This window comes from Solwaraspora sp. WMMD937, assembly GCF_029581175.1.
Lineage (GTDB): Bacteria > Actinomycetota > Actinomycetes > Mycobacteriales > Micromonosporaceae > Micromonospora_E.
Genome location: NZ_CP120738.1, coordinates 5,927,994 through 6,158,679, shown reverse-complemented (window position 1 = coordinate 6,158,679; position 230,686 = coordinate 5,927,994). Strand labels below are relative to the sequence as shown.

The 230,686-nt window shown below is 70.2% G+C and carries 207 protein-coding genes, 4 tRNA genes, 3 rRNA genes, 5 pseudogenes, 1 CRISPR repeat array and 2 riboswitches (1 of these 222 running past the window's edge); of the genes and pseudogenes, 142 read left to right on the top strand and 77 right to left on the bottom strand.

The window, feature by feature from the left end:
- Positions 1-111 precede the first annotated feature (111 nt).
- The 4 genes from O7621_RS27220 to O7621_RS27205 all read right to left on the bottom strand — a co-directional run bounded on the left by O7621_RS27220 (position 112) and on the right by O7621_RS27205 (position 2,304).
- Positions 112-636 (bottom strand): DUF6036 family nucleotidyltransferase, encoded by a 525-nt coding sequence (locus tag O7621_RS27220; RefSeq protein ID WP_282231841.1) that lies wholly within the window; start codon positions 634-636, stop codon positions 112-114.
- Positions 633-1,034: a hypothetical protein gene (locus O7621_RS27215; RefSeq protein ID WP_282231840.1), complete on the bottom strand. Its 402-nt coding sequence runs from the start codon at positions 1,032-1,034 to the stop codon at positions 633-635. The genes O7621_RS27220 and O7621_RS27215 overlap by 4 nt, the downstream gene beginning before the upstream one ends.
- A 141-nt stretch (positions 1,035-1,175) precedes the next feature.
- On the bottom strand, positions 1,176-1,649 hold the full coding sequence (locus O7621_RS27210; protein ID WP_282231839.1) for a hypothetical protein: 474 nt from the start codon (positions 1,647-1,649) through the stop codon (positions 1,176-1,178).
- Positions 1,650-1,872: 223 nt separating this feature from the next.
- On the bottom strand, positions 1,873-2,304 hold the full coding sequence (locus O7621_RS27205) for a hypothetical protein (RefSeq protein ID WP_282231838.1): 432 nt from the start codon (positions 2,302-2,304) through the stop codon (positions 1,873-1,875).
- Between O7621_RS27205 and O7621_RS27200 the strand changes: the two genes are divergently transcribed.
- The 6 genes from O7621_RS27200 to O7621_RS27175 all read left to right on the top strand — a co-directional run bounded on the left by O7621_RS27200 (position 2,293) and on the right by O7621_RS27175 (position 10,895).
- Positions 2,293-3,207, top strand: coding sequence for a hypothetical protein (locus O7621_RS27200; RefSeq protein WP_282231837.1), 915 nt, complete (start codon positions 2,293-2,295; stop codon positions 3,205-3,207). The genes O7621_RS27205 and O7621_RS27200 overlap by 12 nt on opposite strands.
- An 85-nt stretch (positions 3,208-3,292) precedes the next feature.
- A complete protein-coding gene (locus tag O7621_RS27195) occupies positions 3,293-3,934 on the top strand; it encodes a hypothetical protein (RefSeq protein WP_282231836.1) in 642 nt (213 codons plus the stop codon).
- Positions 3,931-4,623 carry a hypothetical protein gene (locus tag O7621_RS27190; RefSeq protein ID WP_282231835.1) on the top strand — a complete coding sequence of 231 codons (693 nt, stop codon included), beginning with the start codon at positions 3,931-3,933 and terminating at the stop codon, positions 4,621-4,623. Before O7621_RS27195 ends, O7621_RS27190 begins: the two co-directional genes overlap by 4 nt.
- A gap of 181 nt (positions 4,624-4,804) precedes the next feature.
- On the top strand, positions 4,805-6,340 hold the full coding sequence (locus tag O7621_RS27185; RefSeq protein ID WP_282231834.1) for a class I SAM-dependent DNA methyltransferase: 1,536 nt from the start codon (positions 4,805-4,807) through the stop codon (positions 6,338-6,340).
- Entirely contained in the window at positions 6,337-7,467 is a 1,131-nt protein-coding gene (locus O7621_RS27180) for a restriction endonuclease subunit S (protein ID WP_282231833.1), read from the top strand. Before O7621_RS27185 ends, O7621_RS27180 begins: the two co-directional genes overlap by 4 nt.
- Positions 7,464-10,895 (top strand): DEAD/DEAH box helicase family protein, encoded by a 3,432-nt coding sequence (locus O7621_RS27175; RefSeq protein WP_282231832.1) that lies wholly within the window; start codon positions 7,464-7,466, stop codon positions 10,893-10,895. The genes O7621_RS27180 and O7621_RS27175 overlap by 4 nt, the downstream gene beginning before the upstream one ends.
- Before the next feature lie 147 nt (positions 10,896-11,042).
- On the opposite strand, the gene O7621_RS27170 is transcribed toward O7621_RS27175, so the two are convergent.
- Complete coding sequence (locus O7621_RS27170; RefSeq protein WP_282231831.1) at positions 11,043-11,279, bottom strand: winged helix-turn-helix domain-containing protein; 237 nt, start codon at positions 11,277-11,279, stop codon at positions 11,043-11,045.
- A gap of 222 nt (positions 11,280-11,501) precedes the next feature.
- Between O7621_RS27170 and O7621_RS27165 the strand changes: the two genes are divergently transcribed.
- From O7621_RS27165 to O7621_RS27095, 15 genes are all read left to right on the top strand, one after another.
- Positions 11,502-11,840, top strand: a complete 339-nt coding sequence (locus O7621_RS27165; RefSeq protein WP_282231830.1) for a hypothetical protein — start codon at positions 11,502-11,504, stop codon at positions 11,838-11,840.
- Positions 11,837-12,556 (top strand): hypothetical protein, encoded by a 720-nt coding sequence (locus O7621_RS27160; protein ID WP_282231829.1) that lies wholly within the window; start codon positions 11,837-11,839, stop codon positions 12,554-12,556. Before O7621_RS27165 ends, O7621_RS27160 begins: the two co-directional genes overlap by 4 nt.
- Positions 12,553-13,002, top strand: a complete 450-nt coding sequence (locus O7621_RS27155) for a hypothetical protein (protein ID WP_282231828.1) — start codon at positions 12,553-12,555, stop codon at positions 13,000-13,002. Before O7621_RS27160 ends, O7621_RS27155 begins: the two co-directional genes overlap by 4 nt.
- A 55-nt stretch (positions 13,003-13,057) precedes the next feature.
- Positions 13,058-13,921 carry a maleylpyruvate isomerase family mycothiol-dependent enzyme gene (locus tag O7621_RS27150; RefSeq protein WP_282231827.1) on the top strand — a complete coding sequence of 288 codons (864 nt, stop codon included), beginning with the start codon at positions 13,058-13,060 and terminating at the stop codon, positions 13,919-13,921.
- A 196-nt stretch (positions 13,922-14,117) separates the two neighbouring features.
- Positions 14,118-16,322, top strand: a complete 2,205-nt coding sequence (locus O7621_RS27145) for an acyltransferase family protein (RefSeq protein WP_282231826.1) — start codon at positions 14,118-14,120, stop codon at positions 16,320-16,322.
- Between the two features lie 8 nt (positions 16,323-16,330).
- The gene (locus O7621_RS27140) at positions 16,331-17,851 is read left to right on the top strand and encodes a hypothetical protein (RefSeq protein WP_282231825.1); all 1,521 of its coding nucleotides are present in this window, start codon (positions 16,331-16,333) and stop codon (positions 17,849-17,851) included.
- Positions 17,852-17,876: 25 nt separating this feature from the next.
- Positions 17,877-18,605, top strand: coding sequence for a sugar phosphate nucleotidyltransferase (locus tag O7621_RS27135; protein ID WP_282234759.1), 729 nt, complete (start codon positions 17,877-17,879; stop codon positions 18,603-18,605).
- A 47-nt stretch (positions 18,606-18,652) separates the two neighbouring features.
- Positions 18,653-19,954, top strand: coding sequence for a nucleotide sugar dehydrogenase (locus O7621_RS27130; RefSeq protein ID WP_282231824.1), 1,302 nt, complete (start codon positions 18,653-18,655; stop codon positions 19,952-19,954).
- The gene (locus O7621_RS27125) at positions 19,954-20,988 is read left to right on the top strand and encodes an NAD-dependent epimerase/dehydratase family protein (RefSeq protein WP_282231823.1); all 1,035 of its coding nucleotides are present in this window, start codon (positions 19,954-19,956) and stop codon (positions 20,986-20,988) included. Before O7621_RS27130 ends, O7621_RS27125 begins: the two co-directional genes overlap by 1 nt.
- Entirely contained in the window at positions 20,985-21,812 is an 828-nt protein-coding gene (locus O7621_RS27120; protein WP_282231822.1) for an FkbM family methyltransferase, read from the top strand. Before O7621_RS27125 ends, O7621_RS27120 begins: the two co-directional genes overlap by 4 nt.
- Positions 21,812-22,861, top strand: coding sequence for a sulfotransferase (locus O7621_RS27115; RefSeq protein ID WP_282231821.1), 1,050 nt, complete (start codon positions 21,812-21,814; stop codon positions 22,859-22,861). The genes O7621_RS27120 and O7621_RS27115 overlap by 1 nt, the downstream gene beginning before the upstream one ends.
- A gap of 48 nt (positions 22,862-22,909) precedes the next feature.
- Positions 22,910-24,148 (top strand): glycosyltransferase, encoded by a 1,239-nt coding sequence (locus O7621_RS27110; RefSeq protein WP_282231820.1) that lies wholly within the window; start codon positions 22,910-22,912, stop codon positions 24,146-24,148.
- Complete coding sequence (locus O7621_RS27105) at positions 24,145-25,359, top strand: glycosyltransferase (RefSeq protein WP_282231819.1); 1,215 nt, start codon at positions 24,145-24,147, stop codon at positions 25,357-25,359. Before O7621_RS27110 ends, O7621_RS27105 begins: the two co-directional genes overlap by 4 nt.
- Positions 25,356-26,705 carry an oligosaccharide flippase family protein gene (locus O7621_RS27100; protein WP_282231818.1) on the top strand — a complete coding sequence of 450 codons (1,350 nt, stop codon included), beginning with the start codon at positions 25,356-25,358 and terminating at the stop codon, positions 26,703-26,705. Before O7621_RS27105 ends, O7621_RS27100 begins: the two co-directional genes overlap by 4 nt.
- 27 nt (positions 26,706-26,732) lie before the next feature.
- Positions 26,733-27,857 carry an aminotransferase class V-fold PLP-dependent enzyme gene (locus O7621_RS27095; RefSeq protein ID WP_282231817.1) on the top strand — a complete coding sequence of 375 codons (1,125 nt, stop codon included), beginning with the start codon at positions 26,733-26,735 and terminating at the stop codon, positions 27,855-27,857.
- A 57-nt stretch (positions 27,858-27,914) separates the two neighbouring features.
- Here O7621_RS27095 and O7621_RS27090 read toward each other — a convergent pair whose 3' ends face one another.
- Positions 27,915-28,763, bottom strand: a complete 849-nt coding sequence (locus O7621_RS27090; protein ID WP_282231816.1) for a helix-turn-helix transcriptional regulator — start codon at positions 28,761-28,763, stop codon at positions 27,915-27,917.
- A gap of 103 nt (positions 28,764-28,866) precedes the next feature.
- Between O7621_RS27090 and O7621_RS27085 the strand changes: the two genes are divergently transcribed.
- The 3 genes from O7621_RS27085 to O7621_RS27075 all read left to right on the top strand — a co-directional run bounded on the left by O7621_RS27085 (position 28,867) and on the right by O7621_RS27075 (position 31,452).
- The gene (locus O7621_RS27085) at positions 28,867-29,625 is read left to right on the top strand and encodes an SDR family NAD(P)-dependent oxidoreductase (RefSeq protein ID WP_282231815.1); all 759 of its coding nucleotides are present in this window, start codon (positions 28,867-28,869) and stop codon (positions 29,623-29,625) included.
- A gap of 29 nt (positions 29,626-29,654) precedes the next feature.
- On the top strand, positions 29,655-29,777 hold the full coding sequence (locus tag O7621_RS27080; protein WP_282231814.1) for a hypothetical protein: 123 nt from the start codon (positions 29,655-29,657) through the stop codon (positions 29,775-29,777).
- A 133-nt stretch (positions 29,778-29,910) separates the two neighbouring features.
- Positions 29,911-31,452, top strand: coding sequence for a hypothetical protein (locus tag O7621_RS27075; RefSeq protein ID WP_282231813.1), 1,542 nt, complete (start codon positions 29,911-29,913; stop codon positions 31,450-31,452).
- A gap of 93 nt (positions 31,453-31,545) precedes the next feature.
- Here the strand turns inward: O7621_RS27075 and O7621_RS27070 are convergent, their stop codons facing one another.
- Entirely contained in the window at positions 31,546-32,133 is a 588-nt protein-coding gene (locus O7621_RS27070; protein ID WP_282234758.1) for a hypothetical protein, read from the bottom strand.
- 659 nt (positions 32,134-32,792) lie between these two features.
- Between O7621_RS27070 and O7621_RS27065 the strand changes: the two genes are divergently transcribed.
- The gene (locus O7621_RS27065; RefSeq protein WP_282231812.1) at positions 32,793-33,410 is read left to right on the top strand and encodes a hypothetical protein; all 618 of its coding nucleotides are present in this window, start codon (positions 32,793-32,795) and stop codon (positions 33,408-33,410) included.
- A gap of 25 nt (positions 33,411-33,435) precedes the next feature.
- Here the strand turns inward: O7621_RS27065 and O7621_RS27060 are convergent.
- A tRNA-Gly gene (locus O7621_RS27060) sits at positions 33,436-33,509 on the bottom strand.
- A gap of 156 nt (positions 33,510-33,665) precedes the next feature.
- Here O7621_RS27060 and O7621_RS27055 point away from each other — a divergent pair.
- The 6 genes from O7621_RS27055 to O7621_RS27030 all read left to right on the top strand — a co-directional run bounded on the left by O7621_RS27055 (position 33,666) and on the right by O7621_RS27030 (position 39,109).
- Positions 33,666-33,739: transfer RNA gene (locus tag O7621_RS27055), tRNA-Pro, on the top strand.
- Between the two features lie 164 nt (positions 33,740-33,903).
- Positions 33,904-35,250 (top strand): trigger factor, encoded by a 1,347-nt coding sequence (tig, locus tag O7621_RS27050; RefSeq protein WP_282231811.1) that lies wholly within the window; start codon positions 33,904-33,906, stop codon positions 35,248-35,250.
- Between the two features lie 214 nt (positions 35,251-35,464).
- On the top strand, positions 35,465-36,109 hold the full coding sequence (locus O7621_RS27045; protein WP_123603015.1) for an ATP-dependent Clp protease proteolytic subunit: 645 nt from the start codon (positions 35,465-35,467) through the stop codon (positions 36,107-36,109).
- 11 nt (positions 36,110-36,120) lie between these two features.
- Positions 36,121-36,783 (top strand): ATP-dependent Clp protease proteolytic subunit, encoded by a 663-nt coding sequence (locus O7621_RS27040; RefSeq protein WP_123603014.1) that lies wholly within the window; start codon positions 36,121-36,123, stop codon positions 36,781-36,783.
- Positions 36,784-36,994: 211 nt separating this feature from the next.
- Positions 36,995-38,284 carry an ATP-dependent Clp protease ATP-binding subunit ClpX gene (clpX, locus tag O7621_RS27035; protein ID WP_123603013.1) on the top strand — a complete coding sequence of 430 codons (1,290 nt, stop codon included), beginning with the start codon at positions 36,995-36,997 and terminating at the stop codon, positions 38,282-38,284.
- A gap of 27 nt (positions 38,285-38,311) precedes the next feature.
- Entirely contained in the window at positions 38,312-39,109 is a 798-nt protein-coding gene (locus tag O7621_RS27030; protein ID WP_282231810.1) for a carbon-nitrogen hydrolase family protein, read from the top strand.
- A 53-nt stretch (positions 39,110-39,162) separates the two neighbouring features.
- On the opposite strand, the gene O7621_RS27025 is transcribed toward O7621_RS27030, so the two are convergent.
- Positions 39,163-39,378 (bottom strand): hypothetical protein, encoded by a 216-nt coding sequence (locus O7621_RS27025; RefSeq protein ID WP_278170711.1) that lies wholly within the window; start codon positions 39,376-39,378, stop codon positions 39,163-39,165.
- A gap of 795 nt (positions 39,379-40,173) precedes the next feature.
- Between O7621_RS27025 and O7621_RS27020 the strand changes: the two genes are divergently transcribed.
- From O7621_RS27020 to rrf, 3 genes are all read left to right on the top strand, one after another.
- Positions 40,174-41,690: ribosomal RNA gene (locus O7621_RS27020) — 16S ribosomal RNA — on the top strand.
- Between the two features lie 356 nt (positions 41,691-42,046).
- Positions 42,047-45,151, top strand: a 23S ribosomal RNA gene (locus O7621_RS27015).
- A 70-nt stretch (positions 45,152-45,221) separates the two neighbouring features.
- Positions 45,222-45,338, top strand: a 5S ribosomal RNA gene (rrf, locus tag O7621_RS27010).
- Together the 16S, 23S and 5S rRNA genes form the textbook arrangement of a ribosomal RNA operon.
- A gap of 120 nt (positions 45,339-45,458) precedes the next feature.
- Here rrf and O7621_RS27005 read toward each other — a convergent pair.
- On the bottom strand, positions 45,459-46,154 hold the full coding sequence (locus tag O7621_RS27005; protein ID WP_282231809.1) for a hypothetical protein: 696 nt from the start codon (positions 46,152-46,154) through the stop codon (positions 45,459-45,461).
- Positions 46,155-46,328: 174 nt separating this feature from the next.
- Between O7621_RS27005 and O7621_RS27000 the strand changes: the two genes are divergently transcribed.
- The 3 genes from O7621_RS27000 to O7621_RS26990 all read left to right on the top strand — a co-directional run bounded on the left by O7621_RS27000 (position 46,329) and on the right by O7621_RS26990 (position 50,715).
- Entirely contained in the window at positions 46,329-48,950 is a 2,622-nt protein-coding gene (locus O7621_RS27000) for a valine--tRNA ligase (RefSeq protein ID WP_282234757.1), read from the top strand.
- Between the two features lie 98 nt (positions 48,951-49,048).
- On the top strand, positions 49,049-50,320 hold the full coding sequence (locus O7621_RS26995; RefSeq protein WP_282234755.1) for a folylpolyglutamate synthase/dihydrofolate synthase family protein: 1,272 nt from the start codon (positions 49,049-49,051) through the stop codon (positions 50,318-50,320).
- A gap of 11 nt (positions 50,321-50,331) precedes the next feature.
- On the top strand, positions 50,332-50,715 hold the full coding sequence (locus O7621_RS26990; protein ID WP_282231808.1) for a DUF4233 domain-containing protein: 384 nt from the start codon (positions 50,332-50,334) through the stop codon (positions 50,713-50,715).
- A gap of 3 nt (positions 50,716-50,718) precedes the next feature.
- On the opposite strand, the gene O7621_RS26985 is transcribed toward O7621_RS26990, so the two are convergent.
- Positions 50,719-52,251 (bottom strand): VOC family protein, encoded by a 1,533-nt coding sequence (locus O7621_RS26985; RefSeq protein WP_282231807.1) that lies wholly within the window; start codon positions 52,249-52,251, stop codon positions 50,719-50,721.
- A 212-nt stretch (positions 52,252-52,463) separates the two neighbouring features.
- Between O7621_RS26985 and ndk the strand changes: the two genes are divergently transcribed.
- The 4 genes from ndk to O7621_RS26965 all read left to right on the top strand — a co-directional run bounded on the left by ndk (position 52,464) and on the right by O7621_RS26965 (position 58,934).
- Positions 52,464-52,889 carry a nucleoside-diphosphate kinase gene (ndk, locus tag O7621_RS26980; protein WP_278170707.1) on the top strand — a complete coding sequence of 142 codons (426 nt, stop codon included), beginning with the start codon at positions 52,464-52,466 and terminating at the stop codon, positions 52,887-52,889.
- A gap of 120 nt (positions 52,890-53,009) precedes the next feature.
- Entirely contained in the window at positions 53,010-54,647 is a 1,638-nt protein-coding gene (locus O7621_RS26975) for an alkaline phosphatase D family protein (RefSeq protein WP_282231806.1), read from the top strand.
- Positions 54,648-54,975: 328 nt separating this feature from the next.
- A complete protein-coding gene (gene ileS, locus O7621_RS26970) occupies positions 54,976-58,134 on the top strand; it encodes an isoleucine--tRNA ligase (protein WP_282231805.1) in 3,159 nt (1,052 codons plus the stop codon).
- 74 nt (positions 58,135-58,208) lie between these two features.
- Positions 58,209-58,934 carry a lysophospholipid acyltransferase family protein gene (locus O7621_RS26965; protein ID WP_282231804.1) on the top strand — a complete coding sequence of 242 codons (726 nt, stop codon included), beginning with the start codon at positions 58,209-58,211 and terminating at the stop codon, positions 58,932-58,934.
- A gap of 11 nt (positions 58,935-58,945) precedes the next feature.
- Here O7621_RS26965 and O7621_RS26960 read toward each other — a convergent pair whose 3' ends face one another.
- Positions 58,946-60,034: a hypothetical protein gene (locus O7621_RS26960; RefSeq protein WP_282231803.1), complete on the bottom strand. Its 1,089-nt coding sequence runs from the start codon at positions 60,032-60,034 to the stop codon at positions 58,946-58,948.
- 118 nt (positions 60,035-60,152) lie between these two features.
- Between O7621_RS26960 and O7621_RS26955 the strand changes: the two genes are divergently transcribed.
- The 10 genes from O7621_RS26955 (at position 60,153) to O7621_RS26910 (ending at position 70,374) form a co-directional block, all read left to right on the top strand.
- Complete coding sequence (locus O7621_RS26955) at positions 60,153-62,150, top strand: TIGR03960 family B12-binding radical SAM protein (RefSeq protein ID WP_282231802.1); 1,998 nt, start codon at positions 60,153-60,155, stop codon at positions 62,148-62,150.
- Between the two features lie 107 nt (positions 62,151-62,257).
- On the top strand, positions 62,258-63,052 hold the full coding sequence (locus tag O7621_RS26950) for a TIGR03936 family radical SAM-associated protein (RefSeq protein WP_282231801.1): 795 nt from the start codon (positions 62,258-62,260) through the stop codon (positions 63,050-63,052).
- A gap of 143 nt (positions 63,053-63,195) precedes the next feature.
- Positions 63,196-66,399, top strand: a complete 3,204-nt coding sequence (locus O7621_RS26945; RefSeq protein ID WP_282231800.1) for an Rne/Rng family ribonuclease — start codon at positions 63,196-63,198, stop codon at positions 66,397-66,399.
- 192 nt (positions 66,400-66,591) lie between these two features.
- Complete coding sequence (rplU, locus tag O7621_RS26940) at positions 66,592-66,906, top strand: 50S ribosomal protein L21 (RefSeq protein WP_123602998.1); 315 nt, start codon at positions 66,592-66,594, stop codon at positions 66,904-66,906.
- Positions 66,907-66,915: 9 nt separating this feature from the next.
- Positions 66,916-67,173 (top strand): 50S ribosomal protein L27, encoded by a 258-nt coding sequence (gene rpmA, locus O7621_RS26935; protein WP_278114042.1) that lies wholly within the window; start codon positions 66,916-66,918, stop codon positions 67,171-67,173.
- Between the two features lie 151 nt (positions 67,174-67,324).
- Positions 67,325-68,758 (top strand): GTPase ObgE, encoded by a 1,434-nt coding sequence (gene obgE / locus O7621_RS26930; RefSeq protein ID WP_282231799.1) that lies wholly within the window; start codon positions 67,325-67,327, stop codon positions 68,756-68,758.
- A gap of 114 nt (positions 68,759-68,872) precedes the next feature.
- Positions 68,873-69,334 (top strand): GNAT family N-acetyltransferase, encoded by a 462-nt coding sequence (locus O7621_RS26925; RefSeq protein WP_282231798.1) that lies wholly within the window; start codon positions 68,873-68,875, stop codon positions 69,332-69,334.
- Between the two features lie 73 nt (positions 69,335-69,407).
- The gene (locus O7621_RS26920; protein ID WP_282231797.1) at positions 69,408-69,812 is read left to right on the top strand and encodes a hypothetical protein; all 405 of its coding nucleotides are present in this window, start codon (positions 69,408-69,410) and stop codon (positions 69,810-69,812) included.
- A gap of 46 nt (positions 69,813-69,858) precedes the next feature.
- On the top strand, positions 69,859-70,143 hold the full coding sequence (locus O7621_RS26915) for a hypothetical protein (RefSeq protein ID WP_282231796.1): 285 nt from the start codon (positions 69,859-69,861) through the stop codon (positions 70,141-70,143).
- Positions 70,144-70,164: 21 nt separating this feature from the next.
- Entirely contained in the window at positions 70,165-70,374 is a 210-nt protein-coding gene (locus O7621_RS26910) for a helix-turn-helix transcriptional regulator (protein ID WP_282231795.1), read from the top strand.
- A 52-nt stretch (positions 70,375-70,426) separates the two neighbouring features.
- Here O7621_RS26910 and O7621_RS26905 read toward each other — a convergent pair whose 3' ends face one another.
- The 3 genes from O7621_RS26905 to O7621_RS26895 all read right to left on the bottom strand — a co-directional run bounded on the left by O7621_RS26905 (position 70,427) and on the right by O7621_RS26895 (position 71,059).
- A complete protein-coding gene (locus O7621_RS26905; RefSeq protein WP_282231794.1) occupies positions 70,427-70,609 on the bottom strand; it encodes a HipA N-terminal domain-containing protein in 183 nt (60 codons plus the stop codon).
- The gene (locus O7621_RS26900; RefSeq protein WP_282231793.1) at positions 70,587-70,766 is read right to left on the bottom strand and encodes a hypothetical protein; all 180 of its coding nucleotides are present in this window, start codon (positions 70,764-70,766) and stop codon (positions 70,587-70,589) included. Before O7621_RS26900 ends, O7621_RS26905 begins: the two co-directional genes overlap by 23 nt.
- 74 nt (positions 70,767-70,840) lie before the next feature.
- Positions 70,841-71,059, bottom strand: coding sequence for a DUF397 domain-containing protein (locus O7621_RS26895; RefSeq protein WP_282231792.1), 219 nt, complete (start codon positions 71,057-71,059; stop codon positions 70,841-70,843).
- A gap of 111 nt (positions 71,060-71,170) precedes the next feature.
- On the opposite strand from O7621_RS26895, the gene pepN reads away from it, so the two are divergent.
- The 9 genes and pseudogenes from pepN to O7621_RS26850 all read left to right on the top strand — a co-directional run.
- On the top strand, positions 71,171-73,717 hold the full coding sequence (gene pepN, locus O7621_RS26890; protein ID WP_282231791.1) for an aminopeptidase N: 2,547 nt from the start codon (positions 71,171-71,173) through the stop codon (positions 73,715-73,717).
- A gap of 117 nt (positions 73,718-73,834) precedes the next feature.
- Complete coding sequence (gene nadD, locus O7621_RS26885; RefSeq protein ID WP_282231790.1) at positions 73,835-74,446, top strand: nicotinate-nucleotide adenylyltransferase; 612 nt, start codon at positions 73,835-73,837, stop codon at positions 74,444-74,446.
- Between the two features lie 110 nt (positions 74,447-74,556).
- The gene (gene rsfS / locus O7621_RS26880) at positions 74,557-74,955 is read left to right on the top strand and encodes a ribosome silencing factor (RefSeq protein WP_123602988.1); all 399 of its coding nucleotides are present in this window, start codon (positions 74,557-74,559) and stop codon (positions 74,953-74,955) included.
- A complete protein-coding gene (locus O7621_RS26875; protein WP_282231789.1) occupies positions 74,952-75,581 on the top strand; it encodes a histidine phosphatase family protein in 630 nt (209 codons plus the stop codon). The genes rsfS and O7621_RS26875 overlap by 4 nt, the downstream gene beginning before the upstream one ends.
- 71 nt (positions 75,582-75,652) lie before the next feature.
- Positions 75,653-76,513 (top strand): DegV family protein, encoded by an 861-nt coding sequence (locus O7621_RS26870; RefSeq protein ID WP_282231788.1) that lies wholly within the window; start codon positions 75,653-75,655, stop codon positions 76,511-76,513.
- Between the two features lie 291 nt (positions 76,514-76,804).
- Positions 76,805-77,470: a helix-hairpin-helix domain-containing protein gene (locus O7621_RS26865; protein ID WP_282234752.1), complete on the top strand. Its 666-nt coding sequence runs from the start codon at positions 76,805-76,807 to the stop codon at positions 77,468-77,470.
- A complete protein-coding gene (locus O7621_RS26860) occupies positions 77,467-79,926 on the top strand; it encodes a ComEC/Rec2 family competence protein (protein WP_282231787.1) in 2,460 nt (819 codons plus the stop codon). Before O7621_RS26865 ends, O7621_RS26860 begins: the two co-directional genes overlap by 4 nt.
- A gap of 150 nt (positions 79,927-80,076) precedes the next feature.
- Positions 80,077-81,063, top strand: coding sequence for a DNA polymerase III subunit delta (gene holA / locus O7621_RS26855; RefSeq protein ID WP_282231786.1), 987 nt, complete (start codon positions 80,077-80,079; stop codon positions 81,061-81,063).
- A gap of 53 nt (positions 81,064-81,116) precedes the next feature.
- Positions 81,117-81,389, top strand: a pseudogene (locus O7621_RS26850) (hypothetical protein); the annotation flags it as partial.
- 460 nt (positions 81,390-81,849) lie between these two features.
- Here the strand turns inward: O7621_RS26850 and rpsT are convergent.
- On the bottom strand, positions 81,850-82,116 hold the full coding sequence (gene rpsT / locus O7621_RS26845) for a 30S ribosomal protein S20 (protein ID WP_278170679.1): 267 nt from the start codon (positions 82,114-82,116) through the stop codon (positions 81,850-81,852).
- A gap of 211 nt (positions 82,117-82,327) precedes the next feature.
- Positions 82,328-83,353 carry a phosphotransferase gene (locus O7621_RS26840; protein WP_282231785.1) on the bottom strand — a complete coding sequence of 342 codons (1,026 nt, stop codon included), beginning with the start codon at positions 83,351-83,353 and terminating at the stop codon, positions 82,328-82,330.
- A gap of 191 nt (positions 83,354-83,544) precedes the next feature.
- On the opposite strand from O7621_RS26840, the gene lepA reads away from it, so the two are divergent.
- From lepA to O7621_RS26825, 3 genes are all read left to right on the top strand, one after another.
- A complete protein-coding gene (gene lepA, locus O7621_RS26835; RefSeq protein WP_278170677.1) occupies positions 83,545-85,431 on the top strand; it encodes a translation elongation factor 4 in 1,887 nt (628 codons plus the stop codon).
- The gene (locus tag O7621_RS26830; protein ID WP_282231784.1) at positions 85,428-85,949 is read left to right on the top strand and encodes an NUDIX hydrolase; all 522 of its coding nucleotides are present in this window, start codon (positions 85,428-85,430) and stop codon (positions 85,947-85,949) included. Before lepA ends, O7621_RS26830 begins: the two co-directional genes overlap by 4 nt.
- A gap of 104 nt (positions 85,950-86,053) precedes the next feature.
- Positions 86,054-86,332, top strand: coding sequence for a GlsB/YeaQ/YmgE family stress response membrane protein (locus tag O7621_RS26825; protein WP_278170675.1), 279 nt, complete (start codon positions 86,054-86,056; stop codon positions 86,330-86,332).
- Between the two features lie 140 nt (positions 86,333-86,472).
- Here O7621_RS26825 and O7621_RS26820 read toward each other — a convergent pair whose 3' ends face one another.
- From O7621_RS26820 to O7621_RS26810, 3 genes are all read right to left on the bottom strand, one after another.
- Positions 86,473-87,375 (bottom strand): phytanoyl-CoA dioxygenase family protein, encoded by a 903-nt coding sequence (locus O7621_RS26820; RefSeq protein WP_282231783.1) that lies wholly within the window; start codon positions 87,373-87,375, stop codon positions 86,473-86,475.
- Between the two features lie 259 nt (positions 87,376-87,634).
- The gene (locus O7621_RS26815) at positions 87,635-88,423 is read right to left on the bottom strand and encodes a hypothetical protein (protein WP_282234750.1); all 789 of its coding nucleotides are present in this window, start codon (positions 88,421-88,423) and stop codon (positions 87,635-87,637) included.
- Positions 88,424-88,666: 243 nt separating this feature from the next.
- Positions 88,667-89,476, bottom strand: coding sequence for an enoyl-CoA hydratase-related protein (locus O7621_RS26810; RefSeq protein ID WP_282231782.1), 810 nt, complete (start codon positions 89,474-89,476; stop codon positions 88,667-88,669).
- Between the two features lie 17 nt (positions 89,477-89,493).
- On the opposite strand from O7621_RS26810, the gene hemW reads away from it, so the two are divergent.
- The gene (gene hemW / locus O7621_RS26805; protein ID WP_282231781.1) at positions 89,494-90,717 is read left to right on the top strand and encodes a radical SAM family heme chaperone HemW; all 1,224 of its coding nucleotides are present in this window, start codon (positions 89,494-89,496) and stop codon (positions 90,715-90,717) included.
- Positions 90,718-90,810: 93 nt separating this feature from the next.
- Here hemW and O7621_RS26800 read toward each other — a convergent pair whose 3' ends face one another.
- Positions 90,811-91,368, bottom strand: a complete 558-nt coding sequence (locus tag O7621_RS26800) for a DUF4870 domain-containing protein (protein ID WP_282231780.1) — start codon at positions 91,366-91,368, stop codon at positions 90,811-90,813.
- Between the two features lie 380 nt (positions 91,369-91,748).
- On the opposite strand from O7621_RS26800, the gene hrcA reads away from it, so the two are divergent.
- The 9 genes from hrcA to era all read left to right on the top strand — a co-directional run bounded on the left by hrcA (position 91,749) and on the right by era (position 99,515).
- On the top strand, positions 91,749-92,771 hold the full coding sequence (hrcA, locus tag O7621_RS26795; RefSeq protein ID WP_282231779.1) for a heat-inducible transcriptional repressor HrcA: 1,023 nt from the start codon (positions 91,749-91,751) through the stop codon (positions 92,769-92,771).
- Positions 92,772-92,841: 70 nt separating this feature from the next.
- The gene (gene dnaJ, locus O7621_RS26790) at positions 92,842-93,975 is read left to right on the top strand and encodes a molecular chaperone DnaJ (protein ID WP_282234749.1); all 1,134 of its coding nucleotides are present in this window, start codon (positions 92,842-92,844) and stop codon (positions 93,973-93,975) included.
- Positions 93,976-94,024: 49 nt separating this feature from the next.
- Complete coding sequence (locus tag O7621_RS26785; RefSeq protein WP_282231778.1) at positions 94,025-94,768, top strand: 16S rRNA (uracil(1498)-N(3))-methyltransferase; 744 nt, start codon at positions 94,025-94,027, stop codon at positions 94,766-94,768.
- 40 nt (positions 94,769-94,808) lie between these two features.
- Positions 94,809-95,165 (top strand): histidine triad nucleotide-binding protein, encoded by a 357-nt coding sequence (locus O7621_RS26780; RefSeq protein WP_282234747.1) that lies wholly within the window; start codon positions 94,809-94,811, stop codon positions 95,163-95,165.
- 128 nt (positions 95,166-95,293) lie between these two features.
- Entirely contained in the window at positions 95,294-96,352 is a 1,059-nt protein-coding gene (locus tag O7621_RS26775; protein WP_278170666.1) for a PhoH family protein, read from the top strand.
- A 17-nt stretch (positions 96,353-96,369) separates the two neighbouring features.
- Positions 96,370-96,837, top strand: a complete 468-nt coding sequence (gene ybeY / locus O7621_RS26770; protein WP_282231777.1) for an rRNA maturation RNase YbeY — start codon at positions 96,370-96,372, stop codon at positions 96,835-96,837.
- Complete coding sequence (locus tag O7621_RS26765; RefSeq protein WP_282231776.1) at positions 96,834-98,240, top strand: hemolysin family protein; 1,407 nt, start codon at positions 96,834-96,836, stop codon at positions 98,238-98,240. The genes ybeY and O7621_RS26765 overlap by 4 nt, the downstream gene beginning before the upstream one ends.
- Positions 98,233-98,613, top strand: a complete 381-nt coding sequence (locus O7621_RS26760) for a cytidine deaminase (RefSeq protein ID WP_281551000.1) — start codon at positions 98,233-98,235, stop codon at positions 98,611-98,613. The genes O7621_RS26765 and O7621_RS26760 overlap by 8 nt, the downstream gene beginning before the upstream one ends.
- Entirely contained in the window at positions 98,610-99,515 is a 906-nt protein-coding gene (gene era / locus O7621_RS26755; protein WP_282231775.1) for a GTPase Era, read from the top strand. The genes O7621_RS26760 and era overlap by 4 nt, the downstream gene beginning before the upstream one ends.
- An 18-nt stretch (positions 99,516-99,533) precedes the next feature.
- Here the strand turns inward: era and O7621_RS26750 are convergent, their stop codons facing one another.
- A complete protein-coding gene (locus O7621_RS26750) occupies positions 99,534-100,343 on the bottom strand; it encodes a DUF4097 family beta strand repeat-containing protein (protein ID WP_282231774.1) in 810 nt (269 codons plus the stop codon).
- 129 nt (positions 100,344-100,472) lie between these two features.
- Between O7621_RS26750 and recO the strand changes: the two genes are divergently transcribed.
- The 7 genes from recO (at position 100,473) to O7621_RS26715 (ending at position 106,041) form a co-directional block, all read left to right on the top strand.
- Positions 100,473-101,249, top strand: a complete 777-nt coding sequence (gene recO / locus O7621_RS26745) for a DNA repair protein RecO (RefSeq protein ID WP_282231773.1) — start codon at positions 100,473-100,475, stop codon at positions 101,247-101,249.
- Positions 101,246-102,052 carry an isoprenyl transferase gene (locus O7621_RS26740; RefSeq protein ID WP_282231772.1) on the top strand — a complete coding sequence of 269 codons (807 nt, stop codon included), beginning with the start codon at positions 101,246-101,248 and terminating at the stop codon, positions 102,050-102,052. The genes recO and O7621_RS26740 overlap by 4 nt, the downstream gene beginning before the upstream one ends.
- 45 nt (positions 102,053-102,097) lie before the next feature.
- A complete protein-coding gene (locus O7621_RS26735; protein ID WP_282231771.1) occupies positions 102,098-102,271 on the top strand; it encodes a hypothetical protein in 174 nt (57 codons plus the stop codon).
- A gap of 109 nt (positions 102,272-102,380) precedes the next feature.
- On the top strand, positions 102,381-103,469 hold the full coding sequence (locus tag O7621_RS26730; RefSeq protein ID WP_282231770.1) for an iron ABC transporter permease: 1,089 nt from the start codon (positions 102,381-102,383) through the stop codon (positions 103,467-103,469).
- Positions 103,470-103,535: 66 nt separating this feature from the next.
- The gene (locus tag O7621_RS26725) at positions 103,536-104,525 is read left to right on the top strand and encodes an ABC transporter substrate-binding protein (protein WP_282231769.1); all 990 of its coding nucleotides are present in this window, start codon (positions 103,536-103,538) and stop codon (positions 104,523-104,525) included.
- Positions 104,522-105,346, top strand: a complete 825-nt coding sequence (locus O7621_RS26720; RefSeq protein ID WP_282231768.1) for an ABC transporter ATP-binding protein — start codon at positions 104,522-104,524, stop codon at positions 105,344-105,346. The genes O7621_RS26725 and O7621_RS26720 overlap by 4 nt, the downstream gene beginning before the upstream one ends.
- Positions 105,343-106,041 carry a class I SAM-dependent methyltransferase gene (locus O7621_RS26715; RefSeq protein ID WP_282231767.1) on the top strand — a complete coding sequence of 233 codons (699 nt, stop codon included), beginning with the start codon at positions 105,343-105,345 and terminating at the stop codon, positions 106,039-106,041. Before O7621_RS26720 ends, O7621_RS26715 begins: the two co-directional genes overlap by 4 nt.
- Before the next feature lie 324 nt (positions 106,042-106,365).
- Positions 106,366-106,906: a CRISPR direct-repeat array (repeat unit 36 nt; unit sequence GTTTCAATCCGGCGCGGTTTTCGTGTGCTCGGGGAC).
- Positions 106,907-107,362: 456 nt separating this feature from the next.
- Here O7621_RS26715 and O7621_RS26710 read toward each other — a convergent pair.
- The 3 genes from O7621_RS26710 to O7621_RS26700 are packed head-to-tail and all read right to left on the bottom strand — an operon-like array spanning position 107,363 to position 109,409.
- Positions 107,363-108,151 (bottom strand): GntR family transcriptional regulator, encoded by a 789-nt coding sequence (locus O7621_RS26710; protein WP_282231766.1) that lies wholly within the window; start codon positions 108,149-108,151, stop codon positions 107,363-107,365.
- Positions 108,148-108,690: a UTRA domain-containing protein gene (locus O7621_RS26705; protein ID WP_282231765.1), complete on the bottom strand. Its 543-nt coding sequence runs from the start codon at positions 108,688-108,690 to the stop codon at positions 108,148-108,150. Before O7621_RS26705 ends, O7621_RS26710 begins: the two co-directional genes overlap by 4 nt.
- Entirely contained in the window at positions 108,687-109,409 is a 723-nt protein-coding gene (locus O7621_RS26700; protein ID WP_282231764.1) for an XRE family transcriptional regulator, read from the bottom strand. Before O7621_RS26700 ends, O7621_RS26705 begins: the two co-directional genes overlap by 4 nt.
- Positions 109,410-109,538: 129 nt before the next feature.
- Between O7621_RS26700 and O7621_RS26695 the strand changes: the two genes are divergently transcribed.
- The gene (locus tag O7621_RS26695) at positions 109,539-110,012 is read left to right on the top strand and encodes a hypothetical protein (RefSeq protein WP_282231763.1); all 474 of its coding nucleotides are present in this window, start codon (positions 109,539-109,541) and stop codon (positions 110,010-110,012) included.
- A complete protein-coding gene (locus tag O7621_RS26690) occupies positions 110,012-110,287 on the top strand; it encodes a hypothetical protein (RefSeq protein ID WP_282231762.1) in 276 nt (91 codons plus the stop codon). The genes O7621_RS26695 and O7621_RS26690 overlap by 1 nt, the downstream gene beginning before the upstream one ends.
- A 303-nt stretch (positions 110,288-110,590) precedes the next feature.
- On the opposite strand, the gene O7621_RS26685 is transcribed toward O7621_RS26690, so the two are convergent.
- The 5 genes from O7621_RS26685 to O7621_RS26665 all read right to left on the bottom strand — a co-directional run bounded on the left by O7621_RS26685 (position 110,591) and on the right by O7621_RS26665 (position 115,895).
- Positions 110,591-111,100, bottom strand: a complete 510-nt coding sequence (locus O7621_RS26685) for a hypothetical protein (RefSeq protein ID WP_282231761.1) — start codon at positions 111,098-111,100, stop codon at positions 110,591-110,593.
- A gap of 17 nt (positions 111,101-111,117) precedes the next feature.
- Entirely contained in the window at positions 111,118-112,833 is a 1,716-nt protein-coding gene (locus tag O7621_RS26680) for a PHP domain-containing protein (protein WP_282231760.1), read from the bottom strand.
- A gap of 164 nt (positions 112,834-112,997) precedes the next feature.
- The gene (locus O7621_RS26675) at positions 112,998-113,798 is read right to left on the bottom strand and encodes an energy-coupling factor transporter transmembrane component T (RefSeq protein ID WP_282231759.1); all 801 of its coding nucleotides are present in this window, start codon (positions 113,796-113,798) and stop codon (positions 112,998-113,000) included.
- The gene (locus O7621_RS26670; protein ID WP_282231758.1) at positions 113,795-115,216 is read right to left on the bottom strand and encodes an ABC transporter ATP-binding protein; all 1,422 of its coding nucleotides are present in this window, start codon (positions 115,214-115,216) and stop codon (positions 113,795-113,797) included. Before O7621_RS26670 ends, O7621_RS26675 begins: the two co-directional genes overlap by 4 nt.
- Positions 115,217-115,295: 79 nt before the next feature.
- Positions 115,296-115,895 carry an ECF transporter S component gene (locus O7621_RS26665; RefSeq protein WP_278170634.1) on the bottom strand — a complete coding sequence of 200 codons (600 nt, stop codon included), beginning with the start codon at positions 115,893-115,895 and terminating at the stop codon, positions 115,296-115,298.
- Positions 115,892-115,997: riboswitch (TPP riboswitch) on the bottom strand. (Overlaps the previous gene by 4 nt.)
- 272 nt (positions 115,998-116,269) lie before the next feature.
- Here O7621_RS26665 and O7621_RS26660 point away from each other — a divergent pair.
- From O7621_RS26660 to O7621_RS26650, 3 genes are all read left to right on the top strand, one after another.
- Positions 116,270-117,226: a permease gene (locus O7621_RS26660; RefSeq protein ID WP_282234746.1), complete on the top strand. Its 957-nt coding sequence runs from the start codon at positions 116,270-116,272 to the stop codon at positions 117,224-117,226.
- Positions 117,223-118,002 (top strand): TIGR03943 family protein, encoded by a 780-nt coding sequence (locus tag O7621_RS26655; protein WP_282231757.1) that lies wholly within the window; start codon positions 117,223-117,225, stop codon positions 118,000-118,002. Before O7621_RS26660 ends, O7621_RS26655 begins: the two co-directional genes overlap by 4 nt.
- A gap of 79 nt (positions 118,003-118,081) precedes the next feature.
- The gene (locus O7621_RS26650; RefSeq protein ID WP_282231756.1) at positions 118,082-118,609 is read left to right on the top strand and encodes a DUF6328 family protein; all 528 of its coding nucleotides are present in this window, start codon (positions 118,082-118,084) and stop codon (positions 118,607-118,609) included.
- Here O7621_RS26650 and O7621_RS26645 read toward each other — a convergent pair.
- The 7 genes from O7621_RS26645 to O7621_RS26615 all read right to left on the bottom strand — a co-directional run bounded on the left by O7621_RS26645 (position 118,592) and on the right by O7621_RS26615 (position 123,211).
- Positions 118,592-119,197 carry a hypothetical protein gene (locus tag O7621_RS26645; RefSeq protein WP_282231755.1) on the bottom strand — a complete coding sequence of 202 codons (606 nt, stop codon included), beginning with the start codon at positions 119,195-119,197 and terminating at the stop codon, positions 118,592-118,594. The genes O7621_RS26650 and O7621_RS26645 overlap by 18 nt on opposite strands.
- Before the next feature lie 91 nt (positions 119,198-119,288).
- Complete coding sequence (locus O7621_RS26640; RefSeq protein WP_282231754.1) at positions 119,289-119,729, bottom strand: Fur family transcriptional regulator; 441 nt, start codon at positions 119,727-119,729, stop codon at positions 119,289-119,291.
- A 46-nt stretch (positions 119,730-119,775) separates the two neighbouring features.
- Positions 119,776-120,075, bottom strand: a complete 300-nt coding sequence (locus O7621_RS26635; RefSeq protein ID WP_123602948.1) for a metalloregulator ArsR/SmtB family transcription factor — start codon at positions 120,073-120,075, stop codon at positions 119,776-119,778.
- A gap of 101 nt (positions 120,076-120,176) precedes the next feature.
- Entirely contained in the window at positions 120,177-121,094 is a 918-nt protein-coding gene (locus tag O7621_RS26630) for a metal ABC transporter permease (protein WP_282231753.1), read from the bottom strand.
- Positions 121,091-121,852 carry a metal ABC transporter ATP-binding protein gene (locus O7621_RS26625; RefSeq protein WP_282231752.1) on the bottom strand — a complete coding sequence of 254 codons (762 nt, stop codon included), beginning with the start codon at positions 121,850-121,852 and terminating at the stop codon, positions 121,091-121,093. Before O7621_RS26625 ends, O7621_RS26630 begins: the two co-directional genes overlap by 4 nt.
- The gene (locus tag O7621_RS26620) at positions 121,849-122,865 is read right to left on the bottom strand and encodes a metal ABC transporter substrate-binding protein (protein ID WP_282231751.1); all 1,017 of its coding nucleotides are present in this window, start codon (positions 122,863-122,865) and stop codon (positions 121,849-121,851) included. Before O7621_RS26620 ends, O7621_RS26625 begins: the two co-directional genes overlap by 4 nt.
- Positions 122,866-122,953: 88 nt before the next feature.
- On the bottom strand, positions 122,954-123,211 hold the full coding sequence (locus tag O7621_RS26615) for a DUF6703 family protein (RefSeq protein ID WP_282231750.1): 258 nt from the start codon (positions 123,209-123,211) through the stop codon (positions 122,954-122,956).
- Between the two features lie 31 nt (positions 123,212-123,242).
- On the opposite strand from O7621_RS26615, the gene O7621_RS26610 reads away from it, so the two are divergent.
- The 5 genes from O7621_RS26610 (at position 123,243) to ppdK (ending at position 129,973) form a co-directional block, all read left to right on the top strand.
- On the top strand, positions 123,243-123,584 hold the full coding sequence (locus tag O7621_RS26610; protein WP_282231749.1) for an antibiotic biosynthesis monooxygenase: 342 nt from the start codon (positions 123,243-123,245) through the stop codon (positions 123,582-123,584).
- A 238-nt stretch (positions 123,585-123,822) separates the two neighbouring features.
- Positions 123,823-124,302, top strand: a complete 480-nt coding sequence (locus O7621_RS26605) for a hypothetical protein (protein ID WP_281555661.1) — start codon at positions 123,823-123,825, stop codon at positions 124,300-124,302.
- Positions 124,303-124,372: 70 nt separating this feature from the next.
- A complete protein-coding gene (locus tag O7621_RS26600) occupies positions 124,373-125,752 on the top strand; it encodes a glycine--tRNA ligase (RefSeq protein ID WP_282231748.1) in 1,380 nt (459 codons plus the stop codon).
- Positions 125,753-125,847: 95 nt separating this feature from the next.
- Positions 125,848-126,996 (top strand): tRNA dihydrouridine synthase DusB, encoded by a 1,149-nt coding sequence (gene dusB / locus O7621_RS26595; RefSeq protein WP_282234743.1) that lies wholly within the window; start codon positions 125,848-125,850, stop codon positions 126,994-126,996.
- Between the two features lie 241 nt (positions 126,997-127,237).
- Entirely contained in the window at positions 127,238-129,973 is a 2,736-nt protein-coding gene (ppdK, locus tag O7621_RS26590; RefSeq protein ID WP_282231747.1) for a pyruvate, phosphate dikinase, read from the top strand.
- Positions 129,974-130,058: 85 nt separating this feature from the next.
- Here the strand turns inward: ppdK and O7621_RS26585 are convergent, their stop codons facing one another.
- Entirely contained in the window at positions 130,059-130,547 is a 489-nt protein-coding gene (locus O7621_RS26585; protein ID WP_282231746.1) for a roadblock/LC7 domain-containing protein, read from the bottom strand.
- Positions 130,548-131,008: 461 nt separating this feature from the next.
- Between O7621_RS26585 and O7621_RS26580 the strand changes: the two genes are divergently transcribed.
- The gene (locus O7621_RS26580; protein WP_282231745.1) at positions 131,009-131,359 is read left to right on the top strand and encodes a VOC family protein; all 351 of its coding nucleotides are present in this window, start codon (positions 131,009-131,011) and stop codon (positions 131,357-131,359) included.
- A 619-nt stretch (positions 131,360-131,978) separates the two neighbouring features.
- Positions 131,979-133,274, top strand: a complete 1,296-nt coding sequence (locus O7621_RS26575; protein ID WP_282231744.1) for a deoxyguanosinetriphosphate triphosphohydrolase — start codon at positions 131,979-131,981, stop codon at positions 133,272-133,274.
- A gap of 6 nt (positions 133,275-133,280) precedes the next feature.
- Here the strand turns inward: O7621_RS26575 and O7621_RS26570 are convergent, their stop codons facing one another.
- The gene (locus tag O7621_RS26570) at positions 133,281-133,595 is read right to left on the bottom strand and encodes a hypothetical protein (RefSeq protein WP_282231743.1); all 315 of its coding nucleotides are present in this window, start codon (positions 133,593-133,595) and stop codon (positions 133,281-133,283) included.
- 286 nt (positions 133,596-133,881) lie between these two features.
- Between O7621_RS26570 and dnaG the strand changes: the two genes are divergently transcribed.
- Complete coding sequence (dnaG, locus tag O7621_RS26565) at positions 133,882-135,783, top strand: DNA primase (protein WP_282231742.1); 1,902 nt, start codon at positions 133,882-133,884, stop codon at positions 135,781-135,783.
- A 2-nt stretch (positions 135,784-135,785) separates the two neighbouring features.
- The gene (locus tag O7621_RS26560) at positions 135,786-136,310 is read left to right on the top strand and encodes a hypothetical protein (RefSeq protein ID WP_282231741.1); all 525 of its coding nucleotides are present in this window, start codon (positions 135,786-135,788) and stop codon (positions 136,308-136,310) included.
- Between the two features lie 57 nt (positions 136,311-136,367).
- Here O7621_RS26560 and O7621_RS26555 read toward each other — a convergent pair whose 3' ends face one another.
- Positions 136,368-137,558, bottom strand: a complete 1,191-nt coding sequence (locus tag O7621_RS26555) for an ROK family transcriptional regulator (protein ID WP_282231740.1) — start codon at positions 137,556-137,558, stop codon at positions 136,368-136,370.
- Between the two features lie 269 nt (positions 137,559-137,827).
- Between O7621_RS26555 and O7621_RS26550 the strand changes: the two genes are divergently transcribed.
- The 24 genes from O7621_RS26550 to O7621_RS26435 all read left to right on the top strand — a co-directional run bounded on the left by O7621_RS26550 (position 137,828) and on the right by O7621_RS26435 (position 168,499).
- The gene (locus O7621_RS26550; protein WP_282231739.1) at positions 137,828-138,766 is read left to right on the top strand and encodes an ABC transporter ATP-binding protein; all 939 of its coding nucleotides are present in this window, start codon (positions 137,828-137,830) and stop codon (positions 138,764-138,766) included.
- Positions 138,767-138,778: 12 nt separating this feature from the next.
- Entirely contained in the window at positions 138,779-139,420 is a 642-nt protein-coding gene (locus O7621_RS26545; RefSeq protein WP_282231738.1) for a GNAT family N-acetyltransferase, read from the top strand.
- Between the two features lie 401 nt (positions 139,421-139,821).
- A complete protein-coding gene (locus tag O7621_RS26540) occupies positions 139,822-140,658 on the top strand; it encodes an ABC transporter permease (RefSeq protein ID WP_282231737.1) in 837 nt (278 codons plus the stop codon).
- Between the two features lie 11 nt (positions 140,659-140,669).
- Positions 140,670-141,482: an ABC transporter permease gene (locus O7621_RS26535; protein ID WP_282231736.1), complete on the top strand. Its 813-nt coding sequence runs from the start codon at positions 140,670-140,672 to the stop codon at positions 141,480-141,482.
- Positions 141,483-141,895: 413 nt separating this feature from the next.
- Positions 141,896-143,011 (top strand): sugar phosphate isomerase/epimerase, encoded by a 1,116-nt coding sequence (locus tag O7621_RS26530; protein WP_281550955.1) that lies wholly within the window; start codon positions 141,896-141,898, stop codon positions 143,009-143,011.
- A gap of 345 nt (positions 143,012-143,356) precedes the next feature.
- A complete protein-coding gene (locus tag O7621_RS26525; RefSeq protein ID WP_281550954.1) occupies positions 143,357-144,535 on the top strand; it encodes an ROK family protein in 1,179 nt (392 codons plus the stop codon).
- A 56-nt stretch (positions 144,536-144,591) separates the two neighbouring features.
- Positions 144,592-146,118, top strand: coding sequence for a sugar ABC transporter ATP-binding protein (locus O7621_RS26520; protein WP_282234740.1), 1,527 nt, complete (start codon positions 144,592-144,594; stop codon positions 146,116-146,118).
- Positions 146,119-146,173: 55 nt separating this feature from the next.
- On the top strand, positions 146,174-147,253 hold the full coding sequence (locus tag O7621_RS26515; RefSeq protein ID WP_278170603.1) for an ABC transporter permease: 1,080 nt from the start codon (positions 146,174-146,176) through the stop codon (positions 147,251-147,253).
- Positions 147,254-147,359: 106 nt separating this feature from the next.
- On the top strand, positions 147,360-148,451 hold the full coding sequence (locus tag O7621_RS26510) for a substrate-binding domain-containing protein (protein WP_282231735.1): 1,092 nt from the start codon (positions 147,360-147,362) through the stop codon (positions 148,449-148,451).
- A gap of 20 nt (positions 148,452-148,471) precedes the next feature.
- Complete coding sequence (locus tag O7621_RS26505) at positions 148,472-149,692, top strand: Gfo/Idh/MocA family oxidoreductase (protein ID WP_282231734.1); 1,221 nt, start codon at positions 148,472-148,474, stop codon at positions 149,690-149,692.
- A gap of 293 nt (positions 149,693-149,985) precedes the next feature.
- The gene (locus O7621_RS26500; RefSeq protein ID WP_282231733.1) at positions 149,986-153,240 is read left to right on the top strand and encodes a ThuA domain-containing protein; all 3,255 of its coding nucleotides are present in this window, start codon (positions 149,986-149,988) and stop codon (positions 153,238-153,240) included.
- 361 nt (positions 153,241-153,601) lie between these two features.
- Complete coding sequence (locus tag O7621_RS26495) at positions 153,602-154,774, top strand: inositol-3-phosphate synthase (RefSeq protein ID WP_282231732.1); 1,173 nt, start codon at positions 153,602-153,604, stop codon at positions 154,772-154,774.
- A complete protein-coding gene (locus O7621_RS26490) occupies positions 154,771-155,691 on the top strand; it encodes an SCO3242 family prenyltransferase (RefSeq protein ID WP_282231731.1) in 921 nt (306 codons plus the stop codon). The genes O7621_RS26495 and O7621_RS26490 overlap by 4 nt, the downstream gene beginning before the upstream one ends.
- Positions 155,688-156,659, top strand: a complete 972-nt coding sequence (locus O7621_RS26485; protein ID WP_282231730.1) for a sugar phosphate isomerase/epimerase family protein — start codon at positions 155,688-155,690, stop codon at positions 156,657-156,659. Before O7621_RS26490 ends, O7621_RS26485 begins: the two co-directional genes overlap by 4 nt.
- Positions 156,656-157,327 carry an EboA domain-containing protein gene (locus tag O7621_RS26480; protein ID WP_282231729.1) on the top strand — a complete coding sequence of 224 codons (672 nt, stop codon included), beginning with the start codon at positions 156,656-156,658 and terminating at the stop codon, positions 157,325-157,327. Before O7621_RS26485 ends, O7621_RS26480 begins: the two co-directional genes overlap by 4 nt.
- A complete protein-coding gene (locus tag O7621_RS26475; protein WP_282231728.1) occupies positions 157,328-158,179 on the top strand; it encodes a TatD family hydrolase in 852 nt (283 codons plus the stop codon). It abuts the gene before it with no gap.
- Positions 158,179-159,363, top strand: a complete 1,185-nt coding sequence (gene eboE / locus O7621_RS26470) for a metabolite traffic protein EboE (protein ID WP_282231727.1) — start codon at positions 158,179-158,181, stop codon at positions 159,361-159,363. Before O7621_RS26475 ends, eboE begins: the two co-directional genes overlap by 1 nt.
- Positions 159,360-160,775, top strand: coding sequence for a nucleotide pyrophosphatase/phosphodiesterase family protein (locus tag O7621_RS26465; RefSeq protein WP_282231726.1), 1,416 nt, complete (start codon positions 159,360-159,362; stop codon positions 160,773-160,775). The genes eboE and O7621_RS26465 overlap by 4 nt, the downstream gene beginning before the upstream one ends.
- A complete protein-coding gene (locus tag O7621_RS26460) occupies positions 160,772-161,893 on the top strand; it encodes a polyprenyl synthetase family protein (protein WP_282231725.1) in 1,122 nt (373 codons plus the stop codon). The genes O7621_RS26465 and O7621_RS26460 overlap by 4 nt, the downstream gene beginning before the upstream one ends.
- Positions 161,894-161,918: 25 nt before the next feature.
- Positions 161,919-163,172, top strand: coding sequence for a glycosyltransferase family 4 protein (locus O7621_RS26455; RefSeq protein WP_282231724.1), 1,254 nt, complete (start codon positions 161,919-161,921; stop codon positions 163,170-163,172).
- Positions 163,173-163,397: 225 nt separating this feature from the next.
- On the top strand, positions 163,398-164,888 hold the full coding sequence (locus O7621_RS26450; RefSeq protein WP_282231723.1) for an O-antigen ligase family protein: 1,491 nt from the start codon (positions 163,398-163,400) through the stop codon (positions 164,886-164,888).
- A gap of 11 nt (positions 164,889-164,899) precedes the next feature.
- On the top strand, positions 164,900-166,021 hold the full coding sequence (locus O7621_RS26445) for a Wzz/FepE/Etk N-terminal domain-containing protein (RefSeq protein ID WP_282231722.1): 1,122 nt from the start codon (positions 164,900-164,902) through the stop codon (positions 166,019-166,021).
- Position 166,022: 1 nt separating this feature from the next.
- On the top strand, positions 166,023-167,651 hold the full coding sequence (locus tag O7621_RS26440; protein ID WP_282231721.1) for an oligosaccharide flippase family protein: 1,629 nt from the start codon (positions 166,023-166,025) through the stop codon (positions 167,649-167,651).
- Positions 167,648-168,499, top strand: coding sequence for a sulfotransferase (locus O7621_RS26435; protein WP_282231720.1), 852 nt, complete (start codon positions 167,648-167,650; stop codon positions 168,497-168,499). The genes O7621_RS26440 and O7621_RS26435 overlap by 4 nt, the downstream gene beginning before the upstream one ends.
- Before the next feature lie 25 nt (positions 168,500-168,524).
- Here O7621_RS26435 and O7621_RS26430 read toward each other — a convergent pair whose 3' ends face one another.
- Both O7621_RS26430 and O7621_RS26425 read right to left on the bottom strand, forming a co-directional pair.
- A complete protein-coding gene (locus tag O7621_RS26430; protein ID WP_282231719.1) occupies positions 168,525-168,716 on the bottom strand; it encodes a hypothetical protein in 192 nt (63 codons plus the stop codon).
- Positions 168,717-168,766: 50 nt separating this feature from the next.
- Positions 168,767-169,372, bottom strand: a complete 606-nt coding sequence (locus tag O7621_RS26425) for a GntR family transcriptional regulator (RefSeq protein ID WP_282231718.1) — start codon at positions 169,370-169,372, stop codon at positions 168,767-168,769.
- A 155-nt stretch (positions 169,373-169,527) separates the two neighbouring features.
- On the opposite strand from O7621_RS26425, the pseudogene O7621_RS26420 reads away from it, so the two are divergent.
- Positions 169,528-169,875 (top strand): annotated as a pseudogene (locus O7621_RS26420) (XRE family transcriptional regulator); the annotation flags it as partial.
- A gap of 96 nt (positions 169,876-169,971) precedes the next feature.
- Here the strand turns inward: O7621_RS26420 and O7621_RS26415 are convergent.
- Positions 169,972-170,580 carry a TetR/AcrR family transcriptional regulator gene (locus O7621_RS26415; protein WP_282231717.1) on the bottom strand — a complete coding sequence of 203 codons (609 nt, stop codon included), beginning with the start codon at positions 170,578-170,580 and terminating at the stop codon, positions 169,972-169,974.
- 55 nt (positions 170,581-170,635) lie between these two features.
- Here O7621_RS26415 and O7621_RS26410 point away from each other — a divergent pair, with 55 nt between their 5' ends.
- Both O7621_RS26410 and O7621_RS26405 read left to right on the top strand, forming a co-directional pair.
- The gene (locus O7621_RS26410) at positions 170,636-171,460 is read left to right on the top strand and encodes an SDR family NAD(P)-dependent oxidoreductase (protein ID WP_282231716.1); all 825 of its coding nucleotides are present in this window, start codon (positions 170,636-170,638) and stop codon (positions 171,458-171,460) included.
- The gene (locus O7621_RS26405) at positions 171,457-171,900 is read left to right on the top strand and encodes a nitroreductase family deazaflavin-dependent oxidoreductase (protein ID WP_282231715.1); all 444 of its coding nucleotides are present in this window, start codon (positions 171,457-171,459) and stop codon (positions 171,898-171,900) included. The genes O7621_RS26410 and O7621_RS26405 overlap by 4 nt, the downstream gene beginning before the upstream one ends.
- Positions 171,901-171,938: 38 nt before the next feature.
- Here O7621_RS26405 and O7621_RS26400 read toward each other — a convergent pair whose 3' ends face one another.
- Complete coding sequence (locus O7621_RS26400) at positions 171,939-172,130, bottom strand: hypothetical protein (protein ID WP_282231714.1); 192 nt, start codon at positions 172,128-172,130, stop codon at positions 171,939-171,941.
- A 154-nt stretch (positions 172,131-172,284) separates the two neighbouring features.
- Here O7621_RS26400 and O7621_RS26395 point away from each other — a divergent pair, with 154 nt between their 5' ends.
- A complete protein-coding gene (locus O7621_RS26395) occupies positions 172,285-173,094 on the top strand; it encodes an XRE family transcriptional regulator (RefSeq protein WP_282231713.1) in 810 nt (269 codons plus the stop codon).
- A 214-nt stretch (positions 173,095-173,308) separates the two neighbouring features.
- Complete coding sequence (locus O7621_RS26390) at positions 173,309-174,256, top strand: DUF559 domain-containing protein (RefSeq protein WP_282231712.1); 948 nt, start codon at positions 173,309-173,311, stop codon at positions 174,254-174,256.
- Here the strand turns inward: O7621_RS26390 and O7621_RS26385 are convergent, their stop codons facing one another.
- Genes O7621_RS26385 through O7621_RS26375 form a run of 3 tightly spaced genes read right to left on the bottom strand, consistent with a single transcriptional unit; the run spans position 174,257 to position 177,520 of the window.
- Positions 174,257-175,735 (bottom strand): hypothetical protein, encoded by a 1,479-nt coding sequence (locus tag O7621_RS26385; RefSeq protein WP_282231711.1) that lies wholly within the window; start codon positions 175,733-175,735, stop codon positions 174,257-174,259.
- Complete coding sequence (locus O7621_RS26380) at positions 175,732-176,538, bottom strand: sulfotransferase (RefSeq protein ID WP_282231710.1); 807 nt, start codon at positions 176,536-176,538, stop codon at positions 175,732-175,734. The genes O7621_RS26385 and O7621_RS26380 overlap by 4 nt, the downstream gene beginning before the upstream one ends.
- A complete protein-coding gene (locus tag O7621_RS26375; RefSeq protein ID WP_282231709.1) occupies positions 176,531-177,520 on the bottom strand; it encodes a hypothetical protein in 990 nt (329 codons plus the stop codon). The genes O7621_RS26380 and O7621_RS26375 overlap by 8 nt, the downstream gene beginning before the upstream one ends.
- A gap of 275 nt (positions 177,521-177,795) precedes the next feature.
- Here O7621_RS26375 and O7621_RS26370 point away from each other — a divergent pair, with 275 nt between their 5' ends.
- The 4 genes from O7621_RS26370 to O7621_RS26355 all read left to right on the top strand — a co-directional run bounded on the left by O7621_RS26370 (position 177,796) and on the right by O7621_RS26355 (position 182,426).
- A complete protein-coding gene (locus tag O7621_RS26370) occupies positions 177,796-179,031 on the top strand; it encodes a glycosyltransferase (protein WP_282231708.1) in 1,236 nt (411 codons plus the stop codon).
- The gene (locus tag O7621_RS26365) at positions 179,028-180,152 is read left to right on the top strand and encodes a sulfotransferase (protein ID WP_282231707.1); all 1,125 of its coding nucleotides are present in this window, start codon (positions 179,028-179,030) and stop codon (positions 180,150-180,152) included. The genes O7621_RS26370 and O7621_RS26365 overlap by 4 nt, the downstream gene beginning before the upstream one ends.
- Positions 180,153-180,156: 4 nt before the next feature.
- Positions 180,157-181,062: a sulfotransferase gene (locus O7621_RS26360; RefSeq protein ID WP_282231706.1), complete on the top strand. Its 906-nt coding sequence runs from the start codon at positions 180,157-180,159 to the stop codon at positions 181,060-181,062.
- 353 nt (positions 181,063-181,415) lie between these two features.
- Positions 181,416-182,426 carry a sugar phosphate isomerase/epimerase family protein gene (locus O7621_RS26355; protein WP_282231705.1) on the top strand — a complete coding sequence of 337 codons (1,011 nt, stop codon included), beginning with the start codon at positions 181,416-181,418 and terminating at the stop codon, positions 182,424-182,426.
- Positions 182,427-182,545: 119 nt separating this feature from the next.
- Here the strand turns inward: O7621_RS26355 and O7621_RS26350 are convergent, their stop codons facing one another.
- Entirely contained in the window at positions 182,546-182,908 is a 363-nt protein-coding gene (locus O7621_RS26350) for a hypothetical protein (protein ID WP_282231704.1), read from the bottom strand.
- 322 nt (positions 182,909-183,230) lie between these two features.
- On the opposite strand from O7621_RS26350, the gene O7621_RS26345 reads away from it, so the two are divergent.
- Together O7621_RS26345 and O7621_RS26340 are read left to right on the top strand one after the other, a co-directional pair.
- Positions 183,231-183,303, top strand: a tRNA-Asn gene (locus O7621_RS26345).
- Between the two features lie 113 nt (positions 183,304-183,416).
- Positions 183,417-183,564 (top strand): annotated as a pseudogene (locus tag O7621_RS26340) (amine oxidase); the annotation flags it as partial.
- Positions 183,565-183,667: 103 nt separating this feature from the next.
- Here the strand turns inward: O7621_RS26340 and O7621_RS26335 are convergent.
- Positions 183,668-184,573 (bottom strand): bile acid:sodium symporter family protein, encoded by a 906-nt coding sequence (locus O7621_RS26335; RefSeq protein WP_282231703.1) that lies wholly within the window; start codon positions 184,571-184,573, stop codon positions 183,668-183,670.
- A gap of 338 nt (positions 184,574-184,911) precedes the next feature.
- Between O7621_RS26335 and O7621_RS26330 the strand changes: the two genes are divergently transcribed.
- Positions 184,912-185,145, top strand: coding sequence for a hypothetical protein (locus tag O7621_RS26330; protein WP_282231702.1), 234 nt, complete (start codon positions 184,912-184,914; stop codon positions 185,143-185,145).
- A gap of 2 nt (positions 185,146-185,147) precedes the next feature.
- Positions 185,148-185,459, top strand: a complete 312-nt coding sequence (locus tag O7621_RS26325; protein ID WP_282234739.1) for a QsdR family transcriptional regulator — start codon at positions 185,148-185,150, stop codon at positions 185,457-185,459.
- Positions 185,460-185,510: 51 nt separating this feature from the next.
- Here the strand turns inward: O7621_RS26325 and O7621_RS26320 are convergent, their stop codons facing one another.
- The 4 genes and pseudogenes from O7621_RS26320 to O7621_RS26305 form a co-directional block, all read right to left on the bottom strand.
- Positions 185,511-185,753 (bottom strand): hypothetical protein, encoded by a 243-nt coding sequence (locus tag O7621_RS26320; protein ID WP_282234827.1) that lies wholly within the window; start codon positions 185,751-185,753, stop codon positions 185,511-185,513.
- A gap of 68 nt (positions 185,754-185,821) precedes the next feature.
- A pseudogene (locus O7621_RS26315) lies at positions 185,822-186,091 on the bottom strand (alpha/beta hydrolase); the annotation flags it as partial.
- Between the two features lie 54 nt (positions 186,092-186,145).
- The gene (locus tag O7621_RS26310) at positions 186,146-186,370 is read right to left on the bottom strand and encodes a hypothetical protein (RefSeq protein WP_282231701.1); all 225 of its coding nucleotides are present in this window, start codon (positions 186,368-186,370) and stop codon (positions 186,146-186,148) included.
- 278 nt (positions 186,371-186,648) lie between these two features.
- The gene (locus O7621_RS26305; protein WP_282231700.1) at positions 186,649-187,383 is read right to left on the bottom strand and encodes an NAD(P)-binding oxidoreductase; all 735 of its coding nucleotides are present in this window, start codon (positions 187,381-187,383) and stop codon (positions 186,649-186,651) included.
- Between the two features lie 114 nt (positions 187,384-187,497).
- On the opposite strand from O7621_RS26305, the gene O7621_RS26300 reads away from it, so the two are divergent.
- On the top strand, positions 187,498-188,178 hold the full coding sequence (locus tag O7621_RS26300; protein WP_282231699.1) for a TetR/AcrR family transcriptional regulator: 681 nt from the start codon (positions 187,498-187,500) through the stop codon (positions 188,176-188,178).
- Positions 188,179-188,505: 327 nt separating this feature from the next.
- Here the strand turns inward: O7621_RS26300 and O7621_RS26295 are convergent.
- The 10 genes and pseudogenes from O7621_RS26295 to O7621_RS26250 form a co-directional block, all read right to left on the bottom strand.
- Positions 188,506-188,582, bottom strand: a tRNA-Ile gene (locus O7621_RS26295).
- A gap of 497 nt (positions 188,583-189,079) precedes the next feature.
- Complete coding sequence (locus O7621_RS26290) at positions 189,080-189,901, bottom strand: alpha/beta hydrolase (RefSeq protein WP_282231698.1); 822 nt, start codon at positions 189,899-189,901, stop codon at positions 189,080-189,082.
- Positions 189,902-190,109: 208 nt separating this feature from the next.
- Positions 190,110-190,877, bottom strand: a complete 768-nt coding sequence (locus O7621_RS26285; RefSeq protein ID WP_282231697.1) for a GntR family transcriptional regulator — start codon at positions 190,875-190,877, stop codon at positions 190,110-190,112.
- A 71-nt stretch (positions 190,878-190,948) separates the two neighbouring features.
- Positions 190,949-191,656: a deoxyribose-phosphate aldolase gene (gene deoC / locus O7621_RS26280; RefSeq protein ID WP_282231696.1), complete on the bottom strand. Its 708-nt coding sequence runs from the start codon at positions 191,654-191,656 to the stop codon at positions 190,949-190,951.
- Positions 191,657-191,755: 99 nt separating this feature from the next.
- Positions 191,756-192,211: a D-ribose pyranase gene (rbsD, locus tag O7621_RS26275; protein ID WP_282231695.1), complete on the bottom strand. Its 456-nt coding sequence runs from the start codon at positions 192,209-192,211 to the stop codon at positions 191,756-191,758.
- Positions 192,208-193,773, bottom strand: coding sequence for a sugar ABC transporter ATP-binding protein (locus O7621_RS26270; RefSeq protein ID WP_282231694.1), 1,566 nt, complete (start codon positions 193,771-193,773; stop codon positions 192,208-192,210). Before O7621_RS26270 ends, rbsD begins: the two co-directional genes overlap by 4 nt.
- Positions 193,774-193,777: 4 nt before the next feature.
- Entirely contained in the window at positions 193,778-194,797 is a 1,020-nt protein-coding gene (locus tag O7621_RS26265) for a substrate-binding domain-containing protein (RefSeq protein ID WP_282231693.1), read from the bottom strand.
- 76 nt (positions 194,798-194,873) lie between these two features.
- Positions 194,874-195,902 (bottom strand): ABC transporter permease, encoded by a 1,029-nt coding sequence (locus tag O7621_RS26260; RefSeq protein WP_282231692.1) that lies wholly within the window; start codon positions 195,900-195,902, stop codon positions 194,874-194,876.
- On the bottom strand, positions 195,899-196,819 hold the full coding sequence (locus O7621_RS26255) for a ribokinase (RefSeq protein WP_282231691.1): 921 nt from the start codon (positions 196,817-196,819) through the stop codon (positions 195,899-195,901). Before O7621_RS26255 ends, O7621_RS26260 begins: the two co-directional genes overlap by 4 nt.
- 307 nt (positions 196,820-197,126) lie before the next feature.
- Positions 197,127-197,853 (bottom strand): annotated as a pseudogene (locus O7621_RS26250) (2-hydroxyacid dehydrogenase); the annotation flags it as partial.
- 93 nt (positions 197,854-197,946) lie between these two features.
- Between O7621_RS26250 and O7621_RS26245 the strand changes: the two are divergent.
- Positions 197,947-199,203 (top strand): D-arabinono-1,4-lactone oxidase, encoded by a 1,257-nt coding sequence (locus tag O7621_RS26245; RefSeq protein WP_282231690.1) that lies wholly within the window; start codon positions 197,947-197,949, stop codon positions 199,201-199,203.
- Between the two features lie 73 nt (positions 199,204-199,276).
- Here O7621_RS26245 and O7621_RS26240 read toward each other — a convergent pair whose 3' ends face one another.
- On the bottom strand, positions 199,277-200,869 hold the full coding sequence (locus tag O7621_RS26240; protein ID WP_282231689.1) for a restriction endonuclease: 1,593 nt from the start codon (positions 200,867-200,869) through the stop codon (positions 199,277-199,279).
- 266 nt (positions 200,870-201,135) lie between these two features.
- On the opposite strand from O7621_RS26240, the gene O7621_RS26235 reads away from it, so the two are divergent.
- Entirely contained in the window at positions 201,136-203,250 is a 2,115-nt protein-coding gene (locus tag O7621_RS26235) for a prolyl oligopeptidase family serine peptidase (protein WP_282231688.1), read from the top strand.
- On the opposite strand, the gene O7621_RS26230 is transcribed toward O7621_RS26235, so the two are convergent.
- A complete protein-coding gene (locus O7621_RS26230) occupies positions 203,215-207,147 on the bottom strand; it encodes a patatin-like protein (protein WP_282231687.1) in 3,933 nt (1,310 codons plus the stop codon). The genes O7621_RS26235 and O7621_RS26230 overlap by 36 nt on opposite strands.
- Before the next feature lie 291 nt (positions 207,148-207,438).
- Between O7621_RS26230 and O7621_RS26225 the strand changes: the two genes are divergently transcribed.
- Together O7621_RS26225 and O7621_RS26220 are read left to right on the top strand one after the other, a co-directional pair.
- Positions 207,439-208,197, top strand: a complete 759-nt coding sequence (locus tag O7621_RS26225; RefSeq protein ID WP_282231686.1) for a serine protease — start codon at positions 207,439-207,441, stop codon at positions 208,195-208,197.
- 525 nt (positions 208,198-208,722) lie between these two features.
- Positions 208,723-210,000, top strand: coding sequence for a hypothetical protein (locus O7621_RS26220; protein ID WP_282231685.1), 1,278 nt, complete (start codon positions 208,723-208,725; stop codon positions 209,998-210,000).
- A 106-nt stretch (positions 210,001-210,106) separates the two neighbouring features.
- On the opposite strand, the gene O7621_RS26215 is transcribed toward O7621_RS26220, so the two are convergent.
- Positions 210,107-210,523 (bottom strand): hypothetical protein, encoded by a 417-nt coding sequence (locus O7621_RS26215; protein WP_282231684.1) that lies wholly within the window; start codon positions 210,521-210,523, stop codon positions 210,107-210,109.
- 178 nt (positions 210,524-210,701) lie between these two features.
- Positions 210,702-211,139 carry a hypothetical protein gene (locus O7621_RS26210; RefSeq protein WP_282231683.1) on the bottom strand — a complete coding sequence of 146 codons (438 nt, stop codon included), beginning with the start codon at positions 211,137-211,139 and terminating at the stop codon, positions 210,702-210,704.
- Positions 211,140-211,383: 244 nt separating this feature from the next.
- Between O7621_RS26210 and O7621_RS26205 the strand changes: the two genes are divergently transcribed.
- Positions 211,384-214,110, top strand: a complete 2,727-nt coding sequence (locus tag O7621_RS26205; protein ID WP_282231682.1) for a cellulose binding domain-containing protein — start codon at positions 211,384-211,386, stop codon at positions 214,108-214,110.
- 82 nt (positions 214,111-214,192) lie between these two features.
- On the opposite strand, the gene O7621_RS26200 is transcribed toward O7621_RS26205, so the two are convergent.
- Complete coding sequence (locus tag O7621_RS26200; protein ID WP_282231681.1) at positions 214,193-214,585, bottom strand: hypothetical protein; 393 nt, start codon at positions 214,583-214,585, stop codon at positions 214,193-214,195.
- Between the two features lie 432 nt (positions 214,586-215,017).
- Here O7621_RS26200 and O7621_RS26195 point away from each other — a divergent pair, with 432 nt between their 5' ends.
- Positions 215,018-215,377: an STAS domain-containing protein gene (locus O7621_RS26195; RefSeq protein WP_282231680.1), complete on the top strand. Its 360-nt coding sequence runs from the start codon at positions 215,018-215,020 to the stop codon at positions 215,375-215,377.
- A 127-nt stretch (positions 215,378-215,504) separates the two neighbouring features.
- Positions 215,505-216,383 carry a serine/threonine-protein kinase gene (locus O7621_RS26190; RefSeq protein WP_282234738.1) on the top strand — a complete coding sequence of 293 codons (879 nt, stop codon included), beginning with the start codon at positions 215,505-215,507 and terminating at the stop codon, positions 216,381-216,383.
- 170 nt (positions 216,384-216,553) lie between these two features.
- Here the strand turns inward: O7621_RS26190 and O7621_RS26185 are convergent, their stop codons facing one another.
- The 5 genes from O7621_RS26185 to O7621_RS26165 all read right to left on the bottom strand — a co-directional run bounded on the left by O7621_RS26185 (position 216,554) and on the right by O7621_RS26165 (position 224,847).
- Entirely contained in the window at positions 216,554-219,511 is a 2,958-nt protein-coding gene (locus O7621_RS26185; protein WP_282231679.1) for a glycosyl hydrolase, read from the bottom strand.
- Positions 219,512-219,920: 409 nt separating this feature from the next.
- A complete protein-coding gene (locus tag O7621_RS26180; RefSeq protein ID WP_282234737.1) occupies positions 219,921-220,994 on the bottom strand; it encodes a hypothetical protein in 1,074 nt (357 codons plus the stop codon).
- A gap of 67 nt (positions 220,995-221,061) precedes the next feature.
- Positions 221,062-221,192, bottom strand: a riboswitch (cyclic di-AMP (ydaO/yuaA leader).
- A gap of 168 nt (positions 221,193-221,360) precedes the next feature.
- Positions 221,361-222,269: a cation diffusion facilitator family transporter gene (locus O7621_RS26175; protein WP_282231678.1), complete on the bottom strand. Its 909-nt coding sequence runs from the start codon at positions 222,267-222,269 to the stop codon at positions 221,361-221,363.
- A 45-nt stretch (positions 222,270-222,314) separates the two neighbouring features.
- Positions 222,315-224,459, bottom strand: a complete 2,145-nt coding sequence (locus O7621_RS26170) for an AAA family ATPase (protein WP_282231677.1) — start codon at positions 224,457-224,459, stop codon at positions 222,315-222,317.
- Between the two features lie 103 nt (positions 224,460-224,562).
- Positions 224,563-224,847: a hypothetical protein gene (locus O7621_RS26165; RefSeq protein ID WP_282231676.1), complete on the bottom strand. Its 285-nt coding sequence runs from the start codon at positions 224,845-224,847 to the stop codon at positions 224,563-224,565.
- 156 nt (positions 224,848-225,003) lie between these two features.
- Here O7621_RS26165 and O7621_RS26160 point away from each other — a divergent pair, with 156 nt between their 5' ends.
- Positions 225,004-225,642 (top strand): carbonic anhydrase, encoded by a 639-nt coding sequence (locus O7621_RS26160; RefSeq protein ID WP_282231675.1) that lies wholly within the window; start codon positions 225,004-225,006, stop codon positions 225,640-225,642.
- Between the two features lie 97 nt (positions 225,643-225,739).
- On the opposite strand, the gene O7621_RS26155 is transcribed toward O7621_RS26160, so the two are convergent.
- Entirely contained in the window at positions 225,740-226,069 is a 330-nt protein-coding gene (locus O7621_RS26155) for a hypothetical protein (protein ID WP_278170518.1), read from the bottom strand.
- Positions 226,070-226,444: 375 nt separating this feature from the next.
- Between O7621_RS26155 and O7621_RS26150 the strand changes: the two genes are divergently transcribed.
- Complete coding sequence (locus tag O7621_RS26150; RefSeq protein ID WP_282231674.1) at positions 226,445-226,936, top strand: DUF3145 domain-containing protein; 492 nt, start codon at positions 226,445-226,447, stop codon at positions 226,934-226,936.
- 95 nt (positions 226,937-227,031) lie between these two features.
- Positions 227,032-228,771 (top strand): glycoside hydrolase family 3 N-terminal domain-containing protein, encoded by a 1,740-nt coding sequence (locus tag O7621_RS26145; RefSeq protein WP_282231673.1) that lies wholly within the window; start codon positions 227,032-227,034, stop codon positions 228,769-228,771.
- A gap of 84 nt (positions 228,772-228,855) precedes the next feature.
- Here O7621_RS26145 and fabF read toward each other — a convergent pair whose 3' ends face one another.
- The 3 genes from fabF to O7621_RS26130 form a co-directional block, all read right to left on the bottom strand.
- Positions 228,856-230,082 (bottom strand): beta-ketoacyl-ACP synthase II, encoded by a 1,227-nt coding sequence (gene fabF / locus O7621_RS26140; protein WP_282231672.1) that lies wholly within the window; start codon positions 230,080-230,082, stop codon positions 228,856-228,858.
- The gene (locus O7621_RS26135) at positions 230,079-230,318 is read right to left on the bottom strand and encodes an acyl carrier protein (protein WP_123602866.1); all 240 of its coding nucleotides are present in this window, start codon (positions 230,316-230,318) and stop codon (positions 230,079-230,081) included. The genes fabF and O7621_RS26135 overlap by 4 nt, the downstream gene beginning before the upstream one ends.
- Before the next feature lie 86 nt (positions 230,319-230,404).
- Positions 230,405-230,686, bottom strand: partial view of a beta-ketoacyl-ACP synthase III gene (locus O7621_RS26130; RefSeq protein WP_282231671.1) — the final stretch only. Its footprint extends 663 nt past the window's final position; the window shows 282 of its 945 coding nt (coding positions 664-945); its start codon lies beyond the right edge, outside the window; it ends in the stop codon at positions 230,405-230,407.

Below are 230,686 nucleotides of genomic sequence, written 5' to 3'. Positions count from 1 at the left end.
CACCTGGTCCGGCCAGCCGGAACGCGGCGAATCCCGGGTGTCGTGTGCCGGCGAGCGTCGGCGTGTGAGCCAGTCCGGCTTGGCGTAGCTGCGCGCCGAAAGCGCTCGTCGCTACTGCTCGGCTGGATCCGGGAACAGCTCCTCAAGCATGAATTGAACCTTGGGGGCGATCGGTCGTCCTGGATACACGGACTCGACCAGGTCAAGTCCTTGCGCCGCTGTGGTGAATCCGCAAAGCCGATACAAGATGGCTATGTCGTCAATGTCCTGTTCTCTTGCTGCCAGGAGTTTCATGGCGAGGAGATACTCGGGTGAGGCGACGTCGACGCGAAGAGAGTCGTTTTCGAACACCTGGCGTGCTTGGGGATCCGATCCAGGGAGGAACCCTTTGACGGCATCGTTGAGCCAGTCGTCCGGAAGATCGTTTCTGGCTGCCACGGCAGCGGCCGCCAGGTGCACTCCGGTTTTCGGGGCGAAGATGGCATCGATGTCCCGGGTTGCCCGGCGAGCGTCGTAGGCTAGGGCCATCGCCGCACCACCGACCAGGAAGATCTCAGCGCGGATGCCCTGGTTGCGCAGCTCTGTGGATAGCTCGTTGAAGAGATGAAGAATCTGGCTGCGATCGAGAAGACTCATACTCGCGTTAGCGCCGATTCTGTGATGAACACACCGCGCTTCCGGAATGCCAGTGGTGACTCGACGATTGCGGTGGCATGCCAGGACTTGAGTCCCGATACGAACCACCATGGCTTTGCATACCGATTCTGGTCGAAGGCCCAGATCGGTGGCCGCCAGCCATCCCGGCGGGCGAGATGTTCGGCCAATCCAGCGAGTGCGGCGTCCACCCGAACGTCGCCGGTTTCGGATGGTGCCGTTGCGAACAGCTCCGCTCCAGCGGGAACACCATCCGTGGTCAGTGCTCGCTGGTAGTCGTCGAGGAGCTGAAGGAGACAGCGGAAGGCGTGCTGAAGACCGCCGCCTGCCAGCTCGGCGGCGACGTTGCGGGCGGCGTCTGCTGCGGTCCAGAGCGTCACACTCAGAGCTTACGACGCCGCGCTGCGCGTGGCCCCCGGCGCGGGAACTTAGCCGAGCGTTTGACGTATCGAAGGTAGCGGACCGGCAAGCCGACCGGCCGGAACGCGGCGGATCCCGGGTGCAGCCTCGCTGACTGAGCGTCAGCCGCGTGCGAGCCAGTGGGTCACGTCGTCGGTGAGGACCACCTCGTACGGCAGAGCCCGCAGGTCGTCGGCGACCACGTCCAGACCACGGGAGCGTGCGAGGTCAGCCAGCCACGACCAGGGATGCTCCTCGGCGGTCTCGTCGTCGTCGGGGAGCACGACTGTCAACACGGACCGGGTGACGCTCTCCCGGGCCTCGTCGACCGGGTCGGCACCGGGGCGTGCGTCGCCCGCCGACCGCCGACCGAGTGTGAAGCCACGGTCCTGGTGCAGCAGCACCCGCCGACCGTCGTCCAGCATGACGAACTCGCCGACGGAGAAGCTCTGCGTGTCCGCCGCATCGGCCTGCTGGGGCCGGAGATCGCAGATGGCCCCGACGCCGACGACACGGCCGGGCCCGACCGGCGGCAGGTCCACGTGGTCGTCGACGGCCCCCGGGTACGCCTGCCAACCGCGTCCCGCTCCGCTCACTTGTCGTGCCTCCTGACCCTGTCGGATCGCCTCCGTCGTTCGAGGGCGAGACCGCGCCCGCTTCGGTCACCGTGGCTGCTACTGGTACCCCTGCAGCTTTTCACGCGACCGGACTAACGAGAAAGCAAGACCGTTGAGGTCAAGTAGGAAGGGTGGAACTTCCACGAAAGGATGACAAGTGTGAGTTGTCCACAGCCCGTTGAATTGATCTCTCCGATCTGCGTTACTTGTGTGCACCGTGGATGGACACGGGCCGCGACGGGAGGGCGTCCAGTTGACCGGACGGCGGGACAGTTTCATCAGGAGGCGCAGGGCGGCCGGCTTCAGCCAGGAAGGGCTGGCCGCGCGTCTGCAGGTCGATCGGACCACCGTGGCCCGGTGGGATCAGGGTAAGGCTGAGCCGCACCCGCTCACTCGGGCGCGACTCGCGGAAGCGCTCGGCACCTCGGTCGATCAACTCGATGCCCTGCTCGCCGGGGAGCCAGAAAATCGATCTCTGGACATCGACGATTGGGGCGGTACCGTTACATCGGGGGACGACAATGGAGGTGATCTTACGGATCGGCGTGCGTTCACGATCAATGCCGCTCTGGCGGGCCTGGGCATCGCCAGCCCGCTGCGAGACTGGATCACCGCCTCGGACGTGCCGCAGCACCTGAGCATGGAGCACCTGAAGCAGGTGTCGGCCACCATCGCGGGCCTTGAGCGGGCCGACGCGGCGGCCGGTGGCGGCAGGCTTTGCGACATCGCCATCGCCATGCACCGGCGGCTGACCCGCTGGGAGCGGGAGGCAACCTATCCCCGGCAGGTCGGCGACGCGCTGCAGAACAACCTTGGCGACCTGGAAGCCTGGATCGGCTGGCTCGCGCTGGACGCGGAGCGGCGTGCCGAGTCGCGCCGCTACCTGCAGGAGGCGATCGTCCGCGCTCGACTGCGCGACGACCCGCATCTTGAGGTCCACGCCATGGTGGTCATGGCGATGCTGGTCAGAGATGTGCGACCGGTCGAGTCTCTGCAGATCGCCGAAGCGGCCCGACGCATCTCCGGCCCCTGGGCGACCCCTCGACTGACCAGCCTGCTGCACCTGCGGACCACCCACGCGTCCGCAGAAATGGGCGACGCTGCCGAGTTCAACCGTGCACTCGCCAGGGCAAAGACCGCGTACGATCGTGGCCCCAGCGACGACGACCCGCTCTACATCAGGTTCGTCAACGACAACGAGGTCAACGCGGTGGAAGCGCTGTCGCAGCTGGCGCTCGGTCGCCCCGAGCGGGCGGTTCCCTGTCTGCAGGCTCGCCTGGCCCACCACGACCCCATATATCGGCGGAATCAGATCCTCGGCAAGGTCAGCCTGGCGATCGCGCTGCACCAGCAGGGCGACTCCGCCGTAGCGGGAGCCGTCGCGCTGGACGCGCTGCCCGACATCGCCGAGCTGAAGTCCGGGCGTGGCCGTAAGCGGCTCGCCGGACTGCGGGCCGACCTCGGGCAGGTGGCCGACCGGGTGCCAGCGGCACGCGACTTCGTCGAGGCGTACGACGTGGCGAAGATGGCGGCCTGACGAGCCGACCTACCCGCCTGTGCCGGCGCTGGGCCAGATGCCGGCCGCCGGCATCGGCTTGGCCGAGGCTGGGAGACTGGGCGGTATGTCGACTGTGATCGTGCCTGCCGGGTTGAGCATGGGTCCGCGCTACCGGTACGTCCGACCGCCGGACCCGACGCCGGAGTGCTACGAGGTGCATCTCGGGGACGACCTGGTCGAGTTGGCCGAGACCGAGGCGGCGGTGTGGGCGGCGGCGTTCCTCTACCCGGACCGGCACGCCAAGCTTTCGGTCAACCGGGATTCGCTGGTGCGGATGCTGGAGACCGCCCCGAAGCCGGAGCCGCAGGCCGCCCGGTACGTCGACGATCTGATTGCTCGGGGTCTGCTGGTCGAGTTTGACCCGGACGGCGACCTGCGGCCGGTGTTCAGCCGGCACAAGCTGCTGCCCCTGGCCCAGGGCCTCGGCTCCACCCCGGACGCCCCCCACCAGCACCGCATCGGCATCGCCGACCAACCCCTCGTCGCCCTACCAAACTCGGTGTACGGGCTCTGGTCGTTCTCGTTCCACAGCAAGAACCTGTGGGAGGCGTGCGCCTACTATGCGGCGGCTGACGAGGAAGAGCTGGAGCCTGGGGAGGAGCCTTTGGGGCTGACTCCGGAGTCGATAGCTCAGGAAGTCGCCGAGAACCTCCCGGTGCTGATTTCGGCGACCTGCGCCTTCCTCGATCCGGTGGTGGACGAGTGAGCTGGCGGCGGCGTCAGTATCGGGCTGGTGAACGACCAGCCCAGTCGTTCGCGCAGCAGTGGCGGCACGAGACCACGAAGGAAGGCTCCGGCAACCTCGTCCAGCAGTTGGGGGCCGGCCTCGGTGCCCTTGCTGCGTTGGCGACCACGAAGTGGGGACTTCCGTCGTCCGTCGCGATCGTCGGTGCGATCCTCGGACACGCGGTGAGTGTCGCTGGTAAGGGGTTCGTCAACACGGTGTTGGACCGCCGACGTGACGCTCGGGCGGGCGACGGCACGACCCCGGGCGGCTCCGGCGCAGGTGGTGGCGGCGGTGCAAGACCGTTGAGCAGCATCCGTCGTCGCTACCCTGGCCACCGGAGCCGGGGCGGTGGCGACCGTACGATCACCATCGGCGGCCCGGCCAGCCGTGGCAGCGGCGGTGGGGGCGGCGGGAGCACCGGCTCCTACCTTCAGCAGCTGCGTCGACTGCTCGACGAGATCGAGACGCAGCAGGCCAAGCTGGCGAACGTCGCCAACGCGATGCGGGCAAGTCAGCTCGGCGTCGCGCAACTGCTCGCCGGTGGGCGGCAGGACCGTACGCAGGAGATCTACACCTGGTCGGAGCTGTCCCGCGCCAACGTCGAGGAAGCTGCGGTCCTGACTCACCAAGCAGTCAAGAGCCTGAAGGCCTACCTTTCGAATCTGTAGGTTGATCATGCGTTGACCAGCGTCGATTCCTCCATGCGGTCAACAAGGTCGACATGATCGACTGTGTCGTGCTGCGACAGTCGCAAGTGATCTAGCCGACAATCCCTTGTGGTAGGTGTGAACATGGCTGACTCTAAACGGTTCCGTGTCCACCACCACTCAGCCCTTGGGACATGACTCCGTGATCACTGGTGAACTGAAGAGCAAGATCGACCGCATCTGGGATGCCTTCTGGTCGGGCGGCATCTCCAACCCCCTCGAAGTAATCGAGCAGATCACGTATCTGCTGTTCATCCGCCGCCTCGACGAGTTGCAGACCCTCGCCGACAACCGGGCGCAGCGCCTCGGCCCCGACGGGGTCCGCCACATCTACCCCGATGGCGACGACCCGCTCGGCGTGCCATACAGCGAGCTGCGCTGGCAGCGCTTCAAGAGCATCGACCCGCGGAAGATGTACGAGATCGTCAGCGAGCACGTCTTCCCGTTCCTGCGCGACCTCGGCGGCGACGGGTCGGCGTACTCGCGGCACATGAAGGACGCCCGCTTCACCATCCCGAACCCGGCGCTGCTCGGGCGGGTCGTCGACATGATCGACGACATCCCGATGGATGACCGGGACACCAAGGGTGACCTGTACGAATACATGCTCAGCAAGATCGCGACGGCTGGGCACAACGGCCAGTTCCGGACGCCCCGGCACATCATCAACCTGATGGTCGAGATGGTCGAGCCCGGCCCGAAGGATCGCATCTGCGACCCAGCCTGCGGCACCGCCGGCTTCCTGGTCGGCGCGGTCGAGTACATCCGCCGGCGGCACCCGGCCGCGCTGCACGACCCGGTGCTACGGGACCACTTCCACCAGGACATGTTCCACGGCTTCGACTTCGACAACACGATGCTGCGGGTCGGCAGCATGAACATGCTGCTGCACGGGGTGGAGAACCCGGCCATCGACTACCGGGACTCCCTCGGTGACGACGTCAGCGACGAGACCGACGCGTACTCGGTGATCTTGGCCAATCCGCCGTTCGCCGGCAGCCTCGACTACGAGCGCACCTCGCGGATCCTGCAGCAGACGGTCAAGACGAAGAAGACCGAGCTGCTGTTCCTCGCGCTGTTCCTGCGACTGTTGCGCAATGGCGGCCAAGCGGCGGTGGTCGTGCCCGACGGGGTGCTCTTCGGCTCCAGCAAGGCACACAAGGAGCTGCGGCGAATGCTGGTCGAGGACCAGAAGCTCGACGCGGTGGTCAAGCTGCCCGGTGGGGTCTTCAAGCCGTACGCCGGGGTGTCGACCGCGATCCTGTTCTTCACCAAGACCAACAGCGGCGGTACGGGCAACGTCTGGTTCTACGAGGTGAAGGCCGACGGCTGGAGCCTCGACGACAAGCGCAGCCCGCTGCTGCCGGAGGCGAAGCTCGGCCCGGTGCCGGCCGAAGCGCTGACCGCCGAGGAACACGCGAAGAACAACCTGCCGGACGCGCTGGCCCGCTGGAAGCAGCGCGACGGTGCCGAGCGGGAGCGGGCGCGCACCGAGCAGTCCTTCTGCGTGCCGAAGGACGACATCGTCGCCCAGGACTACGACCTGAGCCTCAACCGCCACAAGGAGATCGTGCACGAGGAGGTCGAGCACCGGCCACCAGCCGAGATCATCGCCGAACTCGAACGCCTCGAATCCGAGATCCAGCAGGGCCTCGCCGACCTCAAGGGGCTGCTGTGACGTGGGCTACCAAAAGGCTGGACGAAGTCTGTTCGATCGTGATGGGACAGGCGCCACCGGGTGAGGGTTACAACCTCGATGGGTTGGGTTGGCCGCTGGTGGCAGGTCCCGGCGACTTCGAAGGCGACCGCCCAGTAGTCAAGAAGTTCACGAAGCATGCTGCCAAGCTTTCTCAGCGAGGGCAGATCATCCTCGGTGTGCGGGCGTCAATTGGCGCGAAGGTTTGGAGTGATCGAATCTATGCGTTGGGTCGTGGAGTCGCTGCTCTGACTCCTGCGCAAGAAGTCGAATCCCGCTATCTCTGGCACTGGCTAACGTGGTGTGCCCCTGACCTTTCGGCTAAGGGTAAGGGTGCGACATTCAAGCAGGTGAACCGGCAGGACATAGGCGAGATGGAGGTGCCGGTTCCTGGTTTGGCTGAGCAGCGGCGGATCGCGGATGTGCTGGACCGCGTCGACGCCCTGCGCGCCAAGCGCCGAGAAGCAGAGGCTGCGGTCGCTGGGCTGGCGAGGGGGATGTTTTGGGAGTGGCTTCCGTTGAGCACCCCGGAAGTTGCCCTCGGTGAACACTTGGATTTCGTGACAAGTGGTGGCAGGGGCTGGGCTCGCTACTATTCGAGCGCGGGGCATCGATTTATTCGGTCGCTTGATGTGCGCATGCAGGAGATTGATTCAGGTGAGGCGGCTTATGTCGATCCACCTGATAATGCTGAGGCTAGGCGCACTCGAACCAAGATGGGTGATGTGCTGCTTACAATAACCGGATCCAGGATTGGTCGAGTCGCACCATTGCCGCGATCACTGGATGGATCCTTCGTCAGTCAGCACGTCGCCATCCTTCGGCCGTCGCCTCGGCTGCGTCCGGAATTTTTGTCGTTCTTCTTGGGTATGGAGGACGGCGGTCAGCGCCAGATTTTACAGGCCCAGTATGGACAAACCAAACCTGGGCTGAACTTTGAGCAGATACGAGCGTTCATGATACCGGTGCCGAGTCTTGACGTTCAGGATGATTTTTGCAATCGGCTTAATGGGTTGCGGGATCTGAAGGTGGTGCAGCGGAGGGCGTTGGGGGAGTTGGATGCGTTGTTCGCGTCGTTGCAGCACCGGGCGTTTCGGGGGGAGCTGTGACGGCGGCCAGCAACTTCGCCTTCCTGCGGGCTGAGTGGCCTGACCTGTTCGACGAGGCGCAGCGCGTCGAGCAGCACACGTTCGCAGACCCCCGCTACGCCTGCTTCTATGCTCGGCGCTGCCTCGAACACCTGGTCAAGTGGCTGTACCGGGCCGATGAGGCGCTGCGGCGGCCGTACCGGGGTCAGCTCGCGGCGCGGATCGCGGAGCCGGCGCTGAAGAACCTGGTCGGCGAGGACCTGCACGCTAAGATGGACGTCATTCGGCTGCAGGGCAACCGGGCGGTCCACGAGAGCCGTCGGGTCAGTGACCGGGACGCGCTCGTGGTCTGCCAGGAGCTGTTCCACCTGATGTACTGGCTGGCCCGCACCTACACCCGCGACCAGGCCGCCGTACCGTCGAGCAGCCTCGTCTTCGACGAAGCGCTGCTACCGAGGCCGCAGATGCGTCAGGCCAAGACCCGCGCCGAGCTGCGCGCCCTCGCCAAGCAGTACGCCGAGCAGGAGGAGCGCGAGGAGCGCGAGGCCGCCGCAGAGCTCGACGGTGACCTCGACGGGCAGATCAAGCGACTCCGTGAGCAGGTCGCCGCCGCCAAGGCACGCAACAGCAGGGTGCCGGACACCCACGACTACAACGAGCAGCAGACCCGGGACCTGTTCATCGACCTGCTGCTGCATGAGGCGGGGTGGGCGCTGGATCAGGCACGGGACATCGAGTTCCAGGTCAGCGGCATGCCGAACCAGACCGGCATCGGCTACGTCGACTATGTCCTGTGGGGCGACGACGATCGGCCGCTGGCGATCGTCGAGGCCAAGAGCGCCCGGCGGCACGCCATCGACGGCCAGAACCAGGCCCAGCTGTACGCCGACGCGCTGGAGCGGATGTACGGCCGGCGGCCGGTGATCTTCTACACCAACGGCTACGAGATCTGGCTCTGGGACGACCTGCGGTACCCGTACCGCAAGGTGCAGGGTTTCTACACCAAGGATCAGCTTGAGCTGCTGATCCAGCGCCGGTCGACCCGGCAGCGGCTGGCCGACACGTCGATCGACCGGGGGATCGTCAACCGGCACTACCAGCAGCGGGCGATCCGCCGGATCGCCGACACGTTCGAGGTCGACGGCCAGCGTAAGGCGCTGGTGGTGATGGCGACCGGGGCCGGTAAGACCCGCACCACGATCGCCCTGGTCGACCTGCTGCAGCGGGCCAACTGGGTCAAGCGGGTGCTGTTCCTCGCCGACCGGTTGGCGCTGGTGCAGCAGGCGACGAACGCCTTCAAGACGCACCTGCCGGACACGGTGACGGTCAACCTGTCGCAGGACCGCAACCGCACCGACGGCCGCGTCTACGTCGCCACTTACCCCACGATGATGGGCCTGATCAACGAGCTGGACGAGGGCGGCAGCCGGCGGTTCGGGCCGGGCTACTTCGACCTGGTGATCATCGACGAGGCGCACCGGTCGGTCTACCAGAAGTACGGTGCCATCTTCGACTACTTCGACTCGCTGCTGGTCGGGCTGACCGCCACCCCGAAGGACGAGGTCGACCGCAACACGTACCGCCTGTTCAACCTGGAGAACGGCGTACCGACCGACGCGTACGGCCTGCAGGAAGCGGTCCGCGAGGGTTACCTGGTGCCGCCGCGCGCCGTATCCGTCGCGATTAGGTATCCACGGCACGGCATTCGCTACGACGACCTTCCCGAGCACGAGAAGGAGAAGTGGGACGAGCTGGAGTGGGGTGAGGAGGAGGCCCCGGACCGGGTCGACGCGCAGGCCATCAACCAGTGGCTGTTCAACGCCGACACCGTCGACAAGGTCCTCGAACTGCTGATGACCCGGGGGCACCGGGTGGCCGGCGGTGACCGGATCGGCAAGACCATCATCTTCGCCAAGAACACCCGGCACGCCGAGTTCATCGCCGACCGGTTCAACGCCAGCTACCCGCAGCTACGCGGCGAGTTCGCCCGGGTCGTGCTGCACAAGGACCGGTACGCGCAGAGCCTCATCGACTCGTTCGGCACCCCGGACAAGGCACCGCACATCGCCATCTCAGTGGACATGATGGACACCGGCATCGACGTGCCGGAGGTCGTCAACCTGGTCTTCTTCAAGCAGGTGCGGTCCAAGACGAAGTTCTGGCAGATGATCGGCCGGGGCACCCGGCTGTGCAACGACCTGTTCGGCCCCGGCCAGCACAAGAAGGACTTCCTGGTCTTCGACTTCTGCGAGAACTTCGAGTACTTCGGCCATTCGCCCACCCGCACCGAGGGGTCAACGGCCGCGTCGCTCAGCGAGCGGATCTTCAAGGCGAAGGTCGAGCTGATCAGTCAGCTCGACCAGCGGCTACCGACTGGCACGGTCATCGACGGCGACGGCACCCGCAGCGAGTCCGGCCTGCGCTGGGACGTCGCCAACGAGCTGCGCGGCCTGGTCGCCGGCATGCGGCTGGAGAACTTCCTGGTCCGCCCGCACCGGCAGGCCGTCGAGCGGTACGCGGACCCGGCGAGCTGGCAGCGGCTCACCCCGGAGGCGTCTGAGGAGATCAGCCACGAGCTGGCTGGTCTGCCGAGCACGGTGCGCCCGACCGGTGACGAGGAAGCCAAACGCTTCGACCTGATGATTCTGCGGCTGCAACTCGCCCGGCTCGGTGCCGGTGGTCGCTTCGACCGGACCAAAGCCGATGTGCAGGCGATCGCCGCCGCGTTGCTGGAGCAGAGCAACATCCCGGCGATCCGCGCCGAGGTGGAGCTGCTCGACCAGGTCGCCGCCGAGGAGTGGTGGCGTGACGTCACGCTGCCGATGCTGGAAGGGCTGCGTCGACGGGTGCGGTCGCTGGTCCGGCTGGTCGAGAAGTCCAAGCGGGCGATCGTCTACACCGACTTCGAGGACCAGATCAACGACGTGACCGAGGTACGCCTCACCGGCCTTGACGTCGGCACCGACTTCGAGCGGTTCCGGGAGAAGGTCCGGGTGCACCTGCGGACCCACGAGGACCATGTGGCGTTGCAGAAGCTGCGGCGTAACCGGCAGCTGTCGCCGACCGACCTGGCCGAGCTGGAACGGATGCTGGTCGACTGCGGCGGCAGTGAGCAGGAGATCGCCCAGGCCCGGCGGCGGGCCAACGGCCTCGGGCTGTTCCTGCGCTCCCTCGTCGGGCTGGACCGGCAGGCCGCGACCGAGGTGTTCGACGATTTCACCGCCGGCCGCAACCTCGACGCGGGGCAGCTCGACTTCATCAACACGATGATCGACCACCTGACGCAGAACGGGGTGATGGAGCCGAGCCGGCTCTACGAGTCGCCGTTCACCGAGAAAGCTCCGGCCGGACCGGATTCCGTCTTCCCGTCGGCGGACGTCGACAAGCTCGTCAGCATCCTGCGCACGGTCAAGGCGAGAGCGGCCGAGCCGGAGGCCGACGTCGCCTGACCCTGGGCCACCAGAGCGACGGTCGTGGGCCGCATCCGTTCGCGAGTGGAGGGCTGAGGCACGTCAAGACGCCCGAATTTCGTGCCTCAGCCCTCCACTCGCGGAGGTCGCGGGGGATCCTGCCGGCGGCGGTCCAGCAGGGTCGGGCTACGAGCCGGCGGCGTCGTCGCGGTCGGCGACAAACACCCCAAGCCCGTGTACGCCATGGACCAAGCGCTCCATCTGCAGCACGAGGATGGCGTGCCGGACGACGCCGGCCGAGACGCCGTACTCGGCGCGCATCTCGGCGGTCGAGGGCAGCTTGTCGCCCGGACTGAGCTGGCCGGACGCGATCTGCTCACGGACGTGATCGGCGATCTGCGCCCACTTCGGTTTGGCGGGCATCTGTACTCCCTGGTCTGCGCCGCCATTTGATCACGCTCAGCCCTGATCAGACAAGTAGAGAGTAGTAGGGAGTTGACTTGTACAAACTAGTATGACAAAGTTCAGCCCGGCTCCTTGGTCTGCAAACCCGGAGCTGGTTCCCCGCAAGGAGCCTGGTCAGCCGGCCGCCCCGCCGGCTGACCAGGCGCGCCCTCTCCACGCCCGAACGGGAGGCACCGACCGGTGACATCCGACCCCCGACCCGCCCCGACACCGACACCGACCGCCACGGTCAACCAGAGGCCAGCTACCTACTACACGGCGTACGCCCGCGACCGGGTCGTCGACGCGCAACAGGCCGTCGACACGCACACCACCTCGGCGTACAACGGGTGTTGTCTGGGCTGCGGACGGCCCGGCCCCTGCGCCGACCTGGCCGCCGCCGAAGCGACCCTGGCCCGCTACCACCGGCTGCCGTTCCGTCGGCCCGGTGCGACCCTGCTCGACCAGACCCTGCTCGACCCGGCCCGGACCACCGACACCGACCGGGCGCGGTTCACCTGGTTGCGGAGGTCGGCATGACCGACATGCAAGCTGAAGTCAGCGCGGCCGACGGGCAGGCGTTGCAGGTGGCCGCCGACATGATCGACGTGCTGCGGACCGTCGCCCTGGCGATGGAGACCGCCGTCACCCACGCCGACGAGCAACTGGCCGGCGTGCGGCACCCGGACGCTGGGCTGACCACCGACCGTTATCAGAGTGCGCTGCACGAGGCGTGGGACGCGTACGGTGATGTTCTCGACGCCGTCAGCGCCGGACGCCCGCAGCTGCCGGGTGGCCGACCGGTCGCGGTCGCATCCATTCTGTACGGACTGCAGACCGCCCGCCAGCACGCCGCGCACGCCGCCGACCAGCTGCCCGACCTGCGGCACCGGCTGGCGTACGCCACGGACCGGCTGCACCGCAGCGAACACCCGCACGCCCAGGCCACCGCCGATCGGCTGGCCGTCGCGCTGAGCCGGCTGCGTGACGTCGAGATCAGTCTGAGCGTCGGCACCGGTGCGGTGGACCGCTACATTGACGCCCTCGACGCCGGCGTCGATCCGCCGGCCGCGCGGACCGCCCGGCTGGCCGCGGCGCAGCCGATCGCCAACCCCAACGGTGACGCCGTCGCCATCGGCACCCGGATGGCGTCGACGGTGGTCGCCGCCAACCGCCGGCACCTGCGGTTCCGGACCCGCTGGCAGGTGTTCCGTCGGACATTGTGGAACAACATGAAGCGGGAGTTGCGATCATGACGACCAGTCAGTCTGCCCCGACCAACCAGCCGGTGGCGGCGCTGAGCTATCTGATGGCGGGGCAGGTGCATGCCCACGATCGCCGGACGGAGCGGTTCACCGAAGCCGACCGCCAACACTATCTTGACCTGCTCAGCGCGTTGTTCGTGCTCTGCGCCGACCGGCGGTTCCGCCGCGACGACCACGGCGCGGTGATCCGGTTCGTGGCCAGCGTCCGGGAACGCTTCGACCCCGACCGCACCCTGGTCGACCCGGTCATCGCGGAGAACCTGCTGCTGGCCGCGCTCGGCAGTCACGAGACACTGCCGGCCACCGCCGAGAACATCACCGTGCAGACGCTGCTCACCGTCGCCCTGGTCAGCGACGAGCAGCCCAGCCCGGCCGGCTACGACGCGCTGCTGCGCGAGGTTGACGCCATGGTTACCCCCGCCCCTCCCGTCGGCTAGGCATCCACCTCGAACGCCGATCCCTGTTGGACAACTCCGGAATATGCTGGTGTCTTTGGCGACCGGAGGGGACTCGATGATGACCGGGAACAGCCCGCCACACACGCTGCTGCTGAGGACCGCCGATCAGTCCGTTCTGGATCCCGCGCGGCTGCTCGACGTCTTCGCCGCCCAACGGCGGCAGCTCTGCGACGACCTGCGGAGTCTGAGCCCTGAGCAGTGGTCCGCGCCGACCCGCTGTCCCGGCTGGTCGGTGCAGGACACCGTCCGGCACCTGGGCGACGTCACCGTTGCGGTGGCTCCCGATCCGGGCGACCGGATGTTCGACGTGACAGCCGGGTTCGACCCCCGGACCACTCCCCGCCACTGGCTGGCGGCATCGACCGGCGAGTCGCCGGCTGACACCCTCGACCGGCTCGTCGCGACGACGGAGAAGTCGCTCGCCGTCGCCCGGGACCGGCTGGCCCGCGACGACCGGTTCGACGTCGTCCTGCCGTACGGACCGATGGACTGGACGGTGCAGGCGCTGCACGTGCTGTGGGACTCGTGGCTGCACGAACGCGACATCTTCCTGCCGCTCGGCGTCAACCGCCCGACCAACCCCGAAACGACCAGCTGTGCGACCGCGTACGGGCTGTTCATCGCGGCGGCGGTGGCGCAGAAATTCGGTGCCCAGGCACATCAGCGCCTTGAACTCGGTGGCGACGGCGGCGGCGTCTTCGAAGTGGTCGCCGACGAATCGGTGACGCTGACCGCGACGCCTGCCGCGACTCGGGTGGAGTCGGCCGCCCCGCCGGCCGCCGAGGTAACCGACGCGCTGGCCGGCCGCGGTTCGGCCACGGTGCTCGACGGCGTGCCCGACGAGTCGCGTACCGCCCTGACCGTCCTCGCCACCTTTTTCACGACCCCGGCCGAGTAGGCCATGGTTTGACGTAGCACGGCATCGGTCGGGTGACGATCCGGCCACAGGGCTATCGACCGATCAGTGTACCTCTTTCACTTATGAGGCGGTTTAGCGCTCTTGGTGAGGTAATTCGGCAAACGCCGCTCTCGCGGTGAAAAGCACTGATAGAACTGTCCGTACCCGTCGGGGTTCGGAGAGTGGGTGCGTAGCGATGACCAGTTCCGAGCTGGCCACGACGGACGTGCCGGCGGGTGTGTCCGGCGCGTCCGGCGCGGTAACCACCGCTCGGGACCGGGAAAAGCCGCCCGGGCCGGCTCAGGGTCCGGCCCGCCCGGTCGCGCTCGGTGGCCGTGGGCACGGCACGTTCCGGCGCGACATCGAAGGGCTGCGCGGGGTCGCCGTACTGCTCGTCGTGCTCTACCACGCGGGCGTCCCACTGTTCGGTGGCGGCTACGTCGGCGTTGACGTCTTCTACGTCATCTCCGGCTTCGTGGTCACCTCGGTGCTGCTGCGCGAGTACACCACCGACGGCACCATCTCCATCCTCGGCTTCTACGCCCGGCGCGCCCGGCGGCTGCTGCCCGCCGCCGTCCTGGTGCTGATCACCACCCTGGTCGCCGCCTGGTGGTGGCTGCCGCTGCAACTGCAGTGGATCGCCACCCAGGCGATCGCGAGCGCCGCGTACTGCGTGAACTTCCTGCTGGCCCGCAACAGCGTGGACTATCTGGACACGATGCGTCGGGAATCGCCGCTGGAGCACTACTGGTCGTTGGCGGTCGAGGAGCAGTTCTACCTGTGCTGGCCGCTGCTGCTGCTCGTGCTGCTCGGCTGGCCCCGTCTGCTGCGCTGGCGTCCGGGTGATCTGCGGCCGGTGCTGGTCGTCGTGGCCAGCGTCGCCGCGCTCTCCTTCGCGCTCTGCGTCTGGCAGACCGCCACGTCACCCGGGTACGCGTACTTCGGCTCCCCGGCGCGGGCCTGGCAGTTGCTCGCCGGCGTGCTGATCGCCCTCGGGGCCGGTGCCGTGTCGCGGCTGCCGGCCCGGATCGCCGCCGCCCTGGCCTGGACCGGGCTGGCCGCTGTCCTGGCCGCCGCCCTGCTGTTCGACAGCACCACCCCGTTCCCGGGTTACCCGGCGCTGCTGCCGGTCGCCGGTGCGGCGCTGGTGATCGCCGCCGGCTGCGCGCCGCACAGCGGTGGGGTCGGCGGGCTGCTCGCCCTGCGTCCACTGCAGTGGATCGGCCGGCTGTCGTACTCGTGGTACCTGTGGCACTGGCCGTTCCTGGTCATCGGCGCCGCCCTGCTCGGCGGGCACGGCACGATCTGGCAGAACCTGAGCCTGGTCGGCGGGGCGCTGGCCGCCGCCGCCGGCACGTACCTGCTCGTCGAGGCCCCGTTGCGGCGGCGCCGACGGGCGGACCGGCCGTGGCGCACGGTCGGCCTGGCAGCCGTGGCGTCCGCCGTCGTCGTCGCGGCGGCGGTGCCGGCTTTGGCGACGAAGCCGACGCTGGTAGGGCCGGGCCGCCCGGTCGACACCGACGCCACCCTGGCCGCCTCGGCCGACGTCGAGCATGACCTGGCCCGGCTGGTCGCCGCCAGCGCCGAGACCGGTCCGGTGCCGGCCAATCTGACCCCGCCGCTACCCGAGGTGACCACCGACATCCCGGCCGTCTTCCACGACGGCTGCGTGGTGCTGCGGATCACCGACACCGGCACCGACCACCCGTGCGGGTACGGCGACCCGGCCGCGCGGCAGACCGTGGTGCTGTTCGGCGACTCGCACGCGGGCAGCTGGTTCCCGGCGGTGCGTCGGCTGGCCGACGAGCGCGGCTGGCGACTGGTCGTCATGGTCAAGGGGTTCTGCAGCGCCGCGTCGGTGCGGTTCCACCTGGACTCGGTCAACCGGCCGTACGACGAGTGCGTCCAGTGGCGGGAGCAGGCCCTGCGACGGATCGGCGAGCTGCGACCCGCGATGGTGATCACTTCGTCGACCAACTACACCTTCGGTGAGCCGGTCGGCGTGTTCACCGACCGCGACCGGGTCTGGACCGACGGCTGGTCCCGGACCGTCGACACGATCAGGTCCACCGGCAGCGAGGTGGTGCTGATCGGTGACGTACCGTGGCTGCCGGCGACCGTGGTCGACTGCCTGGCGCTGCACCTGGCCGACGCGCGGACCTGTCACGGTGCGGTGTCCGACGTGGTGCTGGAGCCCCGTCGACGGCAGATGATCGCCGACGCCGCACGAGACCAGGGCGCACTGGTCGTCGACCCGATCCCGTGGTTCTGCACGTCGGCGGTCTGCCCGGCGCTGGTCGGCAACGTGGTCACGCTGCGCGACGGCAACCACATCTCGGCCACCTACTCGCGGTTGCTGTGGCGGGCGCTGGACGAGCGGATCGGGCTGCTGGGCACCTAGTGGACACCGTGACTGGTCCTGGCCCGGGCGACGATGCGGGTACGCCGGCGACGAGCTGGCTGCTGGCCGCTACCCTGATCCCGGCCGCCAGCGCGCTGCTGGCCTGCGTGGACCCGCGGCTGCGGCACTGGTTCCTGATCCCGGTCACGGTCTGCGGCGTACTGATCGGCGTCGACGCCTTCGAATGGTTGCGGCGGCGGCGCGACGTGTTCGACCCGCAGGCGATCCTCGGCCTGTTCGGCGTCCACTTCTACTACCTCGCGCCGGTGCTGCACATCATGCTGGACTACTGGCCGGCGCTGCTGTACCCGTCGGCGGCAGGGTGGCGATCGGCGCTGGGCGCGCTCGCGCTACTGAACATGGTCGGGTTGGCTGTCTACCGGGTGGTCCTGTCGTTGCCCGGTCGTAGTTCGCGGCAGGCCGCGCCGGTCCGACTCGACCCGGCGCGTTTCCAATCGGTCGCCCTGATGGCCGTCGTCGTCGGCGTCCTGGCGTTCGGGGTCGAGGTGGTACTGCTCGGCGGGCCGGGTGGCTTCCTGGCGGCGATGACTCAGAACCGTGCGGCATTCGCCGGCATGGGCTGGCTGCTGCTGATCAGTGAATCCTTTCCGCTGCTGCTGTTCTGCCTGGTCCTGGTGCGCTGGCGGCAGCTGCTGCGCCGCCGCGTCGACCTGGTGGTGCTGCTGCTGGTCGGTCTGGTCGTGGTCCAGTTCCTGGTGGGTGGCCTGCGGGGCAGCCGGTCGGCGGTGCTGTGGCCGCTGGTGCTCGGCCTGGTCCTGGTGCATCTGCTGGTGCGGCCGATCACCCGCAAGGCGTTCGTCGTCTCGGCTGCGGCCGTGGTCATGTTCGTGTACGCGTACGGGCTCTACAAGGGCGCCGGGGTGGAGGTCGTCGACATCGCCAAGGGCACCCGTACCGTCGAGGAGGTCTCCGCGGAGACGGGCCGTGACGTGCCGACGGTGCTACTGGCCGATCTGGGTCGGGCGGACGTCCAGGCGTTGCTGTTGGACCGGCAACACGCCGGTGCCGCCGACTGGAGTTACGGGAGCACCTACGTCGCTGCGCCGCTGCTGTTGGTGCCCGGCTCCATCGGTGCCGAGTGGGTGCGGAGCAAGTCGGCGGTCGGCACCGACGTGCTGTACGGGCCGGGCGTGTACGACTCCGGCCTGCGGTCGCAACGGGTCTTCGGCGTCACCGGCGAGGCGATCCTCAACTTCGGACCGGCCGGCGGCCTGCTGTCGTTCGTGTTCCTCGGGCTGTTCCTGCGGTTCGCCACCCGGTACTACGCGCAGGCGCGGCGTCGTGACGCCCTCGCCGCGAAGCTGCTCTGCCTGCCGCTGTGTGCGATCACGATCATCCTGGTCACCGCCGATCTGGACAACATCCTGGCGTTCTACCTCGGTGAGGCGCTGCCGCTGGCGTTCGTGGTGCTCTGCGCGGTCGCGCGCCGGCCACGGACAGCCGTTGGTCATCGTCAATACCGACAATCGTCGCCTAACGTGCTGCTAGCCTCAAAGCATCTCAAATAGCCGAAGGGGTGCACCGGTGGACGACATGCATGTCGTGATCATGGCGGGCGGCCGAGGGGTGCGGTTGCGGCCGTACACCACGGCGCTGCCCAAGCCACTGGTGCCGATCGGCGAGCACTTCGCGATCCTCGACGTGGTCCTGCACCAGCTGGCCGCCTGCGGATTCCGCACCGTGACCATCGCGATCAACCACCACGGCTCGCTGATCCGGGCGTTCGTCGGCGACGGCTCACGGCACGGCCTGTCCGTCGACTACGCGCAGGAGCGGACTCCGCTGTCCACCGTCGGACCACTGTTCACGATGCGCGACCGGCTGCCGGAGCGGTTCCTGGTGATGAACGGCGACATCCTCACCAACCTCAACTACGCCGACCTGCTGCGGGCCCACACCGACTCGGGCGCCCCGGTGACCGTGGCGACCTTCCGGCGCAAGGTGAAGGTCGACTTCGGTGTCCTCGCCGTCGAGGGGGACAAGGTCGTCGAGTTCAACGAGAAACCCACCCTGGACTACCGGGTCAGCATGGGCGTGTACGGGCTCAGCAGGCAGACGATCGCGGCGTACCCGAGCGGCATCGCGTTCGGTTTCGACCAGCTGATGATCGACCTGATCAACCAGGGCAACCCGCCCGCCGCCTACGACTTCGACGGCTACTGGCTGGACATCGGTCGGCCCGAGGACTACGACGAGGCGAATCGCAGCTTCGAGACGTTGAAACCGATCCTGCTGCCGGCCGCGCTGCGGGAGCCCGCATGAACGCGCGCCCGGACCGGACAGACCTCGATCTCGGACAAGGAGCGACAATGGTGGATCGAATCGGCATCGTGGGCATGGGCTACGTCGGGCTGACCCTGGCGGCCGGCCTGGCCCGCAACGGATTCGAGGTGCACGGCGTCGACAGCGAGCCGCGCGTCCGGGAGGCGCTGTCGGCCGGCCGGGTCCACCTGTACGAGCCGGGCCTGGCCGAGGCGCTGCGGGACACCCTCGGCCGCAACCTGTTCGTCCATCCGACCCTTCCGCCGGATCTCGACGCAGCGGTCATCTGCGTGTCGACCCCGGTCCGCGACGGCACCCGACAGCCGGACCTGACCAACGTCGCGGCCGCCGCGACCGAGATCGCCCGGCGCTGCGGACCGCAGACCCTGGTCGTGGTGCGCAGCACCGTGCCGGTCGGCACCAGCCGGCGGGTCGTCCTGCCGGCGTTGACCGCAGCCTGGGGCGGGGCCCGGCTGGTGATGGCACCGGAACGGACCATCCAGGGGCAGGCGCTGCGCGAGCTCACCGAACTGCCCCAGGTGGTCGGCGGTCTCGACGACGACAGCCGACGCGCCGGGGTGGCCCTGTTCGGCCGGCTCGCCCGGCAGGTGGTCCCGGTCTCCAGCCTGGAGACCGCCGAGCTGGTGAAGCTGGCCAACAACTGCCACACCGACCTGATCTACGCGTACGGCAACGAGATCGCCCTGCTCGCCGGGGCGCACGGGGTGGACCCGTTGGAGGTCGTCCGGGCCGCCAACCACGACTACCCGCGACCCGACCTGGCCCGCCCCGGCTTCGTCGGCGGGAGCTGCCTGTCCAAGGACCCGTACCTGTTCGGTGCCAGCGCACCGGCGCACACCCCGCTGCTCGTCGCCGCGGCCCGGCAGCGCAACGAGCAGCTGCCGGTGCAGGTGGCGGAGGCCGTCGTCGGGCGGCTGCGGCAACTGCGCGGCGTGACCGCCGGAGCGACCCTCGCCGTCCTCGGCTGGGCGTACAAGGGCTGGCCGCCCACCGACGACATGCGCGGCGCGGCGGTCGTGGCGATGCTGCCGGCGTTCGACCGGGCCGGGCTACGGGTGCTCGGCCACGACCCGCTGGTGGCCGACGAGGTCATCCGGGCCCACGGCGGCGAGCCGGTCAGCCTCGACAAGGCGTTCAGCGAGGCCGACGCGGTCCTGGTGCTCAACGACCACCCCGACTACCGAGGGCTGCCGGTGGGCACGCTGCTGCCCGGCACCGCGGTCCGGTTCATCTATGACTCGTGGCGGATCCTCGACGAGGAGTCGGTGCGGGCGGCCGGGGTGCACTACGAGAGCCTGGGCTACCGGTCCACCAGGGAGCCGGTGTGATGCGCGCGCTGGTCCTCGGCGGTGCCGGGTTCATCGGCCTGCACCTGGTGCGCCGGCTGGTCGCCGACGGTCACGCGGTCACCGTGGTCGACGACTTCTCCCGGGGCCGCGACGACGCCGAACTCGCTCAGGTCTGCGCCGACCCGGCGGTCGAGGTGGTCGCCGGTGACCTCACCCGGGCCGCGACCTGGGCGGCGCTGCCCCGCCACTGGGACCAGGTCTACCTGCTGGCCGCCGTGGTCGGAGTGCGCAACGTCGAGGCCGACCCGGCCCGGGTGGTCCGGATCAACGCGCTCGTCGCGCTGCACCTGATGGACTGGATCGACGCCGCCGACCGGGTCTTCTTCAGCTCCACCAGTGAGGTGTACGCCGGTGCCGTCGACGCCGGGGTGGCCGCCGTACCGACCGGTGAGGACGTCCCGGCGATGGTGGCCGACGTGACGGCACCCCGTTTCGCGTACGCCACCAGCAAGCTGCTGGGCGAGGCGGCCGTGCTGCACGGGTCCCGCGCGGTCGGCGCGCACGCCGTGGTGGGCCGGTTCCACAACGTGTACGGGCCCCGGATGGGCACCGACCACGTGGTCCCGGAGATGTCGCTGCGGGCGCTCCGTGGCGAGGACCCGTTCCGGGTGCCGGGTGCCGACCAGTACCGCGCCTTCTGCTACGTCGACGACGCGGTCGAGGCGGTGGTCCGGCTGATGGCCACCCACGACGCGGCCGGCCGGATCGTGCACATCGGCGACGACACGGAGCAGACCAACATCGCCGACCTGGCGAAGCTGGTGCTGCGTACCGCCGGCAGCCACGCCGGCCTGCGGCCCGAGCCGGCGCCCGCCGGCTCGGTGCACCGACGCTGCCCGGACCTGGGTCTGCTGCGCCGGCTCACCGGCTACCAGCCGGCGGTCGCGCTGGAGGAGGGTGTCGGGCGGACCTTCGCCTGGTACCGCGACCACGGCCGACCGACCGGTGCCGAAGATCCGACGCCGTCAGATGCTCCGGACCGAACCGAAGGGCGGGTGCCGTCATGGCGGTGAGTCTGCGTCGCCGGATCCTCGATGTGGTCGACGACCGGGTCGACCCCCGGATCATCGCCGGGCTCGGCGGTATCGCGCTGTCGCTGCGGTCCCGCTCGCGTTGCGTCGTGCGGTACGAGGAGGACACCTGGATTCACCGGTACCGGGGCGGGACGGTGGTCAACACCGAGCTGGGCGGGCTGTCCGCCGAGCGGGAGGACCTGGTGGTCCGCGACACCTTCCTGTACGGCTACCACCCGCGTCCCGGTGACACCGTCGTCGACATCGGGGCCGGTGTCGGCACCGAGGTCCGGTTGTTCTCGCGAGTGGTCGGTCAGCAGGGCCGGGTACTCAGCATCGAGGCGCATCCTCGTACGTTCCGCTGCCTACGTCGCACCGTCGAGCTCAACCGGCTGTCCAACGTGACGCTGCTGGAGTGCGCGGTGGTCGGCGAGGCCGGTCCGGTCCGCATCGACGAGGACGCGCTCAGCCACATCCGCAACGGGATCAGCCAGGAGGGCACCGGCGGGATCGAGGTCACCGGCCGCCGGCTGGACGAGATCCTGCGGACCTGCGGGGTCGACCGGGTCGACCTGCTCAAGATGAACATCGAAGGTGCCGAGCTGAGCGTGCTGGAGGGGGCCCGCGACGTGCTCGACGTGGTCGGCAACCTCGTCGTGTCCTGCCACGACTTCAAGGCCGAGGGCCCGGCCGACGCGTGGATGCGCACCTTCGCGCCGGTCAAGGCGCTGCTGCGCGACGCCGGGTACACGATCACCACCCGACCGGCCGACCCCCGGCCGTGGATCCCGTACTACGTGTACGCCTCCCGGGGCAGGCACTGATGCGGCTGTGCTACATCGGTGGGATCGGCCGCAGCGGCAGCACTCTCATCGAGCGGGTGCTCAACGAGCTGCCCGGGGTGTGCGGGCTGGGCGAGGTCGCGCAGGTCTGGGACAACGGGGTACGGGACAACCGGCTGTGCGGGTGCGGTGCGGCGTTCCGGGACTGTCCGCTGTGGAGCAGGATCGGCGAGTACGCCTTCGGTGGCTGGGACAACGTTGACCCCGCCCGGATCGCCCGGTTGCGCGCTGTCGTCGGCCGGACCCGGCACGTCGGGCTGCTCGCCGCCCCGTGGCTCGGCGAGCGGCGTCGGGACCGGGTGATCGAGTACGTCGACTACCACGCGCGCATCTACGCCGCCGCGGCGGCGGTGACCGGGGCCCGGGTCGTCGTCGACTCGTCCAAGGACACCGCGTTGGCGTACGGGCTGCGCTGGGCCGGTCCGGCCGATCTGCGGATCCTGCACCTGGTGCGGGATCCGAGGGGAGTGGCGTACTCCTGGATGCGCCGGGTGCACGACCCGGAGTCCGGCACCGACGTCGCGGTGCCCCGGTTCCCGGCGGCCCGGTGCGCGCTGACCTGGAGCGGGCACAACGCCGCGTACGACCTGCTGGGCCGGCTGGGCCGGCGGCGGCACGGCGCGGTCGGCGGGCGGCTGGTGCACCGGATGCGGTACGAGGAGTTCCTCGCCGATCCGCTGGGCACGGCCGGGACGCTGAGCCGGCTCGCCGGTCTGCCCCAGACCGGGTTGGATCTGTCCTACCTGTCCGCCGGAGAGGTGGAACTGGGCGAGTTGCACAGCGTCTCCGGCAACCGGATGCGGTTCACCACCGGCCGCCTGCGGTTGCGGGTCGATGACGCCTGGCGCACCGGCCTGCCGGTTGCCGCCCGCCGGACCCTCACCGGACTGTGCGCGCCGCTGCTACGCCGGTACGGCTACCACCGCCCGCTGCCGCCTGACCCGTCAGCGCCAGCGACCGAGGCGGCCGGGGCCGAGGCGGCCGGGGCCGAGGCGGCCGGGGCCGAGGCTCATCACCGACTGAAAGTGTAGATACCGCCCTGAACATGGGCGTTTCCGACGGGTGCCTGTGGAGGAACGATGCGAGTGGTGGTGACCATCGAGGCGCGGTTCGCCCGTACCCCGGACGGCGCGATCTGGGCCCGGACCGGGCAGGACCACCAGTTCTGGAGCGGGTACCTGGCGGCGTTCGACGAGGTCCGGGTTGTCGCCCGGGTACGCGACGAGGCCGAGCCGGCCGCTGAGGCGAAACGGGTCGACGGACCCGGCGTCGAGGTCTGGCCGGTGCCGTACTACCTCGGGCCGTACCGCTACCTCACCCACCGGGCGGCGATCGGTCGAGCTGTGCGCGACTGTGCAGGCCCGCAGGACGCGGTGATCCTGCGGGCGCCGTCGCCGATCGGCACGCTGCTGGCCACCGCCCGGGACCGCCGTCGCCTGCCGTACGCGATGGAAGTGGTCGGTGATCCGTACGACCTGTTCGCCCCCGGCGTGGTGGACCACCCGCTGCGGCCCGTCCTGCGGCGGCTGTACGTCGACCGACTGCGCCGGCAGTGCCGCCGCGCTATCGGCGCCGCCTACGTCACCGACCGTTTCCTGCAGGACAGGTACCCGACCTCGGCGGGTGCGCTGAGCGTCGCGGTGTCCGATGTCGACCTCACTCCGGCCGCGTACGTCGACACCGCCCGCACCATCGGACGGACCGGGGCCGTCGCACCGACCCCGCAGCCGGCCACCCTGATCTCCGTCGGCTCGCTCGAACAGCGGTACAAGGGCATCGACACCCTCATCGCCGCGCTCGCCACCCTGACCGCCGACGGCCGGGCGGTCCGGCTGGTCCACGTCGGCGACGGACGGCACCGCGCCGAGCTGGCCGACCTCGCCCGCCGGTACGGCGTCGCCGACCGGGTCGTCCTGACCGGCGCGCTGCCCGGCGGGGACGCCGTCCGCCGGCAACTCGACGCCGCCGACCTGTTCGTCATGCCGTCGCGCACCGAAGGGCTGCCCCGGGCGCTGATCGAAGCGATGGCGCGGGCACTGCCCGCGATCGGTTCACCTGTCGGCGGCATTCCCGAGCTGCTGCCACCCGGGTTCCTGGTCCCGCCGGACGACCCGGGCCGGTGGGCCGGCGCCGTCGCGGCGCTACTGGACCGCCCGGAGCTGATGGCCGCCGCGTCCGCCCGCAACCTCACCCGGGCCCGGGACTTCTCGGCCGATCTGCTCACCGCCCGGCGGACCGCCTACTACCAGGCCGTCGCCGAGGCGACCGCCGAGCGCACCGGAGGGCCCGGCCGAGCCACCCAGAGGAGCTACGTGTGACCCGCCCAACTGCCATCCCAACCGAAGCTCCACCACAGGCGGGATCGCACCGCCCGGCCGGCAGAGCCGTGCACGTCGTCCACGTCATCGGCACGCTGGACCGCGGCGGCGCGGAGACGCTCTCGCTCGACATGTGCCGGGCCGTCCCGGCCACCGAGGTGCGCCAGACGTTCATCACCATGGGCGGACGGGCAGGCAGCCTGGCACCACAGTTCCGGGCTGCCGGGGCGGCGGTCGTCCAGGTCCCGCAGCGTCCTGCCCTCACCTTCCCGCTGCGACTGCGTCGCTGCCTGCGCCGGCGGCGGCCCGACGTCGTCGTGTCGCACATCAGCCTGTTCAGCGCGGTGGTGCTGGCGGTAGCCGCCGGGATGGGCGTGCCGGTGCGCATCGCCCGGATGTGGAGCGAAGGGGACGGCCGCCGCGACACCGTCGCCCGCCGGCTGCTGCGCGCCGCCCTGCGCCGCCTGCTGCATGTGGTCGCCACCGACATCGTCGCGGTCAGCGACGCGGCGATGGCGTACGCCGGCCGTCACGTCGGCATGCCCGGCTGCCGGATCCTCTACAACAGCGTCGACGCGACCCGGGTCGTCGGCGGCGACCGGGAATCGGCCCGCCGACGGTGGGGCATCCCACCCGAGGCCATGGTCATCGGCTACATCGGCCGGGCCGCGCCGGAGAAGAACCGGCCGTTCCTGGTCGACGTGCACCGTGCGGTCCGGGCCCGGACCGACGCCCTGGCTGGTACGGCACCGCCGGTCGGTACGGCGTCGCCGGATACCCGGCTGCTCATTGTCGGGCCGTGCGGGGTCGACGACCTGGTGTCGGCCCACCCGGACGTGCCGGACGACCCGACGGTGATCCTCGGCGGAGAAGTGGACGAGATCGCCCCGGTGCTCGCCGCTGCCGACGTGTTCGTCCTGCCCTCCCACTGGGAGGGGTTGCCCGGCGTGGTGCTCGAAGCGCTCGCCGCCGGGCTGCCCGTCGTCGCCACCGATCTGCCCTGCCTGCGTGAGGCGTCCCGGTACGTCGACGGCCTCACCCTCGTCGACCTTTCGGCCGGCGCGCACCGGTGGGCCGAGGCGGTGCTGCGCAGCGCCCGGACCGGCCCGTCCGACCGCGACCGGATCCGGGAGAGCTTCGCGACCTCACCGTTCCAGACCCGGCATGCCGCAGCACAGTGGCGGTCGCTGTGGCGGGCCGAGGCGCGGTGACCCGCGACCGGCGGTCCACCCTGGTCCTGCTGGCCGGCTCCAGCGCCGTCCAGATGAGCAGCAACATGGTGGCGGCGCTGCTGGCCGCCAGCGTGCTCGGCCCGCACGGCCGCGGTCTGATGGTGCTGGGCGTGTCCACCGCCGGCATCGTCCCGCTGCTCGCAGGCCTCGGCACCGGGCCGCAACTGCGTTCGGCGTATCCGGCGGCGGGCGGCGGTGCCCGGCGACGCGACCTGGTCGCCAGCTACACCTGGTGGTCGGTGGCGGCCACGGTCGGCGCCGCCGTACTCGCCGTCGCGGTGTCGGCGCTGTCCGCGCCGCTGATCGACCCGGCGCTCGCCGACCCCCGCTACCTGCTCGCCCTGTCCGTGCTGACCTGCGGGTACGTCGCCCACACCCAGTTACCCGACGGCTGGTACGCGGCCGGTCTGTTCCGGTCCGGCAGTCTCTGGGCGATGGCGACCACGCTCGGCGGCGGGCTCGGCCTGCTCGTCGCGGTCACCGTCGCGCCGAGCGTCTGGGCGTTGCTGCTCGGGCAGGGGGCCGGCATGCTGACGGCGACCACCGCGCAGGTCGTCGCGCTGCGGGCCACCGGGCTGCTCTGCTTCCAGGCCCCGACCCGACGCGAACTGTCCGGACTGCTCGGCCGGGGCTGCCGGGCACTCGGTCTCACCCTCGGGCTGGCCCTGGCGCTGCGGCTGGACCGCTACGTCCTCGGCGCGCTCACCGGGGCGGCGGCGGTCGGCGTCTACTCGGTGGCGTCCACCCTCGGCCAGGTGCCGAGGATGGTGCCGAACGCGATCGGCCAGCTCGTCAACCGGGACGCGGCCGTCGCGTCCGGACCGTTGCGCCCGGTCCGCACGGTCGCGGCGACCGCCGGCGTGGTGACCGCCGTCGGCGCGGTGACCGGGCTGCTGGGCTGGCTGCTGGTCATCCCGCTGCTCGGCCCCGGGTTCGCCGCCGCCGGGCCGCTGCTGGTGGTGCTGCTGGTCGCCGAGGTCGCGTTCGTGCCGTACGCGGTGGCGAGCCGGGCCCTGCTCGGTGCCGGCCGGATGGGCGCGGTCGGTGCGTTCGGCGTGGCCTGGAGCGCGGCTGCGCTGGTGCTGTTCCTGTTGGCCGTCCAGCTGTGGGGTACGGCGGGCGCGGCGGTCGCCTGCGTCACGCTGTACGCCGGCATCTCGGCGTCGTCCTGGCTGCTGCTGACCCGCTGGACCGCCCGCCGGCAGGGACCCGACCGGCCCCGCCTTACCGACTCCGACGACCCGCACCCCGGAGGAGCCGACGACCCGCACCCTGAGGGAGCCGGTGACGCCCAACCGCGACCTGCCCCGCTCAGCAGGGTGTGACCCACCGACCAGTGATGGAGTGATTCGATGCTTCCCTACGGGCGTCCCTGCCTGGACGAGTCCGACGCCGAAGCGGTCGCCGCCGCCGTACGCACCGAGTGGCTGACCGCCGGCCCGACCGTCCGCCGGTTCGAGAGCGAGCTGGGCGGCTACCTCGGCGGGGTGGGCTGCGTCAGCGTCAGCTCCGGCACCGCCGCGTTGCACACCGCGTACGGTGCCGTCGGCCTGCGCCCCGGCGACGAGGTGGTCACCACGCCGTTGACCTTCGTCGCGACAGCCGCGACCGCCGCGCTGCACGGCGCCCGAGTGGTCTTCGCCGACGTCGAGGACGCCACCGGCAACCTGGACCCGGCCGCCGTACAGGCCGCGGTGACCTCCCGGACCCGGGTGGTCACCGCCGTCGACTACGCCGGCCATCCCGCCGAGTACGGGCAGCTGCGCAAGGCCGCCGCCGACGCGGGGGCGCTGCTGTTCGACGACGCGGCGCACGCGATCGGGTCGACGTACCGGGGCGTGCCGGTCGGCGCGCTCGCCGACCTGACGACCTTTTCGTTCTTCCCGACCAAGAACCTCACCACCGGCGAGGGCGGCGCGGTGACCGGCACCGACCCGGACCTGCTGGACCGGGTACGCCGGTTCGCCAACCACGGCATGGTCCGTGACCCGGACCGGCTGCGATACGGCGACGAGGGCGGCTGGCACCAGGAGGTGCACAGCTTCGGCCTCAACTACCGGCTCTCCGACGTCCTCTGCGGACTCGGGCTCAACCAGCTGACCCGGCTGCCCCGGTTCAAGGCCGACCGGGCCCGACTCGCGGCCCGCTACCACGAACTGCTCGCCGATCTGCCGGGTCTGCGGCTGCCCGAGCGGCGGCCCTGGGTCGACCCGGTCTGGCATCTCTATCCGGTACGCGTACTCGCTGGTCGCCGCCGTGAGGTCTATGACCGGATGCGGGCGGCGGGCATCGGTGTCCAGGTCAACTACCTGCCGGTCTACCGGCATCCGGTATTCGCCGACCTGGGTTACCGGCAGGGGCAGTGCCCGACAGCGGAGGCGTACTACGCCGAGGAGCTGTCCCTGCCGATCCATCCCGACCTGACCGACGCCGACCAGGATCGGGTGGTCGACGCCCTACGGGCGATCCTGGGCTGACCGGGACGTCCCCGAGGCTGACCTGGCCTGGGCAGCAGGGGGTGCGACGGCGGTGCGCTACCGGACCGTACCGGCGAAGTCCTGAACACCGAGCACCGCGAGCAGCCGGATCTTCTCCTCGGCCTCGCTGCCCGGCCGGGGCGTCAGCACCAGCAACGCCTGCCCCTGGTCCTCGGTGAACAGCGCCTGACAGTCCACCTCGATGTCGCCGACCTCGGGATGCACCAGCGTCTTGTGATCGGCGAACCGGCGGGCCACCTCGTGCCGCTGCCACAGGTCGCGGAACTCACCCGAACCGGCCAGCAACGCCCGCACCAACTCGCCGGCTCGTGACCGGGGCCCCGCCGCGCCGTACGCCACCCGCAGCGCAGCGACCAGGCTCCGGCCCTGCCGGTCGTGGTCGTGCGGCGGATACACCGACCGGGCGGCCGGGTCGGTGAACCAGCGGTAGACGTCGCTGCGGGCCAGACCGGTCCGCGACGCCGGATCACCGAAGATCGACACCGCCAGGCGGTTCGCCACCAGCACCTCGCTCAGCGACGACAGGATCAGCGCCGGAGTGTCCGCCATCCGGTCCAACACCCGCAGCAGGGCCGGCGCGACATGCCCGTCCTCAGGCATGCGACGCGGCACGTTGTGGCCGGCCAGCCGGTACAGGTGGTCGCGTTCCTCGGCGGTCAGCCGCAGGGTACGGGCGAGCGCGGCGAGCATCTGCTCCGACGGCTGCGGCCCGCGTCGCTGCTCCAGCCGTACGTAGTAGTCGACCGACATCCCGGTCAACGCCGCCACCTCCTCGCGCCGCAACCCCGGCGTGCGCCGACGAGCGCCCGACACCAGGCCGACATCGGCGGGACGCAGCGCCGCACGACGGCGGCGGAGATAATCGGCCAGGCCGGTACGGTCCATGCCCCCATCCTGCGACCGAAGGGCCCGGCCCAACCAGGGATCGCCGGTCCCCCGATCACCGGGTCTCTGCCGCCCGGCGCACGCGACGCCGAACGTAGAGGGCATGAACCCATCTGGAAACACCATCTTCCTGCCCGGTGGCACATCCGGAATCGGACTCGCCCTGGCCGAGCGGCTGCAGGCCAACGGAAACACCGTGATCATCGGCGGCCGCCGCGCCGACCTGCTCGACGAGTTCGCCGCCGAGCACGGCTTCGGCACCGTACCCATCGACGTCACCGACCCGGCGTCCATCGCGCAGGCCGCCGCCACCGTCGTTGGCCGCAACCCGGAGCTGAACGTCCTGGTCGCGATGGCCGGCATCATGCGGCGCGAGGACTGGACGGACCCGGCCTTCCTCGCCGACGCCGAGCAGATCGTGACCACCAACCTGCTCGGCCCGATCCGGCTGATCGCCGCGTTCACCGGGCACCTGCAGACCCGGCCCGATGCCACGATCATTACGGTCTCCTCCGGGCTGGCGCACGTCCCGCTGCGCGTCACCCCGACGTACAACGCCACCAAGGCAGCGATCCACCAGCTCAGCGAAACGCTGCGCCTGCAGTTGGCGCCGATCGGCGTACAGGTGACGGAGCTGGTCCCGCCCGCCGTGCGGACCGGGCTGCTGCCGGGCCAGCAGACGTCGGAGTTCGCGATGCCGCTCGACGAGTACGCCGACGAGGTGATGGCTCTGATCAAGGCCGACCCGCACGCTCACGAGATCCTCGTCGAGCGAGTGAAGTTCCTTCGGTACGCCGAGGTACGCGGCGACTACGACCAGGTCGTGGCCACCCTCAACGCCGCCGACCCGCACGCCCGCTGACCTGCCCGGCCGCCGTCACCGACGCCTTCGTGGACGGGTACGGCGAACGCGCCTGGCCAACCACGTTGGTGATCCTCGAAGAGGTCACCGACGGTGGTTGGTGGTGCCTGGCCGGCACCATCCTCAACGCCGACCTGCTCGGCCGCAGCTGAGCTGGTCGGAGCAGATCGAGGACAGCTACTGCGGCTGGCGGGGATAGCCAGGCGGTTCGTGGGTAGGCCGCGAGGAAACCAGCGGGTCCCGTCCGGGACGGGCGCGTTGTACGGGCGCATTCGGGAGGTCGACGTGAAACTCGGGAACAAGGTTCTGGACGAGGCCAGGGACAAGGCGCGGGAGCATGCCGGCTCGGCGCGGGACGTCTCTGCGGCACAGACAAGGAGTTGGCACCACCGCGATCTCACCCATGAAACCGGTGCCCCGGACGTTGCGGGAGATCTGGTCGCCTTTCCGGTGAACGGCACCGATCCCCGGCTCTACTACCCAGGCGACGACCACCACGTGCATGAGCTTGCCTACTACCAGGGCGGTTGGCACCACCGTGACATCACCGCCGCTGCGGACGCCCGGGTGGTCAGAAGAGGGCGGTTGGCCGGGTTCGCGATGAATGGAACGGAGCCGCGCGTCTACCACGATGACTACGACGACCATGTGCACGAGCTCGCGTACCACGATGGCCGTTGGCATGATCGTGATCTGACCGCCGAGGCCGGCGCGCCGGCGAGCTCCGTCGCCGCTATCGCAGCGTTCCAGGCGACCAGCACTGATCCACGGGTCTACTACATGAACTACGACGGGCATGTGGGCGAGTTCTCCCACTGGCAACAGGGCTGGCACCATCGCGATCTGACCGCAGATGTCGGTGCCCCGGAGGCGGCCCTGTTCGCACTCGTCGCGTTCACCGCGGGCGGTGCCGACTCCCGGGTCTACCACCTGGACCGCGACGGGCACGTGCACGAGCTGTCGTACTGGCAGGGTCGCTGGCACCACCGAGATCTCGTCCGTGACATCGGCGCCCCGGCTGCGGACGGCAATCTGCTGGCTGGCTTCACCGTGGGCGGCCCTGATTCGCGGATCTACTACATGGACACGTCGGAGCACGTGCGCGAACTGTCGTACTGGCAGGGTCGCTGGCACCACCGCGATCTCACCGAAGATGTGGGAGCTGTCCGTCCGGAGTCCGCCGGACTGGCCGGCTTCCCGATGGGCAGCGGTGGCGACGCGCGGGTCTACTCGAAGGGCACATACACCGGACACATCTACGAGTACGCCTACTACGACGGCGGCTGGCACTACCAGGACGTCACCGACAGCGCCGACGCTCCGACCTGGGGCGGCGGCGGCACGATCGGGGCGTTCCTCGTGGCCGGCTCCGATCCGCGCGTCTACTACTACGACAACACCAAGGTCAACGAGCTCGCCAGCTTCGTTGACGCGCCAAGCGAACCGCCGGGCCCACAGACCAGGACCGTACGACTGCAGCGGCAGATCATCTGGGAGGGCTTTGTGCCGTATCTCGGCCAGTTTCCGGCCTTCGGCGTCGTGTCACCGGGGCGACTTGTCGGGGTAGAGGTTCCCCGGATCGGGCTGGTGGACCGAACGGTTCTCTTCGTCAAGGCCGGTCGTTCGACAGCGGAGTGCAACAACCCCGCCGCGGTGGTGGCACTGGACGAGGGGCGGTCGGCCACCCCGGATCAGATCCGGGACATCTTCGGCCAGTCTCAACCACGATTCTCGAGCGGGCAGCCGCTCAGCTTCCTCGCGTGCGTCGGGACCGCCGGTGACCTGCCAGACTGGCTGGACATCGAAATAACTGTACGTTTCGACTGATCCGGTTCGGGGTGCGTCGAGGGCCGGACCCCGACGTGGGGGGTCCGGCCCTTGGACTGAGCTGCTCTGTGCCGTTGGGGTTGGTGTCTGCGGTCAGCTGTTCCAGTGCTGGGCGACCAGTTCGGCGGCCTGGGTCTCCCACTGGGCGTAGTGGTCCGGGTACGCCGACACCTGGACGGTCTGGGCGGCCTCGGTCAGCGGCATGTCCTGCCAGCCGTCGACGGCCCTGAGCCCGTTCAGGAACGCGGTGGTGGAGTACTCGACGTCGGTGATCTGCTCGACGGTGCCCCAGCCCGACGACGGGCGCTGCTGGAACAGGCCCTGCGAGTCGTGGTCGTTGCGGTCGCCGAGGTGGCCGAGGTTCTCCAGCTTGGACTCCTGCAGGGCGGTGGCGATGGCGACCACGGCGGCCCGCTCGTCCATGCCGGCCTTCTTCGTGGCGGCGATGATGCCCTTGACGTTGTCGGTCTGCTCGCCGGACAGGCTGATGCGGGACTGTTCGCCCTGCACGCCGTGCGGGGTCAGCTTGCCGGTGTCGACGCGGTCGCTGCTGGCGGCGGCCACGGGTGCGGCCAGGGCGGTGGGGGCGTGGTCGGCGGCCAGGGCGGGGGCGGCGACCGCGCCGCCGGCGAGGGTGAGCCCGGCGATGCCGAGGGCGGTGGTGCGCAGGCTGGTACGCAGGGTGCGGGTGATGATCGTGGTCATGGGGGGTCCACCTTCCGTTTGCCGAGGGGGCACACCCGTCACGGGCGGGCGGGTGCGCGGTAAACGGTCATCCGGGTGGTACGGGATCTCAGACGTGCGATGTCGGCTCGCGGCGGCTCCGGCACGCCCCGGGGTGGGGCGCGGGTGCGCTGCTGCGCGCCGTGACCATGTACAACCACGCCGGCCCGCCGACGATTCCCGACCGGGCCCACCGACCGGGGCTGCCCGGCCGGGCCCGGAGCCTGACTGCCGCCCGGCGGCTGCGGGCCGGAGTGCGTGGCGCGACCATGCACAACGACCCCGCCCACCGGATCATTCCGACCGGGGTGGCGGCGCTCCCGTGCTGCCGGCCAGCGGCGCCGACGCCTCGGCACCCCCGGTGTGGTCGGATGGTCCGTTAAAGTGATTTCAACCTTGGTGCCAGCCTCGGCGGGCCGGTACCGGGCCCATCATGCGAGACGCAGCGGCCTTCGGCGAGCCAATGCGTGCCCACCCGTCACCAGCAGTGGAGAGGCTCCACCATGCCGGCAGATCGCCGAAGCCGCAGTGCCCGTGACTCCGCCAGATCGTCCGCCCGGCCGGCCACCCGGCCAGCCTCGCCGGGGACGCCGTTGGTTCGTCGCCTGGCTCCACTGGTGATCGCATTCGCGCTGGGCGCACTACTCGCTGCGCCGATCGGAGCCGTGACCGCAGGCGACTCCACCGACGCAGCTGACTCCGCACCGCTCGACGACCGAGTCGCGCAGCTGCAGGCGCAGGAGGAGGAGCGGAACGCTGCCCAGATCGTGGAGCTGACCTCACTTGCCCGCCGTACGCAGGAGAACCTCTTGCCAGTGCTCGACGGGCTAGCCGGTGCGGTGCCGGCGGGCCAACCGCCCGGTCCGGCAGCTCCCCAGTCAGACGTCGAAGGGTGGCGGGGCATCACCAGGGACGTGGTCGAGGACTTCGCCAACCCGCCGTCCGGTGGCACCGGCGTCAACATCGCCCGTTCCGGTCTGGCTGCGGCGGTACGGGCGCTCGATGCCGCAATCGACACATACACGGCGGCGCTGGCCCTTCCACAGGATGAGCGCGGAACTCTGCTGGAGCTCGCCGGCCGTCAGCGGGACATCGCGGTCACCACGTGGTCGGTTGCAGCGACACAACTCGACGTGCTCAACGTCGACGCTGGCAACGGGCACACCCACATCTTCCTCCCGGCCGCGCCGGGGCAGGGCGCCCTGACCGCCGACGGCGTACCGGAAGGGGAGTAGCGCCGCTGACCCGCGGTGGAGCTGGTGGAGCGGGCGACGAGAATCGAACTCGCGTAATCAGTTTGGAAGACTGAGGCTCTACCATTGAGCTACGCCCGCGTGCGCCCCGGCAGGCAGGGCGCACGGACTAGCGTACAAGTTGTCGCGGGTCTGCCGCACGGGGGTCCCGCCGGGCGGCGCGGCGGGTTGATCCGACAGCTGGCGGGATACCGGGCGGCGCGGCGGATTGCCGACGGCATAGACTGACCGGTGCCACGGGGTGTGGCGCAGCTTGGTAGCGCACTCGCTTTGGGAGCGAGGGGCCGTGGGTTCAAATCCCGCCACCCCGACTGTCAACCGCCGGCTCGGCACCGGGCGAGAACGATCCGGCCTGCCGGCAGGCATACACTCGATGGGCTGTGCCATGCCACGCGGCGGGGTGGCTGCCTCGAGCAGGCGCCCGGAGCCGACAGCGACGACCGGACAAGACTGACATGCATCAAGGAGTACGCCTGTGAAGAGCACCGTCGAGACCTTGAGCCCGACTCGGGTCCGGCTCGCCATCGAGGTGCCGTTCGTCGAGCTCGAACCGAGCCTGCGGAAGGCGTACCGGGAGATCGCCCAGCAGGTCACCATCCCCGGCTTCCGTAAGGGCAAGGTGCCGGCGGCGGTGATCGACCAGCGGATCGGCCGGGGCGCGGTGCTCAACGAGGCCGTCCAGGAGGCGATCCCGCAGAACATCCTGGCCGCCGTCCGCGAGCACGAGGTGAAGACGCTCGGCCGGCCGGAGGTGGACATCACCGACTTCACCGACGGTGAGGCGCTGAAGTTCACCGCGGAGGTGGACGTACGTCCGCAGCTGAGCCTGCCGGATCTCAGCACCATCGAGGTCACCGTCGACGAGCTGGAGATCGACGAAAAGGAAGTTGAGGACCAGATCAGCGGGCTGCGTGAGCGGTTCGCCACCCTCAAGACGGTCGAGCGTCCGGCCCAGGAGGGCGACTACGTCCAGATCGATCTGGCCGCGACCGTCGACGGCGAGGAGGTGCCGGGCGGATCGGCGTCCAACCTCTCCCACGAGGTCGGCAGCAAGCAGTTGCTGCCCGGCCTGGACGAGGTGCTGGTCGGGCTGGCCGCCGGCGCGGCGACCAGCTTCGTCACCCAACTGGTCGGCGGCGACTACGCCGGGCGGGACGCGGACGTCGCGGTGACCGTGCGTACCGTCAAGGAGAAGGAGCTGCCGGAGTTGGACGACACGTTCGCCCAGCTGGCCAGCGAGTTCGACACCTTGGAGGAGCTGCGCAACGACCTGCGGCAGAAGGTTGAGCGGGTCAAGCGGGTCGAGCAGATCTACGCCGCCCGGGACAAGGCCCTCGACCAGTTGGTCGAGGCGGCTGACGTGCCGGCACCTGACGGCGTGGTCCGCGAGGAGGTCGAGCACCGCAAGCAGGCGATGACCGACCAGCTGGAGCGGATCGGGGCCTCCTGGGAGGACTACCTCGGCTCCGAGGAGAAGTCCGAGTCCGACATCGACGCGGAGCTGGCCGAGGCGGCCGGCAAGGCGGTCAAGATCCAGCTGCTGCTGGACACCCTCGCTGACGCCGAGGACGTCCAGGTCTCCGATGACGAGTTCGGCCACGAGATCGTGCACCGTGCCCAGCGGGCCGGGATGGCGCCTCAGCAGTACTACGACCAGCTGGCCCGGTCGGGTGCAGCGGGGGCGGTCTACGGCGACGTCCGTCGGGGCAAGGCACTCGGCCTGGTGATGGAGCGGATCACGATGAAGGACGCGGCCGGCAACCCGATCAGCATGGACGCCATCCGGGAAGCCAACGAAGCCGAGCACAACCACGAGCACTGAGCGTGACCGACTGCGGGCTGTCGGCCGGGATGCACATGCCCGGCCGATGGCCCGTTCGTCGTAGCGGACCACCCGCCTGCTCAACCGGGGTGACCGCTGCACCACGTGTCGCGGCCCCCTGCGCTGTGAGCGAACAGCACCCTGAGAACGGCGCCCGGCCCGTTCGCAACGGTTAATGTCGGGCTTAACGACGCACGGAGAGCGAAGGGCTGCCATGACCGATCTGCACATCCCAGCTATGCCCATCCGGGTGAGCGAGGCCCGCGGCGGTGACTCACTCAGTGGCAACCTCGACGACACGGTCTTCAACCGGCTGCTCAAGGAACGGATCATTTTCCTGGGCAGCGAGGTGACCGACCAGGTGGCCAACCGGATCTGCGCCCAGTTGCTGCTGCTGGCCGCCGAGGACCCGGACCGGGACATCAACCTGTACATCAACTCGCCGGGCGGGTCGGTCTACTCGGGCATGGCGATCTACGACACCATGCAGTACGTCAGCAACGACGTGGCCACCATCGCGATGGGTATGGCCGCGTCCATGGGCCAGTTGCTGCTCTGCGCCGGCGCGCCGGGCAAGCGGTACGCCCTGCCACACGCGCGGATCATGATGCACCAGCCGTCCGGCGGGATGGGCGGTACCGCCTCCGACATCGCCATCCAGGCCGAGCAGATGCTCTACACCAAGCGGATGTTCCAGGAGCGGGTGGCGTTCCACACCGGGCAGGAGCCGGCGCAGATCGAGGCGGACTCGGACCGTGACCGCTGGTTCACTGCCGCCGAGGCGCTCGACTACGGTTTCATCGACCGGGTGATCACTGGAGCCACGCAGGTCCCGACCGGCGCTGGCACCCGCAACTGAGGAAGGCGACGATGACTGACCTGACCATGCCGCCCGGGTTCGCTCCGGTGCACAACCGGTACGTCCTGCCGTCGTTCGTGGAGCGCACCTCGTACGGGATCAAGGAGTCGAACCCGTACAACAAGCTCTTCGAGGACCGGATCATCTTCCTCGGGGTGCAGGTGGACGACGCGTCGGCCAACGACGTGATGGCCCAGCTGCTCACCCTCGAGGGCACGGACCCGGACCGGGACATCATCATGTACATCAACTCGCCGGGTGGCTCGTTCACCGCCATGACGGCGATCTACGACACGATGCAGTACGTCCGGCCGGACATCATGACGGTCTGCCTCGGGCAGGCAGCCAGCGCGGCCGCGGTGCTGCTCGCCGCCGGCACCCCCGGCAAGCGGATGGCGTTGCCGAACTCGCGGATCATCATCCACCAGCCGGCCACCGAGGGCGGGTACGGGCAGGGTTCGGACATCGAGATCCAGGCCCGCGAGATCCTCCGGATGCGGACTCAGCTGGAGGAGATGTTGTCCCGGCACTGCAACCAGGCGGTCGAGAAGGTTCGAAAGGACATCGACCGCGACAAGATTATGACGGCGGAGGAGTCCCGCGACTACGGACTGGTCGACACCATCCTGACCAGCCGGAAGAAGGGTGTGCTGGCCGCCAGCTCGGCCAGCTGACGACGCACGGTCAGAGGTCGGCCAGGCAGTGAGTAGACTGGCCGACCTCTGACACACCCGATTTTGGGGGTCGGAGTTTGCCCCGCCAGCGGGTAACGTCGAGATGCACCGTCTGACGGAGTTGACCGGCGGCAGGTGCTCGACACTGACGAGGCAGACCGTCCTTAGGCCAGGGCCGGCGAGACCGGCCGAGAGCGCAGGGAGAACGTAGGTGGCACGGATCGGCGACGGCGGCGACCTACTCAAGTGCTCCTTCTGCGGCAAGTCGCAGAAGCAGGTCAAGAAGCTCATCGCGGGCCCAGGGGTCTACATCTGCGACGAGTGCATCGATCTCTGCAACGAGATCATCGAGGAGGAGCTGGCCGAGTCCGGCGAGGTGAAGTGGGAAGAGCTTCCCAAGCCGATGGAGATCTGCCAGTTCCTGGACTCGTACGTGGTCGGCCAGGACCACGCCAAGAAGGCGCTCGCGGTCGCGGTCTACAACCACTACAAGCGGATCCAGGCGGACGCCGCAGGCGCGCCCGGGGCCAACGACGCCGTCGAGGTCGCCAAGTCGAACATCTTGCTGATCGGGCCCACCGGCTGCGGCAAGACCCACCTCGCGCAGACCCTCGCCCGGATGCTCAACGTGCCGTTCGCCATCGCGGACGCGACCGCGCTGACCGAGGCCGGCTACGTCGGTGAGGATGTCGAGAACATCCTGCTCAAGCTGATCCAGGCGGCCGACTACGACATCAAACGGGCCGAGACCGGGATCATCTACATCGACGAGGTTGACAAGATCGCCCGCAAGTCGGAGAACCCGTCGATCACCCGGGACGTCTCCGGCGAAGGCGTCCAGCAGGCCCTGCTGAAGATCCTCGAGGGTACGGTGGCAAATGTGCCGCCCCAGGGCGGGCGCAAACACCCGCACCAGGAGTTCATCCAGATCGACACCACCAATGTGCTGTTCATCTGCGGCGGTGCGTTCGCCGGCCTGGACCAGATCATCGAGTCGCGCACCGGGCAGGGCGGCACCGGCTTCGGGGCCCGGCTCCGGGCAGTGTCCGAGCGGTCCACCGACGACATCCTCACTCAGGTCATGCCGGAAGACATGCTCAAGTTCGGGCTGATCCCGGAGTTCATCGGCCGGCTTCCGGTGATCACCAACGTCCGCAGCCTGGACCGCGAGGCCCTGGTCCGGATCCTGACCCAGCCCCGCAACGCCCTGGTTCGCCAGTACCAACGTCTGTTCGAGTTGGACAATGTGGAGCTGGAGTTCGATCCCGGTGCGTTGGAAGCCATCGCGGATCAGGCGATGCTCCGCGGCACCGGTGCCCGCGGCCTGCGGGCGATCATGGAGGAGGTGCTGCTCTCCGTGATGTACGAGGTGCCGAGCAACCCGGACGCAGCCCGGGTGCTGATCACCCGCGAGGCCGTACTGGAGAACGTCAACCCGACGATCGTGCCGCGGGAGTTCACCGGCCGGCGTCGGCGCGACCGCGAGGAGAAGTCGGCCTAGCCGCAACACAACCAGGGAGCACCGCCCGTGCGTGTCGCTGTCTGCCAGCTGAACAGTCGCTCCGACCAGGCCGCCAACTTGGCGAGCGCGTACGGTCTGCTCTCGTCGGCCGCCGCCGGCGGCGCCGATCTCGCGGTTCTTCCCGAGTATGTCGACTACCTCGGCACTGCGGCAGGGCTGCCCGACCCCGAGCCCGTTGACGGCACGGTCGGACGGTTTTTCGCCGACGCCGCGCGCGAGCTAGGGATGTGGGTGGTGGTTGGCTCCTACCACGAACGCGGGCCCGACCCAGACCGTACGTTCAACACCTGCCTGGTCTTCGACGATGGCGGCGGACTGGCCGCCATCTACCGGAAGATCCACCTGTACGACGTCGAGATTCCCGGCCGGGTCTCGTACCACGAGTCGAGCAGCGTGGCACCCGGCACCGACCCGGTCGTGGTCGAGTGCGGCGGCATCCGGATCGGCCTGTCTATCTGCTACGACCTGAGGTTCCCTGAGCTGTACCGGCGGCTGGCGACCGAGCTGGGCGCCCAGGTTCTGGTTGTGCCGGCAGCGTTCATGCTGCACACCGGCCGGGACCACTGGGAGGTTCTGCTCCGCGCTCGGGCGATCGAAAACCAGTGCTACGTGTTGGCCGCCGGCCAGATCGGCGAGCATGAGCCGAGCCGTACCTGTTTCGGCCGCAGCATGGTGGTCGACCCTTGGGGCGTCGTCGTGGCCCAGGCGCCGGATGTCGCCGGTGTGGTGTTCGCAGATCTCGACCCACGGCGGGTGGAGACCATCCGGCGCGAACTGCCGAGCCTGGCGAACCGCCGACTCTGACGCCGAGCGGGCGGCAAGTGCCGTCGGGACTGCCGGCTACGTCGGCCAGAGGGTCAACCACCAGAGGTGAGTACGCCGATCACCGCGAGGCTGATGATCGCGCCGCCGAGGATCAGCAGCGCCTTCGTCATCCGGGACGGCCCGCGGAGGATGAGCCGGTGAATCGAGACGATCACGGCCACCACCACCACAGCGCCGATCACGATCTGCCAGAACGGCAGCAGCAGGGCGGAGATGGCGTCGATGGCCTGTGGTCCTTCGACAGTCATGGGAGCCACTCTGACACGGTCGGCCATGGTGCGGGGGGACCGGCGGCCAGGTCGACGCCGCCGGCTGGCCCACCGCAACACGGCACCCTCCTGCACCCACGGACCTCACGCCGCGTAGGTCAACCGTCGGGCAGTTCGCCGAGTCAGGACCCGTACCCGTCCGGTCGCACCCACGTTGACCTGCGTATACGTGGAACTTGCCAAGAATCTTCAAGATCAACTTGCGTTCCGTCGCGGCGCCGCGTAACTTTCTCTCTGTCAGCGGGACACGGACAAAACGGCCGGAAACGCAGACAGCCAGGATGGGGCGGGTGACCGCCGAACCAGACTGGGCGGGCGGTGCGACTCACCGGCAAGCCGGACTTGAGATTGCGAAACCGACCGGGTAAGGTAGGAAGCCGGCAGGGAGCCGGGCCGAGCCTCGGGTAACGAGGAGGGCCGGTCTGCTGGACACCCCGACCAAAGACAGCTGCGGAGCGGCTGGATCAAGCGCGGGGGAATCCGGGTGGTGCGAGAGAGTTGAAATTGGCTCTTGACAACGCGAGGCCAACCGGGTAAGGTAGAGAAGTTGCCCGGCGGGAGTCGGGTGGGACGGATGGCCCTGGTGGGGTTGCCTGCTTGGTGTGGGTGGTTCTGCTGGTGTGTGTTTGTTCTTTGAGAACTCAACAGGGTGCTTGATAAGCCAGTGCCAAAGTTTGTTTGGTTCCCGGCTGGTTGACTGCCGCGTTTGTGGTGGTTTTCTGGTTGGTGATTCCTTGGCATTTTATATGCCGGGTTTGATTTCTTCACAGGTTTTTGTTGGAGAGTTTGATCCTGGCTCAGGACGAACGCTGGCGGCGTGCTTAACACATGCAAGTCGAGCGGAAAGGCCCTTCGGGGTACTCGAGCGGCGAACGGGTGAGTAACACGTGAGCAACCTGCCCCAGGCTTTGGGATAACCCCGGGAAACCGGGGCTAATACCGGATATTACATGCTGCCGCATGGTGGTGTGTGGAAAGTTTTTCGGCTTGGGATGGGCTCGCGGCCTATCAGCTTGTTGGTGGGGTGATGGCCTACCAAGGCGACGACGGGTAGCCGGCCTGAGAGGGCGACCGGCCACACTGGGACTGAGACACGGCCCAGACTCCTACGGGAGGCAGCAGTGGGGAATATTGCACAATGGGCGGAAGCCTGATGCAGCGACGCCGCGTGAGGGATGACGGCCTTCGGGTTGTAAACCTCTTTCAGCAGGGACGAAGCGTAAGTGACGGTACCTGCAGAAGAAGCGCCGGCCAACTACGTGCCAGCAGCCGCGGTAAGACGTAGGGCGCGAGCGTTGTCCGGATTTATTGGGCGTAAAGAGCTCGTAGGCGGCTTGTCGCGTCGACTGTGAAAACCCACAGCTCAACTGTGGGCTTGCAGTCGATACGGGCAGGCTAGAGTTCGGTAGGGGAGACTGGAATTCCTGGTGTAGCGGTGAAATGCGCAGATATCAGGAGGAACACCGGTGGCGAAGGCGGGTCTCTGGGCCGATACTGACGCTGAGGAGCGAAAGCGTGGGGAGCGAACAGGATTAGATACCCTGGTAGTCCACGCTGTAAACGTTGGGCGCTAGGTGTGGGGGGCCTCTCCGGTTCTCTGTGCCGCAGCTAACGCATTAAGCGCCCCGCCTGGGGAGTACGGCCGCAAGGCTAAAACTCAAAGGAATTGACGGGGGCCCGCACAAGCGGCGGAGCATGCGGATTAATTCGATGCAACGCGAAGAACCTTACCTGGGTTTGACATGGCCGCAAAACCTGCAGAGATGTGGGGTCCTTCGGGGGCGGTCACAGGTGGTGCATGGCTGTCGTCAGCTCGTGTCGTGAGATGTTGGGTTAAGTCCCGCAACGAGCGCAACCCTTGTTCGATGTTGCCAGCGCGTTATGGCGGGGACTCATCGAAGACTGCCGGGGTCAACTCGGAGGAAGGTGGGGATGACGTCAAGTCATCATGCCCCTTATGTCCAGGGCTTCACGCATGCTACAATGGCCGGTACAATGGGCTGCGATACCGTGAGGTGGAGCGAATCCCAAAAAGCCGGTCTCAGTTCGGATCGGGGTCTGCAACTCGACCCCGTGAAGTCGGAGTCGCTAGTAATCGCAGATCAGCAACGCTGCGGTGAATACGTTCCCGGGCCTTGTACACACCGCCCGTCACGTCACGAAAGTCGGCAACACCCGAAGCCGGTGGCCCAACCCCTTGTGGGAGGGAGCTGTCGAAGGTGGGGCTGGCGATTGGGACGAAGTCGTAACAAGGTAGCCGTACCGGAAGGTGCGGCTGGATCACCTCCTTTCTAAGGAGCGCTCTCCCGGCGAAGGTCGGGTAGGGAGCCTGCTGCCCCCGAGTGTGGGGTGGGGGTGCTCATGTGGCGGAGACACTGGTGAGTTCGTGTCGGCAACGGCTGATGCTGCTAGTACTGCTTCTGCTTTCGGGTGGGGGTGTGGAGGGTGGTGTTGGTGCGGCTGGTGTGGATGGTGGGCATCCTGTTGGGTCCTGAGGGAACAGGCCACGTGGTGGGTTGTTGTCTCTGGTGCCAGGCGCGGCCTGGTCTTGCATACCGGCCATCGTGTGTGGTGGTGCTGGTGTGGGGCTGGGGGTTGCGGGTTGGTCGTTTGTTGAGAATTACACAGTGGACGCGAGCATCTTTGTGGTCAAGTTGTCAAGGGCGAACGGTGGATGCCTTGGCACTAGGAGCCGATGAAGGACGTGGGAGGCCGCGATAGGCCTGGGGGAGCTGTCAACCGAGCTGTGATCCCAGGGTGTCCGAATGGGGAAACCTGGCATCAGTCATGTGGTGTCACCTGCACCTGAACTCATAGGGTGTGTGGAGGGAACGCGGGGAAGTGAAACATCTCAGTACCCGCAGGAAGAGAAAACAATAGTGATTCCGTGAGTAGTGGCGAGCGAAAGCGGATGAGGCTAAACCGGCTGCGTGTGATACCTGTCAGGGGTTGCGTGGTCGGGGTTGTGGGACTCTGCTGATCGGACTGACATTCGGTCGAGAAGTGATAAAGCCAGTTGTTAGCTGAATGGTGTGGAAAAGCCAGCCGTAGACGGTGATAGTCCGGTAGGTGAAAACTTCTGGTCTTCTGTGGATGTTCCCGAGTAGCGGCGGACCCCTGAAATCTGCCGTGAATCTGCCAGGACCACCTGGTAAGCCTAAATACTTCCTAGTGACCGATAGCGGACGAGTACCGTGAGGGAATGGTGAAAAGTACCCCGGGAGGGGAGTGAAATAGTACCTGAAACCGTTCGCCTACAATCCGTCGGAGCCTTTAGGGGTGACGGCGTGCCTTTTGAAGAATGAGCCTGCGAGTTAGTGGCATGTGGCGAGGTTAACCCGTGTGGGGTAGCCGTAGCGAAAGCGAGTCTGAAGAGGGCGTTGAGTCGCATGTTCTAGACCCGAAGCGGAGTGATCTAGCCATGGGCAGGCTGAAGCGCGGGTAAGACCGCGTGGAGGGCCGAACCCACCAACGTTGAAAAGTTGGGGGATGACCTGTGGTTAGGGGTGAAAGGCCAATCAAACTCCGTGATAGCTGGTTCTCCCCGAAATGCATTTAGGTGCAGCGTTGCGTGTTTCTTGCCGGAGGTAGAGCACTGGATGGTCTAGGGGGCCTACAAGCTTACCGAAATCAGCTAAACTCCGAATGCCGGTAAGTGAGAGCGTGGCAGTGAGACTGCGGGGGATAAGCTTCGTAGTCGAGAGGGAAACAGCCCAGATCACCAGCTAAGGCCCCTAAGCGTGTGCTAAGTGGAAAAGGATGTGGGGTCGCTTAGACAACCAGGAGGTTGGCTTAGAAGCAGCCACCCTTTAAAGAGTGCGTAATAGCTCACTGGTCAAGTGGTTCCGCGCCGACAATGTAGCGGGGCTCAAGCACACCGCCGAAGCTGTGGCATTCACGCGTGTACTTCGCTGACTCTTTCGAGGGTTGGTGCAGGTGTGTGGATGGGTAGGGGAGCGTCGTGCCGGGGGTGAAGCAGCGGGGTGACCCAGCTGTGGACGCGGCACGAGTGAGAATGCAGGCATGAGTAGCGAAAGAAGGGTGAGAAACCCTTCCGCCGGATGACCAAGGGTTCCAGGGCCAGGCTAATCCGCCCTGGGTGAGTCGGGACCTAAGGCGAGGCCGAGAGGCGTAGTCGATGGACAACGGGTTGATATTCCCGTACCCGCGAAGGAGCGCCCATGATGAACCTCGTTGTGCTAACTGCCCGAACTTGGTGAGGTTTTCGGACTGATCTGAGGGAGCGCGGGAACCTGGCGGGTAGTAGTCAAGCGATGGGGTGACGCAGGAAGGTAGCTGATCCCGGCCGGTGGTTGTGCCGGGGTAAGCGTGTAGGCTGCATCATAGGTAAATCCGTGGTGCGTGTGGCTGAGACGTGATGCCGAGCCGATTCAGGTGAAGTCAGTGATCCTATGTTGCCGAGAAAAGCCTCTAGCGAGCTTCTAGCGGCCCGTACCCTAAACCGACACAGGTGGTCAGGTAGAGAATACCGAGGCGATCGGGCGAACTGTGGTTAAGGAACTCGGCAAATTGCCCCCGTAACTTAGGGAGAAGGGGGGCCGGAGACGTGAAGCTCTTTTCGGGTGGAGCGTTGTATGGCCGCAGAGACCAGGGGAAAGCGACTGTTTACTAAAAACACAGGTCCATGCGAAGAAGTAATTCGATGTATATGGACTGACGCCTGCCCGGTGCTGGAACGTTAAGGGGACCGGTTAGCTCTTCGGGGCGAAGCTGAGAACTTAAGCGCCAGTAAACGGCGGTGGTAACTATAACCATCCTAAGGTAGCGAAATTCCTTGTCGGGTAAGTTCCGACCTGCACGAATGGCGTAACGACTTTCCTACTGTCTCAACCACAGGCCCGGCGAAATTGCATTACGAGTAAAGATGCTCGTTACGCGCGGCAGGACGGAAAGACCCCGGGACCTTTACTATAGCTTGACATTGGTACTCGAATTAGCTTGTGTAGGATAGGTGGGAGACTGTGAAGCTGGTACGCCAGTATCGGTGGAGTCGTTGTTGAAATACCACTCTGGTTGATTTGGGTTTCTAACTTCGGACCGTGATCCGGTTCAGGGACAGTGTCTGGTGGGTAGTTTAACTGGGGCGGTTGCCTCCTAAAGGGTAACGGAGGCGCCCAAAGGTTCCCTCATCCTGGTTGGCAATCAGGTGTTGAGTGTAAGTGCACAAGGGAGCTTGACTGTGAGACTGACAGGTCGAGCAGGGACGAAAGTCGGGACTAGTGATCCGGCACTTGCGTGTGGAAGCGGTGTCGCTCAACGGATAAAAGGTACCCCGGGGATAACAGGCTGATCTTCCCCAAGAGTCCATATCGACGGGATGGTTTGGCACCTCGATGTCGGCTCGTCGCATCCTGGGGCTGTAGCAGGTCCCAAGGGTTGGGCTGTTCGCCCATTAAAGCGGTACGCGAGCTGGGTTTAGAACGTCGTGAGACAGTTCGGTCCCTATCCGCCGCGCGCGTAGGATACTTGAGAAGGGCTGTCCCTAGTACGAGAGGACCGGGACGGACGAACCTCTGGTGTGCCAGTTGTCCCGCCAGGGGCACGGCTGGTTGGCTACGTTCGGAAGGGATAACCGCTGAAAGCATCTAAGCGGGAAGCTCGCTTCAAGATGAGGTGTCCCACCCATTTTGTGGGGTAAGGCTCCCAGTAGATGACTGGGTTGATAGGCCGGAGATGTAAGCCAGGTAACTGGTTCAGTTGACCGGTACTAATAGGCCGAGGACTTGACTTCGAAGATGTACGCGTCCACTGTGTGATTCTGGGCAAACGAACACTGTGTGTGTTTGGTTTGTTGTTAGGGTTACGGCGGTTATGGCGGAGGGGAAACGCCCGGTTACATTCCGAACCCGGTAGCTAAGCTCTCCAGCGCCGATGGTACTGCACTCGTGAGGGTGTGGGAGAGTAGGTCACCGCCGGACATTTTTACTTGTGGGTCACCCGTACGGGTGGCCCACAAGTGTTTCCAGGGAAGATCCCTCGGAGGTCCGCCCTGTGCAACGACACCGTGCCGACCCGTGCAGTAGACCGTCGTACGGACGTCAGTCCCGCTGCTGAAGGTCCATCCGCAGGTCCGCGAGCAGCGCGGCTGACTCGCCGACGGTACGCCCCGGGAACAGCGCCACCGCGATGCTCCCGTGGTCCGCCCAACCGCAGACCGGCATCTCCTGGTCACCGGTAGGCGTGCTGCCACACTTCATCACGCCGCCGTACGTTCCGGCTGGTACCTGGTGGACGCCGGTGACCGAACCCTCCTCGTCACCGACGATCTTCAGCAGCGCGTCCAGGTCGTGCTCGGGTGACCAGAGCAGAGCGGTGCCACCGAAGACCAGAACGCTGCGGTCCGCCGCGAACGGGTCCCGGTATACGGCAGCCGTGCTGTGGTCCAGGTCGATTCCGGCGGCGAAGGCGCTGTGCAGGTAGTCGGCCGTACTCCTGGCCTGTTCCCCGTCGTCGCGGACCAGCCCGGCGGCCTCGTCCGGGGCGCTCAGGCTGGCATCCTTCTGCGTGACGATGCGTAAGCCGGTCGCACCGAGTAGACCGACGCCCAGCACACCGATCGCGGCGAGCGAGCCGATGACGACGACGCGCCGGCCGCGTCCGACCCGGACACCTCGGCTGCGGCGCTCTTCGTCGCCCGGCGTCGGCTGGGCCTCCGGGGTCACGTCGACCGGTCCCTGACGGTCGGCCGGTCCCTGATGAGCCGGCCGTCGTCCGCCGAATATGTCGTCGACCATGCCCGACACCGTACGTCACCGAGTCCGCCGAGCGGTGGGTGCCGCCCGTCGGCCCCGTCAAGCGGCCCGAGACAGCTGGCCTGCCGCAGTCGGGCCTGCGTGAATTCGGGTGCGGGGGCTCCGTAAACTCGATGGGTGACCGAGACTCCGCAGCCCCAACACGACGCAGCCCCTATGTTGCCGGCCCAGTACGCTCCGGGCGAGGTCGAACAGCGGCGGTACGAGTGGTGGGTAGCCGAAGGTTACTTCCGGGCCGACGCGGGCAGCGGGAAGCCGCCGTTCACCATCGTGGTGCCGCCGCCGAACGTCACGGGGTCGCTGCACGTCGGGCACGCACTCGACCACTCGATCCAGGACACCCTGATCCGACGCAAGCGGATGCAGGGCTTCGAGGCGCTCTGGTTGCCCGGCATGGACCACGCCGGGATTGCCACCCAGAACGTCGTGGAGCGACAACTCGCCGCCGAAGGTCTGTCCCGGCACGACCTTGGCCGGGAACAGTTCATCGACCGGGTCTGGCAGTGGAAAGCCGAGTCGGGCGGCACCATCCTCGGGCAGATGCGCCGTCTCGGCGACTCGGTCGACTGGGACCGGGAACGTTTCACGATGGACGAGGGCCTGTCCCGGGCGGTGCAGACCATCTTCAAGCGTCTCTACGACGACGACCTGATCTATCGCGCCGAGCGCATCATCAACTGGTGCCCGCGGTGCCGAACCGCCCTGTCCGACATCGAGGTGGAACACAACGACGACGACGGCGAGCTGGTTTCCATCCGGTACGGCGAGGGCGACGCGTCGATCGTGGTGGCCACCACCCGGGTCGAGACGATGCTGGGCGACACCGCTGTGGCGGTGCACCCGGACGACGACCGCTACCGGCATCTCGTCGGCACCGAGGTTGAGTTGCCGTTGACCGGTCGGCGGATCCCGATCGTCGCGGACGCGCACGTCGATCCGACGTTCGGCACGGGCGCGGTGAAGGTGACCCCGGCGCACGACCCCAACGACTTCGAGATCGGCCAACGACACGGGCTGCCGAGCCTGACCATCCTCGACGAGCGTGCGGTGGTCACGGCCGCCGGACCGTTCGAAGGACTCGACCGGTTCGAGGCGCGGCCGGCGATCGTCGCGGCGTTGCGGGCCGAAGGCCGGGTGGTGGCCGAGAAGCGGCCGTACGTGCACGCGGTCGGTCACTGCTCGCGGTGCCGGACCACGGTCGAGCCGCGGCTGTCGTTGCAGTGGTTCGTCCGGACCGGCCCGCTGGCGAAGGCCGCCGGGGACGCGGTGCGTGACGGCCGGACCCGGGTGGAGCCGCCGGAGCTGGCCGCCCGCTACTTTGCCTGGGTCGACAACATGCACGACTGGTGCATCTCCCGGCAGCTGTGGTGGGGGCACCGGATCCCGGTCTGGTACGGCCCGGGCGGCGAGGTCGTCTGCGTCGGACCCGACGAGCAGCCGCCGGCCGGTGCCGGCTGGCGGCAGGACGAGGACGTCCTCGACACCTGGTTCTCCAGCGCGCTGTGGCCGTTCTCCACGCTCGGCTGGCCGGACCAGACCGACGACCTGCAGACCTTCTACCCGACCAGTGTGCTGGTGACCGGCTACGACATCCTGTTCTTCTGGGTGGCCCGGATGATGATGTTCGGGCTGTACGCGATGGACGGCCGGCAGCCGTTCGACGTGGTGGCCCTGCACGGCATGGTCCGCGACCAGTTCGGCAAGAAGATGTCCAAGTCGTACGGCAACGTCGTCGACCCGCTCGACTGGATCGACCGGTTCGGCGCCGACGCCACCCGGTTCACCCTGGTCCGGGGTGCCAACCCGGGCGCCGACGTGCCGGTCAGCGAGGAGTGGTGCCAGGGTTCCCGCAACTTCTGTAACAAGCTGTGGAACGCCACCCGGTTCGCGCTGCTCAACGGCGCGCACCTGACCGGCGACCTGCCCGACCCGGCGGATCTGGGCATGACCGACCGGTGGATCATGTCCCGGCTGCAGGAGGTGACGGCTCAGGTCGACCAGCAGTTCGAGGCGTTCGAGCTGGCCAAGGCGTGTGACACGCTCTACCACTTCGCCTGGGACGACGTCTGCGACTGGTATCTGGAGCTGAGCAAGCCGGTGCTGGGCGCCGGCGGGGAGGCCGCTGACCGGACCCGGCGGGTGCTCGGCCACGTGCTCGACCAGCTGCTGCGGCTGCTCCACCCGGTTATTCCGTTCGTCACCGACGAGTTGTGGTCGGTGCTGGCCGGGTCGGGCCAGCCAGCGGCCGGCAGCCTGATGGTGGCTTCCTGGCCGGTCGCCGATCCGGAGTGGCACGATCCGGCGGCGGAGGCGGAGCTGGCCGTGGTGCAGCGGGTGGTCACCGAGGTCCGCCGGTTCCGGTCGGACCAGGGGCTGCGGCCGACCCAACGGGTCAGCGCCCGGCTGACCGGTCTGGCCGACGCGGGCGTCGGCGGGCACGAGCCGCTGATCCGGTCGCTGACCCGGCTGGACGAGCCGGCCGTCGAGTTCTCGGCCACCGCGAAGCTTGCAGTGACCGCACAGGTCGGTGTCGAGTTCGACACCCGCGGTTCGATCGACGTGGCGGCTGAACGCGCCCGGTTGACCAAGGACCGGGCGGCGGCCGAGCGGGAAGCCGAGCAGTGCCGGGCCAAGCTGGGCAACAGCGCGTTCGTCGACAAGGCACCGGCCCCGGTGGTGGACAAGATCCGTACCCGGTTGGCAGTGGCCGAGGCGGAGCTGGCCCGCATCGCCGGAGCGCTCGCCGCGCTGCCGGCCGCCGACGGTGAGCAGTCGTGACGGTACGTCGTACGGGGGCCACCGGCGGTGCGAAGCAGCGGCCGGGTGGCGAGTTCGCGCGGGTCGAGCAGGAGCTCGCCGACCGGGGCTTCACCCGGATGGTGTTCGACCTGGACCGGATCGGCCAGCTGCTGGACCTGCTGGGTAGTCCGCAGCGGGCGTACCCGTCGATCCACTTGACCGGGACCAACGGCAAAACCTCGACCGCCCGGATGATCGACTCGCTGCTGCGGGCCTTCGGGCTGCACACCGGCCGCTACACCAGCCCGCATCTGGAGACGGTGCGGGAGCGGATCAGCCTGGACGGTGAGCCGGTCAGCGAGGAGCGGTTCGCCGCCGTGTACCGGGAGGTCGCGCCATTGGCCGAGCTGGTCGACAAGCAGGCCGCGGAGCCGTTGACGTACTTCGACATGACGACCGCGTTGGGGTTCGCGACGTTCGCCGACGCCCCGGTCGACGTGGCGGTGGTGGAGGTCGGGCTGGGTGGTGCCGAGGACGCCACGAACGTGTTGTCCGCCGGTGTCTGCGTGATCACTCCGATTGGTCTGGATCACACCGAGTGGCTGGGCGACACCCTCACCGACATCGCCTGGGCCAAGGCCGGCATCGTGCACGCCGGGTCGACGGTGGTCACCGCGGTGCAGCCGGAGGAGGCGGCCGGGCCGATCCTGGACCGGTGCGCCGAGGTGGGGGCCACCATCGCCCGGGAGGGTGGCGAGTTCGGCGTGGTCCACCGCGCGGTCGCGGTCGGCGGGCAGATGCTCACGTTGCAGGGGCTCGGCGGCCGCTACGACGAGGTGTTCCTGCCGCTGCACGGGGCGCATCAGGCGCAGAACGCGGCGTTGGCGCTGGCGGCGGTGGAGGCGTTCCTCGGTGCCGGCCCGGGTCGGACGTTGGACGCCGAGCCGGTCCGGCACGGCTTCGCCGCGGTGTCGTCACCGGGCCGGCTGGAGCGGGTACGCAGCGCGCCGACGATCCTGCTCGACGGTGCCCACAACCCGCACGGGATGGCGGCCACGGTCACCGCGGTGCAGGAGGAGTTCGCGTTCCGGCGGCTCGTGGTGGTAATCGCCGTGCTGGCCGACAAGGACGCCGAGGCGCTGCTGGATCTGCTGGAGCCGGTGGCGGACGCACTGGTGGTGACCGGCAACACGTCGCCGCGGGCGATGCCGGTCGGTCAGTTGGCCGGTCTCGCGGTCGAGGCGTTCGGCGTCGACCGGGTACGGGTGGCCCAGCAGATGCCGGACGCGATCGAGGCGGCGGTGGAGCTGGCCGAGGCTGACCTCGACGGGGAGCTCAGTGGGGTGGGGGTCCTGATCACCGGATCGGTGGTGACGGTGGCCGACGCACGCCGGCTGCTGACCCGGTGAGCGCTGACCCGGTGACGGACGACCCAACAACCGACGACCCGGCCGGGCCGCCGCCGCGTCGGTCGGGGTTGCGCAACCCGCCGGCCGCCGCGCGCGGGCTCGGCGCGGCGACTCTCGGCCTGGAAGCGTTGGTGCTGGTGCTGGCGATCCAGCCGATCCGGATGCTGGGCGACGGCTCCGGCCCGGCGGCGATGGTGGCCAGCGCTGTCCTCGCCGTCGGCGCGGTGCTGCTCGCCGGCCTGCTGCGGCGCGGCTGGGCCTGGTACGCCAGCACGGTGCTGCAAGGGCTGGTCCTGCTAGCCGGCCTGCTGCACTGGTCACTGCTGGTGGTGGGGGTGCTGTTCGGCGTCGTCTGGGCGTACGTGTGGCACGTCCGGCGGGTCATCCTCAGCTGACAATCACTGTGCTGCGTCGGTGTCGGTCGCGGGCTGGTCACGGTCGCGCCACTCGATGATTGCGATACCGTGGCCGTCCGGGTCGCGGAAAGCAGCCGCCCACAGTTCCAGCCGGGCACCACGGTTGACCGCCCGGGGCGCGTAGGTGAACCGCACCCCTTTGGCCTTGAGGTCGTCGTGCATCCGTTGCAGGCCGTCGACTTCGAGGTTGAGGTGCATGAGCCGACGATTGACCGGGGCGACCTCGGGCACCGACCGCAGCACCAGGCGGGTCTGCCCGGAAGCGAGCACCGCGTTGCCGTCCCCGCCGTCGATCTCGAAGAAGCCGAGCATGTCGCGGTAGAACCCGACCGACCGTTCGAGGTCCGCGACGAGCAGGGTCAGCCCGACGCCGTGGATCGGCCCGTGGTCGTCGGGTTCGTCGGCCAGGGTGTCGGGGCCGGTCACCGGGCCGGCGTCGGCCAGGTCGGCGAGCGGGCCGTCGGGGTCGGTCACCGACTCGCCGTCGGGGTCGTCTGCGTCCTGGTCGGGCTGGTCGGCCAGCGCCGTCCCGGTGGCGGTCGGCGACTCGGCGCGGGCCTCGGCGGTGGCCCGGCCCCGGTCCGTTCCGGCGGTGACCGTGCCGGCCTCCGGCTCAGCGGGTGGGGAGTACGGCCGTGGCCGGGCGCGGCGCGGCAACGGCACCGGCTGCGGGTCCACCACGGTGCCGTCCACCACCTTGTGACCCCCCGGTGACTGGCTCACCACGACGGGGTCGTCGACCTTGCCGGGGGCGTCGACCCGGCCCGGCTCCGCCGGCTCGGACTGTTCGATGTCGGGGTCGAACCCCGGGGTGGCGAAGTCCGGCCGGGGATTTTCCGCCGGGTCGCGTCGCCGCTGACGCGGATCGTCGGTTGGACCGGCGGGCTCGGCCGGATCGTCGTCGCGCAGCGCCGCGCCGAGATCGGCGGTCTGGGCGGTGTCCGGGTCGAGGAACAGGTCGTCGGAGCGTCGCCGGGCCCACGGCGGCTCCTCATCCACGTCGAGCAGGTCGTCGTCGAGGGTGCTGAAGTCGGGCTCGTCGAACTCCGGCGGCAGGTCGGCCCGCTCCGCGGCGGCTTCAGCGTGGGTCAGCACGTCGTCCCAGATGATCCGTACGTGGCGTTGGTCGTCGATGGCGACCATGATCGGCAGCGTGGCGCCGGGGTCGGGCCACTTCGCCACCGGCACCCGGGGGTCGCGGACCTTGACCGACCGGGGCGGTACGCCCGGCGCGTCCACCAGAATCTGCAGTTCGCAGCGGCCGTAGGCGGAGGAGGCCGGTGGCTCGGAGACGCTGCGGACGTGGGCGATGCCGGCCACCCAGGCGCGCTCGGTGCCGGGGAACGCGGTGATCAGCACCAGGCTGACCGCGAGCACCAGCAGTGCCACCCCCAGCGCGGCGATGGCCCAGCTGGTCATGCCGGCGCCGAAGAGGACGATGAACGTGGCGAAAGTGCCCAGCACCGTCGCGATGAGCTTGCGGGCGGTGGAAACCGATCGATGGCCGTTCGCCACAGTAGACCTCCCTGCGTCAAGGCCAGGCTAGGCCGGGCCCGGCGAGGATGGAAGAGCCGCGACCGGTGGCGTCGGTAGCCGCCGGACCTCGTCCGTCCCCTGGCCCTCCATCATGACGCGCGGGGCGGCGTGGACCCACTAGGCTGGCAGCGCCAGTCCGTACCGGATCGCTTCGCAGGGGAGCGGTGCCGGTCCGTCGATAAGGAGCCAGCGTGTCCAGCCCCACCGATGTCGAACGTACCCTCGTGTTGATCAAGCCGGACGCGGTCCGGCGCGGCTTGGTCGGCGAGATTCTCGGCCGGTTCGAGCGTAAGGGACTGCACCTGGTCACCCTGCAGTCGCGCCGGATGGACGAGGAGTTGGCCGGCGCGCACTACGCCGACCATGTGGACAAGCCGTTCTACCCGCCGCTCAAGGAGTTCATGACCAGTGGGCCGCTGGTCGCCCTGGTGCTCGCCGGTGACCAGGCGATCGAGGTGGTGCGTGCGCTGATCGGCACCACCGACGGGCGCAAGGCGGCAGCCGGCACCATTCGCGGCGACCTGGCGCTGTCCAACCGGGAGAACCTGGTGCACGCCTCGGACTCCCCGGAGAGCGCGGCCCGCGAGATCAAGCTCTGGTTCCCCGACCTGGGCTGATCCCGGTCGATCAGCTGCGGGTTATCGGCCGGTTCGTGTGCTGGTCACCTGATCCGGTGGAGCTCGCCACATTTGATCGATAGACCTCTTGGGAACGCCGTACTTACCAGGAGGATTTCGATGAACCCATTCGACCGCCGTACCCTGCTGCGGGCCGGACTGGCCGGCGGTGCCGGGCTCGCCGGCGGCGCGCTGATCGGCGAGGCCGGCGCGGCCGCCAGCGGGCCCGCAGCTGCGGGCCGGCCCATCACACCGGCCTGGCACCCCACCGGCCGTCCGGTGCTCACCCACGGTGTGCAGAGCGGCGTGGTCGGCCCCGGCGAGGCCGTCGTCTGGACCCGCGCCGACCGCGTCGGCCGGCTGATCGTCGAGGTCGGCCGCCGGCCCGACCTGCGCGACGCCCGACGGGTACGCGGCCCGGTGCTCGACGGCCGGGGCGACTACACCGGCAAGGTGCGGCTGCGTGGCCTGCCCGCCGGCGAGCGGCTGCACTACCGGGTGCGGGTGGAGAGCCTGCACCGTCCCGGCCTGGTCAGCGAACCGCTGACCGGTTCGCTGCGCACCGCACCCCGCGCCGGTGGCCACCACGGACCCCACCGGGGCCGGCCGGGCGGCGGTCTCGGCGGGCGGGTCGACGACGTGCGGTTCGTCTGGACCGGGGACATCGCCGGTCAGGGCTGGGGGATCAGCGACGACTTCGGCGGGATGCGGATCTTCGAGGCGATGCGGCGTGGCCGGCCGGACTTCTTCCTGTGCAGCGGTGACACGGTGTACGCCGACAACCCGCTCGCCGAGACGGTCACCCTGCCGGACGGGCGGGTGTGGCGCAACCTGGTGACCCCGGAGAAGTCCAAGGTCGCCGAGACGCTCACCGAGTTCCGTGGCCAGTTCGCCTACAACCTGCTCGACGCGCAGCTGCGGGCGTTCGCCGCCGAGGTGCCGCAACTCAACCAGTGGGACGACCACGAGGTGACCAACAACTGGTACCCGGGCGAGATCCTCACTGACGCGCGTTACACCGAGACCCGGGTCGACGTGCTGGCCGCCCGGTCCCGGCAGGCGTTTCACGAGTGGCTGCCGACCCCGGACGACGGGCCGCTGTACCGGGTGGTCCGCTACGGGCCGCTGCTGGACGTGTTCGTCCTCGACATGCGCACCTACAAGGACCCCAACGACGGCAACACCTACGCCGACCCGCATCGTGGCCTGCTCGGCACCCAGCAACGGCAGTGGCTGATCCGCGAGCTCACCCGGTCGACGGCCACCTGGAAGGTGATCGCCAACGACCTGCCGCTCGGCCTGATCGTGCCGGACGGTGGCGGGGCCCAGGAAGGGATCGCCCAGGGCGACGGCGGCGCACCGGCCGGGCGGGAGCTGGAGTTCGCCGAGATCCTCGGCGCGGCGCACCGGGCCGGCGTCACCGGCATCGTCTTCCTCACCGCCGACGTGCACTACACCGCCGCCCATCACTACGACCCGGCGCGGGCCGCGGTGGCCGACTTCACCCCGTTCTGGGAGTTCGTCTCCGGCCCGGCGCACGCCGGGGCGTTCGGCCCGAACACCCTCGACGGTACGTTCGGCCCGGAGGCGGTGTTCGTCAACGCCCCGCCGCGGGCCAACACGTCGCCGGCCGAGGGCTTCCAGCACTACGGCGAGGTGTTCGTCGACGGCGGGTCCCGGGCGTTCACCGTGCACCTGCGCGACCGGGACGGCCGTTCGCTCTGGTCGACCACCCTGCCGGCCCCACCCGCCCGCTGAGACCGGAAGTGGCGGGCGGACGGAAACCGGCTCGACGGGTGGGATACGCTCGGAACCGAAGGCAACCCAAAGGCGACGACCCGGCCATCACCGGTGAGCCTCCGGAAGAACCGGCCACGACTGCCCGGCAGCGGCGGCCCCAGTAGAACCGGACGGGTCCGGCCCGTCACAGCCGGCCGATGAGCGGGCGGTCGTGCACCTCGGCGACCGCCAAGCGAGGTGGTACCGCGGCCCACCGTGGCGACGTCCGGCAGCAGCCGGCGACCGCCCGGCGGGTTCGTCCTCGCAGACCACGAGACAGTGAGCTGCGCGAGGAGAGGGCACCACCATGGCGTACCCGATGACCGACCCCGCCGCCACCGGCGTGCCGGCCAGTCCGGACCTGCCCGAGGTGGAGCGCCGCGTCCTGGACTACTGGACGGCGGACAAGACCTTCGAAGCCAGCGTCGGCCAGCGCGACCCGGGCCCGGACGGCGCCAACGAGTACGTTTTCTACGACGGCCCGCCGTTCGCCAACGGCCTGCCGCACTACGGCCACCTGTTCACCGGCTACGTCAAGGACGTGGTGCCGCGCTACCAGACGATGCGCGGCCGGCGGGTCGAGCGCCGCTTCGGCTGGGACTGCCACGGGCTGCCCGCCGAGGTCGAAGCCGAACGCCAGCTCGGCATCTCCACCAAGGCGGAGATCGTCGAGCTGGGCATGGAGCGTTTCAACGACGTCTGCCGCAGCTCGGTGCTGACCTACACGCAGGACTGGGAGCGTTACGTCACCCGGCAGGCCCGCTGGGTCGACTTCGTCAACGACTACAAGACGCTCGACCTGGACTACATGGAGAGCGTCATGTGGGCCTTCAAGGCCCTGTACGACAAGGGGCTGGTCTACGAGGGTTTCCGGGTGCTGGCCTACTGCTGGCGGTGCGAGACGCCGCTGAGCAACACCGAGACCCGGATGGACGATGTCTACCGGGACCGGCAGGACCCGACCGTCACCGTCTGGTTCGAGCTGGCGCCGGCGCAGCCCGGCGGTGAGACGGAACGGATCGGGGTGTGGACCACCACGCCGTGGACGCTGCCGTCGAACCTGGCCCTCGCCGTCGGCCCGGACATCGAGTACGCGGTGCTGCGGCGCGACGGGCAGCGGTACCTGCTCGGGGCGGCACGGGTCGAGGCGTACGCCAAGGAACTGGACGGGTTCGAGCGGGTCGGCACGGTCCGCGGCGCCGACCTGGTCGGACGCCGCTACACCCCGCTGTTCGACTACCTGGTCGACCAGGCCGGCCCGAACGCCTACCAGGTCCTCGGCGCAGACTTCGTCACCACCGAGGACGGCACCGGGGTGGTGCACATGGCCCCGGCGTTCGGTGAGGACGACCAGAACACCTGCAACGCCGCCGGCATCCCGACGATCGTCACCGTCGACGACCACACCCGGTTCACCGCCCTGGTCCCGCCGTACGCGGGGGAGCAGGTCTTCGACACCAACAAGCCGATCATCCGTGAGCTGCGCGACCGGGGTCTGCTGCTGCGCCACGACACCTACACCCACTCGTACCCGCACTGCTGGCGCTGTGACACGCCGTTGGTCTACAAGGCGGTGTCGTCGTGGTTCGTGGCCGTGTCCACCTTCCGGGATCGGATGGTGGAGCTGAACCAGCAGATCTCCTGGACGCCGGCGCACGTCAAGGACGGCTCGTTCGGCAAGTGGCTGGCCGGAGCGCGGGACTGGTCGATCAGCCGGAACCGGTTCTGGGGCTCGCCGATCCCGGTGTGGCGCTCGGACGACCCGGCCTACCCACGGGTCGATGTGTACGGCTCGCTCGACGAGTTGGAACGCGACTTCGGCGTACGCCCGGCCGACCTGCACCGGCCCGGCATCGACGAGCTGACCCGGCCCAACCCGGACGACCCGACCGGACGGTCCACGATGCGCCGGGTGCCGGAGGTGCTCGACTGCTGGTTCGAGTCCGGGTCGATGCCGTTCGCCCAGGTGCACTACCCGTTCGAGAACCGTGAGTGGTTCGAGCACCACTATCCGGGCGACTTCATCGTCGAGTACATCGGGCAGACCCGTGGCTGGTTCTACACCATGCACGTGCTGGCCACCGCGTTGTTCGACCGGCCGGCGTTCCGCAACTGCGTCAGCCACGGCATCCTGCTCGGCGCCGACGGGCGCAAGATGAGCAAGAGCCTGCGTAACTACCCGGACGTGTACGAGGTGTTCGACACCTACGGCTCGGACGCGATGCGCTGGATGCTGATGGCCTCGCCGGTGCTGCGCGGCGGCGACATGGCGGTGGTGGAGAGCGGCGTCCGCGACGCCGTCCGGCAGGTGCTGCTGCCGCTGTGGAACGTCTGGTACTTCTTCGCGTTGTACGCCAACGCGGACGGCTACACCGCGACCCGGCGTACCGACAGCACCCACCTGCTCGACCGGTACGTGCTGGCCAAGACCGGTGAACTGGTCGACGAGGCCACCCGGCAGATGGACGGCTACGACATCTCCGGTGCCTGCGCCAGCGTGCGTACCTACCTCGACGCGTTGACCAACTGGTACGTCCGCCGGTCCCGGGACCGGTTCTGGTCCGGCGACACCGACGCGTTCGACACCCTCTACACCGTGCTGGAGACGCTCACCCGGGTGGTGGCGCCGTTGGCACCGTTGACCAGCGAGGAGATCTGGCGCGGGCTGACCGGTGAACGGTCGGTGCACCTGACCGACTGGCCGGCCGCCGGCGAGTTCCCCGCCGACCACGACCTGGTCGCGTCGATGGACGCGGTCCGCGAGGTCTGCTCGGCCGGGCTGTCGCTGCGCAAGGCCCGCAATCTGCGGGTCCGGCTGCCGTTGCCGGCGCTGACCGTGGCCAGCGCCGCCGCGCCACAACTGCGGCCGTTCGCCGACCTGGTCGCCGACGAGGTCAATGTCAAGTCGGTGGAGTTCACCGACGCCGTTGCCGACCACTGCCAGCAGGTGCTGACCGTGGTGCCCCGGGTGCTCGGCCCCCGGGTCGGCGGCCAGGTACAGGCGGTGATCCGGGCGGTGAAGTCCGGCGACTGGGCGCTTGGCGACGACGGCGCGCCGGTCGCCGCCGGGGTCCGGCTGGCCGACGGGGAGTACGAGTTGAAGCTGGTCGCCGCCGACCCGGAGCATTCCGCACCGTTGCCGGCCGGGCAGGGGGTGGTGGTGCTGGACACCACCGTCACGCCGGAGCTGGCCGCCGAAGGGCTGGCCCGGGACCTGGTCCGGGTGATCCAGCAGGCCCGGCGGGAGGCGGATCTGCGGATCACCGACCGGGTCCGGGTCACGGTGGTCGCCGGGGCGGAGGTGGCGGCGGCAGTACGGGCGTACCAGGATTTCGTCGCCGGTGAGGTGCTCGCCGACGAGGTGACGTTCGACCCGTCCGGGGCGTCGGCCGCCGGTCCGGCGGGTGGATTCGCCGGTGAGGTGGGCGACGGTGAGCCGGTGTCGGTGCGGGTGCAGCGGGTCTGACCGGTCCGGGCGGGATCCCGTCCGCTACCGTGTCTGTCCGACCCACCCATGCCTGTCCCGTCGCCGGAGGATCCGTGCCGCCGCTGTATTCGATCGGCAAAGTCACTGTCGGACCAGCGTTGCTGCTGGGCTGGCGACCCAAGGTGGAAGGGCGGGAGAACGTCCCCACCACCGGCGGGGTGATCCTGGCCGCGAACCACCTGTCCGTCGCCGACGAGTACTTCCTCGGCGCGGTGCTGCCCCGGCACGTGGCGTTCTGGGCCAAGGCCGAGTACTTCGACGGCACCGGATTCCGTGGGCTGCTGACCAAGGGCCTGGTGACCGGGCTCGGCGCGATCCGGGTGGAACGCGGCGGCGGGCGGGCGGCGCTGAGCGCCTTCGACGGCGCGATCCCGCTGCTGCGGGCCGGCCGGCAGGTGGCCGTCTTCCCGGAGGGCACCCGCTCGCCGGACGGGCGGCTGTACCGGGGCCGGACCGGGGTGGCCCGGCTGGCGCTGGCCGCCGGGGTGCCGGTCGTCCCGGTCGGGTTCGTCGGCACCGCGCAGATCCAGCCGATCGGGTCGCTCTGGCCGAAGCTGAGCCGGGGCACCGTCACGGTCCGGTTCGGCAAGCCGCTCGACTTCACCGGGCGCGGCGATGACCGCTCCGAGATGCGCCGGATCACCGATGAGGTGATGAGCGAGATTCAGCAGCTCACCGGCCAGGAGTACGTGCCCCGGTACGCGCCACCGCGGACCGCCGGCGGGGCCAGGACCGGCGACGGCCAGCCGGGCAACGGTAACGGCGACGCCGCCGGCTGAGCCGCTCCGGGTCACTCCCGGCTGATCACCTGGGCGCGTAGTTGCCCGGTCAACGTCGCGCTCTCCTCGACCGACCGGCGGGTGAACAGCGCGGTGCCGAGGCTGCCGTGGTCGGCCCAGGCGCAGACCACCACGTCGTCGCCGTCGGAGACGCCGGTTCCGCAGGTCAGGTGGGTGCCCCGGGTGCCAGTCTCGAATGTCTCGACGGCATCCATCTGGTACACGTCGCTGATCCGGCCGACCTCGCTGTCCAGGTCGCTGCCGGGCGTCATCCGGAAGCCGGTGATGCCGTACAGCACCACGAGCTTGCCGTTGCCGTCCCGGTACACCCCGGCGAAGGTGTCCTCGGCCAGCAGATGGGCGGTGCGCATCTCACCTTCCAACCGGGCGACCGTTTCCTGGCTGGAACCGTCGTCGCTGAGCCGCAGGTCGGCGACCTGCCCGGGGAGCGCGGCGTTCGCCGGGTACTGGTCCCACAGCGGCTTGCCGTAGTAGGCCGGGCAACCACAGCAGCAGGCGACGGTGAGCAGGGTGAACAGCGTCGTCTTCCAGGGCCAGCGCCGCCGTCGTCGGCGTTGTTGTCGGCGCTGCCGACGGGCCGCCTTTCCGGTCGGCGCCGGTGGCCCGGTGACCGGTGGCCCGGTGACCGGCGGTCGGGTCGCCGGGAGCCGGACCGGGTTCGGCGGGTACGGGCCGGCGACCGGTGGTGGCGGGTTCGGGGGCGAGGCTGGCGCGGGTGGGGACACCGGCGGGGGGAAGGCCATTGGTTCCGGCGTCGTCGCCCCGGCACCGGGCCATTCGGCGGGTGGGTCCGTCGACTGACCGGCCGGCCAGGGGTCGGCGGCGGCCCACGGGTCGACCGGGGTGCGGGTCGCCGGATCGTCCTCGGTGAACCCGTCGGGTGGTAGCTGCAGGGTGGGGTCACGGGGTGGTGGCTGCTCCGTCCGGGGGGCGTCCCGCTGCCACCAGCGCTGGCGCGGCCGCGGGGGCGGCACCGCTGCCGAGCCCCGCCACGGGGCTGGTGACGTGGCCGGGTCGGACCCGCCTGCCCCGGCCGGCTGGTCCGTGGTCGGACCTTCATCCGGTTGCGGCTGCCGCATCGCAGATGCATCTCCTCTCGGACCCGTTCGAGGTTAGTACCGTGCGGCCAGCCCGCCCGCTCCGCCCGCGTACTCTGGGTGGTTGATCCGGTGTCCGGTGCGGTTTGGAGGAGGTTTGATGGGTGTCCCGGCAGGCGCTGCCCCGACGGCGACCGTGGGTGGCCCCACGGCCAGGTCGGTCTGGCCCCGGTTGGAGCCGCTACTGCCTCAGGTCAGCAAGCCGATCCAGTACGTCGGCGGCGAGCTCGGCGCGGTGGCCAAGGACTGGGACGCCGCGACGGTGCGTTGGGCGCTGATGTACCCGGACGCCTATGAGGTCGGCCTGCCGAACCAGGGCGTGCAGATCCTGTACGAGGTGCTCAACGAGCAGCCCGACGTGCTGGCCGAACGGACCTACGCGGTCTGGCCGGACCTGGAACGGCTGATGCGGGCGCACGGAGTGCCGCAGTTCACCGTCGATGCGCACCGGCCGGTTGGCGACTTCGACGTCTTCGGTGTCTCGTTCGCCACCGAGCTGGGCTACACGAACCTGCTGACCGCGATCGACCTGGCCGGGATCCCGCTGTCCGCCGCCGACCGGGACGACTCACACCCGGTGGTGCTGGCCGGTGGGCATGCCGCGTTCAACCCGGAGCCGATCGCCGACTTCATCGACGCGGCGGTGCTCGGCGACGGCGAGGAAGCCGTCCTGGAGATCACCGGCATCGTCCGGCAGTGGAAGGCCGAAGGATCGCCGGGCGGGCGCGACGAGCTGCTGCTGCGGCTGGCCCGTACGGAGAGCATCTACGTGCCGCGCTTCTACGACGTGGACTACCTGCCGGACGGCCGGATCCAGCGGGTGGTGCCGAACCGGGCGGATGTGCCGTTCCGGGTGCACAAGCGCACCACCATGGACCTGGACGCCTGGCCGTACCCGAAGAAGCCGATCGTGCCGCTGGCCGAGACGGTCCACGAACGCTACGCGGTGGAGATCTTCCGCGGCTGTACGCGCGGCTGCCGGTTCTGCCAGGCCGGCATGATCACCCGTCCGGTGCGGGAGCGGTCGATCACCACGGTCGGCCAGATGGTCGCCGACGGACTGGAGTACTCCGGTTTCCACGAGGTCGGTTTGTTGTCGCTGTCCTCAGCCGACCATTCGGAGATCGGCGACATGTGCTCCGGCCTGGCCGAGCAGTACGCGGGCACCAACGTGTCGCTGTCGCTGCCGTCGACGCGGGTCGACGCGTTCAACATCGAGCTCGCGCAGGAGCTGTCCCGCAACGGTCGGCGTACCGGGCTGACCTTCGCTCCGGAGGGCGGCTCGGAGCGGATCCGCCGGGTGATCAACAAGATGGTCTCGGAGGAGGACCTGATCCGCACGGTGGTGACCGCGTACACCAACGGCTGGCGTCAGGTGAAGCTCTACTTCATGTGCGGGCTGCCCACCGAGACCGATGACGACGTGCTGCAGATCGCCCGGCTCGCCCACGAGGTGATCAAGGCGGGCCGGGCGGCGACCGGCTCCAAGGACATCCGGTGCACCGTCTCGATCGGTGGGTTCGTCCCCAAACCGCACACCCCGTTCCAGTGGGCGTCCATGCAGCGCCCGGAGGTGATCGACAACCGGCTGCGGCTGCTCAAACAGGCGATCAACGCCGACCGGTCGGTCGGCCGGGCGATCGGCTACCGCTACCACGACGGTGAGCCGTCGCTGATCGAAGGGCTGCTGTCGCGCGGTGACCGGCGGGTCGGCGCGGTGATCCGCCGGGTCTGGGAGTCCGGCGGCCGGTTCGACGGCTGGAGCGAGCACTTCTCGTACCAGCGGTGGGTTGACGCGGCCGCTGACACGCTGCCGGCGTACGGGATCGACCTGGACTGGTACACGGTCCGCGACCGGGACGCCACCGAGGTGCTGCCCTGGGACCACCTGGACTCCGGGCTGGACAAGGACTGGCTCTGGCAGGACTGGCAGGACGCGTTGGGCGAGTACGAGCAGGATGACTGCCGGTGGACGCCCTGTTTCGACTGCGGTGTCTGTCCGTCAATGGATACTGAGATCCAGATCGGTCCGACCGGGCAGAAGCTGCTGCCGCTGACGCCGGTCAACACCGGCCTGCGGACCCCGACGGCGGGCTGACTGGCGCGCCGCACCCATCCGGGTGAGGATGACGACGTTCCCTACCCCTTCCGAGGAGCATCACGATCAGCAGGAAGCCACAACCGGCAGGCGGCCAGGCACCGGTCGTGCAACGGATCCGGATCCGGTACGCCAAGCGCGGTCCGCTGCGGTTCACCTCGCACCGCGACTTCGCCCGGGCGTTCGAACGGGCATTGCGTCGGGGCGGTGTCCCGGTCGCCTTCTCTCAGGGATTCACCCCGCACCCCAAGATCTCCTACGCGAGCGCGGCCCCGACCGGTGTCGCCAGCGAGGCCGAGTACTTGGAGATCGGTCTGCAGCGGCAGGTCGATCCCGACCGGCTGCGGGTGGCGCTCGACGCCGCGCTGTCGCCCGGTCTCGACGTTCTGGAGGCGGTCGAGGCGACCGGCGGCAGCCTGGCCGACCGGATCGACGCGTCGCGGTGGCGAATCGAGCTGCCCGAGGTCGATCCGGAATCGGCCGGCCGGGCGGTGGCGACTTTCGCCGCCGCCGAGGAGGTGCTGGTGGAGCGGTTGACCAAGCAGGGCCGACGGACCTTCGACGCCCGTGCCGCAGTGGTGCGGATCGTGGTCGCCGGCCAGGTCGACAACACCGACGGACCGGGTGCCGGTCCGGGTAGCGGCCTACCTTCCGAGGTCAGCTCGGTGCCGTGTGCGATACTCGACCTAGTCGTCCGGCAGGTCACCCCGTCGGTACGACCCGATGACGTCCTCTCCGGCCTGCGCGTCATGGCCGACCTGGAGCCGCCGGTGCCGCCCCGAGTGACCCGGCTAGCGCAGGGAACACTGACCGCGCAGGGGGAGATCGTCGATCCGTTGGAGGCGGATCGAGCTGGGCAGCCATCGGTGAACGCCAGCCGTGTTCCGGCCGGCGCTCAGTAAGCCAGACTTCGGCGGTCTGCCTCCGGGTCTTTCGCCCCACCGGGCCGGAAGCTCAGCGGCGCGTCCGCCGGATCACTTTTTGCGGCAACCCTGCGTGGCAGCGCTCACCCGCGCCCGGGGCGGCCAGAACTGGAGAACGTCCAATGCTCGAAAACGAGCCCGAGGGCGGGGACCGGACCGGTACCGAACCGGCCGGCACTACCGCTGATGTGACCCGATCCACAACCGCCCGTACGACACGGCGGCGGACCAGCAAGGCCGCAGCGGCGGCCGCCGAGCCGGCAGAGGCCGCTGGCGGCGATGCCGCGACCGGTGGTTCGGCCGATCAGGCACCAGCCACCGGTGAACCGGCTGCGGCGTCGCGGACCCGCCGTCGGCGTTCGACGGCAGCGGACACCACCGGTACGGGTGGCCCGGCCGACTCCGCTGCGGAGCCGGCTGAGCCGGCCGTCAAGAAGACCACTCGGACCCGGCGGAAGAAGGTTGCCGAGCCGGCCGTCGTGGTGCCGGCCGAGGAGAGTGAACCCGCCCCGGGAGCAGCCGCTGCCCAACTGGCCACATCGCCGCCGGCCGGTCCCGCGACGCCGGCCGCCGAGCCATCCCCGGCTGCCGAGCCGCTGGCCACCGAACCGGCGCCGACCCGGGCAACCGGACGGTCGGCGAAGTCCGGGGCGGCCACCGCCGCCTCCGACGCGGAACCGGGTGCCGCCGTGGACCAGCCCGGCCCGGCGACCGACGACGCCGCTGCGGCGCCGGACGCCGCGCCGCCGTCGCGCCGCCGCAGAGCTGCAGCCGGCCCACCGGTCGTACTGTTCATGGCGCCCGATCCGAAAAGCCCGCCGGTCGCCACCGACGCCGGTCAACCGGCGGCAGCGGAGGACGCTGTCCGGGCCGTCGACGGTGCCGAGGCGGCCGGCGAGGACGAGCCGGTGCGGCGCCGCCGGCGGGGCCGGCGTAGCGCCGACAGCGAGCCGACGGCCGAGGCCGTCACCGAAGCAGCCGAGGCGCCGCAGGAGCAGCCCGCTGCGGCGACCACCGACACCGACACCGACACGGACGACGATGACGACGACACGCCGGCCGGCCGGCGCCGTCGGCGCCGTGGCCGCCGTGGCCGGGGTCGCGGCAAAGGCGGAGCGGAGGAGGACGACGCCGCCGACGCCGGCGACGAGACCGAGGCGTCCGCTGACGGCGGCGCCGCCGACGACGCCGACGGCGACGGCGACTCCACGACCCGTCGGCGGCGTCGTCGGCGCCGCCGTGGCTCGGGCGACGCCGAGTCCGGCGGCGAGGACGGCGTGCCGACCGTCGTCAAGATCCGCGAACCGCGCAAGACCGTCGACGAGGTGCAGGGTGTCACTGGGTCGACCCGGTTGGAAGCGAAGCGGCAGCGCCGTCGGGACGGCCGTGAGCAGCGGCGGACCCGTCCGCCGATCCTCAGCGAGTCGGAGTTCCTGGCCCGGCGGGAGGCCGTGGACCGGGACATGGTGGTGCGCCAGCGCGGTGACCGGACCCAGATCGCCGTGCTGGAGGACGGCGTCCTGGTCGAGCACTACGTCACCCGGGCCTCGTCGGGCACCATGGCCGGCAACGTCTACCTCGGCAAGGTGCAGAACGTGCTGCCGAGCATGGAGGCCGCCTTCGTCGACGTGGGGCGTGGCCGCAACGCGGTGCTGTACGCCGGTGAGGTCAACTGGGACGCCACCGGCCTGGAAGGTCGGTCCCGGTCCATCGAACAGGCGCTACGTTCCGGTGACTCGGTGCTGGTGCAGGTCACCAAGGACCCGATCGGGCACAAGGGTGCTCGGCTCACCAGTCACGTCGCGCTCTCCGGCCGGCATCTGGTGTACGTGCCGAATGGCAACGCTTCCGGGATCAGCCGCAAACTGCCGGACACCGAACGCAAGCGGCTCCGGGACATCCTCAAGAAGTTGGTGCCTGACGGTGCCGGGGTCATCGTGCGGACCGCGGCCGAAGGCGCCAGCGAGGACGAGCTGTCCCGCGACGTCAAGCGACTGCAGGCACAGTGGGAGGACATCCAGGCCAAGGCGGGTTCCGGAGGCGCGCCGACGCTGCTCTACGAGGAGCCGGACCTGGTCATCAGGGTGGTCCGGGACCTGTTCAACGAAGACTTCCGCGAACTGGTCGTGCAGGGCGACACCGCGTACGAGATGGTGGAGTCCTACCTCGCGCACGTCTCGCCGGACCTGCTGGCCCGGCTGCGCCGGCACGCCGCGGTGGCGGACGTGTTCGCCGAGCGGCGCATCGACGAGCAGATCCTCAAGGGCCTGGACCGCAAGGTGTTCCTGCCGTCCGGTGGTCACCTGGTGATCGACCGGACCGAGGCGATGACCGTCATCGACGTGAACACCGGCAAGTACACCGGCGCTGGCGGAAACCTGGAGGAGACGGTCACCCGTAACAACCTGGAGGCAGCCGAGGAGATCGTCCGCCAGCTACGGCTGCGCGACATCGGCGGCATCGTGGTGATCGACTTCATCGACATGGTGCTGGAGTCGAACCGGGAGCTGGTGCTGCGTCGGCTGACCGAGTGCCTGGGCCGGGACCGCACCAAGCACCAGGTCACCGAGATCACGTCGCTGGGTCTGGTGCAGATGACCCGTAAGCGGATCGGTGCCGGGTTGCTGGAGGCGTTCAGCGAGACCTGTGACTGTTGCAAGGGCCGCGGGCTGATCATCCACACCGAGCCGGTGCCGGAGAAGCCGCGCTCGTCGAGCGGTACCGGGGCCGGGGACCGGGCGAAGGCGGTCGCCGCAGCTCCGGCCAGCGGTGGCGGTACGGGCGGTACGGGCGGTGCGACCCCCGGCGGCGGTCGCCGCCGGGGCCGCAAGGCCAATCAACCGGCGGACGACGTCTCCCCGGCGCCTGACGTCACCTCTGCGCCTGACGTCACGGATACCCCTGCGGTACCGGCTGCGGCCGGGGCGGACCAGCCGGATGATCCGGCCGACGTGGTGGTGGTCGCCGGCGTCGCCGACGCCGCGGTGGCGCAGCCGGCGGTACGGGAGCCGGCGGTGACCGGTCCGGTCGAGGCTGCCCCGATCACCACCGGCGTGATCAAAGTTCCCGTCGCGGCAGCGCAACCGCTGGTCGATCCGACTGCGGAGGACGAGGACGAGACGATGGGCTACGACCTGTCCCGCTACGAGGTGGACCCGGTGGTCGAGAACGGCAACGGCGCGGCACCGGTCCGCCTGGCCGGGGCGGACGATCCCGACCTCGCCGATGACGACGATGACCCGGACGCGTCTGCGGCCGACCACGCCGCCGGCGGTCGGCGGCGGGTCCGTCGCAGCGGGGGCACCCGCCGCCGGACCCGTCCCTGACCGGGGTCGATTTGAGGGTTGCCACCGGCATGGCGTACCCTTGCCGGTGGCGCACCCGGTGCGCCAGGTTCCTGCGTGCCCGTGGCTGCTCAGTCCGCGACCGCCGCGCCCGTTTCCTACGGCGTAGCCGACGGTCCACCGAGCTGCCACGAACACCATCCGCCAGCGACAAACGACAGGAGTCCGCGTCCGATGTACGCGATCGTCAAGACCGGCGGCAAGCAGTACAAGGTCGCCGAGGGCGACGTGATCGAGGTCGAGAAGATCACCGGTGCCCCCGGTGACGCGGTGACGCTTCCCGCGGTGCTCCTCGTCGATGGCGACGACCTGGTGACCGACGCGACCAAGCTTGCCCAGGTCGCTGTGACCGGCGAGATCGCCGCGCAGACCAAGGGTCCGAAGATCCGGATCCACAAGTTCAAGAACAAGACCGGCTACCACAAGCGCCAGGGTCACCGTCAGCCGCTGACCCAGGTCAAGGTGACCGGCATCTCGAACGGGAAGTAGGCACCAGCCATGGCTCACAAAAAGGGCGCGTCCAGCTCGCGGAACGGCCGTGACTCCGAGGCCAAGCGTCTCGGTGTGAAGCGGTTCGGTGGTCAGGTCGTCAGCGCCGGCGAAATCCTGATTCGTCAGCGCGGCACCAAGTTCCACCCGGGTGACCTGGTTGGCCGGGGCGGCGACGACACGCTGTTCGCGTTGGCCGCCGGCTCGGTGCAGTTCGGCACCAAGCGCGGTCGCAAGACGGTCAACATCGTGCCGGCGGCGCAGTAGCATCTGCCGTACAGCGCCGCCGCAGGCAGGCGCCCTGGCGTTGCTGGCTGACGCTTGTCGAGCAACCTGACGAGCGGGCTGCGGACCAGAGGTCCCAGCCCGCTTTGTCGTGTCCGCCGGTCCCTCCGGCGGCAGTGGAGAGGATAGGGCCGTGACGACCTTCGTCGACCGGGTTGTACTACATGTGCTGGCGGGGAACGGTGGGCACGGCTGCGTCTCGATCCACCGCGAGAAGTTCAAGCCGTTTGGTGGACCGGACGGGGGCAACGGCGGGCACGGCGGCAGCGTCACCCTGGTCGTCGACCCGCAGGTGCACACCCTGCTCGACTTTCACTTCCGGCCGCACGCCAAGGCGGAGAATGGCAAGGGCGGGGCGGGCGGCAACCGGGACGGTGCCAAAGGTGCCGACCTGGTGCTCAAGGTGCCGAACGGGACGAGTGTGCAGAGTCTCGACGGCGAGGTGCTGGCCGATCTGGTCGGCGCCGGCACCAGCCTGGAGATCGCCCGGGGTGGCCGGGGCGGCCGGGGCAACGCCGCGTTGGCCAGCGCCCGGCGCAAGGCCCCTGGCTTCGCCGAGTTGGGCGAGCCGGGCGAGCAGCTCGACGTCGTACTGGAGCTCAAGAGCGTCGCCGACGTGGGTCTGGTCGGTTTTCCCTCGGCCGGCAAGTCGTCGCTGATCTCGGTGATCTCGGCGGCGCGGCCGAGGATCGCTGACTACCCGTTCACCACACTGGTGCCCAACCTCGGGGTGGTCCGGGCCGACGAGCACACCTTCACCGTCGCCGACGTGCCCGGGCTCATTCCCGGTGCGGCCACCGGCAAGGGCCTCGGTCTGGAGTTCCTGCGGCACATCGAGCGGTGTGCCGTGCTCGCCCATGTGGTGGACACGGCGACTCTGGAACCTGGGCGGGACCCGCTGGCCGACATCGACGCGATCGAGGCGGAGCTGGCCGCGTACGGCGGTCTGGCGGACCGTCCACGGCTGGTGGTGCTCAACAAGATCGACGTACCGGACGGTAGGGCAATGGCCGAGCTGGTCCGGGACGACCTGGCGGCGCGCGGGCTGCGGGCGTTCGAGGTCAGTACGGCGACCCGGGAAGGGCTGCGGGAGCTGACCTACGCCCTGGCGGAACTGGTCGCCGCCGCCCGTGCGGCCGCCCCGGAGCTGGAGCCGACTCGGATCGTGCTGCGGCCGGCGGCCGTCGACGACGCCGGATTCACCGTCGAGCCGGCCGCTGACGGCGGGTACCGGGTCCGGGGATCCCGCCCGGAACGCTGGGTACGGCAGACCAACTTCGACAACGACGAGGCGGTCGGCTTCCTCGCCGATCGGCTGGCCCGGCTGGGCGTGGAGGATGCGCTGGCCAAGGCGGGCGCCGAGCCGGGTGCGTTGGTGCGAATCGGCTCGTGGGAGTTCGACTGGCAGCCGAGCCACTTCTCTGACGTCGAGTATGTGCCGAGCTCCCGTGGCACAGATGTCCGGCTGGAGGAGCAGCCGAGCCGGGCCAGCGCCGCGCAGCGGCTGGCGGACCGCAAGGCCCGTCGGCAGCGGCCGGCCGAGGACGACCCGGACGAATCGAGGTAACTGGCAGTTACCAAGTGGGTTGGTGACAGTTGAACGTCGGGTTGTCGGAATCAGGCCTGATCCCGGCCAACTGGACGAAACCTTCGGGAAACGCGCTTTGTCTATTGTGACTGAGTGTTGATCGAGCGCCGTCTGCCTACCGACCCGGAGGTCGCCGCCCTGATCATGACCCAGCAGCGCGAGCTGGCTGAGGCGGAGCGTGCCGGTCGACCGGTCGACCCGGTCGGGTACCCGGTGCACGACGACGCCCGGTACCTGGTGTGCGTGCTGGATGGGCGGGCGGTTGCCTGTGGCGCCGTCCAGGCGCTGGACGCGCAGACCGCCGAGATCAGACAAATGTACGTACGACCGGCCTATCGGGGCCGGGGGATCGCACGGCACCTGCTGACCGCGCTGGAGGAGTCGGCGTACGCGGCCGGGCACACCGTCTTCCGACTGGAGACCGGCAGCTACCTGCCGGTGGCGCTGCACCTGTACGCGTCAGCGGGCTACGCCCGCATCCCGGTCTACGGCGAGTACGTCGGCAATCCGTACAGCGTCTGCTTTGAGAAGCGGATCCCGGTGGCTGCGGCCTGACCGTCCTGGCTCATCTGCCCGGCGAAGCGGACGGGGTGGCCGATCCCGGGCGAATGGTGGACGATGTCGGGTCATGAGCGATTCGCCGGTTCTGGACAGCCCCGATGCTATCGATGCTCATCTCGCTGCGGCGATCGAGTGGTGGGAGCGGGGTCGGCGCGGTGTGCGGTTCGTTCTCTGTGACGAGGAGGACCGCGTTCAGGTCCACTGTCCGGTCGACGACCTGCCGGCGCGGCTCGACCCGGACGACTGCGCCCAGGCGGTCGGGATCTTCGCCAACGCGCTCGCGGAGCGGGCGGGTGACGGCTCGATGCTGGTGGTGCTCACCCGGTCCGGTTCGAGCGCGGTCAGCGACCCGGACCGGCTCTGGTTCCACACCGCGTACCACGTGTGCGGGCAGGCCGGCGTGCGGCTGCTCGGCGTACACCTGGTGACGCCGACCGACCAGCGGCGCATCCTGCTCGACGACGCACTGTAGTCCTGGTCCGACCTGCCTGCTGTAGCTGGTGTCTCTCGGTCCAGCAGTGTCGAAGATTGTCGCCATCGTCGCGGCGATGGTGGTACGGATCGTGGTGGAGATGGCGGCACCCAGCGAGACGTACCAGATCGACGTCCGCGACAAGGACATCAACCGCCGGGGCGACTACGTCGCCGGGCTGATCCTGTCGGTCGGGATGGTACTGCCGCTCGGGCTGACCCTGGCCGAGCTCGACCATTTCTGGATCGCCAACGCCGTCTACGCGGTGTTCGTGGTGTCGATGTCGGCCGGCGCGATCGTCAAGATCGTCGCGTACCGCCGGGGGTGGTGACAGGTGGGCAGACCGACCAGGGTGAGCAATTCGATCCGGGCCCTACGGTTCGCCAACGGTGAGATGACCCAGGCCGAGCTGGTCAAACGGCTCGGCGTGACCCGACAGACTGTCATCGCCATCGAGCAGGGGAAGTACTCGCCGTCGTTGGAGATGGCGTTCCGGATCGCCCGGGTCTTCCGGGTCCCGCTCGACGACGTGTTCCAGTACGCCGGCGACGAGTCGGCCTGACCACCCCTCGATCCGGGTTGGAAACGACGACGAGAGGGATCACTCAGGGCTCCTACGGTGCCGGCGGCATCGACAGGGATTTCGGTGTGGCATCCTGCCTGGCCTGCCAGTCGTTCTCGTACGAGAACATGAACCGGCCATCGCGCTGTTGGGTGATCACCCCGACCACGGAGCCGGCCATGATTGCGGTCAACGTCGTTGCGGCTCCGGTCTCAGTCTGCTCGGCCACGGCCACCCTCAAAGTCCTTCGACAGCTCGTTCAGGTCGATGCCGTTCGCGCCGGGAGGAGGGAACGACACGTTCACGGTGGCACCCAGCGCGCTCAGGGTCCGCAGGGCCAGGCCGACCTCGGCTGACGTCGAGGAGTCCAACCGTCGACCGGTCGGCTTCACCAGCCTCCACTGTCACGCACCTGCGGCCAGCCGAGCGGTCAGGTCGCGCTGGCCCGGGCGCCCCGACCGCCGAGTCAGTCCAGGTCGAACTCGCCGTCCTGGGCACCGGCGACGAACGCGTCCCACTCGGCCTGGGTGAAGACCAGGATCGGACCGTCCGGCTCGGCCGAGTTGCGCATCCCGATCAGGTCGTCGACGAACGCGATCTCGACCGCACCCTCGGAGTCCTCCCCTTCGGCCCGCTGCCACACCGCACGGGACAGGTCGAAATCGCCCTTGGGGTGCTGCGCCATCGTCGACTCCTTCTGCACTGGAACACACGTGGGACATGTCGGGCGGTACACGCCCGGTTACCGGCACAGGCTAACGCCCGCCGCCCCGGGCCGGTGCGGCAGGATGGTCGGATGCCGAGCCTGACCCGCGTCGAGGCGGCCGAGCGCGCCGCGACGATCACCGTCGAGTCGTACACGATCGACCTTGACCTGACCATCGGTGACGCCGAGTTCGGCTCGACCAGCGTGATCGAATTCCGGGCCGCGCCGGGAGCAGCGACCTTCGTCGAGGTCGCTGCGGCGAAGCTGACCCGGGTACGGCTCAACGACGTCGACCTCGATCCGGCGAGCCTCGACGACAACCGGGTGCCGCTGACCGGGCTCGCCGGGCGTAACACGCTGACCGTCGAGGCGCGGATGGCGTACTCCAACTCCGGGCAGGGGCTGCACCGCTTCGTCGACCCGGCCGACGGTGAGACGTACCTGTATGCCATGTCGTTCCTGGACGACGCGCCGCGCATCTTCGCCTGCTTCGACCAGCCCGACCTGAAGGCACCGGTACGGCTCCGGGTCACCGCGCCGCCGCAGTGGACGGTGGCCGGCAACGGCCAGCCGGTTGGCGCGCCGGTGGACGGGCGCTGGGAGTTCGCGCCGACGGTGCCGCTGGCGACGTACCTCGTGACCCTGATCGCCGGGCCGTACCACGCCCGCCACGCCGAGCACGACGGCGTCCCGCTGGCGCTGTACTGCCGGCGTTCGCTCGCCGCGTACCTGGATGCCGACGCCGAGGAGATCTTCACGATCACCCGGCAGTGCCTGGACCGGTTCCACGAGCTGTTCGACGTGCGGTATCCGTTCGGCGGCTACGGTCAGGCGTTCGTGCCCGAGTTCAACGCCGGCGCGATGGAGAACCCGGGCCTGGTGACCTTCCGCGACGACCACATCTTCCGGTCGGCGGTCACCGACAGCGAACGCGAGCGGCGGGCCACCACCATTGCGCACGAGATGGCCCACATGTGGTTCGGCGACCTGGTGACCATGCGGTGGTGGGACGACCTGTGGCTCAACGAATCGTTCGCCGAGTACCTCGGGGTGCGGGTGACCGCCGAGGCGACCCGGTTCACCGACGCCTGGACGACGTTCGGCATTCTCTACAAATCCTGGGGGTACGCCGCGGACCAGCGCCCGTCGACCCATCCGGTGGCGCCGGAGGAGGTCGCCGACGCCGAGCGGGCGTTGCTCAACTTCGACGGCATCTCGTACGCCAAGGGCGCGTCGGTGCTGCGCCAGTTGGTGGCCTGGCTGGGCGACGAGCCGTTCCTGGCCGGACTACGGGCGCATTTCGCCGCCCACCGGTTCGGCAACGCCACGCTGGCCGACCTGCTCGACGCGTTGACCGCGGCGAGCGGCCGGGACCTGTCCGGCTGGGCGGAGCGGTGGCTGCGGCAGGCGCAGGTGAACACGATCCGGGCCGAGACGGTCGTCGACGAGGCCGGTCGATACCGGGAGGTCGTCCTGGTGCAGACCGCGCCGCAGCGCCATCCGGTGCTGCGTCCGCACCGGATCGGGCTGGGGTTGTTCGACGCCGAGGCGACCGGGGACCGGCGAATGTCGGTGCGGCGGCGCTGGCTGGCAGTGGACCTGGCCCCGGACGTCGACGGCGGGCGGACCCTGGTGCCGGCGCTGGTCGGCGAGCCGGCGGCCGACCTGCTGCTGGTCAACGACGGTGACCTTACGTACGCCAAGGTGCGGTTCGACCCGGCGTCGGCGGCCGCGCTGCCGGCGATGCTGCCCGGAATGACCGATCCGCTGGCCCGGGCGGTGTCGTGGACGGCGACCCTGGACGCGGTACGTGACGCGCAGCAGCCGGTGGCCGACCTGGCGGCGCTGATCGAGCTGGCCCTGCCGGCCGAGACCGTGGTGGTGGTCGTCGAGGACGTGCTGCGGCTGAGCCGGTCGGTGATCGACCGGTACGCCCACCCGGTGGACCGTCCGGTGCTGCGGTCCCGGCTCGGCGCTGCCTGCACCCGGCTGCTGGCCGTGGCCGGGCCCGGCACGTCGGTCCAGTTGGCCGCCGCCCGGGGGGCGATCACCGCCAGCGGGGACGCGGACTGGTTGCGCGGGTGGCTGACGGGGCGGGTGGTGCCGGCCGGGTTGACGGTCGACGCCGACCTGCGCTGGCTGCTGCTCTACCGGCTGGCAGCGTGCGGCGGTGTCGGCGCGACCGAGATCGACGACGAGGCCGGCCGGGACCGCAGCGCGGCCGGTGAGCAGTGGGCCGCGAAGTGCCGTGCGGCGGTGCCGGACCCGGCCGCCAAGGAGCGTGCCTGGCAGACGATCGTGACCGACACCAGGCTGTCCAACCGTCTCGTCGAGGCGTACGCCGAAGGGTTCTGGCAGCCGGAGCAGACTGAGCTCACGGCGCCGTACGTCGACCGGTACTTCGCCGATCTGCCGGCGGCGACCCAGCGCCGCACGGCGTGGCTCGCCGACCGGGTGGCGGAATCGGCCTTTCCGCAGTTCGCGGTGAGCGAGCGGACCCGGGCGGCGGCGACCGCGATGCTGGCCCGCGACGATCTGACCGCCGGGCTGCGCCGGGTGGTCACCGATGCCACCGACGAACTGGACCGGGCGTTGACCGCTCGGCGTCGGTACGCAGCCGGAGCCGGACCGGTCTAGGCGGGGATCGCCGTAGACAGGAATCGCCGTAGGCACAGAGCGGGAGCTGGCACCCGATAGTGTTGCCTACGCCACGCGACAGTCCGGCTGGGTAGATCATCGGCATACGATTCGTCGATGGACGATGGCATCCGTCGGGTCGGCATCATGGGCGGCACCTTCGATCCGATCCACCAGGGTCACCTGGTCGCGGCGAGCGAGGTGGCCGAGCGTTTCGCGCTCGACGAGGTGGTCTTCGTGCCGACCGGGGATCCGTGGGAGAAGGCTGGGCTGACGGTCACCCCCGCCGAGGACCGGTATCTGATGACCGTGATCGCGACCGCGTCGAACCCGACGTTCCAGGTGAGCCGGGCGGACATCGACCGGCCCGGCCCGACGTACACCGTCGACACGTTGCGCGACCTGCACTCGGTGTACGGGCCGAAGGCGCAGCTGTTCTTCATCACCGGCGCGGACGCCCTGGAGAAGATCCTGTCCTGGAAGGACACGGAGGCGATGTTCGAGCTGGCCCATTTCATCGGGGTGACCCGGCCGGGGTTCGAGTTGTCCGCCGCACACCTGCCGGCCGACACGGTGTCCCTGGTCGAGGTGCCGGCGATGGCGATCTCGTCGACCGAGTGCCGGGCGCGGGTGGCTGCCGGCAAACCGCTGTGGTACCTCGTGCCGGACGGGGTGGTGCAGTACATCGCCAAACGGCGGCTGTATGAGACGGAATCTTCGGGGGAATGACTCCTCGGTGTCATATTTCGGGCGTTATATCCGCATCTCCTGGCTGGTCTAGTGTGAGAGGCTAGAGCAGCGAAGCCGTCCAGCTGAAGGAGTGTTGTCGAGGTGATCCGATGAGCGCCTCAGAGCGCGCGCGGGAGCTGGCCCTGACGGCCGCCCAGGCCGCCGCCGACAAGAAGGCGCAGGACATCGTCGTCATCGACGTGGCCGACCGGATGGCGATCACCGACGCCTTCGTGCTCGCCTCGGCGCCCAACGAGCGCCAGGTGCTGGCCGTCGTCGATGCCATCGAGGAGAGCCTGGTCCGGCTGCCGGACAAGGCCAAGCCGATCCGGCGTGAAGGCGACCGTGCCGGCCGGTGGGTGCTGCTCGACTTCAACGACATCGTGGTGCACGTCCAGCACACCGAGGAACGCGAGTTCTACGCCCTCGACCGGCTCTGGAAGGACTGCCCGGTCATCCCGTTCGTCGACCGCGACCTGGTCGAGGCCGAAGCCGGGGCCACCGAGTGACCCGGTTGATCGTCTGGCGGCACGGTAACACCGACTGGAACGCCGGCGACCGGGTGCAGGGCCAGACCGACACCGCGCTCAACGACCTCGGCCGGGCCCAGGCCACCGCAGCCGCGCCGCTGATCGCGGCGCTACGACCGGACGCGATCGTCGCCAGCGACCTGCAGCGGGCCGCCGACACCGCGGCGGCCCTGGCGGCACTCACCGGCCTTCCGGTCCGTTCCGATCCCCGGTTGCGGGAGCGGCAGTACGGGCTCTGGCAAGGGCTCACCATGCCGACCATCGCGGAACGGTTCCCCGCCGAGCACGCCCGCTGGCGGGCCGGCGATCCGTCGCCCGGCTGTGCCGTGGAGAGCCTTGACGACCTTGGCAAACGGGTCGGGGAGGCGTTGCAGGACGCGGCTGACGCGGCGCCGGGCGGAACCGTGGTGGTCGCCACCCACGGCGGGGCGGCCCGGCAGGGCTGTGGCCATCTGCTCGGCTGGGGGGTCGCGGTGCTGCGAACCGTCGCGCCGCTGCAGAACTGCCACTGGACCGAGCTGCGGCACGACGAGTCGCGTGGCTGGCAACTGCGGGCACACAACGTCGGGGTGAGCAGCACCCGGGACATTCCCGCCCCGGTCTGACCCGACAGCCGGTCTGGCCCTACTGGTGGCCTGGCCCGGCACGATTGCCGATGATCAGCTAGCGTGCCGGCATGTCCGTCGCGGTCGTGACCGACTCCACCGCCTACCTGCCGGCCGATCTGGCGCTGCGGCACCACCTCACGGTGGTGCCGCTGACCGTGCTGGTCGACGGCGTCGAACGCCGGGAAGGCCTCGATCTGACCCCGACCGAGGTGGCCCACGCGTTGACCGTGCGGCGGTCGACGGTCAGCACCTCGCGACCCGCGCCCGAGCGGTTCGCCGAGACGTACCGGCGACTGCTGGGCACCGGTAGCTCAGGGGTCGTGTCGGTGCACCTGTCGGCCGGGCTGTCCGGCACGGTCGCGGCCGCCGAACTGGCCGCCCGGCAGACCGGCCCGGACCGGGTCACGGTGGTGGACAGCGGCTCGACCGGCATGGGGCTTGGCTTCCCGGCGCTCGCTGCGGCGACGGTGGCGGCCAACGGGGGTGACCTGGCCGAGGTCAGCGCTGCCGCGACCGCCGCAGCGGCCCGCACCCGGACCTTCTTCTACGTCGACACGTTGGAGCATCTGCGGCGCGGTGGTCGGATCAAGGCAGCGTCCGCGCTGCTCGGTACAGCGCTGGCGGTCAAGCCGATCCTGCACGTGCAGGACGGTCACATCGTGCTGCACGACAAGGTACGTACCGCCACCCGCGCCCTGGCCAAGCTGGTCGACCTCGCCTGTCTCGCGGCCGGCGACGCGTCGCGGGTCGATGTCGCCGTGCACCACCTCGACGAACCAGACCGGGCCGCCGCCCTGTGTGCGGAACTGACCTCCCGGCTGGGCGACCGGCTGCAGGACGTGCACGTGGCGCAGATCGGGGCGGTGGTGACGGCACACGCCGGCCCCGGTCTGCTCTCGGTCGTGGTGCACCGGCGGGCGGGCTCCTGACCGCCGGCCCATAGCAAGATCCGAGTCCGGTACGGGGCTTGTCCACAACGCGCCGGTCGTCCACAGCCTGGCCCGCAGCCCGGTTCGCCGTCCGGGCCGGCGGCCTAGCTTCTGCACGTGACCGACGACGACACCGTCCAGCGGCGGCTGGCCCTGCTGACCCACGCCGGTGGCGGCCTACAGGCGCCGGTGGATCCCGACCGTCCGACCGACCGCGACCGCGGCGATCCGGCCGGATCGGGCGACCCACTCGACCTCGACGACCCGGCCTTCTCCGGGGCGGCTGCCCGGCTGCCAGCCTTCGACCCTGGCCGGCGGGGAGTACGGGCACTCGCCGCCGTGGCTGTCGTGGTGGTCGCCGTCGCCGCGCTGCTTGCCTGGCGGGCGCGACCCCGGGTCGAGCCGGTGCCGTCCGCCGACGGCGTTCCGGCCCAGACCGCCCCGGTGCCGGCCGCAGCCGGTGGCCCGAGTCCTGAGGGCCGTCCCGCTGCGGCTGAACCCGCGACGACCGGCACCGGTGGACCGACACAGCTGATCGTCGCGGTGACCGGTCGGGTCCACCGGCCAGGTCTGGTGACCCTGCCGGCAGGGTCCCGGGTGGCCGATGCCCTGGAAGCGGCCGGTGGTGCACTGCCCGACACCGATATCGCCTGGCTCAATCTGGCCCGCCTGGTCCAGGACGGCGAGCTCGTCGTGGTCGGGGTCACCCCGCCACCGGGAGTCGTGACCGGGCCTGCCCCTGCCGCCGACCAGCCGGGCGGGACCGGCAAGGTCGACCTGAACGCGGCCAGCCAGCAGCAGTTGGAGACGCTGCCGGGGGTCGGCCCGGTGCTCGCCCAGCGGATCATCGATCATCGTGAGCGGGTGGGCGGGTTCGCGTCCGTCAACGACCTGCGCAAGGTCAGCGGTATCGGCGACGCGCGCTTCGACCAGCTGCGTGAGCTGGTGACGGTGTGAAAGCACTTGGCGACGACCGGGTCGGGCCGCCGGATCTGCGGCTGGCCGGATTCGCGGTGGCCTGCTGGCTGGCCGCCTTCGCTGTGGTGTGCGGTACGGCCGTGCTGGCGGTGGCACTGGTCATCGGTGGCGTGACGCTGGTCGGCCTACTCGGCGTCTACCTGACCAGGGGTACGGGCACCGGCGGCAGCCGGGCGGTCCGGCGGCCCGGCAACGACTCCGCCCTGCCCCGGCTGACCAGGTGGACGCACGCGTACGGCTGGCTGGCCATGGCGGTGGTGCTCGGCGTCGTCTGCGGTGCCGCCGCTGCCGGCGCACGGGTGGCGGCGCGTGACGCCGGGCCGCTCGCGGCACTGGTCGACGACCGTGCGGCGGTCACTGCGGAGCTGGTGATCCGCGACGATCCTCGACGGGTCAGGTCGGCGGTGGCGGGACCGCCGCTGTGGCTGGTGCCGGTCCGGCTGGCTGACCTGTCCGGCTCGCCGGCCGCCCGGCCCGACCACGGCGTCGCGGGTCGACTGGTCGGTCCGGCGCGGTTGCTCGTTCTCGGCACCAGCAACGCCTGGGACGGGCTGCTGCCCGGGCAGCGGGTGCGGGTCGCCGGCCGGTTGGCGCCACCACGCGGTGGTGATCTGACCGCAGCCGTGCTGTCCACCGGGGAAGATCCGACGCCGGTCGGGTCCTCGAGCTGGGCGCAGCGGGCGGCCGGTGTTCTGCGGTCGGGCCTGCAGCGCGCCTGTGAGCCGTTGCCAGACCAGCCCGGTGGCCTGTTGCCCGGTCTCGTCGTCGGCGACACCAGCCGGCTGGATCCCGCGGTGGAGGAGGACTTCCGGGCGACCGGGCTGACCCATCTCGTCGCGGTGAGTGGTTCCAACGTCGCGGTCGTCGTCGGGTTCGTCCTGCTCGGGATGCGCTGGTGTCGGGCTGGTCCCAGCCTGACCGCGGTCGCGTGCGCCGTGGCGCTGGTCGGCTTCGTGATCCTGGCCCGTCCCTCGCCCAGTGTGGTACGGGCCGGGGTGATGGGTGCGGTCGGGCTGCTTGCGCTGGCGACCGGACGTCGGCGGGCGGCGTTGCCGGCGCTCGGCGCGACCGTGGCCGTCCTGGTCGTGGTCGATCCGGAGCTGGCCTCGGACGCGGGGTTCGCCCTGTCTGTATTGGCGACCGGTGGTCTGCTGCTGTTCGCACCCGGCTGGCGGGACACGATGGTGGCTCGTGGCGTTCCCGCTCCGCTGGCGGACGCGTTGGCGATCCCGGCGGCGGCGCAGCTGGCCTGCACCCCGGTCGTCGCCGGCCTGTCCGGGCTGATCAGCCTGGTCGCGGTCCCTGCCAACCTGCTCGTGGTGCCAGCGATCGCCCCGGCGACGGTGCTCGGGGTGGCGACAGCCGTCGTCTCACCGGTCTGGCCGGGCGGTGCCGAACTGCTCGCCTGGCTCGGTCACTGGCCGGCCTGGTGGCTGGTGACGGTGGCCCGATACGGGGCGCGGGTTCCGGCGGGGTCGCTGCCGTGGCCGGACGGGGCGTTCGGTGCGCTGTCCCTCGCCGCGTTGACGGTCGTCGTGCTGCTCCTGGCCCGCCACGGGTTCACCCGTCGAGTGCTGGCGGTGGTGGCGGTCGGAGCCGTGGTCGGGGCGCTGCCGGTGCGGCTCGCCGCGTCGGGCTGGCCACCGGATGGCTGGGTGGTCGCGGTCTGTGCGGTGGGCCAGGGGGATGTGGTGGTGCTACCCGTCGGTGCCCGGTCCGCTGTGGTCGTCGACGCCGGCCCGGACCCGGCTGCGGCCGACCGGTGCCTGCGTCGTCTCGGCATCAGCCGGGTGCCGCTGTTGGTGATCAGTCATTTCCATGCCGACCATGTAGCTGGCGTCGACGGCGTCCTGCGGCACCGTCTGGTTTCGGCGGTGGCGACTACCGGGTGGCCGGAGCCGGCTGCCGGCCGGGACGCGGTTCAGTTGGCGGCGGCGGCCCGAGGCGTCGCGGTCGGACCGGTTCCGCCCGGCTGGAGCTACCGTCGTGGCCCGGTCGAGTTGACGGTGCTCGGTCCAACCGAGCCGCTCATCGGGACCAGGTCCGATCCGAACAACAACTCCCTGATGCTGCTGGCCGTCGTGGATGGTGTACGGATCCTGTTGACCGGTGACGCCGAGCACGAATCGCAGGAAGCGCTACTGGACCGGTTCGGGGCGGCCGGGCTGCGGGCGGACGTGCTCAAAGTAGCCCACCACGGGTCGGCCTTCCAGGACGTCGGTTTCTTGGACGCAGTGGCACCCAGGGTTGCGGTGGTGCCGGTTGGTGTTGACAACCGGTACGGACATCCGGATCCGGGAGTGCTCGCCCGGTTGTCGGCGCGGGGAGCGCGGGTGCTGCGGACCGATGTCGACGGTGATCTCGCGGTGGTACGGCGTGACGACGGGCTCGCGGTCTCCCACCAGAGAGCTGACGCCAACGCCCGTAGCGGCTGATCCGGGTGGGACGGAACACTGCGGTCAACTGGGGTGTTCCGGTGTCGTTCGTAACAGCTCGCCGACAAATGTCCCTATTATCGGAGCGTGATCGAACAGCTACTCAGAGAGAAATTGGGGGTTGATCTCGGTGCTACGACCCGTGCGACTATGGCGGGCGTGAAAATTGCCGCCCCGCCCGCCGTGGTACTCGTGCTCGGTGACGAGGAACTTCTGGTCACTCGGGCTGTGACGGAAGCCGTCCAGGCTGCCCGGGCCACCGATCCCGACGCCGATGTCCGGGAGTACGAGGCGGGCGCGGTCAGCGCCGGCGAGGTCGCCGAGATGCTCAGCCCGTCCCTGTTCGGCGGTCGGCGACTGCTCGTCCTGCGCAGTGGCCAGGACGCCCGCAAGGACCTGACCGCCGCGTTGCTCGGGTACGCGAAGCAACCCGATCCGGACGTTACGCTGCTGGTCACCCACGCGGGCGGTGCCAAAGGGAAGGCCTTCGCCGACGGGCTGCGGTCGGCCGGGGCGACCGTGGTGCCGGCGGCCAAGCTCAAGGGGCACCGGGAACGGGTCGCCTTCGTCCGCGACGAGTTCCGGCGCGCCGGCGGCAGGTGTACCGACGACGCCGCCGAGGCGCTGCTCGCCGCTGTCGGCAACGACCTGCGGGAGCTGTCTGCGGCCTGCGCGCAACTGCTGGCCGACACGGGCGGCCGGATCGACGCGGCGACCGTGGCCCGGTACTACCGAGGTCGTGCCGAAGTAAGCGGATTCACCGTGGCCGACGCGGCGATCATCGGCGACGTGCCGGGAGCCCTGGAAGCACTGCGGTGGGCCCTGCACGTCGGAGTAGATCCGGTGCCGATCGCCGACGCGCTCGCCGACGGCATCCGTACCGTGGCCCGGGTCGCGTCCGCCGGTCGGGGGAGCGCGTACCAGCTGGCGAGCAGTCTCGGCATGCCCGCGTGGAAGATCGAGCGTGCGCAACGGCAGAGCCGGGGCTGGAGCGCGGAAGGCCTGGTCGATGCCATGCACGCGGCGGCGCGGTGCAACGCCGATGTCAAGGGCGGGTCGGACGACCGGGACTACGCGTTGGAGCGGGCCGTTGTCGCGGTCGCGCAGGCCCGTCGCAGCGGTGGTGATCAGCGGTGAGCGGTCGTGACCATCAGAACCCGGCCGACGAGCAGGATGTCGTCGAGGACGAGTTGCCACCGCTCTACGCCCGGGCGCTGCGGCTCCGGTACGTGCAGCCCAGCGGGTTGACCTGTCTGGCCTTCTTCGAGGGCAGCTTCGTACTGGGTGGGCTGCTCGCCCTGGCGGAACTGATCCCCTGGTGGGGCATGCTGGTCCTGCCAGTCGCGGTGGCTGTCATGGTGAAGATCAACGATCTGGTCGCCGGTGCGGTCGAGCGGTCGGCGGAGCTGGTCCCCGAGCGGGAACAGGAGATGTTCCGCCGCGAGGTGGTCCCGGTGGTCGGGCAGCCCGTACGGTCGATGACCGGGAACCGGACCGGACCGGCGTTTCCGGCCTGCGGCGCCGCCCCCGGCATCCAGGCCGGCTCCGGTGTCCAGATTGGTCCCGGTATCCGGATCCGGCGGATCGGCGGTGCACACGTCGAGGCGACCGCAGCGACGGCTACTGCGTCAGCGGCGACCTGTGCGGCCCTCGCGGCGCCGACGGTACTCCTGCAGGCCGTCCCGCCCAGCCCTGCGACCGCTGCTGCGCTCGCCGCGCCGACAGTGCTGCTGGACGTGCTCCACACCGGTCAGCTCAGCGAGCACCAACCACCGGTGCCCGAGTGACGTAAACCAGTTGGGTCGGGGCTGACGCAGCTCCGCCGGGTCGGAGCCAGCTGGTGGCACCGGTCCCCGACACGGACCAGCCAACCTCCCGGGTCGGCTGATCCGCGCGGCCGGCTGGTCGGTGGGAACGGGCTCGTCAGGAGCCGATCGACTGCAGGCGCTTGGCGATAGCGGACTTGCGGTTCGCCGCCTGGTTCTTGTGGATCACGCCCTTGCTGACGGCCTTGTCGAGCTTGCGGCTGGCCTCCCGCATCAGCGCGGCAGCCTGCTCGGTGTCGCCGTTCGCGTTGGCCTCGTTGAACTTGCGGACGGCGGTCTTCAGCGCCGACTTGACCGACTTGTTCCGCAGCCGACGCTTCTCGTTCTGCCGGTTGCGCTTGATCTGGGACTTGATGTTCGCCACGCGACAGCCTCGCCCTGCTCATCCGAAATCGAAACGATCAAAATGACAATCCGCCTGCGGCGTACGCGGCCGCCCGGGTCATCCCGATGACCGGGTCCGGCGCGGTGGCCGGTCCGGACAGATATCGGGAGTCCGACGGATGGCCGGGCCCGACAACCGGGATGCATGCTGGCGGCGCGTGTCGCCACGCGCGAAGGACAAGGCTACCAGTTCACCGGTGCGGCGGCCAAAACGGGCCGGGCCAACCGCGTCGGGCGGCCAGCCAGGCCAGCGCCGTCTCCCCGCTGAACCGCTGATGGGCGCGGACGTGCGGGGAGGCGCCGGTGGGCCCGGCGGACGCCCGGGTCAGCCAGTAGCCGGAGAGCGCCGCCAGTGCCGCGTCCAGCCCGCCGGGCGGCGTGTCGACCGCGGTCGGGTGCCGGGCGAACAGCGTGTCCGCGTCGAGACCACTGGCGTACGCGGTGACCAGCAGGCTCGTCGTGTCGAACCAGGCGGGACCGTGACACACCCAGGTCCAGTCGCAGATCCACGCCATCCCGGTCCGGTCGATCAGCAGGTTGTCGAGGCGCAGATCGCCGTGGATGACCGCGTCGTCGGACACCAGGCGGGGCAGGTCCGCCTCCAGCGACGCCAGCTCTGGCAGGTGCCGCCGGAGCAGCCCGTCGGTGTCGGAGTCGGTGTCGAACACCGGCATGGCTTCCCGGCCGGCGGCTATCTCCTGCCACCAGGCCAGGTCGGCGCTGGCCAGGTCGGCCAGCCGGGGCAGACCGATATTGACCAGTCCGGCCGGCGGCCGGCGCAGGGCGCGGGCCGCGCCAGCCCAACTTGCCAGGGCCGCGTCGAGCTCGGTCGGAGCCCAGGGCAGCGCCGGCATCCGGCCGTCGACCGCGTCGAGACAGAGTACGAAGTAGCCGGCGGTGGTGAGTGTCCACCGCGGCCTGGCCGCCGCTACCTGGGCCGGCAGTTCCGCCGTCAGCGCCGCCTCGCGGGCGTACCAGTCGCTGAGGTGTCGCTGCTCGACCAACGACGCGGCCTTGACGAACACCCGTTCGCCAGCGGAGGTGGTCAGGATCGCAGCGAAGCCCCGGGTGAAGCCGCCGCCGACGCTGGTCGCCCAGGTCACCGGGCTGCCGAGCCGACCGCAGATCGCCGCGCGCAGATCGGGTGGAAGGTCCGCCCAGGCGGGTCGAACCGATGTCGCGTCGTACCGGATAGCGGGCAACCGCACTGTAGCCACCCCTCCATCCTGCCGCGCCACCGCCACGAACCCCGGCAGCGGCACCCGGCCGGCATCCGGCGTTGGCAGCCGCGCTAGGTGGTGGCCCAGTGGTGGGCATGGGCACCCCGACGATCGGGGCGTGGGAACATAGGTTGCGGCCGGCGACGCCGGCTGAGACGACGGACTCCAGCCCAGCAGAACGGACCACCGTGCCTCCGACGCCCGATTCCGGCGTGAACGCCCCCGGTGCCACCGAACCCGGCAGCATCCGGAACTTCTGCATCATCGCGCACATCGACCACGGAAAGTCGACCCTCGCCGACCGGATGCTCCAGCTCACCGAGGTGGTCGACCCGCGCCAGATGCGGGCCCAGTACCTGGACCGGATGGACATCGAACGGGAGCGCGGCATCACGATCAAGAGCCAGGCGGTACGGATGCCCTGGACGATCCGCGCCGGTGAACGCCAAGGTGAGTCCGCCGTGCTCAACATGATCGATACCCCGGGGCACGTCGACTTCACCTACGAGGTGTCCCGCTCACTTGCCGCGTGCGAGGGCGCGGTGCTGCTGGTCGACGCGGCGCAGGGGATCGAAGCCCAGACGCTGGCCAATCTCTACCTGGCGCTGGAGAACGACCTGCACATCATCCCGGTGCTCAACAAGATCGACTTGCCGGCGGCGCAGCCGGAGAAGTACGCCGAGGAGCTGGCGCATCTGATCGGCGGCGATCCGGCCGACTGCATCCGGGTCTCCGGCAAGACCGGCGAAGGTGTTCCGTACCTGCTCGATGAGATCGTCCGCCAGTTCACCCCGCCGGTCGGTGACGCGGCGGCACCGGCGCGGGCGATGATCTTCGACTCGGTGTACGACGTCTACCGGGGGGTGGTGACCTACGTCCGGGTGATCGACGGGCGGATCGAGGCCCGGGACCGGATCAAGATGATGTCCACCGGCGCGACCCACGAGCTGCTGGAGATCGGGGTGATCTCACCCGAGATGATCAAGGCGACCGGGCTCGGTGTCGGCGAGGTCGGTTACCTGATCACCGGGGTGAAGGACGTCCGGCAGTCCCGGGTGGGGGATACCGTCACCATCAACGGCCGGCCGGCGACCGAGCCGCTCGGCGGCTACAAGGACCCGCGGCCGATGGTGTACTCCGGGCTGTATCCGATCGACGGTTCCGACTATCCGGCGCTGCGCGAGGCGCTGGACAAACTGAAGCTCAACGACGCGGCGTTGACCTACGAGCCGGAAACGTCCGGCGCGCTCGGCTTCGGGTTCCGCTGCGGCTTCCTCGGCCTGCTGCACCTGGAGATCATCCGGGAGCGGCTGGAGCGGGAGTTCAACCTCGACCTGATCTCGACCGCCCCGAACGTGGTCTACCGGGTGGTGATGGAGGACGGCGAGACGGCCACCGTCACCAACCCGAGCGAGTACCCGACCGGCAAGATCGCTGAGGTGCACGAGCCGGTGGTCCGGGCCACCGTACTGACCCCGAACGACTACGTCGGCGCGGTGATGGAGCTGTGCCAGGGGCGGCGCGGCTCGTTGCAGGGCATGGACTACCTTTCCGCCGACCGGGTCGAGCTGCGCTACACGCTGCCGCTCGCCGAGATCATCTTCGACTTCTTCGACCAGCTGAAGAGCCGCACGAAGGGCTACGCCTCGCTCGACTACGAGCCCTCCGGCGAGCAGCCGTCGGACCTGGTCAAGGTGGACATCCTGCTGCACGGTGAGCCGGTGGACGCGTTCAGCGCGATCGTGCACAAGGACAAGGCGTACAGCTACGGCACGACGATCGCTGCCAAGCTGCGCAACCTCATCCCGCGCCAGCAGTTCGAGGTGCCGATCCAGGCGGCGATCGGCAGCCGGGTGATCGCCCGGGAGACGATCCGGGCGATCCGTAAGGACGTGCTGGCCAAGTGCTATGGCGGCGACATCAGCCGTAAGCGCAAGCTGCTGGAGAAGCAGAAAGAGGGCAAGAAGCGGATGAAGATGGTCGGCCGGGTTGAGGTGCCGCAGGAGGCGTTCATCGCGGCCTTGTCCACCTCGGATGGCGGTGGCTCGGACGGGAAGTCCGGTGGCAAGCGGTGATCCCCCGTGGGTACGGACCGAGCGCGGCGTACTGCCCGCGGTGCGGGGCCGGGCTTCCCGGTCCGCCGCCGGTGCGCTGCGGTGGCTGCGCCTACCAGCTGTTCCAGAATTCCCGGCCGACCGTCAACGTGGTGGTGACCGACCCGGCCCGGACCCGGTTCCTGGCCATCCGGCGGGCCAAGCCGCCCCGGGCCGGTCAGTGGGAAACTCCTGGCGGGTTCTGCGACGGGGCGGAACACCCCCGGTCTGCGGCGCTGCGCGAGTGCCGGGAGGAGTTGGGCGTCGAGGTCGAGCTCGGTGCGCTGGTCGGTCTCTACCTGGGTGAGTACGAGTTCCAGGACGAGCTGTTGAGCGTGCTGGAGTGCTTCTTTCTGGCCACCCTTGCCGGCGACCGGGTCCGACTCGACTCGGCCGAGGCCACCGAGTGCGGTTGGTTCGCCCTCGCCGAGCCGCCACCGTTGGCCTTCGCGACCATGGACGCGGCGATACGGGACGTGGCGGCATCCTTCGGACGTTGACGCGGTTGATCGTCGGCGGAGATGAATCGGTTTGGTTGTCGCGATGGCCGGGAACTTAGCGGTCACCAAGGACAACACGACATCTCCGACAAGGAGGATGAACAATGACCGTAATGGGCATCATCACCGCTCTCATCGTCGGCCTCATCATCGGTGCGCTCGGCCGTCTGGTCGTGCCGGGCAAGCAGAACATCCCGATCTGGTTGACCATGCTGATTGGCGTCGGCGCCGCCCTGCTGGGCACCGTCATCGCCCGTGCCGGCGGCTTCGCCAGCACCGCCGGCTTCGACTGGCGGGAGTTTTTCGTGCAGGTGATTCTGGCTGCGGTCGGTGTGGCGCTGGTCGTCGGGGTCGGTGGCCGGCGCAGCATGAGCCGGTACTGACTGGCCGGGTCGACTGGCCGAGCGGTCGGGCCGACGGACTGACCGCGCGATCGACAGCTGACGGCACCGGGTCCGTCGTCGGCGCCCATCCCCGGCACAGGGCGGGGCGGATGCCGACGACGGACCCGGTTGTCCGCAGGTCAGCGCAGCCAGGGGATGCTGCGGTCGAGCAGCCCACGCTCCTTGAGTTCCTTACGGAGCGGGATTTCGTCGTCGATGTAGCCGTCCCAGTTGATGCCCCAGTAGTTGGCGGTGTGGGTGCCTTCGCCGAGCAGCTGTCGCTGCACCGGCGTCCGGTTCGCCCACCACTGGCCGTCCTTGTCGACATGCAACTCGTCCAGCGGGCGGATCCAGCGGTACGTGTACCCGATGAACAGCATCTTGCGGGTGATCGTGGACAGGTTGGTCGACCGGGAGTGCCACTGCCGGCGGTCGAAGATGAACGCGTCGCCCGGGTTCGCGGTGATCTCGACCGAGCCTTCGGGATCCGGGTTGTGCACGGTGAGGTCCGCCGGGCGGGGCAGCGAGTTGCGCAGGTGGCTGCCGGGGATCACCTTGGTGGCGCCGCGGCCGGTCTCCGACAGGTCGGACAGGACGTAGGCCACCTTCAGCGAGAACATCGGCCGGGGCAGGTTCGGATCCATCGTCTCCGGGTCGGAGTTCTGCCGGTAGCCGTCCTGGTGCCACCCCCAGTACGGCTTCTCCGGCTCCAGCGCAGGTGGGGTCACGTCGAGGTGGTTGTGGTGGGTGTAGATGTTCCAGCCGGCCAGCCCCCACATGTACGGGAACGCGATCGGATGGGTGAGCAGGTCGCCGAAGAGTTCGTCGCGGTCCAGAAAGCCCAGCAGGTGCAGGGTGCCGTCGGCGGTGGTCCTACCGGCGGCCTTCTCCTCGGCGTACACCCGGTCGACCGCGGCCTCGAGTGCTGCCCGGTGGTCCTCGGTCAGCACGTTGCGCAGCAGGAGGAAGCCCTGCTCGTGGAACTCCTTGCGGTCGATGTCGCTGATCGCTTCGTAACCGGTCCGCCCGCCGTAATCGAACACAGCTTTCCCGTCCTGTCGGTGGTGCGCCCTTTTTCGGGCCTGGCGGATGCCGATCCTAGCCCGCCTATCGGCCGGCCCGCCCGGGCCGATTGTCAGCAATTCGCGGGCCGTGTGGTCGGCCACAGCTGATTGCACGTGAGGTGTCGGGGCACGCACTTTCGGTACAGGATCATCGCGCGAAATGTCCGGATTGTATAATTTGCCGTATGTTGCGCTAACTGTCGGTCAAGATGTGCAACCAGAGGGCCGGTTGTCGACGTCAGGCGAAGACCTCCGCCATCACCCGCCCAGTCTCGATGTCCCCGCCGGAAATCGACGACCAACTGCCGCCTTCCGCAGTCCATTCCTGATCGCCGAACGTGACCCTTTTGACGCCATGATCAGTGGCGTGGGAAACGAGCCAGTGCGCATATCGCCAACCGGCCTGCGTGTTCTCCACCGGTACGCTCAGTGATGGCGTGGTGGACACCGGTAGCAGCGACTCCAGGCCGCCCCAGTCCAGCCGCAGTCCGGCGGTGAGCGCGGCCGTCGCCTCGGCACCCCGCATCACCGGATCCCGGGTCACCGTGCAGGCGACCGCTCCGGTGGCCTCGCCGAGCAGCGCCGCAGTGAGCACCTGCGACTCGTCAGTCCACTTCTCGTACGCCTCGGGGAAGGCCGACCGCTGGACGGCCTGCGCGGCGTCGGTGACCCGCATGTCCTGCCAACCCCGGACCCGTTCCAGGCCGGCGTAGAACGCGTTCGTCGCGTACCTGGTGTCGCGGATCTGTTCGACCGTGCCCCACCCCTGGCTGGGCCGCTGCTGGAACAACCCGACCGAATCCCGGTCGCCGCCGGTCAGGTTGCGCAGCTTGGACTCCTGGAACCCGGTCGCCAGCGCCACCACCACGGCACGGGGCGGCAGCCCGCGCTGCACCCCGATCGCCGCGATCGTGGCGGCGTTCGCCATCTGCTCCGGGTCGAGCGACACCCGACGCAGTTGGCCGTCGCCGGCCCCGGGCATGGAGTCGGGCAGCTCGACCGTGCAGCCCCGCCAGCCACCGGGCAACGCGAAATCGCCGATCCACCGGCCCAGGCCGACCCCGCCCAGAAGGGCGATTGCCGCCAGCACGGCGACCAGCACCAGCACCGTCCGAGCCCGCACCGTCACCCCCACGCGTGTTGCTGGGACCTTTGGTACACCAGGGACGGTTGTGTCGTCCAGCGGGAGCGGGTCCCGCGCTTGTCGTACGCCGGCCCTTACGCCGTACGCCTCGACCCCTTACGTCGGAGATACCCCGTTTCGGGGCGACTATCCGTGGTCACCGCCCGGCAGCCAGCTCGGGTCGCGTTTGTCGCGGAACGCCCGTACGCCCTCGCGGCCCTCTTCGGAGAGGAAGTATCCGGTGGAGAGCTCACGCAGCTCGGCCGTCTCGGCCCGGATGTCCGCCGCCGGGGTGCGGCGGAGCAGCTGCTTGGTGCCGGCCAGGGCACCCGGGGCGCCCCGGACCAGTGCGGCGCAGCTCGCCGTCACCGCAGCGTCCAGCTCCCCGGCCGGTACGGCGGCGCTGACCAGACCGATCTGCGCCGCCCGGGCACCGTCGAACAACTCACCGGTGAGGTACAGCTGCGCCGCTGCCCGTGGCTGCAGCCGACGCAGCACAGTGGCGGAGATCACCGCCGGGACCACTCCGAGCCGTACCTCGGTGAAGGCGAAGGTGGCCGCCGCGTCGCAGATCGCGATGTCGGCCGCGGCGATCAGCCCCAGCCCGCCGGCCCGGGCCGGGCCGCCGACCCGGGCCACCACCGGCTTGGGGCACTCCCAGAGCGCCGCCAGCACGTCGCCGAGCATCCCGACCGGCACCTGCCGGGTCGCGTACGCCTCGGCGGTCTCCTTCAGGTCGGCGCCGGAGCAGAAGACCGGACCGGTGTGGCTCAGCACCACCACCCGGACCTGCGGGTCGGCGACCGCCTCGGCCAGGCCGGCGAGCAGGTCGGTCATCAGCGGGGTGGACAGCGCGTTGCGGTTGCCCGGGCTGTCCAGGGTCAGGGTGGTGATCCCGGCGGCGGTGGCCGTACGGATCAGTGGCTGCGCGGACCTGGTGGGTCGGGGCTCATCCATGCCGGCACACTAGTCCCATGCCAGGAGCACCACCCGCCGGTACGCCGGTGCCCGCCGACGGGGCGCTGCCGCCGTCCGCGCTCGCCCGCAGCGGCCGGCGCGGCTTCGGGGTCTATCTGCACGTGCCGTTCTGCGCCACCCGCTGCGGCTACTGCGACTTCAACACGTACACGCCCGCCGAACTTGGCGGCAGCGCGCCGGTCGGCGAGTACCTGGACGCCGTACTGGCCGAGCTGGAACTGGCCGCGAAGGTCCTGGCTGACCGCCCGCCGGGGCAGGTGGACACGGTCTTCGTCGGCGGCGGCACGCCGAGCCTGCTGCCGGCCGACGCGCTGGCCCGGCTGCTCGACGCGATCGACGCCACCTGGGGGCTGGCCGCCGACGCGGAGGTCACCACCGAGGCCAACCCGGAGTCGGTGACCCCGGCGTCGCTGCGGGCGCTGCGGGCCGCCGGCTACACCAGGGTGTCGCTCGGCATGCAGTCGACCGCAGCGGCGGTGCTCGCCGTGCTGGACCGCCGGCACGCGCCGGGCCGCGCGGTCACCGCCGCCCGGGAGGCCCGGGACGCCGGATTCGAGCACGTCAATCTCGACCTGATCTACGGTACGCCGGGGGAGAGCGCGGCGGACTTCGACGAGTCGCTGGCGGCGGCGGTGGCGGCCGGGGTGGACCACGTCAGCGCGTACGCGCTGATCGTCGAGGACGGCACCCGGTTGGCGGCCCGGATGCGGCGCGGCGAACTGCCGTATCCCGACGATGACGTCGCCGCCGACCGCTACCTCGCCGCCGAGTCGGCCTTGAGCGGCGCCGGATTCGACTGGTACGAGGTGTCGAACTGGGCCCGGTCGGACGCCGGCCGGTGCCGGCACAACCTGTTGTACTGGACCGGCGGTGACTGGTGGGGGCTCGGGCCGGGGGCGCACAGCCACGTCGGCGGGGTCCGCTGGTGGAACGTGCGGCATCCCCGGTCGTACGCCGAGCGGCTGGCCGCCGGACGGTCGCCTGGCCACGGCCGGGAACTACTCACCGGCACCGAGCAGCAGGTCGAAGAGGTGATGCTGGGGCTGCGGCTGGCCAGTGGGCTGCCGCTGGCGCGACTGGCCCCGGCCGGCCGGGTCGCGGCCCGCCGAGCCGGCGACGACGGGTTGCTCGACTCCGGCGCGCTCGCTGCCGGGCAGGCGGTGCTGACCCTGCGCGGCCGGCTGCTGGCCGACGCGGTCGTCCGGGACCTGCTCCCGTGAAACCCGCTGCTGGGCTGCCTTACGTGGCGTGGCCCGCCTTGCCCGCCACCGGTGACGCCCCCGGAGCCAATACGGATCCGGGGGCGAGCGGTGTCACTTGATGAGATTGGCGGACATCGGGTACTTGTACAGCGTCCCCTCGTTGGCCTTAACGCCCGCGATGATCCCGAAGATGATCTGGATCGCGAACACCACCAGGCTGGGGATGAACAACAGGCACCAGCTGACGAAGAGCAGCACGAAGGCGATCGCCGACCAGAGGATCTGGAAGTTGAGCGCGGCCAGTGCGTGCGCCCGTACGGCCGGTGACTGCTGACCCTTGACCAGGTAGGCGATCAGCGGGCCGACGAAGCCGAGCGGCCCGAAGCTGATGAACGCGCCCAGGGCGCCACCGAAGTGGGCGATCAGGGCCCAGGTCTTGTCGTCGTTGGTGGCGTAGCCGGACGGGGGTTGACCTCCGTACGCCGGACCGCCGGGCGGGTAACCGCCGGGCGGGGGGTATCCGCCGGCGCCGCCGGGCGGCGGGGGGTATCCGGGAGAGGAGGCCTCGCCCGGCATCGAGTAGGACGCTGGAGGTGGCGGCGGGGAGTTGGGGTCCTGCGGCATGCCGCCGGGACCGTTCTCCCCTGGTGGGCGAGGTGGTTCAGTCATGCCCGACACGGTAGGGGGACGGATCAAGCCGCGCCAGTTAGCCCCGCCGACGATTTTCCCGTCCGGGCAGGCCATCTCCGCTGGTCGGTCGGCTTGCGTGGGGCCCGCCGGCCGGCTTCTCCGGCCCGCCGGCCGGCTTGCGGAGCCCCGCCGGCCGACCGATCCGACCCGGGTGAGTGCGCTTGGTGACATATCGCCCGGTACGCCCCCGCCCGGCGAACTGATCATCGCCGGCCCGGCCCGATCGACGTATGCTGGCACTCACAACCGGCGAGTGCCAGCAGGGGCGTCCGTCGTCGGTCCGGCCACCCACCGGCCGCCGTGACGGCCGGGACCGTAGCCTCGGACCGGTCCGACCGGTGTCAGCGGAGGAGGTGCAGATGGGTCTCGACGACCGCAAACTCGACGTGCTTCGGGCGATCGTCGAGGACTACGTCGCCACCCAGGAGCCGGTCGGCAGCAAGGCGCTGGTCGAGCGGCACCAGCTCGGGGTGTCACCGGCGACCGTCCGTAACGACATGGCGGTGCTGGAGGAGGAGGGCTACATCCGGCAGCCGCACACCAGCGCCGGGCGGGTCCCGACCGACCGTGGCTACCGGTTGTTCGTCGACCGGCTGTCCCGGGTGAAACCGCTCAGCCCGGCCGAGCGCAGGGCGATCGAACGTTTCCTCGCCGGCGCCGTCGACCTCGACGACGTCGTGCACCGCACCGTCCGGCTGCTCGCCCAGCTCACCCGCCAGGTCGCGGTGGTGCAGTACCCGAGCCTGTCCCGGTCGTCGGTCCGGCACCTGGAACTGGTGCCGATCTCGACCACTCGGCTGATGCTGGTCCTGATCGTCGACACCGGCCGGGTCGAGCAGCGACTGGTGGAGCTGCCGGCCCCGATCAGTGCCGACGACGTGACCGACCTGCGTCGGCTGGCCAACGAGAAGCTCGACGGTTGTCGGCTCTCCGACACCCCGCCGTTGGTCCAGGCGTTGGTCGAAGAGGTGCCAGCGGACCTGCGACCGGCGATGACCACGCTTTCGACGGTCCTGCTGGAGACGCTGGTCGAGCGGCACGAGGAACGCCTCGCCCTGGCCGGGACCGCTAACCTGGCCAGAGGGGGACTACTCGACTTCCAGGGCTCCCTGCGTCCGATACTGGAGGCACTGGAGGAGGAGGTCGTCCTGCTCAAGCTGATCGGCGAGGTGGAGCCGAGCACCCTGCGGGTCCGCATCGGCGACGAGAACGAGATCGACAATCTGCGGGCCGCATCCGTGGTCAGCACCGGTTACGGTCCGGGCACCGTCATGGTCGGTGGCCTCGGCGTGCTGGGGCCCACCCGGATGGACTACCCCGGCACCATCGCCACGGTTCGCGCCGTGGCACGCTACGTCGGCGATCTGCTGGCGCAGAACTGACCGGCGGGCAGGATCAAAACGACCCGGCGAACTGCACATGCGAGACTGACACATGAGGACACCAGACGCAGTGGCCAAGGACTACTACGGGATTCTCGGCGTGAGCCGGGACGCCTCCGCTGACGACATCAAGCGGGCCTACCGCAAGTTGGCCCGGCAGTACCATCCGGACGTCAATCCGGATCCGGTGGCGGCTGACAAGTTCAAGGACATCAACGCCGCGTACGAGGTGCTCTCCGACGACCAGAAGCGGCAGATCGTCGATCTCGGTGGCGATCCGTTGGCGCCCGGCGGCGCGCCCGGCGGCGGCCCCGGCGGGGCCGGGCCCTTCGTCGGCTTCCAGGACATCATGGACGCCTTTTTCGGGGCGGCGGCCGGCTCCCGTGGGCCGAGGTCGCGGACCCGCCCCGGCGCCGACGCGATCCTGCGTCTGGAGCTCGATCTGACCGACACCGCGTTCGGCGTCGAGGCGCCGATCACCGTCGACACTGCGGTGATCTGCACCACATGCTCTGGCGCGGGCACCGCGTCCGGCACCCACCTGGCGACCTGCGAGGCGTGCGGCGGGCGCGGCGAGGTCCAGTCCGTGCAACGGACCTTCCTCGGTCAGGTGGTCTCGTCCCGGCCCTGTGTCGCCTGCCAGGGCTACGGCACCGTCATTCCGCACCCCTGCACCACCTGTTCCGGCGACGGCCGGGTGCGGACCCGACGTTCGCTGACCGTCAAGATCCCCGCCGGGGTGGAGGACGGGATGCGGATCCGGCTGGCCCAGCAGGGCGAGGTCGGGCCGGGCGGGGGCACCGCCGGTGACCTGTACGTCGAGATCCACGAGCGGCCGCACGACGTCTACTCCCGCAAGGGCGACGACCTGCACTGCCGGGTCACCGTGCCGATGACCGCCGCGGCGCTCGGCACCCGGCTGACCATCCGGACCCTGGACAGCGACGAGCCGGTGGACGTCAAGCCGGGCACCCAACCGGGTGCCACCCTGCGGCTGCGTGGGCGCGGCGTGCCACATCTGCGCGGCACCGGCCGCGGTGACCTCTACGTGCACCTCGACGTGCGTACCCCGACCAAGCTCGACGCCGAGCAGGAGCGGACGCTGCGGGAGTTCGCCAAGGCCCGGGGCGAGGAGGTCGCTGAGCTGACGAAGCAGGGCGGGTTCTTCTCCCGGATGCGCGACGCGTTCAACGGCCACGGCTGACCCACCGACCCGCCCCGGCCAGCGAGTAGCAGCGGAGAACCGATCCGACGTGAGCGCCCCACTGTTTCTCGTCGAGCGCCTGCCGACCGGGCCGACCCACACCCTCGACGGGCCGGAGGGCCACCACGCCGCGACGGTGGTCCGGCTGCGCCCGGGTGAGCGGTTGCGGCTCGCCGACGGGCGCGGTGGCGTCGCCGACGCGGTGGTCGAGGCCGTCGGCCGGCACCAGCTGGATCTGCGGGTCGTCGACACCGGGTACGTCAGCGCCACCGACCCCCGGCTGGTGGTGGCGCAGGGCGTCGCCAAGGGTGACCGGGGCGAGTTGGCGGTGCAGGCGATGACCGAGGTCGGGGTCGACGAGATCCTGCCGTGGGCGGCCGCCCGATCGGTGACCCGCTGGCGCGACGACCGTGGCGCCCGGGCCCGGCGACGATGGGTCGACACCGCGCGGGAGGCCACCAAACAGGCCCGCCGGCCGTGGCTGCCGACGATCGGCGGGTCCGACCAGCAGCCGGCCGAGCCCACCGACGCGGTCGCCGCCCGGTGCGCGGCGTCGGCCGCCAGCTTCGTCCTGCACGAGTCGGCGCAGCAGCGGCTGGCCGTCGCCGACCTGCCGACCACCGGGTCGGTGCTGCTGGTGGTGGGGCCGGAAGGCGGGATCGACGACGCCGAGCTGGCCACCTTCGTCGACGCCGGGGCCCGGCCGGTGCGGCTCGGCCCGGCGGTGCTGCGGACGTCGACCGCCGGTGTCGCGGCACTCGCCCTGCTCTCCGGTCGGCTGGGACGCTGGTAGCGCGGCGGTGGCTCGCCGGAGCCCGGTCACCGCTACCATCCTGCGGGTGAGCGACAACTGCGTCTTCTGCCGGATCGCCGCCGGGGAACTGCCGACCACCCTGCTGTACGAGGGGGCCAACACGGTCGCGTTCCGGGACCTCCACCCGCAGGCACCCACCCACGTGCTGGTGATACCGAAGCAGCACCACCCCGACGTCGCCGCGCTTGCCACGGCCGACCCCGCCGTCGCGGGCGAGCTGTTGACCACGGCGGCCGCGGTGGCGCAGGCCGAAGGGCTGACTGCCGACGGGTTCCGGTTGATCTTCAACACCGGCCGGTACGCCGGTCAGGAGGTGTTCCACGTGCACGCCCACGTGCTGGGTGGGGCACCACTCGGTCCGCTGCTGTCCCGTTGACAACCGGCGGAAATGGAGCCGCTGCGTCGGGCGTTGAGCGGATACGATGGCAGCAAGTCCGCCCGCCACGGCCGACCGGGTCGGGGCGCTGAAATGGAAGCAGGTGCGAAAGGCCGTCAGGCCGACCCATGACCGGCACTCCACCTCCCGGGCAGGCCCGGGTGCAGACCAGGATCACCGTCCCGGACCCGCAGATCATGGTCAACCTGCTCGGCGCAGGCGACGAGATCCTGCGGCTGGTCGAGCAGTCCCTCGCCAGCGACGTCCACGTACGTGGCAACGAGATCACCATCACCGGTGTGCCGTCGGACAACGCGGTGGCCGAGCGGCTGTTCAGCGAGCTGCTCGAGCTCATCGCCAAGGGCGAGACGCTGACCACCGACGCGGTCCGGCGCACCGTCGGCATGCTGGCGCAGGGCGGCAGCGAGCGCCCCGCCGACGTGCTCACCCTCAACATCCTCTCCCGGCGCGGGCGGACCATCCGGCCCAAGACGCTGGGCCAGAAGCGGTATGTGGACGCGATCGACGCGCACACCATCGTCTTCGGCATCGGCCCCGCCGGCACCGGCAAGACCTACCTCGCGATGGCCAAGGCGGTGCAGGCACTGCAGGCCAAGCAGGTCAACCGGATCATCCTTACCCGGCCGGCGGTCGAGGCAGGGGAGCGGCTCGGCTTCCTGCCCGGCACGCTCTACGAGAAGATCGACCCCTACCTGCGTCCGCTTTACGACGCGCTGCACGACATGCTCGACCCCGACTCCATCCCGAAGCTGATGGCGGCCGGCACCATCGAGGTCGCGCCGCTGGCCTACATGCGGGGTCGCACCCTCAACGACGCCTTCATCATCCTCGACGAGGCGCAGAACACCACGGCCGAGCAGATGAAGATGTTCCTGACCCGGCTCGGCTTCGGCTCCCGGATCGTGGTCACCGGCGACATCACCCAGGTCGACCTGCCCGGTGGCACCTCCAGCGGGCTGCGTACCGTGCGGGACATCCTCACCGGTTTGGACGATGTGCACTTCGCGCAGCTGTCCAGCACCGACGTGGTGCGCCACCGGCTGGTCAGCGACATCGTCGACGCGTACGCCCGGTGGGACGCCGACCGCGAGGCACAGCAGAATCAGGGCGTCCACGCGGTCCAGGGCCGGACCGCCCACGGCGGCCGGGCGAACCGGCGCCGATAGAGCTTCGGGAGAGACACGTGTCCATCGAGATCGCCAACGAGTCCGGGGCCGACGTCGATACCGACGCGGTGCTCGCCGTCGCCCGTCACGCGCTGGACGAGATGGGCGTCAACCCGCTCGCGGAGCTGTCGGTGCTGCTGGTCGACCAGGACTACATGGCCGAGCTCAACCACCGCTGGATGGGCAGCGAAGGACCGACTGACGTACTCGCCTTCCCGATGGACGAGGGCAGCGTCGACCACGGCCCGGGCGAGTCGAGCCCGGACGAGCCGGGGCTGCTCGGCGACATCGTGCTCTGCCCGGAGGTGGCCGCCAAGCAGGCGGCCACCGCCGGGCACGCCGCCGCCGACGAGCTTCACCTGCTCACCGTGCACGGGGTGCTGCACCTGCTCGGCTACGACCACGCCGAGCCGGACGAGGAACGTGAGATGTTCGAGTTGCAGGCGCGCCTGCTCTACAGCTGGAAGGAAGCCCGGGCCACGTGAACTCTGGCCATACCACCGGCACCCCGCTGGCCGCTGCTGCGGCAGCCACCGGGCTGCCGGACCTGCAACTGTTGGTCATCGCCGCCGGTCTGGTGGTGCTGGCCGGAATCATCGCGATGACCGAGGCGGCGTTGGTCGTCGTCTCCCCGGCCCGGGCCGCCGAGCTGGCCCGCGACGGCAGTCGGTCCGCCCGGGCGCTGCAGATCGTCGCCGCGGATGCGGTCCGGCACGTCAATCTGCTGCTGCTGCTCCGCCTGCTCTGCGAGCTGACCGCCACCACCCTGGTCGCGCTGGTCGCCGTGGACACCTTCGGTGCCGGCTGGACGGCAGCGCTGGTCACCGCCGGGGCGATGACCGTGGTCAGCTTCGTGGTGGTCGGGGTCGGCCCGCGTACGATCGGCCGCCAGCACGCCTTCGTCGTGGCGCGGGCGACCGCGCCGCTGGTGCGGGGTCTGGGCCGCGCCCTGAACCCGCTGGCCTCCCTGTTGATCCTGATCGGTAACGCGGTGACTCCGGGCAAGGGCTTCCGGGAGGGCCCCTTCGCCACCCAGATCGAACTGCGGGAGCTGGTCGACCTGGCCGAGCAGCGCGGCGTCGTGGAGCACGGCGAGCGCCAGATGATCCATTCGGTGTTCGCGCTCGGTGACACCATCGCCCGCGAAGTGATGGTGCCGCGGACCGAGATGGTGTGGATCGAACGGCACAAGACGCTGCGCCAGGCACTGGCGCTGTTCCTGCGGTCCGGCTTCTCCCGGATTCCGGTGATCGGCGGGAACGTCGACGACGTGGTGGGCATCATCTACCTCAAAGACGTGGTCCGTCGGGCCCACGCGGTCGGGCCGGGCAGCGACGAGGTCCCGGTGATCGAACTGATGCGTCCGGCGACGTTCGTGCCGGAATCCAAGCCGGTGGACGACCTGCTCTCCGAGATGCAGGCCGCCCGCACCCACCTGGTGATCGTGGTCGACGAGTACGGTGGCACCGGGGGACTGGTCACCATCGAGGACATCCTGGAGGAGATCGTCGGCGAGATCACCGACGAGTACGATGTCGAGCGGCCACCGGTCGAACGACTCGACGACGATCGGGTCCGGGTGACCGCCCGGCTGCCGGTCGAGGACCTCGGCGAGCTGTTCGGCGTGGAGATCTCCGACGACGAGGTCGAGACGGTCGGTGGGTTGATGGCCCACGTGCTCGGCCGGGTGCCGATCCCCGGTGCGGAGGTAACCGTCGCCGGTCTCCGGTTGGTCGCCGAGGGCACCACCGGGCGGCGTAACCGGGTGGACACCGTCCTGGTGAGCCGGACCGCCGACCGACCGGCCGAGCCGTCGGCCGAGCGTACCGCCGGCGGCCGAGACCACCGTCATGCCAGAGCAGAGGAAAGGCAGCACGCAGATGCCTGAGTCGCCGTCGGCCACGCCGGCCGGGTCGGAGCCGGAGCCGCAGATCAGCGCCGAGGACAGCAAGCTGGTCGTGCTGGCCCGCAGCGCCCGGGCCCGGATCGGGGCGGCCGAGGGCGCCGCCGTGCGGGACCAGGACGGGCGCACCTACGCCGGGGCGAACGTCGCGTTGCCGTCGTTGACGCTGACCGCGTTGCAGCTGGCGGTCGCGTCGGCGGTCGCGTCCGGGGCCACCCGGCTGGAGGCTGCCGCCGTGGTCACCGAAGCCTCCACCTTGGACGGTGCCGGCCACGCGGTGGTGCGGGACCTGGCCACCGACGCGCCGGTCCACGTCGCGGCCCCGGACGGCACACTGCTCGGCACGGTACGCCAGTGAGCCGGCGCGGGTCAGCTCCGCCGGATACCTTCCGGGCGGGCTTCGCCTGTTTCGTCGGCCGCCCGAACGCCGGAAAATCGACCCTGACCAACGCGATCGTCGGGCAGAAGATCGCGATCACCTCCAGCAAGCCGCAGACCACCCGGCACGTGATCCGGGGCGTACTGCACCAGCCGCAGTCGCAACTCGTCCTGGTCGACACCCCGGGGCTGCACCGGCCGCGGACGCTGCTCGGCGAACGCCTCAACGACCTGGTCCGCCAGACCTGGAGCGAGGTCGACGTGATCGGGCTGTGCATCCCGGCCAACGAGCCGATCGGCCGGGGCGACCGGTTCATCACCGGGGAGATCGCCGAGCTCAAAGCGACGGTGCTCGCGGTGGTCACCAAGACCGACCTGGTCGACCGGCGCCGGCTCGCCGAACAGTTGCTCGCGGTCAGTGAACTGGGTGACTTCGCCGACGTGGTGCCGGTCAGTGCCGCCACCGGCCACCAGGTGCAGACCCTGGTCGAGGTGATGACCGGCCACCTGCCCGAATCGCCCCGGCTCTACCCGGACGACATGCTCACCGACGAGCCGGAGCAGGTGCTGATCGGCGAGCTGATCCGGGAGGCCGCGCTGGAAGGCGTACGGGACGAGCTGCCGCACTCGATCGCGGTGATCGTCGAGGAGATGCTCCCAGAGGATTCGCTGATCCGGATATATGCCGACATCTACGTCGAGCGGCCGAGTCAGAAGGCGATCGTCATCGGCGCCGGCGGTAGCCGGCTGCGTGACGTCGGCACCCGCTCCCGCCGGGAGATCGAGGAGCTGCTCGGCAGCCGGGTCTACCTCGATCTGCACGTGCGGGTCGCCAAGGACTGGCAGCGCGACCCCCGGCAGCTGCGCAAGCTGGGCTTCTGACTCGGCATCTGCGGGACGTCACACTGGTTCGGGCCGGTTGCGATCGATGACGATGCTCCCGCTGCCGGTCCGCGCGTCGATCAGATGCTCGCCGTCCGGATCGTCCGGCACCCGTACGTCGGCCGATCCGGATCCGGTCTCGGTACGGATCCGGTAGCTACCTGCGGGCACGGTGACGTGCACCGACCCACTGGACGTCTCGGCACGCACCGGACCCGGGTCGTCAAGGGTGAGTTCCACCTTCCCGGAGCCGGTGGTCGCGACCACGCCATCGCCGCTGAGACCGCGGCCATCGATCGAGCCGGAACCGGTGTGCAGCTCCGCCGGACCGGACAGCCGGTACGCGGTGATGCCGCCGGAACCGGTCCGCGCGTCCACCCGACCAGCAGCTCGGTCGATGGTGATACTGCCCGATCCGACCCGCACCGACACGTCCGACACGTCGAACAGCGTCAGCTGGCCGGAGCCGTTCTCACCCTCGACCGAGACGCCCGGGGGCGCGACGATGTCGTACGACACGTCGCACCGCCAGCCGCACGACGTGTCCAGCTCGAGCACCGTCCCGTCGATCCGGTAGGTCCGACCCGGCTCGGAGCGCTGGTAGCGGACAACCCGCTGAATCTCGACCGTGTCACCGGGCCGGGTCCGCACCAGCACGTCGCCGTCGCCGGATTCCACGATCCGTACCGCGGTGATCGGGACCGTCTCGGTGTCGTTGAAGTCCTCCTGGTGCCAGGCAAGCGGTGCGCACGCGGCCGAGGCGACGGCCAGCAGCGCGACGGTCGACGCGGCGGCGAATGCGGTGCTCGTGGTACGGGTGCGAGTCATACCGGTGACGCTACGAGCGCCACCGGTGGGGCACATCCGGCACGCCCACCGATCTGTCCCGGATCGCGACCCTGAGTCCGTATCAGGGCCGGCCGCCGGCACGCCCGGTCGGCACGGGACAATGACCGGGTGCCCGGATACCGCCGCCAGCTCTACCGCGACGACGCGGTGGTGCTGCGCGTACAGAAGCTGGGCGAATCCGACCGGATCATCACCCTGCTGACCCGCCGGCACGGCCGGCTGCGGGCGGTCGCCCGGGGGGTACGCCGGACCACCTCCCGGTTCGGCGCCCGGCTGGAGCCGTTCGGCCACGTCGACCTGCAGATCGCCGGGAACCCCGACGGGCCCGGTAGCTCCCTGCACACGGTCAGCCAGGTCGAAGGGCTGCACCTGTACGGCAAACGGTTCCTGGCCGACTACCCGCGCTACACGGCCGCCAGCGCGATCGTGGAGACCGCCGAGCGGCTCACCCCGGTGGAACGGGAGCCGTCGCTGCGGCTGTTCCAGCTCACCCTCGGCGCGCTGCGGGCACTGGCCGAGGGCGACCACGCCGGCACCCTGGTGCTCGACGCGTACCTGCTGCGTGGGATGGCCCTCGCCGGCTGGGCGCCGGCGCTGCGCGACTGCGCGGTGTGCGGCACCCAGGGCCGGCACCGGGCGTTCTCCGTACCGGCCGGGGGGTGTGTCTGCCCGGACTGCCGACCACCCGGCGCGGCCCATCCGGCGCCGGCCACCATCGACCTGATGGCCGCCCTGGCCACCGGCGACTGGCAGGTGGCGGACACCTCGGAGCCGGCCACCCGCCGGGAGTGCAGCGGACTGGTGGCGGCGCACCTGCAGTGGCATCTGGAACGCGGGTTACGCTCGCTGCCGCTGGTCGACCGTTCCCAGGAGACGCAACCATGACCAAGGGCAGGGGCCTGCGCCCGCCGGTGGCACCCACTCCGCACCCGTCCGGTGCCCGGCCACCGGCGTTGCCGAAGCAGGCGCTGCCCGACCACGTGGCGATCGTGATGGACGGCAACGGCCGGTGGGCCAAGGACCGCGGTCTGCCCCGGACCAAGGGGCACGAGCAGGGCGAGTTCTCGCTGTTCGACACCGTCGAAGGCGCGATCGAGCTGGGCATTCCGTATCTGTCGGCGTACGCCTTCTCGACGGAGAACTGGCGGCGTTCGCCGGACGAGGTCCGCTTCCTGATGGGCTTCAACCGCGACGTCATCCGCCGCCGCCGCGACCAGCTGGTCGACCTCGGGGTACGGGTGGTGTGGTCGGGTCGGGCCGGCCGGCTGTGGAAGAGCGTGATCTCCGAGCTGCAGACCGCCGAGGAGATGTCCCGCCACAACAGCACGCTCACCCTGCAGTTCTGCGTCAACTACGGCGGCCAGGCGGAGATCGCCGACGCGGCGGCGGCGATCGCCCGGGACGTCGCGGCCGGCAAGGTCGACCCGGCCCGGGTCAACGAGAGGATGCTGGCCCGCTACCTCTACCACCCGGAAGTGCCCGAGGTGGACCTGTTCCTGCGGCCGTCCGGCGAGCAGCGGACGTCGAACTTCATGCTCTGGCAGTCGGCCTACGCCGAGCTGGTCTTCCTGGACACCCTCTGGCCCGACTTCGACCGGCGGCACCTGTGGTACGCCTGCGAGCTGTACGCGCAGCGGGACCGCCGGTTCGGCGGGGCCCTGCCCAACCCGGTCGCCCCGCAGGGCTGAGCGCGACCCGACCCAGTGCCGGTGCCGGACTGTCTGGAAAACCGGGTGCGCCGGGGGTCCGCACTGGCCGAGGTCGGGCTGCCCGCCGATGGTCGGCGCGCTGCCCGCGCCGTCGCGCCGGGCTCCGGCCCGCAGGCCAGGAGCGGCCGCCCGGACCGGCTCGCCGGTCGCGGTCAGCGCGCCGGCAAGGGTCGCAACTACCAGTTCCGGCGCAGCTGACCAACGCCGAGGTGAACAGTGACTCACCACCTTCCGATCCCTTGATCTTGCTGCTAGCTTCTTGCCATAGCTTTGCAAGAGCAAGTAATCGGCGTATGGGGGTGGGGCGATGGCGGCGGCCACCCTGTCGGCAGCCCGCAGCGACCTGCTCGGCGTCGCCGCGCAGCGCCGCCGGACCGGGATCTGGCTGGTCGCGCTGACCGTCGGGCTGACGGCCACCGCCGTGGTGGCGGTCGGCTCCGGCGCCATCGGGATCGCCCCGACGACCGTCGCCGCCATCATCGGCCACCAACTTGTCGGACTGCCCGGTGAGGCGACCTGGAGCCTTCCGGAGCAGGCCATCGTCTGGCAGGTCCGGCTGCCCCGGGTACTGCTCGGCATGCTCGTCGGTGCCGGGCTGGCCGTGTGTGGAGTGGCGTTGCAGGCGATGGTCCGCAACGTGCTCGCCGACCCGTACCTGCTGGGCATCAACTCCGGAGCGTCCAGCGGCGCGGCGGCGGCGATCCTGTTCGGGGCCGGCGCCGGCTTCGGCCAGTACGCCCTGTCCACCAGCGCCTTCCTCGGTGCCCTCGCCGCGTCGCTGCTGGTCTTCCTGATCGCCCGTAGCGGCGGCCGGGTCACCTCGATCCGGTTGCTGCTGTCCGGCGTCGCCGTCGGCTACGCCCTGTACGCCACCACCAGTTTCCTGATCTTCGCCTCCGGGTCGGCCGAAGGCGCCCGGTCGGTGATGTTCTGGCTGCTCGGGTCGCTGGGGCTGGCCCGCTGGGACGCCCTGCTGGCGGTGGCCGCCGTCGTGCTGGTCGGGATGACCGGGTACCTGACGATCGTCGGCCGGCGACTGGATGTGCTCGCCATCGGCGACGAGACCGCGCAGACCCTCGGAGTGTCACCGGACCGATTCCGGCTGCGCCTGCTGGTGCTCGTCTCGCTGAGCGTCGGGGTGCTGGTCTCCGCCGCCGGCAGCATCGGCTTCGTCGGCCTCGTCGTGCCCCACCTGGCCCGGCGGCTGGTCGGCGCACCACACGTACGGGTGGTGCCGGTGGCCGCCCTGCTCGGCGCGATCCTGCTGGTCTGGGCCGACGTGCTGGCCCGGGTCCTGCTGGCTCCCCAGGAGATCCCGATCGGGATCATCACCGCGCTGCTGGGCGCACCTTTCCTGCTGGTTCTGATCCGCCGCCTGCACGCCACGTCCGGGTGACCACCGGGCCTGCCCGAGCACCGGGTCCAACTGGGCCCCGAGTTGTCCGAACAGTCGAGGAGCACCATGAGGACAAGCCGTACCGCCGCCGTCGCGGTGGTCTCCGCCGCCGCGCTGCTCGCCGCCGGGTGCGGTGAAGCCGGTGCCGACCCCACCCCGGACGCGGCCGACGGTTACCCGGTCACCGTCACCAACTGCGGCGTCGACGTCACCTTCGACGCCGCGCCGCAGCGGGTCGTGCTGCTCAAGAGCGCGGCCGTGCCGTACCTGCACGCGCTCGGCGTGCTGGACCGGGTCACCGCCCGGGCCGGCCAGTACCCGGCGGAGTACTACGACGAGGCGACCCTCGCCGAGCTGGACCGCATCCCGCTGCTGACCGACAAGACCGACACCAGCGGCCACCTGCAGATCTCCAAGGAAGTGGTGATCAGCCAACAGCCGGACCTGGTGCTCGGCGAGGTGGACAACCTGTCCCGGGACACGCTGTCGGCGGTGGACATCCCGCTGCTGGAGGAGCCGGCGATGTGTCCGGGAAGCACGACGGTGCCGACCTTCGACGACGTCTACGCCCAGATGCGGACCTACGGCGAGGTGTTCGACCGGGCCGACGAGGCGGCTGCGGCGGTCACCGCGCTGGAAGAGCGGATGGCGCAGGTGCAGGCCCAGGCCGGGGCGGGCACCGGCCGTACGGCCGCGGTGCTGTATCCGACCGTCGGCGGCGGTGTCACCTACGCGTACGGCACCGCCAGCATGGCGCACCCGCAGCTGGAGGCGGCCGGGTTCCGCAACGTCTTCGACGACGTACCCGAACGGGTCTTCGAAGTCACGGTGGAGGAGCTGCTGGGCCGCGACCCCGACGTGCTGGTCCTGCTGTACAGCGACGGCGACCCGGCGGCGGTCGAACAGGGCCTGACCGGGCTGCCCGGGGCGGAGAACCTGGCCGCCGTACGCAACGGCGACGTGCTGACCCAGCTGTTCAACTTCACCGAGCCGCCGACGCCGCTGTCCATCGACGGACTTGAGCGGATCGTGCAGCACTTCCAGGCCGAGTCGTGATCACCGCGACCGAGGTCTCGTGGCGCTACGGCGCCAACCCGGTGATCGACGGGGTCAGCGTGACCGCCCGGCCGGGCCGGGTCCTCGGTTTGATCGGCCCGAACGGCAGCGGCAAGACCACTCTGCTGCGCCTGCTCCACGGTGCCCTGCGCAGCGGCGGTGCCGGGCGCAGTAGCGGTCCTGGTCGGAGTGGCGGTGCCGGGCGGGTCGTGGTGGACGGGGACGAACTTGCCGGCCTGCCGTCGCGGGAGGTCGCCCGCCGGCTGGCCGTGGTGGTGCAGGAGGCCGGCGGCACCGACACCGCGCTGACCGTGGCCGAGCTGGTGCTGTTGGGCCGGGGTCCGCACCTGTCGACGTTCCAGCGCACCAGTCGGACCGACCACGAGATCGTGGCCCGGTGCCTGGACCGGGTCGGTGCCGCCCACCTGGGTGCCCGCGCGTTCGCCGGGCTGTCCGGCGGCGAACGCCAACGGGTGCTGATCGCCCGCGCTCTCGCCCAGCAGGCCACCCACCTGCTGCTCGACGAGCCGACCAACCATCTGGACATCCGCTACCAGCACGAGGTCCTGCAGCTGGTGCGGGACCTCGGCACCTGCTCCATCGTCGTGCTGCACGACCTGAACCTGGCCGCCCGCTACTGCGACGACCTGGTGCTGCTCGGCGAGGGGCAGGTGGCGGCCGCCGGCAGCACGGACGATGTGCTCGACCCGGCGGTGCTCGAACCGGTCTACGGGATCGGCATCCGGCGGCTGGACCTCGACGGAGCCATCCACCTGCTGTTCCGTCCACACGAGGTCACCCAGGAAAGGACTGCGGCATGACGGCCGTACAGGATCGGATCAACGCGTACTGGACCGGCCGGGCACCCGGGTACGACGCGTACGTGCAGCGCCCTGAGCGGTTCGCCGTCGACCAGCAGGCCTGGTCGCAGGTCTGGGCGGCGGCACTGCCGCCGGCTCCGCTGGACGTGCTCGACGTCGGCACCGGCACCGGGCAGGCGGCCATCGTGCTGGCCGGCCTCGGCCACCGGGTCACCGGCATCGACCTGTCCGAGGGGATGCTGGAGCGGGCCCGGCACCACGCCGCCGCGATGCCCGGCGGCCCGGTCATCGCGTACGGCGACGCCGTGTCCCCGGATTTCCCGGCGGCCAGCTTCGACGCGGTGACCAGCCGCTATTTGATGTGGACGCTGCGGGAGCCGCAGGTCGCCGTCGCCAATTGGGTACGCCTGCTGCGCCCCGGCGGCACCGTCGCCGTGGTCGACAGCACCTGGTTCCCCGACGGGCTGGACAACGCCTCGGAGAACTTCGCCGACCACTACGACAGCACGGTCCGGTCGGCGCTGCCGCTGGCCACCGCGAAGTCGATCGACCAGACCGTGGCGGTGCTGGAGCGGGCTGGACTGCGTGATGTCACGGCCGTACCGCTGACCTCGATCTACGAACTCGATCAACGGTTCGGCGTGGCACCCGACCACGAACTCAAACTGCAGTACATCGTCACCGGCCGTCGCTGACGGTCGCGGCTCGCGGTGGGGTGACGGGTCAACGGAGTCCGTCCCCTCATCCGGCCTGTTCCAAAAGGAAGCAACTCGACGGTCGCCTCCAGCGACTCAGGATCCTCAGCCGGGATCAGCACTACCACTCGCGGCCGTTGCGCCTGATGCGAACGCGGCCATGATTCGGTCGATCTCGTCGGCGACCCTGGGAAGCCTGGCATCCGCTCCGGATAGCGGCAGCGCCGTCACGGACCAAACTCAGCCTACGGCCGACCTGCGCCGATGATTTTCGTGTGCTCGATGATTTACCACTGTGGCGGTCGAGGCTCTCAAGCTCTCGCCGGTTCAATCCGGCGCGGTTTTCGTGTGCTCGGGGACTGAGAACGACTGGTCGGGCAGTTGCAGCTAACTACAACCGGTTTCAATCCGGCGCGGTTTTCGTGTGCTCGGGGACGCTCAGGTGGAGTGGCGCCACCGTACTCGCGGAAAGTTTCAATCCGGCGCGGTTTTCGTGTGCTCGGGGACTTGTCAGGGTGTATTCGGTGAGGGTTTTTCCTGTAGTTTCAATCCGGCGCGGTTTTCGTGTGCTCGGGGACTGGTTCAGCTTTCCTTCGAAGAGGGGAAGTTGTGTTTCAATCCGGCGCGGTTTTCGTGTGCTCGGGGACCGGCCAAGGAGCAGATCCGTAGGGCACGGGTCGATGGGGTTTCAATCCGGCGCGGTTTTCGTGTGCTCGGGGACAGAAAGTGGCGCCTGCGGTGCGACGGCGACGGGGAGTTTCAATCCGGCGCGGTTTTCGTGTGCTCGGGGACTGGCGGTGGAACTACTGGATCGCCGCATTTATGGCGAGTTTCAATCCGGCGCGGTTTTCGTGTGCTCGGGGACCGTGTCCGAAATGTCGGGCGGTCTGACCTGGGCAAACAGGGGGTCCTGAGGGCAACCTCCTGTTGATCATGATCTTGGTGGAGGCTTAGATGATCTCTACGGGGCTGGTTTTCGCAGCTCGGGGGCGGTTTGGGATCTTTCCGCCAACCTCCCCCGGATCCCGGGTGTGTCGGAGGTTGTCGCAATCGACATTTCGCCACAACTCCGGCACCTAATCTTGCGTACATCGATGTGTTGTCTGTCCTCAACGGATGCTGTTGGTTCGGCGTGGCTATCTCTCCTCCGTCCGGTACCTAACGACAGGCCGATGTGGAAATTGTCGCTTACGCGGTTGGCTCCGGCAAGGGGGAACAGTGGTCCGTTGTGAGCCTGCTGCGGGCAGCCGAGCGTAGTTCAACGTGGCCAACTCCACGACCTCGGTGGCGGTCTGGCAGGTGTCGCGGGAGGGCGGCGAGGTCAGGCTTCGTCCGGTCCGGGCAGGAGGTATCTGGCCTTGTGCCGGTGGGCGGCTTTGATCATTTCGGTCACTTCGATCGGTTCGCCGTCGGTGGTGTAGACGGTGCGGAACTGACGCAGCACGGGCATGTCGTCGGGCATCCGCAGGGCGATGAACTCGTCGATGGTGGGCATGGTGGCTTCGACGTCGTCAACGGCGGGTCCGGCGTGCTTGCCGAGTTCGGCGAGCACGCGGAGCGATCCGCCGCTGATCAGGCGGTGTTCGGTGAGCGGGGTGCCGCGTGCGAGGTCGGTGCGGTAGTAGTTGGTGACCAGTTCGGCGGGGGCGTCGTCGAGCAGGAGCAGAAGCCGCCGGCGGATGACGCGGGTGTCGGGTTCGAGGTCGTACGCCGCGGCGACCGCGACCGGCGGTGTCACCTCGTCGACGGAGAGCAGGCGGCTGGTCTTGCGGCGGCCGTGACTGGCGGTCGCACTGATCCACGGGTACGGAGTGGCGCTGCTGGCCTGGTCCGGGTAGTGGTTCGCTTCGACGGCGATGGGCTGGTTGGCGGTGACGAACACGCCGACGCCGGACTCGCCACGGACGAATCCTTGCTTCTTGAGGATGGCGAGTGCGCGTTGGGTGGTGAGGTTGGAGACGCCGTACCGCTCGCAGAGCTGGGCCGTGGAGGGCACCTTGTCGCCGGGTGTGAACTCGCCGGTGAGGATCTGCCGGCGGAGGTCGGCCGCGATCTGGCGTTGGCGGTCGCGTACGTCGTTGGCGGCGGCATGGTCGGGTTCGTTGGTCATGCGCTGGGGACCTGCATCTGGTAGGTGTGGCCGGCCGAGCGACTGGTCACGGTGCGCATGACGGCGTACTCAACGGGTTGGCCGGTGGCGGCGCGGCTGATGCGGGTGAGGACCAGGAGTGGTTCGTCGGCGGGGATGTCGAGTAGTCCCTGTTCCTGATCGGTCGGCCGTCGCGCTGTGACGTGCTCGCTGACCTGGTGCGGTGTAAGTCCGAGGTCGGTGAGAACCCGTACCGCTCCGCCTTTGATCTTGTGGTTGTCGGCCAGTGGAGTGCCGGCGGCGATGGGCTCCGGGTAGTAGGAGTCGGCGAGTTCGACGGGGCGATTGTCTTCGAGGATGAGGCGGCGGCGGACGACGGCTCGTTCGGTGTCGGCGAGTCCGAGCGCGCGTCTGACCTGTGCGTCCGCGTCGATGGTCTCGACGCCGAGGAGCTGTTGGGTGCCGACGCGTCCCCGGCCGGCGGCCTCGGCGGACCATGCGTCGTGGTGCTGTGCAACGAGGTACGGGTCTGAGCTGCTGGTCCAGCCCTGGTCAGTCATGGGGCCGGTGCTGGTGCGTGGGCTGTTTCCCAGAGGTGTTCGACGTGGTTGGCGTACTGGTCGAACAGGCCGCCGGGTCCGCGGCGGCGGATGTGCAGGGTGGGGGAGGCGTGTCCGAGTTGGTCGGCGAGGTGGGTGCTGACGAGGGCTTCGTCGTCGAAGATCCAGACGGACAGGCTGATGTGGCGGTCGGTGTGGCGTACCTGTGGCGTGGGTTCGATCTTGGCGAGTTCGGCGGTGGTGATGTCGATGCGGGTGGAGATCGACAGGGCGGCGTCCTCGATGCGTTCGCGGTCGTGGGTGACGGGTGAGTCCTTGTGTCCGAGGAGGAAGCGCAGGTCGAGCCCGGATGCGGCTTTGTTGCGCAGGGTGGGTGTGATGCCGGGGACCTCGGTCCAGAGGAAGTATGAGGTGTAGCCGGCGCACCAGATGCGGGACGTGGCGCGGTGGAGGAGGTCGTTCCAGAGTTCCCGGGGGACGGCTGAGCGTGTCGGCCATGCGGCGCGGATCTCCCGGTCGTATCCGCGTTTGACCAAGCCGGACCAGATCACGTCTTCATCTTCTCTCAGCACCTGGGCGACCTGCGAGCGGTGGCGGGGGTGAGGGACGCGACCGCCGAGCCAGCGGGCGACGGTCTTGGGGTCGACGCCGATCTTGCCGGCGAGTGTCGCGGGTGTCATGCCGGTTCGGCTCATCGCGACGTGCAGCGCTGTGTTCATGGTTGATCACTCCCGGGACGTTTATGAACGTCCCTAGGTTACCTGACGCGGAGGTCCCGGCATCCCCTCCACACAGGAAGAGTCCACAGAAGATCCTTCAAGCGCCCTTTACCCGCGATGGAGAGAACCGTGAACAGGAACCAGGTTCCCGACAACAGGTACCAACGGATCCGACAACCCATGGTCAACGCGGGTCCGACGCCGGACCGGCCGCCGTTGGCGCGCCGAACGCCGGGGCAGACGGACATCGGGCGGGACCCACGGTTCCGGCTGTTGGCCGCGCGTGGCGTAGCGCCGGCGCCGGATGCCGAGCGTGCGGCTGTTGACGCCGAGCAGGTGGTGCTGGGCGAGGTGGCGGCGGCGATGCGGAACCGGCCGGGCGTGGACGTGTTGGACCGTGCGCGGGAGACGGTGGCTGAGCACATGCCGAGTCGGTTGGCCGAGTGCCGGGTGTGTGACGTGGCGGCGTTCTGCCCGCCGTTCGCCAACGCGTTGGCGGTGCTGGACCGGTGGGATCACAGTCGGGCGCGTCGGGTGCGGGCGGTGTTGCAGTACGCCGGACTCTGGCCGGACGGATACGTCCACGACGGGCGGGACGACTGATGGCCGACGGTGAACTCCTGCGGGTCGGTGACACCCTGCATCTCGGCAAGGCTGACTGGGTGTTCGGTGACCGGTCGATGACGGTTCGGGTCTCCGACATCCGGTACGGCTTGGACGACGCCGATTCCCCCGTGGTGGGCATCCTCGCCACGATCACCTCGGCCGGACGGGACGGGCGGATGGCCGCGATCGGCGTCTACAAGAGTGCCCTGACCCGCTCCGGCGTGGTGCAACGCCGGCAGCCACTCAACGGCGTCGACCATCCCCACTCGTAGAGAAGTCAAAGAGGATCATGGACATCTGTGCGTTTACGAGCGCGGCGTTACTCGGTTTCCTCGCCGGGCTGTTCTCATTCCGAGTCAAGAGCCGCTGGTGCCCTCGGTGCGGCGAGCTGACCACCACTCCAACGTCTGCGAGGTGAGGCTGACGCACCTCAAAACGCGAAATGACGTGCGTCAGCCTCACCTCGCGGCTGCGGCAGCGGAAGGCCGTCGAGCGTGACAGCCTCCGGCGCTGGCCACAGGATGTGACCAGCGCCGGAGGCTAACTAGGCGAGGCTGAACAGGTGAGGCGTACGGTCAGTGTTTGTCGGCGCAGCAGGGGGTCGGGTCGGGCAGCTCGAACGGCCCGATCCGACCCGGCCCGACCGCAGTGGTGATCAACGTCAGGACCCCGTTGATCCACTGCGGCCGGACGAAGTCCCGGGTCACCAGCAGAGTGTCCTCACCCGGCTGCGCGCCGCCGAGCATGATGACCTGCTCGATCGCGCTGAACTCGAGCAGCTCCGCGACGGTGAGTGTGCCGACCAGACGGTCGACCCCGGGGTAGCGCACTGCCCGCCCCGACCGGCCGGCCCGGTGCTCGGCGGCGGCGAGCTCCGCCGCCGGGACCAGATCGGCCGGGGTGGCGGGCAGGTCGGGCAGCCCGTCGGGGGCGGCCAGACTGATCGCCACGTGTGGCCTCGGTGTCCGCACCAGATGGGTGCAGGCGACGAGGTCGGGCAGGTCGGCCACGCCGACGACGTCGTGCAGCCAGTGTTCGGCAGCGGCGTCGTCAGCATGTCCCAGACTGATTCCGATGACTGTCACGGCGGTGGCGGTGGCGGTCAGGATGGCAGGACCCAGATCGGGTTGCCGTAGAACCACAGGTCCAGCCAGGGGTCGGCGTCGCCGAGCACGTCCATCGCCGGGCCGTGCGGGTCGACCGCCGCACCCATCAGACCGGGCGCGCTGCGGTTACCGTCGGTGCCGCGCACCCGGACGTACATCGGCCGGTCCACCCGGCCCAGCGGGTAGCTGAACGACACCCGCTTGCGGCCCGGCTGCACCTCGAACGAGGCGGCCACCCGGGTGGTCGGGGCGGTGAAGGTGTCCTGGTCGGTGACCGGTCCGGTGACGTCGCCGACGATCAGGTCCACCCGGGCCAGCTTCGGCACGAACTGCGCCCAGTTCGGCACGGTCGCCAGATCGATGTCCAGGGTCACCACGACCGACGTACCACTCTTGATCTTCAGCGTCCCGCCGAGCGTGGCACCGGCACCGGGACGCTGGTCGTTGAGCCGGCGGACCCGCATGTCCAGGCCACCGATCAGGCCGCCGTGGTCCACCCAGACCCGGCCGGCCCGGATGGCGTCCATCACCGCGCGGTAACCGAACGCCTGCGCGCCGACGTGGGTACGGCTGTACTGGCCCGGCCAGAAGTCACCGGCGGTGGTGATCAGCGGCCCGTACACCGGGTCGTTGTACTTGCCGTTGGCGTTGAAGTCGCTGTCCGGCCCGCGCATCGACGTACCCAGGTAGTTGATGTGCGAGTCGGAGTTGGCGCTGATCCACCACGGCTTGCCCTCGGCGAGCAGGCTGTCCCACAGCCCGCCCACGGTGGAGGTCATCCAGTCGAATCCGCCCCAGGTGCGGTAGCTCTCCAGCGGGTAGCCGGGGAACGACGCCGCCGACGGGCTGCCCTCGTAGTAGCCGCGACCGCGACCCGGGCCGTTCGGCGCTGGCAGGCTGGACGCCTGGTGACCGGGGGCGCCCTCCATCCCGACCGCCACGGTCGGGTCGGCGTCGCGCCAGGCCCGCACCTCGTGCGGCGAGTCGACGCCCCGCCGGGACGGGTGGTTGGCCAGGAACAGCGCACCGCCGATACGGCGCCGGCGGACCTCGTCACCGAGGAACTTGATGCCGGCGATGGCGAGCGCCTCGTTCTCCGGGCTCGGGCTGCTGGTGCCGTTCACCGAACCGTCGTAGTCGGTCTCGAACTGCTTGAGTACGGCGACCTCGTTCGGCCCTGGCTGGACGAAGACCGTGCCGTGCTCGGCGGACGGGATGTTCCACTCCAGGCCCTGGTAGATCAGCAGGTCCTTGATTTCCTTGCGGGTTTCGACGATGTCCGGGTTGACCTTCTCCACCCCGATGCGGGAGTGGGTGGCGTTGCCGTGGTCGGTGATCACGATCCAGTCCAGACCGTACGCGCGGGCGTGCTTGGCCTGGTCGACCACCCGGTACATGGCGTCCGAGCTGTACTGCGTGTGGATGTGGTGGTCGCCGGCCAGCCAGACGAACTCGCCGTCGTTGGCCTGGCCGCCGCCGGTGCCGCCGCCGCTGTGGTCGTCGGCCGGTGCGGCGTGCGCGGCGTGTCCGCCGGCCAGCACCGACGACGCGGCCGCGCCGGCTCCGAGCAGCCCGGCGTTGCGCAGGAAGGTGCGCCGGGACGCCTCGGTCGGCGACAGTTCGGCGTCCGGCACCGACAGGTCGAGCGGTGCCGGTACGTCGCCGCCGGTCGCCGCGTGGTCGTGGTGGTGATGGTGGTGGTGGTTTCCCATCCCTGTTCCGCCTCCCAGATCAGCTTTGTCGCGGTCAATCTCGTGGAGGAGGGGAAACAACAGGCGACGTGCCGCCGTCGTCGCGGCGCACGGGCCGTGAAGGTGTTGCCATGTATGCATCAGTCATACCACTGTTGACCTGCGGCGCGGTCTGTCGGCAGCGCTCAGCCGATCACCGGGCGGAAGACCCCGGCGGCGACGCTGACCGCCAGCGACGCGCTGGCGGCGATCGCGGCACCGACGACCAGAGCGGCATCGGCCGCCCCGAACCGTTGCCGCCGGGCGCTGGTCCGGGGGATGCCCGCGTCGAACCCCCGGGCGTCCATCGCGGTGGCCAGCCGGGTGCCCCGGCGGATCGCCAGCACCAGCAGCCCGAAGGCGGTCGCCGCGAACAACCGGAGCTGGCGCACCGGGTTGCGGCCCGCGTCGATGCCCCGGGCCCGGCGGGCCATCGCCAGCAACTGCCACTCGGCGGCCAGCATCGGCACCAGCCGGAACGCGGCGAGCGCCCCGATCGCGAACCGGGGCGGGGCCTTGACGTTCTGCACCAGGGCGTCGGCCAGGTCGGTCGGGTCGGTGGTGGCGAAGACCAGCACCCCGGGCAGCGCCACGGCCAGCAGCCGCAACGCCAGTCCGAGCGCGGTGACCAGCACGCCGCTGGTGACCAGCACCGGGCCGGCGGCGAGCAGCACCGGGCCGGTCCGTTCGGCGGCGAACAGCGTCAGGGTGACCAGCACACCGGCGGCGCTCAGCAGCAGCGGTGCCGTCCGGCGCAGCAGGGCACGGTAGCCCAGCCCGAACAGCGGGACCACGGCCAGCTCGACGGCGATCGCGACGGCCGGCGCCACCGGGTCCAGGGTGGCCAGCAGCAGCACCGAGAAGACCAGTGCGGCGGCGAGCTTCGCCACCGGGTTGCGACGGGCCAACGCGCCGCCGGTCACAGGGTCAACCGCTGGTCGGTTCACAGGGTCAACCGTCGGTCGGCGAGGGCGGCGACGAGGTCGACGTCGTGGGTCACCGTCACGATCCCGTGCCCGGCGTCGCGCAGCTCGCCGAGCAGCGCGACCAGTTCGAGCCAGGTGCGCCGGTCCTGGCCGAACGTCGGCTCGTCGAGCACCAGCAGGCGGGGCGCGGTGGCCAGGGCGGTCGCCACACTCAGCCGCCGCGCCTCACCACCGGAGAGGGTGTACGGGTTGGCTGCCGCCAGCCGGTCCAGTCGCAGCCGGTGCAGCAGCTCGTCGACCACCGGCGCGACGGCAGCCTCCGGCAGCCCGCAGCGGCGCGGGCCGAGAGCCAGCTCGTCGGCCACCGTGGTGGCGACGAACTGGTGCTCCGGGTTCTGGAACACGTTGCCGATCCGGCGGACCAGCTCCGGTGCCCGCCACCGGTGCGGGGCCGGCCCCACCTGGCCGCCGGTCAACGCGGCGGTGGCCCGGACCGCTCCGTCGGTGGCCGCGACCAGCCCGCCGAGCAGCAGGGCCAGCGTGGTCTTGCCGGCGCCGTTGGGCCCCAGCACGGCCAGTGCCTCGCCGCCGCGTACCGGCACGTCGTCGGAGAGCGGGGCGAGCCGGGGCGCCAGCCCGACCCGGTCGGCGATCAGCAGCGGCTCACCAGCCGGGGCGGCGGAACCACCGCGCTGCGGCAGCGGCTGGTCCGGCACCCAGACACCGTCGGCGGCCAGTTGCCCGCCGTACCGGTCGAAGATCTCGTCCGGCTTGCCGTCGGCCCGCACGCCGCCCCCGGCGGACAGCACCACCACCCGGTCGACCAGCGGCAGCGCCTGCGCCACCCGGTGCTCGACGATCACCAGCGTGGTGTCCCGGTCCCCGTCGAGCGCCCCGGCGACGGCGTCGCGGACCAGGTCGGCGCCGGCCGGGTCCAGGTTCGCGGTCGGTTCGTCCAGCAGCAGCAGACCCGGCCGCAGGGAGAGCGCCCCGGCCAGGGCCAGCCGCTGCTGCTCGCCGCCGGACAGCGCGGCAGTCGGCCGGTCCCGGCCGTAGCGGAAACCGACCCGCGCCAGCGCGGCGTCCACCCGTGGCCAGATCTGCTCGGCCGGCACCCCCCGGTTCTCCAGCCCGAACGCCACGTCGTCGCCGCTGCGCGCCATCACCAGCTGGCTCTGCGGGTCCTGGAAGACGATGCCGACCCGCTCGCGGGCCTTGCGCGGGTCGAGCCCGTCGACGGTGACGGTGCCGGCCTGCTCGCCCGAGTCGGCCGGCAGCAACCCGGCGATCGCCGCCAGCAGCGTGCTCTTGCCGGCCCCCGACGGCCCGAGCAGCAGGACCCGTTCGCCGGCGTCGACGCTCAGGTCGACGTCGCGGACCGCCCAGGCCCGACGGCCGGCGTGCCGCCAGCCGAACCCGCGCAGCTCCAGCCGGCTCACGACCTGGTCAACCCCAGCTCGATCGCCACGGCCCCGGCCAGCTCCGGCCGGCTCATCCGGTGGTGCGGCCCCGGCGGGCTCACACCGTGGCGCGGTCGCGGCCGGCGGGGAACCGGTCGAGCACCCCGGTGCGGGCCAGTGCCCGGGTCAGCGCCACGCTGCCGGCACCGGCCAGCACGATCGCGCTGACCACGGTGACGATGAAGATCGGAATCCGGAAGCTGACCAGGTCGTACGGCGCGTAGTAGCGGATCTGGTCGAAGATCGCCGCGCCGAGCCCGGCGGCCGCACCGGCGGCCAGCGCCACCGGCAGCCGGAACGAGCGGTACGCCACCGCCAGGAAGACCAGTTCGGCACCGACCCCCTGGGCCAGCCCCTGCACGATCACCACGGCGCCCCACTGGCTGCCCAACGCGGCCGAGACGATCGCGGCGACCAGCTCGCAGAACAGTGCGGCCCCCGGTTTGCGGATCACCAGTGCGCCGAGCACGGCCGGCACCAGCCACACCCCGTACAGCACCGCCTGAGCGGGCGGGAAGAAGGTGAACGCGGCCTCGGTGGCGGTCCAGATCAACCCCCACAGCCAGAAGACCACCCCGAACGCGACCGCGATCACCGAGGCGACCACGATGTCGACGGTCCGCCAGCTACGGTCGGCGGGCAAAGATTGCTGCGGCATAGCTCGCTCCAACTCCCTGCGCTGGCATTACCCAGATCAGGTTCGAGGGTCTGCGGGACTCCCCGCACTCTCAGCGCTGTGTGCGCTCCCCTGTGGGACATCAGGTTGTGCCACCGACGCTAGCACCGGTGGCACCGCACCGACAGTGGGCGCGTCCCGGTGTGGTGGCCGGCACCCCTGCGCGGGTTATCGTGAACTGCCCGCCTTCACACCAGCGAGGGGACCAGCCCGCCGTGACCGCTGCCGATCGCACCGCGACGCGTCGGACGCGCCCAGGCGACGAGATCGACTGGGCCGCACCGGCCGACGACGACCTGCCCGGGTCCGGCGGTGCCGCTGGACCGCCCGGTGGCTCACGACCACCCCGACGCCGGCTGTTCGGTGACCGGGTCGGCTCGGTGGAGGTGCTCGCCTTCCTGCTGATCGGGCTGGTGATCTTCCGCGAGCCGTTGGCCAACCTGATCTCCGACCCCCGGCTGCAGACCTGGACCACGGTCTTCGTGTCGGTGATGGTCCAGGCGATGCCGTTCCTGGTCTTCGGGGTGGTGCTCTCCGCGGTGATCGCGGTCTTCGTGCCCCGGTCGTTCTGGGCGAAGGCGCTGCCGAAACACCCGGCGCTGGCGGTGCCGGTGGCCAGCGCCGCCGGGGTGGTACTGCCCGGCTGCGAGTGTGGTTCGGTGCCGATCGCCGGGTCGCTGATCCGGCGGGGCGTGGCGCCGGCCGCCGCGCTGGCGTTCCTGCTCGCCGCCCCGGCGATCAACCCGATCGTGCTGGTGGCCACGGCGGTCGCCTTTCCGAACAACCCGGAGATGGTCGTCGGCCGTGGCGTCGCCAGCCTGCTCGTCGCGGTCGTGATGGGTTGGCTGTGGCTGCGGCTGGGGCGCACCGACTGGATCCGCCTGCCGCACCGCCCCGACCTGGACGACCTGTCCCGAGCGCGGGCGTTCTGGGCGGCGGTCCGGCACGACATCATGCACGCCGGCGGTTTCCTGGTGATCGGCGCGATGGCCGCCGCCAGTATCAACGTGCTGGTGCCGGAGCGCTGGTTGCAGACCCTCGCCGACAACCCGGTGCTGTCCATCCTGGCGCTCGCCGCACTCGCCGTGCTGTTGTCGATCTGCTCCGAGGCGGACGCGTTCGTCGCGGCCTCGTTGTCGCAGTTCTCGCTCACGTCACGGCTGGTCTTCCTGGTCGTCGGCCCGATGGTCGACCTGAAACTTGTCTCGATGCAGGCCGGCACGTTCGGGCGCAGATTCGCGTACCGGTTCGCTCCGGCGACATTCCTGATCGCCATCGTGGTGGCGGTCGCGGTGGGGACGGTGCTGTTGTGAACAAACAGGCTCAAGGCGTGGTGCTGCTGCTGCTCGGCGGCGCGGTGGTCCGGGCCAGCGTCACCGACATGTACCTGCGGTACGTCAAGGAGGCGCTGCAGCCGTTCCTGATCGTCGCCGGTCTGCTGCTGATCGCCGCTGCGGTCATGACGCTCTGGCACGACCTGCGACGTCGGTCGACGCCGGCCCCTGCCGTCGGCGTACCCGCCGGGCACGGCCACGCCGTCGACGACGGGCCCGGCGGCACCGCCGACGACGGCCACGGCCACGCCCATCACGAGCCGAGGGTGGGCTGGCTGCTGATCCTGCCGGTGCTCGGGCTGCTGCTGGTCGCCCCGCCGGCGCTGGGTTCGTACGCCGTCGCGCAGGCCGGCACCGCGTTGAGCAGCGAGCAGGCGTCGTCGGACTATCCACCGTTGCCGGACGGCGATCCGGCCGAGATCAGCGTGCTCGACTACGCCTCCCGGGCGATCTTCGACGAGGGCCGGTCGCTGGACGGGCGCAACGTACGGCTCACCGGCTTCGTCACCGACGGCCCGGACGGTGAGCCGATGCTCGCCCGGATCGTGCTCTCCTGCTGCGCCGCCGACGGCCGGCCGATCAAGGTCGGGATGGACGGCAGCGCCCCGACCGGGCTGCCGGCGGACACCTGGATCGAGGTGGTCGGCCGGTACAGCGACCGGATCGGCACCGACCCGGTGAACGGGGCCAGCATCCCCTACCTGGCGGTCGAGTCGTGGCAGCAGATCGACGCACCCCGGCAGCAGTACGAGTAGAGGTTTCCCGCCGTGGCGTCCGGGGCACATTGCTGACCGCCAGTTGAGCGTGGGCGGTCCGGCAGGAGGACGAGCGGACGTGGACCGGGAGACTGAGAAGGAACGCTGGCAGCGCAACTTTTCCGATCTTCTGCAGGAGCTGAGGGTTGCCCAGACCGGGGTGCAGATCCTCTTCGCGTTCCTGCTGACCCTGCCGTTCAGCAGCGGGTTCCCCGACACGAACGGGTTTCAACGGGACGTGTACGTGGTGGCGCTGCTGGCGGCGGCGGCCGCCGCGGCGTTGATCATCTCGCCGGTGGCGTTTCACCGGGTGCTCTTCCGACGCGGCCGCAAGCCGGAGCTCGTCCGGTTCGCCCACCGGATGGCCAGCGGCGGCCTCAGCCTGATGCTGGTCGCCATGGTCAGCTCGGTGCTGCTGGTCACCGACTTCATCCTGCCCCGACCGGTCGCGTTCGTCCTCAGCGGCCTCACCGGGGTGTGGTTCCTGATCTTCTGGGCCGCCCTGCCCTTCGTGCACCGTGGCTGGCTGGACGGCGACGATGAGGACGAGGACGAGGACAGCGACGGAGGTGCCGGGCGCGGCGGCCGGTCAGCGCCGGCCGCGTAGGCCCAACGCCCGCAGTTCCAGTTCCGCCAACGCGTCGGTGACCGCCGGGTCGCCGCGCCGCCACCCGGCGGCGACGTCCGGGCCCAGCGCGGCGATGGTGCCGAGCGGGCGGGTGGCCAGCGCCCGCAATGCCAGCAGATCCGACCCGGCCGGTACGCCGCGCAGTCGGGCCGCCGCGCTCGCCCGCCGGATCCAGCGCACCCGCAACGGCAACCAGCCGAACAGCACCAGACCCAGCGGAAGGAGCAGCATCGTGGCGGCCAGCACCAGGGCCAGCTCACCGACCAGGTCCTGCTGCTCCTGCCCGGCGGCGGCGACCGAACGGGCCGCCCCGGCGGCCTGCTCGAACGGCCCGGTCAGCTCATCGCCGACCAGTGGCACCCGGCCGACCCGGCTGCCGACGTCGGCGAGGTTGTCGGCCAGCCCGGTGCCGGCGTTCTCTAATGTCCGACCAGCGTCGGCCAGCTCACCGACCCGGTCATGCAGCCAGCTGGCGGCACGGATCCACAGGTAGACCCAGACGACGACGATCAGGTCGGTGGCGAGTTGCCGGGCGGCGCGCGGAAAGCGGTCGGCGTAGATCTGCATGCGCACAGCGTGCCGTACGAGGACCGGAATCGCGCGTGCGCAGTCTCGCCAGCGAAGCTTGTCGAGTGCCGGCGGCCGGCGGCCTGACCGGTCACGTCGTCGAGGTACGCCGGGCAGCGCATTTCGGGCAGGTCCCGAAGATCTCCATCGTGTGGCTGACCCCGACGTAGCCGTGCTGGGCCGCAATCCGTTCCGCCCAGTTTTCCACCGCCGGCCCGGCCACCTCGACCGCGCTGCCGCACGAGCGGCAGACCAGATGATGGTGGTGGCCCTGGCTGCACCGCCGGTACAGGTGCTCGCCGCCAGGTGGACGCATCACGTCGACCTCGCCGGAGTCGGCCAGCCCCTGCAACGTCCGGTAGACCGTGGTCAGACCGACCCGGTCGCCCCGCTGACGCAGCATGGCGTGCAGCTCCTGGGCGCTGTGGAAGCCGGCGAGCTCGTCGAGGATGGCGCTGACCGCGCTGCGTTGCCGGGTGTTGCGCACCGCCGAGGGCTCTGCGGTGCCGGGCGTGGTGTCTCCAGTCCTCATCAAGGCCTCCGGGACGTGTTCTGACCGGGCCGGTGCCGGCGGCTGCTCACCGGACCTCCCGGGCATGGCTGACAGCGTCCGCGACGATATGCGCGACGTGTTCGTCGACCAGCGCGTAAGCGATCTCCCGGCCACGCCGGGAGCCGTGCACCACGCCCGCGCCCCGCAACACCCGCAGATGCTGGGACACCAGCGGTTGCGGCGCGCCGAGCTTCTGCACGAGTTCGTGGACACACCGTTCGCCCTGGGCGAGCTCGGTCACGATGGCCACCCGCAGCGGGGCAGAGAGTGCGCGCAGCAACTCGCTGGCGCTCTCGTACCCGTCGTAGCCGTTGGCCATCGTCACCCCGCAACGGTAACCAATACCGGAGCCGGATCGGCAGGCAGGCGGCTCAGCGGTGCTCGTCGCCGGGTCTGTACCAGGTCAGACGGGACGATCCGGGACACCTAGGCAGGACGTTCCGGGACCATCTCGGCGGGACTGTCCAGGACCACCTCGGGCGGTTCGACCTCGCGGGGCTGCCGGCGGTGGACGGCCAGCGTGCCGGCCCGGCGGCGCAGCAGCCGCCACGTCCCGGCGCCGACGGCGGTGGCCGCGAAGGCCGCGATCGCCAGGATCACGATGGTCGCGCCCATCGCGGTGTCGGCGGTTCCGGCCAGCCACACCCCGCCGCCGGCGGAGGCCGTACCGATGATCATCGCCATCGCCATGGTGCTGCGGAAACCCCGGGTGACCTGCTGGGCGGTCGCCACCGGGACCACCATCAGCGCGCTGACCAGCAGGAGGCCGACCGCCCTCATGGCGATGGTGACGGTCACCGCGGTGGTCACCGCGATCAGCAGGTTGAGGGTGCGCACCGGCAGGCCGGAGACCCGGGCGTACTCCTCGTCGTGACAGATGGCGAACAGCGCCGGCCGCAGCAGCAGCATCGCGGTCAGCACGACCGCGGCCAGCACCACGATCACCCACAGGTCCTCGACCGAGGCGGTGGTGAGCGAGCCGAAGAGGTACGCCATCAGGTTGGCGTTGCTGCGGTCGCCGGCCAGCCCGACCAGCATCACCCCACCGGCGATGCCGCCGTAGAAGAGCAGGGCCAACGCCATGTCGCCGGAGGTACGCCCGCGTTCGCGCAGCAGCTCGATGGCGACCGCGCCGACTGCGGCGGCGATCACGGCGGTGAGCACCGGGGAGCGGTCCAGCAGCAGACCGACGCCGACGCCGGTCAGCGCCACGTGGCCGACGCCGTCGCCGATCAGCGACATCCGACGCTGCACCAGGTAGATGCCGAGGGCCGGGGCGGCCAGGCCGATGACCAGGGCCCCGATCAGGGCCCGGATCATGAACTCGTACTGGAAGATGCTCATGTGTTCCACATCCGGGACGGCTCCACCGCGGCGTGCGGGTGGACGTGGTCGTGTCCCGGGTCCGCGTGGTGGCCAGCCGGCGCAGGCACCGGGCCGTCGTGCACCACCTCGCCGTGGTGCAGCACCACGGACCGGTCGATCAGCGGTTGCAGCGGACCGAGCTCGTGGGCGACGAGGAGCACCGTACCGTTGCCGGCCACGAACGCGCCGAGCGCCCGGGCGAACGCCTCCTGGCTGGCCGCGTCGACCCCGGCGGTGGGTTCGTCGAGCACCAGCAGCTCCGGTTCGCCGGCCAGCGCGCGGGCGATCAGCGTCCGTTGCTGCTGGCCGCCGGAGAGCGTGGCCACCGGGTCCCGGGCCCGGTCGGCGAGGCCGACGGCGGTCAGCGCCGCGGCGACGGCGGCCCGGTCGGCGGCACCGGGCGGCCGCAGTACGCCGCGACGGGCCAGCCGACCGGAGGCGACCACCTCGCCGACGGTGGCCGGCACGCCGCTGCCGGCACCGAGTCGTTGCGGGACGTAGCCGATCCGGTGCCACTGCCGGAACCGCCCCGCCGGCACCCCGAACAGGTGCACCGAGCCGCTGCGCAGCGGCACCAGCCCGAGCGCGGCGCGGATCAGGGTCGACTTGCCGGAGCCGTTGGCGCCCAGCAGCGCGACGACCTCACCGCTGGTCACGGTGAGGTCGACGGAGCGCAGTACGGTGCGGTTGTCGTAGCCGACCGCCCCGCGCGATACCTGGACGACGCTGGCGGTCACGAACATCCCAGGGCGTCGGTCAGATTGTTCAGATTGTTGCGCATCACCGAAAAATAGTCGTCATCGGCGTCCGGCTGCAGTCCCTCGATCGGATCGAGCACTGCAGTCTCGGCGCCGGTCTCGTCGGCGATGGTCTCGGCGACGCTCGGGCTGACCAGGGTCTCGAAGAAGATCGTCGTCGCCTGGTGCTCCCGGGCCTCCTCGATCACCTCGGCGAGGCGCTGCGGCGTCGGCTCGTCCTCCGGGCTCAACCCGGTGATCGCGATCTGGTCGAGTTGGTAGCGGACGGCCAGGTAGCCGAAGGCGGCGTGACTGGTGATGATCTCCCGGCGCTCGCAGTCGGCCAGCCGATCGGCGAACTCGGTGTCCAGGGCCTCCAACTCGGTGCGCAGCGCGGCGGCGCGGGCGGTGAAATCGGCGGCGTGGTCGGGGGCGACGGCGGCGAGTCGCTCGGCCAGCGCGTCACCGACGGTGGCGAACCGGGTGGGGTCCAGCCACAGGTGCGGGTCCTTCGCGCCGGTCTCCTCGGCGTGGTCGTCCGCCTCGTCCTCGGCATGTCCGTCTTCGTCGGCGTGCTCGCCTTCCTCGGCGTGCTCGTCTTCGTCGCCGTGGTCGTGGCTGTGACCACCGTCGGTGGCGTCCAGCAGCGGCTCGACCTCCACCACGTCGAATGCGTGGTCACCGGCCTCCTGCTCGACCGCGGCGTCGACGGCGGGCTGGAAGTTACTCAGGTAGACGACCAGGTCCGCGTCGCTGACCTCGCCGACCTGCCGAGGGCTGAGCTCCAGGTCGTGCGGCTCCGCTCCGGGGGGCGCGAGACCGGTCACCGTGACGGCGTCTCCGCCGATCCGTTCGGCCAGGAACTGCAAAGGGTAGAAGGCTGCTACCACGCCGACCGTGGTGTCGTCGGCGGACCCGTCGCCGCCGTCCTGGGCGCAGGCGGCGGTGCCGCCCAGGGCCAGCAGGGCACCTGCGGTGGTGGCGACGGTACGGCGGAAGAGGTGGCTGTGCATCGGGCAACTGTCCGTGGCGACGATAATGATTGTCAAAAACGCATGGTTGCATGATTCGCTGCCGCCTGGGTCAGCGGTCTGAGCAGGGCTAGAAGATCTTAGCGAGGGCGACCGCCACCAGCAGGGTGAGCGCCACCAGGCGGAACATGCGTCCGGCCGCCGGCACCGCCGGCCAGCTGCGACGCAGCAACCAGACCAGCCCTGCGGCCAGCACCAGCAGCGCCGTCGCGCCGACGACGCCCGGCGCGAAGAGCCCGACCAGGACGAGCACCAGGGCGGCGAGGAACGCCCCGGTCGGGCTGATCCGCCCGGGGCGGACCGGCGGCGACGGTTGCGTAGGCTGCATCCGACCGACTCTAGTCAGGAGGGGACTCGACGTGCTGGTGGTCAACCGGTTCGCCGTGCCGGAGGCGGACACGCCCGGCTTCGTCGATCGCGCCCGGGCCGCGTTGCGTGCCCTGGCCGGCCGCCCGGGGTACCGGCGCGGCGCACTGACCCGCGCGCTGGAGGACCCGCTCCGCTGGTGCCTGGTCACCGAATGGGAGTCAGTGGGCACCTACCGGCGGGCGCTCGGTTCCTTCGAGGTGAAGGTGGACGCGACGCCGCTGCTCGCCGAATCGCTCGACGAGCCGTCCGCGTACGAGGAACTGGTCACCGCCGGGCCCGGAGAAGAACCCGCAGCCCACACCAGTGACCGGGCGGCGGAGCCGGGACGGTGAGCCGGCGGGCACTACCCTTTGCCCCATGACCGATCCCGGACCGGCGCAACCGCGCCCGCCGTCCGCCGTGCCCGACGAGGCGTCCCCGTGGCAGGCACCCTCGCCGTGGGCTCCGCCGGACCGCCAGCCGCCGCCGCAGCCTGCCGCGACCGGACAGTCTGAGGCCGCACCGGACGCCACGCCGGCTGCTGGCTCGGTGACCCCGGTGCCCGGCCCGGCGACTACGGTGCCTGGTCCGGTGACCCCGGTGCCGGCCGGCCCCGGGGCCGCGCCGCCGTTCGCCGCTCCGCCGGCCGAAGGCCGTACCGCGCGGGTCTGGATCGGGCTCGGGGTCGCGGCGCTCGCGCTGCTGCTGTGCTGCGGTGGTGGCACCGTCGCATTGGTCGGACTGATCGTCACCGGCGCCGAAGCGATCGATGAACAGGCCCGGATCGCGGTCGGCGACTACTTCGAAGCGGTGAGTCAGCAGGACTTCGGCGCCGCGTACGACATGCTCTGCGCCGAGGCGCAGAGCCGTGAATCGGCCAGCGAATTCGCCCGACGACTCGCCACGGAGCCGGAGATCACCGCCTACGAGGTCGGTCAGGTCTCGGTCACCAGCCGGATCGTCGTACCGGTGGAGGTCGACTACGCCCAAGGCGGCGAGGACACCCTGCGGGTGTCGCTCAACCAGGACACCGGCACCGGTGAGCTAGAGGTCTGCGGCGTCGAGGGGTAGCCTCCGAACATCTGCCAAATCAGCCCGTCCGCACATCCCCGCCGGCCGCCAGCCGGTGTAGGAGCAGCGCATGCCAGCCGACCGCATCGACGCCGTGGCCAGTCTCGCCCACCGGCGTGGTTTCGCGTTCCCGTCTGGTGAGGTCTACGGTGGCCAACCGGTCGCCTGGGACTACGGGCCACTTGGCGTGGAGCTCAAGGAGCATGTCCGGCGGCAGTGGTGGCGCACGGTGGTGCAGCACCGCGACGACGTCGTCGGCCTCGACGCGGCGGTCATCCAGGCGAGGCCGGTGTTCACTGCGTCCGGCCTGCTCGACGCCTACACCCAGACCCGGGTCCGGTGCCGGGCCTGCGACCTCACCCAACCGCTGGACCGGATCGTCGAGGCGTTCACCGTACGCCGGGAACAGCCGGCTGCCGCACTCGCCGAGCTCGCCTGTCCGAGCTGCGGCAGCCGGGGCAGCCTCACCGACCCGCAGCAGGTCAGCGGCCTGATCGAGGTCTCGCCGGACCGTCCGGGGCCACCACCGGACCGGTACTACCTGCGGCCGGAGGCGGCACCGGGCACCTTCGTGAACTTCGCCAACGTGATGATCGCCGCCCGCAAGAAGCCGCCGTTCGGCATCGCCCAGGTCGGCCGGGTCTTCCGCAACGTCGTCGGCCCCGGCGAGTTCCTGCTGCGCGGTCACGAGCGGGAGCGGATGGAGCTGGAGTACTTCGTCGAGCCCGGAACCGACGACGACTGGCTGGAGTACTGGGCACAGCAGCGGTGGGACTGGTACGTCGACCTGGGTCTCGCGCCACAGCAGTTGCGCCGTACCGAGGTGCCCCTCGCCGGCCTGCCGCAGCACGCCAAGCGGATCGTCGAGATCGAATTCCGGCTCGGTGGCGCCTATCAGGAATTCGTGGTACTGGAAGGGATCACGAACCGCGCCGACTACGATCTGACCGCGCACGCCAAGCATTCCGGTGCCGATCTTTCCTATTTCGACCAGGACCGGGGCGAGCGGTGGGTGCCGTACGCGATCGAGCCGGCGGCGGACCTCACCGCGACGGTCTTCGCTCTGCTGCTGGCGGCGTACGACGAGGACGAGGCGCCGAACACCAAGGGCGGCGTCGACAAGCGGACCGTGCTCCGTCTCGACCCGCGGATCGCCCCGGTCAAGGTCGCGGTGCTGCCGCTGTCGCGCAACGCCGACCTCTCGCCGAAGGCACGTGACCTTGGTGCTGCGCTGCGCCGCCGCTGGATGGTCGAGTTCGACGATTCGCAGGCCATCGGTCGCCGCTACCGGCGGCAGGACGAGATCGGTACGCCGTACTGCGTCACGGTCGACTTCGAGACGCTGACCGACGACGCGGTGACCGTGCGGGACCGGGACACCATGGCGCAGCAGCGGGTGTCGCTGGATCAGGTCGAGCGGTACCTGCTGGAGCGGTTGCCGATCGGCTGACCACCGGGGCCGGGGCCGGGGCCGGGTGGGCCCGTGGAATCCTGGACGGCGTGTCTGTCACCGTGTCCCGGCCGGCCGGCGGGTCCGCGCCGGTCCTGCCACCGCTGCCGCTCGGCCGTCACCAGGTGTGGCCACCGGTGGTCCTGGCGCCGATGGCCGGGATCACCAATGTCGCCTTCCGCCGGTTGTGCCGCGAGCAGGGCGGCGGGCTGTACGTCTGCGAGATGATCACCACGCAGGCGTTGGTCGAGCGCAACCCGAAGACGCTGCGGATGATCGCGTTCGCGCCGTCCGAACGACCCCGGAGCCTGCAGCTGTACGGGGTCGATCCGCAGGTAACCGCAGCCGCCGTGCGGATCGTGGTGGAGCGTGACCTGGCCGATCACATCGACCTGAACTTCGGCTGCCCGGTGCCCAAGGTCACCCGCAAGGGTGGTGGTGCGGCGTTGCCGTGGCGGCACCGGCTGTTCAGCCGGATCGTCGCCGGCGCGGTCCGGGCGGCCGCGCCGGCCGGGGTGCCGGTGACGGTGAAGATGCGCAAGGGCATCGACGACGATCACCTGACGTATCTGGACGCCGGGCTGGCCGCCCAGGAAGCGGGGGTCGCGGCGGTGGCGCTGCACGCCCGTACCGCCGCCCAGCGGTACTCGGGTACTGCCGACTGGGACGCGATCGGCCGGCTCAAGCAGGCGTTGAGCGTGCCGGTGCTCGGCAACGGTGACATCTGGGAGGCCGACGACGCGGTGCGGATGGTGGCGCACACCGCCGCCGACGGGGTCGTCGTCGGCCGGGGCTGTCTGGGCCGGCCGTGGCTGTTCGCCGACCTGTCGGCGGCGTTCGAGGGCGGGTCCGGGCGGACGTTGCCGACCCTGGGCGCGGTCGCCGCCACCATGCGCCGGCACGCCGAACTGCTGGTCGACTGGTTCGGCACCGGACGGGACGGGCGGACCGACGCCGAGCGGGACGGCTGCACCGACTTCCGTAAGCACGTGGCCTGGTATCTGAAGGGCTTCCCGGTCGGCGGTGAGCTGCGCCGAGCCCTCGCCATGGTGTCCAGCCTGGCGGAGCTCGACGCGCTGCTGTCCAAGCTCGACCCGGCAGAGCCGTTTCCCCGGCACACGTTGGGCCAGCCGCGGGGCCGGACGAACTCGCCGGGCAAGGTCTTCCTGCCGTACGGATGGCTGGCCAGCCGGGACGACGATTCCGTCCCGGTCGGGGCGGAGACTGCCGATTCCGGCGGCTGAGATCCGCTGGCGGATCCCCGTACTTCACACCGCTCGCCCGGAGTGATCCAGTACATCGGCGAATGCGCAGAACTGCGCACGGAAGCGCTCCCAACGCGGCATCCGATCGCCACCCGTGTCGTTTCCTGTGCGGCTGGTCACCCACTACTGTCGGCTGGCCTCCCTCGTCGCTTAACCTGCGCCAACCAATGGCCATTGGTGAACCATCGTTCAGCGCCGAACGGCACATGGGAGGCCAACAATGGCGGAATCCGGCGGACCGGGCGACCCGTCCCGGCAGACAATCGATCACCTCAGGTACGTCTACGACTTCACCGAGGGCAACCGCGACCAGCGGGATCTGCTCGGCGGCAAGGGGGCGAACCTGGCCGAGATGACCAACCTCGGCCTGCCGGTCCCACCCGGCTTCACCATCACCACCGAGGCGTGCCGGGCCTACCTGGCGACCGGCGCGGTACCGCCGGCTCTGCCCGACCAGATCGCCGCCGCCCTGGCCCGGCTGGAGCGCCAGCGGGGTAAACGGCTCGGTGACCCGGCCGACCCGCTGCTGGTCTCGGTCCGCTCCGGGGCCAGGTTCTCCATGCCGGGGATGATGGAGACGGTGCTCAACGTGGGCCTCAACGACGAGTGCGTGGCGGGGCTCGCCGCCCAGGCCGGCGGTGACGAACGGTTCGCCTGGGACTCCTACCGTCGGCTGGTCCAGATGTTCGGCCGGACGGTCTGCGGGGTGCCGGGGGAGGAGTTCGACCAGGCGCTGGAGGCGGCCAAGCGGGCCGCCGGCTCCGACGACGATCTCGCGCTGGACGCCGCCGCGCTGCGCGCACTTGTCCGGGCGTACCAGAAGATCTTCTTCGCGCACACCGGCCGGGACTTCCCGCAGGACCCCCGCGAGCAGCTCGACCTGGCGATCCGGGCGGTCTTCGACTCGTGGAACGCCGAACGGGCGGTGATCTACCGGCGTCAGGAACGGATCCCCGCCGAGCTCGGCACCGCGGTCAACGTCGTGACGATGGTCTTCGGCAACCTGGGGCCGGACTCCGGCACCGGTGTCGCCTTCACCCGCGACCCGGCCAGCGGTGACCAGGGGGTTTACGGCGACTACCTGGCCAACGCGCAGGGCGAGGACGTGGTCGCCGGGATCCGCAACACGCTGCCGCTGCAGGAGCTGGCCCGGCTCGACCCCCGCTCGTACGACGAGCTGTTGACCATCATGGCCCGGCTGGAGAACCACTACCGGGACCTGTGTGACATCGAGTTCACCATCGAACGCGGCAAGCTGTGGATGCTGCAGACCCGGGTCGGCAAGCGGACCGCCGCCGCCGCGTTCATCATCGCCAGCCAGTTGGTCGACGAGGGGATCATCGATCTGGACGAGGCGCTGCACCGGGTCAGCGGGGCGCAGTTGGCGCAGCTGATGTTCCCCTGTTTCGACCTGTCCGGCGCGCCGCCGACGATCGCCACCGGGGTGGGTGCCTCGCCGGGTGCCGCGGTCGGCAGGGTCGTCTTCGACTCGGCGCGGGCGGTCGAGCTGGCCAGGCAGGGAGAGCAGGTGATCCTGGTCCGGCGGGAGACCAACCCTGATGACCTGCCGGGCATGATCGCCGCGCAGGGCATCCTGACCAGCCGGGGCGGCAAGACCAGCCACGCCGCCGTGGTGGCCCGGGGGATGGGCAAGACCTGCCTGTGCGGGGCCGACGCTCTCGACATCGACGCCGGGGCCGGGCGGTTCATGGTCGGCGAGCTCACCGTCTCCGAAGGTGACGTGGTGTCGATCGACGGCACCAGCGGCTGCCTGTACCTCGGTGCGGTGCCGGTGCGACCATCCGAGGTGGTGCAGTACTTCGAAGGCGCCGTCAATCCGGCGAGCACCACCGACCCGCTGGTGCTCGCCGTACACCGGATCCTGTCCCACGCCGACGACCGGCGGCGGCTGACGGTGCGCACGAACGCCGACACCGGCGCGGACGCCGCGCGGGCCCGGCGGTTCGGCGCCGAGGGGATCGGGCTGTGCCGCACCGAGCACATGTTCCTCGGCGACCGCCGGGAACTGGTGGAGCGGCTGATCCTGGCCCGTGACGAGGCGGAGCGTGCGGCCGCGCTGGCCGAACTGCTGCCCCTGCAGCGGGCCGACTTCCGGGAGATCTTCCAGGAGATGGACGGCCTGCCGGTCACCGTACGGCTGATCGACCCGCCGCTGCACGAGTTCCTGCCGTCGCTTGAGGAGCTGGCCGTCTCGGTCGCCCTGGCGCAGGCCCGGGGTCAGGACGCCGGCCGCGACACGGCGCTGCTCGCCGCGGTGCGCCGGATGCACGAGCAGAATCCGATGCTCGGCCTGCGTGGCGTGCGGCTCGGCCTGGTCATCCCGGGGTTGTTCGCGATGCAGGTGCGGGCGATCACCGAGGCTGCCGTCGAGTTGGCCGCCGCCGGGCGCGATCCGCGCCCGGAGATCATGGTTCCGCTGGTCGGTGCGGTCCAGGAGCTGGAGACGGTACGCGCGGAAGCCGACCGGATCATCGCCGAGGTGCTCGGCGACCGGTCAGTCGAGATTCTGATCGGCACCATGATCGAGGTGCCCCGGGCCGCGTTGACCGCCGGTCAGCTCGCCGGATCGGCGCAGTTCTTCTCCTTCGGCACCAACGACCTGACCCAGATGGGCTGGGGATTCTCCCGTGACGACGTGGAGGGCGCGTTTTTCTGGCGTTACCTGGAGCTTGGCATCTTCGGCATCTCGCCGTTCGAGTCGATCGACCGGGACGGCGTGGGCCGGCTGGTGCGGATCGCTGTCGAGGAGGGCCGCGTCGCCCGGCCCGGTCTGAAGATCGGGGTCTGCGGCGAGCACGGTGGCGACCCCGACTCGGTGCACTTCTTCCACGAGGCGGGCCTGGACTACGTGTCCTGCTCGCCGTTCCGGGTGCCGGTGGCCCGGCTGGAGGCCGGCCGGGCGACGGTCGAGTCGACCGGCTCGGACAGCCGCTGACCGGCCGCTGGCGAAGAGCGGCCGGGCACCCTGGGGGGCGGGAGGGTGCCCGGCCGCCGCCTCGGTTCCCGCCGGCCGGCGTCGGTCAGAACCGGCGGCGAGGTAGTGCCGGGTTGTACGGCAGGGTCGCCATCGGGGTGCGGACCGCCAGCGGCGCGTGGTTGTCCAGCAGGCCCGGCACCGGTGCCGCGACATTGCCGGCCGGTCTGCTCCGCAGCAGTTCGACGATCGACCGGGCGGCCCGACGGCCATGCGCGTGCAGCAGGCCCGGATCGGTGCCCGGTCCGGCGAGTACGGCGAGCAGCGCCCGGTCACCCACCGGGTAGAGGGCGACCTGGCCCCGGCTGCCGTGGATCACGGTCTCCCGCAGGTCACCGTGGCCGGCGGTCATCGCGAACCGTCGCCCCAGGCCGACGCTTGCGGCGGCCAGTGCGGCGATGCTCTCCGCTTCGGCGCTGGCGAGGTCGTGGGTGATCAGCAGGCCGTCCACCCCGGTCAGTACGGAGCCGGTCACGTCGGGCACCCGGTGGCGTAGCCCGTTCAGCTCGGCAACGATAGCGGTGTCAGTGTCCACCGGCGGTCTCCTTCACTCGATCGTCCGGTTGGCTGGTCGCCGACCTCGTCCCGACCGACCTGCCGCAGGCGTACGGGCGGGTGGTGGCCGGATGGGGAGGGCGACCGCGGTCGGCGCGGCGTCGGCGACGTTGCGGGCCGCGCGACGGTGGGGCGCAGGGTTCCGCCACCGGGCCGGGTGGGGTGCCGGCGGGCCTCGGTCGGTCGATGATCGACACCAGCGGGTTGTCCAATCGTCCGGTCGAGGCGGCAGTGACGATGTGCTCCTGGCACGTTACCGCAGGCGATGTTTCTTTGTGGACCCGTAACCATCGGCAATCGGACAGCAACTGATAACTGATCGGCTATTGCGAACGATCATCAAACTGACTTCGGGTGTTTGGCCCGTCACCCTGCCGGGTCGGTGGTGGGCACCGTACGGTAGGCCTGGAACCGGGTCCGTACGACCTCAGGAGGTGGCCGGTGGCTAGTCAGTGGGAGAACCTGGTGGTCGACGCCCACGACCCGGCCCGGCTGGCCAGATGGTGGGCGCAGGCGCTCGGCTACCAGATCGTGCACGAGGCGTCGGACGAGGTGGAGATCCGGCGCTCGCCGGACCAACCGCCCGGGCTGATCTTCGTTCCGGTGCCGGAGAGCAAACAGTTGAAGAATCGGCTGCACATCGATCTGCGCCCGACGGATCAGGCAGCAGAGGTCGAGCGGCTGGTCGACATGGGCGCCCGCCGGGTCGACATCGACCAGGGCGACGTCACCTGGATGGTGCTGGCGGATCCGGAAGGCAACGAGTTCTGCGTGCTCAGCGGACGTGGCTGAGTGGCCCGCTCCACCGCAGCCTGCAACAGCAGCAGGAACGTCCGGCCGTCCGGCCCGTCGCCGAACCCCAGCCAGCAGGACTCGGGCCGGCCGTGGGTCTGCCAGCGGGCGGTGACCAGGATGCCGTCCGCCGCCGGCAGGGCCAGCGCGAGCGTGGCCAGTCGGGCCGACCGGGCGTAGCGGTGCGGCGGATCGTCCCCGGCCGTGACCAGGTGCCGCCCGAGCAGGATGTCGACCCGATGATGACGGCGCGGTGGTCGCGCCGATCCGGTCGGGCCGGTCGAACTGGTCAGACAGCAGGCGCTGGCGCCGGCCAGCTCTCCCATGAGCTGGCCGGCGCAGTGCTCCTCGACGGCGTACCGCATCGGTTCGGCGACATCGCAGATGTGTACGAGCCGGCTGGTACGGGTCCACCCCTGGTCAGCCACGCCCCGATTGTGGGCCGGTCGGTGCGGTCCCGCAGGGCCGACGTCAACATCACGACACAAAGTGGAAACTACCCCGAAATCGTTACCCGATCGGGTGACGGCACCGCCGCACCTGGGATCGGTTCCGCCGCCCTGCGGGGCTGGTCGGGTTGCCGGTTCGCCGCCCCGCCAGGGCGGTTAGGCTGCTGAAGGTGAGTGCCTCTCCGGACGGCCCGGCGGTTGGTCGCGCCGCTGACGTGCACCGTCTGGTGCCGGAGCCGGCCAAGGACACCGGCTACGGGCGCAGCCCGTACGAGCGGGACCGGGCCCGGGTGCTGCACTCGGCCGGGTTCCGGCGGCTGGCGGCCAAGACCCAGGTGCATCTGGCGGATCCGAGCGGCGCGGACGGCGTACCCCGGACCCGACTGACCCATTCGCTGGAGGTCGCGCAGATCGCCCGTGAGATGGGTGCCCGGCTCGGTTGTGACCCGGACGTGGTGGACGTCGCGGGCCTGGCCCACGACCTCGGACACCCGCCCTTCGGGCACAACGGTGAGCGGGCACTGGACGAGGTCGCCGCCGGCTACGGCGGCTTCGAAGGCAACGCACAGACGCTGCGGGTGCTCACCCGCCTGGAAGCGAAGGTGATCGGTCCGTCCGGCGATTCCGTCGGGCTCAACCTCACCCGGGCCTCGCTCGACGCTACCTGCAAGTACCCCTGGCCACGCCGGCCCGGCGAGCGCAAGTTCGGGGTGTACGCCGACGACCAGCCGGTGTTCGCCTGGCTGCGCGACGGCGCTCCCGACGGCCGGCGGCGCTGCCTGGAAGCGCAGGTGATGGACTGGGCCGACGACGTCGCGTACTCGGTGCACGACCTGGAGGACGGTATCCATGGCGGCTACATCGACCTCGGCCGGCTGATCGCGGACCCCGACGAACAGGCCGCGCTGGCAGCTGATGTCGCCGCGGTGTACTCCACCGAGTCCGCCGACGACCTGGCCGGCATCCTGGCCGAACTGCTGGCCCGCCCGGCGTTGCGGCTGCTGGTCGGCTACGACGGCAGCCACCCGGCGCAGGCGGCGCTGAAGGGCACGACCAGCATGCTCACCGGGGCGTTCGTCGCCGCCGCGGTCTCCGCTACCCGGGAGCGCTCCGGCGGGCTGCCGGTGCGGCGGTACGCGGCCGATCTGGTGGTGCCCCGGGTGGTGCGCGCCCGGTGCGCGCTGTTGAAAGGGCTGACGCTGCGCTACGTGATGCGTCGGCCGGGTGCCGCCGCCGGCTACCTGCGGCAGCGGGAGATTCTCGCCGAACTCGTCGACGCGTTGACCGGGTACGCCCCGGCCGGCCTGGACCCGGTCTTTCTCCCATTGTGGTCGGACGCGTCGGAGGACCGGGCCCGGGCCCGGGTGATCATCGACCAGGTCGCGTCACTCACCGATCTTGCGGCGATCTCCTGGCACCGGCGGCTGACCCGGCCGGCGGGGCGGCCGGGTCCGACCCGCGTCTGATTCGGTTCACGGCCGGTGGCTCACTCGGCCCTCGGCCGGCGGACGGACCGCGACCAGGTCTGCGGCGAGCAGCGCCGACCACCAGGTCTCGACGTTCGACAGCGATCCGGAGATGATCCGTGGCTGGTCGCCCTCGGTGAGCAGGGTCAGGGCCGAGCCGTCCGGCCAGGCCAGCACCCAGCCGGCGATGTGCGGGAGCTCGTCCTCCGGTGCCAGCTCGGCGTCCTGCCTGCGATAGAGGGCACACAGTCGGGGCGCTTCGTCGAGGGCGATCACGTCCAGGTGGTCGGTGGCGCTGGTCTCGGGCAGCAGCTGGGGCATGGGGGTGCCTCCTCCTTCGGGCTGGGGATCCGGCAATGTAGACAAGACACAGTGAATCGTGAAGAAAGAGAAACAAGCCAGCGAACGGTTCACTAGGTACGACACAGACAGTATTGCCCTGGTTACAGGGAAGGACAAGGTCTGTTCTTCGGCGAGGCGTGGAAAGTGCGTATTGACAGGAGCCTGCCTGGTCAGAGCGGGGTTCGGGAAATTCGTCGCAGCCGGTGAGGTGCCGGGACCCGACTCCCGGTACCCGCACCCTCGGTGATGGTGGCGGCAGGGCAGGATGTACCTCGAAGGGGGGCGGCAGAGCATGGCTGGTCGGATCCGGGACGAGGACATCTCGCTGGTGCGGGAGCGTACGTCGATCGCCGACATCATCTCGGAGAGTGTCACACTCAAGTCGGCCGGCGGTGGCAACCTGAAAGGGCTCTGCCCCTTCCACGACGAGAAGACGCCGTCGTTCACCGTGGCACCCGGCCGGAACGTGTACTTCTGTCACGGTTGTGGCAAGGGCGGGGACGCGATCACCTTCCTGATGGAGGCCGAGCACCTCACCTTCGTCGAGTCGGTGGAGCGGCTCGCCGCCCGCGCCGGGATCCAGCTGCGCTACATCGAGGCCGGTCCCGCGCCGGTCCGCCAGCAGACCGGTCAGCGGCAACGACTGACCGCGGCACACGCCGCCGCGGTCGAGTTCTACGTCGACCGGCTGACCGACCCGGCGGCCCGGCCGGCCCGCGAGTTCCTCGCCCGCCGGGGGTTCGACCGGGCGACCGCCGAACGGTACGCGTGTGGCTTCGCCCCGGACGCGTGGGACGAGCTGACCCGGCACCTGCGCCAGCGGGGCTACACCGCCCAGGAGTTGATCACCGCAGGGCTGGCCCGCCAGGCCCGGTCCGGCTCGTTGATCGACCGCTTCCGGCGCCGCCTGTTGTGGCCGATCCGGGATCTCGGCGGCGACGTCATCGGCTTCGGCGCGCGCAAGCTCTTCGACGACGACGACGGACCCAAGTACCTGAACACACCGGAGACCCCGATCTACAAGAAGTCCCACGTGCTGTACGGGATCGACCAGGCGAAGCGGGAGATCGCCCGGCAGGGCCGGGCGGTGATCGTGGAGGGCTACACCGACGTGATGGCCTGCCACCTGGCCGGGGTGCCCACCGCCGTCGCCACCTGCGGCACGGCGTTCGGCGCGGACCACATCGGCGTACTGCGCCGGCTGCTGATGGACACCGAGGCCGTCGCCGGGGAGATCATCTTCACCTTCGACGGGGACGCGGCCGGGCAGAAGGCGGCGCTGCGCGCGTTCGAGGAGGACCAGCGTTTCGTCGGGCGTACCTTCATCGCGGTCAGCCCGGACAACATGGATCCGTGCGATCTGCGGCTGGCGAAGGGCGACCTCGCGGTGCGCGACCTGGTCGCGCGCCGGGAACCGCTGGTCGACTTCGCGCTGCGGCAGGTCCTGAGCCGGTTCGATCTGGACACCGTCGACGGCCGGGTGGAGGCGATGCGGCGGGCCGCGCCGCTGGTGGCGAAGCTCAAGGACCGGGACAAACGCCCGGAGTACGTGCGCAAGCTCGCCGGCGACCTCGGGATGGAGATCGAACCGGTGCAGCGGGCGGTGCTCGCGGCGGCGGCCGGGCCGCAGCGGACCGCTGGCGGCCGGGCCGCAGTGCCCGAGCCGGCGGCGCCGAAGCCGCGCAATGAGCCGGACGATCCCCAGGCGCTGGTCGAACGGGAGGCGTTGAAGCTCGGACTCCAGGTGCCGGTGCTTGCCGGTCCGATGTTCGACAACCTCGGCGCGGAGGTCTACCAGCATCCGGTACACGCCGTGCTGCGGGACGCGATGGCGCAGGCCGGTGGGGTCGCAGCCGCCACCACCGGAGCGGTGTGGATCGAGCGGGTCCGGGACAATTGCGCCGACCTCGCGGCCCGGGCGTTGGTCGCCGAGCTGGCGGTCGAACCGCTGCACGTCGACCGGGACGCGGACCCGTACTACGTCTCGGTGACCCTGGCCCGCCTGCAGTGGGGAGCGGTCACCACCCGGATCCGGGAGCTGAAGTCCAAGGTACAGCGGATCAATCCGGTGACCAACCAGGACGAGTATCTGACCCTGGCCGGAGAGCTGTTCTCCCTGGAACAGCATGCGCGTGCGTTGCGCGAACAAGCCGTGGGAGGGTTGTGACGGTGTGGAATCTGTTTCGGCGTAGCGCCCGGCTGCCGGCCGCCCAGCGGCCGCCGCTGGACCGCGACGAGCGGGTGCTGGCCTGGAGTGGGACCGCGACCGGCACACTGGTCGTCACCAACCGGGGCCTGTGGTTGCCGGGCCGGGACACCCGGCTCGGCTGGCACCAGGTGCACAAGGCGGTCTGGTCGGGCGAGACGCTCGTCGTCACGCCGGCCGAGACGGTGTCTGAGCACGACGGCTACACCGTGGTCGCCGACGGACCGGCAATCTCGTTCGACCTCTCGGACCCGGGAGACGTCCCGGACCAGGTCCGGACCAGGGTGACCCGGTCAGTCGGCTACAGCATGCACCACCAGCTGGACGGTGGCGGGGCTCGGGTGGTGGGCCGGCGGGTGTCCGGCATCGACGGCCTGAGTTGGACGGTGCGCTACGACGCCGGCGTCGACACCGACGCTGCCTGGCTGCCCGAGCGTACCGCCGAATTGGTGGCCGCGGCCCGGGCGTCGGTCGAGCAGCAGCCATGACCGGCGGCCGAGGTGGAGCCGTCCGGTGGCGGATGCGTCCGGGCCGGGCAGGTCGGCTCAGCTGGCGGTGAAAACGTGGTCGCTGATCATCCGGGTGGCGCCGATCAGACCGGTCTGGTCACCCAGCTCGGACAGGACGATCGGCATGTCACCGGTGGCCAGCGGCAGTGAGCTGCGGTATACGATGCCTCGGATCTCGGCCAGTAACGCGTGACCCATTCCGGCGAGCCCACCGCCGATCACCACCATCCCCGGGTTGAAGAAGCTCACCAGCCGGGCCAGCACCTGGCCGACGCGTCGGCCACCGTCGCGGACCATGCCGACCGCGACCGGGTCGCCGGCGGCGGCCGCCCGGGTGACGTCCAGCGCGGTGAGCGTGCCGATCCGGGCGAGCTGTTCGGCGAGCTGGTCGGAACGCCCGGCTCGGGCGGCCGCGACCGCGTCGCGGGTCAGCGCCGCACCGCCGAAGTACGCCTCCAGGCAGCCGACGTTGCCGCAGAGGCACTGCGGCCCGTTCTCGTCGACAGCGGTGTGGCCGATGTCGCCGGCGCAACCGTTGGCCCCCCGGTAGACGTCCCCGCCGACCACTATCCCGGCGCCGATCCCGGCGCCGATCTTGACGAACAGGAAGTCGTCGAACGAACGGGCGATGCCGGCGTGTTTCTCACCGAGCGCCATGATGTTGACGTCGTTGTCGACCAGCACCGGGCAGCCGAGTTCGGTGCTGAACATCTCCCGTACCGGGAAGCGGTGCCAACCCGGCATGAACGGCGGCGAGACCGGCACACCCTCATGGAAACTGACCGGACCGGGCACCCCGATGCCGGCGCCGGTGAACCGCGTGGTTCCTGAGTCGGCGGCCAGTTTGGTGACCAGCTCGAGAGCCTGCGCGATCACCGCTGTCGGACCCTGGCGCAGCTCGGTGCGCTCGGTCAGCCGGGTCACGACCTGCAGCTCGCCGTCGGTGAGCGCCACGTCCAGGGTGCTCGCGCCGATGTCGATGCTGAGAAAGCGGGTGGCGGCTGCGATCCTGACGATCGACGACGGACGACCGCCCCGGGACGCGGCCGGACCGGCGGTCTCCACCAGACCCCGGTCGATCATCCGGTCGAGCTCGGTGGCCACCTTCGACCTGGACAGGCCGACCGCGTCGCCGAGTTCGGCGCGCGAGCACGGGCCGTCGCGGAGCAGGCGCAGAATCTGCGCCTGATGCGTGTTCTCCGGCCACACTCCCAGCACGTTGGTCATTGTCCTTTACCTGGGTCCGGCACGTGGCGTCGTCCGACGTGGAGGGCCGGTGGACACGCGGGCGAAGCGGACCGGCGTGGGCAGGGACCGGGCAAGGTGACGAACTCGCCCGCTGACCCGGGAGTAGCGAGTCAGGATGGCAAACTTAGTGCATTGAAGCGCAAACTTCAAGACGTTCGTACTATACTTTGTCCTCAATCTGACGAAAGGCGCCTCGCTCGCGAAACTCGCTGGCGTCCCTGTCGGGGCCGCGCGGTAGCGTCGTGGCCGTGACTGAACGGGGTAGCGGGCCACTTATCCACGCACGCGGTCTGGTCAAGCGGTTCGGGGCGTTCACCGCGGTCGCCGGCATCGACGTCGATGTCGCGCCCGGTGAGGCGTTCGGCTTCCTGGGACCGAACGGCGCCGGCAAGAGCTCCACCATGCGGATGGTGGGCTGCGTCTCCCCGCCCAGCGGCGGCATTCTGCGAATCCTCGGGATGGATCCGCAGCAGGACGGCCCGGCGATCCGGGCCCGGCTCGGCGTCTGCCCGCAGCTGGACAACCTCGACCAGGAACTGACGGTACGGGAGAACCTGGTCAGTTACGCCCGTTACTTTCAGATCCCGCGACCGGTCGCCCGGCGCCGCGCCGACGAACTGCTCGATTTCGTGCAGTTGCGCGACCGGGCGGGCAGCAAGGTGGAGCCGCTGTCCGGCGGCATGAAACGCCGGCTCACCATCGCCCGTGCCCTGGTCAACGAGCCGGACATCGTGCTGCTCGACGAGCCGACCACCGGGCTGGACCCGCAGGCCCGGCACCTGGTGTGGGAGCGGCTGTTCCGGCTCAAGCAGCGGGGTGTCACCCTGGTGCTGACCACGCACTACATGGACGAGGCCGAGCAGCTCTGCGACCGACTGGTGGTGATGGACGGCGGCCGGATCGTCGCCGAGGGCTCGCCGCCGGACCTGATCACCCGCTACTCCACCCGTGAGGTGGTCGAACTCCGGTTCCCGACCGACGACCAGGACAGCTTCGCCGGCAAGCTGGGCGGAATCGCCGAACGGACCGAGGTGCTGCCGGACCGGATCCTGCTCTACACCGGCGACGGCGACGGGGCGCTCAACGAGGTACACCGCCGTGGGCTGGCGCCGACCAGCGCGTTGATCCGGCGCAGCGGTCTGGAGGACGTCTTCCTGCATCTCACCGGCCGGACCCTGATCGACTAGAATCGGCCGGGCATGATCGCGCAGACCGACCGGCTGTCACTACGCCGCTTCACCATCGACGACCTGCCACTGCTCGTCGAGCTGGACAGTGACCCCGAGGTGATGCGGTACCTCACCGGAGGCAGACCGACCCCGGCCGAAACCGTACGCCGCGAGGTCCTGCCCGCGATCCTGCGTGACTATCTTCGCTTTCCGGGCTTCGGCAAGTGGGCCGCCATCGAGCGCTCCAGCGGGGCCTTCATCGGCTGGTTCGCGCTGAAGCCGGCCGCCGCCGGTCCGGCCGGCATCGGTCCCGCCAGCGGTGTGGTCAACGGCCGCAGTGGCCGGCTGGCGATCACCGAGGTGGAGCTCGGGTACCGACTGCGGCGCGCCTCCTGGGGCCGGGGGTACGCCTCGGAGGGTGCCCGAGCGCTGCTGCGGATGGCGTTCGACCACCCGACCGTCGACCGGGTCTTCGCCGAGACGATGGCGGTCAACGTCGCCTCGCGGCGGGTGATGGAAGCGGCCGGATTGCGCCTGGCCCGCTGCTTCCACCTGCAGTGGGACGATCCGATCGAGGGCGTCGAGCACGGCGAGGTCGAATACGAGGTGCGCCGGATCGACTGGGTGGAGCGCGCCGCGGCGCCGGCGATCGAGCGCAACCGCCTGCACTGACGGCGGGAGTCCCGGTCGGCGATCGGTCCGTGTGACGCCCTGGAAGCCCTGCCGATCCGTGACTTCGGCCTGGCGGCGCCGCGTCTGACCCGGTCCACCGAACGCTTCGAGCCGTACCCCGCCATTCTCGTGCCTTCCACCACGGGCGACACCGAGCGGTAGTGGTTGGCCGCCGGGCAGGCGCTGCAACGGGTGCTGTTGCTGACCACCGTCGAGAACCTGGCGACCATCCCGGGCGGCGGACCCGGGAGACGGAAATACCGGTGAGGATGTCCCGCCGTCGCCGTAGAGTACGCCGGGCCGGTAGGTCTCGGGCGGTCGTTCCGGGGCGTCGTTTCCACGATGTCGTACCCGGGCGGTACAACATCGGCCGGGACCGGGTACGGGGAGGGCGACGACGGATGTCCGGGACAGACACTGGCGCGACGCCGACGGTAACGACAACCGCGCGATCGACCGGGGCGCGGGCCCGGAGCTGGTTCGGGCCGGCGTCGAGCGTCCTGGAAGCCAACCTGACCGCCTACCGGCGGACCTGGCGGTCGTCGGTCTTCTCGTCGTTCCTGCTGCCGCTGTTGACGGTGCTCAGCTTCGGAGTGGGGGTGGGAGCCTACGTTGACCAGGGGGTCGGTGGGTTCAGCTATCTCGACTGGATCGTCCCTGGTCTGATCGCTTCCACCGCGTTGCAGGTGGCCATCGGGGAGTCCTCCTGGCCGGTCCTGGGCGGGTTCACCTGGCAACGGACCTACTACTCGCAGATAGCCGCTCCGCTACGGATCGCCGACATCGTCGGCGGGTTGCTCGCCTTCGTCCTGCTGCGGGTGCTGGCGAGTGCCGTGGCCTTCGTCGCGGTGGCCGCCGCGTTCGGTGCGCTGCACTCGGGTTGGGCGGTGCTGACCCTGCCGGTGGCCGTGCTGCTGGCAGCGGCCGTCGCCCTGCCGGTGGCCGCCTTCGCGGCCACCATCCGCAGCGACAGCTACATGGTCATCGTGTTCCGGTTCGCGGTCATCCCGATGACCCTGTTCGCCGGAGTGTTCTTTCCGGTGGAGTCGCTGCCGGTGACCGTGCGCTGGCTGGCGTACCTGTCGCCGCTCTGGCACGGGGTCGACCTGTGCCGGGCGGCCTCGCTCGGCATCATGCCCGCCTGGTCCGTCCCCGGGCATCTCGGCTACCTGAGCCTCTGGGCGGCGGCCGGGTGGTGGCTGGCAGTCACCCGGTTCCGCAAGCGTCTGATCCACTAGAGGAGGCAACAGTGGTGACCCTCGTCCTGCCGCAGATGCTCGGGGTCGGCGCGGCCGTGCGGCGGGCCGGGTCGGTGATGGAGCGCAACGCGGCCGCCCTGAAGTCCGCGTACTGGGTGGTGATGATCTCCGGGGTGGTCGAGCCGTTGCTCTACCTGTTCTCGATCGGTGTCGGCGTGGGCCGGCTGATCGGGGACATCACCCTGCCGGGCAGCGGGGCCGTCATCGGGTACGCAGCGTTCGTCGCCCCAGCGATGCTCGCCGCCTCGGCGATGACCGGCGCGTTGTCGGAGACGACGTTCAACTTCTTCGCCAAGATGAAGTTCGTCAAGCTCTACGACGGGATCCTGGCCACCCCGGTCCGCCCGACCGAGCTGGCCTTCGGTGAGCTCGGCTGGGCGATGGCGCGGGGCAGTATCTATTCGGCAACCTTCCTGCTGGTGATGGTCGCGATGGGGCTGACGACGGTCCCCCGGGCGCTGCTGGCGTTCCCGGCCGCGATCCTGGTCGGGTTCGCCTTCGGCGGGCTCGGCATGGCGCTGTCCACCTACATGCGCAGCTGGCAGGACTTCGACCTGATGGGCTCGGCCCAGTTCGCGGTCTTCCTGTTCTCCGGGACGTTCGTGCCGGCCGAGGCGTACCCGTCGGTGCTGCGCTGGCTGGTCGAGCTGACCCCGCTGTACCGGTCGGTCCACCTGATCCGGGCGATCGCCGTGGACACTGTCGGGTGGATGCAGTTGGTCGATGTCGGCTATCTCGTCGCGGTGACGGTGCTCGGGCTGACCGTAGCCGGGCGTCGGGTAGGTCGGCTGCTCTGCAACTGACGTCCTAGGAGCACCCTTCTGCGACAGTCATCGATCTTGTCGGGCCCTGTCGTACAGACTTCTGGCTGGCGGAAGACAAAGCCATCGGTAGTTCACCTGAAAGTTTGGTTCGTCGGGGTCTTTCTTTCCCCTGGTCTCCGGGGTTAATGTCTGCCCCAGACGTAACACCAGCGACACAGCGTCGTAAACGCCGGTCGCGACCAGGGCCACCAGGCCCGAGCTGTCTCCCGCCAGGGGCGTGGCGGTGACAGCCGCGGTTCGGGTCGGTGCCGCGACCGCAGCACCGACCCGAACCCACCCATCCGAACCCCCGCCCCGGGGTCGTGCGTTTCGGCGGCGTGCGGCTCCGTACACCCCGACCCTCCTCACTCGTCATCGGCGGCTCTGCGAGCCGCTGCAGAAAGGTGGACAGAATGGACGAGGTGCTACGCCGCAACGGGCAACTCTCGCCACCCAATCCGGCGCTCACCCGCCGCAACATCCTCGCCGCATCGGCCGGTGCCGCTGCCGTGCTCGGTGCGGCCGGGCTGCCGGTGCTGCAGACCAGCCGTCCGGCCCGGGCCGGCGGCGGCTGGTCCGTGGACCCGCTGATCCCCGAGCAGAACCGGGGCATCATCCTCTACTCGGTCCGGGACCGCATCCGGGCCGCCCCGGACGACAGCGGCGTACCGTACGGCTTCGAGCGGGTCCTGGCCCGCCTGGCGGAACTCGGTTACAAGGAGATCGAGTTCGCTGGTTACACCCAGAGCGAGGAGATCCTCGGACGGCAGATCACGCCGACCGAGATCCGCAAGATCCTGGACGACAACGGCCTGGTCGCCAACGGCACCCACGCCAGGATCAATGCGGAGACGTTCCAGCAGGAGCTCGACATCGCCGAGGAACTCGGCATGAAGAACATCGGCACCGGCAGCGACCCGACCCGCAGCGACTACCAGTCGGACTGGGACGAGGCCGCTGACCTGTGGAACGAGCTCGGCCGGCAGGCCCGGGAACGCAAGATGCGGCTCTACACCCACAACCATGACGCTGCGTACAACTTCCTGCTCGACTCCGGCCCGCTGGACGAGCAGGGACGGCCGACCCGTTCGTCCGGTGTCCGCAAGCTCGAGTACTTCATGGCCAAAACCGACGCGAAGTACGTCTACTTCGAGATGGACATCTACTGGGGCTACGTCGCCCGGCACAAGCACCACACGTTCATCAACTCGGCTGGTCGGGAGCGGACCCGAGTGTTCGACCCGATCCTGACGGTGGCCCGTCGGCCCCGGCGGTTCCCGCTGTTCCACGCCAAGGACGGTGCCAGGAGCCCGGAGCAGAGCAACGGCTACGAGATGACGCCGATGGGCGACGGCGACATCAACTTCCAGCAGTTCTTCCAGACCATCGGGCACTACGACTTCCACCACGCCAACTGGGAGCAGGACACCGCTCCCGGCGGATCGGAGAACCCGGGTCAGTCGCTGGAGTTCGCCGAGCGCAGCTACCAGCACATGTCGGAACTGACCGTCTACAGCCAGGGCGAGTGATCCACCGGTCGCCCGCCACCCGGCACGGCGGCCACTGATCCAACCGCGTGAACCGGCCGGGGTGCCGACCGCCGCAGCGGCGGCGGTCGGCACCCCGGTTCCGCGTGTCCGGGTTCCGCACTCGTTGAGCGGGGGCCGATCCGTCGATCCCTCGTGCCCTGAACCAGATACATCGGGCCAGGTCAACCCCGGTTCGAGCACGTTTCACCAACTTCTGTCACGATCAGAAAAAGTTTTGCTTCAGCAGACCGAAACTCTGGACACGAGACTGAGAAGACTCTTAGTGTTTCGGTCACGACACGCCGAGGTCGCCTCGGTGTTAACTCACGGTCGGAGGTGGACCCCATGCGTACGGCGGATCCTCTGCACCTCCAGCTGCTGCGACTGTTGCGGGACAGCGGACCGGTCTCCCGGGCCGAGCTCGCAGACCAGCTGGAGATTCCCCGCCCTCGCCTGCTGTCCGAGTTGGAGCGGCTGGTCGCCTCCGGCTTCGTGACCGAAGCAGGGATGGCCGCCTCACGGGGCGGCCGCCGCTCGACCCTGGTCGAGCTCAACCCGGACCTGCGGTTCGCCGCGATCGACCTGGGCGCCAGCTCGGTCGACGTGGAGATCACCAACGGCCGGCTGGAGCCGGTGGCCGCGTACACCGAACCCGCCGACATCCGGCAGGGGCCGAAGGTCATCCTGCACCGGATCAACGAGCTGCTCGCCAAGGCCCGGGTCGAAGGGGTGCACGAGCGCCTCGACGGTATCGGCATCGGGGTGCCCGGGCCGGTCAGCTACCGCGACGGAGTGCCGGTCTCCCCGCCGATCATGCCGGGCTGGGACCGGTTCCCGGTCCGTGAACTGCTCGCCCGGGAGCACGGCTGCCCGGCGGTGGTGGACAACGACGTGAACATCATGGCCATCGGGGAACGGCACGGCGGCGTGGCCCACTCGGTCGACGACTTCCTGTTCGTCAAGCTCGGCACCGGCGTCGGCTGCGGCATCTACCTCGCGGGCCAGGTCTACCGGGGGATCGACGGCTGCGCCGGCGACATCGGCCACATCCAGGTCGACTCGCACGGTCCGATGTGCTCCTGCGGCAACGCCGGATGCCTGGAGGCGCTGTTCAGCGGTGCGGCGCTGGCCAAGGAGGCGGCCGCCGCCGCCCGGGCCGGCACCTCTCCGGCGCTGGCCGAGCGGCTCACCCAGCGGGCCGAGCTCACCGCGCGCGACGTCGCCGAGTGCGCCATGGAAGGTGACGTCACCTGCATCCGGCTGATCCGCGACGGCGGCCGGCGGCTCGGCGGCGTCCTCGCCGGTCTGGTCAGCTTCGCCAACCCGTCGATGATCGTGATCGGCGGTGGTCTGGCCCACCTCGGGCACATCCTGCTCGCTGAGATCCGCAGCGTGGTCTACCGGCGGTCACTGCCGCTGGCCACCGGCAACCTGCCGGTCGTGCTGTCCGAGCTGGGTTCGCGGGCCGGCGTGACCGGCGCCTCCGTGCTGGCCAGCGACGTCGCCTTCGAGCAGGCGTCGTGAGCGCCCCCGAGGCCACCGGCGCCGCGCCGGTTGACGAGCCCGGTGGTACCCCGACCGTGACCGCCGGCGGCGACGTGGTGCTGCGGCTGACCGACGTCGTGAAGACCTTCCCCGGGGTACGCGCGTTGGACGGGGTGCAGCTCGAGGTACGTGCCGGGGAGGTGCACTGCCTGCTCGGCCAGAACGGGGCCGGCAAGTCGACCCTGATCAAGGTGCTGGCCGGCGTGCACCGCCCCGACTCGGGGCGGGTCGAATGGCAGGGCCGACCGGTCCGGTTCGCCAACCCGCAGGCCGCGATGCGGGCCGGCATCGCCACCATCTACCAGGAACTCGACCTGGTCGACGACCTCTCCGTGGCGGAGAATGCCTTCCTCGGCCACGAGCCGCGGACCGCGGGCTTCGTCCGTCGGTCGGCGATGGCTCGACGCACCCGCGACATCCTGGGCCGACTCGGCCACGCTGAGATCCGACCCCGCGGGCTGGTCCGATCGCTTCCGGCGGCCGGCAAGCAGGTGGTCAGCATGGCCCGGGCACTGTCCCACCAGGCCAAGCTGATCATCATGGACGAGCCGAGCGCGGTGCTCGCCCACGACGAGGTCGAGAACCTGTTCCGGATCATTCGCGAACTGACCGCTCAGGGCATCGCGGTCATCTACATCTCGCACCGGCTGGAGGAGATCCGCGAGATCGGTGACCGGGTCACCGTACTCAAGGACGGCCGGACCACCGCGCAGAACCTGCCGGCCCAGACCACCCCGACCAAGGAACTGGTCAGCCGGATGACCGGCCGGTCCATCGAGTACGTGTTCCCACAGCGGGAGCCCAACCCACACGGGGAGCAGTTGCTGGAGGTGTCCCGACTCGGCCGCGCGGGGGAGTTCAGCGACGTCTCACTGACTGTCGCGCGGGGGGAGATCGTCGGCATCGCCGGTCTGGTCGGTGCCGGTCGTTCGGAACTGCTGGAGACGATCTTCGGAGCCCGGACCGCCGACACCGGCAGGGTCACGATGGCCGGCAAACCGGTACGGGCCGGCAGCGTCGGCGCCGCGGTGCGGGCCGGCATGGGCATGGCACCGGAGGAACGCAAGAGCCAGGCACTACTGCTGGGCGAACCGATCTTCCGAAACATCACGTTGGCCACCTTCGGTCGCCTCGCCCGGGTCGGGTTCACCGACGCCGGCCGGGAGGTCAGCGCCGCCGAACGGGTGGCCGGCTCGCTGGAACTGCGTCCCCGGGGCGTGCACCGTCCGGTGCGCCAGCTCTCCGGCGGCAACCAGCAGAAAGTGGTGGTCGGCCGGTGGCTGCTCGGTGACACCCGGCTGCTGCTGCTCGACGAGCCGACCCGGGGCGTCGACGTCGGTGCCCGGGCCGAGCTGTACCAGGTGATCCACGACCTTGCCGCGCAGGGCGTGGGCGTCCTGCTGGTCTCCAGCGAGGTGCCCGAGGTACTGGGGCTGGCCGACCGGGTGCTGGTGATGCGGGAAGGACGCGTCGTCCACCAGGCCCCGGCCGGTGAGATCGATGAGGAGACCGTGCTCGACCTCGTCATGTCGGGGTCGGCGAAGGAAAGCGCCACGGCGTGACCGGGCGACCCGACCGGTTGGCCAGCGGCCAGCCGGTAAACGAAGGAGTAGGACTGTGACCGCGGAAGAGGCCACGGCGACCGTACCCGGTAAGGAGAAGCCGGCAGCGCCGCCGGCGCACGGCGCGGACGAACCACCCCGGCAGAGCTGGTGGCGTTCCGACGCCAGCGAGTACGCCCGACGCAACCTGTGGCTGGTCGGCGTCCTCGTCATTCTGGTCATCATCGGTGCCGCCACCCGGCCCGACCTATACAGCGACCCCACCTGGGTCCGCAACAACATCTTCACCATCTTGCAGCAGGCCTCCGCGATCGGCGTGGTCACCGTCGGCATGACATTTGTGATCATCGCCGGCGGCATCGATTTGTCGGTCGGCGCGATCATGGCGCTGGCCGGGGTATGGGCCACCACGGTAGCGACCCAGAGTTTCGGCCCCGGCGGCATGATCTTCACCGCCGTCGTGGTCGGGATGTGCGTCGGGCTGGTCAACGGAGTGCTGATCTCATACGGCCGGCTGGTGCCGTTCATCGCCACCCTGGCGATGATGGTGGCCGCGCGAGGGCTGGCCGCGCTCATCTCCGGCAAACAGACCCAGGTCTCCACCTCGTCGGTGATCAATGGAATGGCCACCCAGCGGATCCTCGGAATCCCGTTGCTGGTCGTCATCCTCGCCGCGGTGGTCGCCGCCGGCTGGGTGCTGCTCAACCGCACCACCTTCGGCCGACGCACCGTTGCGATCGGCGGCAACGCCGAAGCGGCCCGGCTCGCCGGGATCAACGTCCGGTGGCACACCCTGCTCATCTACGGCCTGTCCGGGCTGTGCTGCGGTATCGGCGCGATCATGCTGACCGCGCAGGCCAACTCGGCCCAGGCCGCCATGGCCAACCTGTACGAGCTCGACGCGATCGCTGCGGCGATCATCGGCGGCACGCTGCTCACCGGCGGCCGCGGCACCATCATCGGCGCCCTGTTCGGGGTGCTGGTCTTCTCCACCATCACCAACCTGTTCGCCATCAACGGACTCTCCACCGAATCCCAGAACATGATCAAGGGCGGGATCATCGTGGTGGCCGTTCTCATCCAGCAGTTCCGGTTCAACTCCCTCAGTCAGCTCTTCAACCGAAGAACCGCCTGAGTCCCACCTGACACACCCATCCACCGCCCGGTGGCCGTCGACTCCGACGGTCGCCAGGCCCCGCACACCCCGATAACCCCTCGCCATTGCGATCCAGGAGGTCGTCATGACCGCTTTCTCCCGTCGGACACTGTTCGGCGCCCGCGGCGCCGCCGCCGGTGACATGTCCCGCCGTCGGCTGCTCGCCGGTGGTGCCGCAGTCGGTGCCGGTGTACTGCTGAGCGCGTGCACCAGCAACGAGGCCGCCCCGACCAACACCCAGACCCAGGCCGCCAACCAGGGCAACCCCAACTCTGAGCCCGGTGAGACGGTCACCATCGGCTTCTCCGCCCCGGCGGCCGACCACGGCTGGCTCGCGGCGATCACCAACAACGCCCGGGCCCAGGCCGAGGCGTACTCGGACGTGGAGTTCCTCACGGTCGAGGCCGGTGCCGACGCCGCCGCCCAGCGGGCAGCGCTGGACACGCTGATCTCGCAGAGTCCGGACGTCATCGTGATGCTGCCGCACGACGGGGCCGAGCTCACCGCGAGTGGCCTGCAGGCCATGGAGGCCGGCATCCCGGTGGTCAACCTGGACCGGGCGTTCACCCAGGCGTTGGCCTACCGCACCCAGATCAAGGGCGACAACTACGGCATGGGTGTGTCGGCGGGCAACTACATCGCCGCTCAGATGCAGGAGAAGGGCATCGCCAACCCGGTGATCGCCGAGATCGCCGGGATCGACGCGCTGGAGTTGACCCAGGAGCGGTCCGCCGGCTTCAAGGACGCCCTCGAGGTACACGGCTTCACCGTCGCCAACCGGCGGGCGGCCGAGTTCACCGCCGACTCCGGCCAGCGCGAGGCGGCCAACCTGCTGCAGGCCCTGCCGGAAATCGACGCCATCTGGAACCACGACGACGACCAGGGCATCGGGGTACTGGCCGCGATCAGCCAGGCCAACCGGTCGGAGTTCATCATGGTCGGCGGTGCCGGTTCGCGGGCGGCGATGGAGGCGATCCAGGCCGACGACAGCGTGCTGAAGGCGACCGTCACCTACAGCCCGTCGATGGCCTCCTCGGCGATCTCGCTCGCCCGCCTGATCGCACAGGGCCGGGGCATGTCCGACCTGGTCGAGCTGCAGGTGCCCAAGGAGATCATCCTGGCCTCGGAGACCATCACCAAGGAGAACGCGAGCGAGTACCTGCCGCTCGGGTTCTGACCTTTTCGGGGAGGCTTACCTTGTCCGCTGAACACAACGAACTGCGGGTCGGCATGGTCGGCTACGCGTTCATGGGCGCCGCGCACTCGCAGGCCTGGCGTACCGTGAACCGGGTCTACGATCTGCCGGCGCGGGTCCGGATGACCGCGGTGTGCGGCCGGGACGAGTCCAAGGTGGCCGAGGCCGCCGACCAACTCGGCTGGGAGTCGTACACCACCGACTGGCGGGCGCTGATCGCCCGGGACGACATCGACGTGGTCGACATCTGTACGCCGGGTGACAGCCACGCCGAGATCGCCATCGCGGCACTCGCCGCCGGCAAGCACGTGCTGTGCGAGAAGCCACTGGCCAACACGGTGGCCGAGGCGCAGCAGATGGCCGACGCGGCTCGGGCCGCCCGGGCCGGCGGCGTCCGGTCGATGTGCGGATTCAACTACCGGCGGGTGCCGGCGGTGACGTTGATGCGTCAACTCGTCGCCGACGGCCGGATCGGAACGATCCGGCACGTGCGGGCGGTGTACCTGCAGGACTGGATCCTCGATCCGGACTTTCCGCTGGTCTGGCGGTTGCAGAAGGACAAGGCGGGTTCCGGGGCGCTGGGTGACATCGGTGCGCACATCATCGACGCCACCCAGTTCGTCACGGGCCAACGGATCGCCCGGGTGAGCGGGCTGACCGAGACGTTCGTCAAGCGGCGGCCGCTGCCAGCCGGTTCCAGCGGGCTGACCGCTTCGGCCGGCGGCGGGTCCGCAGACGACGCCGAACCGGCCACCGGCGAGGTCACCGTCGACGACGCCGCGCTGTTCATGGCCCGGCTCGACGGTGGGGCGGTGGCCAGCTACGAGGCGACCCGCTTCGCCACCGGACGCAAGAACGGGTTGCGGATCGAGATCAACGGCTCGCTCGGGTCGGTCGCGTTCGACTTCGAGCGGATGAACGAACTGGAGTTCTTCGACGCCACCCGGCCCGCGGCCGAGCAGGGCTTCACCCGCATCATCGTGACCGAACCGGAGCACCCGTACCTGTCCGCCTGGTGGCCGCCCGGCCACGGCATCGGGTACGAGCACTCCTTCACCCACCAGGCCCGTGACTTCGTCGCGGCGCTGGCGGCCGGAGACGACCCGACGCCGTCCTTCGACGACGCACTCCAGGTCCAGCAGGCGCTGGCCGCAGTGGAGGAGTCGGCCGGGCTCGGCGAATGGGTCACCGTGGACTCGGCGAAGACCACGGCACCGGCCTGAGCGACTCGACCTCGTCGAGACGCCTGGAACCGAGACTCCTCGTCCCGTGGGCGAGGGTCACCCGGCGCGGTTGCGCCCCGCGCCGGGTGATCCGCGGGTACGAGGACGGCTCGTCCGGCGTGACCGGATCGGGATTCCCCGGTCACGCCGGACGGCCAGCAGGGCGTACCAGAAGACTCTGGCGGACGTGGCACCGCGCCAGGGGTGAGGCACCAACCGTAACTGTCCGTCCACAACGGAATCAGTGCCCACGGTGAGGCGTGAGCCTCCCGAACCCCCGGAGGAACAGACTGATGAGTAGATCCGCCCGGCGATGGCTTGCCGTCGCCGCGGGTGCGGCACTCGCTGCACCCATGATCACCACCGCGCCAGCGGTCGCCCACGACGGCCACGAGCACCACGACGACTACCAGGTGCTGGTCTACACCCACAGCGAGGAGGCGGCCCAGCCGTCGACCGCCAAGGGTGTCAACGCCATCCGTACCCTCGGCAAGAACAACGGCTTCACGATCGACGTGTCCCGCAACGGGACCAGCTTCACCAGTGCGAACCTCGCCAACTACGCGGCAGTGGTGTTCATCAACAACACCGGTGACGTGCTCGACGACGCGCAGCAGGAAGCGTTCGAGGACTACATCAAGGCCGGTGGCGGGTACCTCGGCGTGCACCTCGCGGTGGACGCCGAGCCGGACTGGGCCTTCTACCGTGGTCTGGTCGGTACCACCTCGACCGGCACCACCGCCAACGGTGCTGGCGTCATCGACGTCGCTGACCGCTACCACCCGTCCACGGCGACGATGCCCCGCGAAGTAATCATCGAGGACGAGTACCTCAACTACACCGGCAACGTCCGGGGTGTGCAGCACGTGCTGGCCAGCGTCGACCCGACGTCGCTGGACGGCAGCAGCATGGGCGCCGACCACCCGATCTCCTGGTGCCAGGACTACCAGGGCGGCCGGTCCTGGTACACCGGTCTCGGCGCCTCGGCGGACACCTTCACCATCGGGGCGGTCCGCAAGCACCTGCTCGGTGGCATCGAATGGGCTGCGGGCATCGCCGAGGGTGACTGCGGCGCGACCGTCGAGTCCAACTACGAGCGCGTCGTTCTCAACGACCAGCCCGGTGAGCCGATGACCCTCGCGGTGCTGCCCGACGGCCGGGTGCTGCACAACACCCGCGCCGGTGAGATCCGTCTGTACGACCCGTCGTCGGGGGCCAGCCCGGTCATCAACAACCTGGACGTCTACCAGCACGACGAAGACGGCCTGCAGTCGGTGACCCTCGACCCCAACTTCGCCGAGAACAAGTGGGTCTATCTCTACTACGCGCCACCGCTGGACACACCGGTGGACGACCCGGCAACCCCGGGCGTCAACGAGGGCGACGCACCGGCCAACAGTGACGACCCGAGCGTCTGGGAGCCGTTCAAGGGCTACAACCTGCTCTCCCGGGTCAAGTTCGTCGAGGAGCCGACCCCGCACCTGGACATGTCGACCGAGCAGGAGATCCTCAAGGTCGACACCGACCGGGGCGCCTGCTGCCACGTGGCCGGCGAGGTCAAGTTCGACGGCCGGGGCCTGCTCTACCTCGTCACCGGCGACGACACCAACGCCAGTGGCTCGGACGGCTACACCCCGATCAACCGGTCGGCGACCCGGGGTCCGGCCTACGATGCCGCGCGCTCCTCGGCCAACACCAACGATCTGCGGGGCAAGGTGCTGCGGATCCGCGTCAAGGACGACGGTAGCTACAGCATCCCGGCCGGCAACCTGTTCCGGGAGTCGCAGGACGTCGATGACAAGACCCGTCCGGAGATCTTCCTGATGGGCCTGCGCAACCCCTTCCGGTTCGACGTCGACGACCGTGGCTTCGTCTACATCGGTGACTACTCGCCGGACTCGCGCAACCCGGACCCGCAGCGGGGCCCGGAGGGCACCGGCCGGTGGTTCGCGACCAAGACCGCAGGTAACTACGGCTGGCCGTACTGCTACTCGCCGACTCTGCCGTACATCGACTACGACTTCGAGACGGGAACCTCGGGCGAGCCGTTCAACTGCGCCGCGCCGATCAACGACTCGCCGCGCAACACCGGTCTGAGCGTGCTGCCGCCGGTCGAGCAGCCGCAGTTCTGGTACACGTTCAACGCCACCACCACCTGCCGGGACAGCTACCTGGTCGACCCGGTCGGCAGCTGTGACTTCCAGTGGCCGGTGATCGGCACCGGCGGTGTCGGTCCGATGGGTGGCCCGATCTACAAGTACGACGAATCGCTGGAGTCGGAGTACAAGCTGCCGGCGTACTACCACGACACGGTGTTCTTCGGTGAGTTCAGCCGGGACCGGATGTTCAACATGCGGACCAACGGCAGCGGCAAGTTCTTCGGTGTCGAGGCGTTCCTACCCGGCTTCACCTTCGACAACCCGATGGACATGGAGATCGGCCCGGACGGCACCCTGTACGTGCTGGACTACGGTGACGGCTTCTTCCGGGCCAACCCGGATGCCTCGCTGTACCAGATCCGGTACGTCAAGGGCACCCGCGGTCCGGTCGCCGAGCTCGACGCGAGCCCGACGTCCGGGCAGGCTCCGCTGACCGTGCAGTTCTCCAGTGAGGGTTCGTTCAGCCCCGAGGTGGGCGAGACGATCAGCATCGCCTGGGACTTCGACGGGGACGGCACCACCGACTCCACCGAGGCCAACCCGTCGTACACCTACACCAGCAACGGCGTGTACTACGCCCAGCTGACGGTGAGCGACTCGACGGGCAAGCAGGCGACGCTCAGCCGCACCATCACGGTCGGCAACACCGCTCCGACGGTGGAGGTCACCGCACCCGTGTCCGGTTCCTTCTTCAACTGGGGCGACACGGTGCCGTACGCGGTGACCGTCACCGACCCCGAGGACGGCACCATCGACTGTGACCGGGTGGAGGTCTCCTTCGTACTCGGCCACGACGAGCACGGTCACCCGCAGACCAGCACCACCGGCTGCACCGGTACCCTGCCGACCCCGGCCGACGGTGCCGACCACGCTGGTAGCTACCTGTTCGGCGGCATCAGCGCCCGCTACACCGACCTGGGCGGCGGCGGCCAGCCGGCGCTGACCACGGTCGGCCAGGCCACCATCCAGGTCTACCAGCAGCAGGCCGAGTACGCCCAGATCAAGCAGGGCGTCGAGACCTCCAACACCACCGACACCGGCGGCGGCCTGCACGTGTCCAGCATCGACGGCGACGACTACATCGCCTTCGATCCGATCAACCTTGACGGGATCGAGTCGCTGACCCTGCGGCACAGCCGAGGCTCCTCGTCGACCGTGGGTGACCCTCGGGCGGTCGTCGAGGTGCGGGTCGACGCGCCGGACGGACCGTTGGTGGCCAGCACCACGCTGAACGCCACCTCCGGCTCGCGTGACTGGACCAGCCACGACGTCGCGATCGACCACCCGGCCGGGACGCACCAGCTCTACCTGGTGTTCCGGACGGTGGACGGTGGTCCCGACAGCAACCTGGTCTACCTCAACTGGGTGCAGTTCAACCCGGCGAGCTGACCGGTCCGTGGGCCGGTGGCCGGTCGGCCACCGGCCCACGGGCGACGACCCGGTAACCGCCGGGGACGGGCGCACCACCCGTCCCCGGCCGGGAACCGACGAGCAGTACCGCGGCCGGCGCGAGCCGGCCGGGGACAACTTGATGCGGGGGAGGCAGGGCCGAACGCCGAACGTCCCTGCCTGCCACAGCCCCGTCCGTCCGGTCGACCGGGCCCAACGACGGCGTCGTTGACGCCGACCTCGGCGCCGTCGACGGTGGTGCCACCCTGGGGCGCCCGGACGGACGGGGCCTTGCCAGACCGGCAAGGCGACAACCGGCAGCAGTACGACCACCGCCAGCGGCGGGCGTTTGGAGGCACGAATGCGTACCGGAGTCTGGCTGATCGGGGCGCGTGGCTCGGTCGCGGTCACCAGCATCGTCGGCGCGCTTGCCGTGCGCGCCGGCCTGGCCGACACCACCGGCTGCGTCACCGAACTACCGCCGCTGCGCGGCCCGGCCCTGCCCAGCTTCGCCGACCTCGTTTTCGGCGGACACGACATCGCCGCGACGCCGCTGGTGAAGAAGGCCGACGCGTTGGCCAGTGCCGGTGTGGTTCCGGGGCGGCTGGTCGCCGCGTTGCACACCGAGCTGACCGGCCTGGAACCGCAGCTGCGTCCGCTCCCGACCGGGACCACCCAGGCCGAGACCGCAGCGGCGATCGCGGCGGACCTGGTCGCTTTCCGCCGCCGGCACGACCTCGACCAGGTGGTGGTGGTCAACGTCTCGACCACCGAACCGGCGCCGCAGCCGCACCCGGCGCACCACGACCTCGCCGCCCTCGCAGCCGCGCTCACCGAGGCGCCCAGCGGCGCGCCGGTGCTGCCGCCGAGCGCGTTGGTGGCGTACGCCGCGCTCGGCGCCGGCTGCGGTTACGTCGACTTCACCCCGTCGGTGGGGGCCCGGTTGCCGGCCCTCGACGAGCTCGCCCGACAGCGGGGGGCACCGTACGCCGGGCACGACGGCAAGACCGGCGAGACCCTGGTGAAAGCGGTGCTGGCCCCCATGTTCGCGCTGCGTAACCTGCAGGTGCGCAGCTGGTCCGGCAGCAACCTGCTGGGTGGCGGCGACGGGGCCAACCTGGCCGAGCCGGCGGCCAACGCGGCCAAAGCGGCCAGCAAACAGCGGGTGCTCGGTGAGATCCTCGGTTACCAGCCGCAGGGGCACACCCGGATCGAGTACGTCGACGACATCGGCGACTTCAAGACCGCCTGGGATCTGATCACCTTTTCCGGCTTCCTCGGTACCGGGATGCGGATGGAGTTCACCTGGCACGGGTGCGACTCGGCACTGGCTGCCCCGTTGGTGCTGGACCTGGCCCGACTGACCGCCGCCGCCGCCCGCGCCGGTCGCTCCGGGCCGCTGCCGGAGCTGGCGTTCTTCTTCAAGGACCCGATCGGGTCGGGCCCGCACGCCCTCGGCGACCAGTGGCGCGCCCTGGTCGAGTTCGCCGCGTACCTGCACGGTCAGACGGCCGAGCCGGGCGGTGTCGCATGACACCGCCACGGCTGTCGGATCTGGCCGAGCTGGTCCGGGCACCGGCAGCGCTGTCCGTACCAGGTGACGTGGTCGCCGGGGCAGCTGCCGCCGGCGGGCTCGGCCCGCGTACCGCCGGGCTGGCCGGCGCGTCGGTCTGCCTCTACTGGGCCGGGATGGCCGCCAACGACTGGGCCGACCGGGAGCTCGACGCGGTAGAGCGGCCACAGCGACCCATCCCGTCCGGCCGGGTCACACCTGGTGCCGCGCTCGCTGTCGCCGCCGGGCTCACCACCGCCGGTCTGGCGCTCACCGCCGTCAGCGGCGGCCGCCGGGCGCTCGCCGTCGGCGTGCCGCTGACCGCCGCCATCTGGGCGTACGACCTGTGGGCCAAGAACACCCCGGCCGGCCCGGCGGTGATGGCCGCCTGCCGAGGGCTCGACGTCCTGCTCGGCTCGGCCGGCACCGGTCGGACCCGGGCCGCGCTGCCTGCCGCGCTGGCCGTCGCCGCGCACACCTACACCGTGACCGAACTGTCCCGCAGCGAGGTCAGCGGTGCCGATCCCAGGCTGCCGGCGGCCACCTTGGCCGGGACCGCCGCCATCGCACTGGCCAGCGTCGCGCCGGCGGCCGGTCGGGCCATGTCGGTCCGCCAGGCCACCTCCGGCCGCTGGTGGCGGGCCGGGGTCACCGCCGGACTCGCCGGCTGGTACGCCGCCCGATACGGTGCCGCGCAGACTGCGGTCGCCCGCGACCCCCGGCCCCACCAGGTACGCGCGGCGGTCGGCGCCGGCATCGTCGGTCTGCCCGCCCTGCAGGGCGCGCTCACCGCCCGGGCGGCGGCGACCGGCACCGGCCTGGCCACCGCCGTTGGGCTCGCCGTCTCCGCCGCCGCGCCGATCGGTCGGCGGCTGGCCCGCAAGGTGTCCCCGACATGAACGCCGACCCGGCCGGCGAGCGGGAACCGGCAACCGGCGGGCCCCGCCCGGACGCGGCGGCCGGGCTGCGGTTCGGGTACGGGACCAACGGCTTCGCCAACCATCGGCTCGGTGACGCGCTGGCGTTGCTCGCCGACCTCGGCTACCAGGGTGTCGCGCTCACCCTCGACCACGACCACCTCGACCCGTACGCCGCCGGTCTGCCCCGCAAGGTGGCCCGGGTCGCCGACCAGTTGCGGGACCTCGACCTCGCGGTCGTGGTCGAGACCGGCGCGCGGTACCTGCTCGACCCGTGGCACAAACACGCCCCGACCCTGCTGCACGACACCGCGTCCCGTCGGGTCGACTTCCTGCGCCGGGCGGTGGCGATCGGCGCCGACCTGGGCGCGGAGGCGGTCTCCTTCTGGTCGGGGGTGCGCCCGGCCGACGTCGACGACGCCACCGCCTGGGACCGGCTGGTCGCCGGCTGCGCGACGGTCGTCGAGACGGCCGACGCGGCCGACGTCACCCTCGGCTTCGAGCCCGAGCCCGGGATGCTGGTGGCCGACATCGCCGGCTGGCGGCGGCTGCGCGACGCGCTGGGCCGCCCGGACCGGTTCGGCATCACCCTCGATATCGGACACTGCCGGTGCCTGGAGCCGGTGCCGGTGCCGCAGTGCGTGACCGACGTGGCCGCGCACCTGGTCAACGTCCAGATCGACGATATGCGCCGAGGCGTGCACGAGCACCTCGAATTCGGCACCGGGGAGATCGACTTCCCGCCGGTGCTGGCCGCCCTCGACGCCGCCGGCTACCGGGGCCTGGTCGCCGTCGAGCTGCCCCGGCATTCACATGCCGCCCCGGCGGTCGCCGCCCGGTCCATCGAGTTCCTTCGGTCAGCCGAACTCCAGGCTCACTCGGGACCGGCCGGTACGGCATCAGCCGGAACGGATTCGGCCCGTACCGCCGCTGAAGGAGGCCAGCCGTGAACCGACCCGCCCAACCCGACGACGACCCTGCCGACGTCGCCGGCCGACTCGCCGACGCGCTGTCCGGCGTACCCGATCCGGACTGGCTCGCGCAGGCGCGGAACCGGATCGTCACCGACCCGGCCGGCCTGCCGATGCTGTTCGCCAGCGCAGGCCGCCGCTGCGGCCGGGCCGAGCTGGCTGCCGTACCGGGATGGTCGGCCGACGAGGCCGCCCGGGTGCTGCTCCTCGTCGACCTGGCCACCGTCACGACTGAAGCGGAGCTGGCCGCCGCGGTCGCCGACTGCTACCACCACGGCGACGCCGCGGAGCGTCGGGCGGTGCTCAAGGCGCTGCCGCTGCTGCCGGTCGGTGACCGGGCGGTGCCGCTGCTCGACGACGCGATCCGGACCAACGACACCCGGTTGCTGGCCGCCGCGCTCGGCCGCTACGCCTGCCACCTCGACCAGCCGGCGTGGCGTCAGGCGGTGCTCAAGTGCGTCTTCACCGGCGTACCGCTGGCTGCCGTGCACGACCTCGACGCCCGCGCCGACGCCGAACTGCTGATCATGCTCGCTGGGCTGCACGACGAGCGGGTCGCCGCCGGCCGGACCCTGCCGGACGACGCGCTCGCCCTGCTGCGGCGGCTGCGCACCGCAGCAGACACCACCACCCGACAGGAGGGGTGAATGCGCATCTTCGACCCGCACATCCACATGACCTCACGGACCACCGACGACTACCAGGCGATGGCCGACGCCGGGGTCCGGGCCCTGGTCGAACCGGCTTTCTGGCTCGGCCAGCCGCGCACCAACGTCGGCTCGTTCGTCGACTACTTCGACTCACTGCTCGGCTGGGAGCCGTTCCGGGCCAGCCAGTTCGGCATCCGGCACCACGCCACGATCGCGCTGAACCCGAAGGAGGCCAACGACCCCCGCTGCGCCGGTGTGCTCGATGTACTGCCCCGCTACCTGGTCAAGGACGGGGTGGTGGCGGTCGGCGAGATCGGCTACGACTCGATGACCCCGGCCGAGGACGAGGCGTTCGCCGCCCAACTGGCGTTGGCCCGCGCGCACGAGTTGCCGGCCCTGGTGCACACCCCGCACCGGGACAAGGCCCGGGGCACCGAACGGACTCTGGCGGTGGTCGCCGAGTCCGGCATCGACGCCGGCCGGGTGGTGGTCGATCACCTCAACGAGGTGACAGTCGGGCTGGTCAAGGAGTCCGGCTGCTGGATGGGCTTCTCCATCTACCCGGAAACCAAGATGTCGCCGCCGCGGATGGTGGAAATCCTCAAGGAGTACGGCCCAGAGCGGATCCTGGTCAACTCGGCCGCCGACTGGGGTCGGTCCGATCCGTTGCTGACTCGGACCACCGGCGAGGCGATGCTGGCCGCCGGATTCAGCACCGACGACGTCGACCGCGTGCTGTGGCGTAACCCGGTGGAGTTCTACGGCCAGTCCGGCCGGCTCGACCTGAGCGACGTCGCCACCACCGCACCGACCTTCGAAGGCAGCTCGATTATGCGGGGCGGTGGCTGATGCGCCTGCACGACCGGCGGCGTCGCACCGTCCACCTCAGCTACTGCACCAACGTGCACCCGGCCGAGGACCTCGACGGAGTGCTCGACCAGCTCGACACGTACGCGGTGCCGGTGCGCGACCGGCTCGCCGCCGACCCACTCGGCCTGGGTCTGTGGCTGGCCGCGCCGGCCGCCGCCGCGCTCGCCGCCGACCCGGCCGCCCGTCGCCGGCTGCGCACCGCGCTTACCGACCGTGGCCTGGAAGTGGTCACCCTCAACGGGTTCCCGTACGAGGCGTTCCAGGCACCGGTGGTCAAACACGCCGTGTACCACCCGGACTGGGCCGACCCGCGCCGGCTCGACTACACCCTGGCGCTGGCCCGGATCCTCGCCGACCTGCTGCCCGACGACGCCGAGCGCGGCTCGATCTCCACGTTGCCGCTGGCCTGGCGGGAGCCGTGGGACACCGAGCGGGCCGACGCCTGCGCCCGGCTGCTGGACCGGCTGGCCGTCGGCCTGGCCGAGGTCGAACGGGACACCGGCCGCACCGTCCGGGTCGGCTTCGAACCTGAACCGGGCTGCGTCGTGGAGACCACCGCCCAGGCCGCCGAACAGCTGGCCCGGGTGGACACCGACCGGCTCGGCGTCTGCGTCGACCTGGCCCATCTCGCCTGTGCCTGGGAGGATCCGGTCGCCGCGGTCGGTCGGCTGCGGTCCGCCGGGCTACCGGTGGTCAAGGTCCAGGTGTCGGCCGCGTTGGAGGTCACCGACCCGGTGCGGGACCGGTCCGCGATCGCCGGGTACGTCGAACCTCGGTTCCTGCACCAGACCCGGTCCGGGGTTGCCGGGGCGACCGACGATCTCGATGCCGCGCTCGACGCCGGGCTGCCCGGCCCGTGGCGGGTGCACTACCACGTGCCACTGCACGCCGCGCCGGTCGCGCCGCTGGCCTCGACGATGCCGCAGCTGCGGGCCGGTCTCGCCGCGATCCTCGACGGCGACGGCTGCGACCACTTCGACGTGGAGACCTACACCTGGGGGGTGCTGCCGGCCGGACAACGTCCCACCGGGCCCGACCAGCTCGCCGCCGGGATCGCCGCCGAGCTGGCCCAGGCCCGCGACGAACTGGTCGGGCTCGGCATGAGCGCCCGCACCCGTGCCACCGCCACCCGTACCGCCGCCGGATCGGAGGCCGCCGCATGAATCCGTTGCTGGTGCTCGACGTGGTCGGCCTGACCCCCCGGCTGCTGCGCCACATGCCCCGGTTGGCGGCGGTCGCCGACACCGGCTTCCAGGCCGAGCTCGGCACCGTGCTGCCGGCGGTCACCTGCTCGGTGCAGTCCACCTTCCTGACCGGCGAGCCGCCGTCCGGCCACGGCATCGTCGGTAACGGCTGGTACTTCCGCGAGCTCGGCGAGGTGTTCCTCTGGCGGCAGCACAACGCCCTGGTCGGCGGGGAGAAACTGTGGCAGGCCGCGCGCCGGGTCCGCCCCGACTACACGGTGGCGAACATCTGCTGGTGGTACGCCATGGGCGCGGACGTCAACTGGACGGTCACCCCCCGGCCGATCTACCACGCCGACGGGCGCAAGGATCCGGACTGCTACACCGATCCGCCACAGCTGCACGACGAGCTGACCGGTCGGCTCGGCACGTTCCCGCTGTTCAACTACTGGGGGCCGGGCGCCGGGCTGGTGTCGTCGGAGTGGATCGCGAAGGCGACCCGGCAGATCATGGCCGACCATTCGCCGGATCTGACCCTGGCGTACCTGCCGCATCTCGACTACGACCTGCAACGCTACGGCGGCGGCGGGCCGCACGCGCAGCGGGCGGCGGCCGAACTCGACGCGGCGCTGGCTCCGCTGCTGGACGCGGCGGCGGCGCGCGGCGCGACCGTGGTGGCGCTGTCCGAGTACGGCATCACCGACGTGTCGCAGCCGGTGCACGTCAACCGGCTGCTGCGCGCCGAAGGGCTGCTGCGGGTCTACACCCAGGCGGGGATGGAGTACCTCGACCCGTGGACGTCGCGGGCGTTCGCCGTCGCCGACCATCAGGTCGCCCACGTCTACGTCCGGGATCCGGCCGACGTCGCGACGGTGGCCAAGCTCTGTGCCGGCCTGCCCGGCGTGGCGCAGGTCCTCGACGCCGACGGGAAGGCTGCCGCCGGCCTGGACCATCCGCGCTCCGGTGAGCTGGTGCTGGTGGCCGAGCCGCAGGCCTGGTTCACCTACTACTACTGGCGCGACGACACCGCTGCGCCGGACTTCGCCCGGTTGGTAGAGATTCACCGGAAGCCCGGATACGACCCGGCGGAGTTGTTGTTCGACCCGGCCAATCCGGGTGCCGCCAAGGCGCGCGCGGCGATCGCCCTGGCCCGCAAGAAGATCGGCCTGCGGTACACGATGAACGTGGTCGGGCTGGACGCCGGTGCCCGGGCGGTACGCGGATCGCACGGCCGGCTGCCGGACGACCCCGCCGACGGTCCGGTGCTGCTCTGCTCGGACCCGGCGCCGGCCCGGGACCGGTTCGCCGCCACCGAGGTCAAGTCGCTGCTGCTGGAACTGGCCGGGCTCGACGCCGATGCACCGGCACCGGCGCCCGAGGTGTCCCGGTGACCGTGGCGCCGCCCCGCCCCGGTGACCGCCCGGGTCCGGACGCTCCGGCCGGTGCCGGTGCCGGTGCCGGTGGGGTGGGCCGGTCGCTGCGGGAACGGTGCGACGCTGAACTGACGGCGTTCCTTGACCGGCAGGATCCGCACTGGCCGGACGGGGCGCCGCGCGGGGTGTACGACACACTGCGCCGGTTCGTGCTGGTCGGCGGCAAGCGGCTGCGTCCGGTCTTCTGCTACTGGGGGTGGCGCGGTGCCGGGGGAGCGGACTGCCGGGAGATCGTCGCGGCCGCCGCCGCGCTGGAGATCTTCCACGCGTTCGCGCTGATCCATGACGACATCATGGACGGAAGCGACCGTCGCCGGGGCGAGCCGTCGGTGCACCGGATCTTCGCCGACCTGCACACCCGTTCGTCCTGGCGGGGCGACTCCGGCCGGTACGGGCGCAACGCGGCGCTGCTCTGCGGAGATCTATGCGCCGCCTGGGCGGACCAGATGTTCCACGAGTGCGGGCTCGACGCCGAGCAGATCCGGCGCGGCTACGCGGTCTTCGCCGGGATGCGCACCGAGGTGATCGCCGGGCAGTACCTGGACCTGGTGTCCGGCGTCGGCGACGGTTCGGTGGCCAGTGCGCTGACGGTAATCCGGATGAAAGCCGCCAGATACACGGTTACCCGACCATTGCAGATCGGTGCCGCCCTTGCCGGGGCCGGGCCCGAACTGCTGGACGCGTACGCTGCCTTCGGTGATCCACTGGGCGACGCGTTCCAGCTCCGCGACGACGTGCTCGGAGTGTTCGGCGACCCGGCGGTCACCGGCAAGTCGGTGCTCGACGATCTGCGAGAGGGCAAGTCGACGGTGATGATGGCGCAGGCCCGCAACCTGGCGGACCGCAGCCAGGCCGCCCGGTTGCGAGAGTTGTTCGGCAATCCGGAGCTGGACCCGACCGGGGCCGACGAACTGCGCAGCATCATCGTCGACACGGGAGCTCTCGAGGCGATCGAGCAGATGATCCGGATTCGTACCCAGGAAGCGGTGACCATTCTCGTCGATGCGTCGTTGACCCTCGAGACGCGCACGGAACTGACCGCCCTGGCTGAATCGGTGGCCGAGCGGCAGAGCTGACCCGCAGGACCCCCAAGGAGGCATCGTGGCCGTACCCCATCAGGTGACCGGTGGTTCGCACCCTGTCGACCAGCATGGTGTCGAACCGGGAACGGAGCACCGGCGGCTGCGGATAGCCATGATCGGCCAGAAGGGGATGCCGGCGACGTACGGCGGGATCGAGCGTCACGTCGAGGAACTGGCCAGCCGGCTGGCAGCTCGGGGACACGACGTGACCGTGTACTGTCGGCCCAGCTACGGGTCGGTGCCGATGGACCGGTACCGCGGCGTACGGCTGCGCCAGGTGCGAACCGTGGCCAGCAAACACCTCGACGCCATCGTGCACTCCACCACCTCGACCCTGGCCGCCATGCGTGACCGGCCGGACATCGTCCATTACCACGGTCTCGGTCCCGGTCTGGTCGCGCCGCTGCCTCGCTACCTGGCCCGCAGCAAGGTGGTGCTCACCGTGCACGGCCTCGACCAGCAGCGGGCCAAGTGGAGCCGGCTCGCCCAGACGGTGCTCGGCACCGCCCACTGGCTCAGCGGGTACGTGCCCGACGCCCGGGTCGCCGTCTCCCGCGGCCTGGCCAACCACTACCAGACCAGGTTCGGCAGTTCGGCCAGCTACATCCCGAACGGAGTCGGTATCCCACGCCAGGTCCCGGCCCGACAGATCGGCCCCCGCTTCAACCTCACCCCCGGCCGGTACCTGCTGATGGTCGGCCGTCTCGTGCCGGAGAAATCGGCGGATCTGCTGGTCCGCGCATTCCGCCAGGTCGACACCGACCTGCGGCTGGCCATCGTCGGCGGATCGTCGTTCAGCGACGACTTCGTGGCCCGGGTACGCGCCGAGGCCGTCGACGACCCCCGAGTAGTCTTCACCGGCTTCGCGTACGGCGATCTGCTGGCCGAGCTCTACTCGAACGCCGCCGGTTTCGTCCAGCCGTCCCGGCTGGAAGGGCTGCCGCTGACCCTGCTGGAAGCGGCCTCCTACGGACTGCCGGTGGTGGCCAGTGACATCACCCCGCACGTCGAGGTGCTCGCCACCGACGGCCCCGGTCACCGGATCTTCCGTGATGGTGACGCCGACGATCTGGTCCGCGCGCTGCGCCAGGTGGCCGCCGATCCGGACGCAGAGCGCACTGGAGCAAAAGCTTTACGTGACCGGGTCGGTGCCGAGTACACCTGGGACGCGGCCACCGCCGAGCTGGAAGCGCTGTACCTGAGTTTGCTGCCGGCCCGCAAGCCACAGCTGATCCGGCCCCGCCGCCGGCCCCGCAGCGAACCGGACGGCTGATGGCCGGCCCCGGCGTGTCGGCCCATACTGCCTCGTTGCGGATCCAGCTAGATTAGGCCGGCCCACCGGCGAACGGCGGTGGGCCGGGCCGGCCCGCCGGCACGGCAGATCGACCTCCGTCCGCCCCGACCCGGGGTCGGCGGCGGTCCGGATATGCGGCGCGGCTCGACCCGACAACGGGCGAAGCGGGACAACTGGCGAAGCGGGACAGCGGATCGGCGTGCGGTGACCAGACGACAGCGGGAACCCCGGCCAGCGGGCCGGCTGCTCAGCGTGCTCGCTGCGGTCGCCGCCGCGGCCGTCGCCGTCGCCGCCGGCCTGGCACTCGCCGCCGGTGACCGGCGCGGCGTGGTGCTGCCGATCGCCCTCGTCGCCGGAGCCGCCGTCGGGGTGCTGGCCATCACCCGGTTCTCCGGGTACGTGATTCTGATGCTCGCCGTGCGTCCGCTGCTGGACGTGGTCAAGCTGAGCGGACCGACCGCCGGCCGGGCGGACACCGACCAGGCGTCCCGGCTGAGCGACCCGTCGACCATGGTCGCGGTGCTCTTCCTGCTCGCCGCCGGGCTCTGGCTCGCCGCCCAGCTGCGCCGCAGCGGCCGATTGCGCGGCACCCCGCTGGGCTTCGCGATGCTGCTGGTCGGCGCGACCGCGCTGGTCAGCGCGCTCGGCGCGAACCGGCCGACGCCGAGCCTGCTCGAGGCGATGCGGATCCTGACCGTGGTGGTCATGTTCGTGGTACTCGAACAACTGATGCCCGACCGGGCGGCGGTTCGGCGGATCCTGATCGCCTGCTACGGCTCGCTGGCCCTGGCGCTGCTCTACACCGTGCTGGTCAGCGCCTTCGGGCAGGTGCCGTCCGAGGTCAAAGGCCAGTTCATCAGGGTCAGCGGCCCGTTCAGCCAGTCGACCACCTTCGGCCGGTACCTGATGTTCATGATCGTCTTCGGGTTCGCGATCTACCGGTTCCTGGCCCGGCGCGCCCAGTTGGTCCTCGCCGTACTGCTCGGGCTTTCCCTGGTTTTTCTGATGCTGACCAACACCCGTTCGGCGATCCTCGGCGCGGCGCTCGGGCTGATCGTCGTCGCGGTGCTGCACCGCAGCGGGCGGATGCTCGCCACCCTGCTGGTCGTCGCGGTCGCCGGAGTCAGCCTGCTGCCCTCGGTCGGGGACCGGTTCGCCCAGCTAGCCGAGGACCGGCCCACCGGCGGCGGGCCGACCGGCAACACCCTGCAGTGGCGGGTCGACTACTGGGCGGAGATCGTCACCCTGGCCAATCGCAATCCGGTCACCGGGATCGGGCCGAACATGACCCAGCACGAGACCTCAGAGGCGAAGAAGCCGCACAACGACCTGCTGCGGGCGTACGTGGAGACCGGTCTGGCCGGGCTGCTGGCCTACCTGGCGATGCTGGTGCTGCTGCTGTACACCGCCCGTACGGCGTTGCGCCGCGCCCCGCCGGACAGCCTGGAACGCGGCGTCGCGGTCGGCTTCGCCGGCTGCGCGGTGGTGTTCATCGCGGTCAGCCTCGGCTCCAACGTCATCTCCAACGTGGTGACGCTGTGGTACTTCGTCGCGTTCGCCGCTGCGGCCAGCGCCATCGCCCACGGCCGGACGACCAGCGCGATCATCAACGGCCGAGTCGCGGACGCCATCACCCAACGCCGGGCCGGCACCGGGTCGGTGACCACCCCGGCACCACTATTTCGGTACGAGTAGGAGCCCATAGCGTGGAGATCGTCGACTACCTGCGCATCGCGCGCCGGCGGCTGTGGCTGCTGGTCGGTGTGCCGGTGCTGGCCGCCGGTGCGGCCGCGACCCTGGTGCTGATCGCCCCGCAGCAGTACACCGCGACCGCGTACGTGGCGGCACCGGCGCTGGTCGGCGGGGCTGCCGCCCAGCAGTACACCGGCAACCAGGCGGCCAACCAGTTCGCCGCCGCGTTCAGCGCCGCCGCCACCTCGCCCCGGGTCGTGGACGAGGTGACCGCCGAGACCGGCGTCGCCGCCAACCGGCTGCGGTCCGGGCTGGTGGTCAGCCAGGTCGGGGCGAGCAGCCAGATGGAGATCACCTTCGCGTCGGCGGACCGGTCGATGGTCCGCCCGGTGCTCGCCGCCACCGCCGAACGGGCCCTCGCCTTCCTCTTCTCCTCCCAGGTCGCGATCGCCACCGAGCAGGTCACCGCAGCCAGCACCGACGTCGACGAGGCGACCGCCGCGATCACCGCCTGGGAGGACGAGAACGAGGTCACCCAGCCGGACAAGATCTACCAGGCGACGCTGAACGAGCTGGCCAGCCTGCGCCAGCAGCGACTGCAGATGCAGGCGGTCGGCAACGGCCGGGGCGTCGACGCCGCCACCGAGGCGATCGAGGCCGGTCAGCGCAGACTCGACACCATCGGTCCGAAACTGCCCGACTACGAAGCGCTGCTCGCCCAGCGGGACGCCGCGACCAGCGCGCTCTCCTCGGCCCGGCAGGGCCTGCAGGCCGCCCGGGCGCAGGCCCAAGCGGCCGATCCGACCGAGGTGACCAGCGTCGGCGCGGTCCGGGCCGTCTCCCGCACCAGGAGCCTGGTCAACACCACCGTGCCGGTCGCCGGCGCCGGGCTGCTGCTCGCCGTGGTCCTCGTCGCCATGCTGGAACTGCTCGCCCGCAACCGGGCCGGTGAGCCGCCGGCGTCGCCCAGCGGCGACCCCACCCCGCCCTCCGGGCCCGGTCCGACCGGCGGCGACGAGACCCGGGAGATCCCGGCCGCCCGGGTCGGCCGGGCCACCCCGGTCGGGCAGGTGTCCCGTACCGCCGGTCGGGTCTACGGCGCGGGCGGCTCGCTCGAACCGCACCCGGGGCGGTGACGTGACGGCCGAGCCGCCCCCGGCCTCCGCCGCCGGCACCCCGTCGGGCCCTGACTCCGGCGACCAGCACATCCGCGGCATGGCCCGCGGCGGCGGACTCAACCTGGTCGGGGCGATCCTCAACCAGGGCGCGGTCTTCCTGGTCATGCTGCTGCTGGCCCGGTTCCTCGGGATCAGCGAAGTCGGCCAGTACGCCCAGTGCTACGCCGTACTGGCCCTGCTCAGCCTGCTGTCGCTGTCCGGGTTCCGGGCCGGGCTGACCCGGTTCGTCGCCGTACACCTCGCCGACGACGACCCGGCCGCGATCCGTGGCACCATCCGGCTCGGCCTGGCCATCTCCGCCGGCTCGGCGACCGCGATCGCGGTCGCGCTGGCCGTGGCCGCCCCCGCGTTGGCCGCCGCGCTGCACGACCCCGGCCTGGTCACCGGGCTGCGCCTGGTGGCGTTGACCCTGCCTGCGCTGACCGTCTGCGAGGCGGCGCTCGCCGCCACCCGGGGCTGGCGCACCCAGCGGCCGTTCACCCTGATCGGGCAGATCTACGAACCGGGTACCCGGCTCCTACTGACCGCGCTGGCCCTGATCCTCGGCGCCGGCGTCACCGGCAGCTACTGGGCGCTGGTCATCGCCGGCTGGTCGGCCGCGTTGCTGGCCCTCGGCGCGCTGGCCCGGCTGATGCGCCGGGTCGCGCCGGGCCCGGTCGTCTACCGGCCCCGGCAACTGTTCAGCTTCTCCACGGTCAGCTGGGTGTCGTCGCTGTCGTCGACCGGCCTGATCTGGGTCGACACCCTGATGCTCGGCTTCTTCGCCAACGACGAGATCGGTGTCTACAACGTCGCCACCCGGCTGGTCACCGTGGCGATCTTCGTGCTGGCCCCGATCAACGCCGCGTTCGGGCCGTACCTGGCGTACCTGCACCACCAGGGGCGGGCCGACGAGGTACGGCGAATCTACGGCGCCGCCACCGGCTGGGTGGTGCGGCTGTCGCTGCCGGCGTTCGTGGCGCTGCTGGTCTTCCCGGAGAGTCTGCTGACGGTCTTCGGCGGCGGGTTCGCCGCCGGCGCTGCGGTCACCCTGGTCCTCGCGGTCGGGCAGTTGGTCAACGCGGCCACCGGGCCGTGCGGCACGGTGTTGAACATGTCCGGCCGGGTGGCGATCAACATGTACGACAACATCGCCGCGCTGCTGCTGAACATCCTGCTCAACCTGTGGCTGATCCCGGCGTACGGGATCATCGGCGCGGCGGTCGCCTGGGCGATCTCCCTGGCGGTGGTCAACGTCGCCCGGGTGCTGCAGGTGCGGGCCCTGATCCACGCGGTGCCGGTGACCGTTGGCATGCTCAAAGGGCTCGCCGCCGGGCTGGTCGCGCTGGCCGCCGGGCTGGTGGTCCGGCTGCTGCTGCCCGGCTGGCCGGAGCAGTTGCTGGTCGGGCTGCCGGTGGTGGTGACCGTCTACGTGGGCGTGGTGCTGGCGTTCGGGCTGAGCCGGGAGGATGTCATGGTGCTGCGTACCCTGCGCCGGGGCGGCCGGCGTGGTGCCGGTCGTGGGGGTGCCGACGCTGGATCGGGCGGCGTGGCCGGCCAGGACCGGCCCGGTGCACCGGTGGCGAACCTGGAGGAGGCGGCACGATGACCGGCAACCGGGGGACTACCGACCGGCTGCGCCGTACGGTACGCGGGGCGCGGGCCTGGGCGCGCACGATGGTGCCCGGCCAGCTGGGTGCCCTGCCGGACTTCCTGATCATCGGTGGACAACGTTGCGGCACCACCTCGTTGCACCACTATCTCGCTGCCCATCCGCAGGTGCGCCCGGCCACCGGCAAGGAACTGCAGTATTTCAGCATCCACCACGGACGCGGGGAACGCTGGTATCAGGCGCACTTCCCGGCCCGCCCGGCCGGGGTCCGCAGCTTCGAGGCCAGTCCGTACTACCTGTTTCACCCGAGCGTGCCGGCCCGGGTCGCCACCGACCTGCCGCAGGCCCGCTGCATCGCCCTGCTACGCGACCCGGTCGAGCGGGCCTACTCGCACTACCTGCACACCCGCTCGTACGGCGCCGAACCACTGTCGTTCGCCGACGCGGTCGCCGCCGAGGAGCGGCGGCTGGCCGACGCGCTGCGCGACGGGCCGGGCAGTCCGGCCGCGCACACCGCGCTGCGCAACCACTCGTACCTGGCCCGGGGCCGTTACGCCGAGCAGTTGCAACGCTGGTACGCCGTCCTACCGGCGGATCGGCTGCTGGTGCTGCGCAGCGAGGACATGTACGTCGACCCGGCCGGCGTCTACGACCGGGTGCTGCGCTTCCTTGACCTGGATCCGTTCACCCCGGCGGGGTTCGCCCAGCACACCCGGCGCACCGACCAGGGGCCGGGGGAGCTGACCGACGAACTGCGCGCCCAGCTCGGCAGCTACTTCGCCCCGCACAACGCCGACCTCGCCGACCTGCTCGGCTGGCCGCACACCTGGTCGCCCCGGAGTTGACAGGACACGTCCCGCGTCCGTCAGCTCAGTGACGGGAGCGAAAAAGATAGATCGCGTACGTACCAGCGCCGTTGTCCATCTCGGCCACCTGCAGATCGGTGACCGGTACGTTGATCCGTTGCCCGGACCCGCCGCTGCCGGCGTCGGCCCACACCTCGACCGTCCCGGTGGTGGGTGGCTGCCGTGGACCGACCACCAAGATCTGAACTCCTGCCATCGCGTGTCTCCCTGCGTCTCGGCCCCATACCAGGAATTTCAGTAACGACGTCACTGGCTGAGGGGACTCCTGTCGGACGAGACGACCCGCTCTTCGAACCTTGTCGGCTTCCACCCTTGATCTTCAAGCCGGCCGTACACCCCGCCGGGTCCGGAGTTCTTGTAGACGATCGCCGTGCCTCGTGCGAGCTCGACGGGGAAGTAGGACGCCGATATCTGGACGCGTCGACCTTCCACCCAGTGCACTCGCTTGCGGCGCACCACCGGATCGCCCTCGTCGATGCCGAAGGCTACGGCTACGAAGTCGGGTGCCGGAAGCTCATCGACCTCGACGTCGGTGCGTATCGGACGATCGCCTGCGTCATGCTGCTGGATGGTCCGTCCCGGCTGTTCCGAGTGGCCCAGGCGATCTGGCATGACCCGTTCGAGCCGGGCGAACCAGCCCTTGACGATGCCGGGGGCACCGCGTCGCGAGGTGACAAGTCCTTCCGCCCGCAGCACGTTCAGCGCCTGCTGCGCTGCTCCTCTGCCGACGCCGAACCTGTTCATCACGGCGCTGGTGGTGGGTACCTTGTCGCCCTCGGCGAGTTCGCCGGTCCGGATCTCCTCACGGAGGTGAGCAGCGACGGTTTCGGCTGTTTCACCAGTTTCTGTCATGGTTCACCGCCAAGTATCTCCTGAAAGTTTCACATGCCGCAGAGTACAGCGGATGCATACCGCTACTTCATATGCTTGTGCAGCGCAGGGCGAGATGTGGACTTCGAGCACGATCTCGCCGGTGCCGCGCGGCGGCTCTGCCCACGCGTACCGCGCCGACCGGCAACTACTCCGGGGTTCGGCTGTCCCGGTACGAGTACCACAGCTCGGGTCGTGGTGCCGCGTTCACCGGTCGGCACTATGTCGTGCTGCTGCAGCACGGTGACCGGCTCACCGTGCGCAGTCTGCCTGGTTCCTCCGACGCGCCGCTCACCATGGACCTGACCGTCGACGGCAATGTGGTCACCGGGACCTGGATCGAGCAGACCGCGCCGCAGGGCTACTACCGCGGCGCCCGGTACCAGGGTGCGATCCAGTTGCCGGCCGAGCCTACCGGGCGTCGGCTGACCGGAAAGTGGATCGGGTTCGGTAAGGAGATGGAGGTCAACACCGGCCCGTGGGAGCCCACCTCCTCATGATCACATGATGAAATTCGGCCGACACGCCGACAGGCCCCCAGCAGAGCATCAACTGATCATGATCCGGCGGCGAGGCCAGGTTCAGGATCCGTCGGCTGGTGCACGGGTGAGTACGCCGTGCAGTAGCTGGTCGGTGAGTTGGTCGCGGAACCGGGCGTCAGTGGGGTCGGCCCCGGCGACGGACCGGCCGAGAACGGCGAGCAGCAACGCGCCGAGGATGGCGTTGGCGGTGTCGGCAGCGTTGGCGATGTCTGCGACGGTGACTGCGCCGTCTGTGTCGGCCTTTGCTTCGGCGAGGAGTTCCCGGAGCGGGCCGGCGATCCATCTGTCGTTGGCGGCCATGACGTCGGTCATCCGGCCGGTGGAACCGAGGGCGCTGAGCAGGCCGGCGCAGATCCCGGGGTGCTGCGACAAGTAGCTGGCGAGAGCCGTCACCATCGCCCGTAGTCGCCGCTCGGGCGGGTCGGTGGGGTCCATTGAGGCCTGCACCGCCTGGGCTCCGTCCTGGGCGTGCGCGGTCAGGAGGTACGTGAGCAGGTCGTCGCGCCCCGCGAAGTAGTAGTACAACGTCGCCCGCGATGCCCCGACCATCCCCGCGATGTCTTCCAGCCGGGGCGCGGGGTCGCCGTGGAGCACCTGCTCGCTGATGTCGAGCAGGCGTCGCGCGAGGTCAGCCGGAGGGGTCTTCACGTTGACACAGCCTATCCGCTTGTCCTGGATCAGAATCCAGACTACAGTCTAAATCATGGTTGAAATCAGATCCTATGGTCCGTGGGCGGTGGTCACCGGTGCCTCGTCCGGTATTGGCCGGGCCTTCGCCGAGCACCTCGCCGCAGCCGGTCTGCACCTTGTCCTGGCGGCCCGGTCCACCGACCGGCTCGAAACACTCGCCACCGCGCTGACCCGCGCCCACGGCATCAGCTGCCGGGTGGTCACCGTCGACTTCAGCCTGGCCGGATCCGTCGCCGAGCTCGTCGACGCGACCGAGGATCTCGACGTGGGCCTGCTGATCTCCAACGCCGGCACTGGTCGCCCTGGCCTGCTCCTCGACCAGGACCTCGCCGACCTGCACCGCCGGCTGACGGTCAACGCCACCACGCATCTGAATCTGACTCACGCCTTCGGGCGGCGGTTCGTCGCCCGCGGCCGGGGTGGCATCATCCTCGTGTCGGCCCTCGGGGCGGTGCACGGGCTGCCCAACATGGCCCACGAGAGTGCTGCCAAGGCCTACGTGCTCAACCTCGGTGAGGCCCTGCACCACGAGCTCGCCGCCGCCGGCATCGACGTCACCGTGCTGCTGCCGGGCAACGTCGACACCCCGATCATCGACGCCTATGGCATCGACCGTGCGGCGATGCCGATCCGGCCCCAGCCGGTCCAGAACGCCGTACGCGAAAGCGTGGCCGCGTTCCTGCGCGGTCGGCCCACCCACATCCCGGGTCGGTCGATGCGGATCATGACCCGGCTGCTGCCCCGGACCCGGTCGATCCGCCTCAACGGCCGGATGCTCGGCCAGGCCGCCCGCCGCCTCGCCGAACGGGAAGCCACCACCACGGTGGCCCCGTCGTGAACGCCGCTGCCCTGCCCGTCGGGGTGGAGCGGGTCAGCCGAATCCCGTACCGGTTACTCAGTTGGGGGGTGCCGATGGGGCCGCTGACCCTGCTGCGTACCCAGGGCCGGCGCACCGGCCTGTCGCGTACCGTGCCGGTCGTCACGCTGCGGCACGCCGACCTCGCCTGGCTCGTCTCACCGTTCGGTGTCACGCAGTGGGTGCGCAACATCCGCGCCAACGGCCGCGCCGAACTCGGTCGCGGGAAGCGGTTCCGCACCGTCGGCCTCGTCGAGGTCGACGGCGAGACCAAACTGGACGTCCTGCATCGCTACCGCCGCGCGTTCGGGTTCATCCCGTTCGTCCGGCAGACCTTCGACGCCACCCCCGGCGACGGTCCGTCCGCGTTCCTCGCCGAAGCGGACCGCCACCCGGTCTTCCTCCTCCAGCCGCCCGGCTGACCCGCTCACTCGCTGGCGAGCCCTCGTGCCCTGTCGCATCAGCCACAGGGGCGGAGTACGTAGACAGCCGAACTGCCTGATCCACTGTCCAGTTCGGCTGTCTGCAGGTCGGTCACCGGTACCTTGATTCGCTGTCCAGTTGCGCCGCTGCCTGCGTCGGCCAACACCTCGACCGTCCCGCTGGCGGGTAGCTGCCGTGGCCCGATCACCAGGATCTGAACCTCTGCCATCGCATGTCTCCTGCCTGCTCGCGCCAGCGGTCGCGCCGGCTGCCACGAAGACAAGGATGTCGCCGAATTGTCGCCCCGCGCGACGGCTTCCATGACGACGTTCCGGCGACCTGCAGGGCGACATTCCGGCGACACAAGGGCTACGATCACTCGCATGACGACCACTCCGAACGCGACGTTGCGGGCTGTGCGGATGGGCCTGCTGATGAGTCAGGACGACTTCGCCCGCGCGCTGCGGCAGGCAGGGGATCGCGCCGGAATGCCCAACGATGCGAACAAGCGCCTCGTGCAACGCTGGGAGGCTGGGGCGATCACCTCGCCCCGTCCGGCGTACGCGCGTGCCCTGGAATCGGTCACCGGCCTGCCGATCAGCTCGCTCGGCTTCACTGTGGCGGTCCCGCGTGCCCGCAGCGCCGACGCCGGCGGGGATGGAGCCGGCGGCCGGGGTGGCGAGGGCGGTGACGGAGCTCGGGGTGCTCAGATGTCGGCGACCGGGCAGGCGTCCACCCCGGTGCCGCGCGGTGGCCCTGCCCCATGGACCGCGACGACCGGCAACTACTCCGGAGTGTGGCTGTCCCGGTACGAGTACCACAGCTCCGGTCGTGGTGCCACGTTCACCGGTCGGCACTATGTCGTGCTGCTGCAGCACGGTGACCGGCTCACCGTGCGCAGTCTGCCTGGTTCCTCCGACGCGCCGCTCACCATGGACCTGACCGTCGACGGCAACGTGGTCACCGGGACCTGGATCGAGCAGACCGCGCCGCAGGGCTACTACCGCGGCGCCCGGTACCAGGGTGCGATCCAACTGCTGGCCGAGCCTACCGGGCGTCGGCTGACCGGAAAGTGGATCGGGTTCGGTAAGGAGATGGACGTCAACACCGGCCCGTGGGAGCTGGTATTCCAAAATGCCAGCACTAACAAGGCGACTCTGGCCGCCTACGACCGCCGGCCCGATCCCGAGTAGCAGCCCGCTGCCTCATGATCAGTAGCTGCCCCTCATGATCAGATGACGGAAATTCGGCCGACACGCCGGTGAGCGCCCAGCAGAGCATCAAGTGATCATGGTCCGGTATCGCGTCGCCGAGGAAACCGCCACCCGATCCACAGTCGAGCAGTTGTCCACAGCGTGGCTCTACCTGGGTCGTCTGATGGCTGAGGTCGCGGCATCGTAGCCGGGCATGAACGAGGTGATCGAGGAGCTGTGCCGGCGCAGCGGCGGTGTGGTGACCCGTCGCCAAGCCCTTCAGATGGTGCCGCGCTGGGCGCTGGACGACGCGGTACGCGCCGGTCGACTGCGGCGCGTTCTGCCGGGCGTCTACGTCACCACCGAGTTGATCGACGACGACCGTGGCGGAGTGTCGTCGATCCAGTTGCTCGCACCGCAGCTGCGTCGGCATGCGGTGCTGGCCCACGCCGACGGTCGGGTCGCGTTCAGCCACACCACCGCACTCGATCTCTGGGGGCTGCGCCAGCAACCCACTGCCGAGGTACTGCACCTGACGGTGCCGATCGGCGTGGGAATTCGCAGCCAGGCCGGCCTGACCGTGCACCATCGACCGGCGTTCACCGTCGGTCCGCCGCAGGTGGTGGTACGCGACGAGGCGCCGGTGACGCGGCTGGAACGGAGTCTTGTCGAGTCCTGGCCGCTGCTGCCGGCCGCCGACCGGCCGGCTCCGCTGATCCGGGCTGTCAACGACAGGTGGACGAACGCGGACCGGATCTGCGCAACTCTCAATGAGCTGCCGCGACTCACCGACCGGGCCGCGTTGCGGACGCTGCTGGCGAAGCTCGCCGCCGGCTGCCGCAGCCAGCTGGAGATCTGGGGCCACGAGCACGTCTTCGTCGGTGCCGGGATGCCCGAATTCCAGCGGCAGTATCCGGTCCGGGTCGGCGGCCGCACCATCTACCTGGACGTGTACGCCGAGCGGGAACGGATCGACTTCGAGCTCGATGGAGCCGCCTCGCACGGCAGTCCTGCCCAGCGTGAGATCGATCTACGGCGTGACGCGTTGCTGGCGACTGTCGGCATCCAGGTGGTGCGGTTCGCACACCGCCGGCTGGTGACCGAGCCGCGGCAGGTCCGCCGCGAGATCCTGACCATTCTCCACCGCCGGGGGTACGGCTGATCAGTCGACGTCGGCGAGGATCGACTCCGGGGTGCCGGTGGCGCGCAACAGCACCGGCCGGTCGGTGACGGTCACCTCGGCCGCTGTCTTGGTCGGCGAGGCACCGGCCGGCCCGGCGTGCAGGCTCGGCACCGCAGACACCCGCACCGCGTCGTTGACCTCACCGGACCAGACGACCAGGGTGCTCTCCCCGCCCTGCTGGAACGCGACGCCGATCAGCCCGTCCCGGCGGACCGGAGTGACGGTCGCACCACGGGCCGCCACCGCCAGGCTCTCGAACATCCGGCCAGCCTCACGTTCCGTACCATCGGGGTCGAGCAGGCCGTAGCGAACCTCGCTGCCGGCCCGGTTGTTCGGGTTGTAGCCCAGCGGCAGCCACATCACCTGCCGGATACCGCCGGCCAGCAGCATGGTGGAGACCTTGACGACCTCCTCGGCCCGGCTGACGTCGTCACCGTCACCGTCGCGCCAGAACTGCCCGACCTCCCACGCTTCGATCGGCACGTCGGCCGGATTCTCCGCCGCCAGGTAGTCCAGCAGCGCCGGTACGCCGTCGAAGTGTTCGTAGTAGTGCACCTGACGCAGCTGCACCACGCCGTCGTCAATCAGTTGCTCGGTGGCGGCCAGGAAGGCGACGTTGCGTACGTTGGTCTCGTTGTCGAGCGCGGTCCGTAGCGTCTCGATCGTGTCCACCTCGGGGATCTTGCGGCCCCGGGTGCCGATCCGCCGCTTGAAGTACGCGTTGTAGGCGGCGATCGCCTCGTCGTCGCGGCCGGCTTGGACCAGCCGGTCGACCACCCCGAAGCCGTACGCGACACTGCTGATGCCGGAGTCGACGACCACCGCCTCCGGGTTCGCGGCATGCACCGCCTCAGCGGCGACGGTGACCAGCTCGACGTACTCCTCGGGGGTGCCGCGCCAGTACTGCGGGGCGTTGACCTCGTTCTCGATCGCGTACTGGCGGACGCCGTAGGGCGTGTAGCGGCGCACCACGTCACCGACGAACTGCCGATAGGCGGCCATGTCCAGCGGCATCGTCGACTCGGTCTTGTTGGCCTGGCCGCGGACGTGTTCCGGGGTGCCACCGGTGGTCCAGCACATCTCGGTCCGGATCTTGATGTTCAGCATGATGCCGAGTTCCCGGCTGCGCTGGGCGATCTGGTCCAGGGCCGACCAGTCCTGTTGCCCCTGGGTCGGCTCGATGCTGCACCAGCTGATCTCTTGGTAGGTGGCGGACCCGGACAGTTTGCGCAGGTACGGGAGGAACTCGTCGTACCGGTTCCAGTCCCAGTGCGCGCCGAACGGGTGGGTGTCCTCGGGGTACGGCGGCAGGCTCGGCAGCGGCGCGCCGGTCGGCGGCACCGGTGGCGGGGTGGTGTCCTCGTCGGCGCTGGTGCAGCCGGCAAGGAGCAACAGCCCGCCGAGCGCCGCCGCCACCCAGCGCCGGGCCACGGTGTTCGGCCGGGTCGCAGTGTTCATCGGTAACCCAGCTCGCGCAGCATCCGCCCGGAGAAGACCGCGACGAGCAGCCGCAGGAACGGATCCAGCTCCCGGCGGTAGCTGCCGACGCGGGACCGGTAGATGGCCGAGTCGGTGCCGGCGGAGGCGCGGCGTCGGTCCGCCTCACTGGTGTACTTTCCGGCCACGTCATGCGGTTTGTCGACGTAGTCGAGCACGCCTTCCTCCCACGGTTCGCCGAGGAACTCGAACAGCGCGCGCATCGACTTCTCCGGCTCACGTACCGCGTCCTCGTAGCGCAGCTCGTGGTAGCGGTCAGCCGGCAGGGTGGCACCCACCGCGCGGGCGGTACGAATGTAGCGCGGCCACTTGACGACGCACTTCACCGCAGACCAGTACCCGAACCGCTTGCGGTGCGAGACCACCACGTCGCGGCCGTCCCGGATCACGTGCACGATCTGCGCGTCCGGGAAGACCTCGGTGACGAAGTCGAGCGAGATCGCGTACAGCGGGGTCTTGTCGGCCCACCGGGCCTTGCCCCGGCCGGCGGCGTAGTCGGCGTGCACACCTCCGAAGAAGTCAGCGATACGGCTCAGCCAGTCCTCCCGGGTGAAGCCGAAGCGGGCCAGCCGCTCCCAGTCGGAGCCGACGATACGTCGCAGGTCCGGCAGGAACCGGGTCTCCGGTCCGCAGGAGATCCGGGAGTGCGAGTCGAGCACCAGCCGCAGGAAGGTGGTGCCGGAGCGCTGGCAGCCCACCAGGAAGATGGGCGCCGTCGGCAACTGCGTCACTTCGGCGGTGGCCGGCGCGAGGGCTTCAGCCATGGTCGGTCCTTTCCACGCTCACCGGGGCACGCCGGTCGGTGTCGGCTTGTTGAGGTGGGGTGGTGGGGGACTGTGGGCGGCCGCTGGCGGTCAGTCGGGCGGTGAGTTCGTCGCAGAGCGTACGGACCGCCGGGTCGATCGGCAGCGGTTGCCGGGCGGGGGTGCGGGGGGCGATGTGCGCGGACAGGTCGGGGCGGTAGGCGATCCCGAGGAAATCGCACAGCCGGCTGATCTGCCGGGCCGGATCGGCGATCAACGCGTCGTACGAGCTGAGCAGCACGTCGTCGCGGCGGTCCAGGCCGAGGCGGAAGTAGAGGGTGTTCCGGACATACCAGAAAAGAGCGGCGGCGGTGTGCCGGTCCATCCGTCGGTAGTCGAAGCCGTGGATCAGCTCGTAGGTGTCCGCGTCGAGGCGCTGGCCCTGCCAGCGGCGGCCGATGGTGCCGTCGGCGATGGCGGCGAGCGCCCGCAGGTTGGCGTCGCCGAACTTGGCCACCTCGGAGCGGGCCCGGTCGTCGACGTCGCGCCATGCCCAGACCGCCCGACCCGGCGCCATCCCGGGCAGGGCGAGCAACTCGTCGACCCGGTGGCTCTCACACAGCGGTTTGACTAGGACGTACGCGTGTCGGCTCCGGTTCACCACGGTGGTCAGCACCGCGTCGTCGCGAAGTTGAAAACGATGGAAGACCCGCCGGTCGCTTTCGTTGCGGACCTCGAACTCGCCGGCGTTCTCCAGCCCGCGGACCAGCATGTTGGTGCCGGACCGCTGCAGGCCGACCAGGTAGACCGGGGTGGCCTGACCACGGGGTACGCCGTGCTGGTGTCGCCAGCGCAGCTTGGTCCACGCGGTGGTGGCCCGGTCGACCGGGTTGAGCCGGTCCTCCTCGACGAGGCGGCGGAGTCCTTCGGTGCGGATCCATCGGGCGTGCCGGGCGATTCGTCGCACGGTCCAGGCCAGGGTGGAAGGCTCGTCGTCGTTCACCGGTCCTCCTCGGGTACGTCACCAGCCGCTGTGGCCAGGCTGGGGCGAGGTCGGGCCGCGGTCAGGCTACCCACCGATCGGGGCGAAACGCCAGAACGCAGGCTGGTCAGCCACACAAGATCATCCGATCAGCTAGTTGGCGATTCGGTACTGGACTAACCCGGCGTGGGTGCATAGCGTGAGGCAGCAGCCAGGGCGGGAGCCCTGCGCCACCATAACCGGGTGGCCACACCCCGGTATCGAGCGAGCGGGCCGGACTGATGCGTGTCCTCCATGTGAACAAGTTTTTGTACCGTCGGGGTGGCGCTGAGGGGTATCTGATCGACCTCGCCGATCTGCAGCGCGCCGCCGGGGACGAGGTTGCGTACTTCGGGATGACCCACCCGGACAACGACGGGCCGTTGCCGTACGCCCGGCACTTCCCGCCGCACGTCGAGTTGGAACCGGCGCCGCGCGGACTGCGCCCCCGGCTGGCCGTCGCCGGTCGGATGATCTGGTCGCCGGCGAGCCGCCGCGGGCTGACCCGGGTGATCGAGGACTTTGGGCCGGACGTCATCCACCTGCACAACATCTACCACCAGCTGTCTCCGTCGGTGCTCGCCGCCGCCCGCGACGTCGGGGTGCCGTGCGTGCTGACCATGCACGACTACAAGCTCGCCTGCCCCAGCTACCAACTGCTGGACCGGGGAAAGGTCTGTGCGGCGTGCGTCGATGGAGGTCCGCTACACGCCGCGCGGCGCAGGTGCAAGGACGGATCGGTATCCGCCAGTACGCTACTCGCTGTGGAGTCGTGGATACACAGAAAGTCACAGGCCTATGGTCCGGTCGGGGTGTTCGTCAGCCCCAGCCGGTTCCTCGCCGACGTGATGCGCCGAGCCGGCGTCTACCCGGACCGGCTACGGGTGATCAACCACTTCGTGGACACGGCCGCCGTGGCGGTGAAGGACTCGCCGGGCGGGGGAGTGGTCTTCGCCGGCCGGATCTCCGCCGAGAAGGGAGTGGACACGCTGGTCGAGGCGGCCGCCCGGCTGCCCCGGCAGGTGCCCGTCCACGTGGCCGGCGATGGACCCGCGCTGCCTGCGGTCCGGGCCCTCGCCGACCGGGTGGCACCCGGCCGGGTGCGGTTCCACGGCCGGCTGGACAAGTCCCGGCTGCACGACCTGATCAGGTCCTCGGCGGCGGTCACGGTGCCGTCCCGTTGGCACGAGAACCAGCCGATGGCGGTGCTCGAGGCGTTCGCCTGCGGCGTGCCGGTGGTCGGCACCGACCTTGGTGGGCTGCCGGAGCTGATCAGTCCCGGCGTCGATGGCGAGACCGTCCCGGCCGACGACCCGGTGGCGCTCGGCGACGCGCTGGGCAGGCTGGTCGCCGACCCGGACCGGGCGTACGCGATGGGCCGGGCCGCCCGGGACAAGATCGACCGTGACTTCACGCCCGCCCTGCACCTGAGCCGGCTCCGCGACGCCTATTTGGCCGCGGCGTTGACCGCCCCGGCCGGAACCAGACGATGACCGGTACGCCCGCTGCTGCCGGTACGGCCGCTGCCGCTGCAGTGTCCGGCCCGTCGAGTCCTCCGGTCCGGGTGCTCTACCTGGCCGGCAGTGGTCGCAGCGGCAGTACCCTGATCACCACCGTCCTGGGGCAGCTGGACGGCTGTTTCGCCGCCGGCGAGCTGCGCTACCTCTGGCAGCGCGGGATGGTCGACAACCGTCCCTGCGGCTGCGGCGCGCCGTTCGACGCGTGTCCGGTATGGCGGGCGGTCACCGCCGAGCTGGCAACCGCTGCTGGTCCGGCATTTGCCGCCGACCCGGCTGCTGCCGCCGGCATAGCCCGACGACTGCGGACCAGGCTGCGGATGCGGGACCTGCCAGCCATGCTGCGCCGGGCCGGCGCCGGCCGGCGGGCCGTGCCGCACCACGCCGACGATGCCGCGATCGCAGCGGTCTATCCGGCGGTCGCCCGGCAGGTGAGTCGTAACGGCGACGGACCGGTGGTGGTGGTCGACTCGTCGAAGCTGCCACCGTACGGCGCGTTGCTGCGTGACCTGCCCGGCATCGACCTGCGGGTGCTGCACCTGGTCCGGGACCCGCGCGGTACCGCCTTCTCCTGGCGGCGTCGGCGTGGACTGGACGGCGCGGCGGACCGCAAGCTGATGAGCCGCCCGCCGGTGTGGAAGGCAGCATTGCTGTGGCGGGTGTGGAACGCCGCCACCGCGCGGTTCTTCGAAGCCGCCGGACCCGACCGCTACCTGCGGATCCGGTACGAGGACGTGGTTGCCGACCCGGCCGGTCAGCTGCGCCGGATCGCGCTGTTCGCCGGGCTGGATCCGGCCGGTTTGCCGGTGGACGCCGAAGGCCGGGTCACTCTGGCCCCCACCCATTCGGTGGCGGGCAACCCGGCGCGGCACCGTACCGGCGCGGTCCCGGTCAGCGACGACGCCGAATGGGTCCGGGCGCTGCCCGGCCGGTCGTTCGCGGTGGCCACCGCGGTGACGCTGCCGCTGCTGCGCCGCTTCGGCTACCCGGTACGGCGACCCGCAGCGCCCCCGGTCCAGGGCGGGCCGGTCCAGAGCGGGCCGGCCGGGGTACCGGGCGGGCCGGTCCCCGCCACGACACCGAGCAAGGAAGGCTGACCCGATGCTGTCCGTCGTCGTGGGCACCGGACGGTGCGGATCGACCCTCGTCCAGGAGATCCTGGCCCGGCACCCAGCCGTCGGTTTCGTGTCCGGGCTGGACGACAAGCTGCCCCGGCTCAACCTGGCCGGTCGCCGCAACGGCCGGCTTTACCGCCGCTCGACGCCCCGGCCGGCCGGGATGACCTCGCTCGGGCACAGCCGTCGCCTGCTGGAACGCGGCCGGCTGCGAGTGGCGCCGTCCGAGGCGTACCGGCTGATCGACCGGCAGGTGATGGCCGGCTACTCCAGGCCGTGCCGGGACCTGCGGGCCGACGACCTCACCCCGTACGTGGGCCGGCGGCTGCGCGCCTTCTTCGACCGCCGGGTCGAGCGGCAGGGCTGCCAGGTGCTGCTGCAACACGTCACCGGCTGGCCCCGCACCGGTTGGCTGCATGCCGCGTACCCGGATCTGCGGGTGGTCAACGTGGTCCGCGACGGACGGGCGGTGGCCAACTCGTGGCTGCAGATGGGCTGGTGGGACGGCTGGCGTGGGCCGGACAACTGGTTCCTCGGCCCGCTGCCGGCTGACCTGCGGGCCGAGTGGGAAGAAGCCGACCGGTCGTTTCCGGTGCTGGCCGCGCTCGGCTGGAAGATGCTGATGGCCGCGTTCGCCGAGGCTCGGGCCAGCCACCCGGCCGGCCAATGGCTGGACGTACGGTACGAGGACCTGCTGGTCGCACCGCGCGACGAAGTAGCCCGGATGCTGGACTTTCTCGGCCTCGACTGGTCGCCCGCGTTCGAGCGGGGCTTCCGCCGGTACGAGTTCCACAGCGGTCGCGGGGCGGCGTACCACCGGGAACTCAGTCCGGAGCAGTTGGCAGCGGTGGACCGGGTGCTGGAGAAGCCGCTCGCCGAGTGGGGTTACTGACCGCCAGGCTCCTGACCCGCTGGCGTCGTACCCTGTCGGCCCGTACCTCGGCTGCCTCTATCGCGGCGGCCGGCGACCGGCCTAGAGTGGTGCGGGCAGGCCCGTACCCCGGGCCGGTGTCCGGGCGGGAGGCGCAACCCGCCCGGTCGGGAAGCGTCGCGCCGGCACGGTGAGCGTGCCGGATGCCGTCGTGACCAGCCGGCCGGTGTCCGCTGCCCGCACCACCGGTCGGTGTACCACGACCGGGTAGTTCCACGCCGGTACTCATCGGGCCGTCACCTCGCACCGGTCCAACCAGGCGCCGCACCTGCGGCGCGGGATGGAATCCCAGTGACGACAACGGGAGAAGGACCATGGCGCGACCCATCACGCTCTTCACCGGCCAGTGGGCCGACCTGCCGTTCGAGGAAGTGTGTCGGCTGACCTCGGAGTGGGGCTACGACGGCCTGGAGATCGCCTGCTGGGGCGACCACTTCGAGGTCGACCGGGCGCTCGCCGAGGACGACTACGTCGAACGCAAGCTGCAAACCTTGGCCAAGTACAACCTCAAGGTGTTCGCGATCTCCAACCACCTGGTCGGCCAGGCGGTCTGCGACCATCCGATCGACGAGCGGCACCAGGGGATCCTGCCCGCCCGGATCTGGGGCGACGGGGAACCCGAAGGCGTCCGTCAGCGTGCCGCCGAGGAGATCAAGGACACCGCCCGGGCCGCCGCGAAGCTCGGCGTCAACACCGTCATCGGCTTCACCGGCTCGTCGATCTGGCACACCCTGGCCATGTTCCCGCCGGTGCCGCCGGAAATGATCGAACGCGGCTACCAGGACTTCGCAGACCGGTTCAACCCGATCCTCGACGTGTTCGACGAAGTCGGCGTCAGGTTCGCCCACGAGGTGCACCCGAGCGAGATCGCCTACGACTACTGGACGACCCGCCGCACCCTGGAGGCGATCGGCAACCGCCCGGCGTTCGGCCTCAACTGGGACCCGTCGCACTTCGTCTGGCAGGAACTGGACCCGGTCAACTTCATCCTCGAGTTCGCCGACCGGATCTATCACGTCGACTGCAAGGACGCGAAGGTCCGTACCGGCGACGGTCGGCGCGGCCGGCTCGCCTCCCACCTGCCCTGGGCGGATCTGCGGCGGGGCTGGGACTTCGTCTCCACCGGGCATGGCGACGTGCCGTGGGAGGACTGTTTCCGGGCACTCAACGCGATCGGCTACGACGGACCGATCTCGGTCGAGTGGGAGGACGCCGGGATGGACCGGTTGGTCGGCGCCCCCGAGGCATTGCGGTTCGTCCGTCAGCAGGCGTTCGACGCCCCGACGGCGGCGTTCGACGCGGCGTTCTCCAGCAGCCGGGACTGACCTTGCCGCCGCCGGACCAGCGGCGGCGAACACACCGGGACGACGCGTGGGTCGGTCACCCCCGGCAACGGGGTGACCGACCCACGCGTACGCCGCGTTCTCGACGGTGCCTGCCGGCGTCAGCTGGCGCTGCCGCCGGACCCGGTGCCCTTGCCTGGCTTGCTCCCGGCCGTCGTCGCACCGGTGGACCCGGGCGAGGAGGCCGTGCCCGTCCCGGCGTCGGCGAGATTGCTGTCGGGGGTGGTGAGGTGGTCGTGGCCGTTGAGGCGTTCGCCCAGCCGGGTGTGGCTGAGCCGCTCCCGGCCCTCCGCGTAGATCCGGTTGGCCTGAGCTTGCGCCACTCCGGCGGCCTCCTGCACCGTCGGGTGGTCCATCACCTTGCGTGCGTTGAGTACCAGCTCGTCGTACTTCTCCCGGCCCGCGCGGGCGCCCAGGACGAAGCCCACGGCCACCCCGCCGATGAACCAAAGTTTTCCGCGCATGGCGGCTCCTTCCGTACCTGACCCGGTGTACCCGTCGGCCGTCGGTCCGGTTCGGTGCCGGCTGGCCGATGAGTGACCCGGTCGTGCCTTCGTCATCTGTCCGGTGCTGTCTACCCATCCTGCTCCCTTCTCACGCGTCAGCGCAGACAACTCGGTCTTTTGTCCTTTTCGATAGGATTCTTAGTGGATCTCGACCGCCGGGCCGTGCCGTGAACCCGTTCGGTCCGGGGCGGCGAACCCGGTCGCCCATCAGGCGGTGGCGTCCTGTACTCTTGTCCCGTCGCCGGGCGGCCGGAGAAATCCGGTGCCGGCTACGCAGCGGTCCCCCGTAGCTCAATTGGCAGAGCAGCCGGCTGTTAACCGGCAGGTTTTTGGTTCGAGTCCAAACGGGGGAGCTTTCCCGGACGGCCGTCGCGGCGCAGGTCGTCATCGTCGATGCCGGGCTCGCCGGGCTTGTGGCAGCCCGCCGATTTTCCGCAGCCGGCGACTCTCCGCAGCCAGCGTCGGCGCGTTGCCTTCGGCTGTGCCGCCGCGTGGCACGCGGCGCGCGTCGGCGCAGGTTAGCAGTGGCATCTTTCGTCGCCGGCGACCATCGCGACAGCCCGTCTATCCAGGGTGCACTCGCCAGCGGCTGGCGGGTCGTGGGCGCGGTGCTGCGGTGTCGTCGGTCCTGGCCGGAGGCCGGCGCCGGCACCGGGTGGTCGCTCCGGTGCCGGCGCCGGCCTTCGGGCCCTGGGTCACATCAGGGTCAGCGGGGGGTCAGACTCGGCTGGACGGCGCCGCCCGCTCGGCGGTCGCGCTGGCCGCCGGGACGCGCCGGGCGACGATGAAGCCGAAGACAGCGGCGGTGAAGAACATGACGAACCCGTACGTCACCGAGGGCATCGCCATCTCCGTGTTGCCGAGCAGCGTCGGGGTCATCGCGATGGTGATCGACAGGCTGGCGTTGTGCAGGCCGATCTCGAAGGCGGAGGCGATCGACTCGCGTTCGCCGACCCGGAACAGCCGGGGGCCGAAGTAACCGATCGTCATGCTGAGCAGGTTGAACAGCACGACGGCGAGGATGATCTCCCCAAGGACGTCGAACACCTCTTCGCCGAGACCGGCGATCACGCTGGCGATCATCATCAGCAGCACGAGGACGGACAGCACCTTGACCGCCCGCTCCAACCGGATCGCGAGGCTGGTGAACCGCCGCCGGACCGCCATGCCGATGGAGATCGGGATCAGCACGAGGGCGAACACCTGAATGACCTTGTCGAACTGGAGCCCGATCGAGCTGTCCGACCCCATGAACCCGGCGACGGACAGGTTGACGATCACCGGCAGGGTGAACAGCGCCAGCACCGAGTTGACTGCGGTGAGCGAGATGTTCAGCGCCAGATCGCCTTTGAACAGGTGGCTGTAGAGGCTCGCCGTACTGCCGCCCGGTGAGGCGGCGAGCAGCATCATGCCGACCGCCAGTTCGGGGCGCAGGCCGAGCACGAAGACCAGACCGAGACAGAGCGCTGGCAGCACCAGCATCTGGCTGACCAGGCAGACCACCATGGCCCGCGGGTATCGCAGGACCCGGCGGAAGTCCTCCATTGTCAGGGTGAGGCCGAGTCCGAGCATGATGATCGCCACGGCGATGGGAAATAGGAGAACCACCGTCTCGTTGCTCATGGCAAGCCTGCCTTCCGATTGGAATGAAGTGCATGGATCTTTACACCGCCAACCGGTCGGCTGCTTCTTCCTGGTTGCTTGATCTATGCCGGCCGCCTTCCTGCGCGGCGCGGTTCCACCCGTCCGTCGAGTCGGGCAGATTGCGGTGAGTCACCAAATGTTGGCGGAGTATCCGCTGGCCAGATCGATTATGGCGATGCCTCGAACCATTGCCGATCACGGAACGTGCCCAGAGTATGGGGTCAATGGCCATCCGGGTCCGCCCGGCCAGCAGCACGCGACACGGCAATGGCAACACCGCACAGATCTCAGTCGTCCGGAGTCCGGTACCCCGTCGGGTGGTAAGCGAGGAGACGGTGGTACGCGGTGGCGGCCGGTACTTCCTCAGCCACGGCACCATCGACATGGGCGGGCTCGCCGACGCGTTGGCGGTCAGCCGGGCGACGCTCTACCGGGTCACCGGCAGTCGGGACCGGCTGCTCGGTGAGGTTCTGTGGTGGCTCGGCAGCCGTCAACTGGCCGAAGCGTGTGGCGCACGTCGACGGACCGGGGTGGACGGCGTACCGAGGTGACCATGCGCTACGCCGCCCCGGTGCGTCGGTCCGCGCCGTTCCGGCAGTTCCTCGCCGACGAACCTGAGACGGCGGCCCGGGTCCTGTTCGCCGAGCCTGGCTGGGTGCACCGGCGGTTCATCCGTGCCCGGGCGGACATCTTTGTCGACGTGCTCGGTCCGGAGCTGGCCAGCCCTGCCGCACCGGAGGCGCTGGCGTATTTCTACATCCGGATCGTCGAGTCCGCCATCCACGCGGAGTTGCTCGCCGGCCGGCAGCCGGACCTCGACCTGACCGAACAGTTGCTGCGGTCGCTGATTCGTGGGGTGCGGTGAGCCCACGGTGAGCCCGGTCGGCGGTACGCGCCGGCCGGGCTCACCGTGGGCTCAGGACGCGCGGGCGCAAGTGTCCTGATAGTCGGAGATCTCTCCGTCGGGTCGGGGCGGTGGGCAGAGAAACTGCTCGTAGCGGGTGTCGTCGTCGACGAAGCGCTTCAGCCATGCCACGCTGAACGACGAGATGGTAGCGTTCGGAATGTTCGGTGCGAAATGGCAGGCGTCGTTGAGCTCCGGATATGCCTTGTCCAAATCGGAGGGAAGGCTGTCGAAGAATGGCTCGGAATGAAACATACCGAGGCTATCGTGTCTCGTTCGGCGCCGATCACCATCGTTGGGACCTGCACCCGCGACCAGTTCTTGTTGAGATTCCACGGGGTGAGCGGAATCGCCGCTCGCAATGTCGGGCGCGACTCGGCCGCCTCGAGCGCACCGCCACCGCCCATCGAGTGACCCATCACCGCGAGCCGGTCCGGGTCCACCCGGTCTCGAATCGGGCTCCGCTCAACCAAGAAGTCCAGCGCGGCGAGAAGTTGCCGGCCGCGGCTCGCCGGCTGGTCGGAGCGGGTAATGGTGTCGATATTGAATACAATGAACCCCTGTGATGCCAGCCGGGGTTCCAACCAGGCCATGCTCGACCGAGACGCGGTGAAGCCGGGGGCGACCGCCACCGCACCGAAGGTGCCTTAGTCGCCACTGGTCGGGAAGCAGATCGTGCCGCCGCCGAACCCGCTGGCATCGCGCGACGACACCGTCACCTGGGACGTCGCGAACGGGCCCCGGGCGGCGGCGAGACTGGACGAACTCGGTGCCGGACCCCGTTCGAACGGGTTCTCGGCGGCGTTTGCGTTCGGGATCAACGTGAGCCCGGCGACCGCCAGCAGCGCGGGCCGTCGCCGCGGCGAGTACACCCCGGATTCGACGCCGGCTGCGATCCGGCCGCGCGGACCGGGGCGCCGTCCGGTTCGCGTCGCCGGACCGAGGGGTGGTCGCGACGACCGTCGGTGACGATGGATACCTGCGGGCGTCCCCGCCGGGCAATCCGGACGCTATCCCGACCACCACGCCGCTGACCAGGTAGGACGGGGATCTTGAGACCGCCGTCGCAGCCCTGTCCGACCTCGGACACTGGGCTGGCGAGCCGGTACGCCACCGTTCGCGGTGGTCGGTACCGGCTGGGCCACGCCTGTCACTGCGGTCGACCGGCATGGGCGAGGGCAGACGGGGTCAGCCGACCGACGATGGCCGGGGCCTCCCGGATGAGGGTGTCGTCGTCCACGGCCTCGACCATGAACCGGGCGTAGTCGATGCGCCGGGTCAGGTTGCTGGCCAGCACCGGGTCACCCACGTGCCGGCTCCACACCGGCAGGCCCTGGCTGTCGCCCTCCTCGAGGTCGCTGCCGCGTACGACGGTCCAGTCGGTGCCGCTGGAGAACACCCGTTGGCAGGCCTGCACCTGGTCGTTGACGTCCACCATCCGCAGCAGTTTTGCCAGCCAGCCGAAGACCGTCGTGTAGAGCTTGAACCCCCGGGGGTAGACGTCCCGGCCGTCGCGGGTGATGTGCCAACCACAGGAGAAGATCAGCCGGGTACCGGGCTCGGCGTAGTCGAGCACCGCTTGCGCGGTGCCTGAAGCGTAGTTCTGCACCCCCCACGGCACCAGCACGGTGAGCACGGCGTCGCAGCCGCGCACCGCCTCGGCAATGACCGTACGGGAGTTGGTCGGACCGGGGACCACGGTGATTGATCCGTCGAACTCGGACAGCTTGGGCACGCTCTTCTCGCGGCACACGGCGACGACCTCGTACCCGCGCTCCAGCGCGTGCCGCACCATGTACCGCCCGAGCTTCCCGGACGCGCCGACGACGCAGATCCGCCGGCCCGCACCTGGCTGGCCGACTCCATCGGTGCCGATCGGTTCCATGGTCCCGCTCCTGTCTCTCGAGTTCCCCGTACCGCGTTTGGCTTACGCTGTAAGGTATAGCCTTGCGGTGTAAGGTTGTCAAGAGGTCCGAGCGGATGACGGCAGGAGGATCACGTGGTCACAGAGCCAGCCGGTACGCCCGGGAACCGGCGTACCGCGCTCACCAGGGACCTGGTGCTACGCGAAGCGGTCGCGCTGGCCGACGAGGCCGGTTCGGGGGTGCCGAGCATGCGCCGGCTCGCGCAGCGGCTCGGCGTCGAGGCGATGTCGCTCTACCACCACTTCCGCAACAAGGACCTGATTCTCGACGGAATGGTCGATGTCGTGTTCAGTGAGATCGACCTACCGGCGGACGGGGTCGACTGGTGTGCCGCGATGCGGGACCGGGCGGCTTCGATGCGGGCGGCGCTGATCCGGCACCCGTGGGCCATCGGTCTGATGGACTCCCGGACCAATCCCGGCCCGGCGACCCTGCGCCATCACGACGCGGTGCTGGGCTGCCTACGTGCAGGTGGATTCTCCGTCGCCGGCGCGGCGCACGCGCTCTCCATGCTGGACAGCTACGTCTACGGGTTCACCCTTCAGGAACTCAGCCTGCCGTTCACCTCGTCCGCCGAGGTCACCCAGGTGGCGGGCGCGATCCTAGAGCAACTGCCCCGTGACGAGTTGCCGCATCTCGCCGAGATGATCATTCATCGGGCGCTGGCACCCGGCTACTCCTATGCGGTCGAGTTCGACGTCGGACTCGACCTGATCCTCGATGGTCTGCAGCGGAGCCGGGAAAGCTGGCGGTGACCCGAAGGTGGGCCACTGTCGGCACCCTCTTACTTCTTGACCGAGGCCCTTGCCGGGCATGGTGGTTGCGGCGGCGAGGACCGCCCCGGAACTCCTTGTTGAACAGGGCCGCCATCCGCACGACGGGATTGGGGACGGTTCGGGCGGGCACCCACTTGCCCGCGTCGCCGATGTTGGCCTTCAGGAGGCTGCCGACCTGCTTCATTGCGATCACCGAACCGCCGGAGCGCAGGAACCGCTGGCCGGTAGTCCCCTGCGGACGTAGCCGGCCCGCGACGTCAACCGGCAGCACTCGAGAATTGGATCCGGTTCGCGAAACGCTGTACCTGGTGGGGCGGGCGGGGCTCGAACCCGCGACCGAGGGATTATGAGTCCCCTGCTCTGACCGGCTGAGCTACCGCCCCGGCGAAGGAATCTTATCCGGTCCGTGTGCGTGGTGACGGACCAGTGGCACCAAGGCGAATTTTCCACTTCACCGTGAAATGTGATGGTCTAGCGTTCGGTAGCCGACTGGCGCCTGTGGGTGATACTCGTTACATCGACCGTCTGACCGGACGTTGGAGAGGCTGCCCTGGACCAGGACCGGAACAGAACGACGATCACCCTGCTCTGCATCACTTTCGTGCTGCTGGCGGGGCGTCGGCGATCCTGGGATTCGTCGGTTACGCCGAGCTGCTCGTGGGTCGGCGGCTGGTGATCGGGATGTCGTCGTTCGGCCGCGCGGTGCTGGTCGAAGCGGCTCGACGTCCCCCGAACTCGTCGCGTTCGGTCCGGTGCCGCGTGCGGTATGCGGCGTGAGGTGCGAGACGAATCGGGGGGACCGAGCGGTCCTGACGGAACGGACCGCTCGGCTACTTGCAACGGAGTCGGTTCAGGCCGACGAACGCGGCCGGTGCCGGGCTCAGCTCTTCAGGAACGTGAGCAGATCCTGGTTGACCTGGTCCTGGTGGGTGGCGGCGATACCGTGCGGGGCGCCCGGGTAGTAGACCTCCTGGGCGCCGGACACCAGTTGGGCGGTCTTCATCGAAGCGTTCCCGATCGGCACGATCTGGTCGTCGTCGCCCTGCATGACCAGCGTGGGAACGTCGAAAACGGCGAGGTCGTCGTGGAAGTCGGTCTCCGAGAACGCCGCCACACTCTGGTAGGCGTTCCACAGCCCGGCCTGCATGCTCCACGACCAGAACTGGTGCAGGACGCCGTCGGAAACCTCGGCACCTGGCCGGTTCGCGCCGTAGAACTTGACCGCCAGATCCTGGTAGAACTGCGCGCGATCGTGGGCGAGCCCGGACCGCATCTCGTCGAACACGGCCATCGGCAGCCCGTCCGGGTTGTCGGGCGTCCGCACCATGATCGGCGGTACGGCGGAGATGAGCACCGCCTTCGCCACCCGACCGGTGCCGTACCGGCCGATGTACCGGGCCACCTCACCTCCGCCGGTGGAGTGCCCGATCAGCGTGGTGTCGGTGAGGCCGAGCGCCTCGATCACCGCGGCGAGGTCGTCGGCATAGCCGTTCATGTCGTTGCCCTCGGGCGACTGGCTGGACCGGCCGTGCCCACGCCGGTCGTGCGCGATTACCCGGAAGCCCTGCTGGGCGAGGAAGAGCAGCTGGCCGTCCCAGGCGTCCGCGTTCAGCGGCCAGCCGTGCGAGAACACGACGGCAGGCCCGGAACCCCAGTCCTTGTAGTAGAGCTGCGTGCCGTCCTGCGTGGTGAGGTACCCCATGGCGTCACTCCTGACTCTCGGTGCGCTCCTACCCCCTGCGGCCGGGGCTCCGCTGCCGGGCCGGCCGGGCTGAGCATCCGTCACCGGGAGAAGTCTCCGCGGCGGCGCGAAGATAACCCGTGTGAATCGGCGGGAACGGGGAAACGGCTACCCCCTCGTACCGGAGAACCGCAGTGCCGGTCCAGCAGGTCAGTGCCGGTCCAGCAGGTCAGTGCCGGGACAGCAGCGAGGTGACCCGCATCCGTTCGCTGTGAATCCACACGTCGGAGTACTCGATCGGACGTCCGTCGTCGAGATAGGTGATCTGCTCCAGGTAGAGCAACGGGAAACCGTCGGGTACGCCGAGTGCCGCGGCGACCCGGCCGGTCGCCGCGGTCGCGGAGAACGTACGCCGGCCCGTGCTGATCTTCAGCCGGTACTCGTTCTCCAGCAGTCCGAACAGCGACTGGTCGGCGAGCTCGGCCTGTTCGATGCCGGGGGCCAGATCGAGTCGGACATAGTTGACCAGCCAGGCGACCGGACCGTCGGTGGTGGCGCGGAGCCGTTCCAACCGGAGCACGGACTGGCCGGGGCGCAGGTCGAGCAGGGCGGCGACCGGCGACGGCGCGGCCATCACCTCGTGCGACTGGACCTGGGTGGAGACGGTGACACCCTGCCGGGCGAAGTCTTCGGACAGGGTGGTCAGCTTCTGCGCGATCGACGGCTCGATCGCTGTCGAGGTGACGTAGGTGCCGCGGCCTTGTACCTGGACGAGCAGTCCGTCGCGGATCAGGGTGGCGATCGCCCGGCGCAGGGTGCCGCGCGAGATGCCCAGTTCGACGGCCAGCTCCGGTTCGCTGCGTAGCCGGTAGTGCGGCGGCCACTCGCCGGACAGGATCCGGGTGCGGATCCGCTCGGACACCTGAGCGTGCAGTGGTGCCGGGGCGTCGCGGTCGAGTCGTTCCGCCTGCGTGGCCGGGCTGGACTGGTCGGACATGGCACCTTCTCGTCATGGTTGGTCCGGTGCGGACCCCGTTGGGCCGCACCGGACCGGTGAACCGCCGGGGGTCAGTAGCTGGTCGTCGCAGCACTGGTCTGGTCAGTGACGATAGCCACCCCGGCGCTGGTGCCGAGCAGCGCCGCCCCGGCGTCGAGCAGGGCGAGCGCCTGAGGGTAGGACTTGATACCGCCGGATGCCTTCACCCGTACCCCCTGCGGAGCCCGCGCCACCAGGTAGGCGATGCTGTCCGGGTTCGCGACCTCGACCGCGCCGCTGCTGGCGTTCTTCAGGTAGGCCGCGCCGGCCTCGATCGAAAGCTCGACCGCGATGTCGCGCTCCTGCGGGGTGAGCAGTGGCAACTCCAGCATCACCTTGACCGGTACGCCGGCCGCGCGGACCACGCCGGCGATGTCGTCGCGGAACGCGTCGTACCGGCCGCTCTTCAGCCAGCCGATCTGGACGCCGGCGTCGATCTGCTGGGCGCCGGCCCGGACCAGGCTCTCCGCCTCGGCTGCCTTGCCCGCGCTGGTGGTGACGCCGACGGTGGGGAAATCCAGCGCCGAGGCGACCTCGACACCGGTGCCGCGTAGCACCTCGGCGGTCTCCGTCACCCACGAGCCGGCCACCATCGCCGCGCTGAAGCCGTACCGGACGGTCTCCTCCGCGTGGGCGACGATCTGGTCGTGGGTGGTGCCGACCTCGATCAGGGTGTGCTGGATGTAGGGCGCCAGCGCTGCGGGGGTCGTCCCGACGTCGGCGCGGGGTGCAGGAATCACGATCTCTCCAAAGTTCGTCTGTCGCGACAGGCCCGGTCGATGGACCGGCCACGATGGTGGGCGGTGCGGTGGGCCGGCTACATCCGGTCCCGGTACCGGCTACATCCGGTCCCGGTAGTAGTCGGGGGCGACGACACCGGGTTCGTCGAACCAGCGCGGCACGTCCACGCCGCAGACCAGCCCGACGTTGCCCCACGGGTTGAACGCGCCCGTCCGGACGATCACCTTCGCCCGGTGGGCGAGGTCGCCGAGCATGTCGGCGTGGGCCCGGGTCTCGGTCGGTACGCCGGGGAACCGCTGGGCCAGCCACTCGGCGAGCGGGGTGTTGTGGGTGGTGACGTCCTCGGCGTACACCACGCCTTCGACGATGATCTCGTCGGCGACGAGGTCCAGCACCGCGGTCAGCCGGGGCAGGTCCTCGGCGATGGCCAGGTCGACGCGGTGCGCGCCCCGGGGGATCGGGAATCCGGCGTCGACCACCAGCAGCAGATCGGTGTGGCCGAGCGTGGCGAGCGCCCCGGACAGCTCGGCGTTGAGGATGCCTCGGCGTTTCATGTCTTCTCCTTCGTGGTGTGGGCGCTCGCCCTGATGCTGTGGGCGCCGGTGGCCAGCGCCATGACCGTCTCCTCGGTGGCGTCGTCGGCGTCGAGGACACCGACCAGCCGCCCGGCGGCCAGCACCGCGATCCGGTCGCTGACGGTAAGTAGTTCGGGTAGGTCGGACGATGAGACGACGATGGCGACCCCGTCGGCGACGAGGTCCCGGAACAGCCGGTAGATCTCCGCTTTGGCGCCGACGTCAACGCCACGGGTGGGTTCGTCGAGCAGCATCAGGCGCGGCTCGATCGCCAGCCAGCGGGCCAGCAGTGCCTTCTGCTGGTTGCCGCCGGAGAGCTGCATGATGCCCTGAGCGGAGTCGGAGGTCTTGACCCGCAGCTGTCCGACCCGGCTGTCGGCGTCGCGTCGCAGGGCCCGCCGCCGCAGCAGGCCGAACCGTTGCCGGCGGCCGAGGGTCAGGATGTTGATGTTGTCCGCGACGCTCATCGTCGGCAGGACCCCTTGGTGGCGACGTTCCCCGGGCAGGTACGCCACTCGGGCCCGAATCGCGTCGCGGGGGGAGCGGGCGGTGAACGTCGTGCCGTCGAGCTGCAGTTCACCACCGCTGACCGGGTCGGCGCCGAAGACCCCGCGCAGCAGTTCGACCCGCCCGCTGTCCGGTAGGCCGGCGACGCCGACGACCTCGCCGGGTGCGACGTCGAGGTTGATACCGGTGAAGCCGGTGCCGGTGACGTCGCGCATCCGTAGCCGGGGGGTGCTGCCGGCCGGTGCGGCGTGCCCGCCGGCCCGGTCGAGCTCACTGGCCAGTTCCCGGCCGACCATCGCCGCCACCACCTGGTCGGGGGTGACGTCGGCGGTCGGCCAGTGCCCGACATGCCGGCCGTCGCGCAGCACGTGGATGTGCTGCGACAGGGCGAACACCTCGGGCATCCGGTGTGAGACGTACAGCATGGTGACACCGTCGTCACGCAGCTGCCGGATCACTCCGAACAGCCGGTCGGACTCGGCCGGCGACAGGATCGACGTGGGTTCGTCGAGGATCACCAGCCGGGCGTCGCGGGCCAACGACCGGGCGATGACCACCAGCTGGCCGTTCGCCGCGTCGAGGTCGCCCACCCGCTGCCGGGGATCCAGCCGTACGCCGAGCCGGTCGAGCAGCGTGGCGGCCTGTTCGTCCATCCGGCGGCGGTGAGGAAACACCCGGGAGCCGGGTTCCGCGCCGAGCAGGATGTTCTCGGCGACGGTCCGGTCGGCGGCCAGCGCCAGCTCCTGTGGCACCAGGGCGACCCGGTGCCGGCTGAGCAGGTTGGCCGGGTCGAACCGGCGTACCGGCTCATCGGCGATCCGTACGGTGCCGTTGGTGGGGGAGTCCAGCCCGGCCAGGATCTTCATGAGCGTCGACTTGCCGGCGCCGTTCTCGCCCATCACGGCGGTGAGGCTTCCGGCGGCGACGTCCATCGTCACGTCGTGCAGCGCGCGCACTGGTCCGAAGTGCTTCGACAGACCGGTCACCGCGACGGCCGTGGCCCCCGGGGTGCTGACCGTGGCCGGGCTGGTCATCGGCTCAGCCCTCCACCGGTACGTCGTCGACGTTGTCCGGGGTGACGACCAGGACGCCGGTGTCCACGTCGCTGATCTCGGTACCGTCGACGAGGAAGTCGACGAGCAGCTTCACCGCCTGGTAGCCCTGTTCGGCCGGTGCCTGGCTGATGGTCAGGTCGACCACGCCGTCGTTGAGGTACTCGACGGTCTGTGGCTGCACGTCGAAACCGACCGAGTGGATCTTTCCTGCGTTGCCGGACTGCTGCAGCCAGGTCGCCCCGGCGGTGAAGCTGCAGCAGTCGAGGGAGACCAGCGCGATCGCGTCGCTCTGCGCCGCCATCGTCGATTCGATCGTGTTGTACGCGGCGCTCGGTTCGTTGCCGGTGTTCACCGGTCCGACGATCTCCAGGCCGGCTCCGTCCAGAGCCGACTCGAAGCCGGAGAAGCGGTCGTTGGACCAGCCGGCACCGGAGTCGACGGAGACCACCACGACCTTGCCGGTCTGCCCGTCGAGGACGCCGAGCAGCTCCTCGGCCAGCGCCGCACCGGAGGCGACCAGGTCCTGACCGACGAAGCCCATCTGCTGCGAGTCGGGGTTGTTGGTGTTGAACGAGATGATCGGGATTCCCGCGTCGTACGCCTGGGCGATGACCGGCATCAGCGCGTCGTTGCTGGCCGACGAGACGGCCAGGCCGTGGATCCGCTGCTGGTTGATCAGCGTCTGCAGCTCGGCGACCTGGTCGGCGGCGCTGCCACCGGCGGGCCCGATCATCTGCGCATCGACGCCCAGCTCGGCGGCGGCCCGGTCCATGCCTTCGCGGATGGGCACGGCGAACGCCAGTGAAGGGTCGTGGTAGCTGAGACGGATCGTCAGCTGGTCGCCGTTGTCGATCGCCTCCTGGATGTAGCCGGCGAGCTGGAACCCGCCGTCGCCGGAGGCCGGGTCGTTGGCCGGGCTGACCGCACCGCAGGCGGTGCTGGCGAACAGGGCCGCGCCGAGCGCGGTGGCGACGGCGGCGCGTCGCCGGAGGGAAGACCGCATGTCGAATGGCTCCTTGCTGTTTCGGGGTGGATGACAGTGGCGTCGCAATGGGATGGACCGGACGGACGGGTGACGGTCAGCGCCGCCCGGATCGTCGACGTAGGAAGGTGTCCGCCGCGACGGCGAGGATGATGACCGCGCCGGTCGCCACGGTCTGCCAGAACGACGAGATGCCACGCAGATTGAGGATGTTCTGCAGGACACCGATGAAGGCGACGCCGATGACGGTGCCGAGCATGGTGCCGGAGCCGCCGAACAGCGCGGCGCCGCCGATGATCACCGCGGAGATCGCGGTCAGCTCCATCCCGGTGCCGGTGACGCCCTGCACGTACGACAGGAACGACAGCCCGAGTACGCCGGCCAGCGCCGCCAGCGTGCCGGAGATGGCGAACGCGGCGATCTTCACCCGACCGGTGTGGATGCCGCAGAGCCGGGCGGCTTCGGCGCTGCCGCCGACCGCGTAGGTGTTGAATCCGTAACGGGACCTCGACAGCACGATGGCGAAGAGGACCGCGACCGTGGCGAAGATGACCAGTTGCATTGGCAGCAGGCCGAACAGCCGGCCCTGGCCGAGCAGGTTGAACTCCGCGACGTTCGGCTCCCGGGCCGACAACGAGATCGGTGCGCCGCCGCTGAGCAGCAGCGTGACGCCACGGTAGACACTCAGCGTGCCGAGCGTGACGATGAACGACGGAATACCGAAGCCGACCGTCATCAGACCGTTGAGCAGGCCGGCGAGCGCCCCGGCGGCGACGCCGCCGAGCGCGGCGAGCGGCCAGGCCACGTCCGAGGTCATCAGCAGCCCGCAGACGATGGCACCGAGCCCGTAGATCGAGCCGACCGACAGGTCGATTTCGGCGTTGATGATGACGAAGGTGACGCCGATGGCCATGATGCCGATCTGGGCGATCTGCTGGCCTACGGTGAGGAAATTGTCGGTTCCGAGGAATCCGGGGGCGATGAACGCGCCGAGGGCGAACAGCAGGACCAGCGCCCCGAAGGTGCTCGCCTCGCGGGCATGCAGGAAGCGGCTCAGCGGGGACCGGCCGACTGGTGGGGCGGCCGGAACGGCGACTGGGGACGCCGGAGTGGTCGTCTGGGTCATTGGTCTCGTCTCCTGAGCAGGGCCGCGACGTCGTCCGGGTGGGCCAGGGCGGGGATGACCTCGGCGATGCCGACGGCGTGGGCGCCTGCGGCGGCCGCGTACCGGGCGGCGTCGGGGAGCGCGTCGCCGCGGGCCAGGCCGACGGCGAGCGCGCCGGTGAACGCGTCGCCCGCCCCGGTGGTGTCGACGACCCGGGGCACGGGGACCGGCTCGACGGTGGTGCGCCGCCCGAGGTGGTCGACGACGGCGCCGGCGGCGCCGAGGGTGAGCACCAGCGCACCCTGGTACCGGGTACGGATCAGGTCAACGAGGTCGTCCGGGTGCGCGTCGCCGTCCGGCTGGCGGCCGGTGAGCACCTGCGCCTCGCCGGCGTTCGGGGTTAGTACGTCGATCCACGCCCAGGCCTCGTCGGGCAGTTCGACGGCGGGTGCGGGGTTGAGCAGGGTCCGTACGCCGTTGGTGTGCGCCAGACGCAGCGCGGCGGTTGCCACCGGCAGTGGGATCTCCAGTGACACGACGACGATGTCGGCGTCGGTGATGCGGCCGGCGAACCGGTCGACGTCGGCCGGGGTGAGCTGGTCGAGGGCGCCGGGCGCGATGACGATCCGGTTCTCGCCGTGGGCGTCGACCAGGATGACTCCGACCATCGTCGGGGCGTCGGCGGTGCGCACCCCAGTGGTGTCCACACCCTCCTCGGCCCACAACTGTCGGGCGGCGGCACCGAACTGGTCCGGTCCGACGGCGCTCAGCAGGCTGACCGTCGCGCCGAGCCGGGCGGCGGCGACGGCCTGGTTGGAGCCCTTGCCGCCGTGTCCGGAGCTGAAGTCACCACCGGAGAGGGTCTCTCCGGCGACCGGCACCCGGGGCACCCGCATGGTGAGCCCGGCGCCGTAGCTGCCGACCACTGCTATCTTCATCCCTGACCCTCTTGTTCATGGACAACCATGTACAACTGAGCCGACCATATGGACTGCTCGGCGGCAGTGTCAAGGGTGGTGTGGTGATACAGGGCAATATTTCTGTAACATCACCGACATGTGGTGAGCTCAGAGGTTGACCGGGGTGTGGCCTGGCGCGTAGCTGCACAGCAGTCGCGCACGCTCCGGCGAACTAACCGGCGTTTTTCCTCGGCTCCTCCGACGCCGCCAGAGCGATCGCCGTGGACTCGGGTCGGGCACGACCTGCCACCGGCGTGCTGCAGCTGGCACAGCTCCGCCGGGAACCCGACCGACCGTCGACCAGCGCGCCCCGGCTGGTGTTGATCAACAGCACGCCGTCGCGCATCTGCGCGATCCGTTCCTCGTCGATCAGGTGGTGGGTGTCGGGAATGAGCGGACAGTGCAGGGTGACGATGTCCGAGTCGGCGAGCAGCGTCGGCAGCGGGACGTAACTGGCTTCGGCGGCGACGGCCTCGTCCGACGGGTACGGGTCGGCGGCGAGCACCCGGCAGCCGAACCCTGCCATGATCCGGATGAACCGGATCCCGAACTTGCCGGTGCCGACGACGCCGACGATCCGGCCGTGCAGGTCGAAGCCGAGCAGCCCGTTGAGGGCGAAGTTGTGTTCGCGTACCCGGTTGTAGGCCCGGTAGATCTTACGGTTGAGTGCCAGGATCAGCCCGGCGCAGTGCTCCGCGACCGCGTACGGCGAATAGCCCGGCACCCGGGTCACGGTCAGCCCGAACCGGCGCGCGGTGGCCAGGTCGACATGGTTGAACCCGGCCGAGTGCAGCGCGACCAGCCGGACCCCGGCGCCGGCCAGCGTCTCCAGCACCGGTGCGCTGAGATCGTCGTTGACGAACGCGCAGACCGCGTCGCAGCCGGTCGGCCAACGGTGCAGTCTCCGCCGCCAACCTCGGCTCCAGGAACACCAGGTCGTGACCGGCCTGCGCGTTCGCGGCGGACAGGAACCGCCTGTCGTACGGCTCGGTGCTGAACACAGCCACTCGCATGGGACCTCCTCCGGCGCGACCGTAGCGTCCGCCGGTCCAGGGTTCCGCCGGTCCAGGGTACGGTGAGGCGGGTCGGGGAGAGGAGTACGGCTGATGGCCACAGCGGTCACCAACTGGGCGCGTAACGTCACCTTCGCCGCCCGTCACGTCCACCGCCCGACCACCGTCGACGAGCTGCGACAGATCGTGGGCCGCTCGGCCCGGCTCCGGGTGCTCGGCACCGGACACTCGTTCAACCGGCTCGCCGACACCGACGGAGACCTCGTCTCACTCGCCGGCCTGCCCGCCGACGTGACGGTCGACCCAGAGACGTCGACGGTCACCGCCGGCGGCGGCGTCCGTTACGGCGAACTCGCCGAACACCTGCACGGCCACGGCTACGCGCTGCACAACCTGGCCTCGTTGCCGCACATCTCGGTCGCCGGTGCCTGCACGACCGCCACCCACGGCTCAGGGCGCGGCAACGGCAACCTCGCCAGCGCCGTACGGGCCGTGGAACTGATGACCGCCAACGGAGACCTGGTCCGGCTGGACCAGTCCCATCCCGACTTCGCCGGCGCGGTGGTCGGTCTCGGCGGGCTCGGCGTGGTCACCAGCGTTACTTTGTCGATCGAGCCGACCTTCGACGTGGCGCAGTACGTCTATCATGGGTTGTCCCGCGACGCGCTCGTCGCCGGATGGGACCGGCTCCAGGCCAGCGGCTACAGCGTCAGCATGTTCACCGATTGGACCGGGACCGGTATCGACCAGGTGTGGGTGAAACGGCGCACCGACCGCGACCATCCGCCGGTCGACGCCGCCGGGTTGGGGCTCGCCGCCGCCGACGGCCCCCGGCACCCGGTGCCCGGAATGCCGGTGGAAAACTGCACCAGCCAGCTGGGGGTGGCCGGTCCGTGGCACACCAGGTTGCCGCACTTCCGGCTCGACTTCACCCCGAGCAGCGGTGCCGAACTCCAGTCGGAGTACCTGGTACCGGCCAGCGACGTGGTCGGGGCACTCGACGCGGTGGCCCGGATCCGCGACCGGGTCGCGCCCGTGCTGCAGGTCTGCGAGATCCGTACCGTCGCCGCCGACGATTTGTGGCTGAGCATGAACCATTCGCGGGAGAGCGTCGCGATCCACTTCACCTGGGTCGCCGATGCTACGGCGGTGACGCCGGTGATCGCCGCGGTCGAGCAGGCGCTGGCGCCGTACGCCCCCCGACCGCATTGGGGCAAGCTGTTCGGCATCGGCCGGCACGAACTCGCTGGCAGGTATTCGCGGTGGGACGACTTCGCTGACCTGCTGGTCCGCTACGACCCGGCCGGGGTGTTCCACAACGAGTTCCTGGACCGGTACTTTCCCCGCTGACCCGCTGACCCGCTGACCCGCTGACCCGCTGACCCGCTGACCCGCTGACCTGCTGACCCGCGCTGGTCGCGGCTCAGGTGCGGCGGTCGATGCGGGCCTTCACCCCGCCGGTCTCGGCGAGCATGTGCAGCAGCGCCGAGCCGTCGATCAGCTCCAACGGCTTTCCGGAAGCGAAGTCGAAGGCCGCCGAGGTGTAGCCGGCGGTGGTCACCAGGATGCCGTTCGAGGCGTTCTCCGCCTGGACGACGCCGAACAGATCACGGACCGCCGACACGTCCACGGTGCCGCCGCCGCGCCGAGCCAGCACGACGACCGTGCCGCCGAACAGCGGGCGGGGATCGTGCGCCATGCACTCCACCGTGCCGTCGGCCGTCGTGCGCACCTGGCGCATCTGCAGCCCGAGCTTGGTGAACAGGTCGGCGATCAGCTGCTCGAACTGGTCGGCCGGCATGGTCAGCAGGTCCGGTCGCTGGTCCAGGTCGGCGAGGACGTCGATCTCGTCGGCGAACCGCTTGTCGACCTGATCGAAGTCGACGATGGCGGGCACCGACGCCAGATCCACCGGATGGGCGGAGATCCGTGCGCCGAGCCGGCGCAGGCAAGCGGCCGGGTCGACGTTGGCCAGGTTGATCGCGACGAACTCGTCCCGGGTGGTACGCAGAGTGACCAGGCAGGGCCGGGCCGGTCGGCCGGTGGCCGGATCGATCCGTTCGACGATGCCGTTGATACAGACAGTCTCCAGCAGCCTGGTACGGTCCGCCTCGTACAACTCGTGCACCGTACGCAGGGTGATCTGGGTGATGAGGTCGGCGTACCGATCGGCGATCTCGGTCGCCGAGCGGCCGACCGCCGTCACCTCGTCGTCGGCCGGCTGGTAGCGGTACTCCCGGATCCGGGGGACGACCTCCACCGCCGGCAGGTGGTACTCGACCACCAACTGACGGGACTCGGGCAGGTAGGCCAGCCGGTAACGCTGCGGGAAGTCGTCCGGGTAGACGGAGTTTCCGAGCACCAGCCCGAAGTACTCGACGACGGCCTTCGGGTCGGCTGCGGCGAAGACGGCGGAGAACCGGTCGATCGCCGCGTTGTGCGCGGCGATCTTGGCGGCCAGCTTCCCGCACTGCTGACGGTACTTCTCCTCGGCTGCGGCCAGCCGGCGGCGCCGCTGCGCCTCCGCCGCCTCGTATTTCGCGGTGGCCTGCTCGAACACCTGTCGCGCCTCGGCGACCTGCTGCTGGTGGCGGACCTCGCCGCCGAACATCCGGCCCAGACCGGCCGGCTCCGGAGGGGCGAAGTCGGACCACTTCGGTGCGGCCAGCGGCACGGCGAGATCACCGGGATCGAACGGCGGTGGGGTGCTGCTGCGCTTGAGCCGTTCGAGGTCGATGTGGTCGTCGACGGCCAGGGTGTCGGCGAGCAGCTCCTCCAGCTCGGCTACCCGCGAGCGCAGGTTCGCGTTGGCCGCCGCGACCTTCGCCGCACGGGCCTCGGTGTAGAGACGCTTGCGTTGACGTTCGTCCTCGGCGGCGGCCTGCTCGGCGGCCTGCCGGGCGTTCTCCGCCTCCCAGACCATCTGCTGATGCTGACGGTACGCGAAGGCCTGGGCCCGGTGCTGGGCGTGCACCTGCTGGGCGTGTGCCCGCTGCGCCTCCTGCATGCTGCTCATCTGTCAGCCCCGATCGTCGCCGGTCCACTCCCGCCCCGACCGTCCGCGCCACCCGGCCCGGACGGATCATTGGTCGCACGTCTGCACGTTGGACGTGCGTCAATCTTGTCCGACCGTCACGGTAGCGTCCAGTGTCCAGCTTCCGGCGGCGACGTTCGCAGCCGGCCTTGGGGCGGCACCCTCTGCTGGGCGGTGCGGTACGACGAGTTTGCCTATCCTGGTGCGTACCCCCGCAGAGCGGGCCGGGGGCGGGGGAGGACAGACGGATGGTGATGGACGGCCGGGTGTCGCCTGGCGGCGATCCGTACCTCTGGTTGGAGGAGGTGCTCGGTGACGCCGCCCTCGACTGGGTCCGCGACCGCAACGCGGAGACCACCGCCGGCTGGACCGCCGAGCCGGGGTTCACCCAGCTGCGGGACCGGATCAAGCAGGTGCTCGATTCCGCCGACAAGATTCCCGACCCGACCTGGCGCGGGGACCACCTCTACAACTTCTGGCAGGACGCCGGACATCCCCGCGGGGTGTGGCGGCGGGCCACCCTCGACGAGTTCCGTCGGCCGCAGCCGAGCTGGGAGATCCTGCTCGACCTCGACGAACTCGCCAGGGTCGAAGGGGAGAACTGGGTCTGGAAGGGTGCCCACGTGCTGCGGCCCGGGTACGACCGGTGCCTGGTGGTGCTGTCCCGGGGCGGATCGGACGCCGCGGTGGTCCGCGAGTTCGACCTGACCACCCGAGACTTCGTGACCGATGGTTTCCTCGTCGAGGAGGCGAAGAGCACCGTCTGCTGGATCGACCGCGACCACATCTACGTGGGCACCGACTTCGGGCCCGGCACCGTCACCAACTCCGGCTACCCGCGGACCATCCGGCGCTGGCAGCGCGGCACCGCGCTGGCCGACGCCCCGCTGGCGTTCGCCGGCGAGGTCGACGATGTCACCGTCTCCGTGGTGCACGACCCGACCGCCGGCTATGAGCGCGACCTGGCGGTACGGCGCACCGAGTTCTTCCGCAACCGGACCTACCTGCTGCGGCCCGACGGCGGTTGGGGCCTGGTCGACGTGCCCTCGGACGCCGAGATCGACCTGCACCGGCAGTGGCTGCTGATCGAGCTGCGCAGCGACTGGCAGACCGGTGACATCACCTACCCTGCCGGCGCGGTGCTGGTCACCCCGGTCGACGAGTTCCTGGCTGGCAAACGGGAGCTGACCACGGTCTTCGAGCCGACCGAGCGCTCCGCCTACAGCTACCACGCCTGGACCCGCAACCATCTGCTGCTGGTCACCCTCACCGACGTCCGTAGCGAGATCACTATCCTGACCCCCGGCGACGACGGCTGGCGGCGGCGCACGCTGCCCGACGCCGGCGGATTCGACCACACCGACGTGGCCGACACCGAGCCGGACCGGGGCGACGAGTTTCTGCTGCACACCGCCGGATTCATCCGGCCACCGACGCTGCTGCACGGCACCGTCGACGGCCCGACGCGACCGGTCAAGACCGGTCCGGCCTTCTTCGACGCCGACCAGATGACCGTCCGGCAGTTCTTCGCCGTCTCCGCCGACGGCACCGAGGTGCCGTACTTCCTGGTCACACCGGGCGAAACCAGCCCGCCCGGACCAGCGGCCGGGCTCACCCTGATGACCGGGTACGGGGGGTTCGAGATCGCCTGGACCCCGACCTACAGCGGCGTCGTCGGTGCCGGCTGGCTGGCCCGGGGCGGCAGCTTCGTGGTCGCCAACATCCGGGGCGGCGGTGAGTACGGACCGCGCTGGCACACCGCCGCGCTGCGGGAGAACCGGCTCCGCGCGTACGAGGACTTCGCCGCCGTCGCCACCGACCTGGTTGCCCGTGGACTGTCCAGCCCGGACCGGCTCGGCGCCTACGGCGGCAGCAACGGCGGGCTGCTGATGGGCGTGATGTTGACCCGCTGCCCGGAACTGTTTGGCGCGCTCGTCGGGCAGGTGCCGCTGCTGGACATGCGCCGGTATCACAAGCTGCTCGCTGGAGCCTCCTGGATGGCCGAGTATGGTGATCCCGACGATCCGGCGGACTGGGCGTTTCTGCGAGAGTACTCGCCGTACCAGAACATCCGACGGGGTACGGCGTACCCGCCGTCGCTCTTTCTCACCTCGACCCGCGACGACCGGGTGCATCCCGGTCATGCCCGCAAGATGGTCGCCCGGCTGCGCGAGTACGGCCACGACGTCACCTACCACGAGAACGTCGAGGGTGGGCATTCCGCAGCAGCGGACAACGCACAGCAGGCGTTCAAGTGGGCACTGCTGCTGGAGTTCGTCCGGCGGACCCTGACCGGTGAGCGCCGGGCGGACGGTGACCGGGCGGCGTCAGACCCGATCGGGGGACTGCTCGGTAACAGGTAGGAAGACGGTGACCACCGCCATGCAGGACGCCCAGACGACGAGCAGCACGGTCAGCTGACCGCTGGCTATCCGGCCGGGATACAGCAGGTGCGCGGTGGTCTCGACCACTATGCCGGTGCCGATGATCGCGGCGAGAGCCGGCCACGGTCTCGTCCAGCCCCAGAGCAGGACCGCGCTCAGCGCTACGGCGAGCAGTCCGATCCCGATCGCGGGGAAGTGCGCTTCGGGAACGCCCTGCACGGTGACCTCGGCGCGGGGTGGCACCAGCCGCAGCGGCTCGAGCGTGAGTCCTTCCAGCAGCCGGCGGGGTTGTTTCCAGATGACCAGCGGCAGGAGCAGGAGCAGCGTGGCGCAGACGAAGACGGCCCGCCGGACGGGGACGTGACGACGGTGGTTCGCCGCGCTCCACGCCGCGTCGTACGGCTGCTTGTGCCGTCGCAGGCGGGGTAGCGGGATCCGGGCCGGGTCGTGCCGATGGGCGAGCCACCACAGGGTGGCGGCGGTGACGGTGCCGACGATCGTCAGCGTTTCCGGGCGGTTGCCGAGCAGGCTGCCGCTCGGCAGCAACCAGAGCAACCCGACCCCGCCGGTGGTGAAGACGGCCGCCAGTACCAGGCCCAGGGCCCGCCACCGTCGGGCGGTGCACCACATCTGATGGCCGATCCGGTGCCACTCCTCGCTCCACGATTCGGTCTCGCGGTCGAGCCGCGCCCAGTCTCGGGTGCCCCGGATCCAGCCGACGACGATAGCGGCAGCCGCGAGCAGCGCGGCGACGCCAGCGGCCCAGCCGGGCCGGTTCTCGTCGGCGCGGGACGCGTCGGCGATCGACGCGTAGCCGAGCAGGACGAGCAGGGTGGTGGCGGCGGCGCGGGCCGGGTCAGCAGCCAGTGGTAGCAGCACGACCAGCGGCCGGATCAGCAGCAGCAGGGCGCGCCCGACCCTCGTCGGCCAGCCCTTACCGGCCGGCCAGAGGGCCCGGTAGGTGAGGTGGACCGCCCGGCTGGACAGACCGTAGCGGTAGGCGACCGGAAGGTCGCGGACGCCTTCGTTGCCGCGGGACACCCGGTTGGTGAGTTGCTCCCAGTGGTCCATCGCCGCTGGCTGCCGGGGTTGGTCGGGGTCGTCGGACCGGCCCGTCTCCCTGGCCTCCTGGTCCTCCTCCAACAGGATCTGGTACTGCAGCCAGCTCTTCAGCGCACGCTTGAGACACTCCCGCTGGTCGGGCTGCAGGCGGCTCATCCTGGTGGGCGCGGGCGGCAGGTCACCGTTGCTGCCGGTGAGAATCCGCCGCCACTCCCGCCCCGACACGCCGGGGACGGGCTCCTGGACCCATCGCTGCCAGACGCGGTTGAGCTCGTTGTCGTCGCAGCAGCCGCAGAGCTTGTCGATGATCATGTCGGTGATGCCGGCGGCGGCGTCCAGCCGGCCCCAGGCCCAGTCGTTGGCCCGCCACGACCGGCGGAGGAAGGCTCCGAAGTTGTGCAGTGTGGTACCGGCCAGCTTGGCACGGGAGTTGATCACCGGATCGGCTGGCTCGAGTCGGCCGGTGCGCAGCCGCTCGGTCAGGCGCTTGCGGCGTTCGCTGCAGTCGATGTTGCGGAACTTCTGCTGCAGTGGGCTCTCCTGGTTGCCGGTGATCTTGTGGTAATGGACGACGGGTTGCACTCCCGGCACGCCGCCGGCAACCGCGAAGATGGTGTGCAGCTTTTTGATGCTCAATTTGCGTAGCGATGACTCGTGGACGTCCTTGAATGCCGAGTCGCACCAGGCCCGCCGGTCCTTCGGGCACAGTTCGTCGTCGCTGCGCAGTTTTCGCCTGGCGATCGGTTGGCCGATCTCCAGCAACTCTCCTTTCAGGTCCTCGGCCAGCGTCCAGATTTCTTCCAGCGCGGTCGTCCCGGGGCTTGACATGTCGACTTCCCGGGCCATGTACTTCGCCGGGTACTGTTCGAACAGCATGCGGTTGAACTGTTGGCTGTCGCATTGCCCGTCAACTATCGCCCGGCGGAGTTTGTCGGGGAGACCCGGCAGGCTTTTTTGCAGGGCGCGCGCCCGCCGGGTGGCGGCCAGCAGATCCGGGTTCTCCAGCGCGCCGCCCGGTCCCTGGAAGTCCCGGAGCAGTTCCGCGCCGGCCAGGTCACGGATGTGGTCGGCCAGCTCGAGCAGCCGGTAGAGCTTGTGCTTGACCTCCCGTAGACGTTCGGCGGCCTCGCTGCCCGCTGCGCGGTCGTCGCGGTAATCGGAGTTGCGGTTCTTCTCCTCGAGCGCGCGGACCCAGGAGATCAGCATGGTGGTGGCGCTGTAGGCAGCCTCGATGTCCCGGAACTCCTCCTCGTCGTTTCCCGTTCCCTGGTGGTAGATGTCGTCGATCTGTGCCTGGATGTGCAGCGCCTCGTACTCGCCGAGGACCTGATACGGTCCGGAGAGGGCGGGTCGGCCGATGGAGTACTCCGCCGGCTTTGTGAGAATCTCGGCGATCTTCTGAGCGTCGACGGAGTGCCGATAGTCACGATAATGATCCGGTAACGGTGGTGGTGCATCGCTGTCACGTCTGACGACTCGGTCGCTTATCATGGCCCGGCGGCAGGTCCGGCACTCACAGGCCGGCGGTCGCCAGCTGCCCAGGGGCCGGCGACGCGCTCTGGTGAGCGTGATCTGCTGGGTGATCAGGTGCTGCCGGATCTGGGCGGCGAGGCCGATGTCGTTGGTGCTTCGGACGTGCCCGAGTTCGCCCTCCTCAGTCTCGGTGCGTTGCTTCAACGCGATTGCCCGCAGCAGCACCCGGAGCCAGTGCAGGGCGCCCTTGCTGTCCGGCTGAGTCGGGGAGCTACGAGCCGACGGCGACGGATCCGGATCCAGGTATATCAACCGTCGGTCGGTGGGGGAGACGGCTGCGGTCCGGCAGATCGCCAGCAGCGCCCGTCGGATCGGGATGTTGTCGAAAATTCCCCCATCGACCACGTAGTACGGTTCGGACCCGATGTGCAGGCTGGTTCCCCGCGGCCGTAGTCCGGAGAAGACCATCGACATCTCCGGCACCGAGGTCCGGTCCGTGCCGCTGCCGTACTCCAGCTTGTTGTGGTGACCGGCTACGGCGTGGATCGACGCGGGTTCGAACGCCCCGGGAAACGACGACGTGGCGCGGGCGGCAAGGGCGAGCCGGTCCAGGCGGTACTTGACCGGGTGCGGCGGATCGTCGCACGGATGGTCGGTGGCGTCCGGCCGGTCGGCGGGTCCGGGAAAGTCGGTGATCCCGGTGTCGAGCGGAGCGTCGCGGCGGGTGAAGTGGAACTGGGCCTGCCCTTCAGCCAGGCTGCGTTCCTGGTTCTGGTCCTGGGCCAGCAGGGTGGCGGACAGGTCGACAGTCATGTCGTCGGTGGCGAGCTCGCAGTGGCCCTGGTCGCGCAGCCGGTAGAGCGCCCGGCAGATGCGGTGGTAGAGATACCTGTCGCCGGCCAGCAGCGACGGCACCCGACCGACCGGGCGAGGCTGCCGCATCATCCGCCACAGATCGGCGTCGTCGAGCCAGAGGTTGCGGACCGCGTCGACGGTCGAGCCGACGCACTGAGCCACGCCGTACACGACGGCGTTGAGACCGCCGGCACTGGCGCCGGCGAGTACGTCGATCTTGACCTCGTCGTAGCGGGCGAGCCGGAGCATGCTGGCATAGATCTCGGCCCGCTGCTGCTGGGCGGGACGTTCCGGGGACTTCCCCCGCCGCAGGGTCGCGGTGCCCCGCGGGTCGGGTGTGGTCCGACGCAGCACGTCCAGCTCCGCGACGGCCCCACCGATCCAGACCGCCAGGCTGACGCCGCCGCGCATGGCGAGGGCGATCCGCAGCTCACGGCGGTTGGGTAGGGCGTTCTCCTCCGGTGTGGGACGTCGATCCTCCGGCATGGTCACCTCCGCGCGGCAGCACCGGGAGGCATCCGCATGGTCGCACGGGTCGCCGACGCGCCGGGGCGATCCCAGCCGACCTCACCCTGTGACAGCTGGCGTCCGGGTGTGCCATCACCCGGTGATAGGGCAGGACCGGTATCCCCAGAAGCATTGAAGTATCGTCGTTTGTCGATAGTGTTCGCATCGGGTACCCAGCAGCGCCTGTCCGACAAGGCCGAACAACCTGTTCTGTCGCCGCGCCGCCCATCGGGTCGGCGCGTACCCCCCTGACGATGAGGACACCGCACGATGAAGGCACTCCCGCTCCTGTCCCGGATGCTGCTGGCCACCGGGTTCGTCGCCGCCAGCCTTGTGCTGCCGGCCACCACGGCGCAGGCCGCGCCGCCGTCCAGCACCGCCGACGAGATCGGCATCCTGGTGGTGAACGGCCGTCCGGCTACCGAGAACTACCCGTTCATGGTTTACACCTCTGGCTGCACCGGCTCCCTGATCAAGTCGAACTGGGTGGTCACCGCCAGGCACTGCCCGACCCCGAGCTCCGTACGGGTGGGCAGCGTCAACCGGACCAGCGGCGGCACGGTGGTCCGGGTGGTCCGCGCGGTCAACCACCCTCGGATCGACGTCAAGCTGATGCAGCTGGCCAGCTCGGTCAGCTATGCTCCGGCACCGATTCCGACCACCTCCGGGGCGGTCGGCACCGCCACCCGGATCATCGGCTGGGGCCAGACCTGCGCTCCCCGTGGCTGCGGCTCGGCCCCGACCGTCGCCCACGAGTTGGACACTTCGATCGTGGCGGACAGCCGGTGTCTCGGCATCGACGCCGGCTATGAGATCTGCACCAACAACACCAACGGAAACGCCGGTGCCTGCTACGGCGACTCCGGTGGTCCGCAGGTCCGGATGGTCTCCGGCCGGTGGTACCTGATCGGGGCCACCAGTCGCGCCGGCAACAACAACTCCACCTGTGCCACCGGCCCGTCGATCTACGGCGACCTGCCGTCGATCCGCTCCTGGATCGACACCCAGGTGGGCGGACTGCCTGCCTGACCCGTACCAGCCTGGTCCCCTACCCTTTCGTGCGCCGCACCGGTCCCGCCGGTGCGGCGCACCCCTGCGATCGCCCGGCGGGTGGATTTTCTCACTGCGGGATCGGCTCGACCCGGCGCGATTCCACTGAGTTTCCAGGTGGTCGCTTGCGGTACGTGATCTGTCTTGTCGGTCGAACGAGGTGAATACGGCCCGTGCCCGTTGGGCGGCCCTGAGCTGCCGAAACAAGATTTTTGAGCCGAGGTTGAACCCGGCCCATTGACCGAAAGTATGATGTCGGCGGGTTGAGGGATGCCAGCCAATTTTCCACTAACCGTGAGACACCCCGGATACGGGATCGGGCTGCTTGACAGCCCAGAGAGCTCACTCTTAGCGTGGCTTCTCGTAAACGTGGTGCGAACTCGTTCCGGCAATGGAAGTGGGCGTTTGAAGGCACCCGTTTGACCAGCTAGCAGAACACGGCTGCCCCACCGGACGACGCCTGTCAACCGCGCCGCCCTCGACGAGAAGGAGTAGGTAACCCCCATGTACAGGTCGGCACAACGGCGCAGTTCGACCCCGCGTGGCCGAAACCAGCGCACTGTCAGTGGCCGCAACAAACGCATCATCGCTGTCCTCGGCACGGTCACGGTGTTCGCGGGCATCGTCGCGGTCACCCAGGTCTCCTCCGCCAACGACCAGCTGCGTACCGCCACGGAGTGTGTCGCGCCGAGCCCTGGTTCCACGGCTGAAGGCGGCGTGACCACCACCGTGACCCGGGAGAACGGTCGCGAGGTGCGGCACCACTGGGGTGACGGACAGACCACACTAGAGGAGTGCGAGAGCGGCACGACCGTCGTCGCGGCTCCGACCATCGAGTGCCCGTCCGTAGCGGACAAACTGCCCGAGGTTCCCGCTGCGGCGCGTACCGAGGTGGAGCGCAACCTCGGCCTGCTGGAGAAGCAGATCGAAGAGGCCAACAACCGGCTCGCCAACAGTGTCGGCGAGGGCGGGCCGAACTTCATCAACAACGCCATTCTCGGCCCGCTGGCCAGCAAGCGGGTCGCCACCCTGGACCGGATCGCGATCGCCATCGGCCGGGTCGCGCCGCGTCCGCGTGGGCTCGACGAGCTGGCCACCTGCGAGCTCGTCAACCGCCCCGGCAACAACGACGGCGGCGGCAACAACGACGGCGGAGACGACGGCAACAACGGAGGTGACGACGGCAACGACGGCGACAACGGCAACGACGGCGACAACGGCAACGACGGCGACAACGGGCTGGAGATTCTGGCCAACAGCTGTGACGACAGCAACCTGGACGACCACGACGGCTTCCAGGTCGGCAACCGCTGTATCGACACGCAGTTCGGTGAGGTCGGCGCGGCGGCCAACAACCCGTCGCTGCTGATCACCGAGTTCCCGGACGAGGTCGGCGTGGATGAGCCGTTCACCATCCGGGTCAGCACCCGTAACCTGGTCCGGGACCGTTTCCTCCCGGCGGCTCAGGGTGGCTACTACGTCGAGAGCTCGCTGCTCGACGAGCAGGGCCTGACCCGTGGTCACTTCCACACCGCGTGCCGGATGCTGCAGTCGACCGAGGTCGCGCCCGACCCGGCTCCGGCGCCGGAGTTCTTCGTGGCGACCGAGGACGGCGGCGGCGGTCGCGAGCCGGACCAGATCACCATCCAGGTCTCGGGAATGCCGCAGTCCGGTACCGCGCAGTGCTCCGTCTGGGCCGGTGACGGTTCGCACCGGCTGCCGATGTCGGAGCGGGCCAATCAGACGCCAGCCTTCGACTCGGTCCGGATCGAAGTGAACTGACCAACCTGGTAGCTCAACGATCTGCGGGCCCGGACTCCGAATGAGTCCGGGCCCACAGCCGTTCCGGTCGTGCGACAGTTCCGGGCCGATCGACGGAACCGGCCGGTCAGGAGAGGATCGCCAGGTGGAAGCCACGGTCGGCCAGTACTCCGGCGCTGGTGAAGGTCTGAATGAACACCCCGTTGGGAACGCCGGCCCGACCCACGACGGTGATCTCACCCGGTGCTGACGCGCCGAGGCTGCCGGACAGACCGATGCTGCCGACGTAGGCCGACCCGGTCAGGTTGTGACTGAAGACCACCTGGTACGTGCCGGTGGCGAGACGGGTCGCGGAGACCGCGCCGAAGCCACGGGCCAGGCTGCCGTTCGCGTTGACGACGGCGAAGAAGCTCTGGGCGGTCGGCGGCATTCCGGACGTGGTGGCGGGGACCAGCGCGATGCTGGCCTGCTCCCGTTCGGTCTTGGACACCGGCGGCTGTTCGGTGACGCCGGCGTCGCGTTCCGCGCTGAATGACTCGGACATGGTGAAACTCCTCGCAGATTGGCATTCCGCGGCGTGGACGCGGGCTGCCGAGAAAGGGATGGAACCGGTGCCGTCCGCTGGGCCCGAGCAGAACAGCAAGTGACTTCAAGTTTATGTTTGACAGCGGAGAGTGACCAGTGCCTGGTGATGTCCAATCGAGGACAGGGCGCGGCTCCGGTTAGCCGGACTGCCCGGGGCCTGCGGCGAGCCGCCGGTCGAGCAGGGTGGCGAGCGGGATGGACTCGCCGTCGCGACCGCCGGCACCGATCACCAGCCGTGGTTCCATGGAAGAGACGCGTACGCCGGTCAACCTGGACCGCAGGCTGGCCGGGACGGTCAACAGGTAAAGGTTCCCGTCCGTACCGACGGCCAGGGTGCGGTCCGATTTCAGGTACCAGCCGTGCAGCCCGGTCCGGTACCGGCCCCGGCCGTGGTGTGGCTGGGCGGACAGGTGCTGCGCGGCGATTCCGTGACGCCGGGCGGCCGCGACGAACTCAGCGAGCAGATCCGCGGCCTGCAGGGCCTCGCTGGCCCGCCGGCGCTGCTGGTCGGCCGCGTGGGCGGCGATTGCCTGCCGGCGCTGCCGCGCCCAGTCCTGCTGGTCCCGTTGCCCCACCTGACCAGCCTACTGTCGACGCCGCCGTCCGGTGCGTTCGTACCGCCGCCGAGCATCGCCGGACGGGCCAGTGGTGCGGGTTTTATTTGTTGGCAAACCAAACTATTGACACCCTGTCGAGGAGTGTGTGAACGTCTGGAGATCGGCCGGTTGCGGGAGTCGGCAAGCCGGAAGAGGGGGCCTGGGCCACCCCCGGCAAACCCGACGCAGGATTCTTCTGCCTGTGCAGAGAGGAAGCCGTTACATGCGCAGAACCCTTGCCGGCACACTCGCGGCGGTGGTGCTCGCCGGCGTCGCGGCCGTCGCCACCCAGGTGATGGTCGATGGAGCCGCCTCGCCCGCCCGCGCCGTCGCCGCTGACCCGTACTCCTGGCGCAACGTCCGGATCGACGGCGGCGGCTTCGTGCCGGGCATCGTCTTCAACGAGACCGAACCTGACCTCATCTACGCCCGGACCGACATCGGCGGTGCCTACCGCTGGAACCAGGCCGACCAGTCGTGGACCCCGCTGCTGGACTGGGTGGGCTGGGACCGCTGGGGCTGGAACGGTGTGCTCAGCCTGGCCACCGACCCGGTGCAGACCAACCGGCTGTACGCGGCGGTCGGCATGTACACCAACGACTGGGACCCGAACAACGGCGCGATCCTGCGCTCCACCGACCGGGGCGACACCTGGCAGGCGACCGAGTTGCCGTTCAAGGTCGGCGGCAACATGCCGGGCCGGGGAATGGGGGAGCGGCTGGCGGTCGACCCGAACGACAACCGCGTCGTCTACTTCGGCACCGAGAACGGCAACGGCCTGTGGCGCAGCACCGACCACGGCCAGACCTGGGCCGAGGTGACCAGCTTCCCGAACCCCGGCAACTGGGCCGAGGATCCGGCCGACCCGAACGGGTACCTCGACCACCAGCCGGGGGTGGTCTGGGTGACCTTCGACGAATCGACGGGCAGCGTCGGCAGCCGTACGCCGCACATCTACGTCGGGGTGGCGGACCTGCAGAACACCGTCTACCGCAGCACCGACGCCGGGGTGACCTGGCAGCGGCTCGCCGGTCAGCCGACCGGCTTCATCGCCCACCAGGGCAAGATCGACCATGCGACCGGCACCCTCTACATCGCCACCAGCGACAACGGCGGGCCGTACGCTGGCGACCACGGCGACGTCTGGAAGTACGCCACCGCGACCGGCGAGTGGACCCGGATCAGCCCGACGCCATCGGACGACACCGCGAACAACTGGTACGGCTACTCCGGGTTGAGCGTGGACCGGAGCAACCCGGGCACGGTGATGGTCACCGGCTACAGCTCGTGGTGGCCGGACACGTTCATCTACCGCAGCACCGACGGGGGCGCTTCCTGGACGTCGTTCTACGACATCACCTACCCGAACCGGACCAACCGCTACACCATGGACATCAGTGACTCGCCGTGGCTGTCCTGGGGAGCCAACCCGCAGCCGCCGGAGGTCACCCCGAAGCTCGGCTGGATGACCGAGGCGCTGGCGATCGACCCGCACGACCCGGACCGGTTCATGTACGGCACCGGTGCCACCATCTACGGCTCCACCAACCTCACCGCGCTGGACGACGGCGGCACGGTCGCCATCCGTACCATGGTCGAGGGCCTGGAGGAGACCGCGGTGCTCGACCTGGTCAGCCCGCCGACCGGCGACGCCTTCCTGATCTCCGGGCTCGGCGACATCGGTGGCTTCCGGCACACCGACCCGGACACCGTGCCGGCCATGATGCATGACCAGCCCAACCTCTCCGGCAACACCAGCATCGACTACGCCGAGCTGAACCCGCAGCAGATGGTCCGGGTCGGCAACGGCGACTCCGGGGTCAGCCACATCGCCTACTCGTACAGCTCCGGGGCCAACTGGTACGCCGGCAGCGAGCCCGCTGGCGTCACCTCCGGCGGTACGGTCGCCGTCGCGGCCGACGGCGGCGCGGTGGTGTGGAGCCCGGGCGGGGTCGGCGTGCACCATGCGACCAGCTTCGGCGGCGGGTTCAGCCCGTCCACCGGGGTGCCGGCCGGGGCGCGCGTGGCGGCCGACCGGGTCGACGGCGAGACGTTCTACGCCTACGCGGACGGGCAGTTCTATGTGAGCACCGACGGGGGTCGCAGCTTCGCCGTCTCAGCGGCCACCGGTCTGCCGGCCGAACAGGGCCGGTTCGCCACGGTCGCCGGCCATGAAGCTCACATCTGGCTGGCCGGCGACTCCGGCCTGTTCCGTTCCACCGACTCCGGTGCCACGTTCAGCCAGGTGGCTGGCGTCACTGCTGCCCGCAACGTCGGGTTCGGCAAGGCCGCACCCGGGGCCGGTTACCACGCCGTCTTCCTGGTCGGCACGGTCGACGGGGTCACCGGGGTGTTCCGCTCCGACGACACCGGTGCCAGCTGGGTGCGGATCAACGACGACCAGCATCAGTACGGCAACATGGGCGACGCGATCACCGGCGATCCCCGGGTGTACGGCCGGGTGTACCTCGGCACCAACGGCCGCGGCATTCTGATGGCGGACCGGCTCGGTGCGCCGCCGTCACCGACCGTCGGCCCGACCCCGTCCGGCAGCCCGTCGGCCAGCGCGAGTCCGTCGGTGAGTCCGAGTCCGTCGGTGAGTCCGAGTGGCAGCCCCACCCCCGGTCCGACCACCCCGCCGCCGGGCGGATGCACGGCGGTCTACCAGGTGGTCGGCTCCTGGCAGGGCGGCTTCCAGGGTGAGGTCCGGGTGACCAACACCGGCAGCACCGGGATCACCGGCTGGACGGTGACCTGGACTTTCCCCGACGGTCAGCGGATCACCCAGCTCTGGGGTGGGCAGCACGCGCAGAGCGGTGACGATGTCACAGTCCGAAACGCCTCGTGGAACGGTGACCTCGGCCCCGGGGGCAGCACCACACTGGGTTTCCTGGCCGACTGGACAGCTGGTAACAGAGTTCCAGCGGGCGTGAGCTGCGCAGCGGACTGAGCCCGGGTGCCGGGTTCATGACCCGGGGCGGCGTCGACCTCGGTCGACGCCGCCCCGGCGGTCGTGCTGCGGTCGGTGCCGATCACCGTCGCGGGGTACCGGTCGGCTCGTCCACGTCGACGAACTCGATCCGGGCCTCGTCGGACCGCTCGTCGGGCCGGAGCACCGACCGGGTCATCGCCCCGGCCAGCCAGCCGAGGGCGACCCCGGCCGCCGCCGCACCGGCGAGCCACGCCCACGGCATGGCCCGACGACGGCCAGCGAGCGCGTCAACGGCCGCTCGCGCCCGGTGCCGCGCCTCCGCGCTGGCCGGGCCCATCCGCGATCCGGTCTCGGTGGCGAGGTTCGAGGTGTGCCGGCGGGCCAGGCGAGCGGCGTCGCCGGCGGAGTCGACCGCCGAGACCAGATGCGCCCAGGCCTGGTCGCTGACGCGTTGCGGTTTGCGGCGGCGCTCCATCAGGTTGGTCGCGAACATGCTGCTACCTCCTCCAGCGCCACGGCTGCCGGTAGCGCCCGGCGGCCGTGGCGCGCTGCGGTTGCCTCCACGTGCCCAGCCCCGGTCGGCGGCAAACCCCCTCGTCGTCGCGCCGTTACGGCTGTCTTCTGTCGTACCGGGCGGCTAGTGTTGAGACGACAGCCGGCGCGGAGCCGGAGGCCGGTGGGGCACCGCAGGTTCGTGGTTGACACCCAGGCGCCCCAAGCCTCTACGAATCGTGCCCCGGGTGTCCGTGCCGTAGCTCAGCGCGCAGGGGGCTATGATGCGGGATGTCTGATTGTTTGTGATTATTGTGCCCGTCGGATGCGGATCCGGCCCGGCGAAAGCTGGCGGTGACGCCCGCACCGGAATACTCTCGGTCGCGGCCCGCGTACTGACGAGACGCCCGGATGGGCGAGTGGAGGTGCTCGCGTGAGCCTGTCGGTTGTCACATCGACGCTGCCTGGTGCAGTGGTCGAGATTTCACCACAGGGTGAGATCGACGTTGATACCGCGCATGAGGTGCGGGAAGCGGTGCAGGCGGTGCTGACCAACGGCCGTCCCACCCGGATCCAGCTGAACATGCGGCTGGTGACGTTCATCGACTCGGTGGGCATCAGCGCGATGGTTGCCGGTTTCCAGGCGGCCGAGGTAAGCGGCATCAAGCTGGTGGTGACCGAGCCGAGCCGGTTCGTGCACCGTCAGTTGTGGGTGACCGGGCTGCTCGGTCTGTTCGGCGCGCCTGAGCCGTACGTCGGCGACAGCGCCGAGCGCGAGGTCCCGCTCGCCTGACCTCGCGGCGGTCGGTGGCGTCCGGCCGCAGCTCGAACGGCTGATTAGGGCCGTGTTAACACCCGGCGGTAGATCTTGTCGGTAGCGCTGTCCTGCCGGAAAATGATCCATCGTGACATGGTTGCTGGTGGGTACCACCATTCTCCGGCGCTATGTCCTTCTTCGTCCGATCGGTCGCGGTGGGGTGTCGGTCGTCTACCAGGCGATCGACGTCGACTCGGCCCGACCGTTCGCGATCAAGTTGCTGGCACCGGCCGCCGCCGACGACCGACGCGCCAGGGACGACATTCGCCGGGAGGCGTCGATCACCCAGCGGTTGCGGCATCCGAGTGTGCCCCGCGTCTACGACGTCGGCGAACTGCCGCTACCCGAGGGCGGCACGTCGTCGTACGTCGTCATGGAGCTGATCTGCGGCGAGTCGCTGGCTGACCGGCTGACCGGCGGTCCGTTGCCGTGGCCGACCGCGGTGCGCACAGCGGGCACCGCCGCAGACGTGCTGGCGGTGGCCCACCGGCGGGGTGTGGTGCACCGGGATCTCACCGCCGGCAATGTGATGCTGACCCGGTCCGGTGCCAAGATCATTGATTTCGGGCTGGCTCGGTTGGCGGGCCCGCCGGCGGCCGGCCGGCCGCCGGGGACGGTGGCCGGCTCCGGTCGACCGGGCGACGACGTCTACTCCCTCGGCGTCTTGCTCTACCACATGCTGACCGGGCGGTTGCCGTACCCGGGGGTCAGCCCGGGGTCGCCGGTGACCGGTGTGCGGACAGGGGCCCTGGCTCCCACCCCGGTGCTGGCGGTCGCCGGGTTGCCGCGTCCCGTGGCCGATCTCTGCCGGGCCTGCATGAGCAAGCGTCCGGAGAACCGACCGACCAGCGTCGAGGCGGCGTTCGCGCTCTGGGACCTGCTCGGCGACAGCGGCGTCGGCATCGACAGCGGCGTCGGCGTCGGCGTCGGCCCAGACAGTGGCAGCGGCGTCGCCAGGGCGGGTCACGACGTTCTGCCCTAGATTTGATAGTTATCGGTCATTGTCGGGGATTGTGCAATATTTGGCAGATGTCCGGGAAGTGGCTCCGCCGTCGCGGCACGTCCGGCATCGTCATCGGCGAGGACCCTTTCCCGGCGCCGCGCGTCGGGAAAGGGTTCCTCCTTCGGCACTGGTCGGAGGTGCCGGTCGGATCAGCCGATCCGGAACGGCACCCGCAGGGTCGACCGACCAGCGTCGGCGCTCGCCGCGTCGACCCGAACCGTGGTCGGTGCGTTACCGATCGCGTTCCACAACTCCAGCCGGACGCACCCGTTGCTCATCGCCCGGAACTCACCCGAGGCGGATTTCAGTCCGGCGCTCTGCCGGTAGGACTCCGTGCCGGGCACCGGGTCGGTGGCGAAGTAGTGGTAGGTCTCCGTACGGCCGTAGCTGCCGGAGCCGGTGAAGTCGTACGACACCCGGGCCTGGATGCCCGCACCGACCGAGGTGCCTGCGTCCACTTGGAGCTCGAACGTGCTGGCCGCCGACCGGTACGCACCGGTCAACCCGCAGGCCCGGAAGGTGACCGGGTTGTGCGGCGTACCGTCGTAGTTCGCCCCGGCGGCCGACGGCACCGTGACCGTCGTCGCGTTCGTCCCGGCGGTGTTGCTCAGCACCCCGGCGGACCGCAGGTGGAATAGGTCCGAGGTGACCGGCGGGGTGGTCGGGTCCGGCGTGGGCGAGGCCGGCGGCGTGGGGGACAGGCTCGGTGACGGGTTCGGGGTGGTCGGGGCACCGGTGGCGGTGCCGCCGCTCCAGGTGTGCGCACCGGTGGTGGCGGTCCGGCCGGCCGGCACGGTCATCCGGGTACCGTCGGAGAAGGTGACCGTGACCGGCGACGCGGTGATGTTGCTCGCCACGTAGGTGCGGGCACCGTTGCGGTCGAACACCGCGTAAAGTGGAGTGTTCGCGGTGACGCCGGTGTCGACGCGGCCCAACGCTGCCAGGTTGCGCACCCAGTGGAAGGTGTGCGCTCGGCTCTCGCCCTCCTCGACCGGGTAGTTGGGGTTCGCCCGCAGGTTGGCCAGGGCGCTGCTGGCGTCGCCGAGCGCCTGGAACGACCAGAGGATGTCCTGCCAGACCGTCGGCGGGCCGCCGTTGTTGGTGACCAGCGCGTTCCAGTTGGTGGCGATGTAGTCCGGCCGGTAGCCGAGGTAGAGCGAGCCGCCGGTGACCGGCAGCATGTTGATGCCCTGGATCATCTCCGGCTCGGCGCTGAACCAGGTGGCGTACGCCCCGCCGTCGCCCCAGACCATCCCGACCGACCGGTGGCCGAAGGAGGCCGGGAAGTTGGTGTCCGAGGAGTCGAACCAGTATTCCTGGATGGCCGCCGACTGGGTGGTGTAGATGTACAGCCCGGCGTCGCGGATCGCGGTGTTGCCGGTGGCCAGGCCCCACTGGATCAGGGCGTTGGCGAAGTTCATCCCCTCCGAGGACGACTCCTGGTTGTTGCCGGCGAAGAACGCTCCGTGCCCGGCGGCCCAGTCATGGCCGGCGTAGATGTCGAAGTCGCGCAGGAACGGGAACATCGGGTCGTTGCGGTCCCAGCTGTTGGCGTCGCGGATCAGCAGGTCGACCATTCCGCCGTACTGGCTGGTCGCCGCCCAGGTGGGGTCGAACTTGGCCAGCGTCGCGGCGGCGGCGATGTAGTAGCCGTAGTGGAAGTGATGGTCGTTGAGATCGGTGTCGGATCCGTACGAGGCGGGGTAGCCGACCAGAGTGCCCCAGGCCTGGTCGTAGAAGAACACCCGTTGGGTCTTGCCGGGGCTGGCGGTGAACCAGTCGGTCAGCCGGTTCCGGATCGCGGTGAGCAGGTGGTCGCGTTGGGCGGTGCGGCCGAGCTGGTCGGCGATCTCGGCCAGCCGGGCGGCCCGGCCGAGCGCCTTGCCGGTCCAGTAGGTGTCGTTGTCGAAGCCGGCGAGCGGGTCGCCGGACGCGGCCTGGTCCAGGTGCGCGGTGAGCGTGGCGAGGTCGGCACCGACGCTGGTGGCCACCGCTGGGACCTCCGGCAGTACGCCGTGGAAGCGCATCGCGGTCCGGAACGACGTCGCGCCGACCAGGTTGCGCATCGGGCCGCGGGCCGACACGTAGGTCTCGGCGATCGGGCTGCCGCCGTCGAGGTGCTTCCACTGGTGCGGGTAGAGCGAGACGACGGTGCCGGTGACGGTGCCCTCCCGGGCCGTGGTGGTGAAGCTGTACGTGGCGTCGACCGTGCTGCTGGCCTGATCGTAGCTCCAGCTGACCCGGGTGCCGGTGACGTGTGCGTGGGCGTACCGGCCGTAGCTGTCCATCAACGCGGTGCGCCGGGCGGCGCTGGTGCCGGCTCCGGTGGGCAGCAGCGCGACCGAGAAGTAGCCGCGGCCGGCAAGGGTGGAGCTGATCGTGGTCCCGGAGACGGACCAGGCCGCTCCGCTGGGGGCGTAGGCGACGTAGTCGTGGCCGCGCATCGAGAAGCCGACCCGGGCGCCGCCGTGGTGCCAGACCGTCGGGGTGCCGGGGAACGACAGCTCGGCGTTGCCGCCGGTGACCTGGGCGTACACGAACGGCAGACCGTGGCCGACGGTGGCGCGTAGCGTGCGGGCGCCGTCGGACCAGTACGGGCTGACCGTCCAGTCGGTCCAGCCGTCGACCTTGACGTCCGGGGCGTTGAGCCCGGCGACGCCGAGGGTGAACTCTCGCGTGTACGGGTAGTGGTACTCGCCGACGCCGGTCGACGTACCGGAGATCGCCGCCTCGGTGGTGTAGGAGACGCCGAGCCCGCCGGCGGTCGGCTGGAACGACATCGGGTGGGCGTGCAGCGGGTTGGAGTAGGCGCAGTTGTACCGCTTGAACAGCAGCGACGACCACCAGTCGTTGGTGGGCACGGCTCCGCCGGGGGCGTTGCCCGTCACGTACTGGCGGGGGTTGGCGGAGATGTTGCCGCAGGCGGTCGGGGCGGCGGCGCCCGCCGGGCGGGTGGTGGTGTAGCTGCCGGCACCGACGGTGGCGGCGTCGGCGGTGCGCAGTACGCCGAAGATCAGTCCGGTCGCGGCCAGCGCTGTCACGGTGGTGGCTGCCAGGATCCGGCGCGGCGTACGACCTGTTCGCGCGCCATGGATCGACAGGTTCATGGTGCCTCCGGGTTGGGTCGGGCGCGGTCCACGATCGCGAAAAATTTCACGCCCATTAATGAGTTATTGCCAGGAGGTCATCAGAGATGCGGGCTTCTGTCAATATCCCGACATGAAGTTTCGTGTATCCGGTACGGGGTCGTGGCTGTCTGTTGACAGCCGCGCCGGTGCTGCTATATACCTCTCTCTGAGAGCGCTCTCTCGGCTTCGTGGGCTGCATGTGCTCTGGCGCGAGCCGGGTGCGACTGCATGGCGGTAGAGCGCTCTCGCGTGGTTGCCGGTGACCGTCGGTAAATATGCCGATCGGTCTGCCGCTGTTGCGTAAATGACGCCGTACGCTGATTCCGCCGCGAATAGAAAACGGGGGCGGACGGCCACCGACGTGGCCGTCCGCCCCCGATCGCGGACGTCAGTACACCGACAGGTGTACGTGGTTGGTGTGGTCGCTGGACGGGTCGCCACCCGCACCGCTGTACGTCTTCCAGCCGCTGCTGGGCAGCCAGATCCGCTTGTACCAGATCACGTAGAGCACACCGAGCCGGTCGGCGTTGTTGATGTAGTAGTTCGCGAGGTTGTCGCCGTAGCTCTTGTCGCCGCCGGTCGCCACTCCACCGAAGCCGTTGGGCTGGGCGGCGAAGTCACACGCCCGGCCCTTGGGGTGCTCGCCGGAGCTGCCGTTGCGGAAGCAGGACACGTAGCGGGTGAAGCCGGCAGCCTTCGCCTGGTTCAGCGCGTGCAGCGTACGGGGCGTGATGCAGCCGGAGGTGGTGGGGTCGTCGACGTTGCACGACTCGGCCGGCCAGGAGCCGTTCGCGTTGCGCGGAGCCGGGGTTGCCGACGCGCTGGATGACCCGGAGCTGGATGACCCGGAGCCGGAGGACCCGGAGCCGGAGGACCCGCTGGCGGCGGCCCGTTCGGCCTCCTCCGCCGCCTGCTGCCTCGCCCGTTCCTCCGCCTGCTTCTCGGCGGCGACCGCGACGGCCAGGGCCCGCTCCGCCTGGTTCCGGCGCTGGTCCATGATGGTGACCTGCTTCTGCTGCTCCCGGATCTCGTGCTCGATCGCGGCCTTGGACCTGGTCACCTGGTCACGGGTGCGGTACAGCTCGCGGAGCTGCTTCTCCTCGTTGGCGGTCACCGCGCTCAGCGCCGCCGCCCGGTCGATGAATCCTTCCGGCGAGGTGCTGTTGAGCAGCGCGGAGACTGGGCCGAGCCGGCCGTTGCGGTACGCGCGGTCGACGATGTGCCCAACGTTCCTGTTCCGTTGCTCCAGTTCGGCACCGACCGTGTCGAGCTGCTCGGACAGCTTCTTCTGCCGGTCCTTCGAATGGTTGAGCGCCGCCTTGGCGTCGATCCAGCCCTTCGAGGCCGCATCGAGCTCCTTGCGCAGGCTGTCGGTGCCTCCCTCGTCGTCGACCCGGTCGGGCCGGTTGGCGGGCAGGGCGGCTCCGGCCGGCGAGCCGATCGGGGTGCCGGTGACGGCCATCAGGGCGGCGGTCAACGCCGCCAATAACGCGGACCGGGTTTTTCTGTGTACTGTGCGCGACACTGTGCATTCCTTCCGTCAGCCGCCGACCGGGTTAGCTGACGGGTTCGGGACGGAAGATCCCTACCGCGTGACGCGGATGCACCCCAGGTACGTGGTTCCCCGGCTCGCCGTACGGCGATTAGGCGACGGCCTCCGCGGGCGCCGGAGGGGCGCCGCCCGAGCGGAGACCGGGGCCGAGACTACCGGCTCCCCGGGTCGTCGTCCCGGTATCGATAGCCATGTTATGTCTGGAAAAATCAGAAATATACGTATATCGTAGCTGTGAACGTCGCGGGAAGGTCACGAAACTTAAGCATCTGCTAATCACCAGTCGGCCGGTCCGCAGGAGTCGGCGGGGGCCAGTGGCTCGATCTGCAGCGTCGCGTGCTCGATACCGAACTCGTCGTGCAGGGCCGTCCGGGCGTCCCGCAGCACCGTGCCGACATCGGCCGACGGGGTCACGGCCAGGTGTGCCGAGGCCACCTCCATGCCCGGGGTGAGCGTCCAGACGTGGAGGTCGTGCACGTCGCAGACGCCCGGCACGATGGCCAGCCGGCGGTGGACCCGGGCGACCTCCACATGCTCCGGCGCCGCCTGCACCAGGATGCGCAGCGCGGCCCGGGCCAGCCGCCAGGTGCGCGGCAGGATGAACACCCCGACACCGACGGCGACCAGCGGGTCGGCGTACCACCAGCCGGTGGTGGCGATCACCGTGGCGGCCACCAGCACCCCCACCGAGCCGAGTAGGTCGCCGAGCACCTCCAGGTAGGCGCCACGCACGTTGAGGCTCTCCCGGGCTCCCTGGCGCAGCAGGGCGAAGGCGACGATGTTGGCGAGCAGGCCGGCGACCGCCACCACCAGCATCGGGCCGACCGTCACCGGCTCTGGATCGGCGAACCGGCGGGCCGCCTCCACCAGGACGTAGAGCGCGACCCCGGCGAGCAGTACGGCGTTCGCCAGCGCGGCCAGCACCTCGAGGCGGTAAAGGCCGAAGGTGCGCTGCGGCTCCCCGGCCGGTCGTCGGGTAGCGGCGATCGCTGCGAGCGCCATGCCGATGCCGAGCACGTCGGTGAACATGTGCCCGGCGTCGGACAACAGTGCCAGGGAACCGGTCGCGAGCGCGGTGACCGCCTCGACCACCATGAAGACCGCCAGCAGGACGAAGGCGGCCCAGAGGCGCCCGTAGTGTCGCTGACCGGTGCTCCCGGCACCGTGATCGTGTCCGACTCCCACGCCTGCCACCCTCCGTTGCCCGGCGTTTCGTCAGCAGAATAATGCTCACATAGCAATATGTGCAATCGACTCCGGGTCGAGGTCGATGGTGACCAGCCGTTGCGTCGCCCGGGAGAGCGCGACGTAGAGCGTGCGCACCCCGGCCTCGGACTCGGCACGGATCTCCTCGCCGGCCACCAGCACCACCGCGTCGTACTCCATGCCCTTCGCCTGCAGGCTCGACACCACCTGTAGCCGGGAGGTCGCCAGCTCGCCGAGCCAGCCGGCGACCTCGTCCCGCCGGGCCACCGCTGCGATGACGCCGACCGTCCCCTCCACGGCGGCCAGCATCTCAGCGGTCGCGGTACGGACCGCAGCCGGCAGCACGGCCGCAGCTACCCGGTCCCGGCGCGGCACCACCCCGGTCGACCGGACCGCCGTCGGCAACGGGGCGTCCGGAGCGACCTCGCGGATCACCTCGGCGGCCAGTTCGAAGATCTCCGCCGGGTTGCGGTAGTTCGTAGTCAGCTGGAATTCCCGCTGCGGCCGCCGCCCCAACGCCCGGTCCCGGGCCTGGGCGAGCTCGGCCGGATCCCCGGTCCACGCGGTCTGCGCCGGATCCCCGACCACCGTCCAGGAGGCGAGCCGGCCCCGGCGCCCGATCATCCGCCACTGCATCGGCGACACGTCCTGCGCCTCGTCGACCACCACGTGGGCGTACTCCCGGTAGTCGGCCGGTCGCTCCCGGGCGGCGGCACGGGCCGCCCGATCCCGGTCGGCGAAGGTCGTCACCTCACGCACCCCGCCGGTCACCTGGAACGGATCCCGGTGCCGGCGGCGGGGCTGCGGTGGCCGGCCGAGCAGTTCGTCCAACTCGTCCAGCAGCGCCACGTCCGCAATCGTCGGCCCGTTGTCCGCCAGGTCACCGAACGCATCGGCCAGCACCGCGATCTCGGCCGGGTCGAGCACTCCCCGCGCGTACCGACGCAGCCGGTCCGGCCGAGCCAGCCAGCCCAGCACGTGTCGCGGCAGCAGCCGGGGCCACCAGGCCCGCAGGAAGTCCCGGAAATCGTCCCGGTCCGACAACTCGTCCTCGAACTCGGCCTGGCCGGGCAGCCGGGCCGGGGCCACCAACTGCCGGGCCTGCGCCCACAACGCCTCGAACAACCCATCGATACCGGCCCGCCGGACCTCGTTGCGCCGTGCACCCCGGGGCAGCGCGCGGGCTCGGATGCCGTCCAGCTCCGGGCTGCGCAGCCGCAGCAACTGCCCCCGGTAGAGCAGGCGTAACTCGGTCGGCCCGTCCGGTACCGCGTCACGTACCGCCCGTTCCAGCACCCGCCGCATCCGTAGTGACCCCTTCAGCACGGCGACCGCCGCTGGATCCGTCCGGGTCGCCGACACTCCCGGCGGCAGCGATCCCAACGACCTCAGGGTGGCGCTCTCCTCACCCAGGGCTGGCAGCACCGCGGCGATGTACTCGACGAAGACACCGGTCGGGCCGACAACCAGGATGCCGCCGCCAGCAAACCGGCTCCGGTCCGAATAGAGCAGGTACGCCGCCCGGTGCAGGGCGACCGCGGTCTTGCCGGTGCCGGGGCCGCCCGAGACGATCGTCACCCCGGCGGCGGGCGACCGGATCGCATGGTCCTGCTCCTGCTGGATGGTGGCCACGATGTCGCGCATCCCACGTCCCTTGGCCCGGGCCAGGGTGGCCAGCAGCGCGCCGTCGCCGACCACCCGCATCCCGGCCGGCGCGGCCGCCGGATCGAGCAGGTCGTCGGAGACGCCGATGACCCGCTCGCCCCGGGACTGGATGGTGCGCCGCCGCACCACGCCCCGCGGTCGGGCCGGCGTCGCCTGGTAGAACGCGGCGGCGGCCGGGGCACGCCAGTCGATCAGCAGCGGCTCGGCCCGCTCGCCGCGCACGCCGAGCCGACCCACGTGCAACACCGCGCCGTCGCGTAGATCGAGCCGGCCGAACACCAGTCCTTCGTGCTCGGCGTCGAGCAGATGTCGCCGCCGGGCCGCGTGGAAGACCATCGCGTCGCGCTCCACCAGGGCGCCGACGTTGCCCACCCGGGCGAGGCGGTAGCCGTCCCGCTCGGCGCGTACCGCGTCCTGGCGTAGCTGCGCCAACCGGGCGTAGACCCGGTCGACGTGCCGCTGCTCGGCGGCGATCTCTTGGTCCAACGTGGTGGCGTCGGTCAACGCTGCGGCTCCTGGGCGAGGGCGGGCCGGCCGGGGCAGGGCGGCCGGTCCGCCGGCGGACGGTCACGGCGCCGGGCGGCGACGGCGGAGCGTGGTGACCCCGTCACGTGATCGGACCCGGCAGCCTTACGACGTTACCGTCCGCGCGCCAGCCCGGCGCCGGCTCCCGGGAGCACCCGACGGCCGTGTTGCGCCCTCGAGCCTGCTCCAGCGCGCCGCCCTGCCGAGCACCTCGACGAGGGCGGCCGTCACCCGGTCCGGTCACCTCGCAGAGCCGGACCAGCCGGGCGACCCGGGGCGCCAGTTCCGCAGCGCCCGGGCTGCTCGACCGCCCACGCAGCACCGCTCCGTCCGGCACCCGGACGCTGAGTTCCTGATGCCTGCTCACCGTCGTCACCTCCGCGCAGGTCGATGGCGGTGCCGGCTCGGACGTACGTACCCCGGTGGCCGGAACTGGAACCAGCACGGTGAGAAGACTCGCAACTGTCTTCCCGACCGGCCAGTAGCACGCCACGCTGCAACCATGTCGTCACCGTCGCTCCCGATGCCGGACTCCCGGGCACCGCGTCCGTCCGGCCCGCCACCACCCGATCACCCCGGCCCGGCCGAGGCCCTGGCTGAGTTGCTGGCCGGCAACCGGCGTTTCGTCACCGGACGACCACGGCACGGTCACGACGTGTCGGCGGCTGCGGCCAGCGCGGCGCTCGGCGAGCAGCATCCGATCGCGTTCGTGCTCGGCTGCATCGATTCGCGGGTGCCGCTGGAGGCGATCTTCGATCAAAACTTCGGCTCGATCTGCGTCGGGCGGTCCGGCGCTCAGGTGCTGGACCAGGCGATCGTCGGATCGATCGAGTTCGCCGTCGGCGCGTTGGGTGTGCCGTTGGTCATCGTGCTCGGACACGAGCGGTGCGGAGCGGTGGCGTCGACCATCACCGCGCAACGCACCGGCAGCCGCCCGGCCGGCAGCATCGGGTACCTGGTGGAGCAGATCGCTCCGGCGGTGACTGAGGTCGGTGTCGGGCACCCGGACGTACAGCCCCTCGCGGTACGGGCTCATGTGCGGCGAACCGTGCATCGGCTGCGGCAGGTGGAGTCGCTCGCCGCGGCGCTCGCGGACGGGCGGATCGACGTCACCGGCGGGGTCTACGACCTCGGAAATGGTCAGGTGGAACTGCTTAACTGAGCAGCCGCCACCACCAGCGACGGAAACGGCCCCGCCTGGCGTGTCGCCCGGCGGGGCCGTGCAAGGTCCGGGTCGTCGTCGACCCGTCAGATCATGCTCAGGCCTCGAAGACCCCGGCCTCGACAAGCCGCTTCTCGGTCAGCTCCCAGCCGTGACCCGGGTGGGCGGCCGCCAGCGCGTTGATCTCCAACCGGATCTTCGCGGCGTGGCCGGCACCGGCCAGCGACCGGATCTCCTCCACGAACGCGTCCGAGTCGGTACGCAGGTGAGCGGTCTTCCCGTTGGTGAGGTTGCGGACATAGGCGTGCTTGCCGCCGTTGAGCGGGATCAGGTACTTGAACTCGCCGAGGACGCTCAGGGCACCACCCTGACCGGCCTGGCCGGCGCGGACTGACGCGCGCGCGGTCTTGGAGGTGTTGCTCGCCACGGGGGGACTCCCTTGCAGGACTGACGGTACGGACAGGACTGGTGGTACTGGTGAGTCTGGCGGTACGGCTGATCACACGAACGGGTTCGCTGGGTGTCGGGCATACGCCGCCCTTATCCTACCGGACGGCCGGCCGCAGATCGGCTCGGCCACCTCGCACTCGGCCGTGGTTTCCGGCCGACCAGCAGGGACAACGACGCACCCGGGGCCGGCATTCCCGGTGGCGGGCGGACCCGAGGAGCCGGGCGGCGACAATTTCCGTCACCAGTTTGCCGATTCACTGGCGCACCACCCGTCACAACAGTCATCATTAGTCACACCGCCCGGTGGTCGAGGTCGTAGGGGAAGACGCACCTCGCTCTCCGGGAGGTCACCGTGCCAACGCGTGGCGTCGTATACGTCCACTCGACCCCGCTCGCCGTGTGCCCTCACGTCGAATGGGCGATATCGCGCGTCCTCGTCGCGCCGGTAAACCTGCACTGGACCGCTCAGCCGCTCGATCCGAACGGCCGGCGTGCCGAGTGCAGCTGGACCGGCCGGGCGGGGACCGGGGCCGAGCTGGCCGCTGCCCTGCGGCAGTGGCCGATGACCCGCTTCGAAGTCACCGAGGAACCCAGCCCGGGTGCCGACGGGGAGCGGTTCATGCACGTGCCCGGTCGCGGCTTGTTCCGGGCCACCATCGGGGCGGCCGGGGACATCCAGCTCGGCGAGGACCGGATCCGAGCGATCATCGCGGCGGCGCCGGCTCCCGAAGCGATCGCGCACGCCCTCGACAAGGCGATGGGCACCGCCTGGGACACCGAACTCGAGCCGTACCGGCACGCCGGTGAAGGAGCACCGGTGACCTTGCTCACCCGGGTAGGTTGATGCGGTCATCGGGTGAGCAGACCCGGCCGGGTGAGCCGGGCACGGAACCTACGCCAGCCGGGCGCGGGTTGCCGCCGCGACCTTAGCCTGATGGGATGGCCGGTGTGCTCCCCTCACCCCGCGTAACCATCGCTTCCGTTCTGCTGGCCATCCTCGGTGTCACCAGCGGCTGCGCCGGATCCGACGACCGGCCTGAAGCCAGCACTCCCAGCAGTCCAGAAGGCCCTTCCGGCGAACCGAAAATCAGCCCTGCAGCGTCGCCCGCCGCCCAGCTGGCCGCGACGCTCAGTGACGAGGACCTGGTTGGTCAGGTGCTGATGCCGTACGCGTACGGGGCGTCCGCGACCGAGGTCTCGCCGGGGTCGGCGGCCGGTAACCAGCAGCTCGCCGGAGTCGACACCCCGGCCGAGATGATCGACCGCTACCGGATCGGCGGCCTGATCCTGGTCGGTTTCTCGGCCGACGACCCGACCGGCAGCAACCAACCCACCACCAACGTCGACAGCACCATCCAGGTGCGGGAGCTGACCACCGGGCTGCAGGACGCCGCCGGGCGGTTGCCCGCCGCCGAGCTGCCCGACGGCGTCGGCGAGCTGCCGCTACTGATCGGCACCGACCAGGAGTTCGGCATCGTCACCCGGATCAACCAGGGGGTGACGTTGCTGCCCAGCGCGATGGCGGCCGGCGCGGCCGGGCAGCCGGAGCTTACCGAGGCGGCCTGGCGGGCGGCCGGTACCGAACTCGCGGCGCTCGGCGTCAACGTCGACTTCGCGCCGGTCGCCGACGTCCTCGGGGTGAACAGCACGGTGATCGGCTCCCGGTCGTACGGCGCCGACCCGGACGCGGCGGCCGGGCAGGTCGCCGCCGCCGTCCGTGGCCTGCAGGCGGCCGGCGTCGCGGCCACCCTCAAGCACTTTCCGGGGCATGGCCACACCGCTGTCGACTCCCACGGCGACCTGCCCGTGCTCGACCAGGACCGGACCGCTCTCGCCGCCGCCGACCTGCCGCCGTTCGTGGCCGGCATCGGCGCCGGCGCCGGCCTGGTGATGTCCGGACACCTGGACGTGGCCGCGGTCGACCCGGGGGTGGCGGCGACGTTCTCCCGCAAGGTCCTCACCGACCTGCTCCGCGGCGAACTCGGCTTCGACGGGGTGGCGGTCACCGACGGGATGAACATGGCGCCGGCCCGCGCGTTGTCGCCCGGCGACGCGGCCGTCGCGGCGATCAACGCCGGTAACGACCTGATTCTCATGCCGCCGGACGTGACGGCCGCGTACGAGGGTCTGCTCGCCGCGCTGCGCGACGGGTCACTGCCCCGGACGCGACTCGTACAGGCGGTCACCCGGGTGCTGACCCTCAAACAGCGGCTCGCCGAGGAGCCCACCCCGCCGATGACGGTGCTCGGTGCCGAAGACCACTACGCCGCCGCCCGGCGGTTGGCCGCCGCCGCCGTCACCCAGGTGCGTGGGGACTGCGCCGGGGTCGACGGGCCGGTGACCGTCACCGCCTCGGGTGGCCGGGAGCGTACCCGAGCGCTGTTGATCGAGGAGTTGCGCGCCGCTGGCGTCGAGGTGGTCGGCCAGGGCGGTACGGTCGTGCACCTGGTCGGCTACGGCGACGGCCCGTCCGACCTGAACGTCGACGCGGCGGTGACCGTTGCCATGGACACCCCGCACCTGCTCGCCGAGGCCCGCTCCGCGACGTTGCTGGCCACCTACTCGTCGAGCCCGGCGTCGATGTCTGCACTGGCCGACGTACTGCGGGGTGCCGCACCGGCCCCCGGCCGATTGCCGGTGCCGGTGTCCGGCCTGCCCGCCACCAGCTGCACCGGTTGACCACGCGCGTCAACCAGGCGCCGCCGGCGTTCCGGCCCGGTAGGGCCGGAACGCCGGCGGCTGTCGTCGTGACCCGGTCGGCTATCAGATCCGGGTGAAGACGAGCGCGACGTTGTGTCCGCCGAATCCGAACGAGTTGTTCAACGCGGCGGGTACGTCCATCGGTCGGGCCTTCTGCGCTGCTACGTCGAGGTCGAGCTGGTCGTCCGGGTCGTCCAGGTTGATTGTCGGCGGGACGACGCTGTCGCGGATCGCCAGGATGGTGGCGATCGACTCCAGCGCGCCGGCCGCACCCAGCAGATGGCCGGACATCGACTTGGTCGCGGTCAGCACCGGGTGGTCGCCGATCGCTTCGCGTAGCGCCACCAGCTCGGCGAGGTCGCCGGCCGGGGTCGAGGTGGCGTGCGCGTTGACGTGCACGATGTCGTCGCCGGACACTCCGGCGTCGGCGAGGGCAAGCCGGATCGCCCGGGCCGCGCCGAGCCCTTCGGGGTGCGGCTGCACCATGTCGTACCCGTCGGAGGTGAGCCCGGCCCCGGCGAGCCGGGCGTACACCCGGGCACCGCGGGCCGCCGCGTGCTCGGCCCGTTCCAGCACCACGACGCCGGCACCCTCACCGAGGACGAACCCGTCGCGGGCCTTGTCCCATGGTCGCGACGCCCGTTCCGGGTCGTCGTTGCGGGTGGACATGGCCCGCATCGCGGCGAAACCGGCGATCGGCAGGCCGTGCACCACGGCCTCGGTACCGCCGGCCATCACCACGTCGGCCCGGCCGGCCCGGATCATGTCCAGGCCGAGCGCGATCGCCTCCGCGCCGGTCGCGCAGGCGCTGGCGACCGAGTGGACGCCGGCCTGCGCGCCGAATTCCAACCCGACCCAGGCGGCCGGGCCGTTGGGCATCAGCATCGGTACGGTGTGCGGCGACACCCGGCGCGGCCCGGAGGCTTCCAGGATGTCGTCCTGAGCGAGCAGGGTGAGTGCGCCGCCGATGCCGGAACCGATGCTGACGCCGAGCCGTTCCCGGTCGACGCCGGCGTCGCCCAGCCCAGCGTCCGTCCACGCCTCACCTGCGGCGATCAGCGCGATCGCCTCGGATCGGTCCAGCCGGCGCAGCTTGACCCGGTCCAACCGTTCGGCGGGTTCGGACGCCAACTCGGCGGCGATCCGGACCGGCAGCTGCGCGGCCCAGTCGTGGGTGAGCTTGTCGACTCCGGACTTGCCGTTGAGCATGGCATCCCAGGTCGCCGCGACGTCCCCGCCGAGCGGGGTCGTCGCGCCGAGCCCGGTGACGACGACGTCGACCATCGTCACGCCTGCGTCTCGATGTAGGCGACCGCGTCGCCGACGGTCTTGAGGTTCTGCACCTCGTTGTCCGGGATCTTCACGCCGAACTTCTCCTCGGCGGCCACCACGACCTCGACCATGGAGAGCGAGTCGACGTCCAGGTCATCGGTGAACGACTTGTCGCCGGCCACGTCGTCCGGGTTGACCCCGGCGACCTCTTCGAGGATCTCGGCGAGGCCGGCGGTGATCTCGTCACGGGTCATGGGTTTCTACTTTCCTCTCGGTTGAAACAATGATGCCTGCCGGATCGGCGGGCGGCCCGCTCCACCTCGGAGCGGGCGGTAGGAGCTTACGGGCAGCGGACAACCTGCCCGGCGTAGGTGAGTCCACCGCCGAAGCCGAACAGCAGCACCGGGGCGCCGGACGGGATCTCCCGCCGCTCGACCAGCTTCGACAGCGCCAACGGCACACTGGCCGCCGAGGTGTTGCCGGACTCGACGATGTCCTTGGCGACGATCGCGTCGGGCATTCCGAGCCGCTTGGCGATGCCGTCGATGATCCGGGCGTTCGCCTGGTGGGGAACGAAGGCGGCGATCTCCGTCGGGTTGACTCCGGCGCGCTCGCAGGCCTG

Bases quoted from the DNA above. Each gene is read 5' to 3' on its own strand.
- O7621_RS26750 (WP_282231774.1), bottom strand. From the start codon at position 100,343: ATGACTCGCACCCGTACCACGAGCACCGCATTCGCCGCCGCGTCGACC.
- O7621_RS26630 (WP_282231753.1), bottom strand. From the start codon at position 121,094: ATGAGCATCTTCCAGTACGAGTTCATGATCCGGGCCCTGATCGGGGCC.
- O7621_RS27045 (WP_123603015.1), top strand. From the start codon at position 35,465: ATGACCGATCTGCACATCCCAGCTATGCCCATCCGGGTGAGCGAGGCC.
- O7621_RS26475 (WP_282231728.1), top strand. From the start codon at position 157,328: ATGCGCATCTTCGACCCGCACATCCACATGACCTCACGGACCACCGAC.
- O7621_RS26245 (WP_282231690.1), top strand. From the start codon at position 197,947: ATGGCCACAGCGGTCACCAACTGGGCGCGTAACGTCACCTTCGCCGCC.
- O7621_RS26705 (WP_282231765.1), bottom strand. From the start codon at position 108,690: ATGACTGACCAGGGCTGGACCAGCAGCTCAGACCCGTACCTCGTTGCA.
- O7621_RS26240 (WP_282231689.1), bottom strand. From the start codon at position 200,869: ATGAGCAGCATGCAGGAGGCGCAGCGGGCACACGCCCAGCAGGTGCAC.
- rsfS (WP_123602988.1), top strand. From the start codon at position 74,557: ATGAGCGCCTCAGAGCGCGCGCGGGAGCTGGCCCTGACGGCCGCCCAG.
- O7621_RS26570 (WP_282231743.1), bottom strand. From the start codon at position 133,595: ATGCCCCAGCTGCTGCCCGAGACCAGCGCCACCGACCACCTGGACGTG.
- ppdK (WP_282231747.1), top strand. From the start codon at position 127,238: ATGGCGGAATCCGGCGGACCGGGCGACCCGTCCCGGCAGACAATCGAT.
- O7621_RS27195 (WP_282231836.1), top strand. From the start codon at position 3,293: ATGTCGACTGTGATCGTGCCTGCCGGGTTGAGCATGGGTCCGCGCTAC.
- O7621_RS27110 (WP_282231820.1), top strand. From the start codon at position 22,910: ATGCGAGTGGTGGTGACCATCGAGGCGCGGTTCGCCCGTACCCCGGAC.
- O7621_RS26355 (WP_282231705.1), top strand. From the start codon at position 181,416: ATGGCGCGACCCATCACGCTCTTCACCGGCCAGTGGGCCGACCTGCCG.
- O7621_RS26620 (WP_282231751.1), bottom strand. From the start codon at position 122,865: ATGCACAGCCACCTCTTCCGCCGTACCGTCGCCACCACCGCAGGTGCC.
- O7621_RS26800 (WP_282231780.1), bottom strand. From the start codon at position 91,368: ATGACTGAACCACCTCGCCCACCAGGGGAGAACGGTCCCGGCGGCATG.
- O7621_RS26995 (WP_282234755.1), top strand. From the start codon at position 49,049: ATGGTGTTCGACCTGGACCGGATCGGCCAGCTGCTGGACCTGCTGGGT.
- O7621_RS26350 (WP_282231704.1), bottom strand. From the start codon at position 182,908: ATGCGCGGAAAACTTTGGTTCATCGGCGGGGTGGCCGTGGGCTTCGTC.
- O7621_RS27155 (WP_282231828.1), top strand. From the start codon at position 12,553: ATGACGACCAGTCAGTCTGCCCCGACCAACCAGCCGGTGGCGGCGCTG.
- O7621_RS27115 (WP_282231821.1), top strand. From the start codon at position 21,812: ATGCGGCTGTGCTACATCGGTGGGATCGGCCGCAGCGGCAGCACTCTC.
- nadD (WP_282231790.1), top strand. From the start codon at position 73,835: ATGGACGATGGCATCCGTCGGGTCGGCATCATGGGCGGCACCTTCGAT.
- ileS (WP_282231805.1), top strand. From the start codon at position 54,976: ATGGCGTACCCGATGACCGACCCCGCCGCCACCGGCGTGCCGGCCAGT.
- O7621_RS27000 (WP_282234757.1), top strand. From the start codon at position 46,329: ATGTTGCCGGCCCAGTACGCTCCGGGCGAGGTCGAACAGCGGCGGTAC.
- O7621_RS26975 (WP_282231806.1), top strand. From the start codon at position 53,010: ATGAACCCATTCGACCGCCGTACCCTGCTGCGGGCCGGACTGGCCGGC.
- rplU (WP_123602998.1), top strand. From the start codon at position 66,592: ATGTACGCGATCGTCAAGACCGGCGGCAAGCAGTACAAGGTCGCCGAG.
- O7621_RS26825 (WP_278170675.1), top strand. From the start codon at position 86,054: ATGACCGTAATGGGCATCATCACCGCTCTCATCGTCGGCCTCATCATC.
- O7621_RS27145 (WP_282231826.1), top strand. From the start codon at position 14,118: ATGACCAGTTCCGAGCTGGCCACGACGGACGTGCCGGCGGGTGTGTCC.
- O7621_RS26180 (WP_282234737.1), bottom strand. From the start codon at position 220,994: ATGGCCGTCACCGGCACCCCGATCGGCTCGCCGGCCGGAGCCGCCCTG.
- O7621_RS26225 (WP_282231686.1), top strand. From the start codon at position 207,439: ATGAAGGCACTCCCGCTCCTGTCCCGGATGCTGCTGGCCACCGGGTTC.
- O7621_RS27160 (WP_282231829.1), top strand. From the start codon at position 11,837: ATGACCGACATGCAAGCTGAAGTCAGCGCGGCCGACGGGCAGGCGTTG.
- O7621_RS26425 (WP_282231718.1), bottom strand. From the start codon at position 169,372: ATGACAGAAACTGGTGAAACAGCCGAAACCGTCGCTGCTCACCTCCGT.
- O7621_RS26510 (WP_282231735.1), top strand. From the start codon at position 147,360: ATGACCGCTTTCTCCCGTCGGACACTGTTCGGCGCCCGCGGCGCCGCC.
- O7621_RS26495 (WP_282231732.1), top strand. From the start codon at position 153,602: ATGCGTACCGGAGTCTGGCTGATCGGGGCGCGTGGCTCGGTCGCGGTC.
- O7621_RS26220 (WP_282231685.1), top strand. From the start codon at position 208,723: ATGTACAGGTCGGCACAACGGCGCAGTTCGACCCCGCGTGGCCGAAAC.
- O7621_RS26145 (WP_282231673.1), top strand. From the start codon at position 227,032: ATGGCCGGTGTGCTCCCCTCACCCCGCGTAACCATCGCTTCCGTTCTG.
- O7621_RS26870 (WP_282231788.1), top strand. From the start codon at position 75,653: ATGTCCGTCGCGGTCGTGACCGACTCCACCGCCTACCTGCCGGCCGAT.
- O7621_RS26325 (WP_282234739.1), top strand. From the start codon at position 185,148: ATGCGCTACGCCGCCCCGGTGCGTCGGTCCGCGCCGTTCCGGCAGTTC.
- O7621_RS26810 (WP_282231782.1), bottom strand. From the start codon at position 89,476: ATGGATGAGCCCCGACCCACCAGGTCCGCGCAGCCACTGATCCGTACG.
- O7621_RS26665 (WP_278170634.1), bottom strand. From the start codon at position 115,895: ATGCCGCAGCAATCTTTGCCCGCCGACCGTAGCTGGCGGACCGTCGAC.
- O7621_RS26715 (WP_282231767.1), top strand. From the start codon at position 105,343: ATGACGGCCGTACAGGATCGGATCAACGCGTACTGGACCGGCCGGGCA.
- O7621_RS26435 (WP_282231720.1), top strand. From the start codon at position 167,648: ATGACCGGCAACCGGGGGACTACCGACCGGCTGCGCCGTACGGTACGC.
- O7621_RS26290 (WP_282231698.1), bottom strand. From the start codon at position 189,901: ATGGGGTACCTCACCACGCAGGACGGCACGCAGCTCTACTACAAGGAC.
- O7621_RS26530 (WP_281550955.1), top strand. From the start codon at position 141,896: ATGGACGAGGTGCTACGCCGCAACGGGCAACTCTCGCCACCCAATCCG.
- O7621_RS27135 (WP_282234759.1), top strand. From the start codon at position 17,877: ATGCATGTCGTGATCATGGCGGGCGGCCGAGGGGTGCGGTTGCGGCCG.
- O7621_RS27090 (WP_282231816.1), bottom strand. From the start codon at position 28,763: ATGGACCGTACCGGCCTGGCCGATTATCTCCGCCGCCGTCGTGCGGCG.
- O7621_RS26305 (WP_282231700.1), bottom strand. From the start codon at position 187,383: ATGGAACCGATCGGCACCGATGGAGTCGGCCAGCCAGGTGCGGGCCGG.
- O7621_RS26895 (WP_282231792.1), bottom strand. From the start codon at position 71,059: ATGGCGCAGCACCCCAAGGGCGATTTCGACCTGTCCCGTGCGGTGTGG.
- O7621_RS26725 (WP_282231769.1), top strand. From the start codon at position 103,536: ATGAGGACAAGCCGTACCGCCGCCGTCGCGGTGGTCTCCGCCGCCGCG.
- O7621_RS26215 (WP_282231684.1), bottom strand. From the start codon at position 210,523: ATGTCCGAGTCATTCAGCGCGGAACGCGACGCCGGCGTCACCGAACAG.
- O7621_RS26645 (WP_282231755.1), bottom strand. From the start codon at position 119,197: ATGCAGATCTACGCCGACCGCTTTCCGCGCGCCGCCCGGCAACTCGCC.
- O7621_RS26700 (WP_282231764.1), bottom strand. From the start codon at position 109,409: ATGAACACAGCGCTGCACGTCGCGATGAGCCGAACCGGCATGACACCC.
- O7621_RS26490 (WP_282231731.1), top strand. From the start codon at position 154,771: ATGACACCGCCACGGCTGTCGGATCTGGCCGAGCTGGTCCGGGCACCG.
- O7621_RS26945 (WP_282231800.1), top strand. From the start codon at position 63,196: ATGCTCGAAAACGAGCCCGAGGGCGGGGACCGGACCGGTACCGAACCG.
- O7621_RS26235 (WP_282231688.1), top strand. From the start codon at position 201,136: ATGGTGATGGACGGCCGGGTGTCGCCTGGCGGCGATCCGTACCTCTGG.
- O7621_RS26285 (WP_282231697.1), bottom strand. From the start codon at position 190,877: ATGTCCGACCAGTCCAGCCCGGCCACGCAGGCGGAACGACTCGACCGC.
- O7621_RS26485 (WP_282231730.1), top strand. From the start codon at position 155,688: ATGAACGCCGACCCGGCCGGCGAGCGGGAACCGGCAACCGGCGGGCCC.
- eboE (WP_282231727.1), top strand. From the start codon at position 158,179: ATGCGCCTGCACGACCGGCGGCGTCGCACCGTCCACCTCAGCTACTGC.
- O7621_RS27095 (WP_282231817.1), top strand. From the start codon at position 26,733: ATGCTTCCCTACGGGCGTCCCTGCCTGGACGAGTCCGACGCCGAAGCG.
- O7621_RS26260 (WP_282231692.1), bottom strand. From the start codon at position 195,902: ATGACCCAGACGACCACTCCGGCGTCCCCAGTCGCCGTTCCGGCCGCC.
- O7621_RS26690 (WP_282231762.1), top strand. From the start codon at position 110,012: ATGGCCGACGGTGAACTCCTGCGGGTCGGTGACACCCTGCATCTCGGC.
- O7621_RS26270 (WP_282231694.1), bottom strand. From the start codon at position 193,773: ATGACCAGCCCGGCCACGGTCAGCACCCCGGGGGCCACGGCCGTCGCG.
- O7621_RS26205 (WP_282231682.1), top strand. From the start codon at position 211,384: ATGCGCAGAACCCTTGCCGGCACACTCGCGGCGGTGGTGCTCGCCGGC.
- O7621_RS26185 (WP_282231679.1), bottom strand. From the start codon at position 219,511: ATGAACCTGTCGATCCATGGCGCGCGAACAGGTCGTACGCCGCGCCGG.
- holA (WP_282231786.1), top strand. From the start codon at position 80,077: ATGGCGGGCGTGAAAATTGCCGCCCCGCCCGCCGTGGTACTCGTGCTC.
- O7621_RS26500 (WP_282231733.1), top strand. From the start codon at position 149,986: ATGAGTAGATCCGCCCGGCGATGGCTTGCCGTCGCCGCGGGTGCGGCA.
- O7621_RS26395 (WP_282231713.1), top strand. From the start codon at position 172,285: ATGACGACCACTCCGAACGCGACGTTGCGGGCTGTGCGGATGGGCCTG.
- pepN (WP_282231791.1), top strand. From the start codon at position 71,171: ATGCCGAGCCTGACCCGCGTCGAGGCGGCCGAGCGCGCCGCGACGATC.
- O7621_RS26390 (WP_282231712.1), top strand. From the start codon at position 173,309: ATGAACGAGGTGATCGAGGAGCTGTGCCGGCGCAGCGGCGGTGTGGTG.
- O7621_RS26545 (WP_282231738.1), top strand. From the start codon at position 138,779: ATGATCGCGCAGACCGACCGGCTGTCACTACGCCGCTTCACCATCGAC.
- O7621_RS26525 (WP_281550954.1), top strand. From the start codon at position 143,357: ATGCGTACGGCGGATCCTCTGCACCTCCAGCTGCTGCGACTGTTGCGG.
- O7621_RS26730 (WP_282231770.1), top strand. From the start codon at position 102,381: ATGGCGGCGGCCACCCTGTCGGCAGCCCGCAGCGACCTGCTCGGCGTC.
- dnaG (WP_282231742.1), top strand. From the start codon at position 133,882: ATGTACCTCGAAGGGGGGCGGCAGAGCATGGCTGGTCGGATCCGGGAC.
- O7621_RS26400 (WP_282231714.1), bottom strand. From the start codon at position 172,130: ATGGCAGAGGTTCAGATCCTGGTGATCGGGCCACGGCAGCTACCCGCC.
- O7621_RS26160 (WP_282231675.1), top strand. From the start codon at position 225,004: ATGCCGGACTCCCGGGCACCGCGTCCGTCCGGCCCGCCACCACCCGAT.
- O7621_RS27005 (WP_282231809.1), bottom strand. From the start codon at position 46,154: ATGGTCGACGACATATTCGGCGGACGACGGCCGGCTCATCAGGGACCG.
- O7621_RS26200 (WP_282231681.1), bottom strand. From the start codon at position 214,585: ATGTTCGCGACCAACCTGATGGAGCGCCGCCGCAAACCGCAACGCGTC.
- O7621_RS26265 (WP_282231693.1), bottom strand. From the start codon at position 194,797: ATGCGGTCTTCCCTCCGGCGACGCGCCGCCGTCGCCACCGCGCTCGGC.
- O7621_RS26430 (WP_282231719.1), bottom strand. From the start codon at position 168,716: ATGGCAGGAGTTCAGATCTTGGTGGTCGGTCCACGGCAGCCACCCACC.
- O7621_RS27040 (WP_123603014.1), top strand. From the start codon at position 36,121: ATGACTGACCTGACCATGCCGCCCGGGTTCGCTCCGGTGCACAACCGG.
- O7621_RS26760 (WP_281551000.1), top strand. From the start codon at position 98,233: ATGCCTGAGTCGCCGTCGGCCACGCCGGCCGGGTCGGAGCCGGAGCCG.
- O7621_RS26615 (WP_282231750.1), bottom strand. From the start codon at position 123,211: ATGCAGCCTACGCAACCGTCGCCGCCGGTCCGCCCCGGGCGGATCAGC.
- O7621_RS26960 (WP_282231803.1), bottom strand. From the start codon at position 60,034: ATGCGGCAGCCGCAACCGGATGAAGGTCCGACCACGGACCAGCCGGCC.
- O7621_RS26710 (WP_282231766.1), bottom strand. From the start codon at position 108,151: ATGACCAACGAACCCGACCATGCCGCCGCCAACGACGTACGCGACCGC.
- O7621_RS26360 (WP_282231706.1), top strand. From the start codon at position 180,157: ATGCTGTCCGTCGTCGTGGGCACCGGACGGTGCGGATCGACCCTCGTC.
- O7621_RS26410 (WP_282231716.1), top strand. From the start codon at position 170,636: ATGGTTGAAATCAGATCCTATGGTCCGTGGGCGGTGGTCACCGGTGCC.
- O7621_RS26540 (WP_282231737.1), top strand. From the start codon at position 139,822: ATGTCCGGGACAGACACTGGCGCGACGCCGACGGTAACGACAACCGCG.
- O7621_RS26385 (WP_282231711.1), bottom strand. From the start codon at position 175,735: ATGAACACTGCGACCCGGCCGAACACCGTGGCCCGGCGCTGGGTGGCG.
- O7621_RS26365 (WP_282231707.1), top strand. From the start codon at position 179,028: ATGACCGGTACGCCCGCTGCTGCCGGTACGGCCGCTGCCGCTGCAGTG.
- O7621_RS26135 (WP_123602866.1), bottom strand. From the start codon at position 230,318: ATGACCCGTGACGAGATCACCGCCGGCCTCGCCGAGATCCTCGAAGAG.
- rbsD (WP_282231695.1), bottom strand. From the start codon at position 192,211: ATGAAACGCCGAGGCATCCTCAACGCCGAGCTGTCCGGGGCGCTCGCC.
- hemW (WP_282231781.1), top strand. From the start codon at position 89,494: ATGCCAGGAGCACCACCCGCCGGTACGCCGGTGCCCGCCGACGGGGCG.
- O7621_RS26230 (WP_282231687.1), bottom strand. From the start codon at position 207,147: ATGCCGGAGGATCGACGTCCCACACCGGAGGAGAACGCCCTACCCAAC.
- O7621_RS26600 (WP_282231748.1), top strand. From the start codon at position 124,373: ATGCCAGCCGACCGCATCGACGCCGTGGCCAGTCTCGCCCACCGGCGT.
- O7621_RS27220 (WP_282231841.1), bottom strand. From the start codon at position 636: ATGAGTCTTCTCGATCGCAGCCAGATTCTTCATCTCTTCAACGAGCTA.
- hrcA (WP_282231779.1), top strand. From the start codon at position 91,749: ATGGGTCTCGACGACCGCAAACTCGACGTGCTTCGGGCGATCGTCGAG.
- O7621_RS26955 (WP_282231802.1), top strand. From the start codon at position 60,153: ATGGGTGTCCCGGCAGGCGCTGCCCCGACGGCGACCGTGGGTGGCCCC.
- O7621_RS26740 (WP_282231772.1), top strand. From the start codon at position 101,246: ATGACCAAGGGCAGGGGCCTGCGCCCGCCGGTGGCACCCACTCCGCAC.
- O7621_RS26465 (WP_282231726.1), top strand. From the start codon at position 159,360: ATGAATCCGTTGCTGGTGCTCGACGTGGTCGGCCTGACCCCCCGGCTG.
- O7621_RS26640 (WP_282231754.1), bottom strand. From the start codon at position 119,729: ATGAGGACTGGAGACACCACGCCCGGCACCGCAGAGCCCTCGGCGGTG.
- O7621_RS27025 (WP_278170711.1), bottom strand. From the start codon at position 39,378: ATGACTGTCGAAGGACCACAGGCCATCGACGCCATCTCCGCCCTGCTG.
- O7621_RS26320 (WP_282234827.1), bottom strand. From the start codon at position 185,753: ATGTTTCATTCCGAGCCATTCTTCGACAGCCTTCCCTCCGATTTGGAC.
- O7621_RS27170 (WP_282231831.1), bottom strand. From the start codon at position 11,279: ATGCCCGCCAAACCGAAGTGGGCGCAGATCGCCGATCACGTCCGTGAG.
- O7621_RS26775 (WP_278170666.1), top strand. From the start codon at position 95,294: ATGACCGGCACTCCACCTCCCGGGCAGGCCCGGGTGCAGACCAGGATC.
- O7621_RS26920 (WP_282231797.1), top strand. From the start codon at position 69,408: ATGAGCGATTCGCCGGTTCTGGACAGCCCCGATGCTATCGATGCTCAT.
- O7621_RS27085 (WP_282231815.1), top strand. From the start codon at position 28,867: ATGAACCCATCTGGAAACACCATCTTCCTGCCCGGTGGCACATCCGGA.
- O7621_RS27125 (WP_282231823.1), top strand. From the start codon at position 19,954: ATGCGCGCGCTGGTCCTCGGCGGTGCCGGGTTCATCGGCCTGCACCTG.
- rpmA (WP_278114042.1), top strand. From the start codon at position 66,916: ATGGCTCACAAAAAGGGCGCGTCCAGCTCGCGGAACGGCCGTGACTCC.
- O7621_RS26335 (WP_282231703.1), bottom strand. From the start codon at position 184,573: ATGAGCAACGAGACGGTGGTTCTCCTATTTCCCATCGCCGTGGCGATC.
- O7621_RS26380 (WP_282231710.1), bottom strand. From the start codon at position 176,538: ATGGCTGAAGCCCTCGCGCCGGCCACCGCCGAAGTGACGCAGTTGCCG.
- O7621_RS26255 (WP_282231691.1), bottom strand. From the start codon at position 196,819: ATGAAGATAGCAGTGGTCGGCAGCTACGGCGCCGGGCTCACCATGCGG.
- O7621_RS26680 (WP_282231760.1), bottom strand. From the start codon at position 112,833: ATGGGAAACCACCACCACCATCACCACCACGACCACGCGGCGACCGGC.
- O7621_RS27130 (WP_282231824.1), top strand. From the start codon at position 18,653: ATGGTGGATCGAATCGGCATCGTGGGCATGGGCTACGTCGGGCTGACC.
- O7621_RS26555 (WP_282231740.1), bottom strand. From the start codon at position 137,558: ATGACCAACGTGCTGGGAGTGTGGCCGGAGAACACGCATCAGGCGCAG.